Origin of the sequence: Catenulispora sp. MAP12-49 (genome assembly GCF_041262705.1) — a bacterium.
In the GTDB taxonomy this organism is placed as follows: domain Bacteria; phylum Actinomycetota; class Actinomycetes; order Streptomycetales; family Catenulisporaceae; genus Catenulispora.
Genome location: NZ_JBGCCP010000001.1, coordinates 1 through 229306, shown reverse-complemented (window position 1 = coordinate 229306; position 229306 = coordinate 1). Strand labels below are relative to the sequence as shown.

The window sequence follows — 229306 nt, the reverse complement described above, 5'->3', positions numbered from 1 at the left end:
TCGGCTGGTCGGCGTGACCTTGCTCTCAGCGCTGCGCATAGAACGGGACCTGCGGCGCCAGCGCGACGCGGTCGATCTCGCCGCCGAGCACGCCGACCGCCAACTGCGGGTCCTGGAACATGCCTCGCCCGCGGCCTACTGCCTGCCCGGGACGCGGCCCCGCATCGTCATCACCGAGGGCACCATCGCGGCCCTGGCCCCCGAAGAGCTCGAAGCGGTGCTCGCGCACGAGCGGGCGCACGCGAAATGGCGCCACGAACTCGTGGTCCAGCCCTTCGTCGCCTGGGAGTCGGCGCTGCCGCTGCCCCCGGCGCGCCGCGCCACGGCCTCGGTGACCGCCCTGGTGGAGATGCTCGCCGACGACCACGCCGCCCGCGCCGTCGGCCGCCCCGCGCTGGCCCGCGCGCTGGTCGCCATCGGCGGGACAGCCGGGCCGGTGCCGAACCAGCGCGCGGAGCACGATCAGGGCGCGGACGGTCCCGGCGCCGCCCGCGTCACGCCGACCCTCGACCGGGTGCAACGCCTGGTCAAGGCGCCCGCCGCGGCTTTGAGCGAGCGGCTCGTCGGGTCGGCGGCCTGGTTCGCCGCCGTCCTGCTCGTCGCCGGGCCGACCTGGTACGTCCTGCGCTGAGCAGGCCCTACCCGCCGAAGAAGGCCGCCGCCGCCGAGGCCAGCAGGTACGGGTCGTCCGCCCCGCCGAGCTCGCGCGCCGAGTGCATCGACAGCGAGGTGATCCCCACGTCGAACGTCGTCACCCCGAGCTTGGCCGCCGTGATCGGGCCGATCGTGGTGCCGCACGGCATCGAGTTCTTCCCCACGAAGTACTGCGTCGGGATCCCGGCGCGCTCGCAGACGTCGGTCCAGATCGCGCGGCCGAGGCCGTCGGTGGCGTAGCGCTGGTTCACGTTCGTCTTCAGCGCCGGGCCGCCGTTGAGCCGGGGCCGGTGGCCGGGCTCGTGGCGCTCGGGGTAGTTGGGGTGCACCGCGTGGCTCATGTCGCTGGACATGACCACGGTCCCGGCCAGGGCCCGCGCGTAGTCGTCCGCGCTCCCGCCGAGCTGCGCCTGGGCCACGCGCCCCAGGATGTTGCCCAGCAGCGGGCCGCCGGCGCCGGTGTCCGACTCGCTGCCGGTCTCCTCGTGGTCGAATGCGGCCAGCACCGGGATCGCCGAGGGCGCCCCGGCGGCGCCGGACGCCGCCGCGATCAGGGCCTGCACCCCGGCGTGCACCGAGACCAGGTTGTCCATCCGCGGGGCGGCGATCATCTCCAGGTCGCGGCCCAGGTAGGTGGGCGGGGTGACGTCGTGCAGCATCAGGTCGAAGCCCAGGACGTCCGCGGCCGAGACCCCGGCCTCCTTGGCCGCGAACTCGATCAGCGCGCCGTCCTGTACCGGGCCCAGACCCCAGGCCGGGGTCAGGTGCTGCTGCTTGTCCAGCAGCAGGCCGCTGTCGTTCACGCCGCGGTCCAGGTGGACCGCCAGCTGCGGCACCCGCATCAGGGCCCGGTCGACGTGCACCAGCGCCGCGTCGCCGCCGCGCAGCACCAGCCGGCCGGCCAGGCCCAGATCCCGGTCCAGCCAGGAGTTCAGCAGCGGCCCGCCGTACAGCTCGACCGCCACCTGCCGGAAGCCCGCCGAGCCGGTGTCCGGCAGCGGCTTGACCCGCAGGTTGGGGGAGTCGGTGTGGGCGCCGACGACTCGGAAGCCGGTGTGCGCGGCCGCGTCCTCCGGCACGTACCAGGCGATCAGCGCCGCGCCGCGGATCGCGTAGAACCCGCCGCCGCCCGCGCGCTCCCAGCCGGCGGACTGCCTGAGCTGGCGGAACCCGGCGGCCTCCAGCCGGGCGGCCGCGTTCGCGACCGCGTGGTACGGGGTCGGCGAGGCGGCGAGGAAGGCGAGGAGGTCGTCCGTGTGGGCGCGGTCGAATATCGGCATGGTTTAGAGCATAAGAGAACGGCGCCCCTGTCACAGTGTGTGACAGGGGCGCCGTTCCAGTCCGGGGCTACCGGCCGGCGCCGGCCCCCACCATCTCGTCGTCCAGGTCGCCGACCCGCGGCGCGCTGCCGGGGCCGTGGACGGCGGCCATCGCCTTGTGGCCGGGCCACCAGGCCTTGGCGCCCATCAGCGCGGTGAACGCCGGGACCAGGAACATCGACATGATGAACGCCGCGATGCTGATGCCGATCGACACCGCGAACCCGATCTGCTGCATCATCGACAGCCCGCCCAGCATCAGCGAGGCGAAGGTGCCGGCCAGGATCAGACCGGCCGAGGCCACCGAGGGACCGGCGTGCTCGACGGCCAGCGCCGCCGCCTGCCGGGGGTCGTTGCCCTCGCGGGCCTCCTCGCGGAGCCGGGAGATCATCAGGATGTTGTAGTCGGTGCCGATCGCCACCACGAACAGGTAGACCATGACCGGCAGCATGAACATCATGCCGGGCTTGCCCTGGATGTTCTGGAACATCAGCACCGAGGCGCCCAGGGTGCCGGTGTAGCCCAGCCCCACGGCCACCATCAGGTACAGCGGCGCGACCAGGGCCCGCAGCTGGAGGGCCAGGACCAGGAAGATCAGCAGCCCGGCGACCGGCAGGATCAGCGCCAGGTCGGAGTTGTTCGCGGCCTGGATGTCGGCCAGTGCCGCGGTCCCGCCGCCGACCAGCGCCGTGGTTCCGGCCGGGGCCGTGCTGTGCGCCAGGTCCTTGAGCGGGCCGTTGACCGCGTGCATCGCGGCCGAGGCGAACGGCGAGTCCTTGGTCAGCACCTGGATGTGCGCCGCGGTGCCGGCCGGGTTGTACTGCACCGTCTCGGCCTTGGCGCCGGCCGGGGAGCCCGGCTTGACCGGGAACGGCATCAGGCCGTCCAGCTCCGGCGAGGCCGTGCCGAGCTTGTCGGCGTAGGCCTGGACCTGCTGCTGGTTCAGCTGCTTGCCGTCTGTCGAGGTGAGGATCACGTCGGTGGCGGCCGTGGCGCCCTGGGCGAATCCGGCCTTCTGCATGTCCTTGATCGCGATCGTGGACTCCACGCCCGCCGGCATCTGCGACTGCTGGTCGTAGTCGGCCTTGAAGCCGACCGCGCCGACCGCCAGGCCCGCCATGATGACGAAGGAGACCGCGGCGACCGCGGCCGGCCGGCGGCCGACCAGCCGGCCCACCCGGCGGGCCGGGCCCGCGGTCGGGATCCGGCGCCACTTCTTGCCGGGCCAGAAGATCTTCGTGCCCAGCTTCACCATCAGCGCCGGCACCAGGGTCAGGCCGGCCAGCAGCATCACCGCGACCGCGATGGCCAGCGCCGGGCCCAGCGAGGTGAAGGCCTTGAAGGTGGCCAGGCCCAGGGCGACGAAGGCGATGATGACCGCGGCCGCGGCCGAGGCGATGGCCTCGCCGACCCGCTCCACGGTCCGCTCCACGGCCTGCTCGATCGTGTCCCCGGCGCGCAGCCGCTCACGCAGCCGGAACAGCAGGAACACGATGTAGTCGGTGCCGATGCCGAACAGCACCACGACCAGCATGATCTCCAGGAAGGACTGCACGTGCAGCCCGAAGCCCTTGGCCATCAGGGCGATGACCGGCTGGGACACCATCATCACCAGGAACACCGACAGGATCGGCAGCAGGACCGCGATGACGCCCCGGAAGATGAAGCCCATCAGGACGATGATCAGCAGCAGCGTGGCCATCATGACGATGCCGGTGGCCTTGTTCGAGGAGTCCGAGGTGTCCAGGCCCATGGCCGCGTCCCCGGTCACCTCGGCCTTCATGCCGGTGCCGTTCAGCTTGTTCGCCAGGTCCGCGCGCAGCGCCTTGACGGCGTCGCTGCTGGCCTTCTGGTCGCCCTGGTCGGCGGTCAGCTTGGCGAACATCAGCTGCGCGGTCTGCTTCGGCGCGACCTGCCCGGCCTGGACCCCGGCCACGCCGGTGACGTGGTCGTCCGTCAGCGTGCCGGCCAGGTCCGAGACCTTCTGCTGCTGGTCGGCCGACAGCGTGCCGTCGCCGACCGGGCGGATGACGATGGTCGCGACCTGCCCGGTGGCCGAGGGGAACTGGGCGTCCAGGGCGTTCATGGCCTTGACGGACTCGTACTTGGAGGGCAGGAAGGAGGACTGGTTGTCGTTGGTGACGCTGGACAGTTGCGGGCCGAGCGCGACGAGCGCCACGGCCGCGACTATCCAGCCGACGATGATCTTCCAGGGATTGTGGACGACGAAGCGTCCGAGTCGTCCGAACATGGGCGAACTCCTGTGGCGGTTCCGACTGCGAGATGATGGCGTGCTTCGCGATATGTCTTGTGCAAGCTTTCACAAACTTACCGTGCGGCAAGTAGACTGGGCTTCGAGAATCCGCCCCGAGAGGGTCCATGAGACGTAACTCACAGCCGGTGGCCCACGACCCCGGCGGTACCAGGGAACGCATCCAGCAGGTCGCGCTGGAGCTGTTCGTGCTGCACGGGTACGAGAAGACCTCGCTGCGCGAGATCGCCGACCGCCTGGGCATCACCAAGGCGGCGCTGTACTACCACTACGCGTCCAAGCAGGAGCTGCTGAAGTCGGTCACGCAGCCCTTGATCGACGAGTTCGAGGCCATGGTCGCCGGCGACCCCGACCCCGAGAGCCTGCTGCGCTCCCATGTCGACCTGCTGTACCGGCACCAGGCGGTCTTCCAGCTGGTCGCCAACGACCACGCCTGCCTGGCGGCCGCCGAGCTGGTGGAACGCTCGGCGAAGCTGCGGCGCGACGTCGTCCGGCGGCTGGCCGGACCCGATCCGCAGCCCGCCGACTACATCCGGGCCGCGGCCGCGTTCGGCGCGATATCGCAGGGCTTCATGGTCGCGCGGCGGGTCGAGCCGGAGGCTGATCCGGCGCTGCCGGACGTCGAGGGGGCCGCGCAGGCGGCCGCGGGGCTGCCGGCGCCGGCCGACTACCCCGAAGGGGAGGAGCTGACCGAGCTCCTGCTGGCGGCGGCGCTGGCGGTGCTGCGCTCGGGCCCGGGCCCGGAACCCAACGAAAAACCCTGATTCACCACCGCCCGCCACCTCTATCCTGGTGGCGATGGATCTCGCGCTGCTGAGGACGTTCCTCGCCGTCCACCGCGCCGGCTCGCTCACCCGGGCCGCCGCGGACCTCGGCGTGTCCCAGCCCGCGGTGACCGCCCAGATCAGGACGCTGGAGCAGCGCGTCGGCCGCGAGCTGTTCGTCCGGCTGCCGCGCGGCGTCGCGCCCACGGCGGCCGCCGACGAGCTGGCCCGGGCCGTCGCCCCGCATCTGGACGCGCTCGCGGCGGTCGCGCACGAGACGCTGATCCCGGACTCCGGATCACACGCCGCGGTCCGGCTCGGCTGTCCGGCCAGCCTCACCACGACGCTTCTGCTCCCGGCCCTCGCCCCCTTGGTGGACGAGGGCCTTCGCGTTGTCGTGGCCGGCGGGCGCGGGGAGGAGCTCGTCGCGCAGCTCGCGGCCGGGCGGCTGGACCTGACGCTGGCGGTCAGCCGGCCCCGGCTGCCCGGGGTCACGGTGCTCCCGCTGGCCGACGAGGAGTTCGCCCTGGTCGGGGCGCCGCGCTGGAAGCCGTTCGACCGCGCCGGCCGGGCCCCGCTGATCGACCTCTCCGAGGATCTTCCTTATATAGGCCGCTACTGGTCGTCCGTGTACGACACCCGTCCCCCTTCCGACGCCGCGCTGGTCATCCCCGACCTGCGCGGCGTTCTCGCCGCGGCGGTCGGCGGCTGCGGCGTGGCCGTACTGCCCCGGCCGCTGTGCGCCCCGGCGCTGGACGACGGGACGCTGGTCCTGCTCGACGAGCCGGAGATCCCGCCGATCCGGACGCTCTTCGTCGCGGTGCGCGGGCAGCGGGCCCGTTCGGCGGCCGTGGCGCGGGTCCGGGACCGGCTGGTCGCCGTCGCTTCGCGCTGGTAGCGGCCGCCGGTTGGCAAAGCGATGGTCAAGTCTGGGCCAAGAACCACCGGCCTGACGTGTGCCTGCCTGGGACGGTGCGCCAGAGCGGATACGGGCTTTGCTTGGGTGTTCTACAGTTGGCGCGTCTGCCCAAGGGGGTTCCGAGCACCATGGAGACTTGTCATCACTGCGGGACCGTCCTGCCGAAAACGCCGGGAGCCCGCTATTGCCCGAATTGCGGCGAGATGTCGTCGCAGGCCCCGGGCGCGGTGTCCGATCCGACGCAGGCCTACGCGGCCGTCGGCGCCGCCGGCCAGAGCGGTTATGACGGCCAGAGCGGCTATGACGCCCAGAGCGGGCCGGGTGCCCCGTCCGAGCACGGGATGACCTGGCAGCTGCCGGTGCCGCAGCAGGGCGACGCGACCCAGGCGACCCAGGCAACCCAGGCCATCCCGACCCAGGCCATCCCGGCGCAGAGCGGTCCGCCGCCTGAGCCCGACCCGTTCGCCCACCTGTACCGGCCCGATGGCGCCCCCGAGCGGCCCCGTCCGAACGCCACGCAGGTCATGTCGGCGGTTCCGGAGGACTTCGGCCGCTCGGAGTACCCGCAGCAGGCGTACGACCAGCCCGGCTACGACCAGCCGATCGACTACCAGGCGGCTGGCGGCGGCGCTTACGCCGAGCCCTATGAGGGCGGCTACACCGAGGACTACCCGGGCGAGCCCGGGGTGCCGGCCCGTTCCAACCGCAGCGCCAAGATCGGTATCGGGGTCGCGGCCGCCGCGGTCGGGGTGATCGTGATCTCCCTGATCACCCTCGGCGGCGGGAACTCGAGCCCGTCCGCGGGACCGGCGATCACGCCGGGGTCGGTCACCACCCCGACGGCCGCGCCGAGCTCCTCGGCGCAGTCGGCGGTCGCGAACAGCCCGGCCTCCTCGACCCCGAGCAGCTCGGCGAGCACGCCGGCCGAGCGGGTCCCGGGCCAGTGGCAGCTCGGCGACTCCGGCCCGGAGGTGAAGTGGATCCAGACCCGGCTGCATCAGCTGGGCCTGTACAACGGTCCGATCAACAGCACCTTCGACTCGGCCACCCAGAGCGCCGTCGCCGCGTTCCAGGCCCGCTCGCACGCCTCCGACCCCTCGGGCGTCGTCGGCCGCTCCACCAAGACCGCGCTGATCGCCGCGGGCAGCAAGCCGACCCTGACGCCCCAGCTGCCGAACATGCCCGGCGGCCCGTTCGGCGGCGACAAGCATCACAAGCCTGCCAGCGCCGCGGACGTCAAGCGGCTGCAGGAGGCGCTGGCCGCCGCGCTGAACACTGATGTGAAGGCCACCGGTCAGTTCGACATGGACACCTTCAGCGCGGTGGTGCAGTACCAGAGCGCCATGCACATGGCCGCGGACGGGGTCGTCAACGGCCCGGTGTGGTCGGCGCTGCAGCAGGGCAAGATCACGGGCTGAGCCCGCGGCACTGGGGAAGCGGCCGTCGCCTCGCGTCGGCCGCTTCCTGCCCGCCCGGGCCGCCTGCCGGGCCCGCGGCCCGACGGCGGCTAGCGTTTCTTGGCCGCCCGCAGTTCCGAGGCGTCCTTGAGGCCGACCTCGACCAACAAGGCGTCGCGCTCCGAGCGGGGGATCGACGTCCAGCGTTGGCCGCGCAGCGCGCCTTCCAACGCCAGCAGCATGTGCGCGCACTCATTGCCCTCGGCGGTGTCGGCGATCAGCTGCCACACCTCGATGGCGCCGCGCTCGCGGACCTCGTCCAGGGTGGTGACGCCGACGTCGCGCAGCCGCTGTGTCAGCACAGGCCCTATGTTCACGGCGTTCTGGATCGGGGTGACCGTCTCAGTCGAACTCACTCGTCCAGCCTGACCCGGGACACCGATGCGGGCATCCCGGACTGACCCGTCAGGGGAGCGGGGCCGTCGGGCGGTGTCTCAGACGACCGTCACTTCTTCCTCGGTGACTTCGCCGTCGAGGATCCGGAACGAGCGGAACTGGAAGTCGCCGAGTTTGTCAGTGTCGCGCGTGGACACCAGCACGTAATGCGCATTGGGTTCAGAGGCATAGCTGATGTCGGTTCGCGAGGGATGCGCCTCGGTGGAGGTGTGCGAGTGGTAGATGATCACCGGCTCCTCGTCCCGGTCGTCCATCTCCCGCCACACCTTGAACTGTTCGGCCGGGTCCAGGCGGTAGAACGTCGGCGAGCGCTCGGCGTTCGCCATCGGCACGAAGCGCTCGGGACGGTCCGAGCCCTCGGGGCCGGCCACGATCCCGCACGCCTCGTCGGGGTGGTCGCGGCGGGCGTGCTCGACGATCGCGTCGTAGATCTCCTGCGAGACGGTCAGCATGGCGACCACGGTAGGCCAACCACCCGATCGGGCGCATCGCCGCATCGCCTGGCGGGATCGGCGGCAGGGGTACAGGCATGACCACCGAGACTGGCCGCTCCGGCGGACCGAACCCTTCGGAACCGTCCACGGACTCACGCGTCGCGCCACGCATCGTGTTCATCGCCGCCGTCGCGGCGCTGGGCGGCTTCCTGTTCGGCTACGACTCGGCGGTCATCAACGGCGCGGTCACCGGCATCCAGCACGACTTCAACGTGGGCAGCGGCACCACCGGCTTCATCGTCGCCGCGGCCCTGCCCGGCGCCGCCGCCGGGGCGATCGCCGGCGGCTGGATGGCCGACCGCCTCGGCCGGACCCGCTGCATGCAGATCGCGGCGGTCCTGTTCACCATCAGCGGCATCGGCAGCATGTTCGCCTACCAGCCCTGGGACCTGACGATCTGGCGCATCCTGGGCGGCTTCGCCATCGGCATCGCCTCGGTGATCGGCCCGGCCTACATCGCCGAGATCTCCCCGCCGGCCTTCCGCGGCCGGCTGACCTCGTTCCAGCAGCTGGCGATCGTGCTCGGCATCGCGATCTCCGCGCTGGTCAACTACCTGATCAACCAGTGGGCCGGCGGCACCAACACCGACCACCTCGGCGGGCTGGCGGCCTGGCGCTGGATGCTCGGCGCCGAGGTGGTCCCGGCCGTGCTGTACGGGGTCCTGAGCCTGAGGCTGCCGGAGTCGCCGCGCTTCCTGGTGGCCAACAGCCGGGACGAGGAGGCGCGCACGGTGCTCGCCGAGGTCGAGGGCACGAGCGCGAACGTCGCCGACCGCATCGCCGAGATCCGCGAGCAGCTGGCCGGCGAGATCAAGCCCAAGGCGGTGGACCTGCTGACGCCGAGCCGCAAGAACCTGCTGGCGGTGGTGTGGATCGGCATCGGGCTGTCGGTGCTCCAGCAGTTCGTCGGCATCAACGTGATCTTCTATTACAGCTCCCTGCTGTGGCAGTCGGTCGGCATCAACACCTCCAACTCGCTGCTGATCTCGATGATCTCCGCGGCGGTGAACATCGCCGGCACCGTGGTCGCGATGGCGCTGGTGGACCGGATCGGCCGGCGTCCGCTGCTGCTGATCGGCTCGGTGGGCATGATGGTGACGCTGGGACTGGCCGCGTGGATGTTCTCCTACGGCACCCACGCCAACGGCAAGACCACGCTGCCCAAGGCGCAGGGGATCACGGCGCTGCTCAGCGCGAACGCGTACGTGTTCTTCTTCGCGATGTCCTGGGGCGTCGTGGTGTGGGTGCTGCTCGGCGAGATGTTCCCGAACCGGATCAGGGCGCTGGCGCTGTCGGTGGCGGCCAGCGCGCAGTGGCTGGCGAACTGGTTGGTGACGGTCTCGTTCCCGTCGCTGTCCCGCTGGAGCCTGGCCGGGGCGTACTCGCTCTACGCGATCGCCGCGGCGATCTCCATCCCCTTCGTGTACTACCTTGTCCGGGAAACGAAGGGAAAAACCTTGGAATCGATGGGCTAGGTGTCGCGTAAGGAGCCTTCTGCGTCGCAGGATGGACCCATGGGCCTTGACTTCCGCACCGACCCGGAGACCCTCCGCGAGATCGTCGACGATCCCGCGTCGCTGGCCGCCCGGATCGAGACCCTGGCCGCCCTCGACATGGACGAACTCCCCGACGCCCGCTCCGAATACGCCAACCTCCTGCGCATCGCGGGCCGCCTCGACGAGGCGGCCCTGGAGGCCGAACTCACCCTGGCCGCCGCCGACCTGGCCGGCGACCTGCGCCGCATGGTCCGCGCCACCCTCCTGCTGGGCCACGTCCGCCAGTGGCGCGGCGAATGGGACCAGGCCGACACGATGTTCCACCGCGCCGAGAAGCTGGCGCTCTACCTGAAGGACGACCGCCTGGTCGCCGCCGCCGCGCACCACTCCGGCCGCAGCTTCTACGACCAGGGCAAGCACGTCGAGGCCGCGCTGCGGTTCCGGCTCGCGCTGGAGATCGACCAGCGGATCGGGAGCCCGAAGCTGCCGGCGGTCTGGGAGGCGTTCGAGGCGGCTATGGGGAAGTTGTAGGGGGCTGCGGTGGGGCGGCGGTCAGGGCTGCCGGACCGCCGGGCCGCCAGGTCCCCCGGCCTGCCTGCGCGCCGCGCCTCACACTCCCCCGAGCCGGAACCCCGCGACCGTGTACTCCGGATCAGCCCGCCGCACATCCTGCGCCGGCAACGCCTCCAGCGCGCGGCAGATCTCTGTCACGCGCGCCGGATCGGCCCGCCTCGCCCACCCGATGTCCTCCCGGACCCGCTGTGCCCACTCCCGCGGCGACCGTCCCTGACCGTGCCCCACGTACCGTGCCGTACCCGCCGGTTCCAGACCCGCCTTGCCCGCCAACTCGCGGACCCGCTCGCCGTCGTCGCTGGCGGGCGGGGCCAGCTCGCGGCGCGCCGCCCGCATGATCTCGCCGACGTCGCTGTCGCTCTCGAACTGGGCCGAGTCCTTGTCCACCGTCGTCACCAGAACTCCGCCGGGGCGCAGGATCCGGGCCGCCTCGGCGACGGCCGCCGTCACCACCGCTTCGTCGACCAGGTGCAGCAGCCACATGAAGGTCACCGCGTCCGCGGCACCGGCGGCTATCGGCAGGCGTGTCGCGTCGCCGCGGACGGCTCGGCCGATTCCACCGAGGCGGGGCCGGGCCAGGGCCAGCATGCCGGCCGCCATGTCCACGCCGAGCACCGTGCGGCCGGGGGCCGTCAGGAGTTCCGAGACGATGCCGGTGCCGCAGGCGACGTCCACCAGGACCGCGCAGTCCCCCGGCACCAGCTCCAGTACCGCGCCGGCCGCCGCTCGCGCCCGGGCCACGCCGCCTCGCGTCCGGTCGTAGTGCGCGGCCTCAAGATCGTAGTCAAGCACGCCCGTAGTCAAGCACGCTCGTAGCTGAGAGCGCGCGCGAGAATACGGCGCCTACTCCCCGCAGAGTACGCGCGCGACCTCCTCCCGCCGGACGCCCGTCTGCTTCCGGCGAGGGCAGGATCGGATTAGACAGACAGGAACGCAGAACTCCTACTCAGGGAGAACCCATGCACCCCCGCACCTTCCGCTTCGCCGTCGTCGCGGCCCAGGCCCCGACCGCCCAGGCCTGGCAGGGGCTGGCCCGCCGGGCCGAGGAACTCGGCTACGACACGCTGCTGGCCCCGGACACCATGACCACCCTGGAGCCGTTCACGGCCCTGGCCGCCGCCGCGACGGCCACCGAGCGGCTGCGCGTGGGCACGTTCGTCCTGCCCGTGCCGTTCTACACGCCCTCGGAGATCGCCTGGCGCGCGCTGGCCCTGGACCTGCTCTCCGGCGGGCGCTTCGACCTGGGCCTGGGCGCCGGCCGGCCCGGCGCCGAGGACGAGGTCGTGCACCGCGAGCGGCGCTTCGGCACTCCCGCCGAGCGCGTGAAGCAGCTCTCTGACGCCATCCACATCGTCAAGGAGGAGCTGGCCGCGGCGGCCGCGAGCCCCTCGCCGCTCAAGCCGGTCCAGAAGCCGCACCCGCCGATCCTGGTGGCCGCCGCCGGCCCGAAGATGTTCCAGCTGGCCGCCGCCGAAGCCGACATCCTCACCCTCGGCCTGAGCCCGGCCACCACCGAGGACGGCCTCGCGGCGAAGATCGCCGAGCTGCGCGCGGTCGCCGGCGCCCGCTTCGACGACCTCGAACTCAGCCACAACCTGGCCGGCGTCGGCACCGAGCTGCCCGCCTACCTGAGCCAGCAGATGGGCATGGACCCCGCCGAGCTGATCCGCACCGGCGCCCCGTCCATCCTCACCGGCACCCCGCAGCAGATGGCCGACACGCTGCGCCGCCGCCGCGACGACCTCGGCATCTCCTACATCGCGGTGAACGGGATGTTCATGGAGAAGCTGGCGCCGGTGGTGGAGACGCTGGCCGGGAGCTGAGTGGCGCGGGCCTTGGCCGGCAATTGGGGCGCCCCTGCAGCCCCACACCGACCCACACACAAGTTAGAAGCGCCGCACTTGGCCGGCACACGCCGCCCCGGCTAAGCCGGAACCCGGTCGGCCGGCATCCCCGGCCCGATCTCGGCCCGGATCTCCGCCGGATCGTCCACGACACCGCAGTGCGCGCACACCGTCTGCTGCGTGACCCCGGTGCCGCACACCGAGTGCACGTACAGGATCGGCGGCTCCCCGTCCGTCGCCCACTGGTCGCCCCACTCCGAGAGCGCGACCAGCGAGTGTGCCAGTGCCCGCCCCTTGTCGGTCAGCAGGTATTCGTACTGCTCCGGCTGCCGCGAGTACTGGTGCCGCTGCATGACGCCCGTCTCGACCAGGCCGTCGAGGCGGGACTTGAGGATGTTGGTCGCGATCCCGAGGCTCCGCTGGAAGTCGCTGTAGCGCGTCGCGCCGGCGAAGAGCGCGTCGCGGACGATCAGCAGGCTCCAGCGCTCGCCGACCACCTCCAGCGTCCGCGCGATCGAGCAGACCTGCGAGTCGTACGTCTTCCCCAGCATGGTCCCAGTGTACCGAACCACTTGCATGATGAAAGTTGGTCGTCGTACGCTGCTTGCATGATGCAAGTCACAAGGGAACCGCAGGAACGGCACTACACCACCGGCTTCACCGTCGACCGGACGCCCCGCGAGGCCTACGACGCCGTCGTGAACGTGCGCGGCTGGTGGTCCGAGGCGGTCGAGGGGACCGCCGACCGGGTCGGCGGCGTCTTCGACTACCGGTACCAGGACGTCCACCGCTGCAAGGTCCGCATCGCGGAGCTCGTCCCGGACCGGAAGGTCGTCTGGCACGTCGAGGAGAACTACTTCGACTTCATCGAGGACCAGGCCGAATGGACCGGCACCGACATCGTCTTCGAGATCCTGCCGACGGACGGCGGCGCCGAGCTGCGTTTCACGCACGTCGGCCTGGTCCCGCAGGACGAGTGCTACGACGTGTGCGCCAACGCCTGGGCCGGCTACATCGGCGGCAGCCTTCGTGCCCTGATCGAGACCGGCCAGGGGCATCCCAACCCGAAGGCGGACGGAGACGCCCCGGCGCACCAGGACGCGGCCACCGTCATCCGGGCCGAGCGCGCTCGGGACTAAATCAGGAAACGAAGAGGCGCGTACTCGTACCACGGCTCGACCAGGATCCGCGCCGGCTGGTCGAAATGCCCACGGCAGCTGACCCGGTAGTACAGCATCCGCCGCGTCGTCTCCGACTCGTTCCCCCCGATGTTGTGCCCGAGCAGGTAGTGCGCGAGCAACAGGTCGCCGGCGCGCGCGGTGACCTGTTCCGGCTCGGGCAGGTCGATGTCCGGGTACGCGCAGTACGCCTCGACGCCGAGTTCCCGGAAGTACTCCGCATGCCTGCGGTGCGTCCCCGGCCAGACCCACAGGTTGCCCGAGTTCTCACTCGTCTGGTCCGTGACGAACACCCCTGCCAGCATGGTGAAGGTGTTCGGCATGAAGCCCGGCGTCGGCTCGCTGATCGCGGCGTCGATGTGCGGCCGTCCCGGCTGGTGCGGGTGCGGCGGGATGTTCAAAGCCACCTGCACCTGCCACGGCGCCTCCAGCAGCCCGGGGTCCGCCAGCGCCTCGGCGTGCGCGAAGGCGCTCGTCCCGTCGGGCCCGGCATCCATCAGCGGTGCGATCAGCGCCGGCTCGTCCTTGGCGTTCGGGAAGTAGAAGTGGTGTCCCACATGGCCTTCGAGCGGCGGTTCGGCGGCGACCAGCTCGTCGATCCGGCGGTTCGCGCGGTCGACCAGCTCGGATCGGACGACACCCGGGACGACCAGGTATCCCCGCTCGACGAACTCTTTCAGCTGTTCATTGCTCAGCACCCGGCCAGCCTAGGCAGGGCGCCCAGGACTCTGCGACGGGTTTTACGCCGTCACGGCCGCGGCCGGCGCCGGGCGGACGGCCGGTGACCAGCCCGGACCGCGCAGCACGTAGCCGAACCGGGCCCGCCAGTCTTCGGCGCCGCGCACATCCCGCGCGATCGCGGCGTATTCGTGGACTGCGACCCGCAGCGGGTTGTACGTGCCGATGTTCTTCGTCAGGCCGTACTGCACCGGCTCGCCCTCGGGCTCGAAGGAGCGGAACAGCCGGTCGAAGACGATGAACACGCCGCCGTAGTTCTTGTCCAGGTAGCCCTGGTTGGACCCGTGGTGCACGCGGTGGTGGGAGGGGGTGTTCATCACCAGCTCGATCGGCCGCCACATCTTCCCGATCCGCTCGGTGTGGATCCAGAACTGGTACAGCAGGTTCATCGCCGCCGTCGCGAAGATCATGTACGACGGGAAGCCGGCCAGCGCCAACGGCAGCAGGAACACCGTGTTGCCGACGCCGGTCCAGGTCTGGCGCAGCGCGGTGGACAGGTTGTAGTGCCGGCTGGAGTGGTGCACCACGTGCGAGGCCCACAGGATGCGGACGCGGTGGTTCGCGCGGTGCTCCCAGTAGTAGAAGAAGTCGTACGCGACGAAGAGGATCAGCCAGCTGGTCAGCGAACTGCCGATGCGCCACGGCGAGACCGCGTGCACGCCGGCCACCGCGGCCACCGTCACCAGTCCCCAGCCGAGGTTGCAGACGATCGAGCCGATGCCCATCGTCAGCGAGGTCGTGGTGTCCTTGACGGTGTAGCCCTGCTCGCCCGGGTCCGGGAAGAACCGCAGCGAGAGCAGCTCCAGCGCCATGAACAGCACATAGAACGGGATCGCGAGGGTCGTGAGGTCTATGCCGTCGATCACACGGCGCATGTTACTGAGCGGTAGGGCAACTGGCCAGAGCCGGCGCCCTATCGCTCCTTACGATTCGATACCGGCCGGACGCTCATAGCGTCCGGCCGGTGTCTCAGAACGGCCACGCGGGTCCGTCACCGGCGGCGAGCAGACCGAACATGGTGAACACCTTGTCCGAGAAGCCGCCGATCTCGAACCGGTTCTGCTTTCCGGGCGGCAACGCGCTCGGGCCGTAGCCCGTGGTGTTGATCCCGAAGACCGGCACCGTGTCCGGGATGAACGCGTCCGCGCCCTTGTCCCGGTTGTAGTAGTACGGGAACGTCTGCATGTCGCTGACGATCACCACCCGGTCGTGCTCGTCGTAGGAGTTCGCGATGGCGTCGACCATGCGCGTTCCGTGCCCGACCTCGCCGGAGCGCTTCGTGAACGCCTCCACCGCGCGCAGCACGCTGCCGCCCTTGGCGAGTTCGTGCGTGAACACGCCGTCGGCGAAGCCGACCAGGTCCACGTCGCCCAGCCGCCCGGAGCCGGCCGCGCGGTCCGCCAGCGCGACCCCGATCAGCGCCCCGATGTCCAGGTGCGTGACCATCGAGCGCGCCGACACCCGCCCGGTCATCGACCCGGAGGTGTCGACCAGGACCAGGGTGCGGCCCGGCAGCTCCGGGATGCCCGCGATCGCGTGCCCCAGCGCGCCCTCCAGCGCGTGGCCCCACCGCAGCGACGGCGCGGCCTTGTACGCCGACAGCCACCGGTACGGCAGCATGCGGGACCGCGACACCTGGGCGGCGTCCAGGAACCGCGAGCAGACCTTCCAGGCCGCCTCGTCGGCGACCCCGGCCTCGTCGAAGTTCCGCAGGTTCCGCGCCAGCGCCATCAGGCCCATCGACGGGATGACCGCCTCCCAGGCCGCCCGGTCCATCGGGCCCTGCAGCCAGCCGGCCAGCGCCTCCCAGGTCATGCCGGCCTCGGCCAGCCGCTCCGGACCACCCCCGGTACCCTCAGCAACCCCAGCGAGCAGCGCCGGGCGCCGCTCGTCCACCGGCAGCGAGAGCAGCCGGGCCCGCGCGGTCAGCATCGGCAGTGCCTCGGGCACCGGGTTGTCCCGGTTGTGGCGGCGGTCCAGCGCGTGCCGGAACAGCTCGCCCTGCCACGGCTTGTCGTCCGCGGCGGCCGGGTGCACGAGGTCGATGACGTCGCCGAACCGGAAGCCCTTGGAGTCCGAGTCGTACTTCGCGAACGAGTACTCGGTGTACAACCGCTTCACGGCGTCGGCCACGCCGCGCTTCACCGGCTTCGGGAGCGCGCGGCCGTAGCGGCCGGTCCAGTACGCGAGCACCTCGCCGGGCTCGTCGGCACGCTGGCACGCGGCGGCGATCAGCTGCCGGCCGTGCCCGGGGGCGCCGGCGTCCAGCCGGGCCCGCACCGCCTCGCACGCCGCGACGATGGCCGCGCTGCGCATGTTCGCCGCGCCGCGCAGCCAGGTCACGAAGCGCAGCATCCACTCGGGGTCGGTGACGGCGACGGCCCGCACCAGCGTGCGGTACCGCTCGTCGCGGACGTCGGCGGACTCGTAGAAGGTGTCCTCGCCGACCATGTTGGTGACCGCGAGCAGGAACAGGTCCGACTTCGCGTCGCGCTTGTAGGCCTTGCCGCCCTCGAAGGTGGCGGTGGACTTGGTCGCGGCCTTGTTGAACTTCACCATCAGTGGACCCCCGAAAAGATAGAGCACTCCCGAGATCAGATGTCGGCTGCGGGCTCGTATAGCGACATATCCACTAGTCCATCGTCTTCTCGCGAAGACGAGCCGGGATCGAACCGGCGCCTCTACCTTGGATTGAAGTATCCGCTGCCTGCGCACCGGGGTGCCCTCACAGGATGCTGGTGACGCCCTCGGCCGCGCCACCCTTTTTCCTTTACGCCGAAGCGGATTCCGGAACGATTGCCGCCACCTCGGGTTCCACCGTGATTGCTTTTGCCTTCCTGGGCTTGGCGAATCCGGCGAACACCAGCACCGCCCCGATCCCGGTCGCCGCCGCCGACCACACCATGCCGGTGTGCATCGCGTGCACGAACGCGAGGTCCGCCTGGTGCGCCAGGCCCGGGATGCCGTTGTGCCGGGCCACGTTCCGGGCCATCTCCGCCGACGTCTCAGCCTGCTGCTTCACCGCCGCCGGCAGGCCGGCGACCGAGCCGCTGATCGCGTGCCGGTAGCCGATCGACAGGACCGTGCCGCCCAGCGCGATGCCCAGCACACTGCCGGTCTGCCGCATGGTGGCGTTCACGGCGCTGCCCGCGCCGGCCTGGGCCAGCGGCAGCGAGCCCAGGATCGCGCCGGTCAGCGGGGCGATCGTCATGCCGATCGCGGTGGCCTGGACGATGGCTATGGCGATGTAGGCGGGGATCGGCATCTGCAGTCCGATGCGGGAGAAGACCGCCAGCGTGATCGTGGAGACCACCAGCGCGGTACCGCTGACCCGGCGGACCGAGGTGCGGCGCGCGAGCTTCGCCGCCAGCGGCCCGCCGACCACGACGCCGAGCGCGCCGGGGATGCCGATCAGGCTGGCGCGCAGCGCCGAGTAGCCGCGGGCGCCCTGGAGGTAGAACGCGAAGTAGAAGCCGCTCGCGCTGAGCGCCAGGAACAGCAGCGTCAGCGTGACGTTGCCGGCGGCGAACTGGCGCAGCCGGAACAGCCGGGGGTCGAAGCTGGGGTGCGTGCGGCGCAGTTCGACGGCCACGAACGCGGCGGTCAGCGCCAGCCCGGCGACGACCGTGCTCCACACCTGCGGCTCGGTGACGGTCCCGTCCTGGCCCGCGCGGATCAGGCCGTAGGACAGCAGGCCGAGGCCGGCGGTGGACAGCACCAGGCCGGGGAAGTCCAGCCCGCGCTTGGCCGGCGGCTGGAAGTTCGGAACCGTGCGCGCGATCGCGATCAGGCCGACCACCACGACCGGCACGTTGATCAGGAACACCGAGCCCCACCAGAAGTTCGCCAGCATCAGCCCGGCCAGCACGGGTCCGGCGGCGATGCCGACCCCGGCGAAGCTGCTGAGCACGCCGAAGGCCTGCGGACGCTTCTCGGGCGGGTAGGTGAAGCTGATCACCGCCAGGGTCGCCGGGATCAGCAGCGCGGCGCCCAGGCCCATGACCGCGCGGGCCGCGATGAGCTCGCCGGTGCTGTGCGAGTACGCGGCGAACACGGAGGCCAGGCCGAACAGCGCCATGCCGGCCAGCAGGGTGTTGCGATGCCCGAAGCGGTCGCCGAGGGCGCCGCCGGTGAAGGTGACGGTGGCCAGCACCAGCGTGTAGGAGCCGGTGGCCCACTGGAGCTGGCCCGGGGTGGCGCCCAGGCCACGCACCGGGTCGGCGAGGGTCTCGTAGGCGGTGGACAGGACGGTGCCGTCGATCCAGATCAGGAGCTGCGCGAAGATCAGGACGGTCAGGATCAGGCTCTGCCGGCGGCCGGACGGCGGGCCGGCGGTGGACGTGGCTGCGGACATGGCTGCGGGACCCCCCTGGGTCTGTGTGGCTTCGTCTGTGCGGCTTCACGGAACGGCCGTGCGGCTTCACGGGACGGCGCGGCCGCGCGCTAGAATCGACAGGTACCTGTCGGATATCAGCCTGGCAAACTCGTCAGGTACCTGTCAATCATCAGACCGGAGCGTCCCGTTATGTCCGCACGGCAGGAGAACGAATCCGACAAGTGGGGCGAGGACGGAGTCATCAGCTTCGCTGTGCGCCACGTCTGGCTCGGCATGCGCGCGGCCATCGAGGACGAGCTCGCCGAGTTCGGGTTGACCGTGCCGCAGTTCGCGACGCTGATGATGCTGGACGGCTCGCCGGGCCTGTCCGTCGCCGAGGTGGCCCGGTTGTGCGGCAGCACCCGGCAGTCCGCGAACGAGATGGTCGCCGGCCTGGAGGCCCACGGCCTGGTCGAACGCTCCCCGCACCCGACCGACCGGCGCGCGCACCAGGTGCACGCGACCGAGGCCGGACGCGAGATGTTCCAGAAGGCCCGGCCCGCGGTGCGCAGGCGGGAGGACGAGCTGGAGGCCGGCCTGAGTCCCGAGGTGCGCAAGGCCGCGCGCGAGTGGATGGAAGCGCTCGCGGCGTCGTGCGGGGCTTAGCAGAAGCGGAAAATACGTGTTGCGCGTCGCGGCGGCAGCCGGTTAATGTTCACCAGCCGTGACCGGACAAGAGGAGGTGAGACCCATGAAGGCGGTATCGACGTGGGTGCTCCCCGTGCTGTCACGGGCAGGCGGCTGACATAGCGGTCGTCGGGAGTGCCGAAAGAAGTGCTCCCGAAAGGTGACTGCCATGTCTACTTCATTCTTCTTCAGCAGTGACACCCGCGCGGACGGCGTCCGCGAACGCGATTTCACCGTGGGCGACGTCCCCGGTGTCCTGTGGTCTCCGGAATCCGCCTCCGGCCTGGCACCCCTGGTGCTCATCGGCCACGGCGGCGGTATCCACAAGAAGGCCCCGGCCAGCGCGCAGCGTGCGCGCAGACTCGTCCTGGACTGCGGCTTCCACGTCGCCGCCATCGACGCTCCGGGGCACGGCGGCCGGCCGGTGACCGACCACGACGAGCGCGAGGTCGACGCGATGTTCGCGGCGCGCGCGGCCGGCGAGCCGGAGGGCCCGATCATCGTGCGCTACAACGCCTATCTGGCCGAGCAGGCCGTGCCCGAATGGCGCGCGACGCTGGACGCGCTCCAGCAGCTGCCGGAGATCGGCGCCGGCGGGCCGGTGGGCTACTGGGGCATCAACATGGGCACCGCGACCGGCGTCCCGTTCGTGGCCGGCGACGACCGGATCACCGCCGCCGTGTTCGGCCAGCACTGGCCCGACCACCTGGTCGAGCCCGCGCGGCGGATCACGGTCCCGATCGAGTTCGACCTGCAGTGGGACGACGAGCACATCCCGCGCGCGGCCGGCCTGGCGCTGTTTGACGCCTTCGCCTCGAAGGAGAAGACGCTGCACGCCAACGCCGGACTGCACAAGCAGCTGCCCCGGTTCGAGGCGGACAGCGCCGTGCGGTTCTTCGCCCGGCATCTCGGCGCCGGAACGGCTGGAGCCACCGGAGCCACAGGAACCGCTGGAACAGCCGGAGCCACCGGAACCGCCGTGGTGACCGCGTGACCTCAGCGTCGTCGGCGTCCGGCCACCCGGCCGGGCGCCGATGCCGCACCGTTCAGGCGCCGGCGGTGTTCCCCAGGGATTCCTTGGTGATCGAGCCCATCGACACCGCGGTGACCCGGCCCTGCGCGTCGAACTGGACCGACGCGGTCGCCCCGCCGGGCAGCTCGGCGCTGATCGTGTCGCCCTCCTGCCGCCACGGGATGCCGAAGTGGTGGAAGTAGCCGGCGACCACCTCGTACGCCGACCGGTTGAAGAACTGCGCCCCCTGCATCAGCAGCCGGGGCAGCGCTATCGGATCCGGGTCGGCCACCGGCACCTGCGGGTCGTCCGGGACCATGTACAGCCGCCCGGTCTCGTTGGCCTGCACCCCGATGTAGCCGTCGGCGCGCAGCACCCCCATCGCCCCGAACGCCAGCATCTCGGCGGCGTAGCGGGGGTCTTCGAAGCTCGACAGGTCCACCAGTTCCTCGGAGAACTCCGGGACGCCGTGCTCCTGCCCGAACACCCGCAGCGCCTCGGCCGCGGCCACCACCGGCAGCTTCCCGAAGCCGGGGTTGGCCCAGCCCCACAGCCAGGAGCCCTCCGCGGTGTCGAAGCTGCCGAGCACGCTGATCCGCAGTTCCCGCCCCGACTGGCGGTACCGCCGCTCGTCCAGGTTCACCGTCCACGGCCCGATCGGCAGGAACTCGTTGAACTCCTCGATCTGGCGCATGCCCCAGGCCGCGTGGGGCTCCGCCATACGGAGGAAGGCATCGCTGAACGCAGAAGTCACGTGTCGACAGTAGCGGGGCGCGGCGGATTCTGTCGGGGCGATGGGCCAAGCTGCGGGGTTAAATGCAGGTGACGGCCTTGATCTGGATTCTCATGCGGACTCGCGCCGGACCCGGGCCGCCAGCCGCTCGGCGAACGCCAGCATCAGGTCGCCGAGCTCGACCGGCTCCTCGATCTCGAAGGGGAGATCGAGGGCGGCCAGGGTCGGCGGGATCCAGTCGAGGCGTTCGGCGCGGATCATGAGGCGGTGCCAAGGGTGCTCTGCCGCATCAGTACCGGCCGGCTCGATCACCGCCACGCCGGCCGGGAAACGGGTCCGGATCTGCTCGACCGTCCCCCGCACCCGGATCGCGACCCGGTACCGGTAGTCCGCCGTGGCGAAACCGGCGATGAGGCTTTGAGCGGGGTCCTCGTCGGGCGGCTCGAAGGACCCGGGCAGAGTCCTGGCCCCGGCGATCCGGTCGAGCCGGAAGGTCCGCTCTTCCCCTAACGCCGGATCCAGCGCCCTGAGATACCACCGGTCCCGGTGGCTCACAATGGCGTACGGGTGCACGACCCGGTCCGTCCGCTCGCCGTACGCGATGGCGACCGGCCGCCGCGCGGCCACCGCGTCGGACACCGTGAGCAGCACGGTGGCGTCCAGAGCCGCGCTGTCGACCGGCGTGCCGGTGAAGACGACGCTGTCGACCACGCCCTGAAGCCTCTCGCCCAGCCGCGCCGGCAGCACCCGGCGGATCTTCGCGGCGGCCGTCTCGCCCGCCGGCCCGAACGCGGCCGTCAGCCCGCTGCGCCGCCCTTCGAGCAGGCCGAGCAGGACGGCCAGCGCCTCGTCGTCGCCCAGCATCAGCGGAGGGAGCCGGAAGCCGCGCGCCAGGCGGTACCCGCCATACCGGCCGCGCACCGACTCGACGGGGATCTCCAGGTCCAGCAGGTGCTCGACGTACCTGCGGACGGTGCGCGTGTCGACCCCCAGCCGCTCGGCGAGCTCGGCCGCGGTGCGCACGCCCCCGGACTGCAGGAGCTCCAGCAGGGTCAGCACGCGTCCGGCGGGGTGATTCACGTCTCCCAATCTAATCGGTATACCGGACCGAATCTGTCCACTATTGCTCGTAGCGTGCGGAGCACAGGCACTCCCGAGGAGGAAAACCATGAAGCTCGCATCGACCCGCATCATCACCGCGGACATCACCGCGCTGGTCGCGTTCTACGAGAAGGCCACCACCCTGGCCGCCACCTGGTTCACGCCCGACTTCGCCGAGCTCGCCGCCCCGGGCGGCGCGACCCTGGCCATCGGCAGCGTCAACACCATCCCGCTGTTCGCCCCCGGCAGCGCCGCCCCCGCGGCCAACCAGAGCGTGATCATCGAGTTCCTGGTGGCGGACGTGGACGCCCTCTGGCAGCAGCTCGCTCCCTGGGCCTCAGACGTCGTCGCCGAGCCGAAGACCATGCCCTGGGGCAACCGCTCGCTGCTGATCCGCGACCCCGACGGCAACCTGGTCAACTTCTTCACGCCGGTGACGCCCGAAGCGCGGGCCAAGTTCGGGCTCTGATGCGGCACCCGCGAAACTAGGGCCGCGGCTTGAGTCCGTCCATCAGGACGTCGAGAAGCCGTCGCGCCTGCTCGGGATTCCCGCGTTCGCCGGAGACCGCCAGCAGGCCGAGCACCGCGGCGCTGACGTCGTCGGCGCTGGTGTCGGGGCGGATCTGGCCGGCGGCGATCCCGGCGTCGAGGATCGTGCCTACGGCCGCCAGGAGCTCGCCCCGGGTGTGCGCCAGGGAGATCTCCCCGGTGTCGACCATGGCGAGCAGGGTGCCGGTCATCCCGCGCTTGGCCGCCAGCCAGTCGGCGAACAGGTCCATCCACAGCCGCAGGGCCCGCGCCGGCGCGTGCGCCGCGAGCAGGTCGTGCGCGCCGGCCGTGAGCCGGACGACCTGGTCCTGGTAGACCGCGTCGACCAGCGCTTCCCGGGTCGGGAAGTGGCGGTAGAGCGTGGCGACCCCGACGCCCGCCTGCCGGGCGATCTCGCGCATCGACGGCTCGGCGGCGGAGGCGTCGCCGGAGGCCGCGGCGGCGGCGAAGGCCGCGGTCGCCGCGGCGAGCACGCTCTCGCGGTTGCGCAGCGCGTCGGCCCGGAGCTGCTGCTGGGCGGGGGAGGACGGATCGGGCGCCATGCTAAACGGATCGCGTTCCACTTTTGCCGGTCACCGGGCTAGTATAGGCCGCGCGGGCTAAACGGAGCGTGTTCCGTTTACTCGTGCCCGCGCCTCGAACCCCTGGCAGGAGCTTCGACATGCCCGACATGCCCGACCGCCCGGCAACAGTCCCGACGATGCGCGCCGTGCGCTTCCACACCTACGGCGAGCCCGCCGAGGTCCTGCGCCTGGAGACCGCCCCGGTCCCCGAGCCGGGCCCCGGACGCGTCCGCGTCGCCGTCCACGCCTGCGGCCTGGCCCCCGCCGACTGGGCCCTGTGCCGCGGCCTGTTCGCCGGCGACCTGCCCCGGGGCGTCGGCTGCGACGTCGCCGGCATCGTCGAGGCCGTCGGCGAGGGCGTCACCGGCGTCGCGGTCGGCGACCGCGTCTTCGGCACCGCCGACTACGCCGGCCGGCCCAGCGCCGGCGCGGCGGACCGGGCGGTCATGGACCACTGGTTCGCCGTCCCCGAAGGCCTGGACCTGGTGCGGGCGGCCGCGCTGCCGATGGCGTTGAGCACCGCGTACTGGCATCTCGCGCGCCTCGGCCTGGACGCGGGCCGCACCCTGCTGGTCAACGGCGCCGGCACGACCATCGGCTTCGCGGCGGTTCAGATAGCGCTGCACCGCGGCCTGCGCGTGATCGCCACCGCCGGCGACACCTACGCGGGCCGGCTGAAGGACCTCGGCGCCACGGTCACCGCCTACGGCGCCGGCCTGGCCGACCGCATCGCAGCCCTCGGGGACACCCCGGTCGGCACCCCGGTCGACATCGTCTTCGACACCGCACCGCCCAACGGCGCCCTGCCCGAACTCGTCCGCGCCGCCGGCGGCGACCCCCGGCGCGTCCTGACCTGCTCCGACCTGGCGGCCGCCGCGGAACTCGGCGTGCGCGACTCGTTCCACGAGGACCCCGCGGCCTTCACCGACGAAGCGCGCTTCGGCCACTTCCCCGAGTTCGCGCGACTGGCCGCCGACGGGAAGTTCACCGTGCCGGTGGCGGGCACCTTCCCGCTCGACCAGTGGCGGACCGCGCTGGAGATCAGCGAGTCCGGACACGCTCGCGGCAAGCTCCTGCTGCTGCCCGGCGCCGACGGCTAGCGTCCGGCTGCCGCTGCCGCTGCTGCCAGGACCGCCTCGGCGACCTCCGCCGGAGGCCGGGTGCCGTCGATGATCGTCGCGCCGAGGCTCCGATAGCCGGGCTCGGCGCGGCTGTTGTGATCCAGGGCCGCGGCCAGTTCCTCCGGATGCTGCCCGAAGCTGTTGTTCGTGCGGGTCCGGAGGCGGTGGCGCAGCGTCCGCTCGTCGATCACGAGGCAGACCACGAGATCGAACAGGTCCCGGACCTCGTCCTCGTTCTCGGCCGATCCACACAGGAACGCGGTGTCGTCCCGCATCCGTGCGGCCAGTTCCTCAACGCGTTCGCGGCTGATCCGCCACCCGAACCGGTCGAGCCAGCCGGCGGGCACCGGATCCGGCGGATCGGTGACGGACCGCCCGCTCGTGCGGTCCGCCCAGTGGCTGTAGCCGTCCCAGTCGGCGTCGAAAGCCGCCCGGCCCCGACCCTTCAAGACATCGCAAAGGGTTGACTTGCCGACCCCCGAGTTGCCGGTCACCCACACCAAGGTCACCCCGCAAGCGTAGGGTCTCGCGCCATGACACCTGGCGCGGGCGCTTTCGTACTGGTCGCCGAGGACGATGCGAAGCAGGCCGAGCTCGTCCGGCGCTACCTGCAGCGCGAGGACCACGCGGTCCTCGTGGTCGCCGACGGGCGCGCGGCGATCGACCAGATCCGCAGCAGACGCCCCGATCTGCTCATCCTCGACGTGATGATGCCCGAACTCGACGGGCTCGACGTGCTCCGCGTCGTACGGCGGGACTACGACATCCCGATCCTGATGGTGACGGCCCGGTCCGCGGCCGACGACAAGCTCGCGGGGTTCGACCTCGGCGCCGACGACTACCTCACCAAGCCCTACGACCCCCGGGAACTGATGGCGCGCGTGCGCTCCCTGCTCCGGCGCGCGCAGGCTTCGGGCGGCTCAGGTGGCTCAGGCGGCTCGGGCGGCTCGGCCGTTCTGCCGTTGCGGGTCGGGCCGCTCTCCCTGGACCAGGTCCGCCACGAGGTCCGGCTGGCCGGACGGCGCGTCGAGTGCACCCCCGCCGAGTTCCGCCTCCTGGAGACCCTGATGTCCAGCCCCGGCCGGGTCTTCAGCCGCCGGCAGCTGCTCGATCGGGCGCACGGCCCGGACAGCTTCGTCACCGACCGCACCGCCGACGCCCACGTGAAGAATCTGCGCCGCAAGATCGAGGCGGATGCCCGCAATCCCGTGCTCCTGCAGACGGTCTACGGCGTGGGCTATCGGATCGCCGACGGTCACCAGGCCCCCGATGTCTAGGTTCGGCCTGCGCACCCGTCTCCTGGCCGGCACGATCCTGGTCGCCGCGAGCGCGGTCGCGGCCACCGCGTGGCTGTCGGTGCAGCGCGCGACCACCTCCATAGCGCAGCAGGAGAACAGCATCCGCCAGGCCTATCCCCTGGTGTACGAAGCAGTGGTCGACTACGCGGCCACCCACACGACCTGGTCCACGGTCGGCCCGGTCCTGGCCGAGCTGGCGCAGGAACTCGGCGTCCGCGTCGTCGTGACCCCGGTCGGCGCCGCGCCGATCGAGAGCTCGCCGGCGTCGGCCGCGGACCCGCGCGGCGCGGAGCCCTCGGTGGCCATCGATCCGCTGACCGTCGACAACGCGCTGGCCGCGACACATTTCCCGGACGGCATCGACCCGAAGGTCACCAGCCCCTTCCTGCTGACCACCCAGGAACACGCCGATCTGGAGATCGTCGTGGAGAAGGCGGCGGCCTGCCTGCGCGCCACCGGTCTGGACACGGGTGTCTCGGAGGTCGTCGCCACCGGCCGGCCCTATCTGCTGGTCCCGCTGGAGAACGCGGCGAAGCAGTGCCGGGCCGTGCTGGACGAGACCGGCGGCTACGTGGGCTTCGAAGACTCGCCCTCGATCAGGCCCACCGCGACCGAACAGACGGCGCTGGGGCAGTTGGAAGCCTCGATGAAGGGGTGTGTCACCGGCGGTCCGATGAAGCTTGCCCTGACCGGCGCCGGCGAGGTCACCGTCGTCGCGGGCCCGGCGGACAGCGAGCGGGACCAGACGTGCCTGCTCAACGCGCGGCGCCTCCAGCTGCGGCCCTACGTCGCCCCGGCCGCGTTCATGGAGGCCATGCCGCTCGGCCACGCCGACGGCCAGGCGGCCGTCGGCCTGTCCTCGGCCGACACCTGGCGGATCGCGGGGGTGGCGACGCTCGTGGTCCTGCTGACGGTCGGAGTCGCGATGCTCTTGGCGAACCGCGTGATCCGGCCGGTCCGCGTCCTCACCGAGGCGACCCGGCGAATGCGCGCCGGGGACGGCACGGCGCGGGCCGCGACCAGCGCGCGCTGGGAGATCGCCGAACTGACGACGGCCTTCAACGAGATGGCCGAGGATGTCGCCCGGACCGACCGGCAGCGCAAGGAACTCGTCAACGACATCTCGCACGAACTGCGGACCCCGCTGAGCACGATCAAAGGCTGGCTGATCGCCGCGAACGACGGCGTCGCCGCCCTGGACACCGACCTCGTCTCCTCGCTGCTGGAGGAGACCCAGCTGCTCCAGCACCTGGTCGACGACCTGCGGGACCTCGCCCTCGCCGATGCCGGACAGCTGCGCCTGGAACCGGCCGAGCTCGACCTCGGCGAACTGCTCCGGCACATCGCGGCGGTCGGCGGCGGACGCGCGAGCGTCGAGGCGGCGCCGGATCTGCGGGTGGTCGCGGACCCGATGCGGCTCCGTCAGGCGGTGGGGAACCTCGTGGCCAACGCCGAGCGCCACACGCCGCCCGACGGACGGATCACGCTGCGCGCGTACCGGAGCGGTGCGGCCGTTCTTGTGGAAGTGGCCGACACCGGGCCCGGGATCGCCGAGGCCGACCTGTCTTCGGTCTTCGACCGCTTCTGGCGTGCGGACAAGTCGCGGAACCGCCGGACCGGTGGCAGCGGACTGGGACTGGCCATCGTGCGCCAGCTCGTCGAGGCGCACGACGGCGAAGTCAGTGTCGCGAGCGCGCCGGGCGCGGGTGCCACGTTCACCATCCGCCTTCCGGTGGCGAAGGAACCCGCATAGCGATCGCACAAGTTCTTCGCATTTGCTCGACAGGCTCGTGCGCTGTGAAAACACATACCTGGTTCGTCCGGTCTCTGGCCGGCGGCGTTCTGGCCATATCCACGCTGGCGTCGGCCGCGTGCGGGTCGGGCGGGTCCTCGTCGTCGGCACAGCCGCAGGCCCAAGTCCCTACCTTGGCCACGTCCGCCGCCGTTCCCGCCTCCGCCACCTCGACCGCTGCCGCCACCGGTGCGGCGCCGACGGCGGGCACGCCCGCCAGCGCCGCACGGCCGCGCCTCACCCTCGACATGACCAACACCCAGATCAGCGCGCTGTACGACCGGTACAGCCAATGCGAGGCCAGAAACGGCTACAGCAAACAGAAGAACGTCGAGGACCAGGCCGCCCGGACGAAGGCCGAGAACGCCTGTGTGGGCGACGATCCGCTGCCGCCCTGGCAGCTGGACGCCAGCAATCCCAAGGCCGCCGACTTCGTGCACGCGGTCGTTCAGTGCCTGCGCGACAAGGGGGTCCAGTACGTTTCCACGTCGGCGCCTGAAGGCGGCCAGTACGGGATCTCCTTCGGCGGACCCGACAACGACTCGCAGTCGATCACCTTGGGCATGCAGGACACGCCGGAGTGCGAGAAGCAGGTCGCCGCTCAAGGGATCGGTTCCTGAGGTGCGTACGTGGCTCCTCGCCGCGCTCGGGATCGTGGTCGTCTCCGCGGTCGCCGCCACCGCGGTCTACATGCTGCGGTTCCATCCGACGGCGCCGCCCGCGGCCAAGCCCGCACCGCCGCAGACGACCACCATCACGCGCAGCGACCTGTCCACCACCGTCACGCTCCAGGGCGCCCTCGGGTACGGCACGAGCACGCCCTTCACCGGCCGCAAGAGCGGGACCATTACGTGGCTCCCGGCCGTCGGCGTGGTGGTGGGTCAGGGCCAGACGCTCTATAGCGTCGACGCACAGCCTGTGATCCTGTTCCTCGGCTCCACTCCGCTCTACCGCGCCATCAACGCTCAGGCCACGCCGGGTCCGGATATCGCGGAAGTCAACGCGAACCTGCGATCCCTGGGATACGCCGTCGCGCCGAAGGGCGACGCTTACACGTCGGGTACCGAGGACGCGCTCAAGAAGTGGCAGCTGAGCAAAGGACTGGCGGGCAACGGCACGCTGGCGATCGGCGATCTCGCCGTCCTGCCCGCACCGGTGCGGGTCGCCACGCTCGACGCGCAGCTCGGCGCCGCGGCCGCGGCGGACGTGCTGAGCCTGAGTTCGACCACGAAACACGTCACGGTCTCCGTCGATCCCCGGCAGGTCGACACCAGTGTGCTGACTCAGGGGCTGAAGGTGTCGCTGGCTTTGCCGGACAACAAGCAGACCACCGGGACCGTGTCCGCGCTGAGCTCGCCGGGTGCGGCGGCGCAGGCCGGATCCTCGGCGGGCGGCGGCGGCAGTGGTGGCTCCGGCGGTGGCGGCGCGGGTGCCGGCGGACCGTCGATGACCGTCGACGTCGCCGACCAGTCCGCGCTGTCCGGCATGGACTCCGGCTCGGTCGGGGTCACCGTGACCACGGGCTCGGTGGCCAACGTCCTCGCCGTGCCGGTCGAGGCGCTGGTCGCGGTTCAGGGCGGCGGCTACGCGGTGCAGGTGGTCACCGGCACCGGGCAGACCAGCACGCTCGTCGGGGTGCAGACCGGGCTGTTCGCGAACGGGCTCGTGCAGATCTCCGGACAGGGCATCACCGAGGGCCTGAAGGTCGTGACCGTCTCGTGAGCGCGGTGCTGAGACTGGACCGCGCCACCAAGGTCTACGCCGGGGGCGTGCGGGCGCTCGCCGACGCCAGCCTGGCCGTCGACGCCGGGGAGCTGGTCGCGATCGTCGGCCCCTCCGGCTCCGGCAAGTCCACGCTGCTGAACCTGATGGGCACGCTCGACCGGCCCTCCAGCGGCACCGTGGCCGTCCGGGACCAGGACGTCGCGGCGCTCGACGACCGGGAGCTGTCCGCGCTGCGCGCCAGGGAGATCGGATTCGTGTTCCAGCAGTTCCAGCTCATCGAAGGACTGACAGCCGTGCAGAACGTCGCGACCGGCCTGCTCTACGCCGGCGTGCCGCGCAGATCCCGCGGACCGCTCGCCGAAACCGCGCTGGACAAGGTCGGGCTGGCGCATCGCCGCGACCACAAGCCGCACCAGCTCTCCGGCGGCGAGAAGCAGCGCGTGGCCATCGCCCGGGCGCTGGTCAACGATCCGGCGCTGGTCCTGGCCGACGAGCCGACCGGCGCCCTGGATACCGCCAACGGCCGCGCCATCCTGGAACTGCTGCGGACGCTCAACCGGGCCGGGACGACCATCGCGCTGATCACGCACGACCGGCAGATCGCGGATGCGCTGCCGCGGCGGGTGGAGATTCTGGACGGGAGGATCCGATCGGATCAGGTGCTGGGTGATTCGTCGGCCACGGTGCCCGCGTCCTTGGCAGCTCTTGCGATGCCTCAGGAGGCTGCGACACAAGGGCCGACGCCATGAGCCGCCGCGCCACCCGTTCCCAGTCCTCGGTTTCCGCCGTCCGCCTTTCGCCGGCCGACGTCCTCGGGCTGGGCCTGCTCGGACCGCGCACGCGCAAGATGCGGGCGGTCCTGTCCTCCCTCGGCATCTCGATCGGGATCGCCACCGTGATCATGGTGGTCGGCATCCCGGCGTCCTCCCAGCGCGCCCTGAACGACCAGCTCGCCGCCCTGGGCACGAACCTGCTCAGCGCCCAGGCCACGATCGACCAGGACACCCAGACCCTGCCGCCGGTGCCGGAGACGGCCGCGGCGATGGTGGCCAGGATCCCGCCGGTGGAGCAGGTCAGCGAGGTCGCCAACACGCACGCCGGCGTCCGCCGCTCCCAGGCCGTCCCGGCCAAGGACGACACCGGCCTGACGGTCCTGGCCGCGCAGGGCTACGACCTGCCCGCGGTGATCGGCACGAGCCCGGCCGCCGGCCACTACCTGAACGCCTCGGACGAGGCCTTCCCCACCGTGGTCCTCGGCTCCGAGGCGGCCACCTGGCTGGGCATCACGACCCTGACCCCGGGCGCCCCCGCGCCCCAGCTCTGGATCGGCTCCCAGACCTTCACCGTCATCGGCATCCTCGCCGCCAGCCCTCTGGCCCCCGAGATCCAGCAGTCGGTGATCGTCGGCTGGGACGCGGCCCGCCACTACCTGGCCTTCGACGAGCATCCGACGCAGCTGTACGCGCGGGTCCGGGAATCGCAGATCTACGCGGTCCAGGCCGTCCTGGCCGCGACGATCTACCCGCAGAACCCGGGCCGGATCATGGTCGCCCAACCCTCGGCCGCCCTGGCGGCCAAGAAGCTGACCGAGACGGCGCTGTCGGGCCTCTTCCTCGGCCTGGCCGGCGTGGCCCTCCTGGTCGGCGCGGTCGGCGTGGCCAACACGATGATCGTCTCAGTCCTCGAACGCCGGAAGGAGATCGGCCTGCGCCGGGCCCTGGGAGCCACCCGCCGCCAGATCAGAGGCCAGTTCCTCACCGAATCGGTCCTCCTGTGCCTCCTGGGCGGCCTGGCCGGCGCCGCGGTGGGCGTCCTGGGCACCGCCGGCTACGCGATGTCGCGCGACTGGCCCGCCGTCATCCCGGCCGAAGCCGTCGCCGGCGGCGTCGCGGCCGCACTCGTGGTCGGCGTCCTGGCCGGCGTGCAGCCGGCGGTCCGCGCCTCGCGGCTGCCGCCCACGGAGGCCTTGGCGACCGTATAAGGCCTCGACTGTCCCCGCGGAATCGCTAGGGTTGGCGCGTGATCGCCGACGAAGGCACAACACTGGGAACCGAGGCCGCCCGCCGGCTGGCCGAGCTGACCGAGCTGAATGAGGGCGCCTGGGTGATCGAACCCGGCCTGACCCCCGCGGAGTTCGACCGCGTCGAGCACGAGTTCGGCTTCCAGTTCGCCGCCGACCACCGCGCCTTCCTGGCCGCCGGCCTCCCGGTGAGCGTGCCCCACGACGACCCGCCCGGCGTCTTCAGCACCTGGCGCGAGCCCTGGCCCGACTGGCGCGACGCAGACCCCGTCAAACTCCGGGAGCAGCTGGACCACCCGGCACAGGGCGTGCTGTTCGACGTCGAGAACAACCGCCTCTGGCACGACACCTGGGGCCCCCGCCCGGAGGCCATGCCGGAGGCACTGGCGATCGCCCGCGAGGCGCTCACCCAGGTCCCGGTCCTGGTCCCGGTATACGGGCACCGGTTCCTGCCGGCCGGACAAGGCACCTTCGGCCACCCGGTGCTGTCGGTGTGGCAGACCGACATCATCTGCTACGGCCTCGATATAGCCGACTACATCGGGCAGGAGTTCGGCGGCCGCGGGCTGCACTTCGACGATCAGGCGGAGCCGCGGGTGACGGTGCCGTTCTGGCGGGACTTCGTGTGACGGGGAACGGCTGTGGCCTGACTCAGCTCTGAGCCATGTCCACGAACCGCGAGTAGTGACCCTGGAAAGCCACGGTGATGTTCGCGGTCGGACCGTTACGGTGCTTGGCCACGATCAGGTCGGCCTCGCCGGCGCGCGGCGACTCCCGCTCGTAGGCGTCCTCGCGGTGCAGCAGGATGATGACGTCCGCGTCCTGCTCCAGGGAGCCGGACTCGCGCAGGTCGCTCATCATCGGGCGCTTGTCGGTGCGCTGTTCGGGGCCGCGGTTCAGCTGGCTGATGGCGATGACCGGGACTTCGAGTTCCTTGGCCAGCAGCTTCAGCGACCGGGAGATCTCCGAGACCTCCTGCTGCCGGTTGTCGGGCCGCTTGGAGTTGCTGGCGCTGTGCTGCATCAGCTGCATATAGTCGATGATCACCAGCTGCAGGCCATGACGCTGCTTCAGCCGCCGGGCCTTGGCCCGGATCTCCATCATCGACATGTTCGGCGAGTCGTCGATGAACAGCGGCGCCTCGGACACCGGCCCCATGCGCCGCGCCAGCCGCGCCCAGTCCTCGTCGGTCATCGTGCCGCTGCGCATGTGGTGCAGGGCCACCCGGGCCTCGGCGGACAGCAGACGCATGATGATCTCGTTGCGGCCCATTTCGAGGGAGAAGATGACGCAGGTCAGGTTGTTCTTGATGGAGCAGCTGCGGGCCAGGTCCAGGCCGAGGGTCGAGTTGTGGGTCGGGATCCACGACTTGCCGGCCAGGTAGAGGTGGTCGCCGTTGTCGACCTCGACGCAGCGCACCGGCACCGACTCGATCCGCCGGACGTCGGTGACGTACCGCTGCCGGGTCGTCGGGTGGTTCCGAGTGGTCTGGCGCTCGAGTTTGCGGGTGAGCCGGAACACCGGCTCTGCCGGGGTGAACGTGACGATGTAAGCCGTCGACGTCGCCTCGGAACGCCCGGCGACGCGCTTGGTCGTCATGGCCGCCCGGTAGCCGAGGCTGAGGATCAGTTCGTGCGCGTCCGCCGCCAGTTGCCGGTTCGTCACCGAGAACTGGACGGTCCCGGTGCGGTTGACGAAGCCGTCGGTGTCCAGCAGGCCGGCCAGTAGCGCTCGCCGCTGGCGTACCGAGGCCCGCAGATAGGCCGCCGGGATGTGCTTGTCGCCCAGGACGCCCATCGAGCGCAGGAGCCCCTGAACGGTGCCGTGGGCGTTGTGGCAGGTCTGGCAGCGCCGCAGGCCGCTCGACGGTCCGCCGCAGTCCGGGCACGTGGGCGCCGCGATGGGAGCGCTGACGAACCGCGCCCGCCCCCCGCACGCCCGGCCGCAGGTCCGGACCTGCGACGTCTTCGGCACGAACAAGCCGCCGCACACAGCGCAGGCACGCTCGGCAGGGCTGGCTGGCACCGGGAACCTCAGCGAGTAGCACAGCTGGCCGTTCGGCGAGACGACGAAGCCCTCAGCCTCCAGATTCGCGACGATCTCCGGATCGGCGGTGGTGAAGCGGGCGGCGTCCGTGTGCCCGTCACCCAGCCACACGCCGAGGGCGTACGGAGACAGCGGCAGGTTCGCCTCGGGGAGCTCCGCCGCGGAAGCCACCGGCACCGAGTGGTTCAGCCGTTGCTCGGCCGTCTCGCAGCGCAGGGTCCGGGCGATCTCCTCGGTCGTCTTCACCGAGCCGGTTTCGCCCGGGAGTCGCGGGCTGCCGGCGGCGCCGACCAACGCTTCCCGGGGGGCGCGCCGCGATGCCCTGGTCTCCGTGAACCACTGGTGCTGTCCGTCGGCGACGATGACCGAGCCGTCGGAGAACTCGACCTCGTAGCAGGGCCGACCGGTCATGATCTCGGTCGCGGCCACCACGCGGGTGGGCTTTCCGTCGGCACCGAGCAGCAGGTCGCCGACCCGGACGGTGCCCATCGTCGTCCAGCCGCCCGGGGTGGGCAGCGGGGTGTCCAGCGCCAGCGCCTTGCCGATGGCGGGCCGCGCCGCGATGATCACCATCTGCCCCGGGTGCAGGCCGTTGGTCAGGGCGTCCAGGTCGTGGAAGCCGGTGGGGACGCCGGTCATCTGGCCGGAGCGGTTGGAGATCGACTCGATCTCGTCGAGGGCGCCCTCCATCGCGTCGGCCAGGGGGATGAAGTCCTCGCTGGTGCTGCCGTCGGTGACCTGGTACATCTCCTGCTGGGCGGCGTCGACGATCTGCTCGACGTCGCTGCCGTCGGTGCTGTAGCCCATCTGGACGATGCGGGTGCCCGCCTCGACCAGGCGGCGCAGGACGGCGCGCTCCTTGACGATCTCGGCGTAGTAGCCGGCGTTGGCGGCTGTGGGGACCGAGTTGATCAGGGTGTGCAGATAGGGTGCGCCGCCGATGCGGTTGATGTCACCCTTCTTGGTCAGCAGCGCTGCGACGGTGACCGGGTCGGCCGGCTCGCCCCGGCCGTAGAGCTCCAGGATGGCGCCGAAGACGGCCTCGTGGGCGGGCTTGTAGAAGTCGACCGGCTTGATGACCTCGATGACCTCGGCGATGGCGTCCTTGGACAGGAGCATGCCGCCCAGGACCGACTGCTCGGCCGGGATGTCCTGCGGCGGTGTGCGTTCGAAGCCGCCCTGGTAGGCCTCGTCGGCGGTGTACGGGAGGTCGTCGATGCTCATTACCCGCCTCCCTTGCCCGTGCCGCTACACCCGCGAAACCCTGTCTGTCTTTTGTACCGGACGGGTCCCCACAGCCTTGAAGCCTCCACGGTACGGAACCGGGCCCCCCGGGTCGAGGCGGTCGTCCACACACCCTGTGGATAACCTGTGGAAAACCTGGGGAAAGCTGTGGAGACACGCCGACGTACCTGGGGACAGAGTGTGGAAGCGCCCTGTGAATAATCTGACGTTCGACTGATCGTGAAGCTCTGACGTGCACGGGAGCGTCGCCGATTCGTCCACCGGCTGTGGAGAAAAATTATCCTGGAAGAATCTTGCTCGGAGCCCCGGGTTTTTGCTAGGCGCCGGGCCTGAGTGCCGGGCCAGAGTGCCGGGCTTGAGTGCCGGGCCAGAGCCCCGGGCTACGCCCCCTGCGAATCCGACGCGTCGGGCTGCCCCGTCCCCCCGGCCTGTTCGGTCTGCCCGGTCTGCCCGCTCTTCCCCGCCGGCCCGCTCGTCCCGGTCCGGCCCGTCTTCCCCGTCATCCGGTCCAGCAGATTCCGCGTCGCGCGCTGGATCCGCGGGTCGGCGAACCCCGGTGTGGACAACCCGTGGTTCCAGTGGAAGGTCCCCGCGTCGAACACCCACGCCCCCGACGGGTACTGACACAGCACCGTCTGCGCCGTGTCCGTCACCGGCTGGTTCTTCGGTCCCTCGGCCGTGAACGGCGACGAGGCCAGCACCGTGGCCTTCGGCCCGCCCTTCACGTGCGGGAACACCTTGTCGGCCTCTCCGGCCACCAGCTGCGGGATCTGGTCCCCGTCCTTGAGCGAGGTCCCGGCCCAGAACCAGTGCCCGGTCTGGCTCACCACCAGCGGCTGCGGCTCGGGGTCGGTGATGATCGCGGTGTACATCGACCCCAGCGTCTGCTGCTCGGGCTGGTTCAGGTCGCGCCACAGCACCGTGGGCGCCACGCCGCCCTTGGCCGCCGGGTCCTCGTGCCGCTTGTAGCAGGTCACCTGCCGGTCCGGGGAGCCGCCGTCGGAGGCGTCAAGGCGGATGTTCCAGTAGACGTTGTTCGCGGCCATGAATGCGGCACTGACCCCCCTGGTCAGGGCACCTTGCAGCACAGTGCGCATCTGCGGCGACCAGTATTCGTCGTGGCCTGAGAAGACCAGCGCCTTGTACTTGCCCGGGTCGATCCGGCCGGCGTGCAGGTCGATGCTGGAGGCGTAGGAGATCGTGTACGGCTGCGCCTCGGCCCACTGCGCGAAGGCCTGGTCGAGCTCGAACAGCCGGGGCAGCCCGTCCTGGTGGTAGGGCCGGTCGAAGGAGACCCGGGTCGAGCAGATGTCGGCGCCGCCCTCCTTGCCGTCGGCCAGGTAGGCGTTGTACAGGCTGGACCCGAGCTGCTTGTCGATCGGGTACATGTTGTACGCCTGGTACGTGGTGAACGGCAGCACCACCAGCAGGTCGGCCGGCTTGCCGTCCTCGCGGACCACGAACGGCACGCAGCTCCGGTGCTTGTCGTCGGACTCCAGGGTCGCGACGTAGAGGCCGCCGCGCCAGGTGTTCGGGACGTTGAGCGTGTACGACAGCTTCCACGGCGCCACCACGGTCCGGGTGGGCTCGACGACCTTGAGCGGGGCCTGGGCCGTCCCGGTGATCCGGGGGCTGGTGAAGATCAGCTCGGACCCCTTGCCGGTGCTGCTGCGCCCGAGCCGGTAGACCTTGACCTTGAAGCCCTGCACCGGGCGCACGCTGACGTGGAAGTCGATGGACTCCCCGACGTTGATGCTGGTCGCCGAGGCGAAGCCCTTGATCTGGTGGCCCTCGTCGTCGACCGCCTGGAAGCCCTCGGCGTCCGGCCGCCAGGCGCCGTCGTCGGCCAGCGCCAGGCCCAGGGTCGGGACGGTCTCGCCGGTCTCGTTGTTCGTCTGGCCTTCCAGGCCCTCGTTGATGTCGTCCTGGGTGCTCGCGCGGCGCCGGCCGCGTCCGAACGCGGTCGGCTTCGGGGAGCTGTCGCCGCCGTGGTTCTCCAGCATGTACGCACCGCCGGCGGCGGCGGCCAGGCCCAGGCTGCCGAGGAGCAGCAGCGATTGGCGGCGGGAAGGGGCATGCATGAGCGAAGTCAACCAGGTGTTTGCGTCTCTAAGCAAACGTCAGGTACGACAAACCGCCCCGCCGCGTTTGAGCTGCGGCGGGGCGGTTTGCCAAAGCGGTTCCGTTGAGCCTTCGGCGGGCGTTCCGGAAGAGTTCCGCAACGCCCTCCGGAAGGTTCTCAGGCGGCGACGACGGTGATCTCCACCTTCGCCTGCACCTCGGGGTGCAGCCGGACCGAGACGGTGTGCGAGCCGACGGTCTTGATCGGGTTCCCGATCTCGATCCGGCGCTTGTCCACGTCCGGGCCGCCGGCGCGCTTGACCGCGTCGGCCACGTCGGCGACGGTCACGCCGCCGAACAGCCGGCCGGACTCGCCGGCGCGGGTGGCCAGACGGACCCGCAGACCCTCGAGCTCGCCCTTGAGCTCGGTGGCGTGGGCCAGGTCGCGGACCGTGCGGACCTTGCGAGCCTTGCGGATCAGCTCGATCTGCTTCTCGCCGCCACGGGTCCACGCGATCGCGTAGCCGCGCGGGACGAGGTAGTTGCGGGCGTAGCCGCCCTTGACCTCGACGACGTCGCCGGGCTCGCCGAGACCGCCGACCTCGTGGGTGAGGATGAGCTTCGTGGTAGCCATTTCTCTTCCTCCCCCTTCCTAGCGGGTGGTGCTGGTGTAGGGCAGCAGCGCCATCTCGCGGCTGTTCTTCACGGCCACGGCGACGTCACGCTGGTGCTGGGTGCAGTTGCCGGTCACGCGACGCGCACGGATCTTCCCGCGGTCCGAGATGAACTTCCGGAGCAGCGTGGTGTCCTTGTAGTCGACGTACGCGACCTTGTCCTTGCAGAATCCGCAAACCTTCTTCTTGGGCTTGCGGAGAGGTGCCTTAGGCATTGGATCTCTCCTGGTTACTTCTTCACTACGAGTTCAAGGGTCCGTTTGAGGGACCGGGCGCCAGGCGCCCAGATTCACAAGGAGGCCTAGAAGGGGGGCTCGTCGTTGCCGTAGCCGCCCCAGCCGCCGTCGCCGCCGCCGCCGGAAGCCCAGGGGTCGTTGCCGCCGCCCTGGTTCCCGCCGCCGCCACCGCTGCCGCCGGAGTTGCCGCCGCCGGAGTTGCCACCCCAGCCGCCGCCACCGCCACCGCCGGAGTTGCCGCCGCCGGAATTGCCGCCGCCGCCGGAGTTACCGCTCCAGCCGCCGCCGCCTCCGCCACCGGAGTTGCCGCCGCCGCCGGAGTTGCCACCCCAGCCGCCGCCGCCTCCGCCACCGCCCTGGCCGCCGGGCCGGTTGGCCTTGGTGACCTTCGCCGTCGCGTACTTCAGCGACGGGCCGATCTCCTCGACGTCCAGTTCGACGACCGTGCGCTTCTCGCCTTCCTTGGTCTCGTACGACCGCTGGCGCAGCCGTCCGGAGACGATCACCCGCATACCGCGGGTCAGCGATTCGGCGACGTTCTCGGCCGCCTGGCGCCAGATCGAGCAGCGCAGGAACAGCGCGTCGCCGTCCTTCCACTCGTTGGTCTGGCGGTCCAGGGTGCGCGGCGTGGACGCGACGGTGAAGTTCGCGACCGCCGCACCCGAGGGGGTGAAGCGCAGTTCCGGGTCGTCGGTCAGGTTGCCGACGACGGTGATGACGGTCTCGCCTGCCATGTCAGGTCCTCAAACGTGAGAGCGGGTGTCTTACCGCTGGTCGGGACGGATGACCTTGGTGCGGACGACGGTCTCGGACAGGTTCGCCTGACGGTCGAACTCCTTGACGGCGTCCGGCGTGGCCTGCACGTCGACGACGGCGTAGATGCCCTCGCTGACCTTCTTGCCGCTCTTGGTCTTGATCTCGTAGGCGAGCCGACGGCGGCCCCAGATGTCGTTCTTCTCGATGCTGCCGCCCAGATCGCGGATCACCTTGAGGAATCCCTCGAGGGCCGGGGCGATCGAACGCTCATCGAGGTCCGGGTCCAGGATGACCATGACTTCGTACTGACGCATATGCGTAACCCACCTCCTTTGGACTATGCGGCCACGGTCTCTCCGTGGCAGGAGGGTTTTGCGCGTCTCCCCGGGGGTCGGCACTTTCGCGACTCGCCTGGCGGCGACGCTACTCCGGCGCTCTGACACTCGGGGAACGGTCAAGGTTACCCCGGCGAGCCGTCCGGATTGAAATCCGTGTCGGTTCATCCCATCCTGGGTAATGGTCCGAATACGTTTGTGATCCGCTGTGCGCAAGTGAGCGAGGTGACAGGCATGACGCAGACGACCCCCAGCGCGGGGGCCGGCGACTACGGCCCCGAGGTGGCCGGCCGGCCAGGATCGACCGCCGCGGACTACGCGGCGGACCCCAAGGAACGTCCCGGCTTCCACATCGGCAGCCACTCGACCGAAATGGCCCTGACCGCGACCGCCCTGGTACTCGCGGTGATCGGCGCCGCTCTGATCGGCTGGACCGGCGGGCACATCCTGGGCAGCTGGATCTCCCTGGCGGGGATCGTGGTCGGTTTGTACGCGCAGCTGACGTCCGACACCACCTACGAACGGATGGTGAACGTCTGTGCGATCGGGATCGCCGCGGTGGCGTTCGCCTTCAACCTGCACCACGGTGGCCTCTGGTAGCCCTGCCGCACCGTCCTGAGCGGAGCTGTCGGCGCGAGCGGTTAGCGTGGAGGCCATGGCTATGCGTATCGGCTCCCACGTAGGCAACGAAGACCCGATCGCGGAGGCGGTGGCCCGCGGGGCCGACGCCGTCCAGATCTTCCTGGGCGATCCGCAGAGCTGGAAGGCGCCGACCGTGGCCTACCCCGGCGGCGCCTCGGCGCTGCGGGCCGCCGCCGAGAAGGCAGATCTGGCCGTCTACGTGCACGCCGCGTACATCATCAACGTCGCGCACACCAACAACCGCATCCGCATCCCCAGTCGCAAGCTCCTCCAGCAGACCGTCGCGCTGGCCGCCGAGGCCGGCGCCCGCGGCGTGGTGGTGCACGGCGGCCACCTGACCGCCGCCGACGCGCCCGAGACCGGCTTCGAGAACTGGCGCAAGGCCGTGGACCAGCTGGAGCAGCACTGCCCGGTGTTCATCGAGAACACCGCCGGCGGCGAGCACGCCATGGCCCGCCGCCTGGAGTCGATCGCCAGGCTGTGGGACGCCGTCGGGCACAGCGGCGTCGGCCTGTGCCTGGACACCTGCCACGCCTTCGCCGGCGGCATCCCGCTGGAGAGCGCGGTCGCCGACATCAAGGCCGTCACCGGCCGCGTGGACCTGGTCCACGCCAACGACTCCCAGGGCGGCTTCGACTCCGGCATCGACCGCCATGCCAACTTCGGCACCGGTGAGATCGCCCCGGCGGACCTGATCGCGCAGGTGATCGCCGAGGCCGGGTGCCCGGCGATCTGCGAGACCCCCGGCGGTCCCGAGGCGCAGGCGGCGGACATCAAGTGGCTGCGGGAGCGCGTCGCATAAGGTTGGCGCATGGTCTTGAGGGTGCGGACGCTGAGCCGCGAGGAACATGTGGCGTTCATCGAGGAGCGCACGGGGCAAACGGGAGCAAATACCGCGACCCAGTCTGTCAGCTTCCTGCAGTGTCCTTCCTGGGGCGATCTCAAGACCGACTGGCGTCCCGAGTCCGTCGGCTGGGTCGACGAGGCCACCGGCAAGGTCGTCGGCGCGGCCCTGGTCCTGTACCGGGACGTGCCGATCCCCAAGCGCGACAAGCTCCCCTTCCTGCGGCGCTCCCTGGCCTATCTGCCCGAGGGCCCGATCCTGGACCTCTCCTCCGCGGACGCCGGCCAGGCGCTGAAGCTGCTGCTGGCGCACCTGCGCAAGCGCCGCGCCTTCACGGTGAAGATGGGCCCGCAGATGGTGTCCCGCCGCTGGACCTCCGAGACGCTGAAGAAGGCGATCGCCGAGACCGAGGGCGGCGTCCGCCTGAAGGACATCAAGCCGGACTTCGAAGACCCCGGCGCCCTGCGCGTCATCGACAAGCTGCGCGCCACCGGCTGGTCCCGCAAGGAGTCCGAGGGCGCCGGCTTCGGCGACTTCCAGCCCCGCTACGTCTTCCAGCTCCCCCTGGTCGACGACGCCGGCAAGCCCCGCACCCTGGAGGACATCCAGAAGGGCTTCAACCAGCTGTGGCGCCGCAACATCAAGAAGGCGGACAAGAACGGCGTCGAGGTCACCCTCGGCGGCTACGAGGACCTCGCGGAGTTCCACAAGATCTACCAGATCACCGCGGTCCGCGACCACTTCACCCCGCGCCCCCTGGCCTACTTCCAGCGCATGTGGAAGGCGATGGAGGCGGAGAACCCCAACCGCCTGCGCCTGTACCTGGCCCGCCACGAGGGCGAGCTGCTGGCCGCCACGACGCTGGTCACCGTCGGGGACCACGCCTGGTACTCCTACGGCGCCTCCGACAACCACAAGCGCGAGCTGCGGCCCTCCAACGCCATCCAGTGGCGGATGCTCAGCGACTCGCACGCGGCCGGCTGCAAGGTCTACGACCTGCGCGGGATCAGTGACACCCTGGACCCGGAGGACCACCTGTTCGGCCTCATCCAGTTCAAGCTGGGCACCGGCGGCGAGGCGGTGGAGTACCTCGGGGAGTGGGACTACGCCCTGAACCCGTTGCTGCACCGTGCCTTCGAGATGTACATGGCCCGCCGCTAAGGGTTCGCCTCACTGGGTACCCACTGAGTCGCTTCGCTGTTGTTTGTCTGCTGTTCCTTGTCTAAGGAGTCGGAACCTTGTCGCTGACGCTGCACGTCGACACGGAGCGCTGGCGCGCCCACCAGGACGAGGTCCTGGCCCGCCACCCCGACTTGGTGCCGGTGGCCAAGGGCGTCAACGGCTACGGCATCGGCATCCCCCACCTCATGGAGGCGGCCTCCAAGCTCGCCGCCGGGGGCGTGGAGACAACGGCAGTGGGCACGGCCGCCGAAGCCGAACAGGCCAAGGACCACTACTCGGGGGGGCTCCTGGTCCTGACGCCCTACCTGATGGGTGAGGACGTCCGCGACCTCCCGGACCGCGTCATCCGCACCGTGGCGTCGGTGGAGGCGGTGGAGGCCCTCCTCGGCCGGCGCGTGGTCGTCGACCTGATGACCTCGATGCGCCGCTTCGGCCTGCAGAAGCAGGACATCGCCCGGCTCCGCACCGTCCTGGAATCCGACCAGGCGCGCCTCGAGGGCTTCTCGGTCCACATGCCTTTGGACCGGGTCTCCGGCGACTACGTCCGCGAAGTCAGCGACTGGGTGGACGCGTTGGTCGGCGCCGGCATCCCGGTGCGGACGCTGTTCGTCAGCCACCTGTCCCCCGACGAGATCAGCACCCTGGCCAAGCGGCACCAGGGGACGACGGTGCGGCCGCGCATCGGGACGGAACTGTGGCTCGGCAACCGCAAGGTGCTGCAGACGCGCGGGACCGTGCACAGCGTGCAGAAGGTGAGCAAGGGCGACCGCTTCGGCTACCGGCAGCACAAGGTGCGCGGCGACGGTTACCTGCTCGTGGTCTCCGGCGGCACCGCGCACGGCGTCGGCCTGGAGAACCCGAAGAACTTCGGCCGCGGCCTGGGAGGCCTGGCACCGCGCGCGAAGTTCGTGGTGCGCGCGGGGCTGGCTCTGGTGAACCGGACGATGTCGCCGTTCTCCTGGCAGGGCAAGACGCTGTGGTTCGCGGAGCCGCCGCACATGCAGGTGTCGGTGCTGTTCGTGCCCGCCGGCGTGTCGCCGCCGAAGGTGGGGGAGGAGCTGCCGGTCGAGGTGAGTCCGGTGATGACGCACGTCGACCGGGTCGTCTTCGACTGAGGCGTCAGCTAGGGCATCAGCCTAGGCGTCAGCCCTTCGCACGCTTCAGGAAGTTGGCCATGGCCCGGGTCACCCGCTTGTCCTGGTAGCCCGGGTGGCCCAGGCCCAGCGGCCACAGGAACGTCCCCGCGGTGAACACCCAGGCCCCGCTCGGTGCGCGGTGGACGCTGGTGTTCTGCACGAACTTCGTACCGTTGGAGATCGTGTAGGGCGAGGCGGTCAGCAGGGTCTGCTCCTCCGCCTTGGCCTTCGGCATCGCCTCGAAGAACGAGTCGGCCTCGCCGCCGAGGAGGTTGGGGAGTTCGTCGCCGTCCTTGAGGCCGGTGCCTTCCCAGAACCAGTGCCCGGTCTCGCGGACCACCAAGGGGTGGCGCCCCTTAAGGATGCCGCTGTATTGGACGCCCATGAGTTGCTGCTCGGCGCGCGGGTGGCCTTCGCCGGCGCGCCACATGCCGGTGGGGAAGTCCTCGACGTGCGGGTCCTCGAAGCCCTTGTAGCAGGACATGGTTCGCGTGGACTCGTCATAGCGGACGTGCCAATAAGCGTTGTTCGCAGTGAGGAACGCTAGAGAGGTTCCCGCGGCGACGGCCTCCTCCGCGTGCCGGTACATGTCGGTCGACCAGTACTCGTCGTGGCCGGCGAAGATCAGGCCGCGGTACTTGGCGGGGTCGATGCGTCCGGCGTGCAGGTCCAGCCCGGTCGCGTAGGCGAGGTCGTAGCCCATCCCCTCGGCCCACTGGATGAAGGACTGTTCCCTGACGAATCCGTCGGGCAGACCGTCGGCGAAGTAGGGCCGTGCGAAGGAGACCTGGGTCGCGCGGCTGGGGTTCGAGATCCACCCGCGTGCGTCCGCGGAGAACTTCGCCTTAAGGGCCGAATCGCTTTCAGCGGCTTCCTTGGTGACGTATCCGTAGTAGACGTTCCGGCCGGTGATGCCGTCGCGCGGCCACCAGTTGTAGGCCTGCCAGCTCGTCGAGGGCAGCACCACGAGGAAGTCCGCGGACGCCTCGTCGTCGCGGACCACGAACGGTACGTAGTTCCGGAAGCCGTCGGCCTTGTCCAGCACGGCGACGTAGGTCCCGGACGTCCAGTCCTTCGGGATGTCCAGGGTCCACGCCACCGGCCACTCCACCGCGATGCGGCCGGTTTCCGGATCGGGCGTCGGTACCGGCTGCGGCCCGGCGGTCAGCGTCGGCGAGACCAGGACGCGTCGGGCGGAGGCGCCGGCGTAGTAGCCGAGGCGGTAGACGGAGACGGTGAAGGAGCCGGCGGGCTCCGCGGCCACATGGAAGTCGACGGCCTCGCCCGCCGCGACCGAGTCGGTCGACGCGTAGCCCTTGATCTGACGCTCGTGGTCCGTGCCGGGCCGCGACTTGCCCGCACCCATGCGCCAGTCCGCGGAACCGGCTTTAGCGTTCTCCGCAGTAATGCGGTTCCCCCCGGCGGGAAGAACTGACGCCGGCAGTCCCGCGCGCGGATCGCCGAGCCGCCCCGGGCCGGACTTCAGGTGCGTGGCCTTCAGGACGGCGCGCGCGGCCGAGGCCGTGTTGGTCTTCTTGGCCAGATCGCGCAGGAACCTCGACGTGCTCGACATGGGTCGATCGTAGCCGTGCCCCTTCTGGATTCAGCCCGCCCACTGACCCGACAGGAACAGCAGCGCCACCCCCGCCATGACCGGGGCGACGCAGCACACGTAAAGCGTGCGCACCCTCGGTCGCCGCGTCGCCCACGCGCCGAGCATCGTCCACAGCGGCCACCACAGGAGCATGGCGCGCGGGACGGACATGAACCACGTGGTGGTGCCCAGGGCGAGCAGCGAGAGGCCGACATAGAGGGCTTCGGGCCACCGGCGCTTCAGCAGCAGGAGCGCGGTCAGCCCGAGCCCCACCACGACAGCGACCAACTCCAGCTGGAAGATCCACGCAGTATGGCCCGCCTGCGTGGCCCCGAAGGCCGCACGCCAGGTCTGGTCCCACGCCGCCTTCGGAGTCTGGAAGGTCCGGAACCACCCGGCGGCCTGCGCATGCTGCCATGCGAACCAGTCCCCGGTATCCCGCCGCAGGTACACGACATAAGCGGCCACCGGCACCGCCGGCACGAGCAGCAACGGCGCCTGCCGCCACCGCCGCCGCCCCCGCCCGGCGAGCAGAAACTCCAGAACGATGGCCGCCGCGAGGAACAGCCCGTTCACCCGCACCGCACTGGCCCCCGCCGCCAGCACGACGGCCGGCCCCCACCGATCCCGCCGCGCCGCCGCCCACGCAGAGAAAGCGAACGCCGCGAACAAGCTCTCGCTGTACCCCGCCGCCAGGAACACCGCCGCCGGCGCCAGAGCGAAGAAGAGCGCGGCGTTGACGGCGGCCCGGTGCGCGTGGGCCCGGACGGTCAGGGGGAGGAATGTGGGGACGGGCTTCGGCGGGGCCGCTGGGCTGCCGAGCGCCGAGGCCGAGCCGGCCGAGCCCGCTGAGCCGCCGACTGCTGCCGCAGAACTCGCTGAGCTGCTGCCGAGCGCCGAGCCAGAAGCCGCCGATCCATCGCCGCTCCCTGAAGCTGAGCCGCCCTCGATGCCGACACTCGCGGCCGCCGCATGACTCGCTGAGCTGCTGCCGAGCACCGAAGCCGACCCGCCCGAGCGGCCCTCGTCGAGGCTGGTCGCCGCCGAGCCGTTGCCGCCCGCCGAAGCCGAACCGGCCGCCCCGGGCTCCACCTCAGCGCCGTTGAGCCCCTCGCGCATCCGCGGCACCGTCGCCGCCGCACCCGCACCCGCACCCGCCCGGCGCGCCCAAGCCTCCTCGACCTCCGCCGCCGCCAGCCGTCCCAGCGCCACCGTCGCGACCGCGCCGGCCACCGCTGAGACCGCCAGGCCGGCCGCGGTCCAGGTCCACGGGAGCAGGTGCGCCAGCCACATCGCTATCGGGAAGCCCGGGAAGAACGCCACGTGCCGTGGGTCGGTGCCGGGCGTGAAGTACCAGTGCTGCGCGATGCTGGTGAAGATGCCCGCGTCCCAGCGGTCCCAGCGGGCCGGCAGCGAGCCCTGGGTCGTGGGGCCCGGCATGAACAGCCAGGCGCTCATCCACGTCAGTACCACCATGCCGAGCCGCGTCGCGCCCCACATCGCCAGTGCGGCGCGGTCCCGTTCGCTGAGTCCGCGCCGGGGGCGCCGTGTGGTGTTTTCTTTCCCCGTGTGCGCCAAGCCCGGACTCAGACCGCGGCGAGTTCGGGTTCGGCGGACGCGCCGCCGGTGCCGTGGCTCGCGCGGTGCGAGCGCGGCTGCGCCCAGGCCCAGACGTCCGGGCTGTCCGCCAGGGCGCCGCCGGCCGGGTCGTCGTCGATGCCGTCGGCGCGGACCGGGTCGCGGCGGGGGTCGAGGATGTCTCGGACGATCTGCACCATCATGTAGACGATGCCGCCGAGGTGGATCATGATCGCCCAGACATAGAAGTTGTCCGGCAGGCCGCGGGTGTTGCCGTTGCTGGGTCCGGCCTGCCAGACCAGGTAGTACCAGACCGCCACGTAGTAGGCGACCTCGCAGCTCTGCCAGATCAGGAAGTCGCGCCAGCGCGGCCGGGCCAGCGCCGCCAGCGGGATCAGCCAGAGCACGTACTGCGGCGAGTACACCTTGTTCAGGAGCACGAAGACCGCGACGGTGAGGAACGCCAGCTGCGCGAAGCGCGGCCGGCGGCGGGCCATCAGGCCCAGCAGCGCCACGCCGAGCCAGCCGGCCAGGACCAGGGCGATGATCACCACGTTCTTGTTCGGCGGCTCCCAGCCCCACCAGTGGCGGATCGCGAACCACGGCGAGCCCAGGTCGATCGGGCGGTTGTCGTTGAAGGTGAAGAAGTACTTCCAGCCCTTGAAGGCGAAGATCATGACCGGAGCGTTCACCGCCAGCCAGGTCACCACCGCGGTGCCGGTGGCCTGCGTCCACTGCCGCATCCGCCCGGCCCGCCAGCACAGCACCAGCAGCGGGATCAGCAGGAACACCGGGTACAGCTTCGTCGCCGAGCCCAGGCCCAGCGCGATGCCGGCGACCACCGGCTTGTTCCGGGCCCAGGCCAGCATGCCGACCGAGGCCAGCGCCACCGCGATGAGGTCCCAGTTTATGGTTCCGGTCAGCAGCAGCCCCGGAGCCAGCGCGAACATCGCCGCGTCCCAGGGCCTTCGTCCGGCCAGGCCGATGATCGCCAGGACGCAGACGAGTGAGAAGACGATCAGGAACCACGTCGTGATGTTGTAGAACCACCGCACCTGGTCCGGGGTGTCGGCGCCGATCTTCTGCGCCAGCAGCGCGGCGGTCTCCATCGTCGCGCCGGCGACCACCGGGTACTCCAGGCCGTAGTTGCCGCTGGCCGGGTCGGTCTGCCGGTACGGGGTGAGGTTCTTGTCGAACCCGCGGCCGTAGTACATGTACGGCACGTCGGTGTAGCACAGGTGGTTGTACTGCTGCTTGCCCGTGCCGTTCCAGGCCGTGGCGTAGCACGGGGAGCGCTGCGCCACGCCGAGGCCGAGCGTGAGCAGGGTGAGCAGCAGCAGCACCCGGGCGACCGTCCGGATCGCGGTGCCGGACCCGAGCCTGGGCCGGAACGCGCGCACGCCCAGCGGGCCGCCCACGGCGTCCGAGGCGGCGTTCACCACCGGGTCGTCGAGGGAGGGGGCGACCAGGACCGGTGCCGCCGCCGCGCCCCGGCCCGCCGGATCCCCCGACGGGCCGCTCTCCTGCTCGCTCACGTCCGAACTCACTTGCACATCGTGCCTTACCCCGCCGTTCCCCGTCTGCATGTCCTGGCAAAGATTCCGACGTCAGCCTGTCGGCAACCCGAAGCCGGGCGAGGACGAACTGGTCGTGCTCGTCGTCTCACAGCCCGGTGCCTGCGGGTTCTTGCTGCACCTGCTCGACGGCGTGGACGGCGAGGTGTTGGTCGGGCCCGTCGTGGTGGTGTTCGAGGGGCCGGTGCCGGTCGGCTGCTGCTGCGAGGTGGTGTCCGTCGAGGGCGGCGCCACGTTGACGCACTGGCCCGAGGCCGGGTCGTACTGCAGCGGTGCCTGGCACAGCGGCGCCTGCGTCGACGTCGTGGCCTTCGTCGGCGTCGGGGTCGGCGTCGGGCTCGGCGTCGAAACGAACACCGACTGGCAGTTCGCCTCCGAGCCGGTCGGCGTGCCGGGCAGGTTCGAACCGGAGGCCAGGGTGCCGGGCTCGACCGACTGGCCGGGGCTCACCAGGTTGGAGATGCCCGAACAGGTCGGCGCGTAGGCCGGGAACGGTTTGGCGAAGGTGTCCTTGTGCCTTTCCAGTTCCTTCTTCATGAACGCCGACCAGACCGTGGTCGGCCAGTCCATACCGTTGATGCGTGTCGTCTGGTCGTCGTAGCCCAGACCCTTGATCGATTCCAGGGACCCGTCCGTCGTCGATCTGAAGATCGCCACCGAGGTCGCCAGGGATGAGGAGAATCCGGTGAACCAGGCCGAGTGGTTGAAGTCGGTGGTACCGGTCTTGCCGGCCAGGTTGCCGTTGGCCTCGGCGACCAGGGCCGCGGCGTTGTTGTTCGCGTAGGCGGTGCCGCCCTTCTGGAGCACGCCCTGCAGCGCCTGGGTGACGCCGGCCGCGGTGTTCGCGGACATCACCTGCTTGTTGACGTTGCCGTCCTTGCGCAGCGCCGGCGGCGTCCAGACGACCTGGTTGGTGCGCTGGTCGATGATCTCGCTGACCTGGATCGGCTCGTGCGCGACGCCCCCGTTGGCGAAGGTGCCGTAGACGTTGGCCATGCGCATCGGCGTGATCTCGGCGGTGCCCAGGGTGAGCGAGGGGACCGGCAGAAGGTCGGAGGTGCCGGACTTCAGGCCCAGCGACTGGGCCATGTTGTAGACCGCCTGCGGGGTGATCGCCGGGTCCAGCTCCAGCGAGACGAAGACCGAGTTGAGCGACAACGCCAGACCCTGCTTCAGGGTCGCCATGCCGTTGAAGCCGTTGGCGCTCTCGTCGTCCTCGTTGGGCGGATACAGCTTGGAGTCACCGTGGGAGTCGGTGTACGTCATCGGCTGCTTGGCCCCCGGCGGCCAGTACAGCGGCTTGGAGTTGCTGCCCTCCTCCATGCTGTCCAGGGAGAACTTGCCGGTCTGCAGCGCGGTCGCCAGCGTGATCGGCTTGAACGTCGAACCGACCTGCACGCCGCCCTGCAGGGCGTAGTTGAAGGAGTTCTTGGCGTAGTCCTCGGTGCCGTCGGTGCCGGTGTAGAACGACTTCAGCTCACCGCTGTGCGGGTCCACCGCGGCGAACGCCAGGTGGATGTTGTTGTCGGAGGCGTGTTTCGTCGGGTTGAACTTGCCTTCGCCGTTGTAGCTCTCGCCCTTCCACAGGGCGTCCGCCGCGTCGTGCGCGTCGTTCATCATCACGTGGTTGTACGTGGTGACGATCTTGTACCCGCCCTTGGACAGGTTGTCGATGTTCGCGTACTTCTGCGTGGCCGGGTCGTTGGGGTACTCGGACGACTGCGCCGCGAGGAAGGCCGTGGCGGCGTCCTTCATGTACCCGACGTACCCGGTGAGGTTCGGCGGCTTGAAGTCGATGACCTTCGGCAGGTTGTTCTCCAGCGGACTGGTGGCCGCCTTCGGCACGAAGCCGTACTGCGACATGTTCGCCAGGATCGCGTTGTACCGCTTCTCGAAGCGGTCGAACGTCTTGGGGTTGTCGGTGCGCGCCTTCGCGTTGGCCAGGGCCGTGGAGAAGTTCGAGGGGTCGTTGACCATGGCGGCCAGGAACGCGGCCTCGCCGACGTTGGCCTCGGTCATCTGGCTTATCGGGTGGCCGAAGTAGGCCCGCGAGGCCGCGTCGATGCCGTAGGCGCCGCGCCCGAAGGAGATCTGGTTCAGGTACCCCAGCAGGATCTGCTGCTTGCTCTCCGTGTGGTTGAGCTTTATGGAGATCATGACTTCGTTGATCTTGCGGCCCAGCGTCTGGTCCTGCGACAGGTACGCGTTCTTCACGTACTGCTGGGTGATCGTCGATCCGCCCTGGGTCTGGCCGCTGCCGAACAGGTCGTTCAGCGCCGAGCGGGCCACACCGGTGAACGACACGCCCGGGTCGCTCCAGAAGGAGTAGTTCTCCGCCGCGACGAACGCGTTCTGGAACACCTTCGGGATCTGGTTTATGTCGTTGACCTGGTAGTAGTTGACGCCGATGTTGGCGAACTGCTCGGTGCCGTCGTCATACGTGTAATAGGTCGGGTTGCCGGCCGCGATGCTGTTCTTGACCTGCGGGATCGTTGTGCTGGCGTACGCGTAGGCCACCGCGCCTATGACCACGAACAGGAAGCCCAGGAACATCGACAGCACCTGTTTGATGGAGGGCATCCAGTGCCGCCACCCGCGCTTGCCGTAGCGCGGGTAGTTGATGAACTTCATCCACCAGTCTTTGGGCGGCAGCTCGTCCCGGCGGCCGCCGCCGCCGGACCGGCTCGCGGTGCGGCGTCCGGGGCCCCGCCGGCCGCCTCCGGAGGCGACGTCGGCCGGCTCCTGGCCGTAGCCGTCGTCATAGCCGCCGCGGCTGTCGTAGGACCCGTACTCGTCGTACTCGTCGTACTCGTCGTCGTCGCCGCGCCGGCCGCCGCCGCGCTTGCCGAACATGCCGGACAGCTGGTTGGTGAGCCCGTCGAGCTTGTCGGAGAGGCCGCCGCCGTTGGCCGACCGGCGCCCCCTGGATCCGCCGCCACCTCCGGCGCGCCGACTGCCGTGCTCGCTCATACCTCGGTCCACCTCACCTGAGTCCTCTGTGGAGCCACGTCTGCCGCACGCCCCCTTGCCGGCCGGCGGCTGGCGGGTGGGAAACCGCCATGCACCGGCTTGCTCGCGGAGACGCCCGAAACCGGTCAGCCGGTTGCGATCCCGCCCCCGCCCCGGACGCGCTAGAGCGACAGGGTACGCCACGGACCCATGCGGACAGTGGGACTGGCGGCGATGTGTCCGATTCGCCCCGGCAACCTGGGGACTTGTGCGGGGCGGCGGGCACCCGCTAACGTCTCGATGTATCGGAGCGATACATCGAGCGGCTGTATCGAGTTGGTGTATCCGCCCGATGTATCGGGAGCGACGGCGTACGAACCGTACGGCGCGCACGGTCGGTGAAGGAAGGAGCAGCCATGGCGAAGCGGTCCCAGATCCTGGAACTGGCCGTCCTCGGCCTGCTCCACGAGCACCCGATGCACGGCTATGAGCTGCGCCGTCAGCTCAACGTGCAGCTCGGGGCCTTCCGCGCGCTGTCCTACGGGACGCTGTACCCCTGCCTGAAGGACCTGGTCGCCCGTGGCTGGATCGCCGAGGACGACACCCAGACCGCCAACGTCGCCGCCTCGCGCCGGGCCAAGATCAGCTACAAGCTGACCGCGGAGGGCAAGGAGCGGTTCCAGGAGCTCATGACGACCTCCGGTTCGGCGGCCTGGGAGGACGACAACTTCGGCGTCCACTTCGCGTTCTTCGGGCGGACCAACGCCGGCGTCCGGATCCGGATCCTCGAGGGACGGCGCAGCCGTCTGGAGGAGCGGATGGAAGCGGTGCGGGGCTCGCTCGCCCGCAGCCGCGACCGGCTGGACTCCTACACCCTGGAGCTCCAGCGGCACGGCCTGGAGAGCACCGAGCGCGAGGTCCGATGGCTCAACGAGCTCATCCGGACCGAGCACGAGCAGGCGTTCCCAACGCCACCCCAACAGCAACCCCAGCAAGGCTCCCCGGAGCCCCGGCCCTCCTAGCGCCCTCGCGGCGCGGAGGTCATCCCCGAGGCCCGGTCGAAGCCGGCCGGCCACTGTCCCCATTTCCATAAAGCAGGAAACAACGTGCCCGTTTCCCCCGGGCGCGGCAGATGAAGGAGAAACCGTTCATGGGTTCGGTTCGAGTAGCGATCATCGGCGTCGGTAACTGCGCCGCCTCGCTGGTGCAGGGCGTCGAGTACTACAAGGACGCCGACCCCAACGCCAAGGTCCCCGGCCTGATGCACGTCCAGTTCGGCCCCTACCACGTCAGCGACCTGGAGTTCGTGGCCGCGTTCGACGTGGACGCCAAGAAGGTGGGCCTGGACCTGGCCGACGCCATCGGCGCCAGCGAGAACAACACCATCAAGATCGCCGACGTCCCGCCGACCGGCGTGACGGTGCAGCGCGGCCACACCAACGACGGCCTGGGCAAGTACTACCGCCAGACCATCGTGGAGTCGGACGCCGAGCCGGTGGACATGGTCGCCGCGCTGAAGGCCGCCAAGGCCGACGTCGTGGTCTGCTACCTGCCGGTCGGCTCGCAGAGCGCCGTGGAGTACTACGCGCAGGTCGCGATCGACGCCAAGGTGGCGTTCGTGAACGCGCTGCCGGTCTTCATCGCCGGCACCAAGGCGTGGGCGGACAAGTTCGAGGCCGCCGGCGTGCCGATCGTGGGCGACGACATCAAGTCCCAGGTCGGCGCGACCATCACGCACCGCGTGCTGGCCAAGCTGTTCGAGGACCGCGGCGTCGTGCTGGACCGCACCATGCAGCTGAACGTCGGCGGCAACATGGACTTCATGAACATGCTCGAGCGCGAGCGCCTGGAGTCCAAGAAGATCTCCAAGACCCAGGCCGTGACCTCGCAGCTGTCCCACGACCTCGGCGCCGGCAACGTGCACATCGGCCCGTCGGACTACGTGGCGTGGCTGGACGACCGCAAGTGGGCGTACGTGCGCCTCGAGGGCCGCGCCTTCGGCGACGTCCCGCTGAACCTGGAGTACAAGCTCGAGGTGTGGGACTCCCCGAACTCCGCCGGCGTCATCATCGACGCGGTGCGCTGCGCGAAGATCGCCATGGACCGCGGCATCGGCGGCCCGATCCTGTCGGCCTCGTCCTACTTCATGAAGTCCCCGCCGGTGCAGTACTTCGACGACGAGGCGCGCGACGCGGTCGAGAAGTTCATCAAGGGCGAAGTCGAGCGCTGATTTCAGCCCTGGTCCACGACCTGACAACCCCGGGTCCCGCAGCATGCCGGACCTGGGTTTGTCCAGTCGTCTAGACCATGGGCCGTAGAAGATTTACGCCTCAAAATACTGCCCCGGGCCTGCTCAGGCCCGGGGCAGTTCGCGTAGGCTCCCGGAGGCATTGAATACGCAAGGAGTCTTACATGGGCCGCAAGCGCGAAATATCGGTCATATCGAGTCTCGTGGTGGCGGGGGCGGCCTTCGGCGGTAGCGTCGTCTCGGCACCCAGCGCCTCAGCCGCGAGCATCACGGTCTCCGCCTCCGGTGCGGACGTCGTGGCGATCAACCCCGCGGAGTTCTCCGGCGCCGCGCCGACGGACCAGGTGAGCACGCAGCTCGCGCAGGTTCTGCGCAACTCCGCGCGGTACCTGGGGACCAGCTGGTACACGAGCACGTACAACAACAGCCTGGCTTCCGACGGGTATCTGAACCTCGACATCCCCGGGGCCGTCCCCGAGCAGACCTTCCGCCTTCCGGGCATGGCGGCGTTGTCCATCGCGACCTCGGTCAAGCTGGGCGACTGGGACGCCGGCGCCTCCGGGATCAGCGCGGACGAGGCCGAGAACCGCGCGGCCACCATGGTGCGCTCGCTCGCCCACCGCTACTACGCGAACAACTCCCTGGCCGGGGTGTCCACGTGGGGCAACAGCTGGCAGTCGCCGCTGTGGGCGTTCTACACCGGCCAGGCGGCCTGGCTGGTCTGGGACAAGCTGTCCCCCTCCGAGCGCGACGACGTCGCGCGCATGCTGGCCGACGAGGCGAACCACCTGAGCACCGGCAACGATGTCTTCCTGACCTCGGACAGCGGCAGCCAGCAGCTCTACCAGTACAACAAGGGCGGCACCGACGTCACCCCCGGCGACACCAAGGCCGAGGAGGACAACTACGCCGCGCAGCTGCTCGGGCTGGCCGTGGCGATGATGCCGAACCACCCCAACGCCGCCAAGTGGCAGCGCCGCAACGAGGACCTGCTGATCGCGGACACCGCGACCCAGGCCGACCTGTCCAACCCGGCCGTGGTCAACGGCCGCCCGCTGAACCAGTGGCTGCAGGGCTGGAACGTGCAGCCCGACGGCACCGTGCAGAACCACGACATCCTGCACCCGGTGTACATGACGGCGCTGGACCAGTCGCTGCAGCAGGTCGGCACGTTCCAGCTGGCCGGCAGGTGCGCGCCGCAGGCCGTGAAGGACAACGTCGGCCTGGTCTACAACGCGCTGACGAGTGTGACGTCGTACAAGTACGCGCCGGACCCGAACAACCTCAGCCAGTACGTGACCCCGGCCATCTCCAACAAGGACGGCCACCCGATCTACGAGTCGGCGACGAACCCGCAGATCAACTACCCGCAGGGCAACGACTGGGGCCTGCAGTTCCCGGACTACTACGGGTCCTTCGACGCCCTGGTCGGCACCTACGGCCTGGCACCGACCGCGGACACGAACGCGGCCACCCACCTGCAGGCCGAGATCGGTCTGCAGAACCGGTTCAACACCGGCCAGACCTACGTTCCGTGGAACCCGGTCACCACGCCGGCGAGCCAGGCCGAGAACTCCTACGTCGGGGCCGAGCAGCGGATCGGCCAGATCTCGGCGCAGGCCTACATGGCCGAGTTCCTGAACCACCACAGCCAGGCGTGCTTCGACAACTCCGGCAACCCGACCCCGCCGAACGTCCCGCCGGCCCAGCCCACCGCGGTCTCACGACTGGCCGGCAGCGACCGCTACGGGACCGGCGTCGCGGTGTCGCAAGCCCAGTGGTCCAACGCGGGCGGGGACAACACGCCCCGCGCGATCGCCGACTCCGTGGTGCTGGCGCGCGGCGACAACTTCCCGGACGCGCTGGCCGGCACGCCGCTGGCCAAGCGGGACCGCGGCCCGCTGCTGCTGACCGAGCCGACGTCGCTGAACCCGTTGACCGCCAACGAGATCAAGCGGGTCCTGCCCCGGGGCAAGACGGTCTACATCCTCGGCGGCGACCAGGCGGTCTCGCCGAAGGTGCAGCAGCAGTTGGTGGGCCTGGGCTACAACGTCGTGCGCTTCGGCGGCGCGGACCGCTTCCAGACCTCGCTGCAGATCGCCCAGCAGGGCATGGGCTCCCCGCACCAGGTCGTGGTGGCCACCGGCCTGGACTTCGCCGACGCCCTGGCCGCCGGCCCGCTGGCCGCCGATGAGGGCAACGCGATCCTGCTGTCCAACGGCAAGACGCTGGACCCGGGCACCAAGGCCTACATCACCGCCGCCCAGCGCAAGAACGGCGCCGCCGACCCGGCCTTCCACCTCAACGCGGTGGGCGGCGCGGCGGTCACGGCGACCAAGTACCTGGGCAGCCAGTCGCACGCGCTGATGGGCGCCGACCGGTACCAGACCGCCGCGGCGGTGGCCGCGCGGTTCGCCGCCGACATGCCGGTGACCCAGTTCGGCATCGCGACCGGCATGTCCTTCGCCGACGCCCTCACCGGCGGCGCGTACATGGCCAACGCCAACGAGCCGCTGCTGCTGACGGCGCCGACGGTCCTGGCGCCGGCGGACACCGGCCTGCTGAGCGGGATGCGCAGCCAGCTGTCCGCGGTCGCGCTGTTCGGCGGCCCGGTGGCCATCAAGCAGGTGGTGATGGACCAGATCGCGCACGCGGTCGGCGGCGTCGAGAAGCGCTGACGCTTTATCTCTAAAGCGATACGGAGCCCGTCGTCCGAGGAATCCCCTTGGACGGCGGGTTTTTCCATTGACTTGAGCTTTACTCAAGGGATTATTTACAGAACCCTGATACTCAAGCACATTCCTTCGTGGGGCCCGATCGGCCCGCCGCTGCCACCCCACGAAGGAGACCCATGCGCACGATCCGTATGGCCGCGCTCACCGCTGCCGCCGCCACCGCCTTCACGATGTCGATGCTGTCGATATCGACGTCCTCGGCCGCAGGCGTGAGCCACTTCGGTGCCAAGCCCGTCGCCAAGAGCATGTCGCGGGCCGCTGTCCCGGCCGCCAGTGGCGAGACGCTCTCATTGCAGACCAACGGCAAGACCGGCGTGGTGTCCCCGGCCCCCAAGGTGTACCTCGTCTTCTGGGGGTCCCAGTGGTCCAAGGACCCGGCGGGCGTCGCCCCCGACATGCAGAATCTGTTCAAGGGCCTGTACGGCTCGTCCGACACCTGGGGCACGATCCTGACGCAGTACTGCGAGAACGCGCCGAAGGGCACCACGAAGTGCCCCTCGACCGCGACGTTCATCCAGCACCCGAGTTCCTCGGCCCTCGGCGGGGTCTGGTTCGACAACGCGGCGGCCGCTCCGGCGAACGCCACGCAGGCTCAGATCGGCTCGGAGGCGGGCAAGGCCGCCAAGCACTTCGGCAACACGACCCAGGCGCCGAACCTCAACGCGCAGTACGTCGTCCTGTCCGCGACCGGCACCCACCCGGACGGCTTCCCCAACAGCGGCTTCTGTGCCTGGCACGACTTCACCAGCAGCAGCTACGGCAAGCTGGCCTACACGAACATGCCCTACGTGCCGGACCTCGGCGCGGGCGCCTGCACCACGCTCACCGACGGCCGCCTGCTCTCCGGCATCGAGTCCACCGAGACCCACGAGTACGCCGAGACCGTCACCGACTTCTGGCCGACCGACGGCTGGAACAACACCGCCAACGGCGAGATCGGCGACGAGTGCGAGAACCTGGACGCCTACGAGACGCTGACGACCGGGACGTTCGACGTGCAGGGCCTGTGGTCCAACAAGGCGAACGCCTGCGTGACGCACGGCTGATGAGACGCGCCGGGGCCGGACGGCGGGCACGGAGCGGCCCGCCGCCGGAATACCTGTAGCTTTCCCGGACGTTGCCCCGACCAAGGCAATGCCCATAGGGAAGCTAGGGAGTCCAGCATGACCGAGACGGAGCCGACCACGACGATCCCCGCCGCCCCCGCGGAGTGGAATCAGTGGGCCGACGAACGCGACGCCTCCGTCTCCGCCGAACACGGCGTGCTGGCCCTGGTCGCGACGCACTGGCTGGACGAGGGCCCGGCGGCACCGATCGAGGGGCTGCCGGGCCTGTGGGCCGCCGAGGGCGACCGGGTCGGCGTCACCGCCGAGCCCGGCGACGCGCTGCTCGTCGAGGGCGTCCCGGTCGACGGGACCCGGCTGCTGAACCCGGACCTCGCGCCGGATCCGACGGTGCTGTTCCACCAGGGCCGCAAGCTGGTCCCGATCATCCGCGAGGGCGCTCTGGCGGTGCGGGTCTACGACCCCGAGTCCGAGAACCGCCGCGCCTTCGCGCGGATCGAGCGCTTCCCCCACGACCCCGCGCTGGTCTTCGCGGCGCGGTACGAGCCCTATGTCCACGGCCACGTCGAGCAGGTGCTGAACGCCGACGGCCGGCAGCGCGGGCTGGCCCTGGACGGCGACCTCGTCTTCGAGCACGAGGGCGGCCAGTACCGGCTCGCCGCGACGCGGGACGCCGACGGGAGCTTCGACGTGACCTTCGGCGACGCCACCAACGGGCCCGACACGTTCGGCTTCCGCCAGCTCGCGGTCCCGGCCCCGCACCCCGGCACCAGCACGACGGTCCTGGACTTCAACCGCGCGCAGCTGCCGCCGTGCGCCTTCAGCGACCACTTCATCTGCCCGGTGCCGCCGGTCGGCAACCGGCTGGAGCCGGCGGTGGCCGCCGGCGAGAAGCGGCGCGAGGCGCGCCCCTGACCGGAGCGCGGGGCCGGGCCGCGAGCGGTCGCGCACCCAATTCCCACGGAACCGATGGGTTTACCGGCTGTTAGCATCGGCAGCGTGCAGATCTCAGCAAAAGCCGACTACGCGGTCCGGGTGATGCTCGAGCTCGCGGCCCACGGACCGGACCTGGTGAAGTCCACGGTCCTGATCGACCACCAGGGCCTGCCGCGCAAGTTCGTCGAGTCCATCCTGGTCGAGCTGCGCCGCGCCGACCTGATCCGCAGCCACCGCGGCGCCGAGGGCGGCTACAGCCTGGCCCGCCCGGCCTCGGCCATCTCCATCGGCCAGGTGATCCGCGCCGTCGACGGGCCGCTGGCCGAGGTCCGGGGCCTGCGCCCGCACGAGACCGAGTACAGCAACGCCGCGCAGCACCTGTCGGACGTGTGGGTCGCGGCGCGCGCGGCGCTGCGCAAGGTGCTCGACGAGACCAGCCTCGCGCACGTGCTCAGCGGGAAGCTGCCGGCGCACGTGCGCCGGATGGCGGAGTCGCCGGAGGCCTGGCTGCCGCGGTGAGGACGGCGGTGAGGACGGCGCGGTGAGAATGGCGCGCGGTCCCCTACTGCCCCGGCGCGCCGCCGTCGTGCTGCGTGCTGCAACCCGCCCCGGACTGCTGCCCCGACCACTGCCACGGCGCGCCGCACCAGGTGTTCGCGAAGTCCAGAGTCCCCGGGGCCGGCGGCGCGGTGGTGGCGTCCGGGCCGAGGGGGAGGGGGCCGAGGCTGACGTCGGCACTCGCGGCGGAGGTGCCGCCGGCGACGACGCACAGGGTCAGGGCGGCCAAGCTTGCGATCTTGCGCATGAGGGTTCCTTCCGATCAGCTCAAGGCGCCCAACCGCCCGCGCCGCCGACCGGTCACGGCCCTTGACCCCATCGGGCGAACGCCCGGCGGCCTTCACCCCTCTTTCTTGTCGCCGTTCTTGTCGCCGTCGACCTCTTCCTTCGGAGCCGGCTTGTAGGAGGTGATGTACGCCGCCGTCGGCGAGCCGAGCCCGGTCGCGGTGTCGTATCCCCTGCGGGCGCGCAAGCCGTGGTCCGCGCCGAGCTTGAACAGGCGCGCCTCGTGCACGGCGCCGAACATCCCGTGGTCCACGACGGCCGAGATCGTCTTCGGCGCGCCCTTCGGGCTCGCGACGATGTCGGTGAGCTGCTTGGTGCCGGCCCGCTTGTACAACGCGGGGTTGGCGAAGCCCAGCGCGCCGCCGGCGGCCTGCATGGCGTCGGCCTGGACCGCGACGAACATCGGGGCGGCGGCCGAGGTGCCGCCGACCACGTCCTGGCCGTAGCCGCCGAGCGTCGGGTCGGTGTGCCCGGTGAGCACGGCGGTCAGCAGGTCGCCGTCCATCGCGACGTCGGGCACGGTGCGCATCGGGGTGAGGCTGGCCTTGCCCTTGGGGTGCGCCAGAGCCGCCGGCACCACGCCCTTCTGGTACGCCGGCCGGCCGAAATCGGTGCTGGCGCCGCCGCCCCCGCCGAAGTAGAACTGCCCGGGCAGCGGGGCCCACTTGCTGCCGTCGCCGGACAGATCCGAGCGCAGGTCGCCCATCGGCGCCTCCCAGTGCCGGGTCCCGTCCGGCGCGAGGGCCAGCGCGGTGCCGCCGACGGCCGTCACCCACGGCGAGGCCGCCGGCCACTCCAGCTGCGGCCGCCCCGACCCCTGGTCGCACCCCGGCCCGTCCAGCCCCGCGGCCTGGTCCCCGCAGTCGCCGGTGGCGAACGCGAACCCGATGCCCTCGGCCGCGCCGGCGGTGAAGATCTGCTCCTCCTGCGCGACCAGCGCCGGATCGATGTCCCCGCCGGCGGAGTGCATGATCTCCCCGAACGACCCGGTGACCAGGTCCGCCGCGTGCTTGTCGACGACCGAGGCCAGCGCTGCGGCGATGTCCGAGTCCTGACACGAGGCGGCGCCGAAGTAGTGCACGACCGCGTCCGGCGCCAGCCCGTGCGCCATCTCGACGTCCAGGGCCTCCTCCCCGCCCCACGCCGCAGGGGTCTCACACACGTCGTCCCCGAGATGCTTCCACGCCCCGCGGTCCACGGATTCCAGGTACTGACCGGTCCCGAACGCCTTGTCCCCGACCGACTTCGCGAACCTGTCGGCGTCGGGGTGCATGGTCGGCGAGCCGTAGGCGTCGACGATCCCGATGATCGCGCCCTTGCCGCTGAACCCCGACGCGGTGACCCCGTACGCGGCGCGCAGCCGCTTCGGGCTGTACCCGCAGGCCACGAGCGGATCGGGCTTGTTGTACCCCTCCGGCAGCCCGGTGGCGGGGGAGCCGCCCCAGTCGCTGGAGCAGGCGGCGGACGTGGTGGCCGGCAGGGTCGGATCGCCCGCGTCGGCCGGCAGGCTGCGCTTGATCGGGCCGCCGACGATGACGGGGCCGCCCGAGGCGCCAGGGCCGCTCGGCTGCATGGGGCCGCCGGGATTCACGCCTGTGGTGGGGCTGCCCGGTGCCACAGTGCCGTTGGCGGTGGGTGTTCCGGGACCGTTCGGCTGCATGGGGCCGCCGGGATTCACGCCGACGGTGGGGCTGCCCGGTGCCACGGGGCCGTTGGCAGTGGGCGTTCCGGGGCCGCTCGGCTGCATCGGGCCGCCGGGATTCACTCCGACTCTGGGGCCCGACGGCGCCACGGGACCGTTGGCGGTGGGCGTCCCGGGACCGCTGGGCTGCATCGGACCGCCGGGATCGACCCGCGTGGTCGGGGCCTCGAGCGTCGCCGGCTGCATCGGCCCGCCGGGGTTGATCCCGTCGCCCGGCAGCGCCCTGTGACGCGGGCCCGCGGTGACCCGATACGAGAACTGCCGCATCCCCTGCGGCTCCGGTACCAGCCCCGCGACGCTCGACACGGTCCCGGCCAGCTCGGCCGGTACCGCCGCGGCGGCCCGTGCCTCGTATCCCTCGTCCTCGGTGATCCGCGGCTGCGGCGGGTGGCCGAAGGCCTTCTTGACCTCGTCCGAGGTCCCGGCCACGTCGATCCAGTGGCTGTTCTCGCCGGTGACCCGGAGCCCGCCGTCGGCCAGCCACTGGTGCACCTGCTTCAGCTGCGCCGCCGTCGGCCCGAACTTCTCCTGGACCTGCGCCGGTGTCAGGAAGCGCCGGTACTGCGCGCTGTGCGGGTCCGCCACCGCGGTCGCGAACTGCCGCAACCCGTCCGGGTCGGCGCCGGCCAACCCGATCCGCGCAGTAGTAGGACCATCCACGGACGCCGCGCCCGTGGTCGCCGCCGACACCGCGTTCGGTGCCGCCATCAATGCCGCGGCCGCCAACGTGGCCGTGACGTGCCCGAACCGCCCAACCATGCCAGACTCGCCCTCTGCTCGTCCTACCCGGGAGACCGGGTAGGACATTAGCCATGGCAGAGGGCGAATCCACGGATTTTGATACCTCGCGTGTCGGTGGCTCTCACGCTTCGACGGGAACCACCACGTGTTCGGTCCTCGGCTGCTCCGCCGGTCCGTGACCGCCGCCCTGCTGTCCCGGCCGCCGCACCAGCGCCAGCACCGCGAGCCCGCCGACCGCTCCCATCACGGCCGCGGCCAGGAACGCCGACCGCAGTCCGGAGGCGAACGCCGCGTGCACCACGTGCTCCAGCGCGGGCCGCTGGGCCGCGCCCCCGCCCGCCAGCACGCCCTGGGCCTGCCCGGCCGCCAGCGCGTCGGTCACCGCCGTCGGCCGCGGGACGCCCGCGTCGTGCACCGAGGAGGACAGGCCGGCGTGGAAGACCACCCCGAGCACGGCGATGCCCAGCGCGTTCCCGAGCTGCCGGGCCGTGTTCACCGCGCCGCTGGCCATCCCCGCACGCTGATACCCGACCGCGGCGACCGCCGTCGACACCAGCGTCGGCGTGGCCAGCCCGACGCCGACCCCGCTGACCAGGAGCCCGGGGACCAGCACCGTCCAGCTGGACCCGGTGCCGACCAGCATCTGCAGCGCCGAGCCGGCCGCGATCAGCAGCAGTCCGCCGCCGATCATCACCCCGGGCGGGATCCGGTCCTCCAGCAGCCGCCCCGCCAGCCCGGCGGTGACGAACGCCGCGCCGCTCATCGGGACGAAGCACAGCCCGGCCGTCACCGGGCCCATGCCCAGCGCCGACTGGAGCCACAGCGACTCGTAGGCGAAGTAGGAGAACGCCGCGCCCGACAGCAGCAGCGCGCCGATCATCACGCCGGTGAACGTCCCGCGCCGGAACAGGCTCAGGTCGAGCATCGGGGACCTGCCGCGCAGCTCGGCCACGACGAACGCGGCCAGCGCCACCGCCGCGCCGGCGAACACCCCGACCGTGCGCGCCGAGCCCCAGCCGTAGTCGTTGCCCTTGATCAGCGCGTACGTCGCCAGCCCCGCCGCGGCGGTGAAGGTCAGCAGGCCCGGCAGGTCCGGGCCCGGCCGGTGCTTGCCGCGGGACTCCTCGACATAACGCAGGGTCATGACGACCGCCGCCACGCTGATCGGCAGGTTGACGAAGAAGATCCAGCGCCAGTCCAGGTGCTGGGTGAGCAGCCCGCCCAGGATCGGCCCGGTCGCGGCCGCGGCGCCGCTGACCGCGCCCCAGACGCCGAAGGCGGTGCCCAGGTCGCGCCCGGAGTACAGATGGCTGATCAGGGCGACGGTGGTGGCCAGCATCGCGGCGCCGCCGATGCCCTGCACGGCGCGGAAGGCGATGAGCACGCCGGGGCTGGTGGCCAGGCCGCAGGCCAGCGAGGCCCCGGCGAAGACCACGAGGCCGGCGAGGTAGAGCCGGCGGTGCCCGGCACGGTCGCCGAGGGAGCCGGCGGCCAGCAGGAGCGCGGCCAGGACCAGGGCGTAGACGTCCATGACCCACTGCAGGTCGGCGAACGTGGTGTCCAGGCTTCGGGCCATGTCGGGCAGCGCGACGGTGACGATGGTGACGTCCACCAAGAGCATGAACGTCCCCAGGCAGACCGCGACGAGCGGCAGCCACTTGCGCATGGGGTCCTCCTTGAGGACGCGAAAGGGATCGGTTGGATCGGTTGGATCGGTTGGCCGTCTCGACGGTCCCAGCAGGTGGCGGTATCAAAGGTATCGGCGGCCGGATCCCGGCGGTTTTCCATGCCCGGCCCGGGTGTCATGATGGATTTCCATGACCACTCAGCGCGGAGCCGCGACCGATCCCCCCGACCGGCCGGTCGCGGAGTTCGACCTGCTCGACCGCCAGCTGGCCCAGGCCCTGATGATCGACGGCCGCGCCTCGTTCAGCCGATTGGCCGAGGTGCTCGGCGTTTCCGACCAGACCGTGACCCGCCGCTACCGTCGGCTGCGCGGCGAGGGCCTGCTCCGGGTGATCGGCCTGCCGCTCGGCAACCGGGTCGGCCTCTACCAGTCGAACGTGCGGGTGCAGTGCGTGCCCGGCGCGGCCGGCGCGATCGCCGACGCCCTGGCTCGCCGCCGGGACATCGGCTGGGTGACGATCAACGCCAGCGGCACCGAGGTGTCGTGCATGACCCGCTCCCGGTCCCGGCGCGAGCGCGACCTGCTGCTGCTGGACAAGCTGCCGCGCACCCGGCAGGTCACCGGGGTGTCGGTGAAGACGATCATGCACGTCTTCGTCGGCGGCCCCGGCGGCTGGCCGGGCCTGGCCGCGGGCCTGGGGGCGGACCAGGCGGCCGCGCTGCACCGCGACTTCCCCGCGGCGACCGGCGAGTTCGAGCTCGACGACGCCGACCACGCGCTGCTGGCCGTCCTGGCCCGCGACGGCCGGGCCCCGTACCCGGAGCTGGCCGCCGCCGTCGGCAAGTCCGAGTCGACGGTCCGCCGCCGCGTCGAGCACCTGATCGACAGCGGCGTGCTCTACTTCGACGTCGAGATCCTGCCGATCCACCTGGGCTTCCACGTCGAGGCCATGCTGACGGCCGCCGTCGCCCCCGCCGACCTGGACGCGGCCGGCCGCGCGGTCGGCTCACACCCCGAGGTCCCCTTCGCCGCGGCGACCACCGGGCCGACGAACCTGGCGGCGGTCGTGGTCTGCCGGGAGATCGAGGATCTGTACGAATACCTGACCGGCCGGGTCGGGGCGATCGCCGGGATCGGGCAGCTGGAGGTGGTGCAGGTGCTGCGCACGGTGAAGCGCGCGGGGCTGCTCACGGACGGGGTCCGGCTCTACGACCCGCCGGAGGCTGTGTACTGAGGTGTGCTGAGGCGGTCTCGACTTCGCCGGCCACCGAAGCCTTGCGGACATGCGAAACCGGGCCGCGAACCCCCGCCGCGACCCGGCTCGAATCCCGTGTGAATCGCGCTCAGGCAGTCGGGCTGTCGCTCCCGCGATCCTGGCGAACCGCGCTCAGGCAGTCGGGCCGTCGCTCTCGCTCTCGCCCTCGGTCCACGCCAGCTCGGCGACGGCCTGGTCGAACCGCGAGACCGCGGCGTCCACCCGCGCCTCGTCCGCCCCCGGCCCGGCCTGCCCGGTCAGCGCGATCGAGAGCCAGCGGTGGTCGGGGTCCCCGGCCACCGGCACCACGTACTCGATGTGGCGCGGCCGCGGCGGCTGCGGGCCGTCCGGCTCGGCCGGGTCCTCGTCGGCGGGCTCGGCGTCCGGGTCGGCGCCGGCGCTGCGGTCGATGCGCACCGCGGGCATCCCGGCGATCACGCCGGTGCGCGCGGTCGGGTTCGAGGCGGCGACCCGGGCCACCACGTCGGCCGGCTCGGGCACCGCGGCGCTGGGGATCTTCACCTCGGAGGCCATCACGGTCAGCGCCGGGACCGGCCCCCCGCCGGGCGTCGGGATGTAGAAGTCGATCCCGCCCTTGGCGCGGCCGGCGAGGATCTGCGAGCCCAGCCGGCCGGCGATCAGGCCGCGCCCGGCCTCGGCGGCGTCGGCCGGGACCGCGGCGAAGACCGTGTCCAGGAACGCGTTGACGTCCGCCTCGGCGTGCTCGTCCAGGCGGATCCTGGTCCACCCCTCGCCCAGGTTCAGGCGGTAGTTGATGGGCTTGCTGTTCGCGGTCTCGGCGGCCGTCGACATGGTGCAGTTCCCCCGCGCTGGTGAAGTGTTATGACAGCTTTCGAGTCTACAAAGGCGAACACGTCAGCGGTATCCCGTTCCCTCGGGCGGCCTCACAGCGGATGCGAGCCCTTCTCGGGGCTTGCAGGCTCGGACGGGTGGCCGCCAGCCGGCGGTCCGCACGTCAGAACGAAAGCGAAAGGACGGTATCGCACATGCGTGTGCTGTCTTCCCCGGCCCTCACCCGCGAGCCACGCGCCCACGTGATCGAACGCCGGTTCCGACAGGCCGTACCGATCCGGTGAGCGGCATACGCGGGCCGAGGCTGCTCCGGGTGGGTGCGGCCGCGGCGATGACGCTTCTGGGACCCGCGGCCGCCACGGCCGCGGCGGACACCACCCCCGCGCCGCCCGCCGCCGCCCCGCCGGCCGGCGTGACCGTCGACGTCCTCGGCGGCGCCACTCCCGCCGACGAGCACGCGGCGATCGACTACACGATCGAGCTGCGCGACGCCGCGGACGTCCCCTACCGGCACGTCGCCGTCACGGCCATGCTCCCGCCCGGCTTCCACGTCCTGCGGGCCAGCCCGGCCGCCGACCCAGCCGCCGGCTCGGCCTCGATGCCCACCTGGACCGCGGACCTGGTCCCGGGCCGGCCGGTCGACATCCGCGCCGAGGTCGTCGCCGGGACGGTCCAGGACCTGGCCGAGGCGCCCGCGCCGCTGACCGGGCCCAGCGACGTCATCGACGACGGCTCCGGCTCCGGCGCCATGGCCTGGTACTCGATGTCGGCCTGCGCGCAAAGCGGCCCCGGCGGCGTCCCGGTCTGCGGCCTGTCCCGCCAGCTGCTGTTGAAGACGGACGACGACACCCGCCGGGGCATCGAGGCGATGGTCCTGATCCTCGGGGTGCCGCTGGTCGTCGGCGCCCTGGGCGTCTACGCCTGGCGGGCGCGGCGGGAGCCCGAGATGGATTGAGCCGAGATGGACCGACCCGAGATGGATCGAGGTGCCGCCGAACGCCGAGGCCGACAAATACCGAGGCCGCCGGGCGAAGGTGCCCGGCGGCCTCGGTCGAGGTGCTGTCCTGCTGTTCTGTGTCCTGCTGTGTCCTGCTGTGTCCTGGTGGCGTTTCGGGCGCTCACCGGTGGACCTACCGCACGGCCTGCGTGCCCCGCGCCGGCGTACCGGTCGCGACGTGCCCGGCCACCGCGGTCCGCCGCTTGGCGGCCAGCGTCCCGGTCCGTCCCAGCAGCATCGCTATGGCCATCACGACCAGGGCGTCGGTCAGCGCGTTCACGCTGATCTGGTGCTGGTACATCCACCGCCCGAGCTGCGCGGTGAACCAGTGGTTGCTGCCGTACACGAACAGCAGCCGCGCACCGATGACCACGGTCCACAGCGCCGCGTAGGGCGCCCCGGCGTGGGTGTAGATCTCGCCGCTCGCCGGGTCCCGCCGCACCTTGAGCAGCGCCGCGGCACCGAGCCCCAGCAGCAGCCCCAGGGCCGCCGCGGCCAGCTCCAGCACCAGCCCGCTCCCGGAGGTGGCCGGGTGCTTCACGTACAGCGGCACGATCACCGCGGCCACGATCGCCGGCCGCAGCAGGCGCATCACGCCGACCTTGCGCCGCCCCAGGTCGGTGCCGAGCACCGAGGCCAGAACCGCTATGTTCACGATCCACACGCTGGCGTCCATGATCTCTTCCCCTCTTCGGCCCTGCTCGTTCTCGCTGACATCTCGAGATTCGCAAGAGTCCGGTTGGAATCGCTTCCATCCGGGGGTGGAAGGCGGGTGGAACGCGGGTGGGTGGAGGAGGACCCCTTCCCTCAACGTCGCATAAAGGCGCATGGTGAATACCAAATATGCGCGGCCCCGACGTAAGCTCGCCCCATGCGCCTGATGAAGTCCACGGACCTGGCCCTGCGCCTGTTGATGCGGCTCGCCGTGGTCCCGCCGGACACCGCCCCGGACGAGCTGCCGACGACCCGCGACGTCGCCGAGGCGATGGGCGCCGCCACCACGCACATGGCCAAGGTGGTCGGGAAGCTCCAGCATCTGGGCCTGGTGCAGGCGCGCCGGGGCCGCGGCGGCGGACTGGTGCTCACCGCGGCCGGGCGCGCCGCCTCGGTCGGGGCGGTGGTGCGCACCTTCGAGGGGTCCGGCGACCTCGCCGCCTGTGTCGACGACGGGGAGCCGTGCCCGCTCAACGCCGCCTGCCGGTTGCGCAGTGCGCTGCGGGCGGCGCAGGAGGCGTTCTACGTCTCGCTCGACCAGCTCACGATCGAGGACGTGACCGCCGCGCCGACCGGACCGCTGCTGCTGTCGATCGCGATGCGGCGGTGACGCCGGCCGCTCAGGCGGCCAGCCACAGGTCGGGCCCGAAGACCTCGTAGTGGATGTCGGCGGCGGGCACCCCCGTGGCGAGCAACTGCTCCCGCACCGCGCGCATGAAGGGCAGCGGCCCGCACAGGAACGCCGCGGTCCCGGCCGGGATCTCCACGTCGGTCAGGTCCGCCAGGCCCGTGCGGCCGGCCTCGCCGGCGTCGTGCTCGTACCAGTAGTAGGTCCGGCCGCCGGCCAGCTTGGCGGCCAGTATGTCCTGGTCGGAGCGCAGCGGATGCGCCTGCGGGCTCCGGTCGGCGTGCAGGACCAGCACCGGCGCGGCGTGCTCCCGGGCCGCCAGCTCGGCCAGGATCGAGACCATCGGCGTCACGCCGATCCCCGCCGAGGCCAGCAGCAGCGGCCGCTCCAGCGCCCCGCCGGCGGCGTCCAGCACCAGGTCCCCGAACGGCGCCGAGATCCGCAGCACCTGCCCGACCCGCACGGTGTCGTGCAGGTGGTTCGACACCTCGCCGGCCGGCCCGTCCTGCGTGCCGCGCTCGCGCTTAACGCTGATCTGGCGTACCTCGGCGTCCGGGGCGGAGGTCAGGCTGTACTGCCGGATCTGGCGCGCCCCGTCCGGCAGCTCGACCTGCACCGAGACGTACTGCCCGGCCTGGAACGGCTGCGGCGTTCCGCCCCCGGCCGGCCGCAGCAGGAACGAGGCCACGTCGGCGGTCTCCTCGCGCCGGCCCACGACCTCCCAGTCCCGCCACGTGCCGCCGACCAGGTACCCGCGCTCGGTGGACAGCCGGCCCTCGATCGCGGTCAGCGCGTTGGCCATCAGCCAGTAGACCTCGTCCCAGGCCTCGGCGACGTCCGGGGTGACGGCGTCGCCGAGGACCTCGACGATGGCCGCGAACAGGTGCTGGTGCACGACCTTGTACTGCGCCGGGCTGACGCCGAGCGAGGCGTGCTTGTGCGCGATCCGCGACAGCATCGCGTCCGGCCGGGCGCCGGGCTGCTCCACCAGGTGGGTCGCGAAGGCGGCTATCGAGCCGGCCAGCGCGAGCTTCTGGGTGCCCGCGGCCTGGTTCCCGCGGTTGAACAGGTCGCGCAGGAGCTCCGGATGGGCTTCGAAGAGCCGCGCGTAGAAGCGCTCGGTGATGTCCCCGATCGCCGCGCCGACGACGGGCAGAGTGGCGCGGACGGTCGCGGTGGATTTCTCGGAAAGCACGGTGACTCCTTACGTGGTGCAGGCGCGCCGGACGCCCCGCCGGTCGGCGGATCGTCCAGCGCGCTCACGTTAACACGCATCGGAGATACCACTTTTACAGGGGTCGTGGCGGCGTCACTCCCGGCCGAGCTGCTCGGCGCTGAGCCCCAGCAGCCCCAGGGCCGCCCGGTAGTCGTCGAAGCCGGCGCCTCCGGCCAGGCCCAGGCTGATGGCGGTCCCGATGGCGTCGGCGAACCCCGCGACCGTCGACCCGTGGGCCCCGGCCATCAGCTGCACCTGCGGCGGGCGGTCGTCGGGCCGGACCACCGTCACCCGGCCGGCATACCCGCCGACCAGGACGCTGACGGTTTCCGACGAACGCTGACGCGGCAGCCTGACCTGGGCCATTGCGCGGCTCCTGGGGGTGCGGGCACCGGGGGCGAGCCCCGGCGCGGACCGGTGGAAGGGGGAAGGCTATCGGTCCGCGCGGGGAATTCGGCGGCGCGCCGGTCGAACTGGCGTGTCGGCCATCAGGGGCCTGAGAGATGCGTCACAGGGCCCTGGAAAACGCCTCAGCGCAGCAGTTCCGCCGGCACCTCGAACACCGGGTTCCGGTACAGCTCGCCGATCGCCTCGGCGTCGTCGCCCGCGCAGGCCGCCGCCAGCTCGTCCAGCAGCGCGTCGTAGTCGTCTCCGGTCCGTCCCTCGTAGGCCTCGGTCATCTGGCCCCACTCGTCCCAGGGCAGGCTCTCGACCTTGTTCAGGGCCGCGAGGTCCTTCACCGCGTTGCCGCGGATCTCGGCCGGGCCGAAGTTCTCGGTGCCGTAGACGCCGAAGGTCGCTCCGTCCACCTCGCCGCGCCGGTACATGGCCCACGCCTCAGCGCCGGTGAGGAAGTCACCGGGCTTCAGGTCCCCGGCGTTCGGCAGCGCGGTGCCGCCGAGGGTCTCGGGGTCCAGGCGGATCCAGCGCGCGCTGTCCGCCGGGCGGTATTCGATCACCCAGTGGTCGAGCGCCTGGCCGGGCTGGAAGTAGGTCGCGAACCCGCAGCGCACGCGCGCGGCGGTGCCCGCGTTCCGCAGCAGCGCGCAGGCGAGTACGGCGAAGTGCCGGCACGTCCCGACCACCCGCTCGCCGGGCTCGCGCCCCTGGCTCAGCGGCGCGGTGCCCGCCGCCATCAGCCGTTCGACGAGTGCCGCCGCCGGCCGGATCTGGTTCTCCGCAAGCCTTTCGGCGGTGATCCCCGCGGCCTTGGCGTCGTGCGGCTGGATGACCAGGCGCGAGACCGGCCGGCACAGGTCGACCGGATCTGTTGCCAGGCCTCGCAAAGCGGCCGGATCGACCGCGCGCACATCAGTGAACGGACCGGGAGAGCGGTAGTCGATGAGGTTCCCCATCTGTCCGACTCTAGAACAATTCAGCCCGACTCTGGATTGATTCAGCAGGTCAGATCCCGGACTCGCGGATCGGGCCGATCGCGTTCCAGGAAGTCCACCAACGCCGCCGTGACCTCGTCGGGTCGCTCCTGCTGGATCCAGTGTCCGGCGTCCAGGCGCACGACGCCCTTCAGATGGGGAACGACGTTCGGCAGGTCGTCGATCAGCGCCGAGGCGTGGCGGCCGAAGGCGTCGCGGGTCCCGTGAAGGAACAGCGCGGGCACCTGGATCCTCGCCCGCTGCCAGGCCGCGGTCAGCTCGTGGTTCCGCTCCAGGTTCCGGTACCAGTTGAGCGCGCCGGTGAACCCGGTCCGCTCGAACGCGGCCACGTGCGCGTCGAGGTCTGCGGGGGCCAGCCAGTCCGGAATCCCTTTGTCCGGCAGGCAATCCAGCCACCCCCCGCCCTCGGGCAGCACCGGCTCCCACGGCTCGGACCCGGATCCCAGCACGCCGCGGAACGTCGCCGCGACGTCGCGGGCCAGCTCCCGGTCGGCGGGACCCCGCTCCTGGAAGTACTGCATGTAATAGAGGTCGCCGAACCGCTCCCGCATCGCCGCCAGGAAGCTGACATCGCCGCGCGGCACATAGGGCACGCTCATCCCGACCACGCCCCGCACCCGGTCGGGCCGCATCAGCGCGGTGTTCCACGCGAGCATCGACCCCCAGTCGTGCCCGACCACCGTCGCCTGCTCGATCCGGAACGCGTCGAGCAGCCCGACCACGTCCCCCACAAGATGCAGCACCGAGTACTGCTCGACATCCCCGGGCCGGCCGGTCTCCCCGTACCCGCGCAGATCCGGCGCCAGCACGCGGTATCCGGCCGCGGCGAGATCGCGCACCTGGTGCCGCCAGGAGTACGAGTAGTTCAAGAACCCGTGCAGCAGCACGACAGCCGGCCCGGTACCGGCCTCCACGACGTTCATCCGGAGCCCGCCGACCACCAACGACCGCTTGTTCATCGGGCCACAGTAGGGCTGAAAAGACTGTGCCGGGGCGGAGACCGTGAAGGCAGGTGTATCCAGGCGCACCGCGCATGGGCGGTCTGCGCGGCGGCTAGTGGGCCCGTAGCCGAGGCGGCCGAGGAGCCTGGCGGCGGCTGAAAGCCTTCACCAAGGCGTGAATTCGCGGGCGGCGAAGGTGAGAGGTAATCACCTCCGCCGCGCCGCCTCGGTCCTTCTGCGTGGTCCAGACCAATCGGTCCCCCCTTGGGAAATCAGGGGTCTGTATAAAGGCGCCCGAATCGTCTCGTGCCGCCGTAGCGGGTTTTCCGAAGTCTTTACGTGCCGAAGCTGTCCGAACCGGCCGAACCCCGCCAGGCTGAAGCGGTCGCGTAACCGATCGCGGGTTCGCGCGTTGGTCAGGGTGTGGGTGGGAACTTGTGTACGGAGCAAGGGTCGCGCGGTGTGCCGGTCGCCGGTACGCCGCCTCGGCGGCTCTTCGGGCTCGGTGCCGTGCGGTGTCGTCGACCTCTGACATGCCCTCGCGGGCGCGGTGCGTCCGTGCGCGCGCCCGGCACCTGCGCCCCTGGCGTGAAACCCTTATCCACGCCCTCAGATATCGCCTCGCGGGCGACTCCTGATGTAATGGGTCCAGGGTCGATCATGGCACATCTTTGTCAGGTTTCTGATATGTTCTTCGAATTCGAGCCGGTATCCACTTCGTAATCGACTCAGAACGTAGGGTTGGCATATGGCTTCCGTACTAGCTCGCAGCCGCAGCCACGCCGGCGGTGACCCCCGGTGACCGCGGCGGACCGCGTCCAGGAGGCGCCGCGTCCCGGCCACGGCGCGCCCGGCCGGCACTCGGCCTACGGCGCCGAGCAGCGCCGGCCCGCCGGCCGCCGGCCGACCGCCTGGGTCGTGGCCCCCTCGGTGTGCTCGGCGGCGCTGGCGGCCGCTGCGATCTTTATCGTGGTCGACGGCGCGCACTCGGCCGGCTACCACATCAGCGGCGGCACGATGACCGCCGTCTGGGTCCTCGTCGGCCTGATCGTCGCGGTCGTCCTGGCCACCCTGGCCTTCGCCGGGCGCCCGGGCCGCGCGGCTGAGATATCCGGGATATCCGGGGCGGGCGACCCCGGGTTCCGGCCGGCGCCGCAGCCCCCGATGGCGCAGCCGCAGCCGCAGCCGCAGCCCCATCCCCAGTCGCAGCCGCAGATGCGACCGCAGCCCCACGCGGCGCCGGGCCCCGGGACGCAGCAGCAGATGCCGACCCCGCCTCCGGCGCCCCCGGCCTCCGCGCACGTCGTGGCCAACGCCACCGAGGCGGCGGCGACCCTGGCCGCGGCGACCAAGGCCTCGGTCGGCCCCACGTCCATCTCCGACGAGGGCGTGGACCTGCAGGTCATCTTCGCGCAGCTGGTGCGCCGGCTGCTCACCCTGGTGCTGCAGCAGATCAACCGGCTCGACGAGCTGGAGAACGAGGTCGAGGACCCCAAGCTCCTGAAGTCCCTGTTCGGCATCGACCACCAGGCCACCCAGGTCCGCCGCTACGGCGAGAACATCGGCGTGCTGGTCGGGGCGCTCCCGCAGCGGCAGTGGACGCACCCGGTCCCGGTCACCGTGGCCCAGCGCTCGGCGGTCTCCGAGACCCCGGACTACCCGCGCGTGCAGGTGATCCCGCGGGCCCCGGGCCGCATCCACGGCCACGCGGTCTCCGACGTCATCCACATCCTGTCGGAGCTGGTGGAGAACGCCACCAACTACTCCAACCCGACCACCAAGGTCACCGTCGGCGCGCACCGGGTGTCCGCGGGCCTGGCGATCGAGATCAACGACCACGGCATCGGCATGGAGTCCGACCAGTTCCGGCGGCTGAACACGCTGCTGCGCGACCCGTCCGGCGCGAATGTCAGGGACCTGCTTTCGCAGGGCCGCATCGGCCTGTCCGTGGTCGCCAAGATGGCCCAGCGCCACGGGATCGCCGTCGAGCTGGCGCCGAACGTCACCGGCGGCACCATGGCCCTGGTGGTCATCCCGGACGCGCTGCTGGCGCCGGAGGAGCTGCCGGCCGACAAGGGGCAGCAGCCGCGCCGCGGCGTCGACCACACGCAGCTGCCGGCCCGTCCGGCGCTGGCGTCGCTGCCGCTGCCGGACACCCTTCCGCCGGCGACCGCCCATGCCACCGGCACTGCCCACGCCAATGGCGTCGGGGCCACCGGATCGCTGTCCATGTCCGGCCCGGCCGGGTCGAGCCCGGCGGCTTCGCTCGCCCCGATCGCCCCGGTCACGCCCGCGGCCCCGAACTCGGCGGCCTCGCTGTCCCCGGTGACCGCCTCGACGCCGCCGCCGCTGCCGACCGCGTCCCCGCTCTCCTCCTCCGGCTCGCACGCGGCGCCGCTGCCGTCCCGGACGGCCATGGGCGGGTCCCCGCTGCCCACTTCGCCCGCCGCCGCGGCGCAGGAGGCTTCGCGCCAGGCCCCGCCGTCCTCGCCGCGGCCCGCGGTGCCCGCGCCGGGCCAGCCGGCCGCGCCCGGCTACGGCCGGCCGGACTACTCCCAGCCGAGCTATCAGCAGGCGGATTACTCGGCACCGGATTACTCGGCATCGGACTTCTCGGCACCGGACTACTCGCTGCCGGGCTACTCCCAGCCGAGCCACGGCCGCCAGGTCCCGGCTCCGGCTCCGGCCCCGCAGAACCAGGCCGCACAGAACCAGGCCGCACAGAAACAGGCCGCACAGAACCAGGCCCCGCAGCGCCCGGCCGAAGCGCAGTGGCCGTCCATCACCCCGCCGACGACGACCGGCGCCCCCGCGCCGTCGCAGGGCTCGTCGCTGCCGGGCCCCACCGGTTCCGTCGTGCCGTATCCGTCGGCGTCGTCGGCCTCGTCGTTCTCGCCGTCCGCCGGCCAGGCCCCCGGCACCTCCGTGCCGCCGTGGTCCCAGCCCGGCGGGCAGACCCCCGAATCGGCCTCGGGCCGGCTGTCCGACGGCCGCCCGCAGCTTCGCCGCCGCACCCCGCAGGGCCACATCTCCGCGCGCCTGATCCAGGACGAGTCGCAGGAGAGCCGGCACGGCACCGGTGCGCTGTCCCCGACGATGATGTCGGACTTCTGGCAAGGCCTTTCCTCGGGCACCGCACCGGCCGACCCCCCGGCGGCCGGGCCGGATCCTTCGCAGCACGATCGCACCACCGCGAACCGTCAGGAGTGGAACCAGTGAGCAACCAGACCGAAGAGAATCTCAGCTGGCTGATCAACCGGATGCTGCAGAGCATCCCGGCCGCCCGCAGCGTGCTGCTGATGTCGACGGACGGTTTGGTCCGCGCCTACACCACCGGTCTGAACAAGGACGAGGCCGACACCCTGGCCGCCGCCGAGAGCGGCATGTGGGGCATCGTCACGGCCATCGGCAAGACGGTCCGGGCCGGCGGGGTGCGCCAGGTCGTGGTGGAGCTCGACGGGGCGTTCCTGTGCGTCGGCGCCGCCGGCCCCGGCACCTGCATAGGGGTGCTGGCCGACCGCGAGGCCGACCCCCGGCAGATCGGGTTCGAGATGCAGCGCTGCGTCACCGCCGTGGTCCGGGAACTGGGCACGGCCCCGCGCGGCGCCGCGGACGGTGCGGTGGCAGCGGCCCGGGCCCGGTCGTGAGCCGGGGCGATCCGGATGCCTTCGTCGACTCCGCGGCCGGCCGGCTCATCCGGCCGTACGCGGTGGCCGGCGGCCGGACGGCGCCCAACGCCGACTTCCACCTGGTGACCTATGTGGTGGCCACCGGCCGCGAGCCGGGCGACCTGGGCCCGGACCACGACGACATCCTGAGCCTGTGCGACCGGCCGATCTCGGTCGCCGAGGTCTCGGCACTGTCCGGGCTCCCGCTGGCCGTCACCAAGATCCTGCTGTCCGACCTGCTCGGCTGGCGCGCCATCGACACCCGCGCGCCCGTGCCCGTCTTCGAACGGGCCCGGCCGAGCACAGACCTTCTGGAGAAGGTGCTGGATGCCCTCTACAAGCTCTGACCTCCCCGGCGGTCTCAAGCTCCTGATAGCCGGCGGCTTCGGCGTGGGCAAGACCACGCTGGTCGGGGCGGTCTCGGAGATCACGCCGCTGAAGACCGAGGCCACCATCACCGAGGCCAGCGTCGGCGTCGACGACATCGCGCTGACCGGCGGCAAGACCACCACCACGGTGGCGCTGGACTTCGGCCGGATCAGCATCGCCGACGAGTACGTGCTGTTCCTGTTCGGGATGCCCGGCCAGGAGCGGTTCTGGTTCATGTGGGACCAGCTGTGCATCGGGGCGCTCGGCGTCATCGTGCTGGTCGACACCCGCCGCATCGAGGACTCCTTCGAGGCGGTGGACTACTTCGAGCGCACCGGGATCCCGTTCCTGGTCGCCGTCAACGAGTTCGAGGGCGCGCAGTTCGCCTACACCGCCATGGAGGTGCGCGAGGCGCTCCAGCTGCGCGCCGAGGTACCGGTGGTGATGTGCGACGCCCGCTCGCGCACCTCATCCGTGAACGTCCTCATCGCGCTGGTGAAGCACCTGCAGAGCATCGACTACCGGACAGTCCGGCCTGCCGCCCCCGAGCCGGCCGCGCATGAAGGAAGCTACATATGACAGAGCGCGACGACTTCAATACCCCGGCCCTGCGGCTGGGCCAGCCGGCGCCGTCGGACGCCGCCGCGCGCGCGGCCCGGCAGCGCGAGCTGGGGCTGGCCACCACGCCGGACTCCGTGTTCGACGAGGTCGCGCGCAGGGCGGCCGAGGCCACCGGCGCCAGCGCGGCGATGGTGAACATGGTCGGCGAGGACGGCCAGTACCTGGTGGGCCTGTACGGCCGGGAACCGGCCAGCGGCGAGCCGGCCTTCCTGGGCGACCCGGGCCGGTACGTGGCCATGGAACTGGGCTTCTGCGTGCACGTCGTGGGCCGCAAGGCCGCGCTGACGCTGGACGACGTCTTCGACTTCTCCCGCTTCCGCGGCAACCCGATCGTGGACGAGCTCGGCGTGCGCAGCTACATCGGCGTGCCGCTGATGGACGAGGACGGAACGGTCATCGGCACCGTGTGCGCGATCGATCCGGCGCCCCGCAGCGAGTCCGACGGCAACTCCTGGGGCAACCACGGCCTGCAGGTGCTCAAGGCCGCGCGCGACGAGGTGCTGGCGGAGATCGGCGGCCGGCAGAAGATCATCGGCGCGCTGGAGGCCGTCGGCGGCACGGCGATGATCGCCGCGCGCCCGGGCCTGGAGGTGCTGTACGCCAACACGTTGCACGACCAGCTCTTCGGCGCGGTCGGGCTCCTCGGCACGCCGGCCCCGGAGGCGTTCCCGCACCTGGCGCCGGTCGGGATCCTGGCGGTCATCGAGAGCCTGGACCATGGCGGCGGCCCGGCGGTCACCGCCCCGATCCCGCTGAACGAGCCGGCCACCGGCACCGTGATCTTCGCCTCGGTCCCGGTCCGGGTCCCCGGCCACGACGCGGCGGTGCTCACGGTGGGGCTGCGGGACAGCGACGCCGCGATGGTGACGAGCCGGGCGGCTCAGCTCGCCGCGGAGGTCGGGGACCTGACGGACACCCTCTGAACCCTGATACCCGCCGGCAGCCCGGCTTTCCCGCCCCGATCCTGTTCGGCCCGGTCCCGTATGGCCTGACCGGGCCCGCCGCCGGCGACTGTCGGTCGGCACCGGTGACCGGGCGCCGACCACGACGCCCGACGCCCGACGCCCGACGCCCGCGGTCCGGATCCGGACGGGCCGCGGACGCGCGGGCGCCGGTCAGACCGGCTTGATGTCCGGCCAGGTGAGCGTGGCCGACCCCCAGGTCAGTCCGCCCCCGAAGGCGGTCAGCAGCAGGTTGTCGCCGGGCTGGACCGTACCCTCGGCCGCCGCGCGGGCCAGCGCCAGCGGGATCGAGGCGGCCGAGGTGTTGCCGACGCGGTCCAGGTCGACGACGGCGCGGTCGCGGTCCATCCCCAGCCGGTCGGCCACACCGTGCATGATGCGCAGGTTCGCCTGGTGCGGGACGAGCCGGTCGACGTCGGCCACCGTCCACCCGGTCTGCTCCAGGACGGACTCGCAGGAGCCGACCATGCGGCTCACCGACTCCCGGAACACCTCCCGGCCCGCCATCTTGAGGTAGGTGTCCGTCGCCGGCGCGGCCGACCCGGTGGAGCGCTGCCTGGAGCCGCCGGCCGGAACGGTGATCAGGTCGGTGCCGGAACCGTCGCTGCCCAGATCCAGCGCCTGTAACGCGCCCGGCTCCGAGGACTGTCCGGACCGCAGCAGTACCGCGCCCGCGCCGTCGCCGAAGATGACGCCCGTCGAGCGGTCGTCGGGATCCAGGATGGTGCTGAAGGTGTCCGCGCCGATCACCAGGACGCGGTCGGCGATCCCGGTGGCGATGAGCCCGGCGCCGGTGGCCAGTCCGTACAGGAACCCCGAGCAGACGGCGGCGACGTCGAAGGCCGCGGCGCCGCGCAGACCCAGGCGCGTGGCCACCGCCGGCGCGGTCGCCGGACACGGCCGGTCCGGCGTGGTCGTGGCCACCACCACGGCCTGCGGCTGATCGCCCCCGGCGGACTCCACGGCCCGGGCTCCGGCTTCCACCGCCAGATCCGAGGTCGCCTGGCCGGGTTCGATCCAGTACCGGGCCCCGATGCCTGTGCGGCTGCGGATCCACTCGTCGGAGGTGTCCAGCCGCCCTGCGAGCATGTCGTTGGTGATCGCGGACGCCGGCACGCTCGAACCCAGACCCGCCACGACCGCGGCGCCGGTCATATCCTGATCCCCCCGCGGTCGTCAACACAGAAGTCGGGGGCGGTGTCGGTCTGCCGATCGGTCCGACATCTCTTGTCCATGGGGCTCTTTCCTTGCCAGAGAGAATCCGTGAGCGGAACAGAAACGGAAAAAGGGAGACCGCGCGGCCGTCCCCCCGGCGGCCGTCGGTCTCCCCGTCCATCACGCTTCTGACATCACCGGCACGGCCTGCTTGCCGGCCGCGGCCTGGACGAAACTCACGATGCTGTCGACCGTCGTGAATCGACTGAGGTCGTCATCGGAAATCCTTATGCCCCATCGTTCCTGGGCCTTGTCCGCGATCTCGAACATCGCGAGCGAGTCGATTCCGAGTTCGCCGGACAGGTCGCTGTCCGCGGCGATGTCGCCGACGGACAATTCGTCGACGGAGCTTTCGATGATGCCACGCAGTGTGTCGAGGACATGCTGATACTGCTCCATAGGGGGATCTCCTTTATGGATGGGTGGCATTCGGCCCGTACCGGGATCGGTACGGAAGCTCTATTCGGCATGGCGCTGCAGGAATGCGTCGAGAGTGCGCCGTTCGCCACCGTGGCTTTGCTGCGTGTCGCCGATCGCCCCCACGTATTTGGCGATGTGCATGGCCAGGGCGTCGGCGGACAATGCCAAAGCGGGCTGAACCTCGCTCCGTGCGGAGACCAGACGCTGTTCGAGCTTCTGGGCGGCCCAATAAGCCGCGTAGACATCCAGGTCTGTGCGGCTGTTCTCGGCCGTCTCGGCGATCGCCGCGGCCGTGATTCCCCAGCACGCCACATCGCCGACGGCGCGTGCGAGCACATGGCTCTGCTGCGGCGTGAGGCCGGTCCCGGCCCGCTCGACCAGATCATGCAGGCCGGCTTTGAGATCGCTGCCCATCCGCGTTGTGCCGAAGCTCTTCACCATCGTGGTGTGGAAGGAATCCAGATCCCGCAGGATGCGGGTTCCGATGAAGACCGACATGGCCTCGGTGGCGCCCTCGAAAATGCGCAGCACCCGGAAATCGCGGAAGTACTTCCCGACGATGTCGGTGTCGACGAAGCCCCGCGCTCCCATCAGCTGCACACACTGGTCGACGACCTGGCCGGCCAGCTCACAACCGATGATCTTGCAGGCGAAGAAGAACTCGTCGGGCACCGGCCCGCCGTGGTCCAACCGGTCGGCCACCGAGAACACGAGCGCCTCCACGGTGCGCGCGGCCGCGGCGCAGTCCGCGAGGACCTTCTGTGTCACGCCGTTGTCGAGCAGCCGGCCGGTGGCCACGCTCCGACGGCTCGCGAACCGTTCGGCGATCTGGACGCACCGCTGCATCGCGCCGGTGCCGCAGGCGGCGAGGAAGGCGCGCCCGGTCCGGAAGGAGTTCTGGGCCACCGCGGCGCCGCCGCCCTCCGGGCCCAGGACCGCGGAGGCGGGCACGCGCATGTTCTCCAGGGCTATGTGGTCCTGCGGGATGGCTCTGAGACCAATGGTCATGGCCTCGCTGCGGGGCCGGAACCCGGGTGTGGACGTGGGAAGGAGGAAGGCGGTGATCCCCTTCTTGCGGCCGTTGGGCTCCTGGAGTCTGGCCAGCACGGTGATGTACGTCGAGGCCGCGCCGAGGCTGATCCAGGACTTGTCGCCGTTGATGATGAAGCTCCGGTCGGCCTGCCGCACCGCCGTGGCGGTCATCCCGCGCACCACGTTCGACCCCATCCCCGGTTCGCTGGTGGCGACCGTGGTCAGACCGCGTCCCGTGGCCAGGACGGGCAGGACGCGCTGCTTCGTCTCCTCGTCGGCGAAGTCCCGGATGGGCGGTATCCCGAGGGAGTTGTGGACGACCAGCAGCACGGCGAGGTTGGGATCGATCGCGGCGGCCTGCCGGATCACCCGGAACGTGTCGGTGTAGGAGAGCTCCTGCCCTCCGTACTTCCGGTCGACCCGAAGTCCGAGCAGGCCCTCGGCGCCGAAATGGGATACCAGGGACGGCGGCAGGGAACGGCGCTCGTCCATGAGCCACGAGTCCAGACGACTGTCAGAGTACTGACGGAGAAACTCAATCATCCCGTCGGCCGTCATGGCGTTCCTCTCCCATATGAATCACTGCTCGTGGTGGATGTCGGAGTCAGTATTCATATCGGTAGGGGGTTTGAACGTTTCACAACCTGTTGTTCTCGTCCGGTCATTATCTCACCCGAGGAGCTTAGAAGACCGCTTACGCGCGTGGCAAGACCGCGGCGGCGCCAAGATCGAAGCGAGGCTTGATCGTGGCTTGAGGTTCACTGAGTCCACGTCGAACAAGATGGTCGCGTTCATCGCCCCCGTCAACAACAGAGCCCGGTTCGGCTGCATGACGCCGAAACCGGGCTGCGGGGCGGGTGAGGTGACTGAGAGTAGTGTGGACAGAATGTTCGAATACTGTTACGGGGTCCGACGAATCCGCTGCTGGAACTGGGTTTGTGTAAGGACCCGTTGATGTCGTGCGCGTTTTCGTGAAATCCGCCACAACATATTTCCGCCGTACGAGGTCAGGAGTTGTGCTCGACCAGATTGCGGAGGTCGCGCATGACCTTACCCATCACGTCCGGACCGGTGCCGAACACCATCTTCTGGCCGTCGTTCTTGGGGTAGTAGGAGATGCTGCCCATGGTGGTGGACGTCATCCACTCGCAGGCCGTCGACTCGGCGGCCAGTGCCCCGGCCTGGCCCAGCACCGAGGAGCAGCCGGCGGTGCCGCCGTGCGGGCCCGGGTCGGTCCGCACGCTGTTCGTCGTGAAGCGGTCGCCGGCGCCGTCGTCGGTGGTGGACGGCATCTTCTCGAACTTCGCGGTGAGCTTGGCCGGGTCGAAGCCGGAGCCGTTGTAGCCCGCGAAGATGAGGTAGACGTCGTGGGTGGGGTCGTCGTAGACGGCGATGACCTGCGCGCTTCCGGTGACGCCGAGCTGCGCGCTGCTGTCGGCGAGTTCGGACTGGATCTTCGCCAGATTCGAGGCCTGCGGCTGGATCTGGGCGAAGCCGAAGACCGAGCTCGGGGCGGACAGGGTCCAGCCGCCGCCCGCAGGATCGCCGCTTGCGGAAGCGCCGCCGCCTGCGGAAGCGCCGCCGCCGGCGGGCGCCGTGCCGATCGTGGCCGGCAGCTGAGTGGTCGTCGCCTGGCCTATACCGGACAACGGATTGGAGCCGGCCCCGATACTCCCCGATGAACCGCCGCATCCTGCCAGCGCGAGGGAACTTATGCCCATGATCCCGACGAACGGGATAAATGTCATCCGCGTCATAGGCGTCAGACTCGCATAGCGGCACCGCGACCGGCACCGAGATTTGCTAAGGCCCATATGTAGCGGCGCTAATGGGTCCATGGACTTGGACCCGCGCCGGCTGCTCCTGCTCCAGGCGATATCGCAGACGGACAGCCTGGCCCAGGCCGCGCGCCGGCTCGGCCACACGCCCTCGGCGGTGTCGCAGCAACTGGCGAAACTGGAGCGGGAAGCCGGCGTCGCGTTGGTGGACCGCGGCGCGGGCCGGCTGGAACTGACCGAGGCCGGCCGCATCCTGGCCCGCGCCGGCGGCCGCATCGGCGACTCGCTGGCCGATGCCGAACGCGAACTGACGGCGCTGACCACCACCGTCACCGGGCCGGTGACGATAGCCGTGCCGCCGGGCGGCACCGTGCTGGTGGCCGCGGGCGCGGTGACCCTGCTCGCCGGACGCCATCCCGAGCTGGCGCCCACGGTGGTCGAGGTGGAGCAGGACGAGGGACTCAGGATGCTGCGATGCGGGAGTCTGGACCTCATGCTCGTCTCGGACGACCGCGACACCGCCGTTCCCCTGCCGCCGGGCTACGTGTCCCGCGTCCTGGTCGAGGACGACTACCGGATCGCGATCCCCGCGTCCTGGGACGTCCCGGCGACCCCGGCCGACCTGTCCGGCAAGCCCTGGATCGGCGCCCCACCGACCTCGGCCCGCGGCCGCTGCTTCCGCCGCCTGGCAGAACTGCACGGCATCGTGCCCTCCCGAGAACACTTGGCCTTCACCCCCAGCACCCTGGAGACGATGGCGGCAGCCGGCCTGGGCGCCGCGATCGCGCCCCGCTTCCACGCCGACTGGCTCCGGAAGTGCACGGTGCTCGACCTGCCGGTCCCGGGCTCCTTCATCGCCCGCGCCATCCACCGCGCGACCCCGGCCGCCGAGGCGGTCGGCATCGCGATCGCGGAGTGCGCCCTCATGCGGGGCGAGGAGTTGGTGGAGTCGGGGGTCCACAAGCGGGACATCCACATCCGGAGGCTTCAGGATCCGGGGATGCCGCAGCGGCGCGATCGGTAGCGGTTCAGGCCTTACCGCCGCCCGACCCACCCGCCGATCTGCTGCAGCACGCCCCGCAAAGCCACGTTGTCAGGATGCTGAACCCCCAGATCCATCTCCCGGTCCCGCAGCACTCCCGCCAGCACCGGCCACGCTTGTTGCGGCTGGCCGGTGGCGACCAGCAGCCGCCCGATCCGCTCGCGCATCGCCAGCGCCTTGCGCGCGTCGTGGGCCGGGAGGGCCAGGTAGGGCGGCAGGACCGCCTGATACTCGGCCAGGGCGCCGGTCACGTCGCCGGTCTGCTCGCGGCACTGCGCCGCCTGGTAGCGGAAGCCGAGGGCCTCGTCGCTGGCCGCTCCGTGATCGGCGGCGGCGGTGCGGGCCAGGCGGTCGAACTCGGTCAGGGCGGCGGCGGGCTGGCCGTCGAGCATCAGGATCCTGGCGTACTGCTTACGCAGGGTCCGCACCACCGGGCCGTGGGGGTCGTGCTCGCGTTGGGCGAAGGCCAGCGCCGAGCCCAGGATCTGCACGGCCGGGGCGTAGCTGCCCTCGCCGACGAGTCGTTCGGCCTCGGCCAGGGACGTCGCCAGGTCGATCTCGGGGCCGTCGCGGTCGGCGGCCGGCAGGGGCCGGCCCGGGGCGCGGGCGGCCGGGCCCGGCGGCGGGGCCAGCGGGGAGTGGAACGGGCGGAAGGGGTCGAAGGGCTGATCCGCCGCGTCGGCCGGAGCCTTCGGCAGCAGTGCGACCAGCCGGTGGTACACCTCATGCGCCGCGGCCGGGCGGGCTTGCGGCTGCTTGGCCAGCAGTTCCAGGATCAGCGCCTCGAGCGCCGGCGGGACGTCGGGCCGCAGCGTGCGCACCGGCGTCGGTGCTTCGGTGAGGTGCTTGGCGAACAGCGCGTAGGGCGTCGGGGCGTGGAAGACCGGGTGGCCGGTGAGCACCTCGTGCAGCACGCAGCCCAGCGCGTACAGGTCGCTCGGCGGTCCGGCCAGGCCGGAGGACGCCTGCTCCGGCGCCATGTAGCCGGGACTGCCGAGGGATTCGCCGGTGCGGGTCAGCTTGCTCAGATCCGGGTCGAAGACCGCCGCGATGCCCAGGTCCAGCAGCACGGCCGTCCCGTCGGGACGCAGCATCACGTTGCCCGGCTTCAGATCCCGGTGCACCACCGGGATCGCGTGGACCGCCGCCAGCACCGTCGCGATCTGCGCGCCCAGCGCCGCCGCCTGCGGCCACGGCACGCCGTCGTGCTCGGCGACGAAGTCGGCCAGGCTCACGCCGTCGATGCGCTGCATCACCAGGTACAGCTCGCCGCCGTCCGGGTCCCCGTCGACCCCGGCGTCGTGGATGGTGACCACGCCCGGGTGGTCGATCCGGGCCAGCGCCCGGCATTCGCGGGAGAACCGCTTGGCCAGCATCGCCCGGTCCGGGTGGAACGCGGCGCCGGTCACGATGAGCTTCACGGCGACGTGCCGGTCCAGGCGCTCGTCGTAGGCCCGCCACACCTCGCCCATGCCGCCCCGGCCGAGCGGCACGTCCAGGCGGTAGCGGCCGGCGATCACCCGGCCCCGCGTCACCGGGCTTCCTCGCCGCCGAGGAAGCCTCGCAGCTCCCTGAGTTCGGCCTGGATCTCCGCCGCCATGTCCTGCGCCGCCATGTCGTGCGCGGCCGCCGCCGGCACCAGTGGGACGGCCGGTGCTGCGACGGGGGCTGAGAGGGGGCCGGGGCCCGGGGCATTGACGGGATAGAAAGCGGGCGCGGTCGCGGCCATCGGATTCGGATTCGGGTTCGGGTTCGGGTTCGGATACGGCAGCGTCTGCGACCACGCGGCGCCGTATCCGCCATACGCCACCGGCCGCCGCACCGGCTTGGGCAGGCCGGGACCGCACCCGCGCCAGGCGTACACGGTCGCCGCGATGAAGAACGCGACGCAGTAGAACCCCGCGCCGGTCCCCGCGTCCCCCGCGGATCCGTGGCCGTTGGCGGGCACCGTGGCCACCAGCACGCACTCGCCGACCGTCCCGGCCACGTTCGCCGCCAGCCACCCCCACGCCTTCGTGGTCCGCCGCCGCCGCGCGATGTGCAGCGCCGGCACCCAGGCCGCCAATCCGAGCGTCCCGAACGGGATCACCGTCCACAGCACGCGGATGGCGAGCGACCCGGCTCGCGCGGCCGCGGACGGCGGCGAGTAGGGGGTCGGCGACTGGTGCGGAGCGCTCATAGTGCGCTCAGATTACTGAGGTTGCCAGCGCCGGACCAGCGGTGTGAACACCGCCGGTCTCAGGACTTCCCCTCGCCGGCCGACGGCGCCACGGTGCCGTCGGCGAGCGCGTCGGTGATGCCCTGGACGAGCCGTTCGCCGGTGTCGGCCGCCTGCCGCAGCGCGTCGCTGAACTCCGCGATCCTGCGGAACGCCTCGGCGTATCCGCGTTGCCGTTCCAGCGGAAGCCGCGGCAGCGGCGCCTTGCGCAGGTCCATGCGGCTGCTGGTCGAGGCGTGGCTCACCGCCTGCCGGGTGACGGTGTCGCTGCGCAGGTATCCGGCGACGAACCACGGATCCAGCCGCGCCGGATCGGTGCGGATCACCGACGCCCCGCGCCCCGGAAGGGCGCCGATCGCCGGATCGCCCTCGGCGACGACCCGGGCCTGCCCGAGCGCGCCGCCCAGGACCGGCACCAGGATGTCGCCCGCCGCGATCTCGGCGTCGCCGGCGATGGTCAGCGCTCCGGCCCGGGCCAGGTCGCCGAGCGTGGTCGACGGCCAGACCGTCGCGGGCTCCGCCTCCGTCCCGAGCGGCGGCAGCATGTCGGCCAGCCGCGCCAGGATCTCCTGTGTGGCCGTGCGGTATTCCAGTAGGCGGCCGTAGCCCAGGCCGGTGTCGGGGCGCGGGACGTGCCGGCCGGGGCTCAGGTCGACCGCGTCGTCGAGCAGATCGATGACGGGCAGCGCGACACCGAGCCCTGATTCCCCCTGGAAGGCCTCGGGATCGCGGTCGAACGCCCGCCACGCGGCCAGGATCCGTTCGGCGGCCGCCTCCGAGGGCACGCGCTCGGCGCGCCCGGAACGGTCGGCGTCGCTCTGGTCGATGAACAGGACGCGGCTCGGCGCCGGGTCGGCGAGCCCGGGGCGTCGCAGAACCCAGAGATGCAGCGAGAGCCCGTACGGGGCCGCGCTCCCCGCGGGCAGCCCCACGACGGCCCGCAGCGCGCCGCGCCGCAGCAACTCGGCGCGGACCCGGCGCCCCGGCCGCCGCGCGGCCACCGCCGGCGGCAGCAGGATCGCGGCCGTCCCGCCGGCCCGCAGCCGGGCCACCGCGTGCTGCACCCAGGCCAGCTCGGCCTCGGCGCGCGGCGGCATGCCGTACTCCCAGCGCGGGTCGTAGGCGAGTTCGTCGTAGCCCCAGTCCCGTTGGGCCGAGGGCGGTTGGCAGAGCACCGCGTCGGCTTGGAGGGCCGGATGGGCCTCGGCGAGCAGGGCGTCGCCGGGCCGGACATCCACGGTGCGGGCGCTGCCGGCGGCCGCGACCGCGAGCCGGGCCTGGGCCAGCGGGGCGAGCTCGGCGTCGGCGGTCTGGCCGACGAGCGACCCGGCCCCGGCGGCGGCAGCGGCGAGCAGAAGCGTTCCCACGCCGCACGAGGGATCGTGGACGACGGCCTCCTGCGCGCGCTCCCGGGGCATCGCGATCGCGGCCATCAGGGCTGCCAGCGCCGGAGTCGCCGTACCCGTGTCGCGGTCGCGTGCGTAGACGTCGAGGTAGCGCGCCAGAAGCTCTTCGAAGACCTCGCCCCGACCGGTGCCGCCGGCGATCGCAAGGGCCTGATCCAGCAGTTCGGAGCCGCCCGGGGCTTCGTCTGGGTTGTCGTCTGGGCCGTTTCCAGAGGCCAGAGCCATACCCAAAGCCGCGAGCGCTGCGGCCGTAGCCGCCTCGCCCCCGCCCCCGCTGCCGGCACCGTCCACGGCCCGCCACAGCTGTTCGCCGGCCGGGATCTCGGCGAGCTTGCCCTCGGCCCGCAGCCACCGCTCGACCTCGGCCAGCGAGAACGTGGGGCTGGTGTCGCTGCCGCCGACGGGCGCGGGGAAGCCGGAGTGCCGGCGCCGCCAGTTGCTCACGGCGGCGCGGCCGACGCCGGCGAGGCGGGCGATCTGGGCGGCGGTGACTTCGGTCTGCTCCGTCATGGCCGCAGCCTACCCAGCATGTGTTCACAAGCGCCAGCCATCGACACCGAGAAGTTGTCTGTTGACAGTGTTCACAGCAATATGGTTCGCTCTCTCAGGACACGAACGAAGCCAACGAATTCAGGAGTACACAGATGAGCCGTGAACACTTCTCCCCGGCCCGCGGCACGGTTCGGACCGGCCTCGGCGTGATCGCTCTGACCGCGGCGCTGGCCATGGCGACCACGGGATGCCAGAGCACGACGAAGGCGTCGGTGGTGGGCCAGGACCCGACGACCTCCGCGGCCGCCGCCGTCGGCGCGCCCGGCGCGGCTTCCTCAAGCTCGGCCTCCGCGCCGGCGAAGCCCGCCACCAGCAGCGCGAAGTCCTCGGCGCCGGCCGCGAGCGGCACCTTCAAGGTGGGCCAGCAGGTGAAGGTGGGCTCGTACACCGTGACCGTCCACAAGGTCACCTATCCGTACACCAGCGACATGGACCAGCCGGACGCCGGCAAGGCCTACGTCCTGCTCGACGTCGAGGTGGCCAACAACAGCGGCTCCTCGCAGGCCTTCTCCAGCCTGATGCAGTTCGGCCTGAAGGACTCCACCAACGCCGGCTACACCGAGACCATCGTGGTCGGCGCCGACGGCAACCCTCCGGACGGGAACATCTCGGCCGGACAATCGATGCGCGGCCCGGTCGCCTTCGAGGTCCCGGCCGGTGCCAAGGGCCTGCAGCTCAGCTTCGTGTCCGACCTCATCAACGGCGACAAGACCTATATAGATCTCGGCAAGTAGTACAGATCTTGGCAAGTAGTACAGATCTCGGCAAGCAGTACAGATCTCGGCAAGCAGTCCGCCGAACGCGACGGCCCCCGCTCGGATGTCCGAGCGGGGGCCGTCGCTGTCTGTCAGGCGTGACAGGGGTCAGGTGTGCGCGGCGGACGGCGCTGTGAACACGTTCCTGGACTCGATCAGGGTGCCCGCGAAGGTCATCGGCGGCACGGTCGCGGCGGCGGCGCGCTCCTCCTGGGTGATCGGCACGACCGTTATCACGCGCACCGGGCCCTCGCAGGTGTCGAGGAAATCGGGCGTGTCCGCCAGCAGGGGCCCGGCCAGGAACACCGCCGAACACCCGGGGAACGTCGGGAAGTCCTGCTCGAACCCGACGATCTGCGCCCAGCTCACCGCCCGGCCGGTCTTCCACGGGTACACGGCCAGGTTCGCCAGCTGCATCGCGATCTGCTGCTCGTCCTCCGGCGCCAGCATCCCGGCGCGGGACAGCCACAGTTCGGCGCGGCCGCCCTCCGTGTTCTCCGCACCATCCGCGCCCTCCGCGCCGTCGGCCGCCGGCATCGGCCCGGTGGACATCCCGACCGTCACGAACGTGGTGAGTCCGGCCGGGTCGGCGGGCCGGTAGACGAAGACGTCGAGCCGCGCGACCGGGCCCGGACCGTCGTCGAACGTGATCGAGGCGGCGGCGTCGCCGCGCCGTTCCATCAGGTTTCGGAAGACGTCGCGCAGGACCGGGGGTGCAGACATGCAGCGAACCTACACCCGGCCCCATCTACGAGCTCTTATATGCACATCATCAGGTTATTGCAAGAGCTCATCTCTTTTGTAACTATGACCCGTACGAAAGTTACACCTCCATGTCGAAAGAGCGTCACGCCAGCCAGGAGGATCCCCCACCATGTCGGTCACCCGCCGAAGATTCCTCACCACCGCCGCGGCCGGCTCGGCCGCGGCCCTGATCGCCGGACCGGAGCTGCTCGCGGCCCCGGCGCGCGCGGCGAGCCCCGCCGGCGACGTCGTCGGCAAGATCACAGTCGGCTACCAGGGATGGTTCGCCTGCGCCGGGGACGGTGCGCCGATCAACGGCTGGTGGCACTGGTCCCAGAACTGGTCGCAGACGCCGTCGCCGTCCAACAACGTCATCAAGGCGTGGCCGGACATGCGCGAGTACACGCACGCTTACCAGACCGCGTACGCGAACCTCGGCAACGGCCAGCCGGCGACGCTGTTCTCGTCCTACGACCAGCAGACCGTCGACACCCACTTCCTGTGGATGCAGCAGAACGGCTGCGACACCGCGGCCCTGCAACGCTTCAACCCGAACAGTTCCGAGGGCCCGACCCGGGACGCGATGGCGACCAAGGTGCGCTCCTCCGCCGAGACCTACGGCCGCAAGTTCTACGTCATGTACGACGTCACCGGCTGGACCACGATGCAGGCGGAGATCAAGACCGACTGGACCGCCAAGATGTCGGCCCTGACCGCCTCGTCCGCCTACGCGCGCCAGAACGGCAAGCCGGTCGTGGGCATCTGGGGCTTCGGCTTCAACGACGCCAACCATCCCTGGGACGCCCCGACCTGTCTGGACGTGATCTCCTGGTTCAAGAGTCAGGGGTGTTACGTCATGGGTGGTGTGCCCCGCGAATGGCGCACCGGCACCGGCGGCTCGCGCTCGGGCTACATCGGCGTCTACCACGCCTTCGACATGCTCTCGCCGTGGATGGTCGGCGCGATCGGCACGGCGGCCGACTCGGACAACGCCTACACCACCCTGACCGTGCCCGACCTCGCCGACTGCACCGCCAACAACGTCGACTACCAGCCCTGCGTCCTGCCCGGCGACGTGTCGGGACGGCAGCGGGTCCACGGCGACTTCATGTGGCGGCAGTTCTACAACATGGCCCGCGCCGGGACGCAGAGCGTCTACATCTCGATGTTCGACGAGTACGGCGAGGGCAACCAGATCGCCAAGACGGCCGAGAACCAGTCCATGACGCCGACCGGCTCCGGCCTGCTTGCGCTGGACGAGGACGGGACCGCCTGCTCGTCGGACTACTACCTGCGGCTTACCGCGGACGGCGGCCGGATGCTGAAGGGACAGATCGCGCTGACCGCGACCCGCCCGACGCAGCCGGTGCTCAGCTCCGGCGGCGGCTCGGGGAACCTGGCCCTCGGCAAGCCGACCTCGGCCAGCGGCACCTCGCAGGGCTACGCCTCCGCGAACGCCGTGGACGGCGACCCGAACACCTACTGGGAGAGCGTCGACAGCGCCTTCCCACAATGGTTCCAGGTCGATCTGGGTTCGGCCACGGCCGTGGCGTCGGTGGTCATGAAGCTCCCGGCGGCGTGGGGCGCCCGCACGCAGACCCTCACCCTGGCCGGCAGCACCGACGGCACGACCTTCAGCACCCTGGCCGGTTCGGCCGGCTACACCTTCGATCCGGCGTCGGGCAACAGCGTGACGGTGACCTTCGGCACCGCCTCCGTCCGCTACCTGCGGGCCACCTTCACGGCGAACACCGGCTGGCCCGCCGGGCAGCTCTCGGAATTCCAGGTGTACGCGCCGAGCGGCGGCGGCGGAGGCGACACCACGCCGCCCTCCGCGCCGACCAACCTCAGCGTCACCGGGCACACCTCGACCAGCGTCTCGCTGTCCTGGACCGCGTCCACCGACAACGTCGGGGTCACCGGCTACCAGGTGAAGGTGAACGGCGCGACGGCGCTGACCACGGCCGCGACGACGGCGACGGTCACCGGCCTGTCCCCGTCCACGACGTACAGCCTCGCCGTAGTGGCGACCGACGCGGCCGGGAACCTGTCCCAGCCCTCTGCGACGGTCTCGGCGACGACAGGTCCGACCACGAGCGCGAACCTGGCGCTCGGGAAGCCGACCTCCGAGAGCGGCCACACGCAGAGCTACGGATCGGCGAACACCGTGGACGGCGACCCGAACTCCTACTGGGAGAGCGTCGACAACGCCTTCCCGCAGTGGCTGATGGTCGATCTCGGGGCGGCGACATCGGTGTCGCGCATCGTCTTGAAGCTGCCGCCGGCCACCGCGTGGGCCGCACGCACCCAGACGCTTTCGGTCACCGGGGGCGCGGACGCCAGTGCGGCCTCGACGCTGGTCGCCTCCGCCGGCTACCGCTTCGACCCGGCGACGGGCAACGCGGTCACGATCACCTTCGCGGCGGCCAGTGTGCGCTACGTCCGGCTGACGTTCACGGCGAACACCGGCTGGCCTGCCGGACAGATATCAGAGTTCGAGGTCTATGCAAGCTGAGGACTGCACGAACTGAGGATCGGGCCGGCTACCAACTACCAGCGGACCTGCATGGCGTTGCGCAACATGGACGCCTGCGTGAAGTCCTGCAAGGTCCGCATGGTGGTGTCGGCCATCTTCTGCATGATCTGCTTCAGTTCGGCGGGCCGGGGTGTGATCAGGCCCCTGATGAGGTGGCTGACCTGGCCCTGCCGGAGCATCCACACCTCGTAGTGGGTGATGTCCAGCCTGCCGCCCCGGCCGCCGACGCTCGCGGTCGCTTCCACGCACAGCGCCTGCGGTGTCTCGACGAAGCGCGACACGGTTTTCAGAGCCGAATTCAAGCCGCCGCCCCAGAAACGCTGTAGCGCGCCGATGACTTCGTTCCGGCCGTACACGACGCTGCCCGCGTTGGAGTATCGGAGATCCGGCGCGAACACCGCGGCCAGGCCGGTGGGATCCTGGGCGCCGCTCGCGGCCCAATAGCGCCGGTACACGTCCTGGCCCTGCGTGGGCCCGGCCGGGGTAGGCACCGGCGCCAGGGCGCGCGGCGCGATGCTTCCGTTGGCGTGGAAGCGGATGCGGCCGGCGTCGATCACGAACACGTCGTAGCTGAACACCTGCGCATAGGCGGTGGACTGCACCGATTCCACGCAGAAGGCATCGCCCAGGTCGACGAAGCTCTCCACCCCCGAGGTGGCGATCGGCCCGGCCACGCCGATCAGCTGCTCCAGCGCCCCGGCGATCTGCTCGACGCCGCTCAGCACCTGCCCGCTCGCACTCGAGACCTGGACGGCATCCGGGTGGAACATCTCCCGCACCGCCGCCACGTCCCCGGCGGCCAGCGCCGCACACCACCGATGGTGGAACATCTGCGCAGAACTCAGCTGCATGACCCGATCCCTCCCGACCACTGCACACCTGTCCGGCCAGGCTCGCACGCCGGCAGCCGGCCGGGTGCGGGGATTTTCTACGCGTGGTGTTTAGCGTTGCTAATGCTTGATGCGCCGGCCTCCTCGACCTCCGACACGTCGCCGGCCGGCAGCCAGTCGCGCTCCGGCTGGTACTCAAGCCACCGACTCCGGCCGCCGACCTCGGCGAAAGCGCGCAGCAGCGGTGCGAGGCCGGGGTGCGGGTCCGCCGCGCGCCACACCAGCGACCACGCGTACAGCGGCGTCGGCTCCACGAGCGGGAGAGCCCGGACCCGGATACGCTCCGGCAGCTCCAGATCCGCCGGCACCAGGGCGAAGCGCGCCGGGTCCGCCGCCACCTGCTCCAGGAAGTGGTCGATGCCGAGGTTGGCGCCGCCGGATTCGGCGCGGATGGCGAAGTGCTCTGCGAACCGCTGGTAGAAGTCCAGCCGTTCCAGGGCCGCCGGGCACCACAGGATGCTGTCGCGGAGTTCGTCGGGGCGGACCTGCGTCCGTCCGGCCAGCGGATGCCCTTCGCCGACCACGACGTCCACCGGCTCCAGCCGGACCAGCCGGACCAGCCGGTGCGGATACGCCGCGTCCCGCGCCCCGCCGACCCCGTGCACCCGCCCGAAACCCACGTCGGTCGCGGTGCGGGCCAGGGCGTCCAGGACACCGGGCAGGTCGCGGCCGGGGCCGGTCTCGACGGTGACGGTGTCGATGGCGTTGATGGCGTTGATGGCGTCGGCGGTGGCGGTGTCGGCCAGGTGGTCGATGACCGTTGCGAGGGTCCGCATCGGGGCGAACAGGTGGCCCCAGAAGTCGATCCGCAGCGGCCGGTCGACGAGGCGCGCGGCCGCCACCGCGAGGTCGCCGTCGGCCAGGGTCCGGCGGGCGGGCTCCAGGAAGCGGCGTCCGGCATCCGTCAGCTCGACGGCGTGCCCGCCGCGCAGGAACAGCTGCACGCCGAGTTCGGCCTCCAGGCGCGCGATGCGCTTGGACAGTGCCTGCTGGCTGACCGCGAGCTGCTCGGCGGCCTGCCCGAAGTGCAGCCGCTCCGCGGCCGTGACGAACGCCCGCACCTGCGCCAGATCAAGATCCATGTCTCCACCTTGGCCTACCACCGATGGTTGTCGAAACCGCCGGCCGGTTGTTGGACCGGCCTTCGCGCCCGGTGGTCTTCTTGATCTCGCAAGGAGCGGTGACCAGAAGAAACAAGCAGGCGACAAGCAGCAAAAGGCAGCAAGGGGAGAACGCCATGAAGGCCATGACAGCCACCGGCCGGCCCGGTCCGTCCGTCGAACTCGCCGCGGTGGACCAGCCGCAGCCGCGTCCGGACGAGGCGCTGGTGAAGGTGGAGGCGTACTCCGTCAACCGCGGCGAGACCCTCCAGCTCGAGGCGCCGCGTCCGGACTGGCGGCCCGGCAAGGACGTCGCGGGCCTGGTGGTCCAGGCCGCGGCCGACGGCTCGGGCCCGGCGGCCGGCACCCGGGTCGTGGGGCATCCCCCGCAGGGCGGCTGGGCCGAGTACGTGGCGGTCCCGACCTCTTCGCTGGCCGAGCTGCCGGACACGCTGCCGGCCGTCACGGCCGCCGCGCTGCCGCTGGCCGGGCTCACCGCGCTGCGCCTGCTGTACGTGACGCGCTCGGCCGCCGGACGCAGGGTCCTGATGACCGGGGCGTCCGGGGGCGTGGGCCACTACTTCGTGGAGCTCGCCGCCGCCGCGGGTCTGGAGATCACCGCGGTCAGCTCTTCGGCCGAGCGCGGCGCCCGGCTGCTGGAGCTCGGCGCGGCCCGGGTCGTGCCCTCGATCCAGGACGCGGACGGACCCTTCGACGTGGTTCTGGAGTCCATCGGCGGGCCGAACCTGGCGGCCGCGCTGGCCAAGCTGGCCCGGCGCGGGACGCTGGTCTGGTTCGGCCAGGCCGGCCGGCAGCCGGCGACGCTGGACTTCTTCGACTTCTTCGCCGGCCCCGAATCGGCCGCCATCCGGCACTTCCACTACGCCGACTCGGACTCGACCTACGGCCAGGACCTGCAGACCCTGGTCCGCCTCGTCGCCGCCGACCGCCTGCACCCGGAGATCGGGCTGGTGGCCGACTGGACCGAGACCGCCGAGGTGCTGACCCGGCTGCGCGACCGGGGCGTCCGCGGCAACGCGGTCCTCACCATCGCCTGACCGGCACCATCGCTCGACCTGACCTTCCCCGCAGTGCGTCACTTATAAAAGGAGCATGATCATGAACGCCGTCACCGATTCGAAGACCGCCACCGACCCGAAGACCGTCGTCGTCCGCTACGTGGAGGCCGTGCGCGACGGAGACGCCCAGGCCATCTTCGACAGCTTCGCCGAGGACGCCACCTGGCTCTACCCGGGCAGCCTGCCGATCTCGGGCCTGTGGGAGGGGCGCGAGGCCATCATCAACGACTTCCTCGGCGGCATGGGCGCCTACCTGGACACCTCGGCGCCGGTGGTCATCGCCCTGGTGAACGCTTTCGCCGACGGGGAGCAAGTGATGGCGGAGTGGACGTCCAAGGCGACCGCCGCCAACGGCGCGACGTACGACAACCGCTGCGCGGCGGTGTTCACGGTCCGGGACGGGAGGATCACGTCGGTGAAGGAGTACGCGGACACGCACCACGTCGCCGCCGTGCTCTTCCCCGAGGCCTGAAACGAGCGGCAGCCGCTAGGCCCCCGCGCGCGGATGCCCGCGATACGTCCCGAAAGACCAGCGGTTCCCCTCGGGGTCCCGCACCCGGAAGTCCCGGGACCCGTAATCGGTCTCGTACACCTCCTGCAGTACTTCGGCACCGGCCGCCTTGGCCCGAGCGAACAGCTCGTCAGGGTGGTCGGTGACGACGTACGCGCCGAACCCGCCGGGCTCCAGCGGCCACGCGTCGCCGTCGGACGGCCTGGCCGAGCCGAGCATGATGCCGCCGCCCTCGGGCCAGGCGAGTTCGGCGTGGTGGACCTGGTCGCCGTCCTGGTACACCACGGTCGCCTCGAAGCCGAAGGCCTCGGTGAGGAAACGGATGAGGGCCGGCGCGTCCGTCGCCCGCAGCGTGGGCCAGACCTGCGGCGGGGGAGTCGTTTCAGTGGTCATGGGAGTCATCTCCTTCGTGGTCGCTTCCAGCCTCACTCGCCGGGTACGGATCGGGGTGCGCGATCACGGTGAGCGGATCGTCGAGCGTGAGGATGAGCGTCAGGTACGGCGAAGGCAGCCCGCGGTGCCGCGTCGGCGCGACCCCGGCCTGCGGATAGCCCGAGTACCAGCCGACGAAAGAGCGCAGTGCGGTCCCCGGCGGCTCGCGAACGGACTCCTCGACAGGCTCCACGCCACCATTCTCGCCAGCCCTCAGGCGTTCGGCATCACGTCAGAGCCTTCTCGAACCAGTGGTCGGCGTACGGGCCGTCGTTGAAGGCCGGGACCTCGCGGTAGCCGTGGCGCGCGTACATGGCCCGGGCTTCCACCAGGTCGTGCCGGGTGTCCAGGCGGATGGCCCGCGCGCCGAGCTCCACCGCCGCGCGGTCGGCCGCGCCGAGCAGCAGCCCTCCGCCGCCGGAGCGCCGGAACTCCGGGCGGATGTACATCCGGCTCAGCTCGCCCAGATCCGCGGCCGGCATGCGCACGCCGACGCAGCCGGCCGGCTCGCCGTCCATGCTCGCCACCAGGAACACGGCCAGATCGTCGTTGGGCTCGTCGCGCATCGCCGCCTCGACCTCGCCCGGCAGACACGGCCGGCCCCAGTAGCGGCTCACCAGCTCGTCGTAGTACGAGACCAGCAGTTCCTGCGCCTCTGGTTCCCGCACGTCAGCGCGGCGTACCGTCCACGCGCTCATGGTCCTCACCCGAACATCATCACGGTGCCGTCATCCGATTAACCGGTGCGCGGGCGCCTACAGTTCTCATCATGCAGCTGATTAAGCACGCCCACGCCTGTGTCTCGTTGGTAGGCGACCAGGGCCGCATCGTCATCGACCCGGGGACGCTCACCCCCGACGCGGCCGAAGCGGTGGCCGCGGCCGAGGCGGTCCTGATCACCCACGAGCACTTCGACCACTTCGACGAGGAACTGCTCGCCAAGGCCCTGGACGCCCGGCCCGAACTGCGCGTCTACGGTCCCGAGAGCGTGGTCGGGCGCTGGGAGGGGCGGCGCGGCCAGATCACGGCGGTGGCCGCCGGCGACCGGCACACCATCGGCGGCTTCGACATCGCCGTGTTCGGCGAGCTGCACGCGCTGATCCACCGCGACATGCCCCGGGTGACGAACGTCGGCTACCTCGTCGACGAGCGCCTCTACCACCCCGGCGACGCCTACCACGTGCCGGAGGCACCGGTGGAGACGCTGCTGCTGCCGACCAGCGGGCCGTGGACCAAGCTCGGCGAGGCGGTGGACTACGTGCGCGAGGTCGCGCCGAAGCGGGCCGTGCAGATCCACGAGATCCTGCTCAGCGACATGGGCCAGCAGTCGGCCAAGGCGATGGTCGGCAACCTGACGGAAGTCCAGGTCTCGATCGTGCCGGCCGGCGACTCGATCACCGTGTGACAACAGACCCCTGATACCGGCTTCGCGATGAAGCCCGCCGTCGCAGGCGGATCAGGAGCCTGCGACGGCCTCGACCTCGGCCGCGTACAGTGCCGCGGGGTCGAATCCCATGCCGTTGAAGTGCCCGGCGATCTCCAGCGACAGCACGCCGTGCAGCCGCGTCCAGAAGATGAGAGCCCGGTGCAGTGTCGGCGGCTCTCCCGCGCGTGCGCCGGCCCAGCCGTTGTGCTCGGCCAGATGCGGCTGCAGCGGTGACGGCGGCAGCGCCGCGAGCCCTTCGGCGCCGCCGGCTTCCAGCAGCATCGTCATCACCTCGTAGGTGATCCGCGTGGTGTCCTCAGGTGCTTCATAGCCGGGGATCGGCGTGCCGTAGACCAGGAGATAGCGCTGGGGATCCGCCAGCGCCCAGGTGCGCATCGTCTGAGCCAGGCCCCTGAGATCCGCGCCTTCGGCGACGGCTGCGCGGATCGTGTCGGCCAGGCTCTGGTAGGCGTCCCGGATGAGCGCGGTGATCAGCTCGTCGCGGTTGGCGAAGTAGCGGTAGAGCGCCGGTCCGCTCATCCCCATCTGTTTGGCGATGGCGTTCAGCGACAGCGCGGAGGCGCCCGCGGTCGCGATCTGCTCCCACGCGTGCTGCTTGATCTCCTCCTGCACCTGTGCTCGATAGCGCTGCCTGGGTGTTTCCGTCTCTGCCTGGGTCATGGTTAGAGGCTATCACTGGTGCGATTGACATTCACTCGACGGAGGAGTTATAACTTGTAACGAACGCAAGAGCTTCTACAGAAAGGGCCGCGGCCATGACCGATCAGACTCTCGTCCAGGTGGTTCTGCCGGGGATCGTCGAGCCGGAGGACCTGCGGGTCCAGCGCACGGCCGTGCCGCAGCCCGGCGCCGGACAGGTCGTCATCGCGATGGAGGCCACCGGGGTCTCCTTCGCCGAGCAGCAGATGCGGCGCGGCCGCTACTACGACCAGCCGCCGTTCCCCTTCGTCCCCGGCTACGACGTGGTCGGCCGGGTGTACGCGGTCGGCGCCGGCGTGGACCCGGGCCTGCTCGGCCGGCGGGTGGCCGTGCTGACCAAGGTCGGCGGCTGGTCCAGCCACGTACTGGCCGACGTCCGGGACGCGGTGGAGGTCCCCGAGGGGCTGACCGCCGAGCAGGCCGAGACCGTGGTGGTCAACGGCATCACCGCCTGGCAGATGCTGCACCGGCGGGCGCACGTCCGGGCCGGCCAGACGATCCTGGTGCACGGGGCCAGCGGCGGCGTCGGCTCGGTCCTGACCCAGCTCGCGCTGGCCGCCGGGGTGACGGTGATCGGCACCGCCTCCCCCCGGAACCACGAGGCGCTGCGCGCTGCGGGCGTCATCCCGGTCGACTACCGCGCCGGGAACGTGCCCGAGCAGGTGCGCGAACTGGCCCCGGGCGGCGTGGACGCGGTGTTCGACCACGTCGGCGGGCGCAGCGTCATCGACTCCTGGCACCTGCTGGCCCCCGGCGGCACGCTCGTCTCCTACGGCAGCGCCTCGACCCGCGACGACAGCGGCTGGAAGCAGTGGCCGGTGCTGAAGATCGTGCTCCGCGCCCTGCTGTGGACCGCGCTGCCCAACGGCCGCAGCGCGTCGTTCTTCAACATCTGGGCCGGCAAGAAGCTGAACCAGAACCGCTTCCGGGCCCGGCTGCGCGCCGACCTCACCGAGGTCTTCGCGGCCCTGCGGCGCGGCGACATCGTCACCCCGATCGCGGCCCGGCTGCCGCTGGCGCAGGCCGGCGAGGCGCTGCGGCTCGCGGAGTCCGGGACCGTCTCCGGGAAGATCGTCCTGACCCCCTGAGCTGTATCAGATCCCTTATCCAGTACGAAATCCAGTACCGAATACAAGGAGAGCCACCATGAACGCCGACACCAACCTCCCCGAGATCGCCATCGCCTTCGCCGCGGCCTGGAACGGCACCCCCGCCGAAGCCCTCGGCGCGCTGTTCACCTCCGACGGCACCTACACCGACCACGCGATCAACGTCACCATGACCGGCCAGGAGCAGATCTCCGGCTGGAAGGCCCGCACCGACAGCATGATCGAGAACGTGAAGGCCACCGTGATCGCGGCCTACCGCGCCGGCGACCGGGTGACGATCGAGAGCGTCTACGCCGGGCACATCAAGGGCGCCCCGAAGCCGTTCGCGGTCCCGATGGCCTCGCTGCTCGAAACCCGCGGGCTGTTGGTCACCTCGAACCAGGACTTCTACAGCCTGAGCTCGGTCCTGGCGCAGTCCGGCCTGCCGGCCGACTGGACCCCGGAGTCCTGAGCCGAGCCCTGAGCCGAGCCCTGAACCCGAATCCTGAACCGGCTGCCCTGTCCGCGAAACACGCCGAAAGCCTCCGAGGCCCGGCGTGATTCGCGGTGTCAGCCCGCCGTCAGCCTGCCTTGGCGCGCTCGAGCAGCGTCCGCCGGAACTCCTGCGCGGCGCCCGGCAGCGCCACATCGGTCCGGTGCGCCAAGGCGATCGTGCGGTGCAGAGCCGGCGGCGCCATCGGCGTCACGCGCAGTCCCGGATCGGCGTTGCGCGCCACCATGCTCGGCACGATCGCGACGCCCAGGCCCGCCCGCGCGAAGCCGAGCACCGCGTCCATCTCCCCGCCCTCGACCGCGAAGACCGGCTCGAAGCCCTGCGCCCGGCACGCCGCCACGGTCAGATCGCGCAGGTCGTACCCGTGCCGGAACATGATCAGCTGCTCGTGTTCGAGGTCTGCGACGCGCACCTGCCGGCCGTCGCCCGGCGGCGGCAGGTTCGGCGCCGAGACGACGACGAGGTCCTCCTGCAGCAGCTCCTCGGTGGTGAGCGCGGGCGAGGGGGACGGCAGCGGCAGCACGACCAGCGCCAGGTCCAGGGCGCCGCGGGCCAGGTCCCGGACCAGGTCGTGCGACCCGCTCTCCTGGATCTGCAACTGGATCCCGGGATAGCGGCGGTGGTAGATGCGCAGGACATCCGGAAGCAGTCCCGTGCACAGCGACGGCGTCGCCCCGAGCCGTACGTGACCCCGTCGCAGCTCGGCCAGCTCCTGTACCTCGCGCCGCGCCGCGTCGGCGTCGGCCAGGATGCGGCGGGCCATCGGGAGCAGGGCCTCGCCGGCGTCGGTCAGCGTGATGTTCCCGCGGGCGCGCCGGAAGAGGTCCGCGCCGAGCTCGTGTTCCAAGGCTCTGATCTGTTGCGACAGTGAGGGCTGCGTCACATGCATGGCCTCGGCGGCGCGGGTGAAGTGCCGGGTCTCGGCGACCGCGATGAAGTAGCGGAGCTGGTGGAACTGCATGTTTCTTGATCCTTTTCCGGGTCCCCTTCACCATCATAGGCTGCGGCTATCGTCACCAGCTGATCCATGTCTTGGACCAATCGACTGCCGGCTCTTAGCGTCAAGCCCATGGTTACCGCTACGTGGACGGACCGGCGTCCGCCTTCCCTGCGCACGGCCTGGGACAGCTCCGTCGGCAAGAAAACCGTCATGGCGGTGAGCGGGCTGCTCATGGTGCTCTACCTGCTGGCCCACGCGTTCGGGAACCTCAAGGTCTTCTTCGGGCCCGGTCAGTTCGACAGCTATGCGCACTGGCTGCGCACCATGGGCGAACCGGTCATGCACTACAGCTGGACGCTGTGGGTCATCCGCGTCGTGATGGTCGCCGCGGTGGGCGCCCACGTGGTGTCCGCCTACCAGCTCAGCCGACGGGACCTCCGGGCCCGTCCGGTGCGCTACGAGCACCGCAAGGCCGGCAGCAGCCACGCGACCCGGACGATGCGCTGGGGCGGGGTCATCCTGCTGCTGTTCCTGATCTGGCACATCCTCGACCTGACGACCGGCACCGTGCACTCGGGGTTCCAGCCGGGCCATCCCTACGCGAACGTCGTCTCCACGTTCAACAACTGGTACGGCGACGTCATCTACATCGTCGCGGTCTGCGCGCTCGGCCTGCACATCCAGCACGGCTTCTGGTCCGCCGCGCAGACCCTCGGCGTGGGCAGCGTGAAGCGCGACCGTCTGATCAGGACCACCGGCAACGTGGTCGCCGTGCTGCTCACGCTCGCCTTCGTGGCGGTGCCGGTGGGCGTGATGAGCGGAGTGGTGAAGTGACCACCTATAGCGATTACACCGTCGGCGACCCGATCGCCGACGCCAAGGCCCCGGCCGGCCCGATCGCCGAACGCTGGGACACCCGGCGCTTCGAGGCCAAGCTGGTCAACCCCGCCAACCGCCGCAAGCGGAAGGTGATCGTCATCGGCACCGGCCTGGCCGGCGGTTCGGCCGGCGCGACGCTGGCCGAGGCGGGCTACCACGTCGTGCAGTTCTGCTTCCAGGACTCGCCGCGGCGCGCGCACTCGATCGCCGCGCAGGGCGGGATCAACGCCGCGAAGAACTACCGCAACGACGGCGACTCCGTGCACCGGCTGTTCTACGACACCGTCAAGGGCGGCGACTTCCGCTCCCGCGAGGCGAACGTGCACCGGCTGGCGCAGATCTCGGTGGAGATCATCGACCAGTGCGTCGCGCAGGGCGTTCCCTTCGCGCGCGAGTACGGCGGCCTGCTCGACACGCGCTCGTTCGGCGGCGTGCAGGTCTCGCGCACCTTCTACGCGCGCGGTCAGACAGGACAGCAGCTGCTGCTCGGCGCGTACCAGGCGATGATGCGGCAGGTCGCGGCCGGCAACATCGAGCTGCACGCGCGCACCGAGATGCTGGACCTGATCGTCGTCGACGGCCGGGCCCGCGGCATCGTCGCCCGGGACCTGCTGACCGGCGAGATCTCCACGCACTTCGGCGACGCGGTGGTCCTGGCGTCCGGCGGCTACGGCAACGTCTACTACCTGTCGACCAACGCCATGAACTCCAACGCGACCGCCATCTGGCGCGCGCACCGCAAGGGCGCCTTCTTCGGCAACCCCTGCTACACGCAGATCCACCCGACGTGCATCCCGCGCACCGGCGACCACCAGTCGAAGCTGACGCTGATGTCGGAGTCGCTGCGCAACGACGGCCGGATCTGGGTGCCCAAGGCCAAGGGCGACGAGCGTCCCCCGGAGAAGATCCCCGAGGACGAGCGCGACTACTACCTGGAGCGCCAGTACCCGTCCTTCGGCAACCTGGTGCCCCGCGACATCGCCTCGCGCGCCGCGAAGAACGTCTGCGACGAGGGCCGCGGCGTCGGTCCCGGCGGGCAGGGCGTGTACCTGGACTTCGCCGACGCCATCAAGCGGCTGGGCCGCAAGGCGGTCGAGGAGAAGTACGGGAACCTCTTCGAGATGTACCAGCGGATCACCGACGAGGACCCGTACCGCGTCCCGATGCGCATCTACCCGGCCGTGCACTACACGATGGGCGGCCTGTGGGTGGACTACGACCTGCAGACCACGATCCCCGGCCTGTTCGCGGTCGGCGAGGCCAACTTCTCCGACCACGGCGCGAACCGGCTCGGCGCCTCGGCCCTGATGCAGGGCCTGGCCGACGGCTACTTCGTGCTCCCGGCGACGATCAGCGACTACCTGGCCCGGACCGCCGGCGAGGCGCCGGTCACCGCCGACCACCCGGAGGCCGTCGCGGCCGTCCGCGAGACGCAGGAGCGCCTGGCCGCGATCCTGGCCGTGGACGGCGACCGCACGCCCGACTCGTTCCACCGCGAGATCGGCGAGCTGATGTGGGAACTGTGCGGCATGGCGCGCGACGAGGCCGGGCTGCGCAAGGCCCTGGACCGGATCCCGGCGATCCGCGAGGAGTTCTGGCGCCGCATCAAGGTCCCCGGCACCGGCGAGGAGTTCAACCAGTCGCTGGAGAAGGCCAACCGCCTCGTCGACTACTTCGAGCTCGCCGAGCTGATGTGCCTGGACGCCTTGCACCGCAGCGAGTCCTGCGGCGGCCACTTCCGGACCGAATCGCAGACCCCTGACGGCGAGGCGGCGCGCAAGGACGACGAGTTCTCGTACGTCGCGGCCTGGGAGTACACGGGCATCGGGCAGGCGCCGGTCCTGCACAAGGAAGAGCTCGACTTCGAATACGTCCACCCTGCTCAGCGGAGTTATGCATGAAGCTCACAGTGCGGGTCTGGCGGCAGGCGAATGCCTCCCAGCCGGGCCGGATGCAGCCGTACGAGGTCGACGGCATCAGCCGCGACATGTCGTTCCTGGAGATGCTCGACGTCCTCAACGAGCAGCTGATCACCAGCGGCGAGGACCCGGTGGCCTTCGACCACGACTGCCGCGAGGGCATCTGCGGCGCCTGCTCGCTGATGATCGACGGCGAGGCGCACGGCCCGGAGAAGAAGACCACGACTTGCCAGCTCCACATGCGCAGCTTCCGCGACGGCGCGACCATCGACGTCGAACCTTGGCGCGCCGCCGCCTTCCCGGTGGTGAAGGATCTCGTCGTGGACCGCTCGGCGATGGACCGCGTGATCCAGGCCGGCGGCTACATCACCGCGCCGACCGGCGCGGCTCCCGAGGCCCACGCCACCCCGATCCCCAAGCCCGCGGCCGATCTCGCCTTCGAGAACGCCGAGTGCATCGGCTGCGGGGCCTGCGTCGCGGCCTGCCCGAACGGTTCGCTGAGCCTGTTCACCGCCGCGAAGGTCAACCACCTCAACACCCTTCCGCAGGGTGGACCCGAGCGCGAGACCCGCGTCGTCGGCATGCTCGCGCAGATGGACGCCGAGGGCTTCGGCGGCTGCACGCTCACCGGCGAATGCGCGACGGCCTGCCCGAAGGGGATTCCGCTGGCTTCGATCGCGGCTATGAACAAGGAGTGGCTGCGGGCTCAGCGAAAGGCTTCGCGCTAAGGGTTCTGCCATCAGGGTCCGCCGGGTTTGTCATCCGGCGGACCCTGCACGCTGTCCGCCTCTTGACGCACCGCCTCCGGGTGCCTACTCTCCCGCATGGAGTAAGTAAAGTTTACTAACACTCCGTCGCGCCGGAACACAGGTATCACCCCCACGCACCTGGAGGATCCGCATGCCCAAAAATCTTCGCATGGCCTTGATATGCGGCACGGCCGCGCTGCTGCCCGTCGCCGCCGTCAGCGTCGCCGCGACCGCCAACGCGGCGCCCGCGGCCAAGGCCGCCGGGGCGAGCTTCCCGGCCCACTACTCCGCGCCGTACCTGCAGATCTCTTCGTCGGACGCCGGCGACCTGGCCAAGGACATGTCCGCCAGCGGCGACAAGTTCTACACGCTGGCCTTCCTCACGCCGAAGTCGGGCTGCACCCCCGAGTGGGAGGACGGCGGCGACTCGGTGGGCGCGTTCAGCTCCCAGATCACCGCGCTGCAGAACGCCGGCGGGAACGTCATCATCTCCTTCGGCGGCGCCTCGGGCGGCGAGCTGGCCGAGAAGTGCACCTCGGTCTCCAGCCTGGAAGCGGCGTACGCCAAGGTCGTCAGCACGTACCACGTCACGCGCCTCGACTTCGACATCGAGGGCAACGACCTGGACAACAAGACCGCGAACTCCCGCCGGGACCAGGCGCTGGCCGCGCTGCAGAAGGCGAACCCGAGCGTGCAGGTCGACTACACCCTGCCGGTCGACCCCACCGGGCTGGAGTCCAACGCCACCACGCTGCTCAAGGACGCCAAGAGCAAGGGCGTCGCGGTGAAGGTCGTCAACATCATGACGATGGACTTCGGCGACGGCGAGAACGCGCTGAACGACGCGGAGTCCGCCGCGAAGGCCACCGCCCCGCAACTCCAGTCGATCTTCGGCGTCTCCAGCAGCCAGGCCTGGGGCATGCTCGGCCTGACCCCGATCGCCGGCCACAACGACGACAACGAGAACTTCACCCAGTCCAACGCCTCCACGCTGGAGAGCTTCGCCGCCTCGCACGGAGTGCAGGAGCTGGCGTTCTGGGAGGTCGACGGCTACGACAAGGGCACCGGTTACGCCTACTCGAAGATCTTCAACAAGATCACCGGCTAGCGGCCGACCCGGACGTCGTCCCGCGATGAGCCGCCCGAGCAGAACGCTGATCCACAAAGGGAGAAGCGTATGCGACGGCGGCTGATCGCGCTCACCATGGGCGCGGCGGTACTCACCGCCGGAACCGCTCAGGCCGCACCGGTACGGGTGCGCGCGAGGATGCCCGGGCTGAGGCCTGGCGCGCGGGTCGCCCTCAGGCCGCAGCGGATTCCCGCACCAGCGCGTCCCGATGCGCCCGCCCCGCCGCCATCAGCTCTTCCAGCGAATCCCGCGTCCGCACGAGCTCCTCAATATGGTGCGACAGCCTCGCGTGTTCCTGCGCGAGCCGCTCCAGAGCCGCGTCGGAGTTCTCCTGGCTCGGCGCGTTCACGCACGGCAGCACCTCGGCGATGGTGCGGCTGGACAGGCCGGCCTCGTAGAGCCGCTGGATGAAGCGGACCCGGGCCACCTCGTGCTCGGTGTAGTGCCGTTGGCCGCTGGGACTGCGCGTGCTGCTGACCAGTCCCTGCTCCTCGTAGTAGCGCACCGACCGGACGCTCACTCCCGTCCGGGCCGCCAGCTCGCCGATGCGCATCGGCTTCCTCCTCATGGAATGCGTGGGATCCGTGGGATCCGTGGAATCCGTGGAATCCGTGGAATCCGTGAAAGTCCGTGAGATCCGCGCCACAGGCCCTTGCCTCTGACATCGATGTCAGGTTTTAGCGTAGCCGACGTACCCGAGAGCCGGGTTCGCGAAGCCGCGGAGGAGCTGCCGTGACCACCTTGTTCACTCCCCACCAGCTGGGCGGTCTGACCCTGCCCAACCGCGTGGTGATGGCCCCGATGACCCGCGTCCGGGCCGCCGCCGGCGGGCTTGCCACGCCGTCCATGGCGACCTACTACGCGCAGCGCGCGACCGCCGGGCTGATCGTGACCGAGGGCGTGCAGCCCAGCCTGGTCGGCCAGTCCAATCCCGGCACCCCGGGCCTGTACACCGACGAGCAGACCGTGTCCTGGCGCCCGGTGACCGACGCCGTCCACGCCAACGGCGGCCGGGTCTTCGCGCAGATCATGCACGGCGGCCGGGTCTCACATCCGGACACGATCGGCACCCGGCCGGTCGGGCCCTCGGCCGTCCCGGCCGCGGGCTCGGTGTTCACCCCGACCGGCATGCAGCCCGCGCCGGTTCCCCGCGCCCTGGACACCGACGAGGTGCCCGAGCACGCCGAGTCCTACGCGCTGGCCGCCCGCCGGGCCGTGGAGGCCGGGTTCGACGGCGTCGAGTTGCACGGCGCCAACGGCTACCTGATCTCGCAGTTCCTGTCCTCGAACGCCAACCTGCGCACCGACCGCTACGGGGGCCCGATCGCCAACCGCATCCGGTTCGCGGTGGAAGCCGCCGCCGCGACCGCCGAAGCCGTCGGCGCGGAGCGGACCGGCATCCGGCTCTCGCCCGGCGCGCGGATCTGGGGCGTGGAGGACGCCGACGTGCCCGAGCTCTACGCCGCGCTGCTGGCCGAGCTCACCGGACTGGGACTCGCGTACGTCCACCTGGAGGGCACCGCCGACGACGACCTGCTGCTCGGGCTGCGCCGGATCTGGCCGGGCACGCTCATCGTGAACCCGACCGCGCCGATGAGCCCGAAGCAGACCGGCCCCTCCGACGCCGAACGCTGGCTCGCCCACGGCGCCGACCTCGTCAGCTTCGGCCGCGCCTTCCTCGCCAACCCCGACCTGGTGGAACGCCTCCGCATCGGCGCGCCGCTGGCCCCCGTCGACGAGGCGACGTTCTACCAGGGCGGCGACCGCGGATACCTGACCTACCCGGCCTACCAGCACGCCGCCTGACCACTCCCGTGTCAGGGACCTTCGCTACAGTCCCGGACACCAGCACGCACCCACGGGGAGTGACCGATGAGCGGCGCCACCACGACCGACATCCCGTCGGAGGACATCAGCGCGATCCCCGAGGCGATGCGCCGCCTCGTGATCCCCCGCCGCGGCGGTGCCCCGGCCGGACCGCTCGCCGTCGCCCCGGACGCCGCCGCGTACTACGCGACCTGGCTGGACAAACAGAGCTCTGTCATCGCCGGTATCTTCGACGACGAGGCAAGCGAAGCCGATCTGGTCGAGGAATACCGGGCCTCCCAAGGCGACCTCGCCGCCGCCACACCGTTGGCGGCGGCGATCGCGGCGGCGTTGGCGATGTCGGAGGACACGCCGACCTACAAGAACCTCACCGGCATCACCGACGCCTGGATCGCCGTGCGCGGCCTCGCGTTCGCCGCGGCGGCGACGGTCGAACTGCAGGGAGTGCGGGCCTCAGGCGCGTACCGCCTGGGAGCGCGCATCCAGCCCTGCCTGTCCCGTCGGGACACCGTCGCCTACCAAGACCTCTCCGATTCCTCGAAGTGCTTCGACCTCGCCGTCCGTCTGCGGCAGCATCTGGCGGTGGCGGGGGAGGAGGACTATACGCAGGCCTCTGAGACACTCGCCGGATACCGGGCGTCGCTGGCGAATCCGACAGGGATCGCGGCGGTGCGGCAGCGGGTACTGACCTCATTCCTGCTCCCAGAGCACGAGGACTGGGTCGAAGCCGACTTCGCCTTCCTCGGATCGCGGCAGGACCACCTGCCGCAGTGGCTGGCGGTCGCCTCGATCACGACGGAACACCTGGCGGCCGTCTTCCCGGCGGGGAGCACCTTCCCGTGGTACGTCACCCGGGAGCCGGCCGCGTTGTGGACCGCCCTCGACGCGGTCGGCGTCCAGCTGCTCCCGACCCTGATCACCTGGCTCGGCAGCGAGGTGAACGCGGATTCCATCCAGCAGCTGCTCCCGGTCGTCGCCGCCGTCCCGTCCACGGACGCCTTCCGGTTCCTGCTGGACAACATCGACAAGAAGTACTACACGGCCACGGCCCAGGCCGCCGCCAAGAACTTCCCCCGGCGCGCCCTGCACGTGCTTGCCGACGCCGCGCTCCGCCACACCCCGCGCGGCCTGTCCGCCGCCAATGTGTTGCGCCTGCACATAGTCGCCAACGACGCGCTCGTGCAGGACGAACTCCCGAACCTCACTCCGGCGCTGCGCGAATACGTCGAGAAGGTCCGCGCCGCCAACGTCCGCCTCCCCGATGCCGACCCCGGCGTGCTCCCGCCGCTCTTCGTCAGCCCGCCGTGGCTGTCCGCCGTGAAGCCGGCCAAGCCGGTCGTCATCGCGGGGCTCGTCGCGCCGACCGAGACCGTCATGGCCTGGCAGGACGGCGAGGAAGAGCGGTGGGCTTCCGCGCAGCTCATCACGAATGCCCAGTGGAAGCTCGACAGCTGGGAGGACATCGCCGGCCGCATCGGCACCGGCGGCACGGCGGGCTGGTACGCGAACAGCCACTTCGCCGTCGACGGCCCCGAGGACCTGGTGCGCTCGGTCCTCCCCCGCTGGGAGCCCGACTCCTGGCAGGCCGGGACGTGGATCCCGTGCCTGGTCGCGCGGTTCGGCCCCGAGGCCCTGCCGCCGATCCTGAGCCTGGCCCGCAGCGACCCGGCCTCGGGCAGCGTCTTCCTCGGCCCGTTCGCCGCCCCCGGGATCGCGCTGCTGGCCGCGGACTGGCTCAGCCGGTTGAAAACCGCCCGGCCGTTCGCGCTGGCCTGGCTGACGCGGCACCCGGGCGTCGCGGCCAGAACCCTGATACCGGTCGCGCTCGGCAAGGCCGGCAAGGCGCGCGGTGCCGCCGAGCTGACGATCCGCACGCTCGCCGCACGCGGATTCGCCGACGAGATCGCCGAGGCCGCCGCGGGCTACGGCGACGCCGCGGCGCGGGCGATCGCCGCGATCGTCGCCGACGACGGCACCCTCACCCTGCCCAAGGTGATGCCGGCCATCCCCGAATGGGCCGAGCCCGGATCGCTGCCGCAGGTCCTGCTCAAGGGCCGGCAGGCCGCGCTGCCCCGGGAGTCGGTGGAGTACCTGCTGCTCATGCTCGCGGTGTCCAAGTCGGCCGAGCCGTACGCCGGGATCGAGAAGGCGAAGGACATCTGCGACCCGGAGTCCCTGGCCGCTTTCGCGTGGGCCCTGTTCGAGAACTGGCGCGGCGTCGAGTACCCGGCGAAGGAGAGCTGGGCCTTCGACGCGCTGCGGTGGTTCGGCGACGACGAGGCGGTGCGGCGCCTGTCCCCGCTGATCCGGCTGTGGCCCGGGGAGAACGGGCACCAGCGCGCCGTCGCGGGTCTGGACGTCCTGGCCGACATCGGCGGCACCGTGGCGCTGATGCACCTCTACGGCATCTCGCAGAAGGTCAAGTTCAAGGCGCTGAAGGAGCGGGCGACGCAGCGGGTCACCGAGATCGCCGACGACCTCGGTCTCACCGCGGAACAGCTGGGCGACCGTCTCGTCCCGGACCTCGGCTTGGCGTCCTCCGGGACGCTGTCCCTGGACTATGGTCCGCGGCAGTTCACCGTCGGGTTCGACGAGCAGCTCAAGCCGTACGCCGCCGACCAGGCCGGCAAGCGTCTCAAGGCCCTGCCGAAGCCGGGGGCCAAGGACGACGCCGAGCTCGCACCGGACGCCTACCAACGGTTCTCCGCCTTGAAGAAGGACGCGCGGACCCTCGCCGCGGACCAGATCGCCCGCTTCGAACTGGCCATGGTGACGCAGCGCCGCTGGACGTCCCAGGAGTTCCGCGAGTTCTTCGTCGAGCATCCCCTGCTGCGCCACATCGTCCGACGCCTGGTCTGGGGTGTGTTCACGGACGACGGCTTCAGCGGCGCCTTCCGAGTCGCGGAGGACCTGAGTCTGGCCGACATCTCAGACGACGAATACGCCCTCGCCGACGACGCGATGATCGGCATCGTGCATCCCCTGCACCTCGGTGCGGACGTGGCCGCGTGGTCCGACGTGTTCGCCGACTACGAGATCCTGCAGCCGTTCGCGCAGTTGGGCCGGACCGTGTTCGCGTTCACGGAGGAGGAGAAGGCCGCCAACAGCCTCACCAGGTTCGAGGGCATCGACATCCCGGTCGGCAAGGTCCTGGGCCTGGAGCGGCGCGGCTGGTACCGGGGTGCGCCGCAGGACGCCGGGATCCAGGGCTGGATCACGCGGGCGCTTCCCGGCGGCGGCGAGATCACCGCGACCCTCGACCCGGGTATCACCGTCGGCTACGTCGACGAGTGGGGCGCGACGCAGCGGTTCAAGGAGATCGTCATCGGCGCCCGCCCGGTCTTCGGGGACCTCGACGCGATCACGGCTTCCGAGATCCTGCGGGACCTGACCGATGTAACGACGCAGTGATCTGATCAGGCCCGCAGCGGGACGGTGAACAAGTTCCCTGAGACGTCCCGGCACCGCACTGTCGTACTCGGCGCCGTGAGCCGGCTCCCACTACGGCTACGGCCGCGACTTCTACACCGGCTCCGTCGCCTCGGTGGCGGCTCCGGCCTCGGCCTGGTAGCCCTCGCGTCCCGGCATCCCACCCCGGGCTGAACTGGCGTCCCGTGGATCTCGGCGCCGAGATCCACGGGACGTCCGCCGTCCTGGCCCGGCTCGCGGCCGGACGGATCCGCCGTTCGGGCGATACGGAAATGCCCGCTATTCCACCGAATGGGAGAATGACGGGGACTCCATCACCGGTCCGAGGAGGCCGTCATGAGGAACGACAAGTTGACCCGCCTGTTGGGGCCCCTCGGACTCGGCGCCGTGGTGGCCTTCGTGATCGGATTCTTGATCCTCAACGACAACAACGTGCCTGGGAAGAACGCTTCGGCGGCTGCCGTCGTCTCCTATTACCAGACGCACTCCATGCGGGAGACGTGGTCCCTGTACATCATCGCCGCCGGCGTCATCCTGATGGCGTTCTTCATCGGCGGCATGAGGACCGTGCTGCGCAAGGCCAACGAGGCGCACAGCTGGCTCGCCGACACCGCCCTGGCCGGCGGCATCCTGTTCATCGCGGGCTTCTCGACCACCGGGTTCCTCCAGTGGACGCTGATCAGCGCCGCCCACAACGGTCAGGCCCAGCTCGCCGGCAACCTCAACTTCCTGTCGCAGTCGATCCAGCTGCCGGCCCAGGCCGGGATCGTGGTCCTGGCCGCGGCGGCCGGTCTGGCGATCGTGCTGGGTTCGGACATCCCGGCCTGGCTGGGGTACGTCGCGCTGGCGATCGCCGTCGTGGCCGCGATCGGCCCGATCGGACTGATCGGCGTCCTGGTCATGCCGATCTGGATGACGCTGTTCGGGTTCGTGGTCGGCGCCAGGACCGCGCCCCGCACCGTCGGCGGACAGCGTCCGGCGATGGGGCACCGCATGACGCTGAGGCACCACCACTGATCGCTGAGCACGAGGAGCTGACGGAATCGGGGCCCGCATCAGCGATCTGATGCGGACCCCGATAGGGCTGTGTCAGCGCGTCAGCGCTTCCACACCGGGTGGTCCTCGCCGCCGTGTGAAGAACAAGCCCCGCTCCGGCCGCCCGACAGCGAGATGTCGCCGTCGTTGCAGACTTCCAGGTAGCCGACGCCGTTCCAGAAGCTTTCGTGGGACGGAGCCGAACCGATGCAGGAGAAGTAGGAGCAGATGTCTCCCGGGACCTGCGTCTTCGTGACCTCCGCGCCGGCTCCGCAGTAGTTGAACCCGTACGGGTTGTTCGGCGCGCCGCACAGGCCGTCGGACGGCAGGCCCTGGCCGCCGTTCGCGATGTCCTGCAACTGCCCGAACACGCCGTTGCCGACCGCGGTGGGCCCGCCGAAGACGACCGTCGCGTTCACACCGTTCTGGTGCGCGCCGACCAGCCACTGCCGCGGGTTGTCGCCCAGGACGGCCGAGGCCGTGAGCACCAGCGGGCGGCCGAGGGCGGCCATCGCCGCGCCGCCGGTGAGGGCGTCCGCGAAGCCGCCGCCGGTGGCGACGCCGACCGCCGGGCCCGCCGGGAACTGCTGCGCGACCGCGACGGCCGTGGCGTAGCGGTCCGCTCCCGCGAGCGGGTTGTCGCAGACCCCGGGCGGTGTGACGGAGTGAACCGCCGCTTGGGCCTGGCCGCCGACGGCGGTCACGGCGGCGCAGTCGCCGGGTCCCGCCGCCACGAGCTTGCCGGAGACGTAGGCCGCGGTGGCCGGGTCCAGGCTTTGGCCGTCGGACAGCACGATCGCGGCCGGCACGCCGTTGACCGCGTCCGGGCCCGCCGCGAACGGGCCCGCCGTGAGCGCGTCGGCGTAGCCGTCACCGGTCGCGACGACGATGTGGGACGGGTCGCCGAGCCCGCGGCGTGCCACGTCCAGAGCAGTCTGGTAACGGTTCGAGCCCTGATACCGGGTCACCGCGTAGCCGTCCCGCACCAGCTGGGCCTCGACGGCCGGCGAGACCGCCCCGGTCCCGCCGAGGATGTACACCGGCTGCCCGGCACCGGGGCCCAGGACGCGCTGGATCTCGGCGGCGGTGGCGCCGGTGAGCGCGGTCGGCTCGGTGAGCAGGAGCGGGCCGTGCACCTTGGCGGCCAGCGGAACGCCGGACAGGGCGTCCGGGAACGTGTCGCCGCGCGCGAGGACGACGGCCTGCGCCTTGGCACGCCCGGTGGAGTCGCCCGCGGCGTCGGCCCATTGCGACCGCGAGACCTGGACGCCGGTCAGGTAGCGGTCGCCGCCGTAGACCCGGCTGACGCCGGAGGCCGGTGCGGGCACGGTCGTCGTCGATGCAGCAGACAACGGCGCGGTGCCCGCGTGGGCGGCGGTGGCCATGGCGGCGGTGGCCGCCGCGATTCCGCACGCCGCCAGCAGGGCCGGGACGCGGGGTGGTCGGGATGTCCGTGACGCCAAGATCTGAACCTCTCTGTGGCTTCCCCCGTGGCCGGTCGATCAGGTTGGCTCAGACTAAGTACGGGTTCTGCGTCGTGCCTCAGCTGTTCGGCGTAAGCGAAGCGGGGGCGGACCGGGGTGCGGAGCTGGACGGATTCAGGTCTTGCTCGCATCGATCGCCGCCTGGAGCGAGGTCTTGTAGGCCTTGGAGGTGTAGGTCGCCCCGCTCACCCCGTCGACGTTCGCGGACTGCGCGGCGAGGACCTCGCGGTCCAGGACGGAGGCGGCCACGATCGAGCGTCCCCAGGAGTCGTCGTTGTCGTGCGGCAGGCTGATCGTCCCGACCTCGGTGATGTGCCCGCCGGCCACGGTGATGCGGACCTGGACGATGCCGTGCGTGACCGGGATCGGGGGGCCGGTGACGGTCGTGACCGCGGCGGCGCCGGTGCCGTGCACGGTCTTCGTGGCCGGGAGGGTCTCCGGCGCCAGGCCGTGGGCCGAGGTCTTGGCGGCGAGCAGGCCGCCCATCGTGCCGACGGTGCCGATGACGGACAGCAGGGTCTTGATGTGGGGGATTCGCACTGGGGGTACTCCGATGCCCGCAGAAAGGTGGCTGGAATTCTCAGAAGTCGAAGATCTCGGTGTGGATCCGTCCCCGCCGGACCCCCGCCCGCCGCAGGTTCCGCACCGCCGCGGCGGCCATCCCGACCGAGCCGCAGATGAACACCTCGCGGTCCTCCAGGTCCGGGATCAGGTCCAGGAGCCGGTCGGCGGACAGCGGGTCGTTCTTGCGGCTGCCGATGGCCGGGATGTAGATGAGGCGGCCGGCGGCGTTGAGAGCCTCGAGTTCGCGGGTGAGGATCAGGTCCCCGACCTTCGAGGCCCGTTGGATGAAGATGATGTCGTGGCGCCGGCCGTGCATGGTCTCCGCGATGGCCCGCAGCGGGGTGACGCCGATGCCGCCGCCGATCATCACCACGCCGTGCTGGCGGCGCAGGACTCCGGTGAACGCGCCGTACGGGCCGTCCAGGAACACCCTGACTCCGGGACGCAGCCGGCGCTTGAGCCGCCGGGTGTAGCCGCCGACGCACTTGAACGTCAGGCGCAGGGTGTCCGCGTGCGGCGCAGCGGACAGCGAGAACGGGTGCGCCTGGTACCACAGGCTCCGGCTCATGAACCGCCACCGGAAGTACTGGCCGGCCGCGGCCCCGAGGTCGGCGACCTGCCGTCCGGTGATGTAGACGCTCATCGCGTCGGGCCCGACCTCCTCCACGCGCGTCACACGGAAGCGGTGATGCCGGTTGTTCAGGAGCGGGATGACGATGCGGTTGCAGACGATCGCCGCCGCGACGACCGCGTGCATGCCCACCCAGATGTCGGCGGCCCAGGGATTGCGCGTGAACTGCGCGCCCAGGCTGATCTGGTGCCAGAACGCGGCAGCCGCCGCCGGGTACATCATCAGGTGGATCCCGTGCCAGCCCTCATAACCCAGCCGCCGCCGGATGCCCCGCGCCGAGGTGAACCCCGCGAGCAGCATCACCAGGAAGCCGATCGTGGCCGCGAGCACGCCCGGGTAGGTTCGCAGGATGCTGATCAGGACGGCCGGCGGCGAGGCGTGCACGCTGACCGAGTACGCGGCGATCACGAACCCGACGTGCGCGCACAGCAGGAGCACCAGGTACCCGCCGAGGCTGCGGTGCGCGGAGGCGAGCCACGATCCCAGCCGGTGCTCCAGCCAGGGCGAGCGCGCCATGAGCGCGATCTCGACGAGCAGCAGGTACGCCCCGACCAGCCCGGTGATCTGCGCCAGCATCACGAGGTAGTCCGGCAGCGACTGCATCCGGTCGGCCGGCGTCTGCCGCCACCACAAGGCCAGCAGCCCGGCGATCCCCGCACCGAGCACGGCCAACAACACCGCGGACAACGGCCGGCGCGGAAGGAGGGGCAGGCTGTGCCGCCAGTCCCGCCGGGGTACGACCCAGTCGGCGTCGTACGGCGCTTCGAACCCCGTTGACCAACCCTGGACCACCTGAATGCTCCTCACGCCGGGGGCATCAGATTCCTCCTGCGGGGGCGGCGCGGGAACACGTTTGTTCTAGCTTTTCTCAACCCTTTTCTGAAGCTTTACGGTCGGTGCCGATGCTGTGGGCCGGGGCGGACAACGGCCGAGGCCGGGTCCGGGCATCGTCCGCCCAGACCCGGCCGCGTCCTGGAGTGCCGCTCCCCTCCTGCTCGCCGCACCTCAGAGGCTGGTGGCGATGATGTCGCCGTGCGAGGTGGTGGCCTTGATGTTCAGGCCGGCGCCGCTGCCGTCGGAGTTCTTCATCGCGTTGGTGATCCGGCCGTAGCCGCTGCGGGCGTCCAGGGTCCCGGAGACGCCGCGGGCGGCGGAGACCTTCAGGTCGCCCATGTCGGTGCGCAGGTCGAGCGCGCCGGTCACGGCCTCGGCGACGGTGATGTCCCCGCGGCCGTTGCGCAGCTGCGCCGGGCCGGTCAGCTTGGCGATGGAGACGTCGCCCATGTGCATCTTGATGCGCGCACCGCCGACCTCGTCCAGCTCGACCGAGCGGTAGCCGCCGTCGAACGCCACCTCGCCGAGCCGGCCGGTGCTGTGGAGCTCGGCGGCACCGGCCCGGCCCTCGATCCGCGAGCCGGCCGGCAGCGCGATGGTCACGTCCACCGAACCGGAGCTGCCCAGGATCTTGTTCGGGTCGGCCGTCGCGATCCGCAGCACCCCGTCGCTGAACTCCACGGTGGTCTGCGCCGCGGCCTTGGCGTCGCGCCGCTTCGAGGCCTCGGACGGCAGCACCTCGACGGTGGTGTCGGTGCGCTCGCCGGCCAGGAGCCGGATCTGGCCCGCCGGGATGTCCAGGACGACGGTGACGGGGGCGGGGGTCTGGAACTTCTGCATGATGCTCTCCTGTGTCTGCGGGGCTGTGGCTGTGGCTGTGTCGGTGGCGATGTCGGTGTCGGTGTCTGTGTCTGTGTCTGTGTCTCGCGGGCCCGTCCCGCTCGTTCTCACATCACCGACTATCGGCGGGTGGCCTGACACGGGCCTGACGTCGTCCTGACAGCGCCGCTGACACGCCGGGAGAGCCGGCGGCAGTCGTGGCTAGGGCGCTGTGACCTGGGCTGTGACCTGGGTCGGGACCTGCGCCGGGACCTGCGCGGCAGCGGCGGCCGCGATCTCGTGGTCGACCGCCGAATCGGGCGCGCCGGAGACCCCGACCGCCCCGATCACCCGCTCGCCGTCCCGGATGACGACGCCCCCGCCATAGGGGACCAGCGACCGCGAGCCGGCCAGGACCAGACCGGTCCCGAACAGCGGGCCGCCGGGCTGGATGGCCGCCGTCAGGTTGACGCTGTCGGCGCCGATGCTGACAGCGGTGAACGCCTTCCCGATCGCGGTGTCGATGGTGATGAGGTTCGCACCGTCGGCGCGGGCGAAGGCGACCAGGTTGCCGCCGGCGTCCACCACCCCGAGCGCGACGGCCACGCCGCGCTCGGCCGCCCGGGCCCGCGCGGCGGCGATGACGGCTTCGGCCTGGACCAAGCTGATGCTCACGATGGGATTCCCCCTACTGCTCCGCGGGGTGCCGGACGGCGTTCCGCGTGATGGTTGTCTTTGTCTTTGTCTCAAGGCTGGTCCGTCGCGGCCGGACGTGGGGAGAGTGCGCTTGACCTGGTGTCACCGCCACCAGGCTGGGGCCGACCGGCGACACGCTGCGCCACGAGCTCGGCCATCGCGGCGTGGGAGCATTACCGAGCCGGCAAGCAGCGGGAAAGGGATCGGCGGCATTGGCACCTGACAGCAGACGGACAGGCGGCGGCGACGCCCCGGCAGCCCCCGACCGCCGCACCGACCTGCTCGACCGCCTCGCCGACCTGATCGCCGAGAGCGGCGTCGAAGGCGTCAGCATCCGCACACTCGCGACCCGCGCCGAGGTTTCCATCGGCACCGTCCAGTACTACTTCGCGACCAAGGACGAACTCCTCCGGGCGGTCTGGCTCCACGTCCGCGAACAGTCGGCACGACGCTTCCGCGACCCCGGCACAGCGCGCCTGTCCCCGACCGAGCACCTTGACCAATTGATCGGGCTGCTGCTGGCGCCCGACCCCGGCGACCGGCTCTCCCGGGTCTGGCTGGCGCTCGCCGCCCGCGCCGCGCACGATCCGGGGATAGCTGAGCTGCACCGGGATCAGTGGCGGGAGACTGAGGAACTGCTGGCGCGGGCGCTTGCCGCGGTGAAGGCGGAGAAGCTTGGGGTGGCGGGGGATGCAGTCGATGAGCCCGATCCAGCCGATCCAGCCGATCCAGCCGATGCCGCCGCCGAACTCTTGGCCCTCCTCGACGGCCTGACCATCGCGGTCCTCACCGAGCCCGAGCGGATGCCGGCGACGCGTGCCCTTCGGATCGCTCGCACCTGGACCGCGTCGTGGTGTCAGCCCTGAGAACCGCCGGCGGCCTGAGCTGTTTCCGGTGTCAGCCCTGAGAACCGCCCTCGGTCGGCACGCCGGGCACAGTTCGATGCACCGGGTCCGCCGGGATGACCGGCGGCGGAAGTGGCGCGGCGCCGAGCGTCGTGGTGCCGGGTCGGGCCAGGCCGGTGAGCCCGTTGCGGTACGCCGCCACCGCCTCGCGGGTGCGGCCCTGGCGGTCGAGCAGGTCGCCGAGGAGCCGTGAGGTGTCGGCCAGGTCGCCGGTGACGTCGGAGTCCTGTTGGAGCTCGATCGCCATGCGGTAGTGGCGTTCGGCGGCTTCGGGGTCGTCGGCGCGCTCGTGGATCAAGCCCAGGAGGCGGTGCGCGGCGGCGGCGTGGACCGCGCCGTGGCCGGGGCCCAGGTCCGCGAGCAGCCGGGTGAGGAGTTCCTCGGCCTCGGCGGTGTGGCCCAGGCGCCAGCGGACGTCGGCCAGTTCGACCTCGACCTGCACCGCGTAGAACACGGAGTCGGCGGCGCGCAGCATGCGTGCGGCTGTGCGCAGTTCGGTCTCGGCGTCGGCGAGGCGTTCGTGTTGGGCGTAGAGGTAGCCGCGCATCCAGTGGCACTGCGCGAGTTCGGCCCGGATCTCCCATTGCTGGTAGACGTCCTGTGCCTTGACGAGTGCGGCCTCGGCCTCGTCGAACCGGCCGCCGGCGGCGAGGGTGCGGGCGACGGAGCGGTGCAGCGTGGCGACCGCGACCGGGTCGGCGACGCGGGCCGCCAGGTCCAGTGCGAGGGTCGCGGCCTTCGTGGCGCGCTCCAGCGCGCCGAGCTCCAGGTACGGTCCGATGACCGCGGCGTACAACAGCACCAGCGACGCCGGATCCGGCAGGCCGCCGCCGTTCAGCTCGCTGATCGTGTTCTCGAGCAGGTAGCAGGAGTAGCGGACGTCGCCGGCCAGGTAGTACGCGGTCGCGCGGCCGCGGACGGCCCGCACCCGCGCCGGCAGCGGCCGATCGGCCAGCAGCGCCTCGGCCTGCTCGAACTGTTCGCGGCCGGCGTCCAGGTCGCCGCGGCGCAGCAGGAACGATCCGCGCGTGACGTGGATGTCGGCGACCAGGTCGGGCACGTCGGTGCCGGCGGCGCGGCCGAGCAGGGCGGCCAGCACGGCCTCGGCCTCGGTCGCGCGGCCGTCGTCCATGGCCGCGTTCGCCTCGGCCAGGCCCTCGCGGATCTCGGCGCGCAGGCCGGCCGGGACGCCGGTGGCCAGTTCCTCGTAGCTGATCGCGAGGCGCTCGGCGAAGTAGCGCAGTGCCGCTTCGGAGGCGCGGGCTTTGCCGGCTTCCAGGGTGGAGACGTAGGCCGCGGTGTATCCGGGTTCGGCCAAAGCGCGCTGGGTCAGGCCGCGACGCATGCGCAACTCCTGGAGACGTGTCCCGATCTGGCCCTGCGTCTGCTGCTGGCCGTCGGCGGACAGGGGCATCGCGGCGTTCCTTCTCTATCCAGGTCCCGAGCTTCTAGTGCACTCCTACCACGGAGCCGACGCGGGGGTCTTGCCTGATCCGGTTCCGTGCCCTAGCTTAACCATCACTCTAAATGGAGTTACTGCTTCATTTAACTTGGGGGTGAGGCGCTGTGCCATCGGGGATCCGGACGACCGACCACGTGTTCACGGTTCCGCTGCACCACGACCGGCCGGGCGGGGAGCAGATCGAGGTCTACGCCCGCGAGTTCACGGCCGACGAGTCGCGGCCGTGGCTGGTCTACCTGCAGGGCGGGCCCGGACACCGGTCGCCGCGTCCGCTGCCGGCGGCATTGGCCAGCGGCTGGCTCAGCCGCGCCGTGCAGGACTACCGGGTGCTGCTGCTCGATCAGCGCGGCACCGGTCGCTCGACCCCGGCCACGCGGCAGACCCTGCCGCGCCGGGGCGATGCCCGGCGGCAGGCCGAGTACCTCACAGCCTTTCGCGCGGAATCGATCGTCCGCGATGCCGAGATCATCCGGCGGCGGTTGACCGGCGGTGCGCCGTGGAGCGTGCTGGGGCAGAGCTTCGGCGGGTTCTGTGCGGTGCACTATCTGTCGGCCGCGCCGGAAGGGCTCGCAGAGGTCTTCATCACCGGCGGCGTGCCGACGTTGGACGGCGATGCCGATGACGTCTACCGCGCCGCGTATCCGCGGATGGAGGACAAGAACGCGCTGTTCTATCACCGGTATCCCCAGGATGTGGATGCGGCGCGGGAGATCGCGGAGTTCCTCAGGGAGCACGAGACGGTGCTGCCCGACGGGACGCTGCTGACAGTCGAGGCGTTCCAGTCGCTGGGGATCGTGCTCGGCACGACCGATGGTGCGGATCGGTTGCACTATCTGCTGGAGGACGCGTTCAGCCAGACGGTCCATCGGCGGGAGTTGTCGGACCGGTTCCAGTGGCAGGTGCAGGCTGCGCTGTCTTTTGCTGAGCGGCCGCTATACGCGCTGCTGCACGAGGCTATATACGCGCAGGGTGCGGGGCCTACGGCGTGGGCTGCTAGCCGGGTTCGTAAAGAGTTCCCGCGGTTTGATGCCGAGAAGGTCCTGTCGGAGTCGGCAGCACCGGTGTTGTTCACCGGGGAGACGATTCATCCCTGGCACTTCCGGACCGACCCGGCTTTGCGGCCGCTTCGCGCGGCGGGCGAGTTGCTTGCCGCGTATGAGGATTGGCGGCCTCTGTACGACGTTTCGGTTCTGGGCGCGAACGAGGTGCCGGCCTTCGCGACTGTGTATACGGACGACTTGTATGTCGATCTCAAGCAGTCGCTGGTCAGCGTCGAGGCGATTCGGGGCCTGACTGTCCATGTCACGGACGAGTACGAGCATGACGGGCTCAACGCGAGCGGTACCGATGTGATCGACCACCTGTTGGGGATGGCGCGCGAGGCGCGAGAGGTGCGCTAGGCGCGCTCAGAGCTGGAGAGCTCCTTTTCGAAGTACACCTACTTCCATTCGAGGTACACCCATGCCTGCTAAAGGTCTGCGCATAGATCTGCGCGGAAAACTCAGAACCCGAATAACCGCGGCCGCCGTGTCCGCGGCAGCCGTCGGAGTGGTCGTCGTGCTTCCGGCCGGCACTGCGCAGGCGGCGCAGTGCTGGTACGGATCCTGCTTCAGCTACGTCACCGGGCGGCAGTTCACGAACACCACCGGGGCTTCGGTCACCATGGAGCAGGCCGCTCCGCGGAACGTCGCGGCCGACGGGCATTCGCTGCAGGAGCTTTCGCTCCAGACGTCCGGCGGGACGACCGTCGCGGACACCATCGAGATCGGGTGGACGGTGGATCCCGAGCTCAACGGGGACTACCAGCCGCACCTGTTCGTCTTCCACTGGGTCAACGGGCAGCCGACCTGTTACAACGGCTGCGGGTTCGTGCAGGTGTCCTCGACGGTGCGGGCCGGCATGGCCGTGACGCCCGGGACGACCGGCACCTTCGCGCTGCGGTTCTACCAGGGGAACTGGTGGACGTACTACAACAGCGTTCCCTTCGGGTACTTCCCCGGGTCGGAGTGGGGCGGCGCGTTCACGAGTGCGCAGATCGTGTCGGCGTTCGGTGAGGTGGCGGCGGACAAGGCGCCGAGCTGCACGCAGATGGGGGACGGGGTTTTCGGGAGTCAGAGCGGGGCTTCTTCGATCTCTGGCTATCAGCTGTGGGGGTCGGCTGATCAGCCGGCGTTCACGGTGACGGCTACGGATCCGGGGTCGTACAACTTCGGGGCGGTTACGGGGACTTCGTTCAAATTGGGAGGTCCTGGTGCTTGCTAAGGCGCGGGTTGGGGTTGGGGTTGTCGCGGGTCTCTTCTCGGTGAGTCTGGGGCTGGCGGGTTCGGCGGGGGCTGCGGCGGTTGTTCCTGCTGTCGCCGCTGCATCTGTACTGGCTCCGGTGGTGCCGTCGGTGGCTCCGGCTGCTGGGGCCGCTCCGGCTGCCGCGGCTGCCGCGGCTGCTCCGACCGGTCCTATCTGCTGGTATGGCGCTTGCTACGACTACGTCAGCGGCCACCAGTGGACCGACACGACGGGTGTGAGCGTCCTGATGAAGGTCGAGGCGCCGGTGGTCAACCCGGCCCAGACCGGGGAGCACAGCCTGCAGGAGATCGCGCTGCAGAACACCGCACGGACCTCGACCGTCGAGATCGGGTGGACCGTGGATCCCGAGCTCAACGGCGACGCGAAGCCGCACCTGTTCGTCTACCACTGGGTCGACGGGCAGGAGAGCTGCTACAACGGCTGCGGCTTCGTGCAGGTCGCGAGGGACATCAAGCCGGGCATGGCCCTGCACGCCAACGAGGCGGCGCACTTCGCCATCCAGAACATCGGCGGGAACTGGTGGGTCTTCTTCCGCGACGAGCCGGTCGGCTACTTCCCCGGCAGCCTCTGGAGCGGCACGTACAAGACGGCGCAGCTGGTGTCGGTGTTCGGCGAGGTCGCGGAGAACACCGTCGACACGCCGAGCTGCACGCAGATGGGCGACGGGCGGTTCGGGTCGGCGCCGGCTGCTTCGTGGATTCGGGACTATCGCTTGGCGGGGACGAAAGACGCGCCGCAGCTGAGTGTCAGCGCCACCAGCCCGACGCGGTATGACGCGGGTGCGGTGACGGCTACTTCGTTCAAGCTCGGTGGGCCGGGGACGGGGGCTTGCAGCTGAGGCTGAAGGCTGAAGGCTGATCGGCATGCGGCCACCTCGCTCGGCGGGGTGGCCGTGGCCGGCGCAGTTCGACAGTGTCACTCATTTCGCGCTGGCGGCTGAGACGGTCAGGAGCGCTTGCGCGGAGTTTCCCGCGTGCCGTACTTCCACCCGGTCATGCACAGGTCGAGCTGCTCGTCGTCCAGCGGCTCCGGGGCGAGCACGGTCGTGGCGCCGGACGGCCGGGCGCGCAATCCGTCGACGAGGACGGCCAGATGGCGGCGCCAGACCTCCGGATCGGCCGGCGCGGTGAAGTCGACCACGCCGACGGCGGAGATCAGCAGTACGCCCACGTCGGTGGCGGCCACGTCGGGGCGCAGGTCGCCGTCGGCCTTGGCGCGGTCGATCAGGTCGTAGAGCGCGGGCTCCACGATGTCGCGGACGACTTCTTCCTTGTCCTGCTCGCACTGGTCGAGGTACTTCTGGCGGGAGAGCATGAGGTCGCGCAGTGCCTTGTCCCGTCCCTGGGACTCCAGCATCGCGGTCATGAAGTGGATCAGGCCGTCCCAGGCGCGCGGCAGGGCCAGCGATTCGGCGACGATGCGCTCGATCGAGGCCAGCATGTCGTCGAACAGGGCGTCGATCAGGGCGTCGCGGTTGGGGAAGCGGCGGTAGACGGTCCCGACGCCCAGGCCGGCCTCGTGCGCCACCTCGTCGAGGGAGGCGTCCAAGCCCCGGCGGCCGAAGACGATCTTGGCGGTGTCCAGGATCAGCTGCCGGTTGCGCTCGGCGTCCCGGCGCAGCGGACGGGCCGCGGCCGGGGTCGTCGCGGGGGTCTCTACCTGGGGTTTCTCCGCCTCGGTCCGGGCATTCATCTCGACTCGCTCCTGCCTCGCGTCCGCCACCCGGACAGCCAGGGTGAATCTTAGACGCAGTTAAATGGAACACCTCTCTCCATGTGGAGGCAAGTCTTCCACTTCCCTGGTACAGTCGGTCCGGTAAGTGGAAGAGGATCCTCCAGATCAGGGGACGTGAACGATGGCAGATGTCCAGACGACCGGCGCGGGGGCTCAGACCGCCGATGCCCCGCCCGCCGCACCCACCGACCCCCACCACGCCAGGCGCTGGTTCATCCTGGGGATCATCGGCCTGGCCCAGTTGATGATCGTGCTCGACGTGACGATCGTGAACATCGCGCTGCCCGACGCCCAGAAGGCGCTGGGCTTCTCGAACGGCGACCGGCAGTGGATCGTCACCGCCTACTCTCTGGCCTTCGGCAGCCTCCTGTTGTTGTTCGGCCGGGTCTCCGACGTCATAGGCCGGCGCGCGATGTTCCTGATCGGCCTGGTCGGCTTCGCCGCGGCCTCCGCGCTGGGCGGCGCCGCGCCGAACTTCGAGATCCTGGTGCTGGCCCGCGCGCTGCAGGGCGTCGCCGGCGCGATGCTCGCCCCGGCCGCGCTGTCGCTGCTGTCCACGACCTTCACCGAGGCCAAGGAGCGCGCCACCGCCTTCGCGGTGTTCGGCGGCATCGCCGGTTCCGGCGCCGCGATCGGCATGCTGCTCGGCGGGGTGCTGACCGAGTTCCTGAACTGGCGCTGGACCCTGTTCGTCAACGTCGGCATCAGCGTCGTCGCGATCGCCGGCGCCGCAATCCTGATCCCGCGCCACGCGCGCAGCGCCGACCGGCCCTCGCTCGACATCCCGGGCACGGTCCTGGTCTCGGCCGGTCTGTTCGGCATCGTCTACGGCTTCGCCAACGCCGAGTCGCACCCGTGGAGCGCGCCCGGAACCTGGGGCTTCCTGGCCGCCGGCGTGCTCCTGCTGGTCGCGTTCACCGTCTGGCAGACCCGCGCCAAGCACCCGCTGCTCCCGCTGCGCGTCATCCTGGAGCGCAACCGCGGCGGCTCCTACCTGGCGATGTTCCTCACCGGCATCGGCATGTTCGGCGTGTTCCTGTTCCTGAACTACTACCTGCAGGAGATCCTGCGCTACTCCCCGGTCATGACCGGTGTGGCGTTCCTGCCGATGGTCGCCGCCCTGATGATCACCGCGACGATCAGCACCACCGTGCTCTACCCGCGGATCGGCGCGAAGATCCTGGTCTTCGTCGGCATGCTGCTGGCCGGCGGCGGCATGGTCTGGCTGACCGGCATCAGCCTGCACTCCAGCTACGCCACCAACATCCTGGGCCCGATCGTGCTCGTCGGCATCGGCATGGGCGCCATCTTCGCCCCGGCGATGAACGCCGCCACCTCCGGTGTCGAGGCCCACGACGCCGGCGTCGCCTCGGCCATGGTGAACACCGCGCAGCAGATCGGCGGCTCGATCGGCACCGCGCTGCTGAACTCGCTGGCCGCCACAGCCCTGACGAACTACCTGGTCGGCAAGAACCCCACCAACCCGGTCGTCCAGGCGAACGCGGCGATCCACAGCTACGTGGTCGCGTTCTGGTGGGCCGCCGCGATCTTCGGCGTCGGCGCGATCATCTGCGGCCTGATCCTGAAGGCGGGCAAGCCCGATCCGGCGGACCCGGACGCGGCTCCGGCGATCCACGCCTGATCGCTGGTCGCTGATCACAGATTCCTGATACCGACCCCCCGGCGCGTGTTCGCGCCGGGGGTCGGTGTTTGCCCGGCTTGGCCGTTCCGCGCCTGACCGGTAACGGCCAAGCACATCAGAGTCTTTACTCCAGCTTTGCCGACATGTCCGAATCCTGAGGAGCAGACTCCGGGAGGTACAGACCAATAGGTCTATACCTCCCTCGGTCGTATCCCCGGCCGAGGTGAAACGCACCAAACCCCCAGCTCATCCATGGTTAGGGACCCGCAGCAGTTCGCCTGGTGGGAGACCTACCCCGCGAACAGCATTCAGGAGTACGGCGACCCGGTCTCCGCGGGCGACTCCCTCACCTCGACCGTGACCGACGTCGGCGGCGGCCAGTACCAGATGGTCCTCACCGACAACAGCCAGGGCTGGACCGAGAACCAGACGGTCGGCGCCTCCGGCTCCGACGCCAGCGCCGAGGTGATCGCCGAGGCGGTCACCTCCGGCAGCAGCGTGACGCAGCTCCCTGACTTCTCCTCCGTCGGCTTCACCGGGTCCACGTTCGACAACACCGAGATCGGCAGTGCCGGCGGCCAGGCCATCGACATGACGGACAGCAGCGGGAACGTGATCGCCTCGACCGGCGCCGACGACGGCAGCGGCGACTTCACGGTGACCTACGGCGGTTAGCGCGCAGTAGTACCTCGCCCAGCGCGGACTCGCCTGATGAAAGGCCGCGGGTGGCGGACCAACGCCGGTCCGCCACCCGCGGCATGCTGATCAGCCGGAGACGCCTCAGCAGGAAGCGCCTCAGCCGGAAACGCCGAACGCGGCGACGAACCGCCGCTGCCACGGAGTCTCCACAGCATGGGGAGAGTAGTGCTCCCGCACATAGGCGACCGCCGATTCCGGCGGCACACCATCGAGCACTGCGATACAGGCCAACGCCGTCCCGGTCCGTCCGCGACCGCCGACGCAGGCGACCTCGACACGTTCCGTCTCGCAGCGTCGCCAGGCCTCCACGAAGCCATCGCGCGCCGCCGCCGGGTCCGCCGGAAGCCGGAAATCGGGCCAGCGGATCCATCGGCTCTCCCACGCCACCGCCGGCGGCTCTTTGCCCAGGAGATACAAGGCGAACGCCGGTTCCGGGCCCTCGGGCGCCGGATTCCTCAAGCCACGGCCGCGGAGCAGCCGGCCGGAGGGGAGGCGCAGGAGGCCGTCGGTTGCCGGATCCCAAAGGTGTTCCATGCGTTCCACGCGTTCCATGCGGTGATGCTAGGAGTACTCATCGTCGTTGGCGTGGTCGTACGCGACGGTGACGATCCCCGACGTCGCGACCAGGCGCTCGGTCAGGGCGTTGGCGTTCCCGCGTCCGGTCAGTGTGAGGTTGACCTCCACGGTGTGCGGCCCGCCGGCTTCGTGGGTCTCGCGCCGCTCTTCGTAGCCTCCGCCGCTGAACGAGGCGACGAAGAAGCCCGCGCTGGTGCAGACGTCGATCACTGTGCGGAGCAAGCCGCGGCCGTCCTCGTACTCGATGCGGTAGGTGATCGGCGGATTACGTAACGCAGGCATCCAGTGCGTCAGCGGGCGCAAGCCGTAGCACACCAGGAAGTACCCGATGGTCGTGAGCAGGCGAGCAGGCCCAGGCCGGCGCCCGCCGCGGCGCCGACGCCGGCGGTCAGCCACAGGGCGGCCGCGGTGGTCAGGCCGCGGACGCTGTCGCGGCGCATGAAGATCACGCCGGCGCCGATGAAGCCCAGGCCGGACACGATCTGCGCGGCGACGCGCGAGGGGTCCAGGACGACCAGGTCGCGACGGAGCACGTCCGTGAAGCCGTACTTGCTGACCAGCACGAACAGGGCCGCTCCCAGGCCGACGATCGTATAGGTGCGCAGGCCCGCGGCCTTCTGCCGGATCTCGCGTTCCAGTCCGATCGCCGAGGACAGCACGAAGGCCACCGCCAGCTCTCCGACCTGCTCCCACCCCTGTCCCGTCGGCTCCCCCCACAAGATCGATGTACTCATCCCGCCATCATGCCCGGTGTTATCCGGCTCACAAGAGAGCGTCAGTCCTCGAACATCGGCGCGTCTTAGTGCATACTGGATCCTTTGTGCGTCGCCGCCAGTCGGTGACGGTAGGGCCACGGGGAGGTGTGGCAAAACTGAAAGCCTTGAAAAAACCGGAGCGCCACGCTGCCAAGCAGGCCTGGCGCATGCCCGGTGCCGACCTGGACCGGATGTTCACCCTGGTTCGGGAAGTCGGGCAGGTGGAACTGAAGTTCACCGTCGCCGACGCCTCGTTCGAGGCCGTGCGCGAGCTGCTCGGCCTGGGTGCCGAGCGGGTCCGGAACGTCTACTACCTGGACACTCCGGACCTGACCCTGCGCCGGCACGGCGTGCTGGCCCGGGTGCGCGGCGGGGAGCGGCCCAACGACTCCGTGGTCAAGCTGCGGCCCATAGACCCCGACCGGGTGCCGTCCGCCATGCGCCGCTGCGACGACTTCACCGTCGAGGTGGACGTGACGCCGGACAGCTTCATCTGCTCCGGCGCGCTCAAGCAGCGCCTGAGCCGCGACGCCGTCGAACGCGCCGTCCGCGGCCGCGCCCGCTTGCGCACGCTGTTCTCCGACGAGCAGATCGCCCTGCTCGACAGCCGCCTGCGCGGCCTGCTGGAGGTGGACGACCTCGACGCGCTCGGCCCGGTCGAGGTGCACCGCACCCGGCCCCGCGACGGGGAACCGGGCTGCGGGCTGGAACTCCAGGAGTGGACGTACCCCGACGGTTCGCAGCTGCTGGAGGTGTCGACCCGCTGCACCGCCGCGGATCTCCTCCAGACGGCGGTGCGGGCGAAGGCGTTGCTGGACCAGCACGGCATCAGGCAGGCGGGCCCGTGCCCGACCAAGGCCGACACGACGCTGGACTACTTCACGCGGCAGTGATCGGCAGTGATCGGCAGTGAGGTGACGATCACCGATCGTCACCTCACTGCCGCTGTCCGAGCTGTCCGAGCTGCCGGAGCTGCCGGAGTCAGGCGCGCCCCGCCTTCGGCAGCGCCAGTGTCGCCAGGGTGGTGGCCGCCAGCAGCGCCACCGAGATCAGCAGGCTGACATGCAGCCCGGTCACGAACCCGCCGCGCTGCGCGACCAGCGCGCCGAAGCCGGCCACCGCGAGCGCTCCGCCGGTCTGCCGGAAAGAGTTCAGCACCCCTCCGGCCAGCCCGGCCCGCTCCGGCGCGATGCCGCCGAGCATCATCGCGGTCAGCGAGGGCACCGCGAAGCCGAGCCCGCCGGCCAGCGGCAGCAGCAACAGCGCCAGCCCCGGGGCGCTCGTGTGCCCGTTCACCAGCAACAGGACCAGCAGTCCGACGGCGCACGCGAGCTGCCCGACGAGCACCGGCATGCGCGCACCCCAGCGTGCGGCGGCGCGGGCCGAGAGCAGGTTCGTGATCGTGCACAGGATGGCAGTGGGCATGAAGACCAGCCCCGCGCCGACCGCGGAGCGGCCGAGGACGTCCTGCGCGAACAGGCCGAAGACGAAGATCAGGCCGTAGTACGCGGCGTTGACCACGAAGCCGACCGCCAGGCAGACCGCGACGACCCGGTCGCGCAGCAGCCCCAGCGGCAGCATCGGCTCCTTCGTCCGGTGCTCCACCACGCCGAACGCGGCGAACGACACCAGCGCCAGCAACACACTTCCCCAAGCCTGCGGCCGGCCGAAGCCGGAGGCGCCGCCGGAAATGACTCCGTACGTCAGGGCGGCCAGGCCGATGATCGCCGTGAGCTGGCCCGGCAGATCCAGCGGCGCGGGACGCTGAGCCGAACGCCCGGTGCGGCGCAGCGCCGCCAGCACGACCAAGCCCACCGGCAGGTTCAGGAAGAAGATCGAGCGCCAGCTCACCGAGCTGGTGAGCACGCCGCCCAGCACCGGGCCGACCGCCGTGGACGCGGCGCCGGCCATCGTCCACTGCGCGATCGCCGCGGCCCGGGCCCGCGCGTCCGGGAACGCCTGGCGCACCAACGCCAGTGAGGACGGCAGCATCAGCGCCGCCGCGCTGCCCTGCACCAGCCGGGCCCCGACCAGGAAACCGAGCGAGGGGGCCAGGCCGCACGCGACCGAGGCCAGCGTGAAGGCCGCGGCCCCGCCCGCGTACAGACGGCCGGCGCCCAGCCGGTCGGAGAACGCGCCCGCCGAGAGCAGCAGTGCGGCGAACATCAGCGTGTAGGCGTCGACGATCCATTGCAGTCCGGCCGTGGATCCGCCGAGGCCGCGACCGACCGCCGGGAGCGCCACGTTCACCGCGGAGGCGTCCAGGGCGATCATGACGAAGCCGAGCAGTGCGGCGAACAGGGTGAGTTTCGGCGAGCCGGCTGAACTGTTTGCTGCGGATGTGCGGAGTGCGGCGTCGCCGGGGTGTCCGGCTTCCCGGACGGCTTCCGGCTGCCCGCCGATCGATGCGTTGGCCGATGCGTTGGCCGATGTGGTGGTGGCGCTAGACACGGTGGTCCCCTCCTTCGCGGCCCGCGGTTCTCCAGGGCCGCCGGATCCACCGTCGCAGAGCCCGCCCACCGCAGGCAGACCGTGGTGTTAGGGGGAGCGGCAGCGGGGGGTGTGACAGGGCCCCTCTCGCGCCTTCCGCACGCGCGGCCCGCTTTGGCAGACTCGGGATCATGACCGAGCAGCAGCCCGAACTCGGCAGATTCCTGCGGGCCCGAAGGGCCGGCGTCGCCCCGACCGACTTCGGCCTGCCCCTGGGCGCCGGCACCCGGCGCACGCCGGGGCTGCGCCGCGAAGAACTGGCGGCGCTGGCCGGCGTCAGCATCGACTACTACATCCGGCTGGAGCGCGGCAAGGAAACGCGGCCGAGCCCCGCGGTCGTCGAGGCGCTCGGGCGCGCGCTGCGCCTGGACGCCGAGGAACTGGGGTACCTGCGGGAACTGGCCGCGCAGGCCGCACGCGGGAGCGTGCAGCCGCCGCACCGTCCCGCGGCCTCGCGCCACGTCCGCCCGACGCTGCGGCGGCTGCTCGAAACCGTGCGCCCCTGCCCGGCCTACGTCCTGAGCCGTACCAACGACGTGCTCGCGTCGAACCCGAGCGGTCTGCACCTGACGCCCGGCATGGCGGACTGGCCCGAGAAGAAGCGCAACACCATCCGCTACACCTTCCTGCACCCCCAAGCCCGCTCCCTGTGGCCGGACTGGGAGACCAAGGCCCGCGCCTGCGTCGCGCACCTGCGCGCGGTCGCCGGCACCGACCCGGACGACCCGGAGCTGGCCGCCATCGTCGGCGAACTCGCCGTCAAAAGCCCGGAGTTCAGCCGCATGTGGGAGCGCTACGACGTCCGCCGCGTCGGCAACGGCCAGAAGACCTTCCTGCACCCGACCGTCGGCACGATGACCCTCAGCCACGAGGTGATGGAGATCAACCACACCGGTGGCGGCCGCATCGTCGTCTACAGCGCCGAACCCGGCACTCCGGACTACGACGCGATGGTGCTGCTGGACATGGAGGGCGCCGCGGCGTTCGCCGACGGGTTTTCCCCACAACCGCACACAACCTAAACGCGTCGCCATGCCGTCAGAGGGATAAGAGGACGGCGAATCGCCGCCGCGCCTCACCAAGGATTGACGGGGCAGGGGTGTGGGCTTGATATGAGCGCGGGCACGGCAATACCCGACGCGCAGGAGCAGGACTCGGCGCTCAGACCCGGACACGCGGCGCGCCGCGGGGTTCCGGACGGGGTCTCGTCCCTGCTGAAGCGGGACGTATTCGGGGTACGCCTCGGCGTGCTGCTGTTGATCCTCCCGGTGATCCTGGCCGGGATCGGCATGCAGATCACCAGCCGCCAGTACTGGAACCACCCGCCGGACAGCCGCTACTACCTGACGATGATGGCGCGCGACATGGGCTCCGACTGGGGCCAGTCGGTCCGCGCCGAGCTGCGGGTCGCACCGGGCAACCACCTGGCGCCGTGGTACTTCGCGGACAACGACCCGACGTGGCAGATGGTGCGCATCCGCGTGCTGTACCCGGTGCTCTCGATCCCGTTCATCTGGCTGTGGGGCCTGTCCGGCGGCTCGCTGGCGGTCCCCGTGTTGGGCACGGTGCTGTTTCTCTGGGCGATCGCCCGGGTGCTCCAGCGGCTCTACGGCCCGGCGGTCGCGGTCATCGTCGCCGGCGGCTTCAGCCTCACGACTCCCGTCAACGTCTTCACCTGGGCGGGGACCGACACCCTCGCGATGGGGCTGGCCGGGGTCATCGTCCTGAACCTGCCGATCGAGCGCCGGATCGGCAAGGCGAATCTGGTGTGGCTCGGCGCGGCCTCGGTGTTCATCGCCATGACCCGGCAGGTCGGCGTGCTCGCCCCGGCGATGGCTGGGGCAGGCTGGCTGTGGCTGCTGGTCCGGGAACGCAGCTGGCGCAACCGCTGGCTGGGCTCGCTGATCGTGACGGCGGCGACCACGTTCGTGATCCAGGTCCTGGCGATGACGCTGGCGAACGCGAACACCGCCGGCGTCGTCGGGCACGGCAAGACCGGCGTCTGGAACATCGTCCGGCAGTTCGTCCACTACCTGAAGATCGTCACCGAGGAAGCCTGCACCTACATGTGGCACAGCGACCGGATGCTGTACGCGCTGCTCATCGCGGCCGGCGTCTCGGTGCTCGCCCGGTTCGGCTCCGACGCCACCGCCGTCTTCGTCGGCGCGGTCGCCTCCACCTACGTCATCACCGCGAGCGTCGGCTTCTCCAGCTTCATGCGGTACGAGATGGTCATGTTCCCGGCCGCCGCGGTCGCCGCCGGAGGGCTGGTCCAGCTCGCGCTCGGCGACCACCTGCGGCATCCGGCCGGCGACCCGGAGGTCATCGAGCCGGCGCCGACCCGGCTGCGCGGCTGGTTCTCCGACCGCCGGGCCGCCGCGGCGCTCACCAAGCCCGGCCGTCTCCTGGGCCTGGACCTGCCGAGCCGGGACCGCTGGAAGCCGCAGCTGGTCCTCAACTCGCTGGCCCTGGTGGTCGTTCTCGGCATCGCGGTGCAGGGCTCCTGGTCCTCCGCGGCCCCGGCTCCGACCTCGCCGTCCTTCGCCGCGGCCCAGGGCGCTTCCGGCTATGCGGTCACGCCGCTGGCCAAGCAGCCGGCCGACCAGACCCTGAAGGTCTTCTTCCGGCAGGCGATCGGCCTGGCGCACGACAGCGCGGACCTGCAGGACTCGCTCGACTGGACGCACGCGATGCGCTACCGGCCCACCGCCTCGGACCAGCCGGGCTGGCCCCAGCGGGACAAGGACGGCACCGCCGTGATCAACCCCAACGCGATCTCCGCGAGCCGGGACCTGATGGAGGCCTACGGCCGTGGTCTGTCGCTGGACTCGACCGTGAAGCCGGAGACCGTCAAGATCCTGAGCCGCCAGGTGAGCGCGTACGGCGAGGACGTCACGTTCACGGTCCAGGACACCTCCGGCGCGACCCATCAGGGGACCGCGACCACGCTCTACCCGATCTGGAGCAAGAAGGACGGATCCACGGTGACGTCGATGGTCTTCGACTCCTGATGTCTTCCTGATCCGCTTCCGATCAGCTCAGCCGAAGGGATTGAGGACGAGATATCCGTCGATTCGGCTGAGCTGATCGGACACCGGATCCGGCGGGAGCGCGTGCCCCAGGTTCTCGGCGCGGACCTCGCCGATCCACTGGTCGTGCTGGTACTCGTGGTTGATCAGCGCGACCAGCAGATGGCCGCCGACCACGGCCATCTGTCCGGGCGCACCGACCTCGCCGGCCGCGATGGCGCCGATCCGGGCGTGGACCCGCTCGGCGACGGTGCCCCGGAACGCGGACAGCCGCTCGACGGTCGGCAGCGCGCCGCGGAACTTCTCCGGGTTCGCCGAGTCCATGATCCCGTCCAGCTCCGGGTCGGGGCTCGGCTCGGCCGCGGTGAGGTTGCGGATCATGAAGTGCGCGACGTGCGCCTGATGGCCCAGATGCCAGCCGATGGCGCTGGAATCCTCGTGCGGTCGCCAGGTGACCTCGTCCGGGGTGAGGTCCCGCCAGAGCTCCTCGGTGTAGGCGCGGGCCCGGTCGTACTCGTGAAGCAGGGCTGTGAGCTCGTGCATGACTCCACCTGTCGGTAGCTGTGATCCGGCCCGGCCGAACCTTCTGACACCCCTTGCCGCTACGCTGGCGCCGCTGTCGCGACAGCCGAGAGGGGGCGGTTCCCATGCCCAGACGGCAGACGTTCACCAACTCGTCCGGTGTGAAGGCCGTACTCCACGCGGCTGCCGACGCCGAGACGGCGATCCGCGAGATGCACGACGGCGAGGAACGCCGCCACCAGGCCGTGCGCGACGCTTATCAAGCGTCTCACGCGGTGGCGGTGATCGGCCGGCTCCGGGCCATCTCGATCGAGCGCCTCCGGGACGTGACCGGCGCGCGATTGCCGGTCACGAAGCTGGAGGAGGCCGGCTACAAGTCCATCGCCGACCTGCTGGAGGCGACGCCGGAGCAGCTGCGGCAGGTGCCCGGGATCGGGGCCAAGGGCGCCGAGCGGACCGTGGAGGCGGCGCGCCACATCGCCGAGGCGGCCACGGCCGGCACCCACGTCACCGCCGACATGGACCTGCGGGTCGACGACGCCGCCACGCTGCTGGCCGCCCTCTACCGCGTCCAGACCGCGGACCGGGTGCTGCTGAAGGTCCGCGAGCCGGCCAAGCGGATCGGCGGGGCGCTGACCACCCTGGCCGGCGCCGCCAAGCCGCTGAGCAGCAGGATGCGGCGCGCGATCATCGGCCGCGCCCGCCGCGAGGAGGCGCAGGACGCGGTCGACCGGCTGGACGGTCTGCTCACCGATCCCGAGACGGCCCGGGACCTGGACCGGATCAAGGCGGCGAACGAGAAGCTGCGCGGGGTGAAGCCGCCCCGGCGCCACACCGTCCGCACCGACTTCGAGAAGCGCTCCGCCGACTACTTCAGCACCCTGAGCCGCATCGCCGGCGCGCGGGCGAACGGCGAGGCGGCGCGCGGGTTCCTGCCGACCAGCCTGGCCGACCGCATCGCGATGCAGGATCTGGACCAGACCCATCTGCGCGTCTCCTTACGTGCCTACCAAGCGTTCGGGGTCCGGTTCGCGCTGGCCCAGAAGCGGGTCGTCATCGGCGACGAGATGGGCTGCGGCAAGACCGTCGAGGCGATAGCCACGCTGGCGCATCTGCGGGCCGAGGGCGCCAAGTACTTCCTGGTCGTCGTCCCCGCCAGCGTCCTGATCAACTGGCTGCGGGAAGTGCGCGCGCACAGCGCCCTGCGGCCGTACCGGCTGCACGGCCCGGAGGGGGAGGGCGCCCGCAAGGCCTGGCTCTCCGGCGGCGGCGTCGGCGTCACCACCTTCGAGGCCCTGCCGAACCTGGACCTGCCGCCGCGCACGGAGATCGCGATGCTGGTCGTCGACGAGGCGCACTACGTGAAGAACCCCGGCACGCTGCGCTCCAAGGCGGTGCGCGAGTGGACCGACCGGGTGGAGCGCGTCATGTTCCTCACCGGCACCCCGATGGAGAACCGCGTCGAGGAGTTCCGGAACCTGGTCGACTACCTCCAGCCGGACCTGGTCGACTCGGTCGGCGAGATCGACGCGGTCGCCGGCTCGGAGGCGTTCCGCAAGGCCGTGGCCCCGGCCTACCTGCGCCGTAACCAGGAGGACGTGCTCTCCGAGCTGCCCGAGATGGTGCAGATCGAGGAGTGGGAGGAGTTCGGGGCCGAGGAGGAGGCCACGTACCGGGACGCGGTCGCCGCCCGCAACTTCATGGCGATGCGCCGCGCGGCCTACGCCTCGGGCGACCCGGCCACCTCGGCGAAACTGCGCCGCCTGGTCGAGATCTGCGACGAAGCCGAGGCCAACGGCCGCAAGGTCGTCGTCTTCTCCTACTTCCGCGACGTCCTGGAAACGGTGTGTCGCACCCTCGGCGAGCGCGCCACCGGCCCCCTGACCGGCTCCATGCAACCGCAGCACCGCCAGGAGCTGGTCGACGACTTCACCGCCTCGAAGAAGCCCGGCGTGCTGGTCAGCCAGATCCAGGCCGGCGGCGTGGGCCTGAACATGCAGGCGGCCTCTGTGGTCATCCTCTGCGAACCCCAGGTCAAGCCGACCCTGGAGACCCAGGCGATCGCCCGCGCCCACCGCATGGGCCAGATCCGCCGGGTCCAGGTCCACCGCCTGCTGGTCGCCGACAGCGTCGACCAGCGGATGCTGGAGATCCTCGACGCGAAATCAGGACTCTTCGACGCCTACGCCCGCCGCAGCGAGACCGCCGAGACGATGCCGGAAGCCAAGGACTTGTCCGACGCCGCGGTGCGCAAGCACGTCATCGACGCGGAGCGGGAGCGGCTCGGGTTGGAGAAGTCCTCTACACCGCGTTAGCACTTCGGGGCCATACTGCTACCCATGGAGCCCGCTCGGTTGGGACCGTTACGTCGCGACCTGGCCCATGCCGTCCGCATGGGTCCGTTCTCCGCGACACTGCACCTGGCGATCGAGGCCAGCGGCCTGACGCTCGAACAGGTCCGGCTGGAACTGGCCGCCCGTGGCGCCTTCGTGTCGATGGCGACCTTGAGTTACTGGCGTCGGGGGCTGAGCCGTCCGGAGCGGCCGGAATCGTTGCTGGCGGTGGCGCTGCTGGAGGAGATTCTCGGGCTGTCCACGGGAGCCTTGAGCGGCCAGTTGGGGCCGCGGCGGCCGCGGGGGCGCACGGCGGTACGCCGGGAATCAGGGCTGGATGTCGTCGACGCGTGGGACGCCCGCGGCGAATACGAGGACCTGCTCCAGGGCCTGGATCCCGCCGGGCGGTTGGAGATCACGCGGGTGTCGACCCAAGACCGCTACAGTCTCGGCGCGGACCGGCGTGAGGTGGCGCTGACGACCAGCCAGGTCCTGCGGGCCGAGGCCGATGACCTGGGCCGCATGACGGTGCTCTACCGCACCTACGATCCGCCGTCGCCCTCGCCGGTCCTCACCGCGCTGCACGGCTGCCGGGTCGGGCGGGTGCGCATCGCCAAGGACAGCGGGTTCGTGGCCGCGGAGCTGCTGTTCGACCGGGTGCTGCGGCGCGGGGAGACGGCCGTCGTGGACTACGAGCTGACCGGCCTGTCTCCGTCCCCTCCGACGGAGACCGACTTCTATCAGCGCTTCTTTCCCTACGCCACCGCCTTGTACGTCCTGAGCGTCCAGTTCGATCCGGCGACCGTCCCGGCGCGGTGTGTCCGCTACGAGCGGCGCACGGAAACCGCGCCGGACCAAGGGGTTCGCGAGGTGTGGGTGGGGGCGACCGGCCAGGCCCATGTGATGGCCACGGACGTCCCGCCCGGAGTGGTCGGGCTGCGCTGGGACTGGGGGGCGGGCCTCCACGGCGCACCGTCGATACGCCGTGGAGACTCGCCCGAGCGGTGAGAGCGCCGATCAGAAACCGTATCCGTATCCGTACATAACTATCAGAATCCGTATATCTGGTAGGAGAAGGCGGTCTTGGCCGAGCCGCCGCCGGAGTCCGTGGCCGTGACGGTCACCTGGTAGGTGCCCGCCGTGGTCGGGGTCCCGGAGATGACGCCGGACGAGCTGATGCTCAGGCCCGGGGGCAGGCCGGTGGCGCGGAAGGTCAGCGGCAGGTTCTTGCTGTCCGTGGCCTGGATCTGCAGACCCTGGGACTGGAAGCCGACGAACCAGATCTGGTTGCCGGGGTTCGACACCGTGACGGTCCCGCCGCCGGTGCTGCCGTTGACGGTGAGCGAGTAGGCCGCGGTGTGGGACGTGCTCCCCGCGGTCCCGGTGACGGTCACCGAGTACGTCCCGGCCGGTGTGGACGCCGAGGTGCTGATCGTCAGCGTCGAGCTGCTGCCGGCGCCGACCGAGGCCGGGCTGAAGCTCGCCGAGGCGCCGGAGGGCAGACCGGAGGCGGACAGCTGCACCGTCACCGCCGAGCCGGAGGTGACCTTGGTGCCGACGGTGGCCGTGGCCGAGGACCCGGGGTTCACCGAGCCGGAGGCCGGGCTCACCGACACCGAGAAGTCGTTGGCGGGCGGCGGCGGGGTGGTGCCCGAGGCGAAGCCGGAGACGCCGTTGGGCGTGCCGACGCCGGTCGGGCCGTCCCAGCCGGTGCCCGCGTTGCAGATCACCGTGCCGCACGAGCCGTTGCTGCCGCTGGTGACGTCGTTGAACTTGGCCTCGTTGGCGTAGAGATAGGACACGCCGTTGTCACCGGAGGCCGGGGCGCCGGCCTGGGCCCACATCGCCGAGATCAGCGGCGTGGCCAGCGAGGTGCCGCCGTACTCCAGCCAGCCGGACTGGCCGTAGCTGTCGTAGACGGCCAGGCCGGTGTTCGGGTTGGCGTCGGCCGAGACGTCGGCGCTGGCCCGCTTCGAGCAGCCGGTCGTGACGTTCTGCTGGTAGGAGGGCTTGGCGAACAGCGAGGAGCAGCCGGAGCCGCCGCTGCTCCACACCGACTCCGACCAGCCGCGCGAGTTCGAGGCCTTGCTCAGCGAGGTGCCGCCGACCGCCACCACGCTCGGGAAGGTCGCCGGGAACTGGGCGTTCGAGCCGGACTGGGTGCCGTTGTCGCCGGTCGCCGCCGCGATCATCACGCCGGGGTGGTTGTAGTGCGTGTCCAGCCCGGTGCTGAAGTTGCTCTCGGCGTCGGAGTAGCTGTTGGACACGAACTTCGCGCCGAGCTTGACCGCCTCGTCGACGGCGGCGCCCAGATCGGTGTCGTTGTTGGTGTTCGCCTCCACCAGCATGATGTGGCACCCGGGACAGGCCGCGCTCACCGCGTCCAGGTCCAGCGTGATCTCCACGCCCCAGCCGGAGTCGCCGCTGGGATAGGTGGTGCCGCCGCTCTGGTCCACCTTCGAGAAGCAGCCGTTCGACGTGGTGCACGCCGACAGGCCCCACTGCGAGCGGTAGGTGGCCAGGTCGCTCTCGGCGTTGGGATCGTCGTAGGCGTCCACGATGGCGACCGTCTGGCCGCTGCCGGGGTTGCCGCCCAGGTTGTAGGCGGACTGGATGTCGCTGGGGCCGAAGCCGGTCGGGGCCGCGGGGTTCGATCCGCCGCGCACCAGTTGGAGGGCGTCGCAGTGGGCCTGCCCGGCGGTTGCGGTGGCGGCGCAGCCGGCGGGGACGATCTGCGGGACCGAGGCCGCCTGCGCGGGCTGGGCCAAGGCCGCCAGAGCGGCGATGGTGGATACGGCCGACGCGACCGCGCCGGCCATGAGTATCCGCCTCATGTGTTCTCCTCTCGCGCCCCGCGGCCGCGCTGTCCGCAGCCTGATTCCGGGGATCGAGTGGGAGTGTGGTGAACGGCGGGGGAACGCCGATAGGCCGCTTCACAGTGGCTCTCGCGGCCGGTTTCAAATCCTTGAATTGAACTTGAAAAAGTCCGGCCTCTGATGCCGCTGACTCTGCGCTACCTAGAGTCCCGGCATGCTCACAGTCATGGATCGGCAAAGTTTCCCGGGTGCCCTTGTCAGCTCCTTAACTGCTCACTAGTTTCAATCGCGCTGCCACCGCGGGGCGGCGCCACCTCGAGTCTTCTCGCCCGGCCCGGGATTCCCACCTCTGATGTCCCGGACCGATCGCGCTTGCGCGCGGGGAGCCCACACCCCTCATCAGGAGGCAGTAGCTTGCGATCCATCCTGAGCCCGACCGGCCGCCGGACCGCGATATCCCTGGCCGCCGTGGCGGTCCTCGGCATCTCGGCGGCGGCCCTGGCCACCGCGGCGAACGCGACCGGCGCCCCCACCGCCAAGCCCGCCGCCAAGTCCGCCGCGGGACCCGCGTGGACCCGGGCCTGCGACGCGCCGGCCCCCGGCATGGCCGCCTGCGACGCGCTGCACGTGAACAACGTCCCGGAGCACATCCGGGCCCAGGGCGTGACCCCCAACGCCACGCCGTCCGGCTTCGGACCGGCGGACCTGCGCTCGGCCTACAACCTGCCGGCCAACGGCGGCGCCGGCCAGACGGTGGCGATCGTGGACGCCTACAACGACCCGAACGCAGCGGCCGACATGGCCACCTACCGCAGCCAGTTCGGCCTGCCCGCCTGCACCGTGGCCTCCGGCTGCTTCAAGCAGGTCGGCCAGACCGGCACCAGCACCCTGCCGGCGAACAACACCGGCTGGGCCGGCGAGATCTCCCTGGACCTGGACATGGTCTCGGCGATCGCGCCGAACGCGCACATCATCCTGGTCGAGGCCAAGACCGCCTCGATGGCCAACCTCGGCATCTCGGTGAACGAGGCGGTGAAGCTCGGCGCCAAGTTCGTCTCGAACAGCTACGGCGGCGGCGAGTCCAGCGCGGACACCGGCTACGACACCAAGTACTTCAACCACCCGGGCGTCGCCATCACCGCCTCCTCCGGCGACGGCGGCTACGGCGTGGAGTACCCGGCGGCCTCGCCGAACGTCAACTCCGTCGGCGGCACCGCCCTGAAGAAGGCCTCGAACACCCGCGGCTGGACCGAGTCGGTCTGGTCCACCAGCTCCACCGAGGGCGCCGGCTCCGGCTGCTCGGCGTACGAGCCCAAGCCGAGCTGGCAGAAGGACACCGGCTGCAGCAAGCGCACCGTCGCCGACGTCTCCGCGGTCGCCGACCCGGCCACCGGCGTCGCGGTGTACCAGACCTACGGCGGCTCCGGCTGGGCCGTCTACGGCGGCACCTCCGTCGCCTCCCCGCTGATCGCCGCCGTCTACGCCGACGCCGGCACCCCGAAGGCCGCCATCCCGGCCGCGAACATCTACAGCCACACCTCGGCACTGAACGACGTCACCACCGGCGCCACCACCACCTGCACCCCGAGCTATCTGTGCAAGGCGGGCACCGGCTACGACGGCCCGACCGGCTGGGGCACCCCGAACGGGCTGACCGCCTTCACCGGCTGACGCCTGCCGCGGGGCCGGACCTCAGGGGAGCCCGGCCCCGCGTTCCGACGAACGGTTCGTGGCGACGCGGCATGGGGTCGCGCCGCCGCGGGCCGTTTTTTGGGCGTCTCGGACTTGTGGGTGGGCCGGTGTGGGTGGCTGCGGTTTGTTCGTGGGTTGACAGTCACAGGCATCTTTTGACGGCTTCGCGCATGGTTTGCGGGACCCGTTGGGGGGCGCCGGCGCCGTCCCGCTGAGCCCTGCGAAAACCGTCGTGCCGCCCCCGAGCCGGGAGCGGCACGACGCCGTGCCTCACGCCTGCGTGATCTCCCCGCCGGCGACCTTGATGGCGATCGCCGCCAGGGGCTGGGACGCGGGGCCGTTGGCCACCGAGCCGTCGGCGATGTGGTAGCTGCTGCCGTGGCAGGGGCAGACGATCAGGCCGTTCTGGACGGTGCCGACGACGCAGCCCATGTGCGTGCAGACCGCGGTGAAGGCCTTGAACGTGCCGGCTGCGGGCTGGGTCAGGACGATCTTCTGGTCGGTCAGGACGGTGCCGCCGCCGACCGGGACGGCCGAGGTGGCCGCGAGGGGTCCGGCCGCGCCGGAGGCCGAGGAGGACGTGGTGGAGCCGGTGGACCCGGTGTCGGAGCCCGAGGCGGACGAGGTTCCGGTGCTGCTCGCGCCGGACGGCGAGCCGGCGGCGTTCGACGGCGCGGCCGCGGCGCCGCTGCTTTTGGAGGACGAGCAGCCCGCGCAGACGGCGCCGGCCGCCACCGCGATGCCGAGCAGGGCGGTGCGGCGGCGGGTGCCTTCGGGGTGGGCGAGACAGGCTTGGTCGTCGGTGCTCTGGGCGGCGGCGAGATCAACGGTTGTCATCGTCTGGTCCGTCTCCTGTGTCTGTGGCGTCGTGTGGGGGTTTTGCCAAGTGCTGTAGCGACACGTCCCCGGACACCGATCGGTTCAACAGGGGCGCCGCCCCCACGCGTAGACCGTGATCGTCCGCAGCTCCATGAAGGCCGGATCCTCCAACTGCGCCAGCAGTTCCCGCATCTCGTCGGCGGTGAGCAGGCCGCGCTCGACGAGGTAGGCGCAGTGCTGCCGCGTGTTCACGACGGAGAAGCGGTCGTAGGCGCCGCCGTCGCCGAGGCTGTTGGCCAGCGCCCGCGTGCCGACGTCCCGCAGCCCTGCCTGCCCCATCCGGGCCGGGATCGTCGGCGCCCACGCCATGTCGGCACCCTGAGCCAGATACAGCTTCGCCATGCCGCCGAGGAAGCGCCGCCTGAGCTCGTACGTCGAGAAGTCCTCGGGCAGGGTGAACAGGTCGCCGATCACCAGCCACCCGCCGGGCGCCAGCCACCGCGCCGCCTTCGCCAGCACCTCGTTGCGGTTCGGCAGGTGGCAGAAGGTCAGGCGCGCGTGGATCAGGTCGAAGGAGCCCGGCTCGTAATCCAGGGTGCTGATGTCGGCCTGCTCCACCCGGAGGTTGGGGCGCTCCATCCCGGCCAGGAAGCGGGTGTCGATGTCCACGGCCGTGACGGAGCCCAGATCGCACTGCTCGGCCAGCCAGGACGCGACCGACCCCGCCCCGGCGCCGATCTCCAGGCAGCGCCACCGCGAATCGACCCCGAGCTGGGAGATCACGGCCCGGGTCTCGGGGTCGATCCAGTCCTGGAGCAGGTGGATCCGCTCGAACTCGCTGGGGATGTCCTTGCTCAGGACACCGGTCGAGTAGTCGGAGGCCAGCGTGGCCTGATCCCCCATAATTCCCCTCCATGCCGGGATGTTCGTGTACTGGCAAGGCGAGATGCTAAGAGGGTTGATTGGCGTCGAACAAGCGATCGCCGAGGGCTGAGAAGGTCGAGAGTTCGGGCCAACTGCGAACGTTCCCAAGCCTGATGTTGAGGTTGGTCCGTGCGGCTAGGTGAGGCAGATGATGTTCGCGGTAACGGGAGCCGAGCTACCGCTGATTCCGTCGGCCGACCAGGTTACATAGACGCTGCCGGTCGTGCTTCTGCCGTCGCTCTCCGTGGTTCCATAACTCTGGGAGCCGTTCGCCTTCAGAGTCGCTGGTCTCGCGGCAACGGCACTGCCGTTCGCGAGATGCCAGGTGTAGTCAACGGTTGCAGAACCGCCGGGTAGATAGCCAGCAGTGAATGTCACGCTGTAGTTTGCGGAACACTGTCCATAGCTTGTCAATGTGACAGATGCTTTGATCGATGCCTGCGGGCTCGAGGACGTGCTCGACGACGGCGTGCTCGGGACCGACGTGCTCGGCGGCGGGGACGGACTGTGGGACGTCGGCGTGGTCGGCCGGGAGGTCGGCGACGAGGGCTTGGTGGACGGCTTGCTCGACGGCGAGGAGGAGGACGAGCTGAACTGTGAGCCGGCCCCAGACGAACTCGAGCTCGAACTCGACGAGCTCGATGAACTGGACGAACTCGACGGGCCCGACGAACTCGAGGAACTTGTGGAACCGGACCCGGCCGTCGGCGCGGCCCCGGAGTCGCTGTCGGTCGGCGTGCCGGTGGGGCTGCCGGCCGTCGGGGTGAACCCGCCGGACGTCGGGCTGGGCGGCGCGGCCCGGTGGGTCGGCTTGCTGCTGCCGGCTACGGCCACGGCCGTGACGGTGAGGATGACAGCGGCCACGATCGCCACCGCGGCGGCCAGTTTGGCCTTGCCGGGTATGCGGCGCAGCGAAGAGCGGCTCGCCCCGACACCGCCCGTGGGCCCGTTGCCCCCGCCGTTCGGCGCCTCGAGGTCCTCGGGGCCGTCCGGAGTCCGCGGGCCCAGCGCCAGCGTGTCCACCCCGCCCGCGGCGACGCCGCCCGGGCCGATGAACCCGAACAGCGGCAGCAGTACGGCGATCTCCTGGCGGCCGCGCTCCTCCCACTCGACGCCGTAGTTCTCCGTCGCGACGCGCTCGACCTCCGCGACGAACGCCGACACGTCCTGCGGCCGCTCGGCCGGGTCCTTCGCCAGGCCGTGGGCGATCAGCTGCTGCACGTCCTCCGGCACCTCGGCCAGCGGGATCGGCGCGGTGCGGTGCTTCTCCTCGAGCTCGTAGACCGTTTCCGCCGAGTAGGGCACCTTGCCGGTCAGGCACTCGAAGAACGACGCGGTCACCGCGTAGATGTCCGTCACCGGCTGGGCCGGCGCCCCGTCCCACTGCTCCGGCGCCATGTACGCCGGGGTGCCGACGCCGCCGGGCATGGTGGCGTCCGGGTCGGTCTCGACGATCGGCGCGGCGCGCTCGGCGACGCCGAAGTCCGCGAGTTTGCTGACCCCGTAGGCGTTGAGCAGCACGTTCGACGGCTTGTAGTCGCGGTGCACGATGCCCAGCTGGTGCGCCGCGCCCAGGCCCAGCAGCGAGCCGCGCATCACCGACAGCGCCGCCTCCGGCGCCATCCGGCCGTTCTCGTGCAGCATGCGGTGCAGGGTCGGCCCGGCGACCAGCTCCATGACCATCGCCGAGCCGGCCTCGGACTCCGACTCGGACTCGGACTCGACGTAGTCGAAGAGCTGGACCACGTTCGGATGCCGGATCTCGGCCAGCAGCGCCGCCTCGGTGCGGAAGCGCTCGACGAAGTCCGGGTTGTTCACAAAGCGTGGACTCAGGTATTTAATCGCTACTTCGGTGCCGGTCCCGTCTTGGACGGCCGCCACTACTCGCCCGGTCGCACCGGCGCCGAGGTTCTTGGTTTCCGTGTAGCCCGGAACACTCCAGCCAGACAACGCTTTTCCCCCTGTTTGTTGCCTCGCGGCTGCCATTTACGCGCAGCGTACCAGGGGGAATAGAACATCTTGGCGACGTTCCCGGCAATCGGCTCTGTACCGGGATGCCGACCGGATGTCGAGGGGGGTGTCGAGCGCTCTGGTTAGGGTTTTTCCCGTACTTCGGGCCGGAGCCACTCGGAATGTTCTCGCCGCGCCCAGACCGGGTCGACGTATCCGGTCCGCATACCGCGGCGTGCCTCTGGGTCCTGATATGCCTTCCGCATATGTCCGACCAGTACGACGGCGATCGCCCAGGCCAGGATGTCGTGCACAAAGATGGCACTGGTCCGGGAGATACCCGGCAGGAAGTGCGTGATCCACATCAACAGTCCGGTGAACATCATCACCGATACCGCGCCGGCGATCCAGCCCGCGTAGAGCTTCTGGCCGGCGTTGAACTTCCCGGCGGGACGGTCCGCGGGTTCGTCGAGGCGCCGGCGGACCGCGTGGAGCCAGCGCCGGTCGTAGGAGGCGAACCGGTTCAGCCTGCGCAGGTCCGCGCGGAAGGCGGGGGAGAGCAGTCCCAGAAGGAACGGCGCCGGCAGCAGGATGCCTGACCACTCGTGCACGGTGACCATGAGGTGCCTGCGGCCCACGGCCTGGGCCAGCGGACCGATGTAGAGGCAGGCAGCGGTCACCACGCAGAGCAGCATCAGCGTGCCGGTGCCGCGGTGCACCATCCGCTCGGCGGCGGTGAACCGCCGGACCTTGCCGTTCTCAGGCCGTGCCGTCCTGCTTGTCGGCGCCGTCGAGCCAGCCGTCGACGTCATAGCCGCGCTCCTCCCAGTAGCCGGGGATCACCTGGTCGGTGACCGATATGCCCGACAGCCATTTGGCGGACTTGTAGAAGTACATCGGTGCCACGTACAGCCGAACCGGGCCGCCGTGGTCGTGGGTGATCGGCGCGTCCTGCATCTGCAGTTGGTGGCCTCACCCGCGCCGCCGAGCTCCTTGGGGATGGCCAGGCGGTGCTCGAGCAGGCCGTCGGCCGAGCGGGCGGTCCCGCCGTTGCGGCCCTCGCCGGTGACTTCGACGGTGGCGGTGTAGGTGACGGCCATGGCGGGCTTCCTTTCACGCGGATCATCTGACGTGAGCCAGACTCCCCCGTGGCGCCGGTCCGTCGCGCCCGTGCCGGGCCCTGGTGGCCCTGGCCCGGATCCCTGGTGTCGCCCCAGGTGGTACTGGGGGCCGCGCGACTGGGCCGTGGAACGCGGGCATGGCCGACGTTCCCCGGTAGACGCCATCCTCCCCGCGGAACCGAGAACTTTCGGCCGAACAGACTTCAGTGGGCGCGCGTGGGGTAGCTTCCTCCCCATGAGCACCCTCCGCCTTGCAGACGGCCGGATCCTGGAGTACCTGGTGGCCGGCCCGGCGAGCGGGACGCCGCTCGTGTTCCACCACGGCACGCCGTTCGCGGCCGCGCTGTTCGATCCCATGGTCCAGGTCGCCGAGCGGCACGGCTTGCGGTTCGTCATCCACAGCCGCCCCGGGTACGCCGGCTCGTCGCCGCAGCCCGGCCGGACGATCGCGTCGGTGGCCGAGGACGTCGCCGCGCTGCTGGCCGAGCTGGACGCCGATCGCTTCCTGACCGTCGGCTGGTCCGGCGGCGGCCCCCACGCGCTGGCGTGCGCCGCGCTGCTGCCGGGGCGCTGCGTGGCGGCGGCGACCATCGCCGGCGTCGCCCCGTACGTGGCCGAGGGCCTGGACTGGCTGGACGGCATGGGCGCGGAGAACATCGAGGAGTTCGCGGCGGCCACCTCCGGGGTCGGGCCGCTGTCCACCTACCTGGGCGCGCAGGCCGACGGGCTGGCGGGGGTACGCGGCGACCAGATCGCGGCCGCGCTGGGCGACCTGGTCTCCGACGTGGACGGCAGGGCCCTGACCGACGACTTCGCCGAGTACACCGCGGCGGCCTTCCGCAAGGCGGTGTCCGGCGGCATCGCCGGCTGGCGCGACGACGATCTGGCCTTCATCGGCGACTGGGGCTTCAAGCCCGAGGAGATCCAGACTCCGGTCTCGGTCTGGCAGGGCGACCAGGACCGGATGGTCCCGCCGGGCCACGGCCGCTGGCTCGCGGGCCGCCTGCCCGGCGCGTCGGTGCGGCTGTTGCCGGACGAAGGGCACCTGTCCCTGGTGGTCGACCGGATCGACGACGTCGTCGCCGACCTCGCCGCGCGCCTGGCCTGATCGGGCTGTTTCACCCGATCCGGCTCTTTCGCACGATCTAAGACTCTTGACTGTTCCGCCGGTTTTGTGGGCGCCGTCTGGAATATTGGCCCCATGCTCGAGACCCCCGAAGAACTGGCCGCCCTGCAGACCCTCCTCGACGACAGCGCCGCCAATGCCGGCCCGCACATGCGCGGCATCATCACTGCCGAACGCCGCCTGGACGCCGCCGGGCTGGCCGAGCGCCTGCGGGGCATGTGCCTGATCACGGTGGCGAGCGTGACCGCCGACGGACGCCCGCTGACCGGGCCGTTCGACGGCTACTTCCTGCACGGCTCGTGGTGGTTCAGCTCCGGTCCGGAGTCCGTGCGGATCCGGCATCTGCGGGCCCGTCCGGCGGTGAGCGCGACCTACCTGCCGGGGGAGAAGATGGCGGTGACGGTCCATGGCAGGGCCGAGCTGTTCGCGTTGCAGGGTCCGGAGTGCGCGCCGATGCGGCAGGCGATGCTGGACCACTACCTGCCGAAGCAGGGTCCGGCCTTCCAGGAGTGGCTGGACGGGCTCACCGACGGGGTCGGAGTGCGCATCGACGCCCGGAAGTTTTTCACCTTCGCCGACGCTGCGTAATCCCTTGAGAACGCTGTAGAGCGCTGGGGAACGCTGAGGAACACAGATCGCCCGCCGTGCTGCATACGGCGGGCGATCGCCTCTCATTCTCCGCGCCCGGTGGCCGACGGCTCCGATTCCTTTACCAACGCTTTACAACCGACCCCCGGTCCCGGTCGTCTCTCCGCGTGATTCGCCCAACGGATCCGCCTCGGATCCGTCACAGACCACAGATCCCCCAGGGATCGATCGAGGAGACAGACCTCATGCGTACTCGGAGTTTGCTCACCACCGTGGCCTCCACCATGCTGCTGGCCGGTGCCGGAGCGGGGACGGCGTTCGCCGACGGCACTTCCAGCCAGCCCTCCGCCGCGCCCACCACCCCGTCGGCGTCCGCCAGTTCGGCGCCGGCTTCGGCGCCCTCCGCCGCGCCGACGACCGCGGCCCGCCCCGTCCCGTCGGCCTCCGCCGCGCCGAGCACGGCGCCCGCGTCGAGCCGGGGCGGCTCCGACCAGGTCGGCGCGGTGCCCTCGGGTGCGCCGAACACCGGCGTGCCGACGAACACGTCGAACGGCTACGGGGCGGTCGAGGCGGCCGGCGCCGGCCTGGTCCTGCTGCTGGGCGGCTCGGGCGGCGTGATGCTCCGCCGCCGGACCAAGGGTCAGGGCTGATCTTGCGGCCGTCCTGGACGCGCGGGTGGCCGGCGCTGCTGGCCGTCCTGATGCTGGCTTCCGGCTGTGGCGCGTCGTCGGGAACGTCGGGAACGTCGGTCGGCGGTACTGGGAGGTCTGCCGGCGACACCACGACGAACTCGACGATGTCCTCCTCCACGGCCGGCGCGGGCACATCAGGGGGTGCGTCGGGCAACCCGGCGGGCCTCGCCGCGATGGCCCGCTCCGTCCCGGTACGGCTGCAGATCCCCGACATCGGCGTCGACACGCCGGTGATGTCGCTCGGCCTGGCCGCCGACCACACGGTCGCTGTCCCCCCGATCGAGGCGAACAGCCCCGCCGGCTGGTACAACGGCTCGCCGACGCCCGGGCAGACCGGGCCGTCGGTGATCCTCGGGCACGTGACGGTCGGCAAGTACGGGAACGGCGTCTTCCTCCAGTTGTCCCGGCTCAAGCCCGGCGCGCGGGTGGTCGTCCAACTGCAGGACGGCGCCTCGGCGGTGTTCACGGTGGACAGCGTGCGCACGGTCGCCAAGGACCAGTTCCCCACCCAAGAGGTCTACGGGAACGTGAACCGGCCGGAATTGCGTCTGATCACGTGTGGGGGAGCGCGGACCAGCGACGGCTACCTCGACAACGTGTTGGTGTTCGCGTCGCTGTCTGGAGAGAGTTGATCCGGTCCAAGGATTCCGGAGAGCAGAGTCGGGCGGCGTCCGACCTGTTCACCGATCTCTATCCCGGCCTGGCCGGCTGGTGCCGTCGTCTCGTCGACGACGACGGCACCGCCCACGACATCGCCTCGGAGGCGTTCACGCGCCTGTGGGGACACTGGACCGCGGTGCGCGAGCCGCGCGGCTTCCTCTACGTGACCGCGGCCAACCTGGTCCGCGACCACTGGCGCAAGCTGGACCGCGAACGCCGGGCGCTGCGGCGGGCCACGACCGAGGCGGAGCTGGCGCGGCCGGCGGAGGGCGCCGACGCCTCGGTCTCGGTCCGGATGCTGGTGCGGTCGCTCCCGGAGCGGCTGCGCACGCCTGTGCTGCTGTACTACTACGCCGACCTCCCGGTCCGGGAGATCGCCCAGCTGACCAGGCGGAAAGAAGGAACGGTCAAATCCGATCTACACGCGGCACGGGAACTCCTGCGCGCCGGACTCGGAGGACATCTTGATCACACTCATTGAGCCCCCGGACGACGACGGCGAAGACGACCGTGCCCACGACGGCGAAGGCATCACCGATGACACCTCCGGCGCCATGACCGACGACGACCTGCTCGTGGTGCTGCGGCCCGGGATCTCGGTCCTCGCGCCGCCGCCGGGCACGTTCCAGCGGATCCGCCGCCGCGCGGCCCGCCGGCGCCTGGTCCGTGCCGCGACCACCGCGGGCGCGGGGGCCGGGGCGGTGATGGCGGCTCTCGCGATCACCGTCGCCCTGTGGCCCTCCGGTCCCGCGCTCGGTCCCGCACCGGTGCGGCCGCTCGCCCCGGGGCCGCAGACGACCAGCGTGCCGGCCGCCCCCGTGCCGACTCCCACTCCCCACCCGGTCACGACGACGCCGGCCCAGTCCCAGTCCCCCCTTCCCAGCTTTCCCAGTACGCCCAGCTTTTCCAGTGCACCCAGCACTGCCGCGCGTCCCGGCCCTGGGGCGACCGACCGAGGACCGCTGCCGACCACCTCGGCATCGAATGTGCCGTCGAACGCGGCGTCGAGCATGCCGTTGAATGAGCCGCCGAGCACACCGAACAGCCGGGGGGCGACCGCGCCGTCGGGTGCGCCGACCGCTCAGACCACGACCGCTCCGACACCCAGCGCTCTTCGGCGGTGAATCGCCGGGGCGAACCACCCCGCTCCCTTGCCCGACCCTTGTGACGCCGGTAGGGCCCTGATTCCCTTGACAGGCCTGTGGTCTAGTCCAATTATGTGCCCTGCGGCTCCGGAGCCACCCCTGTTCCGACGTCATTGGGAGCACACCATGAGCCTGTTCCCCATCAGGCGACGAATACCCGAGCACGCCCCGAGCCGCCGGCCGGGTCCCCGTCTGCGCGCGTTGCTGGGCGCCGTGGCACTGACCCTCACGGCTTTCGGCGCGGTCGGGGTGGTGGCCGCGCAGCAGGCCCGCGCCGACGGCACCTCCTCGCTGCCGACCTGTCCGTTCTGGACCAACGTCACCCCGCCCCCGCGCACCGACACCCCGTGGGTGCCGCCGTCGCAGACCGCTCAGCCCGTGGACTTCTCCGCGCGACTGGCCGCCCCCGGCGGCGTCACCGGCACCCTGACCGGCAGCCAGGTGAACATCACCTTCAACCGCGTGCCCGGGGCCCAGGCCTACCGGGTGTGGCGCAACGGCCAGGCCGTCGCCTGGGTCTCCGACTGGGGCCAGCCCGCCCTCACCGCGGTCGACACCGCGCCTTGTCAGAACGCTTACTACTCGTTCGAGGCGATGACCGACCAGAGCGGGGCCGACGCCTCGCTGGGCCAGATGTCGGCGCCCTACCAGCTGGACTCCGACGGCGCGGTGGTGCCGTGGCAGACGCCGGTCGGCAGCACCATGACCATGATGGTGACGTCGTACAACGACGGCGGGGGCACGGCCTCGGGCTACAACGCGCAGCTCGGCGTGTGCGCGGTCGATCCGCGGGTGATCCCGTGGGGCACGTACTTCACGGTGCCCGGCTACGGCATCTGCTACGCCGCCGACATCGGCACCTGGATCCAGAACAACACGGTCGATGTCTGGCTGCCCGGCTCGCAGGCGAACGGGTGGGGCGTGCAGCACCGCACGGTCACCATCCTCGCCAACCCGTTCAGCGGCCCGACGCCGCCGCCGTCCAGCTCGCCGCCATCGAGCTCGCCGCCGACCTCGCCGACGTCCCCGACCAGCTCCTCACCCGGCGCCTGCACCGCCGCGCCGTGGAACTCCGCCACGCCCTACAGCGGCGGCGCGACCGTCAGCTACGGCGGCCACACCTGGACCGCCAAATGGTGGACCCAGGGCGACGTGCCCGGCGCCAACTCCCAGAACGTCTGGACGGATGACGGATCATGCTGAGAACCCCGAGCGCCCTGAAAACCCTCCGCGGAAGTCTGATCGACGCTCTCGGCGCCTGTGCCCTGCTGGCCGGCAGCCTGACGCTCGCCGCCTCGCCGGCCGCCTCGGCCGCAGCTCCCACCGCAGCTCCCGCCGCCGCGACCCCGCTGCCCACCGCGGCCTACACCAAGATCTCCGACTGGGGCAGCGGCTTCCAGGCGCAGTACGTGATCACGAACCCGATGTCCGTCCCGCTGAACACCTGGTCGCTCCAGTTCAGCCTGCCGGCGACCGAGAAGATCACCAGCATGTGGGGCGGCACCGACACCGCGAGCGGCACCACGCACACCGTCGCCGCGCAGTCCTACGACACCACGATCGCCGCCGGGTCCTCGATCACCGTCGGCTTCGACGCGAGCTACTCGGGGACGTACGCGGACCCGTCCACCTGCAAGCTCAACTCAGACCCCTGTGACGGCAGCGCGGACGTCCAAGCCCCGTCCGCGCCGACCGGCCTGACCGCGCTGAGCACCACCTCGAGCGCGGCGTCCCTGTCCTGGACCGGATCCACCGACAACGTCTCGGTCGCCGGCTACAACGTGTATTCGGGGTCGGCGATCGTCGCCACCTCCCCGGGCACGGCGGCGACCGTCACGGGCCTGGCGCCCTCGACGTCCTACTCGTTCACCGTGCGCGCCTACGACGAGGCCGGGAACCTGTCGGCGCCCAGCGCCGCCGTCAGCGCCACCACCCTGCCGAACACCGGCGGCGGGCACCTGCCCGGCCTCGCGGCCCCGTTCGTCGACATCGGCGCCTGGCCCACCCCGAACCTGACGCAGATCGCCGAGACGACGGGCCTGCGCCAGTACTCCCTCGGCTTCATCGTCAACGGCACCGCCGCCTGCACCCCGAGCTGGTTCAACGCCTACGCCATGAACGCCGGCTTCGAGCAGTCGGACATCGCGAGCCTGCGCGGCATCGGCGGCGACGTGAAGCCCTCCTTCGGCGGCGAGGCGGGCACCGAGCTGGCCCAGTCCTGCACGGACGTCCCGTCCCTGACCGCCGCCTACCAGTCGGCGATCACGGCCTACAACCTGACCCAGATCGACTTCGACATCGAGGGCTCCGCAGTCGCCGACCCGGCCTCGATCGATCGCCGTTCCCAGGCCATCGCCGCCCTGCAAAGGACCGCGGCCGCGGCCGGCAAACCCCTCACCGTCACCCTGACCCTCCCGATCCTGCCCTCCGGCCTCACCTCCGACGGCCTCTCCGTGGTCCAGTCGGCCGTGAAGTACGGAGCCAAGATCACCCTGGTGAACGGCATGGCCATGGACTTCGGCGACATCGAGGCCCCCAACCCCAACGGCCAGATGGGCACCTACGCCATCGACTCGGCGAAGTCCCTCTTCAACCAGCTGACACCCCTGTACCCGGCCCTCACCGCGGCGCAGGTCTGGAACATGGTCGGCGTCACCCCGATGATCGGCCAGAACGACGACTCCTCGGAGGTCTTCTACCAGGCGGACATGCAGCAACTCCTCACCTTCGCCCGACAGCAGCACCTCGGCGAGCTGGCGTTCTGGGACGTCACCCGCGACGGCAACGCCTGCACCGGCTCGCTGTCGAAGTGCACGGACATCACGCAGACGCCGTATGAGTTCTCGAAGATGATCGCGCCTTACCAAGGCTGATCGTCGGACGCGCCCTCCGTCGAGGGCCGGTGGGGCGGGTGTGTGTCAAGGCTCGTATCCGCCCCACAACGTAGCCCGTCTCCTCTTTCCAGCCGATACCCCGCCCGCGTCAGCCACACCAACCGGATCGTGCCGACGCTTCCGTAACGAACCTCCCCACGGGTAGACCTGTGGGGTGAGCGAGATTCCGACCGAACCCGCATCCGAAAACCGTTCCGCTATCGAGACGTTCCTGCGCGACCGGGGTGCCGCCGCCATGGCGCACCCCGGTGGCACGTTGCTGGAGCACCTGATCCGCGTCAGCCGCCGACTCGCGGAGTGGGGTGTCCGGCCGGAGGTGCAGATCGCAGGCCTCTGCCATGCGACGTATGGAACCGACGGCTTCGCGCCGTCCCTGCTGGACCTGACAGACCGCGCCGTCCTGATCGAGCTGATCGGCGAGCGCACCGAAGCGCTGGTCTACCTTTACGCCAGCTGCGACCGGGCAGCCACCTATCCGCGTCTTCGCGGCGGTGAGCGTCCCGTCTTCCGCGACCGGTTCACCCAGGCCGATCTCCAGCCGGCCGAAGCGGATCTGCGCGCTTTCCTGGAGATCACCGCAGCGAACGAGCTCGATGTGTTCCGACACAACGAGGATCTGGCCGCTCGTTACGGTCCCGCGATGTACCGGTTGCTGGAGCCAGTTCGTTCGTTGCTATCCGATGCCGCGTGGGAAGCCGTGCGCCGTGATCTCGGGACGTCTTCCGAGGTCTGATACACCCGCCCGGCATCCCTTGACGGTCCCGGTGATGCTGCCTACTCTCCTAATTCAAGTTAGGAAAGGTTACTAACGAAAAACGCGCGGCCCGGTCTCCCCCACCCGCACCTCCGCCCGGCCGCGCGGCTCTGGCGCATCCCAGCCCTGTCCTTCGGATGAAAGGGAAACCCCGCAATGAAGATGTCCTGGCGACGCCTGGCCACCGGGCTCGCAGCCCTGTGCCTGGGCATCGGCGCGGCCCTCGGCCTGGTCGCCGCCCCGGCCCAGGCGGCGGCCTCGGCCACCACCCAGCAGACCTTCCTCACCTTCTACGGCTGGTGGGACAACACGCCGCCCGGCGGAGTCATCTCCTACCCGCAGATCCACCAGACCGCCGGCGGCACCGGCACCTACTCCGACCCGATCACCTTCGCCACCGACTCCAGCGAGCAGCCGCCCGGGACGATCGTCTACGTTCCCCGGGTCGGCAAGTACTTCATCATGGAGGACAGCTGCGAGGAGTGCAGCGCGGACTGGACAGGCCACGGGCCCAACGGCGGTCCCAACCTGCGGCACCTGGACCTGTGGCTCGGGGGCCAGGGCGGCAGCGCCTTCTCGGCGATCGAGTGCGAGGACGCGCTGACCAACTACAACAACGACGGCACGCCGAGCATGGAGCCGGTGATCGTCAACCCGCCGTCGAACGAGACGGTGACCTCCGAGCCGATCTTCAACACCGGCACCGGCGCGTGCTACGGCGGCGCGAAGCCGACGATCACCGTCGGGCAGTACAAGAACGTCTCGACCGGCCTGTGCATGACCGACCCCAACGACAGCTCCACCGCCGGGGCGCTGCTGGTCACTTCCGCCTGTGACAGCTCGGCGGCCGGCCAGCGCTTCACGTTCGACGGCACGTTCCTGCAGATCAACAAGCTGTGCGCGGACTACTCGACGTCGCAGATCTCGATGCAGAAATGCACGGCGGGCCCGAGCCAGCAGTGGTCGTACAACACCGACCTGACGTTCACCGACATCCAATCCGGCAAGAAGTACATCAACGACTCCTCGGGCAAGGTGAAGGCCGGCAGCAGCTCCAGCAGCACGAAGACCTGGACGTTCATCCCGGCCTCGACGACGGCGAACGACTTCTCCGTGGCGGCGAGCCCCGCGACGGCCTCGGTCACCGCCGGCGGCACCGCGACCGCCACCATCTCCACCGCCGTCACCGCGGGCAGCGCCGAGTCCGTCGCGCTGAGCGCCTCCGGCGGTCCGGCGGGCTCCACGGTCGGCTTCAGCCCGGCCTCGGTCACCTCCGGCGGCAGCTCGACCCTGAGTGTCGCGACGACCTCCACCACCGCCGCCGGGACCTACACCATCACCGTCACCGGCACGGCCGCGTCGGGCACCCATACCGCCACCTACACGCTGACGGTGAACCCGACCTCCGGCGGTGGCGGCTGCACGGCGGCCCAGCTCCTGGTCAACCCCGGCTTCGAGAGCGGCGCGAGCACCGGCTGGACCGGCAGCTCGACCCTCGGCTTCAACCCGATCACCAACAGCACGAGCGGCGAGCCCCCGCACGGCGGCTCCTGGGAGGCCTGGCTCAACGGCAACGGCAGCGCCGACACGGACACCGTCTCGCAGTCGGTGACCATCCCCGCCGGCTGCACCGCCACCCTGTCGTACTGGCTGCACGTCGACACGACGGAAAGCACGACGACCGCGACGCCGGACACCTTCACCGTCCAGCTGATCGGCTCCTCCGGCAGTGTGCTGACGACGCTCGCGAGCTACAGCAACCTGAACAAGGCCAGCGGCTACACGCAGCACAGCAGCGACGTCTCGGCCTACGCCGGCCAGACCGTGACGCTGCGGTTCACGGGCAAGGAGACGGACACGAAGGGGGGAACCACGAGCTTCGTGCTGGACGACACGGCACTGAGCACCAAGTAGGTCTCACGCATATCTGAGCCCTTTGATACCGGGGAACGAGAGCCCCGGGCCGGCTGACCGGCCCGGGGCCTTCCGCTGTCCGGGCGCACTGTTGTGCGAGGTCGGAACACGGGAACGTTCCGAGTCGCCGTTCGGCCAGGCCAAAGCATTGTCTCGGGATCTGGCCCCCCGTGAGGATGTGGCCCGCCGGTTCGCCGGCGCCATCGTCCCCACACGAAGGGCCAAGCTGTGAAACTGCGTAGCCGAATAACCCGCATCGAGATCGCCGCCGTGTCGGCCGTGGCGGTCGCGGGGGTCGCCCTCGCCGCCGGCACCGCGAACGCCGCGACCGCGAGCGCACCCGCGCCCATCAAGCTCACGTCGTCGGCCTGCCCGACCGACATCTCCTACGGCCAGCACTCCGGCTGCGTCACCGAGCTCCAGCAGCTGCTGAACAAGCACGGCGCCGGCCTGGCCGTCGACGGCGACTTCGGTCCGGCGACGCTGGCCGCGGTGAAGAGCTACCAGGGCAGCCACGGCCTGTCCGTGGACGGCATCGTGGGCCCGAAGACCAAGGCCTCGCTCGAAGGCGGCGGCAGCACCCCGCCCCCGCCGCCCACCGGCGGCGGCGCGTCGAAGATCGTCTCCTTCGCGCAGGCCATCGAGGCCGGCAAGGCGGAGAAGGGCTGGGGCGGCGGCCGTGTGCCCTACGGCTGGGCCGGCGGCCACACCTCGACCCCGGGCCCGAGCCCGGCGGACTGCGGCGCCGCGGGGGGCGACCCGGCCTGCTGGACCGCCACCGCCAACCACACCCTGGGCCACAACGGCCAGATCTCCGTGGACTGCTCCGGTTTCGTGCGCTGGGTCTACGACCTGGCCTACGGCCGCGACGTCCTCGGCTCCGACGCCACCTACGGCCAGATCCGCGAGACCCACAAGGTCTCCAGCCCCGTGCCCGGCGACCTGGTCTTCTTCGGCAGCGGTCCGAGCAACCCGCACCACGTCGGCATCTACATCGGCGGCGGCAAGATGATCGACGCCCTGGAGACCGGCCGCTACATCGAGACCGACCCGGTCTCCGCCGGCGGCCAGCTCATCGGTTACTACCGCTTCTGATGTGGGCCCACCAGCTTCCCGCCGCGCAGCATTGAAAGGTTCTGATATGTACCTGGGCAACCACCGCGCGCCCCGCGTGCCCCGCGTCAGATTCGCCGTCGCCGCCTCGGTCGCGGCCGTCGCGGGGGTCGGCCTGGCCGCCGGAACCGCGAACGCCGCGACCGCCGCGAGCGCGCCGGCACCCATCAAGCTCACGTCGTCGGCCTGCCCGGCCGACATCTCCTACGGCCAGCACAGCGGCTGCGTCACCGAGCTGCAGGAACTGCTGAACAAGCACGGCGCCCATCTTGCTGTGGACGGCGACTTCGGCCCGGCCACGCTGGCTGCCGTGAAGAGCTACCAGTCCAGCCACGGCCTGTCCGTGGACGGCATAGTCGGCCCCAAGACCAAGGCCTCGCTGGAAGGCGGCAGCACTCCGCCCCCGCCGTCCGGCGGCCGGTCCACCAACTACGACTTCGCCCGCCTGGTCCTGGCCGACGGCGGCTGGGCGCAGAGCACGAACAACATCACCACGATGGTGCAGTGGATGGCCAGCGAGGAGCCGCCGTCGCACTGGTGGGACCGCGACAACCCGCTGAACAACGGTTTCGGCTCCGGCGGCGGCGCGGGCCTGGGCTCGTACCCGAACCTGGTCGTGGCCGCGCACTACGTGGCCGCGAACCTGAACGGCGGCCCCGGCGACTACGGCCACATCACCGCCGACCTGCGGGCGTCCGCCTCCCCGGCGGTGACCGAGAAGGCGATCTGGAGCTCGCCGTGGGCCGCGTCCCACTACGGCTGGGGCCGTGACTTCTACCAGGGCCACGTGCCGACCGTCGCGGCTCCGTCGCAGGACTGGTAGTCGCACGGCGAGTGGGAAGCGGGCTCCCGGTGCCGGAACAGGCATCGGGAGCCCTGTGGTTTCGGGGATTGATCCTGGGATTGATCCATCTGTCAGTCTGACACATGTGTGTCATCCAAAGAGTTTGTAAACTGTTCCGCCAACATGGCGCTCCGCAAGCAACCTGGGCCTTAGTGTGACTGACGGCCGACACATGGCTTTCTAGTAGCTGACGCGCATTGTTGATACGGGACGGGTGACATGGCCGCGCGCGCTTTGAAAGATCTTGATGATGCTGTGCCGCCCCTGACCCGGGCGTTGACCTTGATGATCCGGGCGGCGCACCAGAGTGCGGGTTCGCCGTCTTTCACGCTTCTGGACAGCCGCAATGCACGCGCCGGCCGGGGGACTTTGGCGAAGGCGACGCTTTCTCGCATTCTCACACCTGATCCCGCCGCAAAGGATCAAAGCCTGCCGGCGTGGTCCTACTACGAGGGCCTGCTGGCCGCGGTGGATGTCGATCCGGCTCCGATTCATCCGCAATGGCAGGCCGCACAGGAGGAATGGCAGGCCAGGGCGCGGGGCGAGTCGCCGGAGTCATCGGGGCCAGAGGAGCATTCGGGGTCGCAGGAGTCGCCGGAACTGCCCGCTGTTCTTCAGCCGGTCTCGATGGGGCCCGCCCTCGTGGGGTCGGTGGTGGAACTGGAGCCCCGGATGGAGCCCGGCTACGCGGCGCAGCCCTCGCCCCGAACCGTGGCCACGCGTCGGCGGCGCTCGCTGCTGGTGCTGGCCTCGATCGTGGGTTCCGCCGCCGTGGTGGTGGCGGTCAGCGCGTTCGCCCTCATCGGCGGGTCCCAGTCCCAGTCTCCGTCTCCGTCCCAGTCGCGTCCCCAGCCGCAGGCCGCGCCCGCGTCGGCGCCGAAGGCGGCGCACCAGCCGACCGCCGTGCTGGTGACGGCGTCGCCGCCGATCACGGTCCTGGGCAAGATCGTGCGCACCTGGAACCAGGACGCGAACAACGGACGCGGCGGTTCGATCGGCGTCCTGGTGTTCCCGACGCCCTTCGCCCTCAACGGATCCAACGGACCGCGGCACGACGGCGACGTCGTCGAGGTCGTGTGCCACACCGCCCACGGCCGGATGATCCACGAGCGGCTGGACGCCAAGCACGAGAACTCCACCGGGTGGTTCCAGATCTACTACGAGGACCGGCTGTGGTGGGTCCCCGATCACTACATCAGCGTTCCGGCCGGTGTGCCGTCTTGTTCGTGATCAGGTCTCTGACATGGTCTTAAGGCGACTCTCCGCAGATCGTTAGGACCGGTCCTCTCAGGGCCCTCATACGCTGACGGGCCATGAGCACTTTCGCACTGCGCCCCCGTCCGAAGCACGCCAGCGAGGGCACCAAGCGCCTGCGGCGCGCCCTGCCCCTCGTCACGTCCGCGGCGCTCAGCGCCTCACTGATCGCGTGCGCCGCCGGCACCGCGAACGCCGCTGTCCAGCCCGCCCAGCCCGGCCAGCCGGCGCAGAGCGCCCCGGGCTCGCTCGCCGCCGGCGACAGCGCCGCGGCCGTCGCGTCGCTGGTGACCGCGACGCACTACATCCACCTCAGCGACGGGCACTTCAGCCTCGACACCCTCGACGCCCGCAAGGCCGGCGTCGACGCACAGTCCCTGGACGCCGCGAACGCCTTCGTCGCCAGCCTGAACAAGATCCCCGGCCACGCCGCCGCCCCGGCCGCCGGTGCGCACGGCACCGCGGTCGACTTCGCCGCGGCCGTCCCGGCCGCCGCCCAGAACACGACCATCACGGTCCTGCCCGGCATCACCCTCACGATCGGCAGCACCGGCGTCCAGCTGTCCATGACCAAGGAAGCGGTCGCCCAGGTCGAGAGCGTGGTCGGCTTCGGCCAGAACGTGGCCACCCTGGTCGGCGCCATCCTCACCGCCGCCCAGGTCCCGCTCGGCGGCCCGATAGCCACTATCGTCGCCGGTGCCCTGGGCCTGGGCAACGGCCTGCTGAAGATCTGCACGGCCGCCGACGGGAGCGCCACCTTCACCGTCCCGTGGCTCGGCATCCCCTCCTGCAGCGGGCTGACCATCTTCTAGGGCGGGTCTTAGAACCAGCCGCGGGTACGCCGTGCGGGGTGGTGATTGCGCTTTCGGCGCGAGTCACCACCCCGTACGGTATATCAGAGGTCGTGGAAACGCGGTGAGGGCGTCCGGACAGGGGGGATCGGGGATGGCGCGTCCGACGGGGTGGGACATTCTGGGTTTGGATGGGGATCCGACTCCGGGCGTGGTGGAGTCGGTGCAGGCGTTGGCGAAGGAGTTCGGGGACTTCGCGCATGACGTCGAGGCGGCGTACCACAATCTGAATTCGTTCGGGTCTGACGCGGCTGCGATGAAGTGGATCGGTCAGACCGCTGATGCGTTCAAGAATCAGTACGGTCCGCTGCCGGGGCGGTTGCAGAAGCTGTACACCTCTTACAGCGAAGCCTCCGATGCGCTGTCGGCGTATGCGCCGCTGCTTCAGGCCGCGCAGACCAAGGCCGACTCAGCCCTGCGCCAGGCTCAGGACGCGCATGCCGATCTGCAGCGTGCCACCAGCACCGCCAACAACGCGGCGACAGATCTGAAGACGGCACAGCAGAACCAGGCCGCCAACCCCGATCAGAAGGCTGTCACCGATGCGCAGACCGCGCATGACACCGCCCAGACCAACCTGAACAACGCCAAGGCCAAGATGGCCGCTTTGACCAAGCTGGCCAACGACGCCTACAACGACCGCATCGAAGCGGCCAAGACCTGCGGCAGCGCCCTCGGACACGCGCAATCCGACGGCATCCACAACAAGTCCTGGTGGGACCACGTCGGTGAGGACCTGTCCAAGTGGGGCGGGGAGATCGGGAAGATCGCCGGCGAACTCGCCCCGATCCTGGACATCATCGCCCTGGCCACCTCATGGATCCCCGGCGTGGACGTGGTCACGGCCGCGCTGGCCGAGATCGACAACATCGTCGCCATCGCCGGCACCGCGATGGCCACCATCGGTGACGCGATGCAGGGCCACTGGGGCGACGCGCTGCTCGGTGCCGGCATGCTCGCGCTCACCTTCGTCGGCGGACGTGCGCTGGGCTCGGGTGCCGAAGACCTCGAAGGCGAAGCCGGGGCCCTGGAAGGGGAAGCGGGCGCGCTCGACGGCGAGGGCGGCGCGCTCGGCGACGACGCGCTCGAAGGCGACGGCGTCAGCAACTCCGACACCGGCGGCGACCCCGTGGACCTGGTCTCCGGCCGGATGGTGGCGTTGGAGACGGATCTGGAACTGCCCGGGGTGCTGCCGATCGTCCTGCGCCGCGCCTACGCCTCCGGCTACCGCACCGGGCGCCTGTTCGGCCCCGGGTGGTCCTCCACCCTCGATCAGCGGCTGTCGGTCAACGCCGCGGGCATCCACCTCGCCGGCGACGACGGCCAGACGCTGCACTACCCCGTCCCGTCCGGCGACGAGGAGGTGCTCCCGGTCCGGGGCGCCCGCTGGCCGCTGGTGTGGGACCGCGCCGCCGACGAGATCCGCGTCACCGATCCGCGCGGCGGGCTGACCCGGCACTTCCCGCAGGTCCACTTCGAGGGCGAGAACGGCCAGATCCGCGACCTCGCGCGCGTCACCGACCGCAACGGCAACCGCGTCGACATCGTGCGCGACGCGCAGGGTATGCCGACCGGCGTCGAGCACGACGGCTACCGGCTCGCCGTCGACTCCGCGGCGACCGCGAACGGTCCCCGCGTCGCCGCGATCCGGGTCCTGGACGGCAGCGAGCACGGCGTCGTCGTCAAGCGGTACGAGTACGACGACCGCGGCCGCCTGACCGGGGTCGTCAACTCCTCCGGGCGGCCGTACACATACCACTGGGACGACGCCGACCGGATCACGGCGTGGGTGAACCGGGCCGGATTCCGTTACTCCTACGAGTACGACGACCGCGGCCGGGTGGTGCGCGGTACCGGCGCCGACGGCTACCTGTCGGGGGAGTTCTCCTACGATCCGGCGGCCAGGACGACTGTCTTCACGGACTCCCTCGGCCGCGCCAAGACGTATCACTATGACGTGCACGGCCATGTGGACCGCGTCATCGACGCGGACGGCGCCGCCCTCGTCTTCCACGACGACCTCTACGGCCGCCGGCTCCGGGGCACCGACCGGCGGGGGATGACCACCGTCTTCGACCGGGACGCGGCCGGGAACACGATCCGGGTCCGGCGGCCGGACGGCACGACGCTCAGCGCGGAATTCAACGCTCTGAACGCGCTGACCCTCCTGGTCCAGGCGGACGGGACGCGCTGGCGGCAGGAGCACGACGCCGCCGGGAACGTGGTCGCGCAGATCGACCCGCTCGAAGCCCGGACCGAGTTCGGCTACGACACCCGAGGCTCCCTGGTGTCGATCACCGACGACGCCGGCGACCGCACCGCCTACGAGGCCGACGCGGCCGGCCAGACCGTGTCGGTGACCGGGCCCGACGGCGCGGTCCACCGGATCGCCCGGGACGCCTTCGGCCGGGCCGCCGCCGTGACCGGGCCGGACGGCGGCGTGACGCGCTATGAGTGGTCCGTCGAGGGCGGCCTCCGGTCCCGCGTCGGGCCCGACGGGGCGCGCGAGGAGTGGCAGACGGACGCCGACGGCGAACTCGTCGCGTACACGGACCAGCGCGGCGCCGTCACCCGCTACGAAGTCGGACCGTTCGGCAAGGTGGCCGCACGGATCGAGGCCGACGCCGCGCGGTTCGAGTACCGGTACGACACCGAGATGCAGCTCGTGGCCGTCACCGGGCCGGGGCAGGTCCAGTGGGCCTATACCTATGACCACAGCGGCAATCTGGTGCGGGAGACCGACTACAACGGCCGCAGCCTCCTCTACACCTACGACGCCGACGGCTGGCTCACGGAGTCGGTCGACGCTTTGGGCCACAGGACGGTCTTCAGCCGCGATCCGCTGGGGCGCGTCGTCGGCCGCCAGACCGTGGACGCCGAATTCGCCTACGGCTACGACCCGAACGGCCGGATGCTGTTCGCCTCGGGGGCCGGCTCGCGGCTCGACTACGCCTACGACGCCCGCGGCAGGGTCGTGGCCGAGACGGTCGACGGCCGGACGACGCGGTCCGGATACGACGCCATGGGTCGGCGCGTCGCCCGTATCACCCCGGCCGGTGCCGAGTCTTCCTGGCGGTATGACGCCAAGAGCCGGCCCGTCGTCTTCGCGGCGGGAGATGTCGAGCAGCACATCCGGTACGACATCAGCGGTCGTGAGACCAGCCGGCTGCTGGGAGCCGGGGGCGCGGTGCTGTCCCGGGACTTCGACGCCGCCGGCCGGGTCGCCGTCGAGCAGATCAGCATGCTGGCTTCCCCGGGTTCTCCTGCTTCCCAGGCTTCTCCGGCTTCTCAGGCATCGCCGGGCTCCGGCCACACGTCCCTGAGCCGCTCCTACGCCTACCACGCGGACGGCATCCCGGCCGCCATGACCGACTCGCTGCGCGGGCGGCAGGAGTACGTGGCCGATCCGCGCGGCCGGATCTCCGAGGTCCGGAGCTCGCAGGGCGGCGGAGAGTCGTACTCGTACGACGGGTTCGGCACCGTGGTCCTGGCAGCTCACGACACGCAGGCGGACAGCGCCGGAGGCCGTGACGTGAGCGGCACCCGCGTGCTCCGCGCGGGGCGCGTCCACTACGACTACGACGCGGCCGGCCGCGTCGTCCGGATCCGCCGGCGGACACTGTCCGGCCAGGTGCGGATCCAGACCTTCGTCTGGGACGCCGACGGCCGGCTGAAGCAGGCCGGCCTGCCCGACGGCTCGGCGTGGCACTACCGCTACGACCCGCTCGGCCGGCGGCTGGCCAAGCAGCACGTCCTGGCCGACGGTTCCGAGGCCGAGCGCGTCGAGTTCGCCTGGGACGGACCGCGGCTGATCGAGCAGACCAGCGTCGACGCCGGCGGCCGGGCCACCGCGGTGACGTGGGACTACGACCCGGACAGCGGCCTGCCGGCGGCGCAGCGGCGGCGCTCCTGGGCCGCGGACGCCCCGCAGGAGCAGGTCGACGAGGTGTTCCACACGATCGTCACCGACCTGGCCGGCATGCCCACCGAACTCGTCACCCCCGACGGCCGGGTCGCCTGGTATCAGACCACCGACTTGTTCGGCCGGTCCACTTTCATCGCGACCGACACCGGCACCGAGACCGAATGCCCGCTCCGCTTCGCCGGCCAGTACTTCGACGACGAGACCGGCCTGCACTACAACGTGCAGCGGTACTACGACCCCTCCATCGCGGCCTACCTGAGCCCCGACCCGCTCGGCCTGGCGCCGGCCCTCAACGACCACGCCTACGTCGCGAACCCGCTGACCATGGTCGACCCGCTCGGTCTGGCCTCGGGCCCGCGCGTTCCGTCGCCCCCGTTCTCCGCCGGCGGCTACAGCACGCCGGGCAACAACCAAGAGCTGAACGTGGACGACATGCTCAAGGCCGGCGAGGACTGGCTCGGCCCGGGCTACACCGAGCCGAGGGCGGGCAGCGGCCGCTTCGTGTCGTCGGACGGCAGTCGCGTCTTCCGCATGGGCGACAGCGATATCCTCGGGCAGCACGGCGGCGGCCCGCACTGCAACTTCGAGTACTTGGAACCCGACCCCAGGACCGGTCGCATGGCGGTGACGCAGAACGACCACGTCTACTTCACAAACGGATGCATCCAATGACCGAACGGCACGTCGAGGTACCGGACTACGAGCCGGGCGGACCCCTGCGCTTCGCCTGGGCGGAGGGATTCCGCATCGAGGTCGACGCCTCGGCCGGCGAGGTCGTCGTCCGGGCTAACAGCGCCGGCCTGGTGTCCCTCGCGCAGCACTGCCTGACCCTGGCCCAGGCGGCCGTGCCGGCCGGGAGCCATCTGCACCTGACCGACTCGGTCGAGCTGGAGCCGGGGTCCGGGGACCTGATCATCGAGCGGGCGGCCGACGACGAGGACTGAGTTGGCGAGGACTGAGCTGGCGAGGACTGACCGGCCGAGGACTGAGCTGGCGCCCCGTCATTCCGTACCCGCCTACGTGGTTTCGCCGATGCGGGCCCGTGGAGGGGACGCGAAACTCGCAAGATGCCAGAACAGACCACCATCCGCGTCAATGGAAAGCACAGCCCGATGGCGTGGCTGCTCTACCTGACCAAGCTCACCATCGAAGTCGACGGCACGCCGCAGCCGGGCTCCTGGGGAGACCGCACCGTCTCGGTCGCGCCCGGGCGGCACGAGGTGAAGGTCTACTTCAAGTACCTCGCCAAGTCGCGCTGCTGCGAGGCCGGCGTCACGGTCGACACGACCACCGGCCCGGTCTCCATGCAGTACCGGACCCCGATGATGATGACCGCGCCCGGGCGCCTCACCGTCCTGGGCTGAGGCCCGGGTCACCGAGGCACCGGAGCGGAGCCCCAAGCCGGGGGGCTTGGGGCTGGATCCGGGCCTGCCGCTCAGCGCTTGTACGGCACCGCCACCCGGTCCGCGGTGGACCGCTTGCCCTCGCCGAGCAGCCGGTCGGCGCGCGCCGCCGTTCGCCGGGAGTTTGTAGGCGCTGGTGAGGTCGCTCGGCGACAGGCCGGCGGGGGCCGCGGCGGCCATCAGGCCCTTGACACTCGCGGCGCCCTTGACCGAGTCGACACGCAGGGCGAAGCAGCGGTCGACGCCCTTGGCCGTCGGCGCCGAGCAGGCTTGGGTGACGGTAGGTGTGGAATTTGTGACGGGAGCCGCCGCGGCCGCCGGCGACGACACCGCGAAGGCGGGGACCTGTGCCGCGGCGAACACCCCCAGCGACGTCACGACGAGGAACGAAACAGGCGCGCGCAGACGCCCACGTCTCAGCATGGTCGAAACCCTTCGGTCGTAGGCGGCGAGCGCGTCGGGTAATCAAGGCCCGGACTCCAGCGGTCCTGGCAAACGCGGCCCTGCGGCTGAGTATGCGTCTAGTGAACAGAGCGCGGCGATTGGTCAGATGGGTGAATTAGCACCGTGCGGAATGGCACGATCGGCCCCCGAAGTACCGGAACGTCCCCGTCCGATTCGTCGAGCGCTTTATATCAAAGCTTTGTTATCTTCGGGCGCGGGGCGCTGGGCGTCGACGTCATAACGCCCGTGTTTCTCGTGACTATCTACGCCAGTTGTGTGATGCGGTATATCCGGGTGTGGACTGCCCCCGCCGGGGTTGTATTCTGCGTTTCTCTGGTGTCGAACGCAGTGTCGACATCCATTTCCGGGGAGGGAAATCTTGTCCAGCAAGTTCAATCGGAAGCCAGTGGCGGTCGCCGCTCTCGTCGCTTCCTCCATCGGCACCGTCCTCGCCGCCGGGGGCGCGGCGCACGCGACCACCTACGGTGGTAACGGGGCGAACCCGGTGACGATCACCGTCGGCGGCGCCATCCACGTCGTCGGCGGCGGCACGGTCGCGCTGCCGGCCGGCGCCCACGACGTCTCGTGGGCCGGCCAGGGCGGCCGGTTCGCCTACATCGGTGCCGACAACGGCGTCTACACCGCCGACTTCAACGGCGCCAACGTCATCAAGATCGCTCAGGCCACGGCGCCGTCGCACACGGTCTGGGACGTCAGCAGCGAGGCCGTGTACTGGACCGAGGGCACCGGTGCCGGCGCCAAGGTCGTCGGCGCGCTGGCCAACGGCAACTCGCTGGGCACCGAGCGTCCGACCTGGGACCTGATCTCGTCGGCGCCGGCGGGTCTGGGTCTGAGCAACGCCGACGTGGCCGGCGACCAGATCGGCAGCACCGTGGTGCAGACCACGGACCAGAGCGGCAACACCGGTATCGGTCTGGCGACCTACAACTCCGCTGGGCAGCAGAGCTTCGCCACGGTCGTGGCTCCGGACGTCGCCACCAAGGGCGGCTCGGCGCCGACGATCTCGGCCGACGGCAAGACCATCGTCTTCGTCCGGACCGACGCCAACAACGACGCGCAGCTGTTCGCGACGTCCCTGCAGAACAACGCCTGGTCCGCGCCGAAGCAGATCACCTGGAACACCGGCGCGCACGCCACGCCGATCTTCGAGGCCGCCACGCAGACCGACACCCAGGCCGTCTCCGACCAGACGGTCGCCTTCGAGTACACCGCCCGCACCGGCACCGCGACCACCGGCACGTACTCGGTGGACGTGGCGGCGGCGCTGGCCGCCGCGACGCCGGCTCCGCAGCTGGAGAAGGTCGTCTCGGGGGACGCCGGCGGCCTGGCCGTGCGCACCGACAACCCGGGCCACGTCTTCCGGTTCGCCGGTTCGGACCGCATCGACACCGCGGTCCTGACCTCCCACGAGACCTGGCGGACGGTCAACGCGGGCGCGAGCGACACGCGCCAGCAGGCCCAGTCGGTCGTGCTGAGCCGTTCCGACGACTTCGCCGACGCCCTCGGCGGCTCGTCGCTGGCCGCGCACAAGGGCGGCCCGCTGCTGCTCACCCCCACCGCGTCGCTGAACACCGAGACGCTGAACGAGATCAAGCGGGTCCTGCCGGCCCACGGCACGGTCTACGTCCTCGGCGGCACCGCGGCCATCTCGCCGGCGGTCCAGACCGCGCTGACCCGGGCGGGCTACACCGTCAGCCGCATCGCCGGCGCGGACCGGTTCGAGACCGCGGTCAAGATCGCGAACGCGGTCTCCCCCAACGCCTCGGACGTGCTGCTCGCCACCGGCACGAACTTCGCGGACGCGCTGTCCGCGGGTGCGGCGGCCGGTTCCTACACCGGTATGACCGTGGTCCTGACCAACGGCAACACCATGCCGGCCTCGACCGAGTCCTACCTGGAGGGCAAGGCCAACAGCGGCCAGCTCCACTACCTGGCCGCCGTCGGCGGGGCGGCGAACAACGCCCTCAAGGCCGCCAAGTGGTCCGGCTACGACGCCCTGGTCGGCACCGACCGGTACCAGACGTCCTACATGGTGGCCCACGAGATCTTCGGCGCCTTCGGCGCCGTCGGTGTCGCCACCGGTGTGACCTGGCCGGACTCGCTGTCCGGCGGCGCGCTGATGGGCAACCGCCAGGGCCCGCTGCTGCTGGTGAACCCGGTGACCGGCCTCAGCCCGGCCGACAACGCCCTGATCGACGCCAACCGCGGCGCCGCGAACTGGGCCTTCGTGTTCGGCGGGACCAAGGCCCTGCCGCTGCGCGTCGACCAGCAGCTGGCGGCGGACGTCGCCACCGCCTCGGGTTCCGGGGACAGCGCCGGCCACCCGGCGGCTTCGCACCTGTCGACGCCGCACGTCGCGCGGGGCTGAGCTCTAAAGGCTCTAAAGGGCTGAGCTGAACAAAGAACAAAGAACAAAGCAGAGCCCGGCTCGCTCCTTCGGGAGCGGGCCGGGCTCTCGCCTTTCAGGAGTCAGGAGTCAGGAGTTCAGCGCCACCTTGTTCAGCGCCACCGCGCCCCACGACAGGTTCGCCGCCCGGATCACGATCCGGAACTGGGTCGCGGTGATCGCGGAGGGAAGAGTCAGGGTCCTGTTCTCCACCGTGCCGGTGTTGCTGCTCCAGCTGATCGCCGTGGGCGCCAGCACCTGCTGCCAGACGCCGCCGGGGTTCGCCTCGACGCTCACCGACGTCGGTCCCTGACCCTGGCCGTACCAAGCGGAGAGCGTCACCGAGGAGACCGTCTGCGTCGCGCCCGGATCGATCTCCACCGCGTTCGGCAGCGTCGGCGAACTCGCCGAGGCCCACGTCTGCTGCATCGTCCCGCCGACCAGCCAGGCCGAGGACAGCCCGCTTCGCACCCCGAGACCGGACGAGGCCGAGGCGCCGAAGGTCGGGATGACCTCGTTCAGCGCGACGTCACCCCACGTGTGGTTCGCCGCCTTGACGACGAGCTGGACCCCGGTCGTGGTCACCGCCGAGGGCAGGGCGATCCGCAGGTATTCCGGGGACGCGGTGTTCTGCTTCCAGGCCAGTGCCGCGCCGGACACCTGGGTCACCCACGCGGAACCGTTCCACGTCTGGACGTCGACCGAGGTCGGACCCTGGCCCTGGCCGAAGGCCGCGGCGAGCGTGACGCCGTCGATCGTCCGCGCCTGGCTGTAGTTCAGCGCGACCGTGCCGGGGAACGACGGCGAGGCCGTCGAGGCCCACGACGTGCCCGGGTCGCCGTCGGCGAGGTTCGCGATCGTCCCCTGGCCGGTGGCGAACGACGTTGACGCGGTCACCGAGACAGCATGCTGCGAAGCGCCGAGGTCCACGGCGCCCGCCGGGATCGCGGTCCCGAACAGGTCCGTCTTCGGCGCGGTCGAGGTGGAGACGCCGGCGTCCCGCGCCGGGGACGAGCTCTGCGTCGCGTACCCGGCGAGGATCTGTCGCAGCTGGGCGGCGGTCACGACGCCGGTCGGCGGGACGGCCGCGCCGGGGTTCACGAACTCCGGGTCCGCGACGATCGCGGACGGGTCGTTCGCCGGGGTCACCGTCGAGGACGCCGAGCCGTCCCAGTACAGGTTGTGGCTGTAGTCCATCGAGTTGTCGCCGCTGTAGGCGTACGTCGCGTGCTGCGGGTTGTAGAAGACGTTGTCGAACATCTCGTTGTTGTACTGGTCCTGGTCCCGGACGAACGCCTCGACGCCCTGCTGGAACGTGGACCCGTCGCTGTTGTGCCGGGTCTCGGTCGCCGAGGTGCCCCAGACCGTGTTGTTGTACACGCGCAGGTTCGAGCAGCCGGACCAGACGCTGAACTCGCGGTACCCGTCGTTCTGGCTCACGTTGTATCGGACGATGTTGTTGTCCGACGTGATCAGGCACATGAAGAACCCGCCGTTGTTCGAGTCGCTGTAGTTGTACTGCACGACGCTGTTCTGCGAGCCCATGTCGGCGTCGAATCCCATGTCGTCGACCGGATCCGGGTTCCCGAAGTCGTCGACGGCCGTCCGGCGCACGGTGTTGTACTGCACCAGCAGGTTGTTCGTGCCCTGCCACCAGATGCCGACGTTGCCGCCGCCGAACACCAGCCGGTGCGAGGCCGCCTTGTCGACGGTGTTGCCCTGCACCAGGCCGTTGTCGATGTACTGCGGGGTGATGCCGCCGCCGGCGACGTCGTGCACGTAGTTGTCCTGGAAGACCGAGCCGGTGAACGCCTGCCGGGTCGCGGAGACCTCGGACGTCGGGATGCCGGTCTCGGCGGTGTAGATGTCGCAGGACGCGCACCAGGTGGTGAACGTCGAGATGCCGTAGGTGTTGGAGTCCGCCACCTCGTTGCCGGTGATCCGCAGGTTCGAGAACCAGGTCGGAGTGGTGTTGCCGCGCACGCCCACGACGATGCCGCCCTCGCCGATGCGCGAGGTGCCCTTGCCGTCGACGTTGTGGACGTAGTTGTTCGCGATGACGATGCCGGGCATGTTCCCGGTGTCCTTGGCGACGACGTAGATGCCGCGGTAGTCGGTGCTGTTCGAGACCGCGAGGTTGACGCTGTTGGTGACCTCGAGATTGCTCACCTGGACGTCGTGCACGTTGGAGAGCGTGACCGTCGCCTGGACCGCGTCGTTGCCGGCCAGCAGCGCGCGTCCGGTGCCGTAGGACGTGACGGTGATCGGTGCCGACGCGGAGCCGGACGAGGTGATCGTCAGGCCCGCGCCGCTCCAGGTGTCGCCGCCCTTGAAAGCGATCGTGTCCCCGGGCTGGAACGCGGTGGCGTCCACCTTGGCCAGCGACTGCCAGGGCGAGGAGGCCGAGGTGCCGGAGTTGGCGTCGCTGCCGCCGGCCGAGTCGACGTAGTACATGGTCCCGGAGGCGTGCGCCGCCGGCGCGGCCACCGCGACGGCGCCGCAGGCCCCGAGCGCGGTCGCGAGGATGGTACGGAGGAGCTTCATGGACTTCCTTCCGTTGATGGTTTCCCGAAATGGGGAGAGGTGCGCTATCCCTTCACGGCGCCCGAAAGGACGCCGCGCACGAAGTGCCGTTGGAAGACGAGGTAGACCACGACGATCGGGGCGATGATGATCAGCGTTCCGGCCGACAGGAGCGGGATGTTCTTCCCGTACTCCTGCACGAACTTCCCGAGGCCGGCCGGGGCGGTCCGCTTGGCGGGGTCCTGGATGAGGATCAGCGCGAGCAGGAACTGGTTCCAGGCCCACATGAAGTACAGGAGGCCCAGCGTCGTCAGCGCCGGCCGCGCGGTCGGCAGCAGGACCTTGGTCAGGACCCGGAAGCTGCCGGCGCCGTCCATCTCGGCGGCCTCGATGACGGTGCGCGGCACGGACTCGAAGTGCGCCCGCATCCAGAACACGCCGAACGGCATGAACGCGCCGACCAGGGGCAGGATCACCGCCCAGTAGGTGTTCAGCAGCCCCAGGGGCTTCAGGTCGAAGTACAGCGGGATGACGATCGCCTCGTACGGCAGCGCGAGGCCGAGCATCAGGTACGGGCCCAGCGGCCGCTTGCCGAAGAACTCCATCGTCCCCAGCGCGTACCCGGCGAGCGTGGCGCAGGCCAGCGCGATCGGGACCACGACGAAGGCGATGATCGCGCTGGATTTCAGCAGCGAGCCGAAGCCGGCGACGCTCCAGGCGTCCGCGAAGTTGTGCCACTGCGGATGGCTCGGCCAGGCCAGGCCCGGCGACAGGTTCGTCTGCGGCTGGAGCGCGGCGCTGACGATCGCCAGCAGGGGGAACAGCACCGTCGCCGCCGCGACGGCCAGTGCGAGGGTCGATCCGGACCGTCCCAGGCGCGCGATCATGGCCGCTCCTTCGCGAGTCGGTTGAGCACCAGCACGACCGCGCACACCGCGACGGACAGCACCGTCGCCAGCGCGCAGGCCGTGCCGACGCGGTTCGCGGTGAAGGTGAGCTCGTACACCTGCACACCGGGGACGGTCGTGGACGAGCCCGGACCGCCGCCGGTCATGACGTAGACGACGTCGAACGAGGCCAGCGCGGCGATGACGGTCACGTCGGCGGCGACGATGATCTCCTTGCGCAGGCTCGGCAGCGTCACCGCGAAGAACTCCCGGATCCGGCCCGCACCGTCCATCCGGGCCGCCTCGTAGAGCGAGCCGTCGATCTTCTGGATGCCGGCCAGCAGCAGGATGAAGCACAGACCGGTGCACACCCAGGTGCCGACCATGCCGACGGCCGGGTAGGCCCAGGTGAAGTCGCCGAGCCAGGCGCGCGTCACGCCGCCGAGGCCGATCGCGCGCAACAGCTGGTTCAGCGGGCCGTCCGCGCCGTAGATCCAGCTCCAGACGACGCCGACCGCCACCAGGGGGAGGATCTGCGGCAGGAACAGGACGGTGCGCACGACCGCGAGTCCGCGGCGCTTGCGGGCGGCGACCGTCGCGGCGAGCACGAGGCCGATGACGATCGGCAGGACGGTGTAGAAGGCGATGAAGCCGAGCGCGTGGACCATGGACGCCGTCAGGGCCGGCTCGGTGAACACCTCGCGGTAGTTCGCCAGGCCGATCCAGCGCGAGGCCCCGATGCCGTCCCAGTCGTAGAACGAGATCCAGACGCTGTGCAGCCAGGGGAGGATCACGAAGGCGGAGTAGGCGAGGAAGGCCGGTGCCAGATAGAGGTACGCCACCTTCTTGCGGGACGAGCGGCGGCGGCGCCTGCGCGGGTCGGGGCGGCCGGCGTGGCCGGGGCGTCCAGGACGTCCAGGGCGCTCGGGGCGTTCGGCGGGTGCGCGGCCCTGTCCCGTGCCGGGAGACGGGACCGCGCCCGGCGTGTCCGTCACCAAGGCCTCAGGATCCATGCACCTTGCTCCAGTCACCCTGGATCGCGCTGACCAGTCCGGACGGATCGGTCTTCCCGGCGAGCAGCTCCTGCGTCGAGGACGTCAGTGTGTCGTTCATGGTCGCCGTTGCGTTGTTGTTGAAGCCGACCAGGCCGTTGGCCGTGTTGACCTTGCCCCAGGCCTCGACGATGTCGGCCATGACCCCGGTCGCGCCCTGCGGCGTGCCGCCGCCGGCCGGCATGAACCCCTGCGCGAACGCCTGGTTCTCGCCCTCGGCGGAGTGCAGGTAGTCCAGGAAGGCCGCCGCGGCGTCCGGATGCTTGGACTTGGTCGAGATCGCGTAGGCCACCGAGGTGCCGATCGCCGTGGTGTGCTGGCCGGGGAAGGAGAAGAAGCCGGCGTTCGCGCCGAGCGCGGTGTCGATCTTGCTGGCGTCCCAGTTGCCGTCCACGAAGAACAGGCCCTGCCCCTTGCCGAACGCGTCGACCGCGCCCTGCAGGTCGGTGCCGTTGGCGCCGGCCGGGAAGTAGCCCGCCTTCTGCCAGGCCACCAGCTTTGCGGCGGCGGCCTGGTCGCCGGCGGTGGCGAAGCTTGCCCCGGACTGGCCGAAGACCCACTTGGCCGCGCTGTCCGCGCCGTCGGCGCCCTGGCCGAGCAGCTGGAGCAGGAACGAGGCGTGGCCCTGCTTGTTGCCCAGCTGGATCGGCAGGTCCCCGGCGGCCTTGGCCTTGGCGAGGTCGGCCTCGAAGTCGGCGAGCGTGGCCGGCGGCGCGGTGATGCCGTCCTTGGCCGCGAGCGTCTTGTTGTAGTAGACGCCGACGATCGAGAAGCCGGCCGGCGCCGCGTACAGCGGGCCGCTGCCCAGGGTCGTGCCGTCGGAGGTCTCCCACTGGGCGGTCTCGCTGCTGGGGTAGACGCCGGACCAGTTGTACGCCTTCTCATAGGCGGACAGGTCGAGGACCAGCTTGTCCTTGACCGTGTTGCCCACGGCGTTCAGCAGCACGATGTCCGGGGACTGGTCGGAGGCCAGGGCCAGGTTGATCGACTTGTCGTAGTCGTCGTAGTTGGTGTCCTGGTAGTCGATCGTGATGTTCGGGTGCGCGGCCTCGAACGAGGTGATGATCTTCTTGACGAAGGCCCCGGACTCCGGCGTGGTCGCCAGCTTGAGGGCCGCCTTCTCAGTGCCCGCGCCGGTGGACACCGACGTCGGGTGGTTGTCCGCGGACGACGACGACCCGCCGGGGGAGCACGCGGCGGTCGCGAGCGCGAGGGCGGCGACGGAGGCGGCTATGGCGGCCGACGCTGAGGCCGGGCGGTGCTTTGAGCTCTTCACTGCCTACTCCTTGCTTGATCTGATCATGATGGGGCGGGAGGGTGCCGAACGGAAGATCTTGGTGTCACGGAGATTTCGGTATGGAGAGACGGAGATTTCGGTGTTAGAGGGCCGGCCGGATGTCCTGCACCGTGCCGGTGTGCCGGGCGCGTTCCGCAGCCCAGACCACCCGGTGGCCGGCCAGGCTCTCGCGCGGATCGGACAGGATGCGCGAGCCGTCGCCGGTCGCTACGGCCGCGGCGAACGCCTCCACCAGCCGGGCGTCCGCGCCGCCGTGGCCGTCCGCCGCGGAGGCGTCGGGACCGGCCCCGGCCTCGGTGGCGTCGAGGTGTTCCCAGGTCTCGGTGGTGTAGTCCAGGACGGCCAGCGTCCGGCCGTCGCCCTCGAGGTAGCCGCGGGTGCCCATGATCCGCGTCTTGCGGAAGTCCAGCGGGGTGAACGCCGTCATGGTCAGCGTCGCGGTGCGGCCGCCGCCGAAGTCGAAGGCGACGACCTGGTTGTCGACCACGTCGTTGTCGCACTCGTAGACGCAGCGGCCGTAGGGGCCTTCGCGCAGCGCCCGCTCGATCCCGGCCGGGGTGTGGTCGGTGGTGACCGCCGACAACGGCCACAGCTCCTTGGCCGGATCGCCCAGGCAGGAGTTGTACAGGCGCGGGGCCGAATAGGGGCAGGTGTTCTCGACCGGGCAGTCCAGGCAGTTCGACGCCGCGCCCGCGGGCTTGTTCTCCGCGCGGAAGTGGACCAGCTCGCCGAACGAGGACACCCGCTCGGGCAGGGCGCCCATCACGTAGACCAGCCAGTCCACATCGTGACAGGCCTTGGCCAGCAGCATCGGCGAGGACTCCTCCTCGCGGCGCCAGTTGCCGCGCACGTAGGAGTGCGCCTGATGCCACCACCCGACCGGCTCCAGGTGCTGGACGGAGACGACGTCGCCGAGGCGGCCGTCCGCGATCAGCTCCTTGATCCTCGCGGTGTAGGAGGTGTAGCGCAGCACGTGGCAGACCGCGAGCATCACCCCGGAGCACTCGGCGGCCTCGACGATCGCCGCGCAGTCCGCCTCGGTGGTCGCCATCGGCTTCTCCAGCAGCAGGTGGTAGCCCGCCTTCGCCAGCGCGACCGCCGGTCCCACGTGCTCGCCGTCCTGGGTCGCGACGATCGCGGCGTCGGCGAGCTTCGGCGCCGCCGCGAGGTCGGCCCAGTCGGTGAACACGTTCTCCGGCGGGATGCCGTGCTCGGCGGCGAAGCGCTCGCGGCGCTCCCGGTCCGGTTCGGCGACCGCGGTGATCACGGCGTCTCCGGCTGCCGCCGCGGTCCGGGCGTAGGCGGAGCCGCGCAGTCCCGCGCCGGCGACGGCGATCCGTACCGGAACCCTCACCGGCTCGAAGGCCGGGCTCCGGCTGCCGTTCCGGGCCCCGTACGTGTCATCGGACATGGCCACCCCCTTGTCTGACTTGTCTGATCCGTTGTCTGATCCGCCCCGGCGAGACTTAACCAAGGGCCTTTCGTAAGATGCTTGTGGAAGCATGGGGCGGCCCGATCGACGCGGTCAAGACTCCGATGCTGATTCGTTACACTGGTCTTCACCTGCGTACTCTTACGAAGGTTCCTTGCGTAATGGAGGCGGGGAGGAGAAGATGGAAAGCGTGACCGCGACTCCGCTCAACCCCCGGACCCCGCCCGAGGCCCAGCCGGCCACCGCAGATCCGTCCTTGCTGCGCCGCATCAACTCGGCCTCGGTGCTGCGCGCGCTCCGGGCCGGCGGCGCGCTCACGGTCACGGCCGCGGCCGGTGCCACCGGCCTGTCCCGGCCGACGGTCGAAGCCGCGCTGGAGGACCTGGCCGGGCAGGGGTTGGTCGAGGAACTGGCGCCGGAGCCCGGTGAGAAGCGCATGGGCCGCCCGGCGCGCACTTACCGCTTCCGCCCCGAGGCCGGCGCCGTCCTGGGGCTGGACATCGGGGCGCACAAGGTGCTGGCGATCGTCGCCGACCTCGACGGCCGCGTCCTGGCCACCGAGCGTGCCGAACTGTCGACCGCCATGCCCCGCAAGGAACGGCTCGCCGCCGTGCGCGCATGCGCGACCGACTGCCTGTCCCGTGCCGCCGTTCCCCGCTCCCGCCTGTGGGGCGCGTCAGCGGGCACGGTCGGCATCGTGGACCGCGGCACCGTCACCCTCTCGACGGTCCTGCCGGAGTGGACCGGCCTGAACCTGGCCCGCGAACTCGGCCGCTCGTTCCCCTGCCCGGTGACCGTCGACAACGACGCGAACCTGGCCGCCGTCGCCGAACACTGGCTCGGCGCGGCGCGCGGTATCGGCGACGTGGTCTACGTCCTGGCGGGCCTCCGCATGGGCGCCGGCGTCCTGTCCGGCGGAACGGTGCACCGCGGCCACTCCGGAGCGGCCGGCGAGATCGGCGCCCTCGGCGTCCTGGGCTGGCAGGACGCCCCCTCCCATCTGGTCGGCACCACCACGGCGGCGGGCATGGAAACCACCGTCGCCGAGGTCTACGCAGCCGCCCGCGCAGGCGAGCCCTGGGCCCACGAACGAGTGGCCGCCTTCGTCGACGGCATCGCCCTGGGCACAGCCGCGATGGCCCTGGCCGTCGACCCCGAACTGATCGTCGTCGGCGGCGGCACCTCCCGCTCCGCGGACCTCATCGTCGGCCCACTGGAGGAACGCCTGGCGACCCTCTGCGTCCGGCCGCCCCGAGTGGCCGCTTCGACGCTGGGCGACGAATCGGTCGCGCTCGGGGCGGTGCGGACCGCGCTGGACTCGGTGGAGGCGCGGCTGGGTGGGGCGATGGTCTGACGGCGCGAGGGCCGGCCCCGAAGGGCCGGCCCTTCGCGGCCGCGGCCTGCCCGCCGAGGCCCGAGAAAAGGCCGATCAAGCAGAGGCGCCTCCTGGACAGTCTCAGGAACAGCGGCGTGGGCGACGGCGTCCGCTCCGGCGGCCTGATCGGGGCTCGACGCCGGGCAGGGGATCCGGCGAGACGGGGAAGCCCCAGGCCGGCGTAACGACCTGGGGCCCTGCATCGGGTGTGCCCGTCAGCGCGGCTCGGTCCCCCACACCACGGTGTAGCTCGCGATCGCCGAAGTCCCGGCGGTCGCGGGATTCCAGCTCAGCCCCACGCTTGTGGACCCGGTCGCGGTGACCGTCAGCCCGGTCGGGGCGCTCGGCGGCGTCGCGGACGAGGACGCCGTGGTCACCGCGACCGTCGGCGAGGCCGTCGACTGGTTGCCCGCGCTGTCCCGCGCGACGACGTCGAACGTGTACGCCGTGCCCGGCGTCAGGCCGGTCAGCGCCGCCGACGTCGTGGTGGAGGACGCCACCTTGGTCGAGGACGTCCCCGTCACGCTGTACACGTCGTACCCCGCCACCGGATTCGTGCCCGCGGCCGAGGCGGCCCAGGTCAGTGCCGCCCCGGTGGCGGTGACCGCCGAGGCGGTCGGCGTTCCGGGGGCGCCGGGCGGTGTGACCGGCGTGCCGCTGCCGGGGGCGGTGCCCCACACTTTGGTGCTGCCGTCGTAGAGCTCGATGTGGCTGGTGTTCACCGGCGTGGAGTTGGTCGCCATGCCCACCAGGTCCTGATAGGACCAGTCCTTGGTGTAGTCGTGCGCCGCCGGGAAGGTGATGCGGAACTGCACCTCGCGGTGGAACTGCGACTGCCCGGCCGGGGCGATGTCGTCGCCGGCGCAGCTGATGGTCACGTAGTACGTCGAGCCGGAGTACTGAGTGATCGGGCCCGGCGCGTTGCACTGGTTGTACGGCGAGGTCAGTTGCAGCTGCGAGGCGGTCTCGCCGGGGTCGAGCGTGAAGTAGTACCGGAACGAGCCGTCGGTCAGGTGCCGGGCCGGCCAGCCGGACTTGTTGACCACCTCGGCTTTGATCTCGACGAAGTTCGTGCCGGTCTGGTTCGGCGCGGCCTGCATGAACTCCTCGGGGCCGTCCGGCGTCTCGGTCGGCGGGAAGTTCGCGCGCGGCGTGCCGCCGTACTCGGTGGTCAGCTCGGCCAGCGCCCCGGAGAACAGCGCGTTGTAGTCCAGCGCGCCCTCGGTCTGCTGGTAGTTCTGGCGGCTGTCGGTGAAGCCGTCGCCGGAGGTCGGTCCGCCGACGAGCAGGCCGTAGTCCAGGTGCCGGGTGGCGGCCGGGTCGCTCATGCTCTGGTCCCATGAGCCGTGGGCGGTCCGGTTGTGGATCTGCTGCGGCCAGGCGGTGTTGGTGCCGCCGTTGGTGAAGCCGACCTCGTAGCTCTCCTGGTTCGGGTTGTCGCCGAGGATGTAGTTCATCTGGCGCACCGCGAAGTCGTGGTAGGCGGCCTGCCTCGCGGAATCAAGGTTCTGCGACTTAAGCCAGTCCTCGAAATCCAGCGCCAGGTATGCCTCGTTCGCGGCGTAGCGCGCCGTGCCCCAGACGTCGACCTGGGCCTCGCCGCCGGGGGACATGCTCACGTGCTGGCCGTTGTAGCCGGTGGTGAACCAGTCGAGGTTGCGTTCGGCGTCGTCGATGTACTGCTGTTGGCCGGTGATCTCGGCGAGCAGGATGTAGGACGCGTAGGAGGAGTCGTCCCAGCTGATCGTCCAGGCGTACTCCGGTGTCGTGGTCTGGTTCGCCTTGTTCAGGTTGGCGAAGTACGTCTCGGCCTTGGTCAGGTACGCGGTGTCGCCGGTTGCCTTGTAGAGCCAGATGGCGCCCCACACCAGCTCGTCCCAGTAGCCGCTGAACGAGGTGTAGAAGCCGGAGGCGCCGGTGATACAGGCGTCGTATTTGCCGCGGTAGTCGTCGGCGAACTCGTACAGCGACTTCGCTTGGGCGAGCAGGGTCGCGGAGTACGCCGGATCGTCGGTCTGGAACACGATCGACGACGCGGCCATCGCCGCGGCCGCCTGGCCCACCAGGTCCGAGCCCGGGCAGGACTCGGTCACCGCGTAGGAGGGCCGCGGCTCGGGATTGACCTCGGCCGGACCCCAGAAGCTGTGGTCGCTGCTGCCGTCGCCGACCTGGCCGTAGAACACGTGCGGAGAGGGATGCGCCTTGATGATGTAGTCGTCGCCCCACCGCAGGTTCCGCTCCACGTACTGCCACTGCCCGGCCTTCTGGTACCCGGCCTTGTCGTCGATCGCACCCCAGGCCAGGGCGGTCATCGAGGAGGCCTCGGGGAGCCCGAACTTCACCTCGTCGCCGGCGTCGTGGTAGCCGCCGGTCAGGTCCAGGCCGTGGTCGGAGCCGTCGCTGAGGTCGGACGGTCCGCGCCACGTCACCCGGTTGTCGGCCGGAAGCGGACCGGACCGCTGTGACTCGTAGAAGAGCATCGAGTCCTGCAACGCCTCGGCGTAGTCGAACTCGCCGGTGGCCGACGGGGTGCCGGCGTGCGCGGCGGGCGGCGCCGCCAGCGTCAGCACGCCGGCCGCCAGCAGCCCGGCGGCCAGGGTGGTGGTCGGTCCCGTCACGCGCAAGCGGGGTGTGCGGAGTCTCATCGGCGGGCGTCCTCGGTGATCAGGGCGGGATGGCAGTGGCACTCCGACCGTCCGGAATGGCGCCCTCTCAGTCAACGTTCTTCGTTGCTCGCGTTCCCCTGGCCTGCGGCGCTGTCGCTTCGCCGAGCGAAAGTTTCACGGCCTGCCCGAACGCCGGATGCAACATCCCCGGTACCTGGGGCGTCGAGAGTCATCGGGAGCCGATTTCGGCACCGCATGACTGAGGAGGCGTATTTATGAGCTCTGTGAAACGAGCAACGGTGACCTTGTTGTCTGCCGCGGCCTTCACCGCCGCGGCCATCGGCACCGCGCAGGCGGCCGGCCGCTGGCAGCAGGACCAGGTCCCGGTCCCGTCCGGCAACGTCCTGGCCATGACCCAGCTCGACCCGCACACCACCTGGGCCGCCGGTTTCCAGCTGACCGTCGACGGCCAGTCCTCGGCCCTCAACCCGATGCTGCTGGCCCGCGACGACCGTGACGACCGCACCGGCGGCGCCTGGAAGCGGGTCGCCACCCCCGCCGACACCGCGAACAGCCGTATCAATGCCCTGTCTGCCGCCGGCGCCCACGACGTGTGGCTGGTCGGCGACAACGATCCGGCGACCAAGGGCTCGATCCTCACCGAGCACTGGGACGGCAAGAGCTGGCGTATCGCCGACGCCCCGGTCCCGGCCGGCACCGTTTCCGCCGGACTCCTCGGCGTGGCCACCCTGAGCCCGCGCGACGCCTGGGCCGTCGGCTGGACCCAGCGCATCCGCGGCAACGATTCCTACGACACCGGCCTCATCGAGCACTGGGACGGCAAAGTCTGGCAGCAGGTCAAGCTGCCGGCCGCCGTCCCGGACACCGAACTGATGGGCATCACCGCCACCGGCCCGCACGACATCTGGGCCTCCGGCGTCCTCCCCGACGGCACCGACCAACCGGTGCTGCTGCACTACGACGGCCACACCTGGACCCGCGCGACCGTCCCGAACACCGGCTTGTACGGCGAGTTCAACACCGTCGTCGCCGCCGGCCCCAACGACGTCTGGGCCGCCGGCCGCACCCTCCTGGACGACAAGGACCGCGGCCACCCCCTGGTGGCGCACTACGACGGCCACACCTGGAAGACCATCCCGACCCCCGGCACCGGCGTGATCTTCGCCGCCGCCCCGACCCCCGGCGGCGTCACGGTCGTCGGCTACGACAAGACCACCGACCAGCCCTACGGCGAGCAGCTGGACGGCACCGGCTGGCACTCGCTGAACCTGCCCACAGTCGGCATCGACTCGACGCCGTACTCCGTGTCGGCGAACGCGCGCGGCATCACCGTCGGCGGCGCCTACAACCCCGACGAGACGAATCCGTTCCGCCCGTTGATTCTGACCGCGAGTCGGTGAGACCGCGCTCATCGCCGACCCGACCGGTGCCTTGAAGAGCTGGTGATTCCGTCCAGTCCCATCAATGGCCCGGTCGGGTGACTTCCGTGCCGTGTCACGGCCCCGCCGGTCCCTCCGCCGCCGAAGCCGCCGCCGGAGATCGTGTTCGACCAGGGACTCGGCGACCTGTTTCGTCATCCGCACCGGAACACGTCGATGTGCGCCTCGACCCAGTCCCTGAATGTCCGCGCCGGACGTCCCGTGATCTCCGTGACCGTGGTCCGGACCGGTGTGTCGTCGAACTCGCCGTCGGCGAAGAACCGGAAGAACGCCTCGACGTAGCGGGCCGGGATCGTCGACAGCATCTCGCCGCGGGCTTCGTCGTCGGGTTGGGCCTGGAAGCGCAGCGGCCGGTGGAGCGCGTCGGCCAGGGCGGCGAGCCGGTCGGCCGGGCGGAGCGCCGCCGGTCCGCTCAGTTCGTGGCTCAGACCGAAGTGTTCCGGGCGGTTCAGGACCGTGGCCGCCACCGCCGCGATGTCGTGCGGGTCGATGGCGGCGATCGGCACGTTCGCGAACGGGGCCCGGACCACGTCACCGGCCCGCAGCTGCGGCAGCCACTCGAAGGTGTTGGACATGAAGCCGCTGGGCCGCAGGATCGTCCAGGGCACCTCGGACGCGCGCACCGCCGCCTCGGTGTCCAGGTGCATCGCGGCGACCGCGTTGTCCGGGCGGCCGCCGATGACAGACCTCGACGACAGGGCGACCACATGGCCGACTTCCGCTTTGCGTGCAGCCGCCAGGACGCCGGGCATGTCCGCGAATCCGCCGAGCAGGAAGACGCCGTCGACCCGGGTCAGCGCCTTGCCCAGGGACTCGGGGCGGTTGAGGTCGCCCTCGGCGGGCTCGACACCGTCGGGCAGCGACGAGGCGTCGGAGGCGCTGCGGAGCAGCGCCCGCACCGGACGTTGCTCGGCGGCCAGCCGGCGGACGAGTTCGCCGCCGACGTGGCCCGAGGCTCCGGTGACAAGGATCATGGGGGTTCCCTTCTTGGATCGGCCTTCATCAGCCTGTATCAGTGTTCATCAGCGTTGATCAGAGCTCATCAGTGTTCGCACTCAGCCGCTCAGACCAATGCCTGGCCGCCGTCCGCCACGACCACGGTGCCGGTGCTGTAGGTGTTGTTCAGGAGATACAGGTAGGTCTGCGCGATCTCCTCGGGCGTGCCCACGTGCTGCACCGGCAGCGTGCCCGCGACCGCGTCGAGGAACGGCTGCGGCTCCGGCACGGTGCCGTCCCACAGTTCGGTGCGGATGACGCCGGGGCGGACGGCGTTGACCCGGATCGGGGCCAGGTCCAGGGCCAGAGCCCGGGTCAGGGACTCCACCGCGCCGGTGGTGCTGGCCGGGACGCTGGTGCCGGGAGCCGGTCGGGTGGCCACGCCGCCGGAGGTCAGCACGATCGAGCCCCCGGGCCGCAGGTGCGCGGCCGCGTGCTTGGCGGCCAGGAACGCGCCCCAGTAGCGGCGCTCGAAGAAGGCCTTGGCCTCCTCGGCGGACACTTCGGTGATCGGTTTGAGGAGCAGCGCCTCGCCGGCCGTGTAGACCAGATGGTCGAAGGCTCCCACTTCGTCGAACAGACTCCGGATCGAAGCCTCGTCGGTGGCGTCGACGCGGATTCCGCGGACCTGGCCGGCGGCGGCGAGCTTGGCCGCCGCCTCCTCGACCCGGCTCTGGTCGCTGGAGGCGACGACGACCTCAGCACCCTGCTTCGCCGCCTGCTCGGCCACGGCCAGGCCGATGCCGGAGGTTCCGCCGATGACGATGACGCGCTTGCCGTTGATGGACATGGTGGTTGTTCTCCTCGTGGATCGAGTGGTGGGACAAGGTTTCTGATCAACGTTTCCGATCCGGCCGACCGCTACTTCCGGCCCTTGACCGTCGACAGCGCCCAGAGCAGGAAAGCCGCTCCGGAGAAGGCCGCGCCGGTCGCGGCGACCGCGCTCCAGCCGCCGCCGGCGAAGGCCGCCCCCGAGGCCGCCGATCCGGCGACGCCGCCGAGGAAGACCGACGTCATGTAGGCGGTGGTGATCCGGCTGCGAGCCTCCGGCCGGAGCCGGTAGGCCACCGCCAGGTTGGTGACGTGCGCGCCCTGCACGCCGAGGTCGAGGACGACGACGCCGAGGACCAGCGTCACCAGCCAGTGCCCGCCATGGGCCGCGAGCAGGGCCCAGCCGGCCAGCATCGTGGCGAACATCGCCCCGGTGACCCGCCGGTCCAGGCCCCGGTCGGTGGCCTTCCCGGTGACCCGGGCCGCGACCGCCCCGGCCGCGCCGGCCAGCCCGAGCGTCCCGATGGCCGCCTCGCCGAAGGAGTACGGCGGCCGGGCGAGCTGGAAGGCGATGGAGGTCCACAGGACCGAGAAGGCCCCGAATCCCAGGAACCCGTAGGCCGCACGCAACCGGAGGCTGGGCTCCTCGCGGAGCAGAGTCAGGACCGAGCGGAGCAGCGCTCCGTACCGCAGGTGTGCAGACGGCGCCAGGCTTGGCAGAACCCTGCTGAGCAGCGCGGCCAGGCCCAGAGTCAGGACAGCGGCCACCCCGTAGACGGCACGCCATCCGGCGAACTGCGCGATGAGCCCGCCCACGGTCCGGGACAACAGCACGCCCATCAGGACACCGCTCATGACCGAGCCGGTCACCGCCCCGCGCTGCCGTGGTGACGCCAGCGTCGCGGCGTACGGGACGAGCACCGGCCCGGCAACCGCCGTGAGCGACAAGACGGCGGAGGCGACGGCCAGCACCGCGAAATCCGGCGCGGCCGCCGAAACCGCCAGCGCGCCGGCCGTGACCACCAGCAGCGCGACGACCAGCCTGCGCCGGTCGACGACGTCCGCGAGCGGAACAAGCAGCGCCAGCCCGACGGTGTAGCCGACCTGGCCGAGCGTCGCGATCATCGAGGCGGTGCCGCTGCCGACACCGAACGCCTTCGCGATCGACGTCAGGAGCGGCTGTGCGTAGTAGGTGTTCGCCACCGCCAGGCCCGCGGCCACCGCGAACAGGGTGGTCATGCGCCGCGACAGGCCCGCGTCGGGCGCGAGGGCGGGGCGGCTCTTCGGGGCGGTGCCGTTACCGGAGGTGGAGCTCGAGCCGGCTCCGGTGCCGGACCGACGTTGATCGTAGAAGGCTGGGATACTCATCGAAGCCGACCTCTCGGCCGTAGCGCTTTCGTTCACAGACCAGAAGATAGACTCGCCGATCGAGACGATGAATGGCCGAGAATCTCGATCTGATGTCCCATCGTCTCGCCCTCCGCAGGCTACGGAGCACGCATGGACATACTCAGCGACACCCTCGCAGCCCTCCGCACCGGACACCCCGGAGCCGTACGCACGCAGGCCAGGGCGCCCTGGGGCCTGTGGTTCCGCCCGATCGCAGGGGCCGGATTCCACGTCGTGGTGGAGGGACAGTGCTTCCTCGTCCCGCCCTCCGACGGCGAACCGGTACGCCTCGGCCCGGGCGACGTGGTCTTCCTCAGACGCGGCAGCGGACACACCCTGTGCGACGATCCGGCGAGCACACGGATCGAGTTCGTCCCCGACCGCGTCGACACCACCTCACCGATCGGCAGCATCGACGTACCGGGCACCGGCCCGGCCACGGTCCTGCTGTGCGGCGCGTACCAACTCGACGTCAAGCGCCCGCACCCGTTCCTGACCAGCCTCCCCGACGTCATCCACCTCCCAGCCGGCCCCGGACGCCATCCCGCACTACGGGCCGCCACGGACCAACTGTGCGCAGAGGTACGCGAGCCACGCCAGGGCTCTGATTCAGTCGTCGCGACACTGATCGACCTGCTACTCCTCTACATCCTGCGGTCCTGGTACGACGACCAGCCCCGACCACAAACCCTCGGCTGGGCAGCAGCCCTGACCGACCCGCTCCTGGCCCCCGCCCTGAAAGCCATGCACGAGGCCCCCGCCCAACCATGGACCGTCGAGTCCCTGGCCTCCCGCGCCGGCCTGTCCCGCGCCGCCTTCGCCCGCCGCTTCACCACCGTGGTCGGCGACCCACCCCTGACCTACCTGACAACCTGGCGAATGACGATGGCAGCGCGCCTGCTACGGGAGTCCGACGAGCCCCTGAGCTCAGTGGCCGAACGAACCGGCTACGCATCGGAGTACGCCTTCGCGAAGGCCTTCAAGCGGCACTACGACAGCGCACCCGGCGCTTATCGGAAGACGTTTCGCGTGTGACCACGACGCCGAGCAAACTCGCCAAGCAGCTGGCAGGCAACCGCGGCTACCGGAATGGCATCAAGAAGGGCCTCAACCGGCTGGGAGAAAGCCAATGATCGCGACCAACTGGGCGATGCGGCAGCTTGCCGGACCCGACCCGCTGGCCCTGGCCGACCCCGAGGCAGTCACACCGGCGGACCGAGAGGTCTTGGCCTCGGGCTGGAGAACCGAGCCATCCGGGGCCAACGTCCTCGCCGACCTGCGCGCCGGGTACCACGGACCCGCCGCTCGCTCGGGTGATCTGACCGGGTACGAGGCCGCAGTCAACGGCCGAGGGGTCGCGGATCAGGACATCCTCGCCGAGGGTAAAGCGCGCGAGCGTGAACTGCTGGTACGGGCTATCTCCTACGCCAAGCAGGCGCTGGTAGAGGCGCGTGAACTGCCCGATCGCGATCAGCTGACCGCAGTGGTTTCGCTGTCGATGTCGGGTGACGACGTCCCTTTGCCCACGGCGAAGGTGACGTATTACGTGCAGCGTGACGACGAGCGGCCCTACCTGCGTGACGTCGAGGGTTACGCGTTCGAGTCGATGCTGGTCTTCGATTACGCCGCAGCGACGGGATGACTGCGGCTTCTCAGAGAGCGATGACTGTCGCCCCGATCGCGGCAGTCCTCCGGCATCTGAACCGTGATCAAAGAATCGGGGTTTCTCTGTCAGCGACGACCGAAGAGTTTGCGCCGGGGTGCCGGTGCGCCGCCGGCCGCCGTCCAGCTGCAGGACTTTGTCAGCCGCTCCAGCGACTCGAGGATCTCGACGCGTCGGGTCCGTCCGGCCTGTGCTGCTGCCTGGTAGCGAGCCGTCACATGGTGAGCGACGTCGGCGCGGGTTTCCGGATGCGTCCAGCCGACGGTGACGAGGGCCATAGCGGCCGCTTCGCAGATCCAGTCTTCCGTGCCGTCGAGCAGGTCCAGGAGTGTTTCGCGGCGATCTGAGGTGGGCCAAGGCTGGTCGGTGCGGTAGTGGGCGATGCCTGTGCAGGCCAATACTTGGACGGCGCGGACCCAGAAGTCCGGGTACTTGGCGGCGAGGTTGTCCGGCCAGGGTGCGTCCACCGGCGACGGGGGGTGGACGAGCAGGCCGATCAGGTCGTCGAGCGGGAGTCCTGCGAGCGCGGCCGCGTGGTCGTACAGCGCCGGAGGTGTGCCCCAGTGATGCGTCGCCAGCTCGTGGGCAAGGTCTGCCGCCTTTTGTGACGGCGCCGGCACCGCCGGGTACGGGACGGTCTCCTCGAAGCGCCAAGGCTGGATGTGGACCGGGCGGGTCGGGAGCCGTGGGTCCGGCTCGTGGACCTTCTCGTGTTCGACGAAGAAGTTGGGTGCGACCAGTCGGCCGGTGAGGACAGAGCTTGGTGCTTCCATAGCCGACAGACGTATGCCGACGCGGTTTTCGGTGCCGGGATCGTCGCTCTCCATCAGCTGCCGAACACCCTTGACCGTCGCCTCACCCGCGTAGTCGTCGCGCCCGAGCCAGGGCTTGTCGGCACACAGCTGCTGGAGGAGGTGGCCCGCGTAGCCGTGGCCGGGGTTGTGGCGCAGATGGTCATGGAGGGCGACAAGGTGGGCGGCGTCCGCGTCGAGCCGATAGCGCAGCGCGAGGATGGCCGGCGCGGCCTTCTCGTGGTTCGGAGCGCTCTTCAGGACGCGTTCCAGCACGGCGATACCCTCGGCCGGACGGTCGGCCGAGCCGAGGAGCTCGGCGAGCTCGACGGCCAACGTGCTCTGCGACCAATCCGCACGGACCACCTTCTGCAGGACGTCGATCGCCTCCTCGACGCGACCGGCGCGACGCAGAGCGCTGCCGAGCATGGCCGCGCCGAGGGCGTCCCGGTCGGGGCCGTAACGGATGTCGGAGGCAGTCTTCGCCCAGGCGATCGCCGTGTCGAGGTCGTCCATCCGCCGGGCCAGGCTGGAGGCCATACAGACCATCGCCTTCTGCTCGGGATGCTGCGCAACGACCTCCCGCACGAGCGCGTAGTACGGCGCGACGTACGACCGCCTAGGCTCCGGCGCGGGGTCGCCGATGGCCTGTGTGACATGGGCCAGCGCGGTGCCCACCTGCGCGGGGTCCAGTGCGGCCGCGGCAGCCGGCGTGGCCAGCGCTTCGAGCCATGCCACCGAGGCCCATGGCAGATCCGGCACCGCGCCGATGATCGCCCCGAGCAGGAACACCGCCTCGCTGGTCCGCCCGACCGCCGCCAGCACAGCCGCACGACACGCATGGCTGCCGGCGTAGGTGACGGACTGCGGGAACAGGTCGAGCGCGGACTGCGCGCCACCGGCCTCGGCAACCAACTCGGCGAGGACTTCGTACGCCTCGGGCAGCGCCGGATCGGCGCCGACCGCATCGCCGACGTGCTTCGCGGCGTGCACGAGATCGCCGCTGTCGAGGATGAGCCGCGCGACGGCGACCTCGCCCTCAGCGTTCAACCGCTCGCACGAACCGTCGTCGCAGTGGTTCGTGTGGTGATGGTTGCCGGCTGCTGCCATGTCGTCCACGCTGCTGCGACCGTCTCCGTGATGCCCGACTGTGCGGGAAGCGCTGATCTTGAAGGTTGCAGATTAGCCGTGGATCGGCTTCGCCCGGGGGGCTTTGGCGAATTCACGTTCGACGGGAGGGCTCTGTCACCGTCGACTGACCGAGCGCCGCGCGGTCGATCTGCCGCCTCATTGCCACGCGCCGACGATATCCGCCTCTGATTATCGATCAGTGGCTGAGCCGTCGGGCCGTGTCCAGACTCTGCGGCATGAGCGCGGCGACTCTGGTGTCCGGGGCGAGCGTCGCCGGGCCGGATCGTGCTGCTCGGCGGCCTGGCGGTGGTGTCCGAGCACGTGCTGGCCAGCGAGCCGGCTCAGTTCGGCGCTGAGCGTGCGTTTCGTGAGCCCGGCACACCGTCCCAGTTGTCTTACAAAAGAGCATTGCAGAGCCAGCGAGTCGGGAGATCGAATATGAAAAAGGGCCAACCCGGAGTGGTTCTGCGGTTCCAGGCCAAGCCGGGCAAGGGTGACGAACTGTTCAAGCTCATCACCGACCTGCACTACACCGGCGACCCCGACGAGCCGGTCGATTGGGTGCTGAGCCGGGACGCGGCTGACCCGGACGTAATGTGGGCGTTCGAGTTCTACCGCGACCAGGAGTCGTTCGACCGCCACTACTCCGACCCCACACTGGACAAGCCGCACCAGCGCGTCTTCGACCTGCTCGCCGAAGAGGACGGAGTGGACTCCTCGATCCGCGTCAGCGTCCACGTCGTCGCCTCGAGTTGAGCACTGGCCGAGCCTGAGGAGGGCGACGTGGAGCCGGAAACGGATGACGCGGGAGAGACCGAGGAAGACCCCAACTGGGACAAGAAGTGAGACCAGTGTCCTGGCGAGGCACGCAAAAGAGTTGTTGACCATTGCAGGGCTCCGCCGATCCGGCTGCACGACGTGCGCCACGGCGTCGCCACCCACCTGCTTACCTGTGCGTGCCGACAAAGTCATCCATGCAGGTCAGGACTCCTTCCAGTACTCGTGGATGACACCTCCGTGTCTGGTATTTCGCCGGGCTCGGAAGGCATCGAGATCGACGACGGGCCCTGGTATCCCCGGGTGTGCCGCGGCCTGAGCGTGTGGCTGACTCGAGGCCGAAAGGGGCCAGGGGGGCCGTGGGGGGACCGGGCGTCGCGGTGCGGTGCGATACCGGACGACACGATGCGCTACAGAGGGGCAGACGGAATACGTCCAGAACGGCAGGATCCGACAGGGTGCAACGCAGAATAGCGATGTAAAGCCTCTGATCTAATGGGCTACGGATCAGAAGGTTAGGGGTTCGAATTGAGGGGTTCAACAACGCCGCCGTGGCGTTCACCTGGGACGTTTCGGTCCGGCGTGGCGTCTGTTGCGCGATGATGGACGGTCGTGTCCCTCGTCTGGTGTACCTCCTGTTCTGTCGGATAGCGTCCTGGCTGGTGCTGCTGGGTCGTAGCGGCGCGGCCAAGGATGTCCGAGCTGCTCGTGCTGCGCCATGAGGTCGCGGTCCTACGCGGGACCAACCCGAAACCGCGGCTGGACCGGGCTGACCGCGTGCTGTTCGCAGCCTTGATCCGGTTGCCACCCAAGCACCTTCGCGCCCACCGGCTGGTCACCCCGGGAACGGTGTTGCGCTGGCATCGGCGGTTGATCGCAGCAAAGTGGCGCCAGCCCCGCCCGCCTGGACGCCCACCGATCAGCGAGGAACTCGCCGCGCTGATCCTGCGGCTGGCCCGCGACAATCCGTCGTGGGGCTACACCCGCGTCCAAGGCGAGCTGCGGCGTCTGGGCCACCGGGTCGCGGCGACCACCATCCGCAAGGTGCTGCGACGCCACCGGGTCCCGCCCGCCCCGCTGCGGGACGACGGCCCGACGTGGCGCGCGTTCCTGAAAGCCCAGGCAACGACGATTCTGGCGACCGACTTCTTCCAGATCGAAACGGCCACGCTCAAGCGTCTGTATGTGTCCTTCGTTCTGGAGGTGGGGACTCGGCGCGTGCATGTCCTCGGCATCACCGAGCATCCCACCGCGGCCTGGGCGACCCAACTGGCCAGGGACTTCCTGGCCGACGCCGGCGAGCGAGCCGACCGCTTCCGGTACCCGATCCGGGACCGCGACTCCATCTTCACCGACGCGTTCGCCTCGGTGAACATCGAGATCAAGAAGTCCGCGCCGCAGACCCGAAGATGAACGCCTTCGCCGAACGCTGGGTGAAGACCGTCCGCGCCGAGTGCACCGACCGGATGCTCATCGTCGGTGAGCGCCACCTGCGCGTAGTCCTGGACCAGTACACCGAGCACTACAACGCCGGCCGAACCCACCAAGGCGACGGTTTGGATCTACGAGCACCGTTGGACGACCCGAACGTCATTCCGTTCCCAGCCCAACGGATCATCCGAACGAAGATCCTCGGCGGTCTCTTCAACGAATACGACACCGCAGCATAACCCCAGCTCAACGCCTCGGCAGAGCTATTGAACCCCACAGGCACACCACCGACGTCCTAGCCTGGTGGGGCTTGCCGGAGCTGGCCGACGACTGCTGCCTGGTGGTGTCCGCGGGGCGTGGGCTGGCGATCGCGCCACCGGCACGCTCCCAGAGCGCCATCCGCCTGACCGCCAGGGTATGTGAGTGGCGGGATGGGGCCAGCATCCAGGCTGCCCGGTGTCGGCCCCCTGAGGGACAGACACCGGGCAGCGGATGTCGCCTACATGGACGAGCGGCGGTCTCCCACGCCTGCCTTGCTGGCTGCGTTACCGCCACCGGCGGCCATGCCGGACAGGACGGGCTGGTCCGGGAGCTGGCCGTCAGGTGTCATCTTGTCCACCAGCGTGGGCAGCTTCTGTGAGATGTTCTGCGCGGCCTGCTCCGGGGTCACCCCGGTCTGGTCTGCGATCTTGGCGAGCTGCTCGTTGCCCAGCGCCTGCGTGACCTGCTCGGGGGTGACGGGCTTGTTCTCGCCCTTCCCGATCCAGGACTGGAATTGTTCGGAGATGCTGCTGTTCTTGAGCTTGTTGAACATGCCGCCGATGTCGCCGCCGACGGTCTTCTTCACCTGGTTGATCGTCTTGCCGATCCCGCTCTGCTGGCCCATCTCGCTCATGACGCCTCTGCTTTCTGTGAGTGCCCCTGCACGAGCCTGGGACAACACCGCACGACACGCTTGCGCAGACAGCCATCCGAGCGATGGCGCTGCGGGCCGGATCCGCCTGGTGGGCCCGCGCTGACCCGCGAACGCCCCGGCATCCACATGAGCCTGCGGACGTGCCAGATTGCCTTGCCGTCGATTCGTCCAAACGAATGAACGCCCCCGACGCCCAACGCGGTTGACATGAAAGGCGTCGGCGTGTGTCCCCGCAGTGGTCTCGCAGCCTGCTGAGTCAGACTCGAGAGTCGTTGCGTAGCAAAGGAAATGCCGCCCCATCGCTCTCGACGGGTGCAAGGCCGGCTCAGCGGGTTCGACCGTCCGGTATCGGCAGAGAACGAATCACCGCCCCGCGAAGGGGCGCCCATTTGGTGCGCAGACCAGGACGGAATGGGACTGTTCGTTTTGGATGAAGACCGGCCGAGGGCTGGTCCCATACGCAAGGAGGCAGCAAATGCCGGCTACATTCGTGCTCCGAAAACGCGCGGGCAAGTTCAGCTTCGACATGGTCGCGGGAAACGGGGCGGCAATCGCCAAATCCGTCGCCTACAGCAGCAAGCGCGCCGCGATGAACGGGATCACGCTGATCCAGACTGCGGTCAAGGCAATCGAGGACAAGACTGAGAAACCGACCACGTCCGCCAGCAGGACGACCACGACCACCGGCAAGCGCACCGCGACCAAGGCGCCGGCCAAACGCGCAGGCGGGAAGACAACCGCCAGGAAGGCCACCGCCAAGCCGGCCAAGTCGAAGAGCACGGTCAAGCGTGCAACGAGCAAGACCGTAGCCAAGAACGGGAAGGCTCCGGCCAAGCAGACGACGCTCAAGCGGACCGGGGTCAAGCCGCGCGTCGCGATATCCAGTACACGGCCGCGCGCCACCTCGAAGACGGTCGGCTCCACCGTGAAGCGCACCACGGCCGCTGCGAAACGGACGATGGCGCGATCGCGCTGATGACGGCCGCGGGTTGCGCAAGACAACGACTCGAGGGCCTCGAACCCGACCAGGTCCGAGGCCCTCGAGTCGAAGCCAATCGCGGCTTCTCCCACGCCTTCGGGTGGTGTGCTCGATGTACGGGTGAGAGCGGCGGCCGACTCTGCCCCGGCCGTCGGGGTCGCAGCGGCCGGGATCGAGCGCCGCTGGCCTGGCGGCCGCTCTCGCCTGCGGGGCGGCCCGGACACTGCAGACTGCTGTACTCGGGTGAGGAATCCGGAGACCGGCATCTTATGGCCCGTGGGCGGGGCGGTCGACGTACTCGTACACGAGCTAACGGCGCGCCGGTGGCCGGGGCTGCGGAGGCAAGACGTTATTTCGCTGACAACCTATGTGGACAGTCGAACGATGGCCCGTTCGTTTTCGTCTTAGGAGGTTGCGGTCCTGCGCCGGACCAACCCGAAGCCGCCAGATCACCTTGGCCAGATCAAATCGGGCACGCCGCGGACACGCCAGGCAAGACAGCGGTCTCGCCGCGTGTGGGACCGGGGCGCTGGTCACGGACACGTAGCGCGACCAGGGCCACGGCCACACAGTTCTTGCAGAAGTCGCCCTCTTGTCCGTAGGGGCAGGAACAGTCGCCGTCCAGGCGATGCCCGTCTACATGCAGCACGACCTCGTATGGCTCGGATCCGTAGACGGTCGCGGAGATCTCGCGCCCGTCCACCTGAAGACCGTCGACCTCCTCCAGATATGCCAGTCCGCGCTCGTAGCAACGGGGCGCAAGTCCTCCAACAGCAGCCCACCCAGCAGCGGCACCAGGAAAGTCTCGGCCAGGCTCCGATACGACAGAGCGGTGGCTGGGTGCAGGTTGGTGCGCTATCCAGCCATGTGCGCAGCCACTGCTCGACCGTTACGGCCTGCACTGGGGGCAAGCCGCGGCGGATCCGGGCCCGCACCTGCCCGACGTCCGGCAGCAGCCGTCCCGCGGCGATCGCGGCATGGACTGCCGTACCGATCGCCGCCCGTGCGGTCGTCGGATCGACAGCCAGCTGCGCGGCCTCCAGCAGCTTGTGGACTGCGGCCAGCTCTGCGCACGACTCGTCGCGGGTGGCGAACCCGCCGCGCCGGAGGTACGACCGGCCAGACACCGCCGACACCGGATCATCCAGCTGGAAGAACCACGAACCGTGGGTCGGACTCCAGAACCCGTCCGGGCCGTACAGCTGCGGACAGCTCGCGCCCAACTGCCCCGACCATCAGTCCCGCGCACCTGCGTGGTTCAAAAACCCTGCTATAGGGTCTCACCTGCGTGGATGCTGCCCGGGGTGGCGCCGGGTACGGGATGATGATGCTCGTGTCCGTGCGTCTGGTCTATCTTCTGTTCTGCCGGATAGCGTCCTGGCTGGTGTTGCTGGGGCGCAGCAGCGCGGCCAAGGACGTTGAGCTGCTCGTACTGCGTCATGAGGTGGCGGTGCTGCGCCTGGCCAATCCGAAGCCGCGGCTGGACTGGTCCGACCGAGCGTTGTTCGCGGCGCTGATTCGGCTGCTACCCAAGCACCTTCGCGCCCATCGGCTGGTCACACCAGGCACGCTGCTGCGCTGGCATCGGAGGCTGGTCGCGGACAAGTGGCGACAGCCTCGACCGCCGGGACGCCCGCCGATCAGCGAGGAACTCGTCGAGCTGATACTCCGACTGGCCGGCGACAATCCGTCGTGGGGCTACACCCGCATCCAAGGTGAGCTGCGGCGCCTGGGCCACCGGGTTGCCGCCGCCACCATCCGCAAGGTTCTGCGACGGCACCGGATCCCGCCCGCACCGAAACGGGACGACGGCCTGACCTGGCGTATGTTCCTGCGGGCGCAAGCCGCAACGATCCTGGCCACGGACTTCTTCCAGATTGAGACCGTCACGCTCAAACGGTTGTACGTGTCCTTTGTCTTGGAACTCTGCACCAGGCGGGTGCACATCCTTGGGATCACTGAGCATCCGACCGCGGCCTGGGTGACCCAGCTGGCCAGGAACTTTCTGGCCGACCTGGGGGAGCGGGCCGACCGGTTCCGGTACCTGATCCGGGATCGAGACTCCATCTTCACCGACGCGTTCGACGCCGTCTTCGCCGCCGAGAACATCGAGATCAAGAAGTCGGCGCCGCAATGCCCGAAGATGAACGCCTTCACCGAACGCTGGGTGAAGACTCTCCGCGCCGAATGCGCCGACCGGATGCTCATCGCCGGCGAACGTCACCTGCAGATCGTTTTGGACCAGTACGCCGAGCACTACAACGCAGGACGCTCGCATCAAGGCCATGGGTTGAACCTACGAGCACCCCTCGACGACCCGAACGTCATCCTGTTCCCGGCCCAACGGATCGCCCGAACGAAGATCCTGGGCGGCCTCATCAACGAATACGATGCCGCAGGATAAGCCCTGCTCAGCGCCTCGGCTGGCGTAGCCTTCCTGGAGGTGGTGCCGGGCTGCGGCGTCGAGGATGGGCGAAGGACCCGCATGTTCGCGGCGGCACGTCCCTGTGCTGTGCCAGAACCGGATTTTGGAGTAGCTCAGTCGAACGCGTCGGCGAAGACGGAGTCGCGGTCCCGGATCGGGTATCGGACCCTGTCAGCCCGCTGGTCGGCCTCGGCCAGGAAGTTGATGGCCAGCTGGGTCGCCCAGACTGCGGTGGCATGGTCAGTGACCCCGAGGATGTGTACGCCTGGTGCCGAGCTCAAGGATGGAGGATATCACTCGGCTGATACGCGATGTCGGCGGGTGCGGATCCATCTGCCGCTCTCGGGGAGGCCGATTACCTAATCATCGGTTAGGCAGTTTTGCGGATGTCGTTATCCAGTAATGGATGGGAGTGTTGGCGTACGGCGTTGAGGCCTGACCCCGCCGTTTCCGCAATCGAGAATGAGGTATCGAAAATGGGCCTGCGCGATCGGCTCATCGCCAAAGCGATGACGAATCTGCCTGACCACCGCAGCGCGCTGATTGAGGCCCTCGGACCGAACGAGAAACTGCTGGGATTCACGTTCAGCACACCCGTCGCGTTCGAGACGGGATCCGGCACCGGTTTCGGCACCGCCCGCCTCACCGGACTCGTCATCAACAAGGTCACCGAGCAGGTGTCCAAGGCGCGTCACATCAGTGGCGACAGCGGGAGCATCGCACGGACGCTGCCGCGCGACGCGGCCAGCCGCGTGCTGGCCATCAGCAGCTGGGGGCTGTCGATCTGGGACTTCGGGCCGACTTCGCAGACGTTCCCCCCGTCCCGACTGGTCGCAGTCGCCCGCCAGGACGTGAGATCCATTACCAGGACCGGTCAGAGCCGCGGCGGATACGTGGAGATTCGCGTGGTCTTCTCCGACGAGTCGTTCTTCGACTATCGGGCTGCGGAGCATGCCTTGTATGCGGACTTCTGGTCCGCGGTCGAGTCCTTCGCGTAAACACCCGATCCCACACTCGCGCCTGGGCCGGCTTCGCGTCGGAGGGACTATTCTGAGCCGGCGTCATCGGCTCCGAGGAGGAGGCGGGTGAGGGCCGTGCGGGAGGAGACGTTGAGTTTGTGATAGATCCTCGCGAGGTGGGCGTCCACGGTGCGTTTGCTGAGGAACAGTTGTTCCGCGACGTCCCGGCTGCGCTTGCCGGCGGTGACCAAGTCCGCGATCTGGCGCTCGCGGCCGGTGAGCAGGGCCGTGATGTCGGGCCTTGGGGATTCCGTGACTGTGTTGTCGAAGGTGGCGCTCGCTGCCAGCAGACTTTTTGCCGCCGCGGCTTCCTCACGTACTCGCACGGCACCGTGAACGTCGGCCAGGTTCATCGCTGAGGCCAGCCAGTTGGCGGCGGTCGCTGATCCGTGTGCGCCCTCGGCTGAGTGCGCGCCCACAACGAGGGTCCAGGCATGATGGATCGGCCTGCCGCCGCGCCGGAACCCGTGCGCGGCCTGCTCGAACAGTTTGGCCGCCATGGCGTGTTCGCCTTCGGCCATGTGCAGGATGGCTTGAGCACGGTCGACATGCGCTCGTTGGACGGCAAGCCCGAGTCGCTCGGCGGCGGAGTCGCCGTCGCGGGCCCAGCGCTGGGCCGCGTCGGCGTCGCCGGTGAACAGCGCGGCCGTCGACAGCATGGCCAGCAGCATCGGGTGGAAGTTGGGCTGGAACAGGTGCAGGTCCTCGCCTCCGCCTCCCTCGAGCAGGGCCTCGGTGCAGCCGGGGGCGTCTCCGCCGATGAGCCGTACCATGGCCAGTTGCATGGCTGCCGAACCTGCCCACCAGCCGGGCTGGGCGGTACGAGCGCTCTCCTCAGCGAGCGCGACGACCGCTGCGGAGTCGTGCTGGCTCCGGGTCCAGACCATCGCGCCGACCCTCATCGCTTTACTCATGCTGATCGCGTCGTCCGCGCCGGTGGCGCGGGCGGCGCGTTCCGCCTCCAGCGCCCACTGTTCGGCCTGGCTCAGCCGGCCGGCCTCCTGATCGATGTAGGAGAGACCCAGCAGGCAGTGCGCCAAGGCCTGCTGGGGTCCTCCGGCCTGTGCGAGGGCCAGACCGCGGCGGAAATGTCGCGATGCGGCGGAGTACTGCTCGGTGAACAGCTCGGTGCAGCCGAGCATGGCCAAGAGCTCGGGGGTTCGTGCGGCGGCGGAATCCGGCAGCCCGTCGACGAGTTGGGCGCTGTCGAGGAGGGCGGGCATCACGGCGGCGGTGTCTCCGAGGTAGCTGTCGCCGAACGCCGACAGGACGCGCACGGACGCGACGGATACGGCGTCGCCCTCTCCGCGGGTGCTGGCCTCGCCCCCTGTCGTGGCGGCACTCACGACTTCGCGCACCAGTGCGCGCGCTTCACGGTAGGTTCCCCGGAACACGTGCAGGAATCCGTATTCGAAGGCGAGTTCGGCGGCTGCGGCGGGCAGCGGTCGCGGCAGCGTGTGCAGGGCGGTACGCGCGGATGCCTCGGCTTCGGCGAATCGGCCGAGTTGGCGTTCGGCGGCCGCGCGGGCGGCGTAGGCCTTCAGCCGCAGGTGCTCGGCCAGATACGTGTGGTCGCGCAGGACTTCGTGGGCCATGGTCCGGGCAGCCTCGAGCCTCCCGGAGGCACTCAGGGCGCGGGAGCATTCGAGCATCAAGGTGGCTCGCTCGGCAGTCGGGCGGTCGCCACTCGGCAGGTTCTCCAGGGCCAGACCCAACCAGCGGACCGCAGTCGCCGGAGCGTCCGGGAGGACCTCCGTCGCGCCCCGGGCCAGCAGGTTGACGGCAACCGAAGCGTCCGTGCCGACGAGGTACTCAGCATGCCGTGCGAGTTGTACGGCCGGGACCCCGCGCGCCGCGAACAGGTCCAGCGCCCGCTGATGCGCGGTCAGGAGGACGGATATCGCCGCGCGTTCATGGGCGATGTGGCGCAGCAGCGGGTGCCGGAAGGCGAAGCGCCCGTTCGAGGCGACAGGACGCACCACGTCGGCCCGCACGAGGTCGCTCAGCGCGTCGAGGATCTGATCGAGGTCGTGCCCCGAGATCTCGGCGACGTCCTCCGGCCGGAACGGGTCGCCGAGCACGGCAGCCGTTTGCGCTGCGGCCGACGCGTCCGGCGTCAGGGCGTCGAGCTCCGCCGTCATCGCCACGGCTTCTCGAAGCAGTCCGTCCGCATCGGATCCGGGGCGGTCCGGCCAGTGCTCGGGCTCCCAACCTCCGGCTACAAGGACGCGCAGGTGGCGCGGGTTACCTCCGGACGCGGCGTGCAACTGCTCCGCGAACTCCGGAGAGTTGAGAGGCCTGCGGCTGGCAGAGTCGCTGGCCGGTGTCGCGTGTCGGCGCGTCGGGTCGGTGTACGGAACCCCGGCGCTGCCCTCGGAGGTACGCCAATGGTCGAGCAGCATGGCCACCGTTTCGGCGTCGAGCGGCTGCGGTTCGATGCGGATCACGCGTCCAGTCCGCGAACCATGCTCCAGCGCCTCCAGCAGCACAGAGCCGGTCCGCCGCGGCTGGTGCGCCAGAGCGAGGACCAACGGCCCGGGCGCGAGGGTCCGGACCAGCCGTGCGGCGAGTTGCGCCGAGGCTTCGTCGCACAGGTGGATGTCGTCCAACAGCAGCATCCCCCCGCTGCTGTCTGCGGCCAAGTCCGCCATCCGGGCGCGGATCGCGCGGAAGACCGCTTCGTCGTCGGTCGTTGACTGGTCGGGGCCCGGCCAGTCACCTGTGGCTTCGCGGAACACTTGGTACGCAACGGTGCTCCCGCGTATGGCGTGGGCCCGGGCCACCTGAACTCCACGCTGCCGGGCCACCTCCGCCAGCATGTTCATCAAGCGCGTCTTGCCGATCCCTGGATCCCCGGCGATCTCCACCACACTGCCCCGCCCCGATCCCAGCTCCTCCAACACCCCGACGAGCCGGCGGGTCTCGGTATCCCGTCCGACCAGCGGACCTTCGGGCCCTTGCGAAGCTGCGACGAACATGCGTGGCTCTCCAAGCTTCGCCATGAGAAGTTGTGCTCCACGGCAGACAGATCTTGCCAGCTCACACGCATTCAGTCCGTAGACGTTCAGCGTTCCGGCGGGCCGGAGGCTGCGACGGTTGAAGTGTACTCGGCGCTCAGAAGTGGGAACACGGCGGCGCATCCCAGGTGAAGCGGTGGACGTGGATGCCGAAGTAAGGGAACGACTCCACCTCCCGTACGCCGGAGATCGTCCGGATGCGGTCGTTGATCACCGCGGACTACTCGTCCATCGCGCGGCACACGACTTCGGCGAACAGATCGAAGGAACCCGCCGTGGCCACGAGATGAATCACGCTGCCGATGTCGCCGAGGGCGTCCGTGATCTCCCGGAGACTGTGATCGACCTTGATGCCGAGCAGCGCCATGACGGGCAGGCCCAGGGCGAGCGGATCGGTCACTGCGGCGATCTGCAGTACCCCGCTCGCCATCAGCCGCTGCACCCGGGTTCGGACCGCTGAGTAGTAGCCGGTTGCGCGGCCCAAGTGCCGCAGAGGGGTGAAGTCCTCCAGGACGCCGAACACGGTGCGCAGGATCGTCGTCGTTTCTGCTTTGCCGTGGTGTGGCTCGTGCGTCGCGGGGTCGCGGAAGATGACGTCCGGACCGAGCAGGTCAGGCAGCCGGTCCCAGTCGGACTGCTCGACGATGTGATGCCACTCGGTCAGCCCGGCCTGCGCCGCCGCGTGCGGGGGCTAAGCCTGCTGGTTGATGAGGCCGGCGTAGTGGCCCAGGTTTCGCTCGATCTCGTCGAGGCCGATCTCGGCGATGGCTTTGCCGAGCTGTGGCACGCGGGCCTGGAAGCCGGGCCAGGTGACCGATTCGGCGAATTCGGCCCAGGACGCTCGCAGGTCGGCGACCGGCGGCAGGGTGGAGCGGTTGATCTGTGCCTTGGCACCCAGGACTGCCGGCTTGTCGAAGGACGCGATGCGTGCGGCCGTGGCGTTGACGAGGTCGTCCAGTTCGGCGTCGGGGACGGCCCTGGTCACCCTTCCGTACTGCTCGGCGTGCTCGGCGTCGCAGTCCTGGCTGGTGAGGATCGCTTCCAGAGCGCGGTCTCGTCCCAGCAGCCGGGCCAGCCGGTCGCTGCCGCCACCGCCGGGGACGATGCCGATCGCGACCTCGGGCCGGCAGAAGAGCGCCTTCTCGCGGCTGGCGTAGCGCAGGTCGAAGGCCAGGGTGATCTCGTCCCCGCCGCCCCGGGTGCGCCCGCGGATGGAGGCGATGCTGATGAACGGGGCGCTGGTCAGCCGGGTGACGAGGTCGACCCAGGTGGGTGTGCCGTCCGCGCCGGTCAACGCCAGAAGTTCGGGTACCTGTTGGAGGTCGGCGTGGTTGAAGAAGTATTCGGGTGTGCCGCTGTCGAAGATGACGGCCTGGACCCGCTCGTCCTGACTCAGTTCGTCGAGGACGTCGAGGAGCTGGACGACGGTGTCGGCGCCGACGACGTTCACCGGCGGGTTCGAGAAGGTCACTTTGCGGATCTTCGGTGCGACGGTCTGGATGGCGAACATGCTGTGCTGGGTCATGGCTGCTCCTGTACTGGAGTTGATGAGTTTCGTGAGGGGGGATCCGTGTTTGCCATGGATAGGGTGTGCGAAGTCCTCCAGGCGGGTTGGGTGGGAGGGGCGCGCCGACCTGAGTGCTCTGATGAGATCGACTCCTCCATGGGTGCATCCCCGGCTGCGTCGCGGTCTTCGAATACGGCCAGCGCGACGACGTTGGCGGCGGCGAGGACGGCCGACAGGTAGGCCGGGGCCGTCGTCGTGATGATGCAGCTGATGACCAGGGCGGACAGTGCGACCGGCCGTGACCAGTGCAGGTCGTCGAACAGGGTGGCTCCGTGCCAGGTCTGCGTGGCGATGTAGAGGGCCGGTCCGCCGAACAGCAGCAGGTTCGTGGCGATGCCGGCGTGCCCGGTCGGGTGGGCGATGACGCGTTCGTCGGCCACGGCGGCGGCGATCATCCCGGCGACGGAGATCATGAGGCTGATGACGCCGCTGCGTCCAGCCCGCATCGGGTCCTCGGCGCGCTGGTAGTGCCGTACGACGCGCTCGGAGCGGCTGAAGAACAGCCAGAACAACGCGACCGTGCCGGTGAGCGCCACAGTGCCGGTCAGAAGAGTCATCGGTCGGTACGGCGCCACGGTGAGCGCGGCGCCGGTGGTCAGGACCGTGTAGTGGTCGAATGCTCGGCCAGTGGGGTTGACCTGGTGTTTCGGTGCAGTCAGGATCAGTGTTCGTGGTCGTGTCGCTGGTCTACAGGGTGTTGGTGACCGTGGTGTCGTGGCTGGTGCTGCTGGCCCGGTCGCAGGCGTCGAAGGATTCGGAGATACTGGCGCTGCGTCATGAGGTGGCGGTGCTGCGCCGGACCAATCCGAGACCGCGTCTGTCCTGGCTGGATCGGGCCGTGCTCGCTGCGCTGGCCCGGGTCCTGCCGAAGCGGCTGCGTGAGCGTCGGATCGTTACGCCAGGCACGCTGCTGCGCTGGCACAAGCGTCTCGTGGCCAAGAAGTGGACCCAGCCCAAGGCGCCGGGTCGTCCGCCGATCGGCGAGGAGCTGGTGGACCTGATCGTGCGGCTGGCGTGCGAGAATCGTCGGTGGGGCGTGGTCCGGATCCAGGGCGAGCTGCGTCGGCTCGGGCACCGGGTCGCGGCCTCCACCATCCGCAAGATTCTGCGTGGCCACCGGATCGGTCCGTCGGCACAGCACGACGACAGCTGGCGCAGGTTCCTGCGGGCCCACGCCGACACCGTGCTCGCGACGGACTTCTTTCACGTCGACTGTGCCGTCACGTTGACGCGGCTGTACGTCGCGTTCGTGATCGAGCACGGCACCCGCCGGGTGCACCTGCTGGGGATCACCCGGTATCCCACCGCAGCCTGAGCCACTCAACTCGCGCGGGAACTCGCCGCCGGCCTGGACGGAGCCCGACACCGCTTCACCCACCTGATCCGGGACCGGGACGCGAAGTTCGCCGCCGCGTTCGACACGGTGTTCACCTCGATCGGCGTCCAGATCGTGAAGTCCGCGCCGCAGGCCCCGCGGATGAACGCGTTCGCCGAGCGCTTCGTGCGCACCGTGCGTGCCGAGTGCACCGACCGGATGCTCATCGCCGGCGACCGCCACCTGCGTACCGTGCTGGAACAGTTCATCGCGCACTACAACGCCGGCCGCTCCCATCAAGGAGAGGGCATGGGGCTGCGCGCCCCGAACGACGGCCCGAACGTGATCGCGTTCCCCGCGCGAACCGACCGGATCCGGCGCCGAGCCGTGCTTGGCGGGCTGATCCACGAATACGAACGAGCCGCGTGAAAGGCCAGCTCACAGTCAGTGGCCAAGCTTTCGACCACTACAGGCATGCCCAACTCCGGCGTGACCTCCGGCGACCAGTGCGGCCAGTTCTACGCCGCGCCCATCAACAGCACCACATGGACGCTGTACAACGACGACCGGTATCCGCTTCCGACATGGTTTGAAAAGTGTGGACGGGCCAGCATCCCGAACGATCAAAACACCGGAGCGCTCGCGCCGTTTGGGCGAACTGGAGGATTCGTCCCCTACAACCGAATGCTCGATAAGGATCCCTTCTGGCTTGCCACACCGGGATTCGACCACTGCACCACGGCAGACACCACCTGCACTTATCAGCAGGGCTCCTAGGAATCAGTAGGTGAGGGGAGACGCCGCAAGCGGTGTCTCCCCTCACTACCTACCGAGATTTCTCTACCTGTCCAGTAGTTCGAGGGGTGGCGTACCGCTTGTGGCGATGAGTCTCAGCTGACCGTTCTCCACGGCATCGCGAGGCAGTGAGAGCGCGAAATACTTCTCCAAAATGCCCAACGACATGGCGACTCGCTGACCAAGACGTTCCCTGCCAACTTGCAAGTAGTCGCCTGTCGGCATGAGGATTCCCGCCGCCCTCATCTCCTCGTTCAGGAGGTCGGGATCGGTTCCCCAGCGCTGCCACTCTTCGCCGAGCCCGTAGGAGCAACGGAGCGCACCGTCAGCAGCGTAAGAAAACATCGGTGGAGGGTGAGATACCTGGGGGTCAAGATTCACAGCTTCGACGCCGCCGTGCGAAATCTCTTTCAGCGCCTCGACTTGCGTACCCCGAGATACCCCGTATTCAACAGCAAACACCCAGGCGCCTGAAACGCCGAGTCGGGCAACTCCGACATCGCCATTGAATACCAGGCTCCCTGCTTCCGCGTCCGTCGCCTCAGCCTGGGATGCGGACGGCACAGCACCGAGTCGTATGGCAAACTCCTCCAACTCGATTCCTCGGGCGAAGGTCACACTGCCATACCACCAGTCGGACTCCGCAATCCACCGTATTCCAAATGCTCTCAAATGGATTCACTCCTGAGGTGCTTGTACTTCGGCGTGTCGAAGGCGCGTTCGCGAACCCCGTTCTGACCCGGGCTCTTGGCAGGGGTGGGGATCTGCAGCAGCTCGGGGCGGGATGCTATGAACCTCGCGAGCGCGACAACCCTGAACGCGCTTGCGGGGTTCAACAACTCAGCCACGTGGGTTGAGCTGCGGCGCGGCGGTCCGATAGGCGACCATCTCTACCTCACCTTTGGTGGGATCCTGGCCTGGCTGGTCCTCATGTCCCGCTCGGATGCGGCGAAGAACGCCGAGATCCTGGTGTTGCGGCACGAGGTCGCTGTGCTGCGACGCGGAACTCCGAGACCACGCCTGAACCGGGTCGGCCGTGCGATTCCGGCCGCCTTGATCCGGCTGCTTCCGAAAACGCTCCTTCGCCACCGAACCATCACCCCGGTCACGACTTCACTGTCCGGCTCCCAGACGGCCGCCGCGTCGGCCTGGTGAAGGAGATCCGGCACCCTGGCCGTGAGCGTTCCGGGTTCGCCGGTTCCTGGGAGCTTCCCGGACTCACCCATTCCTGGCACCTCACGCTTTCTGCCAACCCTCAGGCGTCGATCAGAAGGTTCTACGCCGAGGCTGCTGGGCTGCTGAACGCGGTCCCGCAAGACGCCCCAGGTCGATTCCGGCCACGCCACGACAGCGATCTGTATCGACTGGGCGTGCGAGCTGTATTCGAACTCCCTAATGTGCGACCGCCTCAGGTCATCTGCGCCCCCGAGGAAGACACCTTCGATCCGGCAGTGCTCAACGAGCCCACAGGCCAGCTGGTTGTCCACGCCATAGAGCAGCACATCAGAGAAAACGTAGAGAAACTCGAGCAGGCCGAGGCCGACGAGCGACACCTGTTCCTGTGGCTCGACTTCCCCGAGCAGCGAACGCTGGCAAACCTGGGATTCACCGCCACCCCTACAGTGCTCCCAAGCCTTCCTATTTCGATCACCGCCGTCCGGGTCGCTGAATCTATGATCCCCGGCCGGGTATCGTTCTACCGCCGAGACCGGGGGTGGACCGACCTCGGAACCTGGTCGGAATAGGTCTCAGCATCAAGGAAGTCGTTGGGCGTGCTCGGGAGGTCGAGCGCTCCTGACACTGCGCTCCAGCCATGAAGACTTCGAGGTGCTGACGAAGATCCGGGTCGACTTGAGTTCAGGTGAACGAAGTTGCGCGGTTCATGCGATCAAGAACCTGGCAGGTCCATGTGGCCCGACCTGGGGGGATGAAATATTCGGCACCCTGTGGGGCTCCCATACGAAAGTGTACGCCGCGACGCCGCCGGCTTACGTGACCTTCCTACGGGATGCTGACCAGCACGCGGTGCCGGGTCGTGAGGCTAGGCGCTCTGCGGTTCGAGGACTCACCAGTCCTCGCACGGATCAATTCCTAGTGAAACGACCAGGGCTTGAAGCAACTGAAACCGACCTGGTAGAGACTGAGATCAACTTGACGAACCGCCAGATAGCGCTACAGCCCGAGCAGCTTCGCCTTAGCTGCCGCAAACTCTTCCTCGCTGAGGTGTCCCTGCTCCATTAGCTGTGCGAGGTTCCCGATCTGGTCGGCAAGGGAGGGCTCCTGAGCTCGCAGGGTTGACGGAGTCCACCCAGGCGGCGGAGGGGGTGGCATGGTCCATCCGGAAGTCGTCGCAGCCGTCCTGTTGCGTAGGGCAGTTTCGATCGCGTCGCGGACCCGCCGGAAATCGCTGCTGTGGAGTGTGAAATCAACGGTCAGCGGGTCATTCGAAGATCGCATGCTGTTCCGGCGTGGCGCCACAGTACCGGCGACCAGGATGGTGATCCGCCCATGGTTGGCCCCGGTCGGCTTGAAGTCCACGCCCGTGACCTGCTCGATTGGGACCGTGGTCGTGCCGCTTCCGCTCAGTCCCCGAGCGAGAATACCGCCCCTCGTGATGGTGATGGCGCGCCCGTCGAAGCTGATTTGCCCGGTCCTGCCCTTCGCGGAGACGGCCCGAACATGCCTGGCGACGTACTCATGAGCTCCCCTCGGTAAGGACGGCACCCAGCAGCGTACGTCCTCTGTTATCCCGTCGCGCGGGCTTGCACGAGGCCCTAGACGTCACAGAAAGAGCCGACGCCATGTACGGGTCCGGCAGGCCCGGTCGCTCGCCAAGAAGTAGGGGGCTGCGTCGGCCGGAGTGTTGCAGGCTTCGCTCTGAGTCGGCGGTCATAGTTAGGCCTGGTCCTGTGCGGCTCTGGTTACAGAACCAGCCGATGCGAGTCTGTTCCCGGACTGTTCCCGGACACTTTGACCGAGACGCTCGGCAGAAGACGGCACGGTGAGAGCCGCACCAATCCGGCTTGGCCTCGCCGGGCGCATAGCGGCATGGCTCGTGAGCTGGCGATACGCATTTTCAGGGGTCTGGGCCGCTGATCGGGCCGCCGCGAACGCCACGGCACGCGGCGGTACCGGAATCGTGGCCGAGGCCGAGATCACGTACGGAGTCGGTACGGTTGTTCCCGGGCCGTTCCCGGACACCGGAAACATTCCTGGGATTCCAACGGATTGCCCGAGGGCTGGAGTCAAAGTGTCAGTGGTTCGAATCGCTCTCAAACGAGAACCGCCAGGTCAGCGGGGCTGACCTGGCGGTTCATCGAACGTGCGCACGAAGGGATTCGAACCCCTAACCTTCTGATCCGTAGCCGCATCAAGATCCTTATATAAGGCTTCTACTTTATTTTAATACCGCGCAGCATCGAACTCTCCAGTCATGCGGATCCCAAGTCCAGTCGGATCTGCCATCTTCCGCCAGCCGGTGTCGGGACGCCCGTTCCCGGACTGTCCCGGACTCGACCTCCCCGTGCTGCCGTGTATCAGACCGTCCAGTGCGGCCTTCGAGCACCGCCCCGGACACCCGTGCACCGGTCAGGCCTCACCAACGAATACGGCACCGCGGCATAGGTGCAACGCCTCGGCAGAGTTGTTGAACCCCACTGTCCTCAACGAATACGAGAGAGTCGCCTGACCAGAACGGATGAGATTCTCGGCATGCACAACGTCGCGAGGCGGCGAGCCTCCCCAAAACGCTAGGCGCCCGGCGCGCCCACGCCGGCCGGCTCCTGCCCCGCGACGACTTCAAGGTGCGGCCGGCCGACACCTCGGGCGCCACGCCAGGTACACATAACCCTGATATCCAAGCGCAGAACACACGCGAAGGCCGGTCGATAGGCTTCAGCGGTGACAGATACGCCACTGTTCGGCCCGCCACTGCCGACGGCCCTGGCCGAGGTCTTCGAGATCGGCTTCGACTGGGAGTACGACGAGGAAGCAGACGTCGCGACCGGCGCCGACTTCGAGCTCTACGAAGCCTTCGAATCCAGCGAACGCACGGCATGGTGGTTCCGGCTGTGGACCGGGAACTCCACGGTCGACGGCGCCGAGTTCCGGTTCTTCGGCACGACCGGTTGCGGCGACTACACAGGATTCTGGCTGGTTCGGCCGGACGCACCAGTCATCGAGCAGCCCGTCGTGCAGATCGGCTCGGAGGGCGAACGCGGGGTGATCGCACGGGATCTCGGCGACCTGCTGTGGCTGTTCGCGGCCGGATACGGTCCCGCCGAGGCGCTTGCGCCCGGGGCCACTCGGCAGGTACCCAACGAGGCGTTCCGGGCGATCGCGGAGCGCTACGCGCCGGGCCGGGAGCGGGACGGGGCTGAGATCGTGGCGGCGGCGCAGGCCGAGTTCCCCGATTTCTCGGAGTTCATCGACTCACTGTGCCGCTGACGTCAAGCCAGTCGGCGTCCCGCTATTCCAGCGGCTGAGTCCGCCAGTTCCGGCCCGACCTCGGCGATCGACGCGAAGTCGTCGTCCAGGTTCAGCACGGTCAGGCGGTGCGGCGCGACGGTAAGAGCGATCAGGATGTCGAGGGTGCCCGGGCCTCGGTTGTGGCCGATGTTGATGAGCTCGTGCTGGATCCCGATCACCTGCGGCCACGGATCCTCCCCGTTCGCCGCTGGCAAACAGCAATTGCCGGGCACCGGTCGTACGGTCTTGCTGCATTCGATCACCATGGGATGCGAAGCGGCTGCACGACCCGCGGCACACAGCAGCGACCGTGCTGATCCTGCTGGAGGTTTCCTCCCGCATCGTGATGGACCAGATGGGTTGGTCCAGTCCTCAGATGATCGAGCGGCACGGGCACGTCACCGATCGCATGCGTCGCTCGCTCGCCGACCGGATCGATAGCTTCCTCTCTCTCCTCCGACATGATCCCGTTGCCAATCCCCATCGACCAGATCCGGCAACGGAAAGTCCTCGGAGGTAATCAGCGAGTACCGACACGCCGCCTGAACCAGCAGGTCAGCGCCTCAGCAGAGTTTATTGAATCCCACAGGCTGTGTACGGTCGGCAGGGCTATGGGACTCCCTTGGGCTTTCGCGTGCCGAGGCCGCGTAGCATCTTCGGGCCCGTCTCCTAGGATCGGGTCCATGTCCGTCACGCGCGCGGAGGCTGACGCCTTAGCTATCATCGCAGAACTCGTGTCCGCGGATCAGTCGGTGGCGTGGCTCGAGGATGCTTTGTGCAGTCGGATGGGGCAGGCGCTGGTCGCTGACGAATACTCCCCAGACCAGCTCTTCGAGGTGCTTGTCGAGAACATCACGCAATCGGGCGTTGAGGATCTGGCTGAACAGTTCGGCAGGTCGCGGTTGCTGATGGCGGCGGCCAGAATCGCGCCTCACCCGGGAGTCGAGACTCTCGTTGAAGCGGTTGAGCGGCTACGGCGGTCGGCCGTCGGTTTTCCCGAGGACTCGATCGTCCCCGAACCGACCAGCGGGGCCCTGTGGAGTCGGGATGTGTACAGCCTTCGCTTTGCGATCGTCGCCCCTTTTTTCGCATCTGTGGGCGCCTCGGATCGGTGGTACCTGTGGGATATCGACCTCTGTAGCGGCTCGCCGTTCACCGTTGGCGGCGGTTACTTCCCGACGGCCGAGGAGGCGTTCGCGGAGTGGCGCGCGGCGGTCGGTCCGGAGGCTGCGGGCCGGTCGCAGCTCGAACCGGTCACGGATGCCGACCTCGCGGCGAGCTTCTTTCCCAGAGCCAGTGACAATTACTACGCACGCGAATCCGCATCGCAGTACGCCGAGTACTTTCGGAGCCGGCGCCTGGGTCAGGAGCTGAGTGCTTCGTCCCAGCTCGGCGTGCGTGTCCATACCCGCACCCACGCCGAACTCCAAGCTGAATGTGCGGCTGTCGCGGATGCGTGGGCCGCTGAGTTCGCGGCCTGGCGTGCCCAGAAGCGCGACTGTCACGATGCCGACGTGACGGACTACCGCGAACTTTCTCAGGTCTGGATCAGTCTCAAATACCCAGAGCTCTCCTATAGCTGCTCCCCACATGGGATGGCGATGACCGCCGTCTCCGTCCGCCTTCTCTTTGATGCTGACTATGCCCTTGCGTTGTGCCGGCTGTTTCCCGACCTCGCGGCGTGGCTCAGCGAACGTGCCTTGCTCCCGTCCGTGTCCGCCGACCGGCTTCAGGGCTGTGCCGCCCGCATTGCATGCGCGGATACCGACGTCGATGACCTCTACCTGGACCCGATGGCGCGTATTCGGGAGTAGCCGCTCTCTCAGCTCGGCGGGCTGGCTGCATGCGCCTTCTTCACCGCCGCCATGATGACTGTCGGGTTGATTGAAGGTGCCGACAATTGCCTCAACCTGGGATGCTGCTGTCTCGTGGGGTTGAAGCTGATCTATCTGGTCGTGGCCCGAGTGTTCGCGTGGTGGTGGCTGGCCGGGCGGGATTCGTCGGCGAACGACGTCGAGATCTTGATGCTGCGTCATCAGCTCGCTGTCGCGCAGCGCCGGGATCCGCGCCTGTCGCGGAAGCTGAACTGGGTCGATCGTGCGTGGCTTGTGTTGCTGGCCGGGCTGCTCCCGAACGACCGTCTGGCGCGTATCCCCCTGATCGTCACGCCGGGGACGCTGTTGCGCTGGCACCGGGATCTGCTACGCCGCCGCCCTGGGCGTCCGACGACGCATCGCAACGTCAGGGCCCTGGTGCTGCGTATGGCCAGGGAGAATCGCGCGTGGGGCTACCGCAGCAGCCACGGCGAACTGGCCGGCCTTGGCATCAAGGTCGCCGCCTCCACGGTGTGGGAGATCCTGAAAGCAGCCGGGTCGATCCGGCCCCGGATCGTGACACGGGTCCGACATGGGAAGCGTTCCTGCGCTCACAGGCCGAGGCGATCATCGCCTGCGACTTCGTCGTGGTCGACCTGCTGAACGGGTCCAAAGCGTACGTGCTGGCGATGATCGAGCACGCGAACCGTCGGGTCCGCGTCTTGGGCGCCACCTTCCACCCGACGGCCGCTGGGTCACCCAGCAGGCCCGGAACCTGCTGATGGACCTGGAAGACGCCGAAGCGAGGGTAAAGTACCTGATCCACGACCGCGACGCATCGCTCGGCGCGGCGTTCGACGTGGTGTTCACCGCCGCCGGGATCGACGTGATCCGCACCGGCGTGCGGGCACCCCGCCAGAACGCGATCATGGAACGCTGGTTCCGTTCCCTGCGCGCGGAGCTGACCGACCGTACCCTGATCTGGAACCTGGACCATCTGACGCGGCTGCTGCACGAGTACGAGGGTCACTACAACGGTCACGGCCCGCACCGATCCCTCGGCCAGGCCGCACCGACGCGTCCGCGGCCGGACAACGTGGTCGACCTCGAAGAGTTCCGGGTCCGACGGCGTGACCGAGGGCTGCTCCACGAATATCAGCAGGTCGCATAGGTTATCGGCACCCTCAGGACTCTGTTGCCCGTTGTGATGGCTTTCTCCCGGTTCGGAGAGACGATGCGGTGTGGACGAAAACCTCTGATACGAGGTGAAGGAGCTGGTCACCGTGTCGATGCGTCCGCTTCCGTCGCCACCGGTTCCGGCCGCTACTGCGGCGCTGGCCCGGGCGGTGTTCCCCGCAGGCTGTCTGGCTACGCGGCTGCGGGACGAGATCGGTGAGGTGTTCACCAACGCCGACTTCACGGACGGCTATCCGCACCAGGGTGGGCCTGCGCTGTCGCCGGCGACGTTGGCGCTGGTCAGTGTGCTGCAGTACGCCGGGCGGTTGACCGACTGGCAGGCCGCGCACGCCGCGGCGGCCCGGATCGACTGGAAATACGCGTTGGGCTTCGAGCTGGCCGACACGGGGTTCGACCACAGCGTGCTGTCGCAGTTCCGGGACCGTTTGATCGAAAACGGACTGGAGACGCGGGTGCTGGAGCTGCTGCTGGACCGCTGTGCCGAGCTGGGGCTGCTGCGGGTCGGCGGCCGGGTCCGTACCGATGCCACGCATGTGGTGGCCTGCGTGCGGGCGTTGAACCGGCTGGAGTTCGTCACCGAGGCGCTGCGGGCGGCATTGGAAGCCCTGGCGGGCGCCGCTCCGGGCTGGCTGGCCGAGCATGATCTGGTGTCCGAGGCGTGGGTGCGGCGTTACGGGGCCCGCGCCGACTACTGGCGGCTACCCAAGGGCGAGGCCGAGCGGGCCGCGTTCGCCGTCACCGTCGGCGCTGACGGCTTTGAGTTGCTGGACGCGGTGGCCGCCGAAGCCGAACACGACGGCGTTTGGAGGTGGCTGGCGGACATCCCCGCGGTGGCGCTGCTGCGCGGCGTCTGGGACCAGCAGTACGTCCGGGACCGGCGGCGAACAGTCCGTCAGCGCACCGACAAGGAGCTGCCACCGGGGGCGCAGCGCATCGTCTCGCCCTACGACCCGGACGCGCGGGTCGTGATCAAACGCTCCACCCGCTGGGACGGGTACAAACTGCATCTGACGGAGGGCTGCGACGCCGACGGCACGACCCCCCACCTGATTACGCACGTCGTCACCACCGCCGCACCGGTCGACGATGCCGCGCAGACCCTGACCGTCGAGCACGACCTGCTCGCCGCCGGCCGTGCCCCGGTCGAGCATCTGGTCGACGCCGGATACATGGGCGCCGAGCTGATCGTGGAGGCTGCACACCTGGGCATCGATCTGGTCGGACCGGTCCCCATCGCAGGCGGCCGCCAGGAACGCGAAGGGCGGGGATACGCCCTGGGCAACTTCACCATCGACTGGGATGCGCACACCGCGACCTGCCCGCAAGGCAAAACCAGCACCCGCCGGATCGACACGAAGATCGACGGACATCCGCGGATCCACGTCGACTTCTACAACGTCGGCTGCCCGACCTGCCCGGCCAAACCCGACTGCACCAGCGCCCGATTCCGCGGTCTGACCCTGCACCCCCGTGAAGAACATGAAGCCCTGCAACGCCGCCGACGCGAGCAAGAAACCGAGCCCTGGCGGCAGCGCTACGCCGCCCGCGCCGGCGTTGAGGGCACCATCGCCCAAGCCATCCAGGCCTGCGACGCCCGCCGCACCCGCTACAGGGGCCTTCCCAAGGTCACCCTGGAACACGTCCTACTCGCCACCGCGATCAACCTCATCCGACTCGACGCCTGGTGGACCGGCACACCCCTCGGCCCCACCAGAACCAGCCACTACACCCGCCTAGAACTCGACCTCGCCGCATAACATCACAACGGGCAACAGAGTCCCTCAACTCCCATCCTCACCCTTGGCGAGAAGCACCAGGTCGGGCGCGCGAATGGAGCTTTCGGCACGCACAGGGTCTGACCTCGACATTGTCGGATGCGCTGCGGGCGCGGGGCAGGTCGCGCTGATCTTCACTGCTAACAGTCGCGGACTCGCAGGTCGCAGGGTTTCGACCGTTCCGATCTTCGTCTAGTCTGCGCCCGCTGGGGTAGATCAATCCAGCCGGACGAGGACGAGTCGAGCGGTGAGCGAATCCGTACCCTGGTCCTCGACGTGGCTCGCCAGCATCCGTACATCCAGCACGAGGCCCGGCAGATCCAAGCCATAAGGCGCACCGGCCGTCAGGTTCGAGGCGAGGCGATCGGCGGCGCGCGTCAGCAGGGCACGTGCGCCTACCGGGTTGCCACGTCGTAGGTGGGTCAAGCCCACGGCGACCTGAGCGAGGCCGCGCCACATCTCTCGTTCCTCCGCCGACGCAGACTTCCAGACTGCTTCGAGCACCTCGTGGGCGTGGAAGGGTCGGTCCGCGTCGAGTAGCCGTTGGGCCTGGGCGAGTGCCGCGATCGGGTCGCGGGCGAGCTTGGCCGCCTCTTCATCCGAGGTAGTGGGCTCGCCAGCGGCACCATGGGGCAGCGGCCGGCCATAGGCATCGCGAGCTCGGGCGTTGCGCGCCCGTCCTTCGCTGTCGCGGTCTCTGTCGCCCATGGGACAAAGGTATCCGGCCAGGACCCCCATTCCGGCGTCTCAGCGAGAGGAGAATCCAGTCATTGCTCGTGGCAGTGGCATCCGCGGCAGCAGGATCGGTGCAGGCTCGAGGGGCGACAATGAGTGGGGTGATCTCGTAGCACGGGTCCCAGTGGCTTTCTGGTGTGCGAAGGCCATTGTGACCCGGCCGGTGGTCCCGGAGATACGGGATTGCCAGGGTTGTGGTCTACCTGCGGGTCGAGATCGGGGCGACCCGCAGACCGCCGCACTCGCCGTAACATTCAAGACTCATCTGGCTCTGGAAAGGCCTCGACCAAGAGAATCTCTCCAGCGGCGTCGCTCTGCCGCTCCCGCTCCCAAACGACAGGCTTCGCGCGGCTTCGAGTAAGGAACGCGTGTTGCATAAGGCCGGTGACCAGCCGCTCGTCCGTGCAGGGGCTCGCTCCGACCGGCCGTCATCAATACACGGGTCGTCAGACCCCGGGGTAGACCGGAACCCATCGGAGCGTTGAGGAAGCGCGGGCTTGAGGATTCGCGTCGTCGAGATCCGCCGGTCCGATCTCGGCACGGATGATGCAGGCCCGACCGGTAGCCGCCGCCGTGGCAATGGCTGTCACCATGTCGGCAACAGCGGTACCACCGTTGTCGTCGAACGTTCCCGTGATGATCCGGTACGTCATCTCAGGACTGCCGAGCCGTACGGTCACGTCGCCCGCGCTGACATGAATCTCGGTGACCTGGTTCGCCCGAATGAGTTTCGAGCCTTCGGCCGCCAACCAGACGTCATCCATCACAACAGCCCCTCAAAGCCAACGCGGCAGCCTGGCCCGTCATGTTGCGGTTATTCGACCGGCATCGGGCTAAGTGCCATATCCAACCTAACAGGACTTCGCATACAAAAGGTCCCCACTTGGACGAGTAGGCCGATCACCTGGCTGGAGGGTTGCATCCGGCCCTGCACCAGCGCCCGCCGCGAGCTGCTGGCCAAGGAGCGTGGGGGTCGTCCTTCTCGCGGGAGCCGACAGTCGTCTTGGAGCCGGACGCCGTGAAGGCGGCACGGCAGTGCTGCGCGTCCTGCGCAACCAGCTCCATGAACCACTGCATGATCTCGTATGGGATCGAGACTTCACGGCGCATCGCATGAAGTCCTCGGTCGGTTCCGGGGCCTGGTCCTCGCATGGGATGACCGCTACGACGAGGTTCCGCCCCGGCAGGTGGGTGACCGCGTTCGAGCGGCCGGCCCACGAGGCCGGTGCGGGCGCTGTGCGGTTCAATAACGCCGCCATGACGTTCACCTGGGGTGATTCGGCCCGCGGCTGCCGCCGTTGCGGGATGATGGATGCTTGTGCCCGCTCGCCTGGTGTACTTCTTGTTCTGCCGGATAGCGTCCTGGCTGGTGCTGTTGGGCGTAGCAGCATGGCCAAGGATGTCGAGCTGCCGGTACTGCGCCATGAAGTAGCGGTGTTGCGCAGAGCCAATCCGAAGCCGCGGCTGGACTGGGCCGACCGTGCGCTGTTCGCTGCGTTGATCCGGCTGCTGCCCAGAGATCTTCGCGCTCATCGGCTGGTCACTCCCGGCACCGTGCTGCGCTGGCACCGGCGGCTGGTCGCAGCGAAGTGGCGACAGCCCCGAGCGTCGGGACGTCCGCCGATCAGCGAGGAACTCGTCGAGCTGATCCTCTGCCTGGCCGGCGACAATCCGTCGTGGGGCTACACCCGGATCCAAGGCGAAATGCGCCTGCGGGCCCAAGCCTCAACGATCCCGGCCGCGGACTTCTTCCAGATCGAGACCGTCACGCTCAAACGACTGTACGCGTCCTTCGTTCTGGAGCTCGGCACCAGGCGCGTGCACATACTCGGGGTCACCGAGCATCCGACAGCGGTCTGGGCCACCCAGCTGGCCAGGAACTTTTTGGCCGACGCCGGCGAGGGCCCACCGGTTCCGATACCTGGTCCGGACCGAGACTCCATCTTCACCGACGCGTTCGACGCCGTCTTCGCCGCCGAGAACATCGAGGTCAAGAAGTCGGCACCGCAGACCCCGAAGATGAACGCCTTCGCCGAACGCTGGGTGAGGACCCTCAGCGCCGAATGCGCTGACCGGATGCTCCTCATCGACGACCGCCATCTGCGGGTCGTCCTGGAACATTACGCGGAACACTACAACGCCGGACGTTCGCATCAAGGCCACGGGCTGAACCTGCGGGCGCCACTGGACGACCCGAACGTCATCCCGTTCCCAGCCCAGCGAATCACCCGAACGAAGATCCTCGGCGGCCTCATCAACGAATCCGACGCCGCAGCATAGCCGCAGGTCAACGCCTCGGCAGGGTTGTTGAACCCCACAGGCCTCATCAACCAATGTGCTTGCTCACGTTGTCGATCAGCGCGAGCTGGATCATGGCTTCGGAGCTTTCGGGAGGGTCTCGTAGTCACGAGCCAGCCTGTAGTGGTCGAAAACTCTCTGACCACCACACGTGCCGACGCAACACGAAAGCGGCCCGCATCAGACGGGCCGCAAGACCCCGGCCGCATAGCGGACCTGCAAGGTAGGCTTCCCAAGCCGGTATTACCCGGATCAGGTGGAGGAGGTCGCTGTCCGACCTCACCAGCTTTCCAGCCTCTCATCCCATCCCGTCACGCGATCTCGTCTGGTCGACTTTTCGCGATCGACGTTCTGCGTCAGGCTCCCTCGCTTGCCCTGCAAATCCACTATTAACGCTACCCCCGATCCCGGCTACCACCAGGGCCGAAAGACCCTGATGCCGGTGCCAACATCTGGCGCCCATGCCCGGCTCGATGTGGTCCCAGACAGCCAGAACGATCGCGTACAAACAGCGCGCCCGCGAAGCCAGCTACAACCCCGCCCTGCGCCAGCTCGGCAACCGTCTCGTCGCCATCGTGCACGGATGCCTCAAGACCCGAACCCTCTACGACGAGGCAACCGCCTGGTCACACCACGCCCAGCTCCACCCCGCTTGACATCAAAACGTCATGGGGTGTCTGACCTGCCTGGACGACATTATCGGCAGGCGCAGGTTCACGAGGATCCGGTCGAGCAAACCGACGGCCACAGACCTCGATACCGCCACGGGATCACCCGAGGTCAGGCCCGTTGGCCGAGTTTCTGACCAGGGCAGGCGCCTCGACGATCTCACCGTGGCTTGTTCTCAGGGGTTCGGAGGCCGCCGGTCGTGGTGGCGAGTCTACCGCCGTCCTACTGAGTCGTCGTGCGCGTTGTCGAGGTCGGCGCCTTCGGCGACCATGCGGGCCACCTCAGCAAGCCGCTGGTTGTGGTTGCGGGCGTGCGCGCGCAGAACGGTGAAGGCCTCGTCGACGTGGATCTGCATCCGTTCGGCGAGGACGCCTTTGGCCTGCTCGATGACGATCCTGCTGGTCAGGGCGTGTTGCAGCTGGGACGTCGTCGCGGCGCCGCGGGCGGCGGCGCGCTGGTGCAGGATCCCGATCGTGGCGGCCTCGGCCAGTGACCGGCCCAGATCGAGCTCGGGGTCGGGGAGCGGGTCGGGGATGTCGGCGAAGAGGTTGAGCGCGCCGATGACGGCGTGCCGGTTTTGGAGCGGCAGCGCGTGGGTGATGGCGTAGCCGTTGTCACGGGCTCGGGCTGCGAAGGCCGGCCAGACGGTGGCGTCCGCGTCCAGGGGCGCGTTGGTGATCAGGGTGCCGCTGCGGTAGCAGTCCAGGCACGGTCCCTCGTCGTTCTGCGTCTCGAACAGTTCCAGCAGCCCGGTGACCTCGTCGGAGGCCGCCATGGGGTGCAGTTGCCCGCGGTGGTCGGCCAGCAGCACCCCTGCTGCGGTGACCGCCAGGAGCTCCACGCAGCTTCTGGTCAGCACGCAGAGGTAGTCGATGATGTCGAAGTCGTCGGCGAGGGTGTCTGTGAGCGCGACGAAGGTGTCTGCGATGCGCTGCTCGCGTCGTGCGGTGGTCGACTTCCCGTCGTGCTCAGGCACTTGTCGGGCCTCCTCCCGGCTTGCCTGAAACAATAGTCGAATTCGCTATCATCGAGCGTCTCTCGCGCCGAACTGACGTCCCCGTTCGGCGGGTTCGATCGCGTCGGCGGGTGATCCTCGCCCAAGTACGGGCCCGCACGCTCGGCCGCCTTGACAGCGGCCTGCACGGTGCAGCCGACCTGGCCCGTGCGACCAGGTCGGGCCCGACGGCTCGCACGATCTACAGCGCCCGTCCGCTAACCTCGGAGACGTGTCCACGACTTCGTCTGCCCTGCAGTCGGGTCCGCGCGCGGCGTGCGGCCGTCGGGCGGAGCCGCACTGCGGACGGCGGCTGCGGGGTGCCCGCCGGTGAACGGGGACGTGGTGCAGGATGCGTCCGGGTCCGACGGGTCGGATGAGCGGTACGCGGTGGTCGCGGTGGCGGCTTCGGCCGGCGGTATCACCGCGCTGGGGGTGCTGCTGGGCGCGCTGCCGGTCGGGTTCCCCGTCCCGGTGCTGGTGGTACAGCACCTGGACCCAAGACACGAGACCGTGATCGCTCACGTGCTGGGGCGCAGCACGCAGCTGCCGGTCAAACTCGCCGAAGCAGGCGAGCTCGCCCGCCCCGGCACCATCTACGTCGCCCCTCCGAATCGGCATCTGCTGGTCGGCGCGGCGGGCCTGCTGGCGCTGTCGGACAGCGAGCTGGTCCATTTCGTGCGTCCGTCGGCGGACTTGCTGTTCGAGTCGGTGGCCGGCGCCTACGGTGCGCGGGCGATCGCCTGCGTGCTGACCGGAACCGGCAAAGACGGTTCGATGGGCGTGACCGCGGTCAAGTCCCGCGGCGGCACTGTGATCGCCGAGGACCCGGTGTCGGCGGAGTTCAAAGGCATGCCGCGGGCGGCCGTCGACACCGGTGTGGTCGACTTCGTGCTCCCCCTGGACGAGATCGCCGCGGTCGTCCGCGGCCTGGTCGAGCCGGCAGACCGTTGACCGGGAACGGCGCCGCACCCGCCCCGGAGCCGGGCGGCGACCTGGAGGAGCTGCTGGTCTTCATCCGCGATGCACGGGGGTTCGACTTCACCGGCTACAAGCGTTCCACCCTGGCCCGGCGGATCCGCAAGCGGATGGCCGACGCCCGCATCGCCGACTACGCCGACTACCAGGACCGGCTGGAGGCCGACGCCGAGGAGTTCCGGGCGCTGTTCAACACGATCCTGATCAACGTCACCAGCTTCTTCCGGGACGCCGAGGCCTGGGCCCACCTGCAGCGGGAGATCCTGCCCGAGCTGATCGCGGCGCGCGGGGCCGACGAGGACATCCGGGTGTGGAGCGCCGGGTGTTCCAGCGGCCAGGAGCCGTACTCCCTGGCGATCCTGTTCGCCGAGGTCCTGGGCGTCGAGGAGTGCGTCAGACGGGTCAAGCTCTACGGCACCGACGTCGACGAGGAGGCCCTGCGCGAGGCGCGCAGCGGCCTGTACACAGCCAAGGCCCTGGAGCCGCTGGCCCCGGAGCTGCGGGACAAGTATTTCGAGCCCAACGGCGCCCAGTTCGCGTTCCGCCCCGATCTGCGCCGCCGGGTCATCTTCGGACGGCACGACATCACCCGGGACGCCCCCATCTCCCGCCTGGACCTGCTGGTCTGCCGCAATACCCTGATGTACTTCAACGCCGAGGCCCAGTCGCAGATCATCGACCGGTTCCACTTCGCCCTGCGCGAAGGCGGCCACCTGTTCCTCGGCAAAGCCGAGATGCTGCTGTCCGACGCCGAGCGCTTCGAAGTCGCCAACATGCGCCAGCGGATCTTCCGGCGCCGCCCGGGCGACGCGGCGACCCCCTATCACCCGGCTCCGCTGAAGATGGACGGCACCACCGGCACCGAGGTCCGGGAGGCCAGCCGCAAGCGGCAGCTGCGCGATCTGACCTTGGAGACGTCGCCGAACGCGACCATCGCCGTGGACCCCGACGGCGCGATCGTCCTGATCAACGCTGCGGCCCGGGCGCAGTTCGGTCTCACCACCTACGACCTGAACCGGCCGTTCCGGGACCTGGAGATCTCCTACCGGCCGATCGAGCTGCGCTCGCTGATCGAACAGGCCGAGACCGAGCGACACGCGGTCCGGGTCCCCGCCGCCGAGCGGCAGCTGCACGACGGCGACACCCAATTCCTGGACATCGTCATCCAGCCGATGTCCGCCGCCGACGGCCAGCCGGTCGGCGTCGCGCTGACGTTCCTGGACACCACGATCGCGACAAGGCTGCACAACGAGCTCGCCCGCACCCGGGGGGACCTGGAGGCGGCCTACGACGCGCTGCAGTCCACGAATGAGGAGCTGGAGACCACCAACGAGGAACTCCAGTCCAGCATCGAGGAGCTGGAGACCACCAACGAGGAACTCCAGTCGACGAACGAGGAGCTGGAGACCACCAACGAGGAACTCCAGTCCGGCAACGAAGAACTGGAGACCATGAACGAGGAGATGCGGATCCGTTCCAGCGAACTGGACGAGGCCCGCAGCTTCCTGGAGGGCGTGCTGTCCAGCATCGCCGCCGGCGTCGTGGTACTGGATGCGGACCTGCGGGTGCGCAGCTGGAACCGGGGCGCGGAAGACCTGTGGGGGCTGCGCAGCCGCGAGGTCCACCTGCAGCCGTTCTTCACCCTGGACTTCGGCCTGCCGACCGACGACGTCCGCAAAGTCGTCGCAGCCTGCCAGGCGACCGGCGCCCGGTCCGGGCCGGCGGACGTCGCCGCCGTAAACCGCATCGGCCGCACCATCCTGTGCTCGATCGCCTGCTCGCCGATGGACGGCGGCGGCGTCGTCCTGCTGATGGAGGACACCGGTCGCGGCTGACACGGCAGATATGGCTCTTGTCGCTTTTGGCTTTGGCCGCCGCAGGCGTCGGCGTATCCTGCGAACATGCCCCTGCCGCCTGAATCCGGCCGGGAACTCGACCAAGCACTGGAGCACGCGGCAGTCGAGCACCGGCGAGCAGTCCGCGCCGCTGAGATCGCCACCCGGCACGAGGCACAGATGCTGACGGCCGCGGAAGGTATGCGGGCGTTCCACGAACGTATGGTGGTCATGCACCGGCAGGTGGAGCAACAGCATCGAACCGCGGCCCGGATCCACACCGCCCACGCCGACCGGCTGCGCCGGTGGACCGAGGGAACCGCCGATCCGCAGCAAGTCCAACCCGGGTTCATGGCGGCCGTCGCCGAGACCCTCGGCGCGTCGGGCGCAGCGCTGACCCTGTTCGGGCCCGATGACGCCGAGACCCCTGCGGCGGCCTCGAACCCGGCCAGCAGGACCGCCCAGCGTCTGGAGTTCACCCTCGGCCAGGGGCCGGCCCGTGAAGCAGTCCATCTGCGCCGCCCGGTCACCGCCGCCGGGAAGCAGATGGCGCAGGCATGGCCCATCTACGGTCCCGCTGTGGAGAAACTTGGCATCCGTGCGGTCGCGGCCGTCCCCGTGACCACGGTCGGCGCCCCCCTCGGAGCCCTCACGGTCTTCGACCCGCCGATGGCCCACGGCCCGGATCTGGAGACCTTCCTAGCGGCCGCGGACACTCTGGCCGCGTCGCTGCTCACACCGTGGGGTGCACCCGGAAATGAGGAACCCATCGGCTGGCCGCCGCTTCTTGACCAGCACGATTCGTGGGCCGTGGTGCATCAGGCCGTCGGCATGGTGTCAGTGCAGTGCCGCTGCGGCACCGCGGATGCCCTCGCCCTGATCAGAGCGCACGCCTTCGCCGAGAACCGGCCAGTAGACGAAGTCGCAGCCGACATCGTCGACCGCACCCTGTGCCTACCCTGAAGAAAACAACAGACCGCCCTCGGCATGCCGTGAGTCCGGTCTGTTGGTGCCGATTATTTGGCTCTGGCAAGATTTTCGTGACGGGATGACAGGCCGTCATTGGCGTTGTAGGTGCCGAATATTTCATCCACGCAGGTCAGGCAGCATGCTCGTACTCACGCAAGATGCCGCCGAGTCGGTCGCGTCTTCGCACGTTCAGGTCGACTAAGTCGGCGCTGCGGGTGATCGTATCTGGGGCGGGTTGCAGTGGTGCACGCTGGTTCAGCGACCGGTGCGGCCGATGCAGGTTGTAGTGGGTCTCGAATTCCCGCAACGCATGCAGCAGCTGGGCCTGGTTCCAGATCAGCATCCGGTCCAGCAGCTCGCGCCGGCAGGTACCCACCCAACGCTCCATCACCGCATTCATCCGCGGCATCCGAACCCCAGTGAGCACGACCTGGATGCCGGCATCGCCGAGCACCTCGTCGAACAAGGCACAGAACTTCCCGTCACGATCGCGAATCAGATACCTGATCGCAGCGCCGGCATCCTCCAGGTCCATAACCAGGTTTCGGGCGGCTTGAGCGACCCAGGAAGCCGTGGGGTGCGCCGTCGTGCCCAGGATGCGGATCCTGCGGGTGGCATGCTCGATCACCACCAGGACGTACCGCCGCTGCCCGGACAGCGTCGCCGTCTCGATGAAGTCGCACGCCAGGATAGCCTCGGCCTGGCCACGTAAAAACGCCGCCCAACCGGTCGCGGCCCGATCCGGCGACGGATCGACACCCGCATCCTTAAGAATCTCCCACACCGTGGAGGCGGCGACCCTGACGCCCAGCAACGCCAGCTCGCCGTGGATGCGGCGATACCCCCATGTGCCGTTCTCTCGCGCCATCCGCAGTACCAGGCGCCGGATCGAAGCCACAGTCCGCGGACGCCAGGGACGCTTCGGTCTGCTACGAGCGGCATGACGCGGGTCAAGCAGGTCGCGGTGCCAGCGCAGAACGGTGTCGGGGCTCATGACCAGGTGAAGCCGGCGCAGCATCGCACGCGGCAACGTGCCAAGCAGCACCGCCAGCAACGCCCTATCCGCAGCTCGAACCGGACACGTTGACCGCCCAACTGCCGCTGCAAGATCCCAATCTGATGGCGCAGCGCCAAAATCTCCGCATCCTTCTCCCGACCGCTCATCGGAAGCAGGCGCAACGCAGCGAACGTATTCGACACCGCCAGGAAGGCGAACCGGACCAGCACAATCAGCCATCATCGCCGACCTAGGGCGACGGCGTGCCGAAAACACCCAACCTCACCACTACGAGGTCACGGACAAAAACCCTCCTCCACCTGCACGGACGACATTCTCGGCACCCACAGGTCCGGGATCTGCGGCAGCTTCGCAGATCAAGGAGAACCTCGAGCTATTCGACTTGGGGCTCAACAGCGCCGAGTTGGACGAGAACGCGTCGCTGCGGCGGGAGTGCGATAGAAGGAGTCGGGGCAGGCCGTGGAGGCTTGCCCGACTCCTACTCCTTGTTGTGGATCAGGATCCGACCGGCTGCCAACCGCTGAAGCTGAGGGCCGAACCAGCCGCCTGCTGGGTTTGGATGTCGAGCCGGCCGTCTGTACCGAGAGCGGTCAGTACGACCTTGCCGTCGGCATCGACGGCCGCAGCCGGCAGGTCCTCAGTGGGGCCGCCGAACGCCGTCCATAGGTTGTTGACCGTGCCGTTTGCGGCGGTCTGTTCCGTGACGCTGACACCGCTGGCGTTGTCGCGCTCGAAGACGAAGATCCGTCCGTCGGTGCCGGTGTTGGCGGCCACGGCGACGCTGCCGGAACCACCGTTGCCGGAGAAGTCGACGGGGGTCATGTTCCAGGTGCCGTCAGCCTGCTGGGCGACGGTCTCGACGTCGCTGCCGCCGGCCTGGCGGAAGAAGACCTGCAGTCGTCCGTCCTGGTTGGTGCCGATGGTCGGCTGGTCGCTGATTTTTCCCTTGTCCCACTCGGTGGTGTCCCAGGCTCCGGTGCCGTTGGCTGTGCTCTGGCTCCAGTGGGCGAGCCAGCACTGGACGGTTTGGTAGCCCCAGTCCTGGGTGACGGGGATGTCGCAGCGCTTGGCGAACAACTGGAGTCGCCCCGCGCTGTCGGATGCCACTGACAGGCCGTCTTGGACGCCGCCACCGCCGCCGAGGTCGGTCCAGGCCCCGAAGGAGCCGCCGGGAGTGGACTGGATGAGCGTGCTGACGCCGCCGTAGTAGTTCTTGGCGAATACCTGGAGGTCGCCGTTGGCGTTGACGCCGACGGCGGGCAGTCCTGTCTGGTCTCCGGTCCCGTTCGGGTTGCCGAGGTTGGTCCAGCCGCCGAATGAGGATCCCGCGGTCGTCTGCGCGGCGGTGACCACGTTGCTGGTGTGCGCGACGGAGTCGTACTGCATGGCGAAGACCTGCAGTCTGCCGTCGCTGTTGCGAGCGATGCTCAGCTGTGGCGCCAGCTCTCCGCTGGGTGCGGCTAGGGCCTCGGGCCCGGTCCAGGACCCGCCGGGCGTGGTCTGGTACCACCGCATGACGGTGCCGTCCTCGACGGCAAAGGCTTCGATGCGGCCGTCGGCGTCGGTGGCGGTCCAGGAGCTGCCGGCCGGCCAGCGCTGGTACTGGCGCTTCGGCCAGGCCGCGTAGTCCGGGTCGGGGCTGTCTGTGTCGTAGTGGTAGGCGTTGGCGTCGTGGGCCTCGTAGGTCTGGAAGATCGTCTCTTTGTCGTTGCGCTGGGTCAGCGACAGGTTGTCCGGCATGTTGTTGTTCGCGTAGTCGCGGAAGTGTTCAAGGATCACGTGCCGGTCGCCGCCGGGTCCGTGGTAGGAGGCCACGGCCTGGTCGGTGAAGCTGCCGGCGGCGATGTGGTCGACGTTGTCGGCGGCGTAGTTGTATATGTCGCTGGGCTGTTGCGTCCGCACCACGGTCGGTTGGAACTGGTTGAGCAGGTCGTCGAGTGTGCTGATCAGGCTCTGCTTTGTGTAGACCTGCGGGGTCGGGGTGACGATCGGGTTGTCGGGGACGAACGTCGAGATCGAAGAAACAGTGCCGCTGTTGAGCTTGGTGAGGTTGTCGGGGTCGTTGGGGTCGCCGCCGTCCTTGATGTTCAGGAAGACCAGCTTGACTTGGGGCGCGCCCACGAGGGTGTCCATCTCGTAGTCGGCGCCGGTCGGTCGGACGACGTCCTGCTGGGTCCAGTTGTCCGCCAGGCCCATCATCTTGGCGTAGGCGGCGCGGGATCCGTCTTCGCGCTGTGCGGCGAAGTCGGCCGCGGAGGTGGGAGGGGTGGTGAATGCGGAGCCGTTGGCTTCACCGGAGGTGAGGATGATCGTCACGTTCGGGTGGCCGGCTCGCAGCGGCGCGGCGAGATCGGGGTTGAGGAACAGCACGTCGTCGTCCTCGTGCGCGACGATGTTGACGTACGAGGTGGAATCGGCGGGGGTGGTGGCGTGAGCCGGCGAGGCTCCGCCCTGCATCGCGGCTCCGCAGCCCAGGACTATGGCTGTCGTGGCGGTCGCCATCGTGCGTTTGCGGACTTGTCGTGTTTTGGCGTGCATGATCGTTCCCCTGCTCCATCACCCGGCACTGAGACGAGACACAAGGGGCTGTCAGTGTGTGGCGAGTCATCGTGGCCTGAGCAGATCCCCCCGCGCGGCGGTCGATCATGCGACCGCGCTGGTCATTGAAACACAGGTTCGGTCTCAAGTGAATACGGGTTCTGAGGTTTACTTCGCCCGGGTGAGCTGCGACTTGATGCCTAGGTAAAGGATTGGCAAAGTCAGCTTTCGAACTCATTGCCGACTGATCCTTGATCGTGTACTTAGAACAGTCGGGGGGTCACGAACCGTGTCGACACACAGGGTTCGCGACCGGCTCGGTGGGGTGGGTAGATCCACAACTCTCGTCTTTACATGGTTCTGGGGTGGGTTCATGGGCCGTCGCCTATGGCTGAGTACGAGCCTTGCGTTCGTGCTGACGACTACGACTGCGATCACGATTCTGTCGCCTGTGGCGTCGCCGCCGGCGGCTGCCGCGGCGACAAGCAGCTCTAAAGCGCTTACGCCGGTGAAGCCGAGCGCGCTGGCCAAGCCCAAGGGACCGGACCACAAGCCGATGGCGGGGACGCCGGTCGCCGCGGCGCCGGTGTGGCCGCAGGCCGCATCGGCGGTGGTGTCCTTGAGCGGCACGCCGGCGAAGGCGGGCTCGTCCGCGGTATCGGTCTCTGATGCGGCGGCGGGCGTGGCGGTCGGCCGGGCCCATGCCGCGGTGGCGGAGCCGATTGACGCGGCCAGCCCTTCGCAGGTGAAGGTGGATGCCCTAGACCAGGCGACAGTCACGAAGATGCACGGAGCCGGCGTCGCGTTCCGCCTGACCCGCTCGGACACTGCAGCGCTCCAGAAGACGAATCAGGAGACAGCGGCCGCCAAGCAGGCACCGGTGTCGGTGAAGATCGACTACTCAGGATTCCGGAACGCCTATGGTGGCGACTTCGCGGGGCGCCTGCAGTTGTTCGCCTACCCCTCTTGCTATGCGACGACCCCGACGGCGGCAGGCTGTGCCATGTCGTCGGCGGTGAAGTCGACGAACGACACAGGCGCGGGCACGCTGACGGCGACGGTGGCCGCGGACGGTGACCCGGTGGCTGTCGCGGCGGCGAAGGCCAGCACGTCTAACGATGCCGTGAAGGCGGATTCTTCGGGCTCGGTGTATGTGCTGATGGCCACGACGGCATCGTCGAACGGCAACTACGCCGCTTCGCCGCTGAACGCGGGCGACCGCTGGCAGACGGACTTGAACTCGGGCGCCTTCACCTACAGCTATCCGATGAAGGCGCCGGCGGTGCCGGGGAACGTGACGCCGACGCTCAGCCTGGATTACAACTCGCAGAGCGTCGACGGCCACACCGCGGCGAACAACCCGCAGGCTTCCGACTCTGGTATCGGCTGGTCGGTGGGCCAGAACTACGTCGAGCGGGACTACGAAACCTGCGCCGTCCAGGGCATCATGGTCACGGACAAAAACGGCAACAGCGGCCCGTCGATGGATGAGTGCTGGGACAACGACAACCTGACGCTGTCGCTGAACGGCACGACCTCCGAGTTAATCCGCGACACCACCACCAGCGGCTGGCGGTTGAAGGACGACAACGGCTGGTCGGTGCAGGACTTGACCGGCGCGGGCAACGGCGACAACGACCCGAACGCGAAGGGTGAGTACATCGTCGTCACCACCGGTGACGGCACGAAGTACTACTTCGGGTACGACGAGTCCTGGAACGGCCGGTCGCCGAACTCGGCATGGCTGGTCCCGGTGTTCAGCTTCGGTGGCACGGCGCCGCCGGCATGCAACGCCGGGGGAACGGGGCCGAACTTCCAGTACTGCATGATGCCGTGGCGCTGGATGCTGGATAAAGTCGTCGACAGCCACGGCACGACGGCGCGGTACTTCTACAACACCGAGTCGAACCTGTACAACATGCGCAACGGGACGGGGACAGGCACCTACACCCGGGGCGGGTACCTGGCCGAGATCGACTACGGGATGGTGGCTGGCTCCGGCGCGTATGGGCAGATGATCCTGTACTACGGCGGTCGCTGCAACAAGGGCGGCGGAAATCCCGTCCTTTACTACCCGGACCCCTGCCCCACATTGTCTTCTGCGACCGCGTCACAATGGCCTGACATCCCATGGGATCTGCAGTGCACCGCGGCGCCGTGTTCGAACGTGGGCCCGTCGTTCTGGTCTCAGTGGGCACTGTCGCATGTCGTGACAAACGTCTACGATCCAGTTGCCAACGGTATGCGGTCAGTGGACGCGTGGGACTTCAGCTACTTCTTCCCGCACACCTCCAACCAAGTCCCACCGGGAACTGACAGCAACGGTACGCCGGCGCTGTGGCTCGGCGAGATCCAGCACCACGGCTGGGACAACGGTGCGGTAGATGAGGCACCGGTCTACACCTACGGCCTCCAGTACAACAACCTGCTGATGACGTCGAACCCGGCGACGTCGACGCCGCTGAACATGTATCGCCTGACGGCGATCAGCAACGAGCTCGGTGCGGAGACCGACGTCCAGTACGGCACGCCGAGTGCGTGTGTCGCGGCGACGCCTCCGGCTCAGGATTCCTCGATTGCTGACTGTTTCGAGGAGCCAGATCCGCCGAGTCCTACCGCTCCGAGCCCTGGCACGTATCACTGGTATGTCAAGTATCAGGTGACTGCGACGAGCACCTTCGATCTGGTCGCCGATTCCAGTACCGGCAACCAGATCGTGGAGAACACGCAGTACCAATATGGTAAAAACACAGCACACTTCGTCACGGGTGAGGGACTGGGCGCGGCATGGCATATGGCGCACCCGTTGGTGTCCACATCTCCGGACTATGACGACTACCGCGGGTATCAAGTTGTTGAGGTCATCAAAGGCGAGCCGACCAGTAACAGCGCCCTCTTCTCCATCGGCACGATGGAGTCTGTCGATGACTATATGTTCTATCGAGGGCAATACGACGACTACAAAACCTCGGACAAGACATACCGGGCTGAGATGCTCTACCCGAGGCCGGACCTGAACGGGAAGGCGCAGGCGTCCCTTCCCGACTATGACGCGCTGGCTGGGAAGATGCTGCAGCACATCCAGTATTATCCAAATGGCGGGACGGCCGTTGCCTGGGACCAACACCAGTATCTGGTCAGGACTACTGCGACTGGCTACCCGCTGCCGAATGATCGCACCCACAATGCGTATCAGGTCACGAATGACAACGACTTCTCGCAGGGGTTGAAGGCCGCCGGCGGCGGGCGCGAGGTTCAGACGGCCTCCGCGATCGACGCGTTCGGCAACGTCACGCAGCTGGAGCACTACGGCGAGACCGGCGTCAACACCAACGAGTACTGCACCGCCACCACGTTCTCGCAGTCCGCGGACCACACGTGGGAGGTGCCGTACGACGTCAAGACGCTGGCCGGCACGTGTAGCGGCCAGTTGTCCGCCGAGACGTTCCTGTACTATGACAACCAGGCGACGTGGGGTTCCTCGCCGATCCAGGGCGATGTCACCAAGACGGTGAAAGCCCCCGGTATGAACCAGACGGTCACGACCACCGCGAGCTATGACAGTTATGGCCGTGTGATCACCAGCACTGATGCTGACGGCAACCAGTCCACCACGGCATACAGCCCGTCCTTCGGAAACGTCAGTGTCGTCACGACCACCGATGCCGAGGGCCATGCCACCTCGACGAACTACGACGTGGCGCGCCAGTTGCCGGTGGAGGTGACCGACTCCAATGGCAACTCCACGTTCGAGACCTATGACGCCCTCGGTCGGCTCACCTCGGTGAAGCTGCCGACTGATCCGTCGGGCTCGCCGTCTTACAAGTTCACCTACAACATCGCGTACACCAAGCCGACCGGCGGCGACACCACCGGCGGCAGGAGCGGTGGCGCGAACACGAATGTGCCGGCGAACACGGAGACTCAGAAGCTTCAGGCTGACGGGTCTTATTCCGCCTCGTACACCTTTGTCGACGGCCTGGGCCGCACCATCGAGACCCAGACGCCGACAGCTGGGGGTTTTTCGGTCTCGACTGCGGGCTATGACAGTTTGGGTCGCAAGACCCTCACCGAAGGCCCGAACTTCCTGACCAGCGGACTGGGGACCTACCAGCTGTGGGGACCGGGCAACAACAACGACGGCGTCTCCACCCAGACCTGGTACGACGAGCTGAGTCGGCCGGTGAAGTCCACCAACTTCTACAACCGACAGCCGGTGACACGTAACGGCCTGGCGGAGACCACGACCACCACCTACTTCGCCGACCAGACGACGGTGAACCCGCCGGCGCCCAACGGGGCGTACACGACGACCAAGGTCGACGGGTTCGGCGACCAGTCGGAGGTCGACCAGCCGGGTCCGGCGGGTTCGACCGTCACGACCAAGTACGGCTACGACGTCCTGGGTGATCTGACCGGCATCACCGACAATGCGGGGCACCAGACCACCTACGGCTACGACTGGATGGGGCGCCGTCTCACCACCAGCGACCCGGACGCCGGACCGTCGGCGACGCATTACGACGGCGCCGGCAACGTCATCCAGACGCAGGATGCCAACGGCGCGCTGCTGAGCACCGCTTATGACTCGGCGAACCGCAAGACCGCCACCGAGATCAACGACGGCGCGGTCGGGGTGTGGTACCTGAATGAGTCCGCGCCGAACCGCAATACGCCGAACATGGCCGCCGACGCCTCAGGCAACCAGCACAACGCGACACAGGTGATCGGTTCGAACCCGCTGCCATCCACCAGCCAGACGCTCGGCAACCCCGGGCCCAAGCCGGGACTGTTCGCCACCGGATTCGACGGCACCACCGCGTATGACGCCACCGCGGGGTCGATCCTCGACACCACGAAGTCCTTCTCGGTGTCGGCTTGGGTGAAGCCGTCCGCGGGCGACACCGGGACTGAGACGATCCTGACGCAGGACGCGAACAAGACCGGCGGCTTCGACCTCAACTGGACTCCCAGCGGCTGGAGCTTCGGCCGGCACGAGACCGACGATCCGACGTCGTGGTACGACGGCGCCGCCTCGACCTCCTCGACGACAGGGGCGTGGACTCACCTGGTCGCGACGTATGACGTGACCAGCGGAAACATGGTGCTATACGTCAACGGGCAGCAGGCCGGCACGGCGAACGACACTTATCCGATCGCCTCCAACGGACCGCTGACGATCGGCGCCGGATTCGCAAACGGCGCAGCGACCCAGTTCTTCGGCGGCTCCATCTCCGACGTCCGCGTCTACAGCACAGCCCTGACCGCAGCCCAGGCGACCACGCTCTACAACCGAGGAGCCATCGACGGCTCCGTCGACCCAGCTGAGGCATACACGTACGACAACCAGGCGGGCGGATTCGGCAAGCCCTCCACCGCGACCTCCTACAGCAGCGCCGGCGCATACACCGTCGCAGGCAACGGCTACGACGCCCAGGGACGCTCGCTGGGTACGAGCTGGAACATCCCGGCGTCCGAGGGCGCGTTGGCCGGCACGTACACGATCCCGATCACCTACGACATCGGCGGCAACCAGAACACCATCAAGTACCCAGCCGCCGGCGGCCTGGCGGCAGAGACCGTCACCACCAACTTCAACAACCTCAGCCAGCCGACGACCGTCAACGGCGACCTCGGAACCTACGTCACCAACACCACGTTCGACGGCCTGGGCCGCATCAGTGGGCGGACGCTCGGCAACAGCGGCCTGGGACAGACGGTGCGCAGCTACAGCTACGAGCCGGACACTGAGGCACTGTCCGGGATCGGGGCTACCGCGACGAACAGCGCCGGCACCGTCCAGATCCAGGCCGACACCTACAACCGCGATGCTGCGGGCAACGTCACGTCGATCGACAGCCCGGTGCAGAACCAGTGCTTCACGTACGACGGCATGTCGGAGATGACGCAGGCGTTCACATCAGACAGCGCGACGTGCGCTTCGGCGAATCACACGTACGGGCCATCGCCTTACGACGTCACCTACGGCATCGACGGCCTGGGCGACATCCTGCAGACGACTGACAACATCACCGGCAACGTCCACATCGAGCAGTACAACGACCCCAAGCACGAGCATGCGCTGACGAACGACGGCGGCGACATCTACGGGTACGACGCCAATGGCAACATGACGTCGCGCACCGTCAGCGGCACCGCCTCCACTTTGGACTGGAACGAGCAGCAACAGCTCGACAGCGTGACCCAGGGCGCGAACACCACGACGTTCGTATACGCGGCCGACGGGACCCGCCTGATACGCCACGACCCTGGGACCAACCAGGCGACACTGTTCCTAGACGGTGAGGAACTTGTCCTAAACGGAAGCGCCGTTACCGCAGACCGGACCTATGTCGCAGGCGGGACCACCGTTGCTGAGCGCACGCCGACAGCCCTGACCTGGCTGCTCAATGACGCCCAGGGCAGCGCGCAGATCACCGTCAACGCCGCCACGGGCGCTGTCAACCGGCAGTACTACACCCCGTACGGGGCACAGCGTAACGGCAATGTCCTGCAGCCCAGCACCGACAAGGGCTTCCTCGGCCAGGTCGACGACTACGGCACCGGACTTATCGACGATGGGGCACGCTACTACGACCCCGCCGTCGGACACTTCATTAGTCCCGACCCCGTAAACAACGCAAGCCCAAGCCAACTTAATGCGTATGACTACGCCGGAGACAATCCGGAAACGGCAACCGACCCCAGCGGTCTGATGGCCATCATGGGCGGAAACGGAAACGGAGACGGAACCGACGGTTGCTCGAACCCCAACACTGTTGCCTGCGAGGGTGTGCTCGACCAAGCGCACGCAGACCTGGACAGCGCCATCCTTCGCGCCGAGTCAAACGCGGACGCCGGGGACGGCCATGCATTGGGCCAAGTGGCGAAGTTCCTCTACCACGGTTCCGGAGCATCCGGCGTCGTTGGCTGCGCCGCCCACCCATCCGTGAGCGGATGCGCACAAGCCGCCGCCACCGTTGCCATTGCGGTTGCCACTGATGGCGCATCAGCGGTCGGCGAAACCGTGGCAGAGACCGCCGGCAAAGACCTCCTCGAAACCGGAGCCAAAGACGCCGCGGAAGCGGGGGCCGACGACGCCGCAGCAGATGGTGCGGACGCCGCAGGCAACTGCACCGATATCGAGCCCCACTCGTTCACTGCGCCCACCCCGGTCCTGATGGGAGACGGTAGCTCCAAACCCATCGGCCAGGTCAAGGTCGGCGACATCGTCTCCAACGCCGACCCAGCAAGCCACACCGAGCAGAAGCATCGCGTCGACGCAGTAATCGTCACTCACACCGACCACGACTTCGCAGACGTCACCGTCGCTACCGCAAACGGCGATCAGACGATCCACACTACCTACCATCACCCTTTCTACGTGGTGGGCAAGTCCTCGTTCGTCGAAGCCGCAGACCTCAAGGCTGGTGACACGCTCAAGACTCCGGACGGCAGGACTGTCGCGGTCACAGCGGTACGGCTGTTTCACGCAAGTCAGACGACGTATGACCTCACGATCGATGGCCTGCACACGTACTATGTGGAGGCGGGTGATACGCCAGTACTGGTGCATAACTGTGGCAACCTTGACAAAGACTACGATGTAGCTGGCGGGCATGCAAAAGATCATGTTGGTTTGTCCGATGAGGATTTGAAAGAGCGGGCGAAGAAGATCGATGGTCCTGCGTCAAGCCTGGATCCTGCTACCGCACAGGCGAATATAGATGCGATACTTGACGGAGTGGATTTGAATAAGTGGGCGGCTCAAAACGCCACTGGTTCACAAAGGTATCTCAGAGGTAGTTTCAAGGATGTGGTGGGACGAGTTTCAGACGCGGAGGGGAACGTGTCAGACGCCCACAACATACTGCTTACGATCAGGCGCGTCGATAAGGGTGGCGGCCATAAGGGTGCGTGGATCGTCTATACGATTTCCGCGTCGTAGTGGCTTTAGTTAAGGAGCGATGCTGTGGAGGCGCATGGCGATATCTCGGGGTTCCTCAGGGCGCTGGGTGAATTTCATCGGCTACTGACTCGGACGTGCCATGAGATCCTCATTGGTCATGACGTTGGCGACGATGTCGCACTCACGCATAGCATCTTTCTCAAACATTGCGATGGATCGGTGGCGGTTTCAAGCGAGCATCGGTTCTCGATCTCCTTAGGTTTGGATTTCAGAGAATCAAACGAGGTCGTGGTCCAGGGTGCGGTCTGCATCTTCGATGAGGTGAGTATTGGAAGTATTTCGCTATCCGTGAACCTGGATCGGGCCGTTGACAATCTGAAGGATGGTTCGAGTATCGTGAGTGAACGCCATTTCGAGACTTCGGATCCGATTCGTGCAGTCCTCTGGCTTCAAGATGCGGCAGCGGGCTTGCCCCTTGCGGAGACGCTGTCGAGAGTTGGAACGCGCTGAAGAGGTACTGAGCCTCGATCCACCGATGAGATTTGTCGCGTGGCAGAGTGTGGTCGGGTAGCCCGGGGGTGAGATCCCCCCCGGGCTACCCGACCACAGGTGTTCTACGGGCGATGGCGGAATGGACGGCTTGGCTGATCGCAGCCTGTGTGGCGATTGGATTAGGGGCCGGTATGGCCAAGGTGAGTAACTCCCGCAGTGAGGCCAGAGCCTTTTCTGCATCGGCGTGAGTGGCGTATCCGCCGCGTCGGAAGTGCCGGCCTGGTGTGGCGGGGTCCTCGATCTGGAAGAACCAGCTGCCGTGTATCGGGCTCCACGATCCGTTCGCATCGGTCAGTTGTGGGCAGGGGCGGCCCAGCTCATGCCGACGGATCCGCCCGCTCGGAGCGCGTAATGCGATGCCGTTGTAGTCGGTGACCTGTCCTGGTCAGAAACTCGGCCAACCGGCCTGACCTGGGGTGATCCCGTGGCATGATCGGGGTCTGTGGCCGTCGGTCTGCTCTACCGGATCTTGGTGAACCTGCTCTCCTGGCTGGCGTTGCTGGCCCGTTCGCAGGCGTCGAAGAATGCCGAGATACTGGTGTTGCGGCAGGAGGTAGCGGTGCTGCGCCGCACGAATCCGAAGCCGAGGATCTCCTGGACCGACCGGGCCGTGCTTGCTGCGCTGTCCAAGCTTCTGCCCAAGACACTGCGCGGCCACCGGATCGTCACCCCGGGCACGCTGTTGCGCTGGCACCGCCGCCTGGTCGCGAAGAAGTGGCGCCAGCCGAGGTCGCCGGGCCGGCCGCCGATCAGCGATGAACTCGTCCAGTTGATCGTCACCATGGCACGGGAGAACCGAACCTGGGGTGTGGTGCGGATCCAAGGCGAGCTGCGCCGCCTCGGACACCGCGTGGCCGCGGCCACGATCCGCAAGATCCTACGCGCCCACCGGATCCCGCCGCCGAAACACCGCGACGACTCCTGGCGCATATTCCTGCGAGCCCAGGCCGATACCTTGTTGGCCACCGACTTCTTCCACATCGACTGCGCGGTCACCCTTACCAGGGTCTACGTCGCGTTCGTCATCGAGCACTCCACCCGCAGGATTCACCTGCTCGGCATCACCCGGTACCCGACCGCCGCCTGGGCCAGCCAGTTGGCCAGGGACTTCACCGCAGACCTTGAGACCACAGGACGCCGCTTTACCCATCTCGTCCGGGACCGTGACGCCAAGTTCACCGCCGCGTTCGACGCGGTGTTCAGCGCGACCGGCATCACCGCGGTCACGACCGCGCCGCAAGCACCGAAGATGAACGCCATCGCCGAACGGTTCGTGGGCACCGTGCGCCGTGAATGCACCGACCGCATCCTCATCGCCGGCGAACGCCATCTGCGTGTCGTCTTGGACCAGTACATCGCGCACTACAACGCCGGCCGCAGCCACCAAGGCGACGGAATGGGCCTGCGCGCCCCGGACGACGATCCGAACGTGATCCCGTTCCCGGCCCAGGCCGACCGGATCCGCAGAAAACGCGTCCTCGGCGGACTGATCAACGAGTACGAGCCTGCCGCATAACAGCCCTGGTCAACCCCGGTGGCCGAGTTTCTGACCACTACAGGCGATGGTCAGCAAGACGCTGCGGTGCGTGGTGTCGACAAGGTCGGCGTAGACGACGAGGCAACCGTCGTGCTCGTTAGCCCGCCGCAGGCCGGCTCGAGCGTCATACGGCCACGTTTGTGTCCTTGTACGCCACGCCGCCAAGAACGCCAGTTGGTGCGGGCTGAGGCCGGCTTCGACGTATGCGACCCACTCGTCGTCATCCACAGGGCTCACCTTAAGCAGGCAGGGCTGTCAGGGGCGCATCGATTTCCCGCTACCGCTCAGGCAGCGGTGTGCCCTTCGCGTTCGACGAGGACGCCGCGCTCGAAGCGGGCTCCGGCACGCACCAGGGCAACGAGGTGGGGTGCGTTGACGGCGCGCCAGCGCGCCTGGGCGGACTCGATGAGTTTGAACGTCATCGCCAAGGCGGCGGTGCGGGATCCGGCACCGCGGGTGACCTTCGTGCGCAGCCGGACGGTGGCGAACGTGGACTCGATCGGGTTCGTCGTCCGCAGGTGGATCCAGTGTTCAGCCTGCGTGGTTCAAAAACCCTGCTATAAGGTTTCACCTGCGCGAATGCTGCCCGGGAGTGGCGCCGCGTACGGGACGATGATGCTCGTGTCTGTGCGTCTGCTCTACCTTCTGTTTTGCCGGATAGCCTCCTGGCTGGTGTTGTTAGGCCGCAGCGGCGCCGCCAAGGACCTCGAGTTGCTCATACTGCGCCATGAAGTGGCGGTGCTGCGGCGAGCCAATCCGAAGCCGCGGCTGGACTGGGCCGACCGTGCGCTGTTCGCGGCGCTGATCCGGCTGCTGCCCAGACACCTTCGCGCTCATCGGCTGGTCACCCCCAGCACCGTGCTGCGCTGGCACCGCCGGCT

195 protein-coding genes and 7 pseudogenes (1 of these 202 cut by a window edge) are annotated in these 229306 nt (G+C 69.8%); 110 read left to right on the top strand and 92 right to left on the bottom strand.

All coding sequences use genetic code 11. The features are described from left to right. Positions 1–631 carry the 3' portion of a M56 family metallopeptidase gene (locus tag ABIA35_RS01010; protein ID WP_370356116.1) on the top strand. The gene continues 308 nt to the left of window position 1, outside the view, so 631 of the gene's 939 nt are visible here — the last part of the coding sequence; its start codon lies beyond the left edge, outside the window; its stop codon occupies positions 629–631. 7 nt (positions 632–638) lie between these two features. On the opposite strand, the gene ABIA35_RS01005 is transcribed toward ABIA35_RS01010, so the two are convergent. Together ABIA35_RS01005 and ABIA35_RS01000 are read right to left on the bottom strand one after the other, a co-directional pair. After that, positions 639–1934: a M18 family aminopeptidase gene (locus tag ABIA35_RS01005; RefSeq protein ID WP_370339973.1), complete on the bottom strand. Its 1296-nt coding sequence runs from the start codon at positions 1932–1934 to the stop codon at positions 639–641. A 67-nt stretch (positions 1935–2001) separates the two neighbouring features. Next, the gene (locus ABIA35_RS01000; RefSeq protein ID WP_370339974.1) at positions 2002–4224 is read right to left on the bottom strand and encodes an MMPL family transporter; all 2223 of its coding nucleotides are present in this window, start codon (positions 4222–4224) and stop codon (positions 2002–2004) included. Positions 4225–4352: 128 nt separating this feature from the next. On the opposite strand from ABIA35_RS01000, the gene ABIA35_RS00995 reads away from it, so the two are divergent. From ABIA35_RS00995 to ABIA35_RS00985, 3 genes are all read left to right on the top strand, one after another. Then, on the top strand, positions 4353–5009 hold the full coding sequence (locus ABIA35_RS00995; RefSeq protein ID WP_370339975.1) for a TetR/AcrR family transcriptional regulator: 657 nt from the start codon (positions 4353–4355) through the stop codon (positions 5007–5009). Positions 5010–5043: 34 nt separating this feature from the next. After that, entirely contained in the window at positions 5044–5907 is an 864-nt protein-coding gene (locus ABIA35_RS00990) for a LysR family transcriptional regulator (protein ID WP_370339976.1), read from the top strand. A gap of 224 nt (positions 5908–6131) precedes the next feature. Further along, the gene (locus tag ABIA35_RS00985) at positions 6132–7346 is read left to right on the top strand and encodes a peptidoglycan-binding protein (protein WP_370356114.1); all 1215 of its coding nucleotides are present in this window, start codon (positions 6132–6134) and stop codon (positions 7344–7346) included. 89 nt (positions 7347–7435) lie between these two features. On the opposite strand, the gene ABIA35_RS00980 is transcribed toward ABIA35_RS00985, so the two are convergent. Both ABIA35_RS00980 and ABIA35_RS00975 read right to left on the bottom strand, forming a co-directional pair. Continuing rightward, entirely contained in the window at positions 7436–7741 is a 306-nt protein-coding gene (locus ABIA35_RS00980; protein ID WP_370339978.1) for a TfoX/Sxy family DNA transformation protein, read from the bottom strand. Between the two features lie 78 nt (positions 7742–7819). Then, complete coding sequence (locus tag ABIA35_RS00975; RefSeq protein WP_370339979.1) at positions 7820–8233, bottom strand: Mov34/MPN/PAD-1 family protein; 414 nt, start codon at positions 8231–8233, stop codon at positions 7820–7822. A 77-nt stretch (positions 8234–8310) separates the two neighbouring features. Here ABIA35_RS00975 and ABIA35_RS00970 point away from each other — a divergent pair, with 77 nt between their 5' ends. Both ABIA35_RS00970 and ABIA35_RS00965 read left to right on the top strand, forming a co-directional pair. Further along, positions 8311–9750, top strand: coding sequence for a sugar porter family MFS transporter (locus ABIA35_RS00970; protein WP_370356112.1), 1440 nt, complete (start codon positions 8311–8313; stop codon positions 9748–9750). A gap of 39 nt (positions 9751–9789) precedes the next feature. Next, the gene (locus ABIA35_RS00965; RefSeq protein WP_370339981.1) at positions 9790–10302 is read left to right on the top strand and encodes a tetratricopeptide repeat protein; all 513 of its coding nucleotides are present in this window, start codon (positions 9790–9792) and stop codon (positions 10300–10302) included. A gap of 78 nt (positions 10303–10380) precedes the next feature. Here the strand turns inward: ABIA35_RS00965 and ABIA35_RS00960 are convergent, their stop codons facing one another. After that, complete coding sequence (locus tag ABIA35_RS00960) at positions 10381–11136, bottom strand: class I SAM-dependent methyltransferase (RefSeq protein WP_370339982.1); 756 nt, start codon at positions 11134–11136, stop codon at positions 10381–10383. Positions 11137–11303: 167 nt separating this feature from the next. Here ABIA35_RS00960 and ABIA35_RS00955 point away from each other — a divergent pair, with 167 nt between their 5' ends. Continuing rightward, a complete protein-coding gene (locus ABIA35_RS00955) occupies positions 11304–12167 on the top strand; it encodes a TIGR03621 family F420-dependent LLM class oxidoreductase (protein ID WP_370339983.1) in 864 nt (287 codons plus the stop codon). Between the two features lie 101 nt (positions 12168–12268). On the opposite strand, the gene ABIA35_RS00950 is transcribed toward ABIA35_RS00955, so the two are convergent. Continuing rightward, complete coding sequence (locus ABIA35_RS00950) at positions 12269–12739, bottom strand: winged helix-turn-helix transcriptional regulator (RefSeq protein WP_370339984.1); 471 nt, start codon at positions 12737–12739, stop codon at positions 12269–12271. 57 nt (positions 12740–12796) lie between these two features. Here ABIA35_RS00950 and ABIA35_RS00945 point away from each other — a divergent pair, with 57 nt between their 5' ends. Further along, positions 12797–13327 (top strand): SRPBCC domain-containing protein, encoded by a 531-nt coding sequence (locus tag ABIA35_RS00945; RefSeq protein WP_370339985.1) that lies wholly within the window; start codon positions 12797–12799, stop codon positions 13325–13327. Here ABIA35_RS00945 and ABIA35_RS00940 read toward each other — a convergent pair. From ABIA35_RS00940 to ABIA35_RS00925, 4 genes are all read right to left on the bottom strand, one after another. Beyond that, positions 13324–14064 carry a phytanoyl-CoA dioxygenase family protein gene (locus tag ABIA35_RS00940; protein ID WP_370339986.1) on the bottom strand — a complete coding sequence of 247 codons (741 nt, stop codon included), beginning with the start codon at positions 14062–14064 and terminating at the stop codon, positions 13324–13326. The two genes, ABIA35_RS00945 and ABIA35_RS00940, sit on opposite strands and share 4 nt — an antisense overlap. A 42-nt stretch (positions 14065–14106) precedes the next feature. Beyond that, complete coding sequence (locus ABIA35_RS00935; RefSeq protein WP_370339987.1) at positions 14107–14979, bottom strand: sterol desaturase family protein; 873 nt, start codon at positions 14977–14979, stop codon at positions 14107–14109. 94 nt (positions 14980–15073) lie between these two features. Beyond that, positions 15074–16663 (bottom strand): TROVE domain-containing protein, encoded by a 1590-nt coding sequence (locus tag ABIA35_RS00930; RefSeq protein WP_370339988.1) that lies wholly within the window; start codon positions 16661–16663, stop codon positions 15074–15076. Between the two features lie 211 nt (positions 16664–16874). After that, on the bottom strand, positions 16875–18458 hold the full coding sequence (locus ABIA35_RS00925) for a DHA2 family efflux MFS transporter permease subunit (protein ID WP_370339989.1): 1584 nt from the start codon (positions 18456–18458) through the stop codon (positions 16875–16877). Positions 18459–18629: 171 nt separating this feature from the next. Between ABIA35_RS00925 and ABIA35_RS00920 the strand changes: the two genes are divergently transcribed. Beyond that, positions 18630–19085, top strand: a complete 456-nt coding sequence (locus ABIA35_RS00920) for a MarR family winged helix-turn-helix transcriptional regulator (RefSeq protein WP_370339990.1) — start codon at positions 18630–18632, stop codon at positions 19083–19085. Between the two features lie 190 nt (positions 19086–19275). Continuing rightward, positions 19276–20100, top strand: a complete 825-nt coding sequence (locus ABIA35_RS00915; protein ID WP_370339991.1) for an alpha/beta hydrolase — start codon at positions 19276–19278, stop codon at positions 20098–20100. Between the two features lie 52 nt (positions 20101–20152). Here ABIA35_RS00915 and ABIA35_RS00910 read toward each other — a convergent pair whose 3' ends face one another. Beyond that, entirely contained in the window at positions 20153–20872 is a 720-nt protein-coding gene (locus tag ABIA35_RS00910; protein WP_370339992.1) for a DUF6882 domain-containing protein, read from the bottom strand. A gap of 90 nt (positions 20873–20962) precedes the next feature. Then, positions 20963–21931: a helix-turn-helix transcriptional regulator gene (locus ABIA35_RS00905; protein ID WP_370339993.1), complete on the bottom strand. Its 969-nt coding sequence runs from the start codon at positions 21929–21931 to the stop codon at positions 20963–20965. 88 nt (positions 21932–22019) lie between these two features. Here ABIA35_RS00905 and ABIA35_RS00900 point away from each other — a divergent pair, with 88 nt between their 5' ends. Next, entirely contained in the window at positions 22020–22421 is a 402-nt protein-coding gene (locus tag ABIA35_RS00900; protein ID WP_370339994.1) for a VOC family protein, read from the top strand. A gap of 16 nt (positions 22422–22437) precedes the next feature. Here the strand turns inward: ABIA35_RS00900 and ABIA35_RS00895 are convergent, their stop codons facing one another. Further along, complete coding sequence (locus ABIA35_RS00895; protein ID WP_370339995.1) at positions 22438–23043, bottom strand: TetR/AcrR family transcriptional regulator; 606 nt, start codon at positions 23041–23043, stop codon at positions 22438–22440. A 158-nt stretch (positions 23044–23201) separates the two neighbouring features. Here ABIA35_RS00895 and ABIA35_RS00890 point away from each other — a divergent pair, with 158 nt between their 5' ends. Beyond that, positions 23202–24164 (top strand): NADP-dependent oxidoreductase, encoded by a 963-nt coding sequence (locus ABIA35_RS00890; RefSeq protein ID WP_370356634.1) that lies wholly within the window; start codon positions 23202–23204, stop codon positions 24162–24164. On the opposite strand, the gene ABIA35_RS00885 is transcribed toward ABIA35_RS00890, so the two are convergent. After that, on the bottom strand, positions 24161–24694 hold the full coding sequence (locus ABIA35_RS00885; protein WP_370356110.1) for an AAA family ATPase: 534 nt from the start codon (positions 24692–24694) through the stop codon (positions 24161–24163). The genes ABIA35_RS00890 and ABIA35_RS00885 overlap by 4 nt on opposite strands. A 24-nt stretch (positions 24695–24718) precedes the next feature. Between ABIA35_RS00885 and ABIA35_RS00880 the strand changes: the two genes are divergently transcribed. The 7 genes from ABIA35_RS00880 to ABIA35_RS00850 are packed head-to-tail and all read left to right on the top strand — an operon-like array spanning position 24719 to position 31649. Beyond that, positions 24719–25462, top strand: coding sequence for a response regulator transcription factor (locus ABIA35_RS00880; RefSeq protein ID WP_370356108.1), 744 nt, complete (start codon positions 24719–24721; stop codon positions 25460–25462). Further along, positions 25455–27236, top strand: a complete 1782-nt coding sequence (locus ABIA35_RS00875; RefSeq protein ID WP_370339998.1) for a sensor histidine kinase — start codon at positions 25455–25457, stop codon at positions 27234–27236. The genes ABIA35_RS00880 and ABIA35_RS00875 overlap by 8 nt, the downstream gene beginning before the upstream one ends. 44 nt (positions 27237–27280) lie before the next feature. Next, complete coding sequence (locus ABIA35_RS00870; protein ID WP_370339999.1) at positions 27281–27895, top strand: hypothetical protein; 615 nt, start codon at positions 27281–27283, stop codon at positions 27893–27895. Position 27896: 1 nt separating this feature from the next. Next, positions 27897–28997, top strand: a complete 1101-nt coding sequence (locus ABIA35_RS00865; protein ID WP_370340000.1) for a peptidoglycan-binding protein — start codon at positions 27897–27899, stop codon at positions 28995–28997. Beyond that, positions 28994–29749, top strand: coding sequence for an ABC transporter ATP-binding protein (locus tag ABIA35_RS00860; RefSeq protein ID WP_370340001.1), 756 nt, complete (start codon positions 28994–28996; stop codon positions 29747–29749). Before ABIA35_RS00865 ends, ABIA35_RS00860 begins: the two co-directional genes overlap by 4 nt. Further along, complete coding sequence (locus ABIA35_RS00855; protein WP_370340002.1) at positions 29746–30981, top strand: ABC transporter permease; 1236 nt, start codon at positions 29746–29748, stop codon at positions 30979–30981. Before ABIA35_RS00860 ends, ABIA35_RS00855 begins: the two co-directional genes overlap by 4 nt. Before the next feature lie 38 nt (positions 30982–31019). Then, entirely contained in the window at positions 31020–31649 is a 630-nt protein-coding gene (locus tag ABIA35_RS00850; RefSeq protein ID WP_370340003.1) for a hypothetical protein, read from the top strand. 22 nt (positions 31650–31671) lie between these two features. On the opposite strand, the gene dnaB is transcribed toward ABIA35_RS00850, so the two are convergent. From dnaB to rpsF, 6 genes are all read right to left on the bottom strand, one after another. Continuing rightward, positions 31672–34290 (bottom strand): replicative DNA helicase, encoded by a 2619-nt coding sequence (dnaB, locus tag ABIA35_RS00845; RefSeq protein WP_370340004.1) that lies wholly within the window; start codon positions 34288–34290, stop codon positions 31672–31674. A 401-nt stretch (positions 34291–34691) separates the two neighbouring features. After that, on the bottom strand, positions 34692–36392 hold the full coding sequence (locus ABIA35_RS00840) for a N,N-dimethylformamidase beta subunit family domain-containing protein (protein WP_370356106.1): 1701 nt from the start codon (positions 36390–36392) through the stop codon (positions 34692–34694). A gap of 158 nt (positions 36393–36550) precedes the next feature. Continuing rightward, positions 36551–37006, bottom strand: coding sequence for a 50S ribosomal protein L9 (rplI, locus tag ABIA35_RS00835; RefSeq protein ID WP_370340006.1), 456 nt, complete (start codon positions 37004–37006; stop codon positions 36551–36553). 18 nt (positions 37007–37024) lie between these two features. Further along, the gene (gene rpsR / locus ABIA35_RS00830) at positions 37025–37261 is read right to left on the bottom strand and encodes a 30S ribosomal protein S18 (protein ID WP_012784583.1); all 237 of its coding nucleotides are present in this window, start codon (positions 37259–37261) and stop codon (positions 37025–37027) included. Positions 37262–37347: 86 nt separating this feature from the next. Next, positions 37348–38016 (bottom strand): single-stranded DNA-binding protein, encoded by a 669-nt coding sequence (locus ABIA35_RS00825; protein ID WP_370340007.1) that lies wholly within the window; start codon positions 38014–38016, stop codon positions 37348–37350. Between the two features lie 30 nt (positions 38017–38046). Further along, a complete protein-coding gene (gene rpsF / locus ABIA35_RS00820) occupies positions 38047–38352 on the bottom strand; it encodes a 30S ribosomal protein S6 (RefSeq protein ID WP_012784585.1) in 306 nt (101 codons plus the stop codon). Between the two features lie 255 nt (positions 38353–38607). On the opposite strand from rpsF, the gene ABIA35_RS00815 reads away from it, so the two are divergent. The 4 genes from ABIA35_RS00815 to ABIA35_RS00800 all read left to right on the top strand — a co-directional run bounded on the left by ABIA35_RS00815 (position 38608) and on the right by ABIA35_RS00800 (position 42156). Beyond that, on the top strand, positions 38608–38973 hold the full coding sequence (locus ABIA35_RS00815) for a hypothetical protein (protein ID WP_370340008.1): 366 nt from the start codon (positions 38608–38610) through the stop codon (positions 38971–38973). 55 nt (positions 38974–39028) lie between these two features. Then, positions 39029–39817, top strand: a complete 789-nt coding sequence (locus tag ABIA35_RS00810; RefSeq protein WP_370340009.1) for a deoxyribonuclease IV — start codon at positions 39029–39031, stop codon at positions 39815–39817. Between the two features lie 9 nt (positions 39818–39826). Continuing rightward, on the top strand, positions 39827–41020 hold the full coding sequence (locus tag ABIA35_RS00805; RefSeq protein WP_370340010.1) for a lipid II:glycine glycyltransferase FemX: 1194 nt from the start codon (positions 39827–39829) through the stop codon (positions 41018–41020). 77 nt (positions 41021–41097) lie between these two features. After that, entirely contained in the window at positions 41098–42156 is a 1059-nt protein-coding gene (locus ABIA35_RS00800; RefSeq protein WP_370340011.1) for an alanine racemase, read from the top strand. A 28-nt stretch (positions 42157–42184) separates the two neighbouring features. Here ABIA35_RS00800 and ABIA35_RS00795 read toward each other — a convergent pair whose 3' ends face one another. The 4 genes from ABIA35_RS00795 to ABIA35_RS00780 form a co-directional block, all read right to left on the bottom strand. Further along, entirely contained in the window at positions 42185–43750 is a 1566-nt protein-coding gene (locus ABIA35_RS00795) for a N,N-dimethylformamidase beta subunit family domain-containing protein (protein ID WP_370340012.1), read from the bottom strand. 30 nt (positions 43751–43780) lie between these two features. Continuing rightward, positions 43781–45247: a mannosyltransferase family protein gene (locus ABIA35_RS00790; RefSeq protein WP_370340013.1), complete on the bottom strand. Its 1467-nt coding sequence runs from the start codon at positions 45245–45247 to the stop codon at positions 43781–43783. A gap of 110 nt (positions 45248–45357) precedes the next feature. Then, positions 45358–46896 carry a glycosyltransferase family 87 protein gene (locus tag ABIA35_RS00785; RefSeq protein ID WP_370340014.1) on the bottom strand — a complete coding sequence of 513 codons (1539 nt, stop codon included), beginning with the start codon at positions 46894–46896 and terminating at the stop codon, positions 45358–45360. Between the two features lie 60 nt (positions 46897–46956). Beyond that, a complete protein-coding gene (locus ABIA35_RS00780) occupies positions 46957–49893 on the bottom strand; it encodes a transglycosylase domain-containing protein (protein WP_370340015.1) in 2937 nt (978 codons plus the stop codon). Between the two features lie 395 nt (positions 49894–50288). Between ABIA35_RS00780 and ABIA35_RS00775 the strand changes: the two genes are divergently transcribed. From ABIA35_RS00775 to ABIA35_RS00750, 6 genes are all read left to right on the top strand, one after another. Next, complete coding sequence (locus tag ABIA35_RS00775) at positions 50289–50894, top strand: PadR family transcriptional regulator (protein WP_370340016.1); 606 nt, start codon at positions 50289–50291, stop codon at positions 50892–50894. A gap of 128 nt (positions 50895–51022) precedes the next feature. Further along, the gene (locus tag ABIA35_RS00770) at positions 51023–52102 is read left to right on the top strand and encodes an inositol-3-phosphate synthase (RefSeq protein ID WP_370340017.1); all 1080 of its coding nucleotides are present in this window, start codon (positions 51023–51025) and stop codon (positions 52100–52102) included. Between the two features lie 182 nt (positions 52103–52284). Beyond that, on the top strand, positions 52285–54798 hold the full coding sequence (locus ABIA35_RS00765) for a cell wall-binding repeat-containing protein (protein WP_370340018.1): 2514 nt from the start codon (positions 52285–52287) through the stop codon (positions 54796–54798). 173 nt (positions 54799–54971) lie between these two features. Next, positions 54972–55901, top strand: a complete 930-nt coding sequence (locus ABIA35_RS00760) for a hypothetical protein (RefSeq protein WP_370340019.1) — start codon at positions 54972–54974, stop codon at positions 55899–55901. Between the two features lie 117 nt (positions 55902–56018). Further along, entirely contained in the window at positions 56019–56834 is an 816-nt protein-coding gene (locus ABIA35_RS00755; RefSeq protein ID WP_370340020.1) for a DUF1684 domain-containing protein, read from the top strand. Between the two features lie 84 nt (positions 56835–56918). Beyond that, entirely contained in the window at positions 56919–57374 is a 456-nt protein-coding gene (locus ABIA35_RS00750) for an Rrf2 family transcriptional regulator (protein WP_370340021.1), read from the top strand. A 43-nt stretch (positions 57375–57417) separates the two neighbouring features. On the opposite strand, the gene ABIA35_RS00745 is transcribed toward ABIA35_RS00750, so the two are convergent. The 3 genes from ABIA35_RS00745 to ABIA35_RS00735 form a co-directional block, all read right to left on the bottom strand. Continuing rightward, entirely contained in the window at positions 57418–57660 is a 243-nt protein-coding gene (locus ABIA35_RS00745; RefSeq protein WP_370340022.1) for a hypothetical protein, read from the bottom strand. Between the two features lie 93 nt (positions 57661–57753). Then, positions 57754–60159 (bottom strand): protease pro-enzyme activation domain-containing protein, encoded by a 2406-nt coding sequence (locus ABIA35_RS00740; protein ID WP_370356104.1) that lies wholly within the window; start codon positions 60157–60159, stop codon positions 57754–57756. 103 nt (positions 60160–60262) lie between these two features. Continuing rightward, positions 60263–61807, bottom strand: a complete 1545-nt coding sequence (locus ABIA35_RS00735; protein WP_370356102.1) for an MFS transporter — start codon at positions 61805–61807, stop codon at positions 60263–60265. Positions 61808–61958: 151 nt separating this feature from the next. Here ABIA35_RS00735 and ABIA35_RS00730 point away from each other — a divergent pair, with 151 nt between their 5' ends. Next, positions 61959–63002: an Lrp/AsnC family transcriptional regulator gene (locus tag ABIA35_RS00730; protein WP_370340025.1), complete on the top strand. Its 1044-nt coding sequence runs from the start codon at positions 61959–61961 to the stop codon at positions 63000–63002. Between the two features lie 153 nt (positions 63003–63155). Here ABIA35_RS00730 and ABIA35_RS00725 read toward each other — a convergent pair whose 3' ends face one another. Continuing rightward, positions 63156–63836: a hypothetical protein gene (locus tag ABIA35_RS00725; protein WP_370356100.1), complete on the bottom strand. Its 681-nt coding sequence runs from the start codon at positions 63834–63836 to the stop codon at positions 63156–63158. 331 nt (positions 63837–64167) lie between these two features. Here ABIA35_RS00725 and ABIA35_RS00720 point away from each other — a divergent pair, with 331 nt between their 5' ends. Continuing rightward, complete coding sequence (locus ABIA35_RS00720; protein WP_370356098.1) at positions 64168–64791, top strand: hypothetical protein; 624 nt, start codon at positions 64168–64170, stop codon at positions 64789–64791. A gap of 175 nt (positions 64792–64966) precedes the next feature. Here the strand turns inward: ABIA35_RS00720 and ABIA35_RS00715 are convergent, their stop codons facing one another. Continuing rightward, on the bottom strand, positions 64967–65509 hold the full coding sequence (locus tag ABIA35_RS00715) for a hypothetical protein (RefSeq protein ID WP_370340028.1): 543 nt from the start codon (positions 65507–65509) through the stop codon (positions 64967–64969). A 195-nt stretch (positions 65510–65704) separates the two neighbouring features. Between ABIA35_RS00715 and ABIA35_RS00710 the strand changes: the two genes are divergently transcribed. Beyond that, positions 65705–66157: an Rrf2 family transcriptional regulator gene (locus ABIA35_RS00710; RefSeq protein ID WP_370356096.1), complete on the top strand. Its 453-nt coding sequence runs from the start codon at positions 65705–65707 to the stop codon at positions 66155–66157. Positions 66158–66167: 10 nt separating this feature from the next. Here ABIA35_RS00710 and ABIA35_RS00705 read toward each other — a convergent pair whose 3' ends face one another. From ABIA35_RS00705 to ABIA35_RS00690, 4 genes are all read right to left on the bottom strand, one after another. Beyond that, positions 66168–67370, bottom strand: coding sequence for a globin domain-containing protein (locus tag ABIA35_RS00705; RefSeq protein WP_370356094.1), 1203 nt, complete (start codon positions 67368–67370; stop codon positions 66168–66170). A gap of 114 nt (positions 67371–67484) precedes the next feature. Beyond that, entirely contained in the window at positions 67485–67757 is a 273-nt protein-coding gene (locus ABIA35_RS00700; protein ID WP_370340031.1) for a hypothetical protein, read from the bottom strand. A 164-nt stretch (positions 67758–67921) separates the two neighbouring features. Continuing rightward, positions 67922–68746, bottom strand: a complete 825-nt coding sequence (locus ABIA35_RS00695; RefSeq protein ID WP_370356092.1) for a transglutaminase-like domain-containing protein — start codon at positions 68744–68746, stop codon at positions 67922–67924. Between the two features lie 41 nt (positions 68747–68787). Further along, positions 68788–69744, bottom strand: coding sequence for an alpha/beta fold hydrolase (locus tag ABIA35_RS00690; protein WP_370340033.1), 957 nt, complete (start codon positions 69742–69744; stop codon positions 68788–68790). Between the two features lie 780 nt (positions 69745–70524). On the opposite strand from ABIA35_RS00690, the gene ABIA35_RS00685 reads away from it, so the two are divergent. Genes ABIA35_RS00685 through ABIA35_RS00665 form a run of 5 tightly spaced genes read left to right on the top strand, consistent with a single transcriptional unit; the run spans position 70525 to position 75307 of the window. Further along, the gene (locus ABIA35_RS00685; protein WP_370356090.1) at positions 70525–72945 is read left to right on the top strand and encodes an ATP-binding protein; all 2421 of its coding nucleotides are present in this window, start codon (positions 70525–70527) and stop codon (positions 72943–72945) included. Next, entirely contained in the window at positions 72942–73373 is a 432-nt protein-coding gene (locus ABIA35_RS00680) for a roadblock/LC7 domain-containing protein (protein ID WP_370340035.1), read from the top strand. Before ABIA35_RS00685 ends, ABIA35_RS00680 begins: the two co-directional genes overlap by 4 nt. Then, positions 73370–73741 carry a DUF742 domain-containing protein gene (locus ABIA35_RS00675; RefSeq protein ID WP_370340036.1) on the top strand — a complete coding sequence of 124 codons (372 nt, stop codon included), beginning with the start codon at positions 73370–73372 and terminating at the stop codon, positions 73739–73741. Before ABIA35_RS00680 ends, ABIA35_RS00675 begins: the two co-directional genes overlap by 4 nt. Beyond that, positions 73722–74342: an ATP/GTP-binding protein gene (locus ABIA35_RS00670; RefSeq protein WP_370340037.1), complete on the top strand. Its 621-nt coding sequence runs from the start codon at positions 73722–73724 to the stop codon at positions 74340–74342. The genes ABIA35_RS00675 and ABIA35_RS00670 overlap by 20 nt, the downstream gene beginning before the upstream one ends. Continuing rightward, the gene (locus ABIA35_RS00665; protein WP_370340038.1) at positions 74339–75307 is read left to right on the top strand and encodes a GAF domain-containing protein; all 969 of its coding nucleotides are present in this window, start codon (positions 74339–74341) and stop codon (positions 75305–75307) included. The genes ABIA35_RS00670 and ABIA35_RS00665 overlap by 4 nt, the downstream gene beginning before the upstream one ends. Positions 75308–75499: 192 nt before the next feature. On the opposite strand, the gene ABIA35_RS00660 is transcribed toward ABIA35_RS00665, so the two are convergent. The 4 genes from ABIA35_RS00660 to ABIA35_RS00645 form a co-directional block, all read right to left on the bottom strand. Further along, a complete protein-coding gene (locus ABIA35_RS00660) occupies positions 75500–76501 on the bottom strand; it encodes a beta-ketoacyl-ACP synthase III (RefSeq protein ID WP_370340039.1) in 1002 nt (333 codons plus the stop codon). Positions 76502–76681: 180 nt separating this feature from the next. Continuing rightward, on the bottom strand, positions 76682–76960 hold the full coding sequence (locus ABIA35_RS00655; protein ID WP_370340040.1) for an acyl carrier protein: 279 nt from the start codon (positions 76958–76960) through the stop codon (positions 76682–76684). Positions 76961–77020: 60 nt separating this feature from the next. Beyond that, positions 77021–78571 (bottom strand): acyl-CoA dehydrogenase family protein, encoded by a 1551-nt coding sequence (locus ABIA35_RS00650; RefSeq protein ID WP_370340041.1) that lies wholly within the window; start codon positions 78569–78571, stop codon positions 77021–77023. A 449-nt stretch (positions 78572–79020) separates the two neighbouring features. After that, a complete protein-coding gene (locus ABIA35_RS00645; RefSeq protein WP_370356088.1) occupies positions 79021–79734 on the bottom strand; it encodes a hypothetical protein in 714 nt (237 codons plus the stop codon). 115 nt (positions 79735–79849) lie between these two features. Here ABIA35_RS00645 and ABIA35_RS00640 point away from each other — a divergent pair, with 115 nt between their 5' ends. Beyond that, entirely contained in the window at positions 79850–80815 is a 966-nt protein-coding gene (locus ABIA35_RS00640; protein WP_370356086.1) for a LysR family transcriptional regulator, read from the top strand. Between the two features lie 11 nt (positions 80816–80826). On the opposite strand, the gene ABIA35_RS00635 is transcribed toward ABIA35_RS00640, so the two are convergent. Genes ABIA35_RS00635 through ABIA35_RS00625 form a run of 3 tightly spaced genes read right to left on the bottom strand, consistent with a single transcriptional unit; the run spans position 80827 to position 84967 of the window. Continuing rightward, positions 80827–82368, bottom strand: a complete 1542-nt coding sequence (locus ABIA35_RS00635) for a protein kinase (protein ID WP_370356084.1) — start codon at positions 82366–82368, stop codon at positions 80827–80829. Further along, a complete protein-coding gene (locus ABIA35_RS00630) occupies positions 82365–83012 on the bottom strand; it encodes a hypothetical protein (RefSeq protein ID WP_370356082.1) in 648 nt (215 codons plus the stop codon). Before ABIA35_RS00630 ends, ABIA35_RS00635 begins: the two co-directional genes overlap by 4 nt. Before the next feature lie 59 nt (positions 83013–83071). Then, on the bottom strand, positions 83072–84967 hold the full coding sequence (locus ABIA35_RS00625; RefSeq protein WP_370356080.1) for an N-6 DNA methylase: 1896 nt from the start codon (positions 84965–84967) through the stop codon (positions 83072–83074). Positions 84968–85101: 134 nt separating this feature from the next. Between ABIA35_RS00625 and ABIA35_RS00620 the strand changes: the two genes are divergently transcribed. Continuing rightward, positions 85102–85743, top strand: a complete 642-nt coding sequence (locus ABIA35_RS00620; protein WP_370356078.1) for a DUF4352 domain-containing protein — start codon at positions 85102–85104, stop codon at positions 85741–85743. Between the two features lie 129 nt (positions 85744–85872). On the opposite strand, the gene ABIA35_RS00615 is transcribed toward ABIA35_RS00620, so the two are convergent. Beyond that, on the bottom strand, positions 85873–86487 hold the full coding sequence (locus ABIA35_RS00615) for a suppressor of fused domain protein (RefSeq protein WP_370356076.1): 615 nt from the start codon (positions 86485–86487) through the stop codon (positions 85873–85875). A 151-nt stretch (positions 86488–86638) separates the two neighbouring features. Between ABIA35_RS00615 and ABIA35_RS00610 the strand changes: the two genes are divergently transcribed. Then, positions 86639–89023 (top strand): discoidin domain-containing protein, encoded by a 2385-nt coding sequence (locus tag ABIA35_RS00610; protein WP_370356074.1) that lies wholly within the window; start codon positions 86639–86641, stop codon positions 89021–89023. Positions 89024–89058: 35 nt separating this feature from the next. Here the strand turns inward: ABIA35_RS00610 and ABIA35_RS00605 are convergent, their stop codons facing one another. Next, positions 89059–89895, bottom strand: a complete 837-nt coding sequence (locus tag ABIA35_RS00605; RefSeq protein WP_370356072.1) for a nuclear transport factor 2 family protein — start codon at positions 89893–89895, stop codon at positions 89059–89061. Between the two features lie 77 nt (positions 89896–89972). Next, on the bottom strand, positions 89973–91016 hold the full coding sequence (locus ABIA35_RS00600; RefSeq protein WP_370356070.1) for a LysR family transcriptional regulator: 1044 nt from the start codon (positions 91014–91016) through the stop codon (positions 89973–89975). A gap of 155 nt (positions 91017–91171) precedes the next feature. Here ABIA35_RS00600 and ABIA35_RS00595 point away from each other — a divergent pair, with 155 nt between their 5' ends. Further along, positions 91172–92092: a zinc-binding dehydrogenase gene (locus ABIA35_RS00595; RefSeq protein WP_370356068.1), complete on the top strand. Its 921-nt coding sequence runs from the start codon at positions 91172–91174 to the stop codon at positions 92090–92092. A gap of 61 nt (positions 92093–92153) precedes the next feature. Next, positions 92154–92585 carry a nuclear transport factor 2 family protein gene (locus ABIA35_RS00590; RefSeq protein WP_370340053.1) on the top strand — a complete coding sequence of 144 codons (432 nt, stop codon included), beginning with the start codon at positions 92154–92156 and terminating at the stop codon, positions 92583–92585. Between the two features lie 15 nt (positions 92586–92600). On the opposite strand, the gene ABIA35_RS00585 is transcribed toward ABIA35_RS00590, so the two are convergent. From ABIA35_RS00585 to ABIA35_RS00575, 3 genes are read right to left on the bottom strand one after another with little or no spacing between them, the layout of a single operon-like run. Next, positions 92601–93017, bottom strand: coding sequence for a VOC family protein (locus ABIA35_RS00585; RefSeq protein ID WP_370340054.1), 417 nt, complete (start codon positions 93015–93017; stop codon positions 92601–92603). After that, on the bottom strand, positions 93007–93249 hold the full coding sequence (locus tag ABIA35_RS00580; RefSeq protein ID WP_370356066.1) for a hypothetical protein: 243 nt from the start codon (positions 93247–93249) through the stop codon (positions 93007–93009). The genes ABIA35_RS00585 and ABIA35_RS00580 overlap by 11 nt, the downstream gene beginning before the upstream one ends. A 34-nt stretch (positions 93250–93283) precedes the next feature. After that, on the bottom strand, positions 93284–93754 hold the full coding sequence (locus ABIA35_RS00575) for a GNAT family N-acetyltransferase (RefSeq protein ID WP_370356632.1): 471 nt from the start codon (positions 93752–93754) through the stop codon (positions 93284–93286). A 71-nt stretch (positions 93755–93825) separates the two neighbouring features. On the opposite strand from ABIA35_RS00575, the gene ABIA35_RS00570 reads away from it, so the two are divergent. Further along, positions 93826–94461, top strand: coding sequence for an MBL fold metallo-hydrolase (locus ABIA35_RS00570; RefSeq protein WP_370356064.1), 636 nt, complete (start codon positions 93826–93828; stop codon positions 94459–94461). A gap of 51 nt (positions 94462–94512) precedes the next feature. Here the strand turns inward: ABIA35_RS00570 and ABIA35_RS00565 are convergent, their stop codons facing one another. Continuing rightward, positions 94513–95163: a TetR/AcrR family transcriptional regulator gene (locus ABIA35_RS00565; protein ID WP_370356062.1), complete on the bottom strand. Its 651-nt coding sequence runs from the start codon at positions 95161–95163 to the stop codon at positions 94513–94515. Between the two features lie 95 nt (positions 95164–95258). Between ABIA35_RS00565 and ABIA35_RS00560 the strand changes: the two genes are divergently transcribed. Then, complete coding sequence (locus tag ABIA35_RS00560; protein ID WP_370356060.1) at positions 95259–96290, top strand: medium chain dehydrogenase/reductase family protein; 1032 nt, start codon at positions 95259–95261, stop codon at positions 96288–96290. A gap of 58 nt (positions 96291–96348) precedes the next feature. Further along, complete coding sequence (locus ABIA35_RS00555) at positions 96349–96762, top strand: nuclear transport factor 2 family protein (RefSeq protein WP_370356058.1); 414 nt, start codon at positions 96349–96351, stop codon at positions 96760–96762. 109 nt (positions 96763–96871) lie between these two features. Here the strand turns inward: ABIA35_RS00555 and ABIA35_RS00550 are convergent, their stop codons facing one another. Beyond that, entirely contained in the window at positions 96872–97765 is an 894-nt protein-coding gene (locus ABIA35_RS00550) for a LysR family transcriptional regulator (RefSeq protein ID WP_370340061.1), read from the bottom strand. Positions 97766–97873: 108 nt separating this feature from the next. Between ABIA35_RS00550 and ABIA35_RS00545 the strand changes: the two genes are divergently transcribed. From ABIA35_RS00545 to ABIA35_RS00530, 4 genes are all read left to right on the top strand, one after another. Next, a complete protein-coding gene (locus ABIA35_RS00545; protein ID WP_370340062.1) occupies positions 97874–98578 on the top strand; it encodes a succinate dehydrogenase cytochrome b subunit in 705 nt (234 codons plus the stop codon). Beyond that, positions 98575–100524 (top strand): fumarate reductase/succinate dehydrogenase flavoprotein subunit, encoded by a 1950-nt coding sequence (locus tag ABIA35_RS00540; protein WP_370356056.1) that lies wholly within the window; start codon positions 98575–98577, stop codon positions 100522–100524. Before ABIA35_RS00545 ends, ABIA35_RS00540 begins: the two co-directional genes overlap by 4 nt. Next, on the top strand, positions 100521–101270 hold the full coding sequence (locus tag ABIA35_RS00535; protein ID WP_370356054.1) for a succinate dehydrogenase/fumarate reductase iron-sulfur subunit: 750 nt from the start codon (positions 100521–100523) through the stop codon (positions 101268–101270). Before ABIA35_RS00540 ends, ABIA35_RS00535 begins: the two co-directional genes overlap by 4 nt. Before the next feature lie 190 nt (positions 101271–101460). After that, positions 101461–102399, top strand: a complete 939-nt coding sequence (locus tag ABIA35_RS00530) for a chitinase (protein WP_370356052.1) — start codon at positions 101461–101463, stop codon at positions 102397–102399. A 193-nt stretch (positions 102400–102592) separates the two neighbouring features. On the opposite strand, the gene ABIA35_RS00525 is transcribed toward ABIA35_RS00530, so the two are convergent. Further along, complete coding sequence (locus ABIA35_RS00525; protein WP_370356050.1) at positions 102593–102973, bottom strand: MerR family transcriptional regulator; 381 nt, start codon at positions 102971–102973, stop codon at positions 102593–102595. Positions 102974–103152: 179 nt separating this feature from the next. Here ABIA35_RS00525 and ABIA35_RS00520 point away from each other — a divergent pair, with 179 nt between their 5' ends. From ABIA35_RS00520 to ABIA35_RS00510, 3 genes are all read left to right on the top strand, one after another. After that, a complete protein-coding gene (locus ABIA35_RS00520; protein WP_370340067.1) occupies positions 103153–104226 on the top strand; it encodes an alkene reductase in 1074 nt (357 codons plus the stop codon). Between the two features lie 66 nt (positions 104227–104292). After that, positions 104293–107658, top strand: coding sequence for a DUF4132 domain-containing protein (locus tag ABIA35_RS00515; protein WP_370356048.1), 3366 nt, complete (start codon positions 104293–104295; stop codon positions 107656–107658). 354 nt (positions 107659–108012) lie between these two features. Then, on the top strand, positions 108013–108693 hold the full coding sequence (locus ABIA35_RS00510) for a hypothetical protein (RefSeq protein ID WP_370356046.1): 681 nt from the start codon (positions 108013–108015) through the stop codon (positions 108691–108693). Positions 108694–108773: 80 nt separating this feature from the next. Here the strand turns inward: ABIA35_RS00510 and ABIA35_RS00505 are convergent, their stop codons facing one another. From ABIA35_RS00505 to ABIA35_RS00485, 5 genes are all read right to left on the bottom strand, one after another. Further along, the gene (locus ABIA35_RS00505) at positions 108774–110174 is read right to left on the bottom strand and encodes a cell wall-binding repeat-containing protein (protein WP_370356044.1); all 1401 of its coding nucleotides are present in this window, start codon (positions 110172–110174) and stop codon (positions 108774–108776) included. Between the two features lie 135 nt (positions 110175–110309). Next, entirely contained in the window at positions 110310–110735 is a 426-nt protein-coding gene (locus tag ABIA35_RS00500; protein ID WP_370340071.1) for an FMN-binding protein, read from the bottom strand. Between the two features lie 40 nt (positions 110736–110775). Continuing rightward, positions 110776–112182, bottom strand: a complete 1407-nt coding sequence (locus ABIA35_RS00495; RefSeq protein WP_370340072.1) for a ferric reductase-like transmembrane domain-containing protein — start codon at positions 112180–112182, stop codon at positions 110776–110778. 213 nt (positions 112183–112395) lie between these two features. Continuing rightward, on the bottom strand, positions 112396–113064 hold the full coding sequence (locus tag ABIA35_RS00490; RefSeq protein ID WP_370340073.1) for a DUF4097 family beta strand repeat-containing protein: 669 nt from the start codon (positions 113062–113064) through the stop codon (positions 112396–112398). A 201-nt stretch (positions 113065–113265) separates the two neighbouring features. Further along, on the bottom strand, positions 113266–113718 hold the full coding sequence (locus tag ABIA35_RS00485) for a heme-binding protein (protein ID WP_370340074.1): 453 nt from the start codon (positions 113716–113718) through the stop codon (positions 113266–113268). Positions 113719–113951: 233 nt separating this feature from the next. Between ABIA35_RS00485 and ABIA35_RS00480 the strand changes: the two genes are divergently transcribed. Further along, a complete protein-coding gene (locus ABIA35_RS00480; protein ID WP_370356042.1) occupies positions 113952–114605 on the top strand; it encodes a TetR/AcrR family transcriptional regulator in 654 nt (217 codons plus the stop codon). Positions 114606–114636: 31 nt separating this feature from the next. Here ABIA35_RS00480 and ABIA35_RS00475 read toward each other — a convergent pair whose 3' ends face one another. Further along, on the bottom strand, positions 114637–116058 hold the full coding sequence (locus tag ABIA35_RS00475; protein WP_370356040.1) for a tetratricopeptide repeat protein: 1422 nt from the start codon (positions 116056–116058) through the stop codon (positions 114637–114639). Positions 116059–116240: 182 nt separating this feature from the next. On the opposite strand from ABIA35_RS00475, the gene ABIA35_RS00470 reads away from it, so the two are divergent. From ABIA35_RS00470 to ABIA35_RS00460, 3 genes are all read left to right on the top strand, one after another. After that, complete coding sequence (locus tag ABIA35_RS00470) at positions 116241–117506, top strand: alpha/beta fold hydrolase (RefSeq protein WP_370356038.1); 1266 nt, start codon at positions 116241–116243, stop codon at positions 117504–117506. Positions 117507–117633: 127 nt separating this feature from the next. Continuing rightward, positions 117634–118368 carry a neprosin family prolyl endopeptidase gene (locus ABIA35_RS00465; protein WP_370340078.1) on the top strand — a complete coding sequence of 245 codons (735 nt, stop codon included), beginning with the start codon at positions 117634–117636 and terminating at the stop codon, positions 118366–118368. A gap of 256 nt (positions 118369–118624) precedes the next feature. Next, a complete protein-coding gene (locus ABIA35_RS00460) occupies positions 118625–119248 on the top strand; it encodes a neprosin family prolyl endopeptidase (RefSeq protein ID WP_370356036.1) in 624 nt (207 codons plus the stop codon). A gap of 107 nt (positions 119249–119355) precedes the next feature. On the opposite strand, the gene ABIA35_RS00455 is transcribed toward ABIA35_RS00460, so the two are convergent. Then, positions 119356–120102, bottom strand: a complete 747-nt coding sequence (locus ABIA35_RS00455; protein WP_370340080.1) for a TetR family transcriptional regulator — start codon at positions 120100–120102, stop codon at positions 119356–119358. 163 nt (positions 120103–120265) lie between these two features. Between ABIA35_RS00455 and ABIA35_RS00450 the strand changes: the two genes are divergently transcribed. Together ABIA35_RS00450 and ABIA35_RS00445 are read left to right on the top strand one after the other, a co-directional pair. Continuing rightward, positions 120266–121786 carry an MFS transporter gene (locus tag ABIA35_RS00450; RefSeq protein ID WP_370340081.1) on the top strand — a complete coding sequence of 507 codons (1521 nt, stop codon included), beginning with the start codon at positions 120266–120268 and terminating at the stop codon, positions 121784–121786. A gap of 252 nt (positions 121787–122038) precedes the next feature. Continuing rightward, positions 122039–122461: a G1 family glutamic endopeptidase gene (locus ABIA35_RS00445; RefSeq protein ID WP_370356034.1), complete on the top strand. Its 423-nt coding sequence runs from the start codon at positions 122039–122041 to the stop codon at positions 122459–122461. 120 nt (positions 122462–122581) lie between these two features. Here the strand turns inward: ABIA35_RS00445 and ABIA35_RS00440 are convergent, their stop codons facing one another. Both ABIA35_RS00440 and ABIA35_RS00435 read right to left on the bottom strand, forming a co-directional pair. Then, positions 122582–123019 carry a protein-tyrosine phosphatase family protein gene (locus ABIA35_RS00440; RefSeq protein ID WP_370356630.1) on the bottom strand — a complete coding sequence of 146 codons (438 nt, stop codon included), beginning with the start codon at positions 123017–123019 and terminating at the stop codon, positions 122582–122584. Between the two features lie 27 nt (positions 123020–123046). Then, positions 123047–123795, bottom strand: a pseudogene (locus ABIA35_RS00435) (MgtC/SapB family protein). Positions 123796–123941: 146 nt separating this feature from the next. Here ABIA35_RS00435 and ABIA35_RS00430 point away from each other — a divergent pair. Further along, positions 123942–124709 carry an adenylate cyclase gene (locus tag ABIA35_RS00430; protein WP_370340083.1) on the top strand — a complete coding sequence of 256 codons (768 nt, stop codon included), beginning with the start codon at positions 123942–123944 and terminating at the stop codon, positions 124707–124709. Positions 124710–124797: 88 nt separating this feature from the next. On the opposite strand, the gene ABIA35_RS00425 is transcribed toward ABIA35_RS00430, so the two are convergent. Continuing rightward, complete coding sequence (locus tag ABIA35_RS00425) at positions 124798–126267, bottom strand: MFS transporter (protein ID WP_370340084.1); 1470 nt, start codon at positions 126265–126267, stop codon at positions 124798–124800. Positions 126268–126437: 170 nt separating this feature from the next. Here ABIA35_RS00425 and ABIA35_RS00420 point away from each other — a divergent pair, with 170 nt between their 5' ends. Continuing rightward, on the top strand, positions 126438–127328 hold the full coding sequence (locus ABIA35_RS00420) for a helix-turn-helix domain-containing protein (protein WP_370340085.1): 891 nt from the start codon (positions 126438–126440) through the stop codon (positions 127326–127328). Positions 127329–127418: 90 nt separating this feature from the next. After that, positions 127419–129317, top strand: coding sequence for a hypothetical protein (locus tag ABIA35_RS00415; protein ID WP_370340086.1), 1899 nt, complete (start codon positions 127419–127421; stop codon positions 129315–129317). A gap of 27 nt (positions 129318–129344) precedes the next feature. Here the strand turns inward: ABIA35_RS00415 and ABIA35_RS00410 are convergent, their stop codons facing one another. Next, positions 129345–129878 (bottom strand): DinB family protein, encoded by a 534-nt coding sequence (locus ABIA35_RS00410; RefSeq protein WP_370340087.1) that lies wholly within the window; start codon positions 129876–129878, stop codon positions 129345–129347. A gap of 104 nt (positions 129879–129982) precedes the next feature. Between ABIA35_RS00410 and ABIA35_RS00405 the strand changes: the two genes are divergently transcribed. Together ABIA35_RS00405 and ABIA35_RS00400 are read left to right on the top strand one after the other, a co-directional pair. Continuing rightward, a complete protein-coding gene (locus ABIA35_RS00405; RefSeq protein WP_370340088.1) occupies positions 129983–132172 on the top strand; it encodes a DEAD/DEAH box helicase in 2190 nt (729 codons plus the stop codon). A 24-nt stretch (positions 132173–132196) separates the two neighbouring features. Further along, positions 132197–133198 carry a hypothetical protein gene (locus tag ABIA35_RS00400; protein ID WP_370340089.1) on the top strand — a complete coding sequence of 334 codons (1002 nt, stop codon included), beginning with the start codon at positions 132197–132199 and terminating at the stop codon, positions 133196–133198. A 41-nt stretch (positions 133199–133239) separates the two neighbouring features. Here ABIA35_RS00400 and ABIA35_RS00395 read toward each other — a convergent pair whose 3' ends face one another. After that, positions 133240–135024 (bottom strand): putative Ig domain-containing protein, encoded by a 1785-nt coding sequence (locus ABIA35_RS00395; RefSeq protein ID WP_370340090.1) that lies wholly within the window; start codon positions 135022–135024, stop codon positions 133240–133242. 396 nt (positions 135025–135420) lie between these two features. Here ABIA35_RS00395 and ABIA35_RS00390 point away from each other — a divergent pair, with 396 nt between their 5' ends. After that, a complete protein-coding gene (locus ABIA35_RS00390) occupies positions 135421–136677 on the top strand; it encodes a peptidase S8 (RefSeq protein WP_370356032.1) in 1257 nt (418 codons plus the stop codon). 291 nt (positions 136678–136968) lie between these two features. Here the strand turns inward: ABIA35_RS00390 and ABIA35_RS00385 are convergent, their stop codons facing one another. The 5 genes and pseudogenes from ABIA35_RS00385 to ABIA35_RS00365 form a co-directional block, all read right to left on the bottom strand. Further along, positions 136969–137535, bottom strand: coding sequence for a Rieske (2Fe-2S) protein (locus ABIA35_RS00385; RefSeq protein WP_370340092.1), 567 nt, complete (start codon positions 137533–137535; stop codon positions 136969–136971). Positions 137536–137619: 84 nt separating this feature from the next. Next, positions 137620–138420 carry a class I SAM-dependent methyltransferase gene (locus ABIA35_RS00380; protein WP_370340093.1) on the bottom strand — a complete coding sequence of 267 codons (801 nt, stop codon included), beginning with the start codon at positions 138418–138420 and terminating at the stop codon, positions 137620–137622. 156 nt (positions 138421–138576) lie between these two features. Then, positions 138577–140427 carry a serine/threonine-protein kinase gene (locus ABIA35_RS00375; protein WP_370356030.1) on the bottom strand — a complete coding sequence of 617 codons (1851 nt, stop codon included), beginning with the start codon at positions 140425–140427 and terminating at the stop codon, positions 138577–138579. A 107-nt stretch (positions 140428–140534) separates the two neighbouring features. Further along, a complete protein-coding gene (locus tag ABIA35_RS00370) occupies positions 140535–141203 on the bottom strand; it encodes a cytochrome b/b6 domain-containing protein (protein WP_370356028.1) in 669 nt (222 codons plus the stop codon). Then, positions 141151–141354: pseudogene (locus ABIA35_RS00365) on the bottom strand (molybdopterin-dependent oxidoreductase); the annotation flags it as partial. The gene ABIA35_RS00370 and the pseudogene ABIA35_RS00365, both read right to left, overlap by 53 nt. A 393-nt stretch (positions 141355–141747) precedes the next feature. Here ABIA35_RS00365 and ABIA35_RS00360 point away from each other — a divergent pair. From ABIA35_RS00360 to ABIA35_RS00275, 18 genes are all read left to right on the top strand, one after another. Beyond that, the gene (locus ABIA35_RS00360; protein ID WP_370340096.1) at positions 141748–142620 is read left to right on the top strand and encodes an alpha/beta fold hydrolase; all 873 of its coding nucleotides are present in this window, start codon (positions 141748–141750) and stop codon (positions 142618–142620) included. A 93-nt stretch (positions 142621–142713) separates the two neighbouring features. After that, the gene (locus ABIA35_RS00355) at positions 142714–143226 is read left to right on the top strand and encodes a pyridoxamine 5'-phosphate oxidase family protein (protein WP_370340097.1); all 513 of its coding nucleotides are present in this window, start codon (positions 142714–142716) and stop codon (positions 143224–143226) included. 245 nt (positions 143227–143471) lie between these two features. Beyond that, positions 143472–143876 (top strand): sortase-dependent protein, encoded by a 405-nt coding sequence (locus tag ABIA35_RS00350; RefSeq protein WP_370356026.1) that lies wholly within the window; start codon positions 143472–143474, stop codon positions 143874–143876. 50 nt (positions 143877–143926) lie between these two features. Continuing rightward, on the top strand, positions 143927–144550 hold the full coding sequence (locus tag ABIA35_RS00345) for a class F sortase (RefSeq protein WP_370340174.1): 624 nt from the start codon (positions 143927–143929) through the stop codon (positions 144548–144550). After that, a complete protein-coding gene (locus ABIA35_RS00340; protein ID WP_370340099.1) occupies positions 144547–145059 on the top strand; it encodes an RNA polymerase sigma factor in 513 nt (170 codons plus the stop codon). The genes ABIA35_RS00345 and ABIA35_RS00340 overlap by 4 nt, the downstream gene beginning before the upstream one ends. Next, positions 145043–145702, top strand: coding sequence for a hypothetical protein (locus ABIA35_RS00335; RefSeq protein WP_370356024.1), 660 nt, complete (start codon positions 145043–145045; stop codon positions 145700–145702). Before ABIA35_RS00340 ends, ABIA35_RS00335 begins: the two co-directional genes overlap by 17 nt. 147 nt (positions 145703–145849) lie before the next feature. Further along, positions 145850–146926: a 3D domain-containing protein gene (locus ABIA35_RS00330; protein ID WP_370356023.1), complete on the top strand. Its 1077-nt coding sequence runs from the start codon at positions 145850–145852 to the stop codon at positions 146924–146926. After that, positions 146920–148596, top strand: a complete 1677-nt coding sequence (locus ABIA35_RS00325; protein ID WP_370356021.1) for a cellulose binding domain-containing protein — start codon at positions 146920–146922, stop codon at positions 148594–148596. Before ABIA35_RS00330 ends, ABIA35_RS00325 begins: the two co-directional genes overlap by 7 nt. A gap of 175 nt (positions 148597–148771) precedes the next feature. Continuing rightward, complete coding sequence (locus ABIA35_RS00320; RefSeq protein WP_370356019.1) at positions 148772–149350, top strand: DUF6817 domain-containing protein; 579 nt, start codon at positions 148772–148774, stop codon at positions 149348–149350. A gap of 177 nt (positions 149351–149527) precedes the next feature. After that, positions 149528–151285 carry a ricin-type beta-trefoil lectin domain protein gene (locus tag ABIA35_RS00315; RefSeq protein WP_370356017.1) on the top strand — a complete coding sequence of 586 codons (1758 nt, stop codon included), beginning with the start codon at positions 149528–149530 and terminating at the stop codon, positions 151283–151285. A gap of 228 nt (positions 151286–151513) precedes the next feature. Then, positions 151514–152380, top strand: a complete 867-nt coding sequence (locus ABIA35_RS00310) for an NlpC/P60 family protein (RefSeq protein ID WP_370356015.1) — start codon at positions 151514–151516, stop codon at positions 152378–152380. Between the two features lie 46 nt (positions 152381–152426). Further along, positions 152427–153221 carry a peptidoglycan-binding protein gene (locus tag ABIA35_RS00305; RefSeq protein WP_370356013.1) on the top strand — a complete coding sequence of 265 codons (795 nt, stop codon included), beginning with the start codon at positions 152427–152429 and terminating at the stop codon, positions 153219–153221. Between the two features lie 675 nt (positions 153222–153896). Next, positions 153897–154472, top strand: coding sequence for a hypothetical protein (locus ABIA35_RS00300; RefSeq protein WP_370356011.1), 576 nt, complete (start codon positions 153897–153899; stop codon positions 154470–154472). Positions 154473–154555: 83 nt separating this feature from the next. Beyond that, complete coding sequence (locus ABIA35_RS00295; protein WP_370356009.1) at positions 154556–155308, top strand: hypothetical protein; 753 nt, start codon at positions 154556–154558, stop codon at positions 155306–155308. Between the two features lie 133 nt (positions 155309–155441). Then, a complete protein-coding gene (locus ABIA35_RS00290; protein WP_370356007.1) occupies positions 155442–159944 on the top strand; it encodes a DUF6531 domain-containing protein in 4503 nt (1500 codons plus the stop codon). Then, a complete protein-coding gene (locus tag ABIA35_RS00285; RefSeq protein ID WP_370340110.1) occupies positions 159941–160216 on the top strand; it encodes a hypothetical protein in 276 nt (91 codons plus the stop codon). The genes ABIA35_RS00290 and ABIA35_RS00285 overlap by 4 nt, the downstream gene beginning before the upstream one ends. 123 nt (positions 160217–160339) lie before the next feature. After that, entirely contained in the window at positions 160340–160636 is a 297-nt protein-coding gene (locus tag ABIA35_RS00280) for a hypothetical protein (protein ID WP_370340111.1), read from the top strand. 862 nt (positions 160637–161498) lie between these two features. Continuing rightward, positions 161499–163508 (top strand): cell wall-binding repeat-containing protein, encoded by a 2010-nt coding sequence (locus tag ABIA35_RS00275; RefSeq protein WP_370356005.1) that lies wholly within the window; start codon positions 161499–161501, stop codon positions 163506–163508. Positions 163509–163616: 108 nt separating this feature from the next. On the opposite strand, the gene ABIA35_RS00270 is transcribed toward ABIA35_RS00275, so the two are convergent. The 5 genes from ABIA35_RS00270 to ABIA35_RS00250 all read right to left on the bottom strand — a co-directional run bounded on the left by ABIA35_RS00270 (position 163617) and on the right by ABIA35_RS00250 (position 170696). Then, positions 163617–166070: a discoidin domain-containing protein gene (locus ABIA35_RS00270; RefSeq protein ID WP_370356004.1), complete on the bottom strand. Its 2454-nt coding sequence runs from the start codon at positions 166068–166070 to the stop codon at positions 163617–163619. A gap of 44 nt (positions 166071–166114) precedes the next feature. Then, entirely contained in the window at positions 166115–166936 is an 822-nt protein-coding gene (locus ABIA35_RS00265) for a carbohydrate ABC transporter permease (RefSeq protein WP_370340114.1), read from the bottom strand. Further along, the gene (locus ABIA35_RS00260; protein ID WP_370356003.1) at positions 166933–167949 is read right to left on the bottom strand and encodes a carbohydrate ABC transporter permease; all 1017 of its coding nucleotides are present in this window, start codon (positions 167947–167949) and stop codon (positions 166933–166935) included. Before ABIA35_RS00260 ends, ABIA35_RS00265 begins: the two co-directional genes overlap by 4 nt. Then, complete coding sequence (locus ABIA35_RS00255) at positions 167939–169264, bottom strand: ABC transporter substrate-binding protein (RefSeq protein ID WP_370356001.1); 1326 nt, start codon at positions 169262–169264, stop codon at positions 167939–167941. The genes ABIA35_RS00260 and ABIA35_RS00255 overlap by 11 nt, the downstream gene beginning before the upstream one ends. Before the next feature lie 103 nt (positions 169265–169367). Continuing rightward, the gene (locus ABIA35_RS00250) at positions 169368–170696 is read right to left on the bottom strand and encodes a Gfo/Idh/MocA family protein (RefSeq protein WP_370356000.1); all 1329 of its coding nucleotides are present in this window, start codon (positions 170694–170696) and stop codon (positions 169368–169370) included. Positions 170697–170898: 202 nt separating this feature from the next. Here ABIA35_RS00250 and ABIA35_RS00245 point away from each other — a divergent pair, with 202 nt between their 5' ends. Beyond that, positions 170899–172071 (top strand): ROK family protein, encoded by a 1173-nt coding sequence (locus tag ABIA35_RS00245; RefSeq protein WP_370355998.1) that lies wholly within the window; start codon positions 170899–170901, stop codon positions 172069–172071. Positions 172072–172307: 236 nt separating this feature from the next. On the opposite strand, the gene ABIA35_RS00240 is transcribed toward ABIA35_RS00245, so the two are convergent. Then, on the bottom strand, positions 172308–174737 hold the full coding sequence (locus ABIA35_RS00240; protein WP_370355996.1) for a glycoside hydrolase family 9 protein: 2430 nt from the start codon (positions 174735–174737) through the stop codon (positions 172308–172310). Positions 174738–174973: 236 nt separating this feature from the next. Between ABIA35_RS00240 and ABIA35_RS00235 the strand changes: the two genes are divergently transcribed. After that, on the top strand, positions 174974–176119 hold the full coding sequence (locus tag ABIA35_RS00235) for a hypothetical protein (RefSeq protein ID WP_370355995.1): 1146 nt from the start codon (positions 174974–174976) through the stop codon (positions 176117–176119). A 173-nt stretch (positions 176120–176292) separates the two neighbouring features. On the opposite strand, the gene ABIA35_RS00230 is transcribed toward ABIA35_RS00235, so the two are convergent. The 3 genes from ABIA35_RS00230 to ABIA35_RS00220 form a co-directional block, all read right to left on the bottom strand. Beyond that, complete coding sequence (locus ABIA35_RS00230; RefSeq protein WP_370355993.1) at positions 176293–177132, bottom strand: SDR family oxidoreductase; 840 nt, start codon at positions 177130–177132, stop codon at positions 176293–176295. Positions 177133–177221: 89 nt separating this feature from the next. After that, positions 177222–177944, bottom strand: a complete 723-nt coding sequence (locus ABIA35_RS00225) for an SDR family oxidoreductase (protein WP_370355991.1) — start codon at positions 177942–177944, stop codon at positions 177222–177224. A gap of 71 nt (positions 177945–178015) precedes the next feature. Continuing rightward, the gene (locus tag ABIA35_RS00220; RefSeq protein ID WP_370355989.1) at positions 178016–179293 is read right to left on the bottom strand and encodes an MFS transporter; all 1278 of its coding nucleotides are present in this window, start codon (positions 179291–179293) and stop codon (positions 178016–178018) included. A 132-nt stretch (positions 179294–179425) separates the two neighbouring features. Here ABIA35_RS00220 and ABIA35_RS00215 point away from each other — a divergent pair, with 132 nt between their 5' ends. Beyond that, positions 179426–180349, top strand: a complete 924-nt coding sequence (locus tag ABIA35_RS00215) for an AraC family transcriptional regulator (protein ID WP_370355987.1) — start codon at positions 179426–179428, stop codon at positions 180347–180349. Between the two features lie 94 nt (positions 180350–180443). Further along, entirely contained in the window at positions 180444–180956 is a 513-nt protein-coding gene (locus ABIA35_RS00210; RefSeq protein ID WP_370355985.1) for a hypothetical protein, read from the top strand. A gap of 89 nt (positions 180957–181045) precedes the next feature. On the opposite strand, the gene ABIA35_RS00205 is transcribed toward ABIA35_RS00210, so the two are convergent. Next, positions 181046–182878, bottom strand: a complete 1833-nt coding sequence (locus tag ABIA35_RS00205) for a tetratricopeptide repeat protein (protein WP_370355983.1) — start codon at positions 182876–182878, stop codon at positions 181046–181048. A gap of 459 nt (positions 182879–183337) precedes the next feature. Between ABIA35_RS00205 and ABIA35_RS00200 the strand changes: the two genes are divergently transcribed. Further along, on the top strand, positions 183338–183655 hold the full coding sequence (locus tag ABIA35_RS00200) for a putative quinol monooxygenase (RefSeq protein WP_370355981.1): 318 nt from the start codon (positions 183338–183340) through the stop codon (positions 183653–183655). A 623-nt stretch (positions 183656–184278) separates the two neighbouring features. Next, positions 184279–185346 (top strand): annotated as a pseudogene (locus ABIA35_RS00195) (integrase core domain-containing protein). A 260-nt stretch (positions 185347–185606) separates the two neighbouring features. On the opposite strand, the gene ABIA35_RS00190 reads toward ABIA35_RS00195, so the two are convergent. Continuing rightward, positions 185607–186323 carry a YidB family protein gene (locus ABIA35_RS00190; RefSeq protein ID WP_370355979.1) on the bottom strand — a complete coding sequence of 239 codons (717 nt, stop codon included), beginning with the start codon at positions 186321–186323 and terminating at the stop codon, positions 185607–185609. Between the two features lie 175 nt (positions 186324–186498). On the opposite strand from ABIA35_RS00190, the gene ABIA35_RS00185 reads away from it, so the two are divergent. Both ABIA35_RS00185 and ABIA35_RS00180 read left to right on the top strand, forming a co-directional pair. Then, positions 186499–186999, top strand: coding sequence for a YegP family protein (locus ABIA35_RS00185; protein ID WP_370355978.1), 501 nt, complete (start codon positions 186499–186501; stop codon positions 186997–186999). A gap of 1336 nt (positions 187000–188335) precedes the next feature. Then, complete coding sequence (locus ABIA35_RS00180; RefSeq protein ID WP_370355976.1) at positions 188336–189406, top strand: integrase core domain-containing protein; 1071 nt, start codon at positions 188336–188338, stop codon at positions 189404–189406. Between the two features lie 134 nt (positions 189407–189540). On the opposite strand, the gene ABIA35_RS00175 is transcribed toward ABIA35_RS00180, so the two are convergent. Next, on the bottom strand, positions 189541–189708 hold the full coding sequence (locus tag ABIA35_RS00175) for a hypothetical protein (RefSeq protein ID WP_370340135.1): 168 nt from the start codon (positions 189706–189708) through the stop codon (positions 189541–189543). Positions 189709–189903: 195 nt separating this feature from the next. On the opposite strand from ABIA35_RS00175, the gene ABIA35_RS00170 reads away from it, so the two are divergent. Then, on the top strand, positions 189904–190425 hold the full coding sequence (locus ABIA35_RS00170; RefSeq protein ID WP_370340136.1) for a hypothetical protein: 522 nt from the start codon (positions 189904–189906) through the stop codon (positions 190423–190425). Positions 190426–190472: 47 nt separating this feature from the next. On the opposite strand, the gene ABIA35_RS00165 is transcribed toward ABIA35_RS00170, so the two are convergent. The 4 genes from ABIA35_RS00165 to ABIA35_RS00150 all read right to left on the bottom strand — a co-directional run bounded on the left by ABIA35_RS00165 (position 190473) and on the right by ABIA35_RS00150 (position 195629). Then, on the bottom strand, positions 190473–193424 hold the full coding sequence (locus ABIA35_RS00165; protein ID WP_370355975.1) for an AAA family ATPase: 2952 nt from the start codon (positions 193422–193424) through the stop codon (positions 190473–190475). A 259-nt stretch (positions 193425–193683) separates the two neighbouring features. After that, the gene (locus tag ABIA35_RS00160) at positions 193684–193986 is read right to left on the bottom strand and encodes an Lrp/AsnC family transcriptional regulator (RefSeq protein ID WP_370355974.1); all 303 of its coding nucleotides are present in this window, start codon (positions 193984–193986) and stop codon (positions 193684–193686) included. A 168-nt stretch (positions 193987–194154) separates the two neighbouring features. Continuing rightward, positions 194155–194988 carry an enoyl-CoA hydratase/isomerase family protein gene (locus tag ABIA35_RS00155; protein ID WP_370355973.1) on the bottom strand — a complete coding sequence of 278 codons (834 nt, stop codon included), beginning with the start codon at positions 194986–194988 and terminating at the stop codon, positions 194155–194157. Then, a complete protein-coding gene (locus ABIA35_RS00150; protein ID WP_370356629.1) occupies positions 194985–195629 on the bottom strand; it encodes a low temperature requirement protein A in 645 nt (214 codons plus the stop codon). The genes ABIA35_RS00155 and ABIA35_RS00150 overlap by 4 nt, the downstream gene beginning before the upstream one ends. A 71-nt stretch (positions 195630–195700) precedes the next feature. On the opposite strand from ABIA35_RS00150, the pseudogene ABIA35_RS00145 reads away from it, so the two are divergent. Both ABIA35_RS00145 and ABIA35_RS00140 read left to right on the top strand, forming a co-directional pair. Then, a pseudogene (locus tag ABIA35_RS00145) lies at positions 195701–196774 on the top strand (integrase core domain-containing protein). A 45-nt stretch (positions 196775–196819) separates the two neighbouring features. Then, on the top strand, positions 196820–197122 hold the full coding sequence (locus ABIA35_RS00140) for a hypothetical protein (protein WP_370340140.1): 303 nt from the start codon (positions 196820–196822) through the stop codon (positions 197120–197122). A 63-nt stretch (positions 197123–197185) separates the two neighbouring features. Here ABIA35_RS00140 and ABIA35_RS00135 read toward each other — a convergent pair whose 3' ends face one another. Next, entirely contained in the window at positions 197186–197758 is a 573-nt protein-coding gene (locus ABIA35_RS00135) for a DUF6461 domain-containing protein (RefSeq protein ID WP_370340141.1), read from the bottom strand. A 171-nt stretch (positions 197759–197929) separates the two neighbouring features. On the opposite strand from ABIA35_RS00135, the gene ABIA35_RS00130 reads away from it, so the two are divergent. Further along, complete coding sequence (locus ABIA35_RS00130) at positions 197930–198295, top strand: hypothetical protein (protein WP_370340142.1); 366 nt, start codon at positions 197930–197932, stop codon at positions 198293–198295. Then, positions 198292–198885 (top strand): hypothetical protein, encoded by a 594-nt coding sequence (locus ABIA35_RS00125; protein WP_370340143.1) that lies wholly within the window; start codon positions 198292–198294, stop codon positions 198883–198885. The genes ABIA35_RS00130 and ABIA35_RS00125 overlap by 4 nt, the downstream gene beginning before the upstream one ends. A 427-nt stretch (positions 198886–199312) precedes the next feature. On the opposite strand, the gene ABIA35_RS00120 is transcribed toward ABIA35_RS00125, so the two are convergent. Then, on the bottom strand, positions 199313–199864 hold the full coding sequence (locus ABIA35_RS00120; RefSeq protein ID WP_370340144.1) for a DUF4429 domain-containing protein: 552 nt from the start codon (positions 199862–199864) through the stop codon (positions 199313–199315). 1176 nt (positions 199865–201040) lie between these two features. Here ABIA35_RS00120 and ABIA35_RS00115 point away from each other — a divergent pair. Beyond that, a complete protein-coding gene (locus tag ABIA35_RS00115) occupies positions 201041–201586 on the top strand; it encodes an SMI1/KNR4 family protein (protein WP_370340145.1) in 546 nt (181 codons plus the stop codon). Positions 201587–201588: 2 nt separating this feature from the next. Here ABIA35_RS00115 and ABIA35_RS00110 read toward each other — a convergent pair whose 3' ends face one another. Next, on the bottom strand, positions 201589–201822 hold the full coding sequence (locus ABIA35_RS00110) for a hypothetical protein (protein WP_370340146.1): 234 nt from the start codon (positions 201820–201822) through the stop codon (positions 201589–201591). 468 nt (positions 201823–202290) lie between these two features. Here ABIA35_RS00110 and ABIA35_RS00105 point away from each other — a divergent pair, with 468 nt between their 5' ends. From ABIA35_RS00105 to ABIA35_RS00090, 4 genes are all read left to right on the top strand, one after another. Continuing rightward, positions 202291–203421: a hypothetical protein gene (locus ABIA35_RS00105; protein WP_370355972.1), complete on the top strand. Its 1131-nt coding sequence runs from the start codon at positions 202291–202293 to the stop codon at positions 203419–203421. Positions 203422–203472: 51 nt separating this feature from the next. Beyond that, positions 203473–204084: a hypothetical protein gene (locus ABIA35_RS00100; protein WP_370355970.1), complete on the top strand. Its 612-nt coding sequence runs from the start codon at positions 203473–203475 to the stop codon at positions 204082–204084. A 118-nt stretch (positions 204085–204202) separates the two neighbouring features. After that, complete coding sequence (locus tag ABIA35_RS00095) at positions 204203–204592, top strand: integrase core domain-containing protein (RefSeq protein WP_370355968.1); 390 nt, start codon at positions 204203–204205, stop codon at positions 204590–204592. Between the two features lie 118 nt (positions 204593–204710). Further along, positions 204711–206375 (top strand): IS1182 family transposase, encoded by a 1665-nt coding sequence (locus tag ABIA35_RS00090; RefSeq protein ID WP_370356627.1) that lies wholly within the window; start codon positions 204711–204713, stop codon positions 206373–206375. Between the two features lie 234 nt (positions 206376–206609). Here ABIA35_RS00090 and ABIA35_RS00085 read toward each other — a convergent pair whose 3' ends face one another. After that, on the bottom strand, positions 206610–207101 hold the full coding sequence (locus ABIA35_RS00085) for a DUF309 domain-containing protein (RefSeq protein WP_370355966.1): 492 nt from the start codon (positions 207099–207101) through the stop codon (positions 206610–206612). On the opposite strand from ABIA35_RS00085, the gene ABIA35_RS00080 reads away from it, so the two are divergent. Further along, a complete protein-coding gene (locus ABIA35_RS00080) occupies positions 207100–207489 on the top strand; it encodes an RNA polymerase-binding protein RbpA (protein ID WP_370340149.1) in 390 nt (129 codons plus the stop codon). The genes ABIA35_RS00085 and ABIA35_RS00080 overlap by 2 nt on opposite strands. An 85-nt stretch (positions 207490–207574) precedes the next feature. Here ABIA35_RS00080 and ABIA35_RS00075 read toward each other — a convergent pair whose 3' ends face one another. Next, positions 207575–207892 (bottom strand): hypothetical protein, encoded by a 318-nt coding sequence (locus ABIA35_RS00075; RefSeq protein WP_370340150.1) that lies wholly within the window; start codon positions 207890–207892, stop codon positions 207575–207577. Between the two features lie 271 nt (positions 207893–208163). On the opposite strand from ABIA35_RS00075, the gene ABIA35_RS00070 reads away from it, so the two are divergent. Together ABIA35_RS00070 and ABIA35_RS00065 are read left to right on the top strand one after the other, a co-directional pair. Further along, the gene (locus ABIA35_RS00070) at positions 208164–209408 is read left to right on the top strand and encodes an integrase core domain-containing protein (protein WP_370340151.1); all 1245 of its coding nucleotides are present in this window, start codon (positions 208164–208166) and stop codon (positions 209406–209408) included. 479 nt (positions 209409–209887) lie between these two features. After that, entirely contained in the window at positions 209888–210082 is a 195-nt protein-coding gene (locus ABIA35_RS00065) for a hypothetical protein (RefSeq protein ID WP_370355964.1), read from the top strand. Between the two features lie 224 nt (positions 210083–210306). Here the strand turns inward: ABIA35_RS00065 and ABIA35_RS00060 are convergent, their stop codons facing one another. Then, on the bottom strand, positions 210307–211071 hold the full coding sequence (locus ABIA35_RS00060) for a GAF and ANTAR domain-containing protein (RefSeq protein WP_370340152.1): 765 nt from the start codon (positions 211069–211071) through the stop codon (positions 210307–210309). A gap of 348 nt (positions 211072–211419) precedes the next feature. Between ABIA35_RS00060 and ABIA35_RS00055 the strand changes: the two genes are divergently transcribed. The 3 genes from ABIA35_RS00055 to ABIA35_RS00045 all read left to right on the top strand — a co-directional run bounded on the left by ABIA35_RS00055 (position 211420) and on the right by ABIA35_RS00045 (position 214865). Then, a complete protein-coding gene (locus tag ABIA35_RS00055) occupies positions 211420–212043 on the top strand; it encodes a chemotaxis protein CheB (RefSeq protein ID WP_370340153.1) in 624 nt (207 codons plus the stop codon). Further along, a complete protein-coding gene (locus ABIA35_RS00050) occupies positions 212040–213902 on the top strand; it encodes a CheR family methyltransferase (RefSeq protein WP_370355962.1) in 1863 nt (620 codons plus the stop codon). Before ABIA35_RS00055 ends, ABIA35_RS00050 begins: the two co-directional genes overlap by 4 nt. Positions 213903–213968: 66 nt before the next feature. After that, complete coding sequence (locus ABIA35_RS00045; protein ID WP_370340155.1) at positions 213969–214865, top strand: GAF and ANTAR domain-containing protein; 897 nt, start codon at positions 213969–213971, stop codon at positions 214863–214865. A 136-nt stretch (positions 214866–215001) separates the two neighbouring features. Here the strand turns inward: ABIA35_RS00045 and ABIA35_RS00040 are convergent. Together ABIA35_RS00040 and ABIA35_RS00035 are read right to left on the bottom strand one after the other, a co-directional pair. Continuing rightward, a pseudogene (locus ABIA35_RS00040) lies at positions 215002–216098 on the bottom strand (integrase core domain-containing protein). Positions 216099–216384: 286 nt separating this feature from the next. After that, the gene (locus ABIA35_RS00035; protein ID WP_370340156.1) at positions 216385–218427 is read right to left on the bottom strand and encodes a PIG-L family deacetylase; all 2043 of its coding nucleotides are present in this window, start codon (positions 218425–218427) and stop codon (positions 216385–216387) included. 412 nt (positions 218428–218839) lie between these two features. Between ABIA35_RS00035 and ABIA35_RS00030 the strand changes: the two genes are divergently transcribed. The 3 genes from ABIA35_RS00030 to ABIA35_RS00020 all read left to right on the top strand — a co-directional run bounded on the left by ABIA35_RS00030 (position 218840) and on the right by ABIA35_RS00020 (position 228404). After that, the gene (locus tag ABIA35_RS00030) at positions 218840–226375 is read left to right on the top strand and encodes a LamG-like jellyroll fold domain-containing protein (protein WP_370340157.1); all 7536 of its coding nucleotides are present in this window, start codon (positions 218840–218842) and stop codon (positions 226373–226375) included. A gap of 24 nt (positions 226376–226399) precedes the next feature. Further along, a complete protein-coding gene (locus tag ABIA35_RS00025; RefSeq protein WP_370340158.1) occupies positions 226400–226846 on the top strand; it encodes a hypothetical protein in 447 nt (148 codons plus the stop codon). Positions 226847–227330: 484 nt separating this feature from the next. Then, positions 227331–228404, top strand: coding sequence for an integrase core domain-containing protein (locus tag ABIA35_RS00020; protein ID WP_370340159.1), 1074 nt, complete (start codon positions 227331–227333; stop codon positions 228402–228404). A 9-nt stretch (positions 228405–228413) separates the two neighbouring features. Here the strand turns inward: ABIA35_RS00020 and ABIA35_RS00015 are convergent, their stop codons facing one another. Next, on the bottom strand, positions 228414–228653 hold the full coding sequence (locus tag ABIA35_RS00015; RefSeq protein ID WP_370340160.1) for a hypothetical protein: 240 nt from the start codon (positions 228651–228653) through the stop codon (positions 228414–228416). Positions 228654–228709: 56 nt separating this feature from the next. Beyond that, a pseudogene (locus ABIA35_RS00010) lies at positions 228710–228961 on the bottom strand (IS256 family transposase); the annotation flags it as partial. On the opposite strand from ABIA35_RS00010, the pseudogene ABIA35_RS00005 reads away from it, so the two are divergent. Further along, positions 228861–229306 (top strand): annotated as a pseudogene (locus tag ABIA35_RS00005) (hypothetical protein); the annotation flags it as partial. The pseudogenes ABIA35_RS00010 and ABIA35_RS00005 overlap by 101 nt on opposite strands.

Excerpts from the sequence above, each read along its gene's own strand:
- ABIA35_RS01005 (WP_370339973.1), bottom strand. The coding sequence starts at position 1,934 with ATGCCGATATTCGACCGCGCCCACACGGACGACCTCCTCGCCTTCCTC.
- ABIA35_RS01000 (WP_370339974.1), bottom strand. The coding sequence starts at position 4,224 with ATGTTCGGACGACTCGGACGCTTCGTCGTCCACAATCCCTGGAAGATC.
- ABIA35_RS00995 (WP_370339975.1), top strand. The coding sequence starts at position 4,353 with ATGAGACGTAACTCACAGCCGGTGGCCCACGACCCCGGCGGTACCAGG.
- ABIA35_RS00990 (WP_370339976.1), top strand. The coding sequence starts at position 5,044 with ATGGATCTCGCGCTGCTGAGGACGTTCCTCGCCGTCCACCGCGCCGGC.
- ABIA35_RS00985 (WP_370356114.1), top strand. The coding sequence starts at position 6,132 with ATGTCGTCGCAGGCCCCGGGCGCGGTGTCCGATCCGACGCAGGCCTAC.
- ABIA35_RS00975 (WP_370339979.1), bottom strand. The coding sequence starts at position 8,233 with ATGCTGACCGTCTCGCAGGAGATCTACGACGCGATCGTCGAGCACGCC.
- ABIA35_RS00970 (WP_370356112.1), top strand. The coding sequence starts at position 8,311 with ATGACCACCGAGACTGGCCGCTCCGGCGGACCGAACCCTTCGGAACCG.
- ABIA35_RS00965 (WP_370339981.1), top strand. The coding sequence starts at position 9,790 with ATGGGCCTTGACTTCCGCACCGACCCGGAGACCCTCCGCGAGATCGTC.
- ABIA35_RS00955 (WP_370339983.1), top strand. The coding sequence starts at position 11,304 with ATGCACCCCCGCACCTTCCGCTTCGCCGTCGTCGCGGCCCAGGCCCCG.
- ABIA35_RS00950 (WP_370339984.1), bottom strand. The coding sequence starts at position 12,739 with ATGCTGGGGAAGACGTACGACTCGCAGGTCTGCTCGATCGCGCGGACG.
- ABIA35_RS00945 (WP_370339985.1), top strand. The coding sequence starts at position 12,797 with ATGATGCAAGTCACAAGGGAACCGCAGGAACGGCACTACACCACCGGC.
- ABIA35_RS00935 (WP_370339987.1), bottom strand. The coding sequence starts at position 14,979 with ATGCGCCGTGTGATCGACGGCATAGACCTCACGACCCTCGCGATCCCG.
- ABIA35_RS00930 (WP_370339988.1), bottom strand. The coding sequence starts at position 16,663 with ATGGTGAAGTTCAACAAGGCCGCGACCAAGTCCACCGCCACCTTCGAG.
- ABIA35_RS00925 (WP_370339989.1), bottom strand. The coding sequence starts at position 18,458 with ATGTCCGCAGCCACGTCCACCGCCGGCCCGCCGTCCGGCCGCCGGCAG.
- ABIA35_RS00920 (WP_370339990.1), top strand. The coding sequence starts at position 18,630 with ATGTCCGCACGGCAGGAGAACGAATCCGACAAGTGGGGCGAGGACGGA.
- ABIA35_RS00915 (WP_370339991.1), top strand. The coding sequence starts at position 19,276 with ATGTCTACTTCATTCTTCTTCAGCAGTGACACCCGCGCGGACGGCGTC.
- ABIA35_RS00900 (WP_370339994.1), top strand. The coding sequence starts at position 22,020 with ATGAAGCTCGCATCGACCCGCATCATCACCGCGGACATCACCGCGCTG.
- ABIA35_RS00895 (WP_370339995.1), bottom strand. The coding sequence starts at position 23,043 with ATGGCGCCCGATCCGTCCTCCCCCGCCCAGCAGCAGCTCCGGGCCGAC.
- ABIA35_RS00890 (WP_370356634.1), top strand. The coding sequence starts at position 23,202 with ATGCGCGCCGTGCGCTTCCACACCTACGGCGAGCCCGCCGAGGTCCTG.
- ABIA35_RS00880 (WP_370356108.1), top strand. The coding sequence starts at position 24,719 with ATGACACCTGGCGCGGGCGCTTTCGTACTGGTCGCCGAGGACGATGCG.
- ABIA35_RS00875 (WP_370339998.1), top strand. The coding sequence starts at position 25,455 with ATGTCTAGGTTCGGCCTGCGCACCCGTCTCCTGGCCGGCACGATCCTG.
- ABIA35_RS00855 (WP_370340002.1), top strand. The coding sequence starts at position 29,746 with ATGAGCCGCCGCGCCACCCGTTCCCAGTCCTCGGTTTCCGCCGTCCGC.
- dnaB (WP_370340004.1), bottom strand. The coding sequence starts at position 34,290 with ATGAGCATCGACGACCTCCCGTACACCGCCGACGAGGCCTACCAGGGC.
- ABIA35_RS00840 (WP_370356106.1), bottom strand. The coding sequence starts at position 36,392 with ATGCATGCCCCTTCCCGCCGCCAATCGCTGCTGCTCCTCGGCAGCCTG.
- rplI (WP_370340006.1), bottom strand. The coding sequence starts at position 37,006 with ATGGCTACCACGAAGCTCATCCTCACCCACGAGGTCGGCGGTCTCGGC.
- rpsR (WP_012784583.1), bottom strand. The coding sequence starts at position 37,261 with ATGCCTAAGGCACCTCTCCGCAAGCCCAAGAAGAAGGTTTGCGGATTC.
- ABIA35_RS00825 (WP_370340007.1), bottom strand. The coding sequence starts at position 38,016 with ATGGCAGGCGAGACCGTCATCACCGTCGTCGGCAACCTGACCGACGAC.
- rpsF (WP_012784585.1), bottom strand. The coding sequence starts at position 38,352 with ATGCGTCAGTACGAAGTCATGGTCATCCTGGACCCGGACCTCGATGAG.
- ABIA35_RS00815 (WP_370340008.1), top strand. The coding sequence starts at position 38,608 with ATGACGCAGACGACCCCCAGCGCGGGGGCCGGCGACTACGGCCCCGAG.
- ABIA35_RS00810 (WP_370340009.1), top strand. The coding sequence starts at position 39,029 with ATGGCTATGCGTATCGGCTCCCACGTAGGCAACGAAGACCCGATCGCG.
- ABIA35_RS00805 (WP_370340010.1), top strand. The coding sequence starts at position 39,827 with ATGGTCTTGAGGGTGCGGACGCTGAGCCGCGAGGAACATGTGGCGTTC.
- ABIA35_RS00795 (WP_370340012.1), bottom strand. The coding sequence starts at position 43,750 with ATGTCGAGCACGTCGAGGTTCCTGCGCGATCTGGCCAAGAAGACCAAC.
- ABIA35_RS00790 (WP_370340013.1), bottom strand. The coding sequence starts at position 45,247 with ATGGTGGTACTGACGTGGATGAGCGCCTGGCTGTTCATGCCGGGCCCC.
- ABIA35_RS00780 (WP_370340015.1), bottom strand. The coding sequence starts at position 49,893 with ATGAGCGAGCACGGCAGTCGGCGCGCCGGAGGTGGCGGCGGATCCAGG.
- ABIA35_RS00775 (WP_370340016.1), top strand. The coding sequence starts at position 50,289 with ATGGCGAAGCGGTCCCAGATCCTGGAACTGGCCGTCCTCGGCCTGCTC.
- ABIA35_RS00770 (WP_370340017.1), top strand. The coding sequence starts at position 51,023 with ATGGGTTCGGTTCGAGTAGCGATCATCGGCGTCGGTAACTGCGCCGCC.
- ABIA35_RS00765 (WP_370340018.1), top strand. The coding sequence starts at position 52,285 with ATGGGCCGCAAGCGCGAAATATCGGTCATATCGAGTCTCGTGGTGGCG.
- ABIA35_RS00760 (WP_370340019.1), top strand. The coding sequence starts at position 54,972 with ATGCGCACGATCCGTATGGCCGCGCTCACCGCTGCCGCCGCCACCGCC.
- ABIA35_RS00755 (WP_370340020.1), top strand. The coding sequence starts at position 56,019 with ATGACCGAGACGGAGCCGACCACGACGATCCCCGCCGCCCCCGCGGAG.
- ABIA35_RS00745 (WP_370340022.1), bottom strand. The coding sequence starts at position 57,660 with ATGCGCAAGATCGCAAGCTTGGCCGCCCTGACCCTGTGCGTCGTCGCC.
- ABIA35_RS00740 (WP_370356104.1), bottom strand. The coding sequence starts at position 60,159 with ATGGTTGGGCGGTTCGGGCACGTCACGGCCACGTTGGCGGCCGCGGCA.
- ABIA35_RS00735 (WP_370356102.1), bottom strand. The coding sequence starts at position 61,807 with ATGCGCAAGTGGCTGCCGCTCGTCGCGGTCTGCCTGGGGACGTTCATG.
- ABIA35_RS00730 (WP_370340025.1), top strand. The coding sequence starts at position 61,959 with ATGACCACTCAGCGCGGAGCCGCGACCGATCCCCCCGACCGGCCGGTC.
- ABIA35_RS00725 (WP_370356100.1), bottom strand. The coding sequence starts at position 63,836 with ATGTCGACGGCCGCCGAGACCGCGAACAGCAAGCCCATCAACTACCGC.
- ABIA35_RS00720 (WP_370356098.1), top strand. The coding sequence starts at position 64,168 with ATGACGCTTCTGGGACCCGCGGCCGCCACGGCCGCGGCGGACACCACC.
- ABIA35_RS00715 (WP_370340028.1), bottom strand. The coding sequence starts at position 65,509 with ATGGACGCCAGCGTGTGGATCGTGAACATAGCGGTTCTGGCCTCGGTG.
- ABIA35_RS00710 (WP_370356096.1), top strand. The coding sequence starts at position 65,705 with ATGCGCCTGATGAAGTCCACGGACCTGGCCCTGCGCCTGTTGATGCGG.
- ABIA35_RS00700 (WP_370340031.1), bottom strand. The coding sequence starts at position 67,757 with ATGGCCCAGGTCAGGCTGCCGCGTCAGCGTTCGTCGGAAACCGTCAGC.
- ABIA35_RS00695 (WP_370356092.1), bottom strand. The coding sequence starts at position 68,746 with ATGGGGAACCTCATCGACTACCGCTCTCCCGGTCCGTTCACTGATGTG.
- ABIA35_RS00690 (WP_370340033.1), bottom strand. The coding sequence starts at position 69,744 with ATGAACAAGCGGTCGTTGGTGGTCGGCGGGCTCCGGATGAACGTCGTG.
- ABIA35_RS00670 (WP_370340037.1), top strand. The coding sequence starts at position 73,722 with ATGCCCTCTACAAGCTCTGACCTCCCCGGCGGTCTCAAGCTCCTGATA.
- ABIA35_RS00665 (WP_370340038.1), top strand. The coding sequence starts at position 74,339 with ATGACAGAGCGCGACGACTTCAATACCCCGGCCCTGCGGCTGGGCCAG.
- ABIA35_RS00660 (WP_370340039.1), bottom strand. The coding sequence starts at position 76,501 with ATGACCGGCGCCGCGGTCGTGGCGGGTCTGGGTTCGAGCGTGCCGGCG.
- ABIA35_RS00655 (WP_370340040.1), bottom strand. The coding sequence starts at position 76,960 with ATGGAGCAGTATCAGCATGTCCTCGACACACTGCGTGGCATCATCGAA.
- ABIA35_RS00650 (WP_370340041.1), bottom strand. The coding sequence starts at position 78,571 with ATGACGGCCGACGGGATGATTGAGTTTCTCCGTCAGTACTCTGACAGT.
- ABIA35_RS00645 (WP_370356088.1), bottom strand. The coding sequence starts at position 79,734 with ATGGGCATAAGTTCCCTCGCGCTGGCAGGATGCGGCGGTTCATCGGGG.
- ABIA35_RS00640 (WP_370356086.1), top strand. The coding sequence starts at position 79,850 with ATGGACTTGGACCCGCGCCGGCTGCTCCTGCTCCAGGCGATATCGCAG.
- ABIA35_RS00630 (WP_370356082.1), bottom strand. The coding sequence starts at position 83,012 with ATGAGCGCTCCGCACCAGTCGCCGACCCCCTACTCGCCGCCGTCCGCG.
- ABIA35_RS00625 (WP_370356080.1), bottom strand. The coding sequence starts at position 84,967 with ATGACGGAGCAGACCGAAGTCACCGCCGCCCAGATCGCCCGCCTCGCC.
- ABIA35_RS00620 (WP_370356078.1), top strand. The coding sequence starts at position 85,102 with ATGAGCCGTGAACACTTCTCCCCGGCCCGCGGCACGGTTCGGACCGGC.
- ABIA35_RS00615 (WP_370356076.1), bottom strand. The coding sequence starts at position 86,487 with ATGTCTGCACCCCCGGTCCTGCGCGACGTCTTCCGAAACCTGATGGAA.
- ABIA35_RS00610 (WP_370356074.1), top strand. The coding sequence starts at position 86,639 with ATGTCGGTCACCCGCCGAAGATTCCTCACCACCGCCGCGGCCGGCTCG.
- ABIA35_RS00605 (WP_370356072.1), bottom strand. The coding sequence starts at position 89,895 with ATGCAGCTGAGTTCTGCGCAGATGTTCCACCATCGGTGGTGTGCGGCG.
- ABIA35_RS00600 (WP_370356070.1), bottom strand. The coding sequence starts at position 91,016 with ATGGATCTTGATCTGGCGCAGGTGCGGGCGTTCGTCACGGCCGCGGAG.
- ABIA35_RS00595 (WP_370356068.1), top strand. The coding sequence starts at position 91,172 with ATGAAGGCCATGACAGCCACCGGCCGGCCCGGTCCGTCCGTCGAACTC.
- ABIA35_RS00590 (WP_370340053.1), top strand. The coding sequence starts at position 92,154 with ATGAACGCCGTCACCGATTCGAAGACCGCCACCGACCCGAAGACCGTC.
- ABIA35_RS00585 (WP_370340054.1), bottom strand. The coding sequence starts at position 93,017 with ATGACCACTGAAACGACTCCCCCGCCGCAGGTCTGGCCCACGCTGCGG.
- ABIA35_RS00575 (WP_370356632.1), bottom strand. The coding sequence starts at position 93,754 with ATGAGCGCGTGGACGGTACGCCGCGCTGACGTGCGGGAACCAGAGGCG.
- ABIA35_RS00570 (WP_370356064.1), top strand. The coding sequence starts at position 93,826 with ATGCAGCTGATTAAGCACGCCCACGCCTGTGTCTCGTTGGTAGGCGAC.
- ABIA35_RS00565 (WP_370356062.1), bottom strand. The coding sequence starts at position 95,163 with ATGACCCAGGCAGAGACGGAAACACCCAGGCAGCGCTATCGAGCACAG.
- ABIA35_RS00560 (WP_370356060.1), top strand. The coding sequence starts at position 95,259 with ATGACCGATCAGACTCTCGTCCAGGTGGTTCTGCCGGGGATCGTCGAG.
- ABIA35_RS00555 (WP_370356058.1), top strand. The coding sequence starts at position 96,349 with ATGAACGCCGACACCAACCTCCCCGAGATCGCCATCGCCTTCGCCGCG.
- ABIA35_RS00550 (WP_370340061.1), bottom strand. The coding sequence starts at position 97,765 with ATGCAGTTCCACCAGCTCCGCTACTTCATCGCGGTCGCCGAGACCCGG.
- ABIA35_RS00545 (WP_370340062.1), top strand. The coding sequence starts at position 97,874 with ATGGTTACCGCTACGTGGACGGACCGGCGTCCGCCTTCCCTGCGCACG.
- ABIA35_RS00535 (WP_370356054.1), top strand. The coding sequence starts at position 100,521 with ATGAAGCTCACAGTGCGGGTCTGGCGGCAGGCGAATGCCTCCCAGCCG.
- ABIA35_RS00530 (WP_370356052.1), top strand. The coding sequence starts at position 101,461 with ATGGCCTTGATATGCGGCACGGCCGCGCTGCTGCCCGTCGCCGCCGTC.
- ABIA35_RS00525 (WP_370356050.1), bottom strand. The coding sequence starts at position 102,973 with ATGCGCATCGGCGAGCTGGCGGCCCGGACGGGAGTGAGCGTCCGGTCG.
- ABIA35_RS00515 (WP_370356048.1), top strand. The coding sequence starts at position 104,293 with ATGAGCGGCGCCACCACGACCGACATCCCGTCGGAGGACATCAGCGCG.
- ABIA35_RS00510 (WP_370356046.1), top strand. The coding sequence starts at position 108,013 with ATGAGGAACGACAAGTTGACCCGCCTGTTGGGGCCCCTCGGACTCGGC.
- ABIA35_RS00490 (WP_370340073.1), bottom strand. The coding sequence starts at position 113,064 with ATGCAGAAGTTCCAGACCCCCGCCCCCGTCACCGTCGTCCTGGACATC.
- ABIA35_RS00475 (WP_370356040.1), bottom strand. The coding sequence starts at position 116,058 with ATGCCCCTGTCCGCCGACGGCCAGCAGCAGACGCAGGGCCAGATCGGG.
- ABIA35_RS00455 (WP_370340080.1), bottom strand. The coding sequence starts at position 120,102 with ATGAATGCCCGGACCGAGGCGGAGAAACCCCAGGTAGAGACCCCCGCG.
- ABIA35_RS00450 (WP_370340081.1), top strand. The coding sequence starts at position 120,266 with ATGGCAGATGTCCAGACGACCGGCGCGGGGGCTCAGACCGCCGATGCC.
- ABIA35_RS00445 (WP_370356034.1), top strand. The coding sequence starts at position 122,039 with ATGGTTAGGGACCCGCAGCAGTTCGCCTGGTGGGAGACCTACCCCGCG.
- ABIA35_RS00440 (WP_370356630.1), bottom strand. The coding sequence starts at position 123,019 with ATGGAACACCTTTGGGATCCGGCAACCGACGGCCTCCTGCGCCTCCCC.
- ABIA35_RS00420 (WP_370340085.1), top strand. The coding sequence starts at position 126,438 with ATGACCGAGCAGCAGCCCGAACTCGGCAGATTCCTGCGGGCCCGAAGG.
- ABIA35_RS00415 (WP_370340086.1), top strand. The coding sequence starts at position 127,419 with ATGAGCGCGGGCACGGCAATACCCGACGCGCAGGAGCAGGACTCGGCG.
- ABIA35_RS00410 (WP_370340087.1), bottom strand. The coding sequence starts at position 129,878 with ATGCACGAGCTCACAGCCCTGCTTCACGAGTACGACCGGGCCCGCGCC.
- ABIA35_RS00405 (WP_370340088.1), top strand. The coding sequence starts at position 129,983 with ATGCCCAGACGGCAGACGTTCACCAACTCGTCCGGTGTGAAGGCCGTA.
- ABIA35_RS00400 (WP_370340089.1), top strand. The coding sequence starts at position 132,197 with ATGGAGCCCGCTCGGTTGGGACCGTTACGTCGCGACCTGGCCCATGCC.
- ABIA35_RS00395 (WP_370340090.1), bottom strand. The coding sequence starts at position 135,024 with ATGAGGCGGATACTCATGGCCGGCGCGGTCGCGTCGGCCGTATCCACC.
- ABIA35_RS00385 (WP_370340092.1), bottom strand. The coding sequence starts at position 137,535 with ATGACAACCGTTGATCTCGCCGCCGCCCAGAGCACCGACGACCAAGCC.
- ABIA35_RS00380 (WP_370340093.1), bottom strand. The coding sequence starts at position 138,420 with ATGGGGGATCAGGCCACGCTGGCCTCCGACTACTCGACCGGTGTCCTG.
- ABIA35_RS00375 (WP_370356030.1), bottom strand. The coding sequence starts at position 140,427 with ATGGCAGCCGCGAGGCAACAAACAGGGGGAAAAGCGTTGTCTGGCTGG.
- ABIA35_RS00370 (WP_370356028.1), bottom strand. The coding sequence starts at position 141,203 with ATGACGTCGACGGCTGGCTCGACGGCGCCGACAAGCAGGACGGCACGG.
- ABIA35_RS00360 (WP_370340096.1), top strand. The coding sequence starts at position 141,748 with ATGAGCACCCTCCGCCTTGCAGACGGCCGGATCCTGGAGTACCTGGTG.
- ABIA35_RS00355 (WP_370340097.1), top strand. The coding sequence starts at position 142,714 with ATGCTCGAGACCCCCGAAGAACTGGCCGCCCTGCAGACCCTCCTCGAC.
- ABIA35_RS00350 (WP_370356026.1), top strand. The coding sequence starts at position 143,472 with ATGCGTACTCGGAGTTTGCTCACCACCGTGGCCTCCACCATGCTGCTG.
- ABIA35_RS00345 (WP_370340174.1), top strand. The coding sequence starts at position 143,927 with ATGCTGGCTTCCGGCTGTGGCGCGTCGTCGGGAACGTCGGGAACGTCG.
- ABIA35_RS00330 (WP_370356023.1), top strand. The coding sequence starts at position 145,850 with ATGAGCCTGTTCCCCATCAGGCGACGAATACCCGAGCACGCCCCGAGC.
- ABIA35_RS00325 (WP_370356021.1), top strand. The coding sequence starts at position 146,920 with ATGCTGAGAACCCCGAGCGCCCTGAAAACCCTCCGCGGAAGTCTGATC.
- ABIA35_RS00315 (WP_370356017.1), top strand. The coding sequence starts at position 149,528 with ATGAAGATGTCCTGGCGACGCCTGGCCACCGGGCTCGCAGCCCTGTGC.
- ABIA35_RS00305 (WP_370356013.1), top strand. The coding sequence starts at position 152,427 with ATGTACCTGGGCAACCACCGCGCGCCCCGCGTGCCCCGCGTCAGATTC.
- ABIA35_RS00295 (WP_370356009.1), top strand. The coding sequence starts at position 154,556 with ATGAGCACTTTCGCACTGCGCCCCCGTCCGAAGCACGCCAGCGAGGGC.
- ABIA35_RS00290 (WP_370356007.1), top strand. The coding sequence starts at position 155,442 with ATGGCGCGTCCGACGGGGTGGGACATTCTGGGTTTGGATGGGGATCCG.
- ABIA35_RS00285 (WP_370340110.1), top strand. The coding sequence starts at position 159,941 with ATGACCGAACGGCACGTCGAGGTACCGGACTACGAGCCGGGCGGACCC.
- ABIA35_RS00280 (WP_370340111.1), top strand. The coding sequence starts at position 160,340 with ATGCCAGAACAGACCACCATCCGCGTCAATGGAAAGCACAGCCCGATG.
- ABIA35_RS00270 (WP_370356004.1), bottom strand. The coding sequence starts at position 166,070 with ATGAAGCTCCTCCGTACCATCCTCGCGACCGCGCTCGGGGCCTGCGGC.
- ABIA35_RS00265 (WP_370340114.1), bottom strand. The coding sequence starts at position 166,936 with ATGATCGCGCGCCTGGGACGGTCCGGATCGACCCTCGCACTGGCCGTC.
- ABIA35_RS00260 (WP_370356003.1), bottom strand. The coding sequence starts at position 167,949 with ATGGATCCTGAGGCCTTGGTGACGGACACGCCGGGCGCGGTCCCGTCT.
- ABIA35_RS00250 (WP_370356000.1), bottom strand. The coding sequence starts at position 170,696 with ATGTCCGATGACACGTACGGGGCCCGGAACGGCAGCCGGAGCCCGGCC.
- ABIA35_RS00245 (WP_370355998.1), top strand. The coding sequence starts at position 170,899 with ATGGAAAGCGTGACCGCGACTCCGCTCAACCCCCGGACCCCGCCCGAG.
- ABIA35_RS00240 (WP_370355996.1), bottom strand. The coding sequence starts at position 174,737 with ATGAGACTCCGCACACCCCGCTTGCGCGTGACGGGACCGACCACCACC.
- ABIA35_RS00235 (WP_370355995.1), top strand. The coding sequence starts at position 174,974 with ATGAGCTCTGTGAAACGAGCAACGGTGACCTTGTTGTCTGCCGCGGCC.
- ABIA35_RS00230 (WP_370355993.1), bottom strand. The coding sequence starts at position 177,132 with ATGATCCTTGTCACCGGAGCCTCGGGCCACGTCGGCGGCGAACTCGTC.
- ABIA35_RS00225 (WP_370355991.1), bottom strand. The coding sequence starts at position 177,944 with ATGTCCATCAACGGCAAGCGCGTCATCGTCATCGGCGGAACCTCCGGC.
- ABIA35_RS00220 (WP_370355989.1), bottom strand. The coding sequence starts at position 179,293 with ATGAGTATCCCAGCCTTCTACGATCAACGTCGGTCCGGCACCGGAGCC.
- ABIA35_RS00215 (WP_370355987.1), top strand. The coding sequence starts at position 179,426 with ATGGACATACTCAGCGACACCCTCGCAGCCCTCCGCACCGGACACCCC.
- ABIA35_RS00210 (WP_370355985.1), top strand. The coding sequence starts at position 180,444 with ATGATCGCGACCAACTGGGCGATGCGGCAGCTTGCCGGACCCGACCCG.
- ABIA35_RS00205 (WP_370355983.1), bottom strand. The coding sequence starts at position 182,878 with ATGGCAGCAGCCGGCAACCATCACCACACGAACCACTGCGACGACGGT.
- ABIA35_RS00200 (WP_370355981.1), top strand. The coding sequence starts at position 183,338 with ATGAAAAAGGGCCAACCCGGAGTGGTTCTGCGGTTCCAGGCCAAGCCG.
- ABIA35_RS00190 (WP_370355979.1), bottom strand. The coding sequence starts at position 186,323 with ATGGGGCGGCATTTCCTTTGCTACGCAACGACTCTCGAGTCTGACTCA.
- ABIA35_RS00185 (WP_370355978.1), top strand. The coding sequence starts at position 186,499 with ATGCCGGCTACATTCGTGCTCCGAAAACGCGCGGGCAAGTTCAGCTTC.
- ABIA35_RS00170 (WP_370340136.1), top strand. The coding sequence starts at position 189,904 with ATGGGCCTGCGCGATCGGCTCATCGCCAAAGCGATGACGAATCTGCCT.
- ABIA35_RS00165 (WP_370355975.1), bottom strand. The coding sequence starts at position 193,424 with ATGTTCGTCGCAGCTTCGCAAGGGCCCGAAGGTCCGCTGGTCGGACGG.
- ABIA35_RS00155 (WP_370355973.1), bottom strand. The coding sequence starts at position 194,988 with ATGACCCAGCACAGCATGTTCGCCATCCAGACCGTCGCACCGAAGATC.
- ABIA35_RS00140 (WP_370340140.1), top strand. The coding sequence starts at position 196,820 with ATGCCCAACTCCGGCGTGACCTCCGGCGACCAGTGCGGCCAGTTCTAC.
- ABIA35_RS00130 (WP_370340142.1), top strand. The coding sequence starts at position 197,930 with ATGAACCTCGCGAGCGCGACAACCCTGAACGCGCTTGCGGGGTTCAAC.
- ABIA35_RS00105 (WP_370355972.1), top strand. The coding sequence starts at position 202,291 with ATGTCCGTCACGCGCGCGGAGGCTGACGCCTTAGCTATCATCGCAGAA.
- ABIA35_RS00100 (WP_370355970.1), top strand. The coding sequence starts at position 203,473 with ATGATGACTGTCGGGTTGATTGAAGGTGCCGACAATTGCCTCAACCTG.
- ABIA35_RS00095 (WP_370355968.1), top strand. The coding sequence starts at position 204,203 with ATGGACCTGGAAGACGCCGAAGCGAGGGTAAAGTACCTGATCCACGAC.
- ABIA35_RS00090 (WP_370356627.1), top strand. The coding sequence starts at position 204,711 with ATGCGTCCGCTTCCGTCGCCACCGGTTCCGGCCGCTACTGCGGCGCTG.
- ABIA35_RS00080 (WP_370340149.1), top strand. The coding sequence starts at position 207,100 with ATGGGACAAAGGTATCCGGCCAGGACCCCCATTCCGGCGTCTCAGCGA.
- ABIA35_RS00085 (WP_370355966.1), bottom strand. The coding sequence starts at position 207,101 with ATGGGCGACAGAGACCGCGACAGCGAAGGACGGGCGCGCAACGCCCGA.
- ABIA35_RS00075 (WP_370340150.1), bottom strand. The coding sequence starts at position 207,892 with ATGGATGACGTCTGGTTGGCGGCCGAAGGCTCGAAACTCATTCGGGCG.
- ABIA35_RS00065 (WP_370355964.1), top strand. The coding sequence starts at position 209,888 with ATGCCCGGCTCGATGTGGTCCCAGACAGCCAGAACGATCGCGTACAAA.
- ABIA35_RS00045 (WP_370340155.1), top strand. The coding sequence starts at position 213,969 with ATGCCCCTGCCGCCTGAATCCGGCCGGGAACTCGACCAAGCACTGGAG.
- ABIA35_RS00035 (WP_370340156.1), bottom strand. The coding sequence starts at position 218,427 with ATGCACGCCAAAACACGACAAGTCCGCAAACGCACGATGGCGACCGCC.